Source organism: Lactococcus cremoris subsp. cremoris KW2 (genome assembly GCF_000468955.1).
Classification (GTDB): domain Bacteria; phylum Bacillota; class Bacilli; order Lactobacillales; family Streptococcaceae; genus Lactococcus; species Lactococcus cremoris.
Genome location: NC_022369.1, coordinates 288,358 through 519,043 on the forward strand (window position 1 = coordinate 288,358; position 230,686 = coordinate 519,043).

The following is a 230,686-nucleotide window of genomic DNA, read 5'->3' on the forward strand; positions in this document are numbered from 1 at the left end:
CAATGATGTGATTGCCAATGACTTAGAAAATCTGGCAGCTTCTTTTCAAGCAGCAGTTGTTGATGTACTGATGGCTAAAACTAAATTGGCTATGGAAAAATACCCTGTCAAAACTTTAATTATTGGCGGTGGAGTATCAGCAAACCAAGGCCTACGTGAGCGTCTGTCAGCAGAAATTACTGACGAAAAATTAATCATTCCCCCTTTGCGCCTTTGTGGGGATAATGCCGGTATGATTGCAGCAGCAGCCTACATTGAATGGAAAAAAGGTCTTGAAAATGTTCAAGCAGGATTAGACTTAAATGCTAAACCTAGCCTTGTTTTTGAAGATATGTAATAAGGAGAATTTTAATGATGAAATTAATCGGAAAACTTCAGAATGGTATGACCTTTACTGAAGAATTTGATGGGGTCAACGATTTTTTAGCCCTTCAACAAAGTGACTACAATGCCATTGCAGACGAAATCGAAGTTGTTGAAGTAAAAATTGCTGATGAAGTCCTTGATTTTCAAGGAAATATGGGTCAGCTCTATTATGAATTAATGAAGTAAATAAAAAGTTACTGACAAATTTGTCAGTAACTTTTTTTAGTTAGAGTTGGTTTATCATTAATATTTTAGTCTGTGGAAAACTTTCTTTAAGCTCTTTCAGATGAACTTTGAGCTCTGGATAACAAAGGATATAATCAATTATTTCACCTTTCTTCGTCAGTAATTCGCTCAAATATATTTTTTGAAGTTGAGCTTCATAGCCAACGAGCTCTTTAGCCTTTTTTAGCCATGGTTTTTCCATTTCTTTGTAAGCAAACATTTTTCCGATTGGTAAGCCAGCCTGTGTTTCTAGTGATAAGTCGTTGCCCAAAAGCAGATAAGCAGTAGTCATGTAACCGCCTCCTTTTTAAACATTATAACTCTATAAAAAATAAATTTACAAGAAAAAATTGAATTAAAAAAACCTTCCAACTATCGGAAGAATTTTTTAAATCTTAAGTCAATCAAAATTACTGTACTACAGATAGTTCGTGAATGCTGCGTCCCTCTTTGTCAACTAATTGTAGCCAGCTATTCGTTCCAGCAAAATAGAGAAAATGTCCGACTTCATTGACTGATTTCAAGACAATATCAGCAGTGGTTATGAAAGTTTTAGGGTCCCAGTTTTCTTTTTGCTCTTCTCTAAGCGTTTGCGTGAAACGATAAGCTAAACCAGGTGTACCATCTGATTTCATTCCTCCGCTTTCAGCGATTTTTGCCCCCGCTTTAATGACCAATTCGTTAGATTTTTGCCAAATAATCGTGGCTTGACTGTCTGGTCGTTTAACAAAAAATTCAATTTCTGAAAGTCCTTTTTTCCAACGATGTTGCGCTTTGGGAGAGAAGGCTTTTTTCTTTTCTAATTTAATTCCAAAAGCGCCGAGTGCACTTAAAAATTCATCTGCATAAGTTGCACAAGCTTTTTCGATATTATTAGGAATTTTAAGTGGTTCTGCCTTATCACGCAAATTAATTCCAGCTTCCTCAGCCAAATTGACCAAATACTGAGTCAGATAATTTGCATCTAATTCATAAGCTTTTACATTTAGAATCACAACCTTATCAAATTCTAACTTAGGAATTAATTCTAAGTCATTAGCTATCATTTTAATCTGTCCTTTTTTTAATAAAAAGAAAAGTTCATCATTATTTAAATCAAAACGCGCATTGTTTTGTTCCAAGAGAAGTAAACGGGCCTCTGATGGAAGATGAATTTCTAAACCAAAATCAGACAGAGTGACCGTAAAAGTTAAATTTTTCATAACTTTATTATAGCAGAAAATTTGTCAGCGTTATCAATGAAATAACTTTGAACTAAATGTTTGGTATATACAAACATCCCCTAAGGAAAAAGATGTATTTTATAAAAAAAGATGTATTATATAATATTTTTACTTGAAATAGCCTTGTAAAGTTCGATATTTACGAACGATGATAACTATTAACAGAATATTTACAAAAGGGTCATTGTAAAGGCTTAAAAAAAGGGTTAGAATTATTTTGTGAAGAGCACAATTCATCAACCGATTGAGAAAAACCTTAAGGAGATTCATTTTTAAAATGAAAAATACATCAAAGAAAGTCATTGGACTTACAGCAGGCGCGGTAATTGCCCTATCACTACTTGCGGCTTGTGGAAATAGCAGTTCTGCTTCAAAATCAGATAGTAAAACCATTTCGGATTTGAAGATTTCATTTATTCCCTCAAAAAATCCAGATGATATCACCACAGCGACTAAACCAATCGCCAATATTTTGAAGTCTGAGTTGAAAAAACAAGGCTATACCGTTAAAAAAATTGATACAAGCGTTGGAACAAACTATCAAGCGGTTGGTGAAGGACTTGATGCGGGTTCAGTTGATGTCGGATATGGAATGTCAGCCACAACCTATGCGATGTATCAAGATGGTTCAACGCCACTTTTGATGGCAACACGTAAAGGACTTTCAAATGATGCCTCAACCTCAGCAAAATATTGGAATGAACACAAACCAACAACAAAGACTGATAAAGAAGTGACTTCATATCGCTCATTAATCATTGCTGGTAATTCTCCAATGGGTAAAAAATTAGCTAAAGAAGCCAACGATGGAACTTTGACATGGAAAGATTTGAATGAAGCAAAATGGGGGCTTGAATCGACTTCATCTGCTGCGGGATATATGTATCCTTCACAATGGTTGACAGATAATTTTAAACAATCAATTCGTGATTTGAAAAATACAGTAACGATGGATTCTTACGATTCAGCGATGGCTCAACTTGCCTCAGGACAAATTGATGTTATGCCTGAATATGCCGATGCTCGTTTAGATGAAGCAACAAAATGGACCACAACTTTTGGTGCAAAAGGAAGCATTTGGGATGATACAAATGTGATTGGAGTAACCCCTGCTATCGCTAATGACGGAATTATGGTTTCAGAAAAATCTAAAATTATGACACCAGAGTTCAAAAAGGCGCTCTCAACAGCGATTAAAGATATGTCCAAAACTGCCGAAGGCAAGAAAGTTATTGCGATTTATTCACATGATGGCTATGTTGATTCAACAAAAGATGACTATAAAACAGCCATTAAAGTGGCAAATGAAATGAGTAAAGCCAACTAATGAACAAATAAAATCATTTTAAAAGGGTCTGGGTTACTCGTTGAGTTCCAGACTCTTTTTGTGAAAATGAAGCAATAATAAATAAAATAGAAGCTTCATATAGAAATGGAGAAGTGATGATTAAATTTGAAAATGTGTCAAAAGTTTACCCAAATGGCACAAAAGGTCTGACAGATGTTAACTTACAAATTGACCAAGGAGAATTTGTAGCCATTATTGGGACATCAGGAGCGGGGAAATCCACCCTTATTCGCTGTGTTAATGGTTTAAATGATGTGACTTCCGGTCGTCTCTTTGTGAATGATACGGATGTCTCAAAACTAAAAGGCAAAGACTTAAGAAAATTTCGACGCCACGTCGGAATGATTTTTCAATCCTATAATTTAGTGCCTAGAGTGACTGTTTTAAAAAATGTTATGTTTGCTCGTGTCCCAGACATGAACTTATTTAAAGTGATTTTTGGCTTATTTTCAAAAGAAGATAAACTTGTTGCTTTAGATTCTCTGAATAAAGTAGGAATTTTAGACAAGGCATATATCCGGGCTGATCAACTTTCTGGTGGTCAACAACAAAGGGTTTCACTTGCGCGTGCACTGACACAAGAAAGTGAAATTTTACTGGCTGACGAGCCTGTTTCAGCCCTTGACCCAGTGACGGCTAAAGAAGTAATGGATGATTTTAAAAGAATTAACGAAGAGCTCAATAAAACGATTTTACTAAATATTCACCATGTTGAACTCGCCTTAGAATATGCCTCACGAATTATCGCCGTCAAAAAAGGAAAGATTGTCTATGATGGCCCCTCACAAGAAGTAACCAAAGAAATTTTAGATGAAGTTTATAGAAAAGAGGCTTAAATGTACGATAAAATATTTAAGCCCAAAAAAATAGAACTCCTCACGGGTGAAGTGGTTGAAGAAAAAGTCAGTCGTACTTGGATTTACTGGATAATTATTATTATAATTATCGGTTTATCTGTACTTCTTACAAATTTTGACTTTAGTGCGCTTAGTCGAAGTGGGCTCTTTTTACAAAAATTAGCAAGTATGCTTCCACCAAACTGGTCTTACTTTGATAAGGTACTTCCTCCTTTGCTTGATACGATTAAAATGAGCTTTTTTGCTTCCTTATTGGGAGCTTTATTAGCGGTCCCTTTTGCAATTTTAGCAGCCAATAACATCGTTAAAAATCGGTTAGTAAATGGAATCATTCGCTTTATTTTCATGCTTGCAAGAACTTTGCCGACGCTAGTTTTAGCTTTGATTGCGACTTATATTTTTGGACTGGGGACTTTTGCTGGGGTCGTTGCGATTTTTATTTTTACTTTTTCTTTTATCGGAAAACAATTATTTGAAGTCATTGAAACGGTTGATATGGGTCCATTTGAAGCGGCAGAGGCCTTAGGAGTGAGTCCCTTAAAAGCCTTCTTTATTGCTGTTTTTCCTCAAGTTTTACCTACTTATCTTTCAACTGCCCTTTATGCTTTTGAAGGAAATGTTCGTTATGCAGCGATTTTAGGTTATGTTGGTGCAGGTGGGATTGGAAATATCTTAAATGACCGTGTAAATTTTCGAGATTTTGCCAGTGTCGGCATGATTTTGGTTTCGATTTTGGTTACGGTCATGATTATAGACTCTGTCAGTGCACTCATTCGCAAGAAGATTGCCTAGGAATGAAATGAGAGGAAAAATGAATTCACAAATTATTGAAGAATACAATCGACGTCCTAAAAAATGGTTTTATTATCTTTTGATTTTTATCATTTTGTTAGCTATTTCAATTTGGTCGACCTCGGTTGTTCATTATCACGGAGTTTCAGAACATGGTGCTTTAATTGCTAAAAACATTTTCACAGGGATTTTTCATCCAGATAGTAGTTTAATTTTCAATTTCACTGAAACAGGTTTGGCTTATCTCTTGCTGCAAACTTTTGCTATTGGGATTCTTGGAACTTTGGTCGGTGCGATTATCGCTGTTCCACTATCTTTTCTGGCGGCAACAAATCTGGTTCCTAACTGGCTGGCTTATTTGATTCGTTTTGTTTTAATGGCTATTCGGACGATTCCTTCATTTATCTATGCCCTTTTGTTTATTCCAGTTGTTGGTTTAGGTTCGTCAGCTGGTGTGATGGCGCTTGGTTTTGAGTCCATTGGGATGATTGCAAAGTTATTTATTGAGGCCATTGAGGATTTGGATATGGGGGTCATTGAAGCGATGGATGCAGCTGGTGCCACAACTTTTCAAAAAATTCGCTTTGGGGTTTTGCCACAACTTTTACCAGATCTTTACTCCATCCTGCTTTATCGTTTAGATATGAATCTTCGTGATGCTGCCATTTTGGGCTTGGTCGGTGCTGGAGGGATTGGTGCGCCATTGAGTTTTGCAATGTCTGGCTATAAATGGTCGTCTGTTGGAGCAATTTTACTCGGACTTTTAGTATTAATCATTTTTGTTGAACTCATTTCATCAAGAATTAGAAAAAAATTAGCGAAAGGATAAAGGATGATGAAGATAAGAATTCTTGAAACAAGTGACTTGCATGGCTTTGTTCTTCCCACAAATTTTACAGAAAAAGACATGGATTTACCTTTTTCGATTGCTAAAGCTCGAACTAAAATGGACGAACTGACAAGCTCCTCTGAACAAAAAGGAGAAATCGTCATAAAAATTGAAAATGGCGACATCTTGCAAGGGTCTGCTCTGGCTTACTATCTGGCAAAAAAAGCAAAGGAAGGCATCAAAGATTTAGTCAATGTCACAAATTCTTTTGGCTATGACGTTGGCTTACTAGGGAATCATGAGTTTAATTATGGGCTGGAGTATTTAGAAACGTATGTCAAGCAAGTCAATTATCCTATTTTAGCAGCCAATGTTTTAGATAAAAAAGGACAACCAGTTTTTGGACCAACTTATCAAATCATTGAAAAACATGGGCTGAAAATTGGAATTGTTGGTTTCTTGACTCAGTATATTCCTCATTGGGAACAGCCAGCTACAATTAAAGATTTAACTTTTCAATCGATTGTTGAAGCTGCCAAAGAAATTTTACCCGACTTACGTCAGCGCGTTGATGTGCTTCTTGTAGCTTATCATGGGGGATTTGAACGAGATTTAGTGACAGGAATCCCTACGGAAAGCTTAACAGGAGAAAACGAAGCCTACCAATTATTATTGGAATATGGAGAATTGATTGACGCTCTAGTCACAGGACATCAGCATCGGGAAATTGCTCAACATGTTTTAGGAGTTCCCGTGATTCAGCCCGGATTTCGAGGGGATTTTGTTGGGGAAATTGAGCTAGAATTAGATAAGCAAAAAAAAATTACCCATTCAAAAGCCAAAATTCATAGAACAGCCGAGTCAAAAGTTTCGACAGATGTGGTTGAACTTATTTCTGATATCAGTAAGGAAACAGAAGAATGGTTAGACCAGCCAATGGGAAAAGTATTGGGGAACATGAAAATTCTGGATCCAATGGCCGCACGCATTAATGAGCATCCTTATATTGAACTGATAAATAAAATACAAATGGAAGCAACAGCTGCCAAAATTTCGGGGACAGCGCTTTTTAACAATGAAGCCAAAGGTTTTGATGAACAAATTACAATGCGCTCAATTTTGACAAATTATATTTATCCTAATACTTTAGCTGTTTTAAGAGTGACAGGGTCTGATTTAAAAGCTGCCTTAGAACGAACGGCTGAACATCTTGAAATTAATGATGAGGGAGAAATTATTTTTAGTCCTCGCTTTGTTGAACCTAAACCTGAGTATTATAATTATGATATGTATGAAGGCATTGATTATACTATTGATTTGAAGAAAAAGATTGGTCAGCGAATTGTGAACTTAAGTTTTGAGGGACGTCCAGTTGCCAGTGAGGAGTTTTTAGAAATTGTAGTCAATCAGTATCGAGCAGTCGGTGGTGGAAATTATCCAATGTTTTCTGCAGACAAGATTGTCAGAGAAATAACAGTGGACATGACAGAATTGATTGCGGCTTATTTGAAAAATCATCCTGTGATTCAAGCGACTGTCAATCATAATTTTAAGATTTTAAAATAATAATTACTGACAGATTTTTTAGCATTAATAAAGCGCTAAAAATTACTGTCAGTAATTTTTTTATTAAGTTTTGCTTGAGAATAAGCTAAGTTATTCTAAAGTTTTTCCTGATATACTTTATTTATTCAAAGGAGGAGCCTATCATGAAACAAACACTTAAAATCAAGAAAATTAATTATCAATTTGTAAAATCAGAAGACAACAAGCTAATACTTCCAAGTCCTTTAGAAAGACCCTACCTGACAGCGAAAGATGAGCAATAAGAGCCAGATGAGAGGATATTCTGTGATAGAATGAAAATATAACTATTAATAAAGGAGCATTAATGACAATGAATATCACATCTCATGGTGAAAAAATAGCAACAATAAATCCGACAACAAGTGGTGATGCACCTGATTTTGAACTGACAGATTTAAAAGGAAATAAAATTAAATTATCAAAACTTGAAAAGCCTGTTTTGATTAGTGTATTCCCAGACATCAATACTAGAGTTTGTTCACTTCAAACCAAACATTTTAATCTTGAAGCAGCAAAGCATTCGGAAATTGACTTTTTGAGTATTTCAAATAATACAGCAGATGAGCAAAAAAATTGGTGTGCAGCCGAGGGAGTTGAAATGACAATTCTTGCTGATGATGGAACTTTTGGACAAGCTTATGGTCTTGCTTTAAATGATGGACCACTCAAAGGTCGTCTTGCTCGTAGTGTTTTTGTTGTAAAAGGGGGGCAAATCGTCTATAGTGAAATATTAGCGGAGCTTTCGGATGAGCCTAATTACGAAAAAGCCTTAGAAGCAACTAAATAATTAATGACAAAAAATTGAGGATATTGATAAGAGTGAATATCCTCTGTAAAAGCTGTCAGTAGACAGTTTTTTTAATAAGTTAAAGAAAAGATGTAATTTTTCTTTGTACTCGAAATTTTCTATTCAATTTGATATAATTATATTAATACTGAATATTTAGGAGAAGATATGGCTGTAAAACGTTTAATTGAAACTTTTGTTCCGGAAAATTATAAAATTTTCCTTGATATTGACCGTAAAACTAAGAAAATAAAAGGTCAAGTGGCAATTACTGGGGAAGCAAAAGATACTGTTGTTGCCTTTCATGCCAAAGGATTACACTTCAACAAAGTTCGCGCTTTTAGTGTTGATACAAACTTCATTGAAAATGAAGAAGATGAAGAAATTGTTGTTAAAATTGGTGAAACAGGGCGCGTGACTGTTTCATTTGAATATGAAGCCGAATTGACTGACAACATGATGGGAATCTATCCTTCATATTATGAAGTCAATGGTGAAAAGAAAATGCTAATTGGCACACAGTTTGAAAGCCATTTTGCTCGCCAAGCTTTCCCATCTATTGATGAACCAGAAGCGAAAGCAACTTTCGATTTGTCAGTAAAATTTGATGAAGAAGAAGGCGACATCATTGTTTCAAATATGCCAGAACTCTTGAATATTAATGGAATTCACGTTTTTGAACGGACAGTTAAAATGAGTTCTTACCTTTTGGCTTTTGTATTCGGTGAACTTCAATATAAAAAAGGTAAAACAAAATCTGGTGTTGAAGTAGGTGCCTTTGCAACGAAAGCTCATAGTCAAGCAGCACTTGATTTCCCACTTGATATTGCTATTCGTTCAATCGAATTTTACGAAGATTATTATCAAACACCCTATCCACTTCCACACAGCTGGCATATTGCCTTACCTGACTTCTCAGCAGGAGCAATGGAAAACTGGGGATGTATCACTTATCGTGAAGTTTGCATGTTGGTTGACCCTGAAAATGCAACCATTCAAAGTAAACAATATGTGGCAACAGTTATTGCCCATGAATTGGCTCACCAATGGTTCGGTGACCTTGTAACTATGCAATGGTGGGATGATTTGTGGCTCAACGAATCATTCGCTAACAACATGGAATATGTTTGTATGGATGCTTTGGAACCAAGTTGGAACGTTTGGGAATCATTCTCAATTTCAGAAGCCAATATGGCATTGAATCGTGATGCAACGGACGGAGTTCAATCTGTCCACGTTGAAGTAACTCATCCAGATGAAATTGGAACACTTTTTGATCCAGCAATCGTCTATGCTAAAGGTTCACGCTTAATGGTTATGCTTCGTAAATGGCTTGGAGATGAAGCCTTTGCTGCTGGCTTAGCCCTTTATTTCAAACGCCATCAATATGGAAATACAGTTGGAGACAATCTTTGGGATGCCTTGGCTGAAGTTTCTGGAAAAGATGTGGCAGCCTTCATGCACTCATGGGTTAATCAACCGGGTTACCCTGTCGTTACAGCAGAAGTCGTTGATGATACTTTGATTTTGAGTCAAAAACAATTCTTTGTTGGTGAAGGTGTTGACAAAGGACGTTTGTGGAATGTTCCATTGAATACCAATTGGACAGGGCTACCAGACTTGCTTTCTTCTGAAAAAGTTGAAATTCCAGGGTTTGCTGCTTTGAAAGCTAAAAACAATGGTAAAGCTCTCTTTTTGAATGATGCAAATATGGCTCATTACATCATTGATTATAAGGGTGCTTTACTGACAGACCTTCTTTCAGAAGTTGAATCTTTGGAGAATGTGACAAAATTCCAAATCTTGCAAGACCGTAAATTGTTGGCTAAAGCAGGGGTGATTTCTTATGCTGACGTTGTAAATATCTTGCCATCATTCACTAATGAAGAATCTTACCTTGTTAATACTGGTTTGAGTCAACTCATTAGTGAGTTGGAACTTTTTGTTGATGAAGATTCAGAAACTGAAAAAGCCTTCCAAAGCTTGGTAGGAAAACTTTTTGCTAAAAATTATGCTCGTTTGGGTTGGGATAAAGTTGCTGGTGAATCTGCTGGGGATGAGAGCCTTCGTGGAATCGTGTTGAGTAAAACTTTGTATTCTGAAAATGCAGATGCCAAAACAAAAGCTAGCCAAATTTTTGCAACACATAAAGAAAATTTAGCAAGTATTCCAGCTGATATTCGTCCAATTGTTTTGAACAATGAAATCAAAACAACTAACTCGGCTGAATTGGTTAAAACTTATCGTGAAACTTATATCAAAACAAGCCTCCAAGAATTCAAACGTGAACTTGAAGGAGCAGTTGCTTTGATTAAAGATGAAAAAGTTATTGCTGAATTACTTGAAAGCTTCAAAAATGCAGATATTGTTAAACCACAAGATATTGCTTTCTCTTGGTTCTACCTCTTACGAAATGATTTTTCACAAGATGCGGCATGGGCTTGGGAAAAAGCAAATTGGGCTTTCCTTGAAGAAAAATTGGGTGGTGATATGAGTTATGACAAATTTGTCATCTATCCAGGGAATACTTTCAAAACTGCTAATAAATTAGCGGAATATAAAGCTTTCTTTGAACCAAAATTAGAAAACCAAGGCTTGAAACGTTCAATTGAAATGGCAATTAAACAAATTACAGCACGTGTTGCTTTGATTGATAGCCAAAAAGCATCAGTTGATAAAGCAATCACTGATATTGCTGAAAAATTGTAATTTATAAATAAAAATCACCTTTTAGAGGTGGTTTTTTTTATTTATAAATTATTCGTTTGACTTCGCTTTCGATAGAACAATCAAAGCGAGAATAAGGAAGATAAATCCCATAAGGGCGGGAGCAGAATGTCCGAGACTAATGTAAATTTGTCCACCAATTAAAGGACCGATAACGCGTGTAAGTGCTTGAAGAGCTTGACTTCCGCCTTGAAGTTTACCTTGTTCAGAAGAAGTCGCTGATTTTGAAAGTTTGCCATTGAAGGCAGTTCCGAAAATACTATCTCCAAAAGCAAAGATAAACATTGCCAGAATGAAAAGGGGCCACATTTTAGAAAAAGCAGAAAGAGCGAAAAGTAAGTAAGCAATTATTTCGCAGACTATTGCTAGACGGATAAGTTTATCTTCATTAGCTAATTTTAGAAGTCTGGGCATGATGAAAATTTGAGTTAAAATATCCATCAAACCCATGATTGAAATGGCAAGACCAATTAATACAGGTGTCCAAGCAAAACTATCAAGTGAAAACTGACTGATAATAGCTTGGAGCGCACCATTTGGCAACCAAAGTAAGATACCGGCAAAGAGGAGACGATTGAGATTTTTCATGCGTAGGAGCTGAAAAAGTTGAGTGAAAGGATTAAGCTGCTTAAGAGAAAAATTTCTTGTGCGATTATTTTCAGGAAGGCTTTCATCCATGACAAAAGCACCATAAAGAAGATTTGCAAGGGAGATGATTGCTCCAAAGTAGAAGGGGACTGAATTTCCAAAATGGGCTAGGAGTCCACCAACGGTTGGGCCAGAAATTGTTCCAACACCAACAGCAGCAGCTGTCCATCCGAATACTTTTGTTCGATTTTCTTCATCAGTAATATCGGCGAAATAAGCGAAAAGTGTCACGATATTTCCACCGGTTAAGCCATCGATGATTCGTCCGATAAAGAGCATCCAAAGACTGCCAGCTAAACCAAAGACCAGATACCCCAAGGCAGAACCAGCTAAAGAAATTAGTAAGATTGGTTTGCGACCAAAGCGGTCTGATAAAGAGCCAAGTGCGGGGGCGGCAAAGAAAGTACAGAGTGCATAAATGGCCATTAGTGCAGAGACGATGAATGCTTGGTCATGAGCATTTGCAAAAGGAGCGACCATAAATGGGACAACAGGGGAAATGATTGTAAAACCAAGTCCTGTCAGAAAAGTTGTGATAAGCCCAAAAGTGAGGGCGTGTTTATTGATGTTCATAGTGAGAACCTCCATTAAGATGTGAGTTCGTTCTAGGGTCTTTGCACCTTTTTCCTTTTTCGATTGCTTTAGCAAGTGGGAGAAAGGGTCAAGGGCAACAAGAATTTGACAGTTTTGATGTCAGATTCTGCTTGACTGAATTGAATTGATGAAATTTTCCATTCGATGAGTTACATTAGTAACTTAGTGAGAATGGACAAACTAGATTGAAAAATGAGGGATTCTACTCAAGGAGTAGTTTCGCAATTTTATCTAATTTCAGTCACTTCAAGGCGAACGAGCTGAATTGTGATGATTGTTTGATTTCTTAGGAAGTTTTTTGCGCAGGTTTTCAGCTGCTAAAGTGAACTCTGTCAGACTAAAGGCTTCACTTTTCTATTCGAGTTTCCTTGGAAACAAAAATAGTATATCGCATTATTGTTTCTTTGTCAACAAAAAGCAAATAAAAAAACCATCAGTAAAAATTAATTTACTGACAGACTTATTTTTCAATATTTTTTCGGATAGAAGAATCAAGGTGATTATTGTATTTATCAAGGAATTCTAAAATATTACTGACGGCTTCATCAGTTAATTCGTCAAAGATCACTTGGTCATTTTGGGAAAATTTTTGGTGAAGACTTTCGTGACGGTCATTGATTTGCTGCCCCTCTTTCGTTAATCGAAAATAAATTTCTTTTTTATTTTGAGGAATTTGATAACTTTCAATCAGATTTTTTTTGAGAAGTTTTTTAGCAATTTTACTGGCAGCACCGCGTGTCATATAAAGATGATGAGCTAATTTTGTCACATTAGGATAGGGAGTTTTGGCAATAAATTCAATTGTTTCGATTTCTGATAATGAAATATTTGAAAATTCAGCTTCCATCTGTGGCTTATAATAAGCATCAATTTTGTTAAACAAGTTAGTCAAAGAGGTCATAATTTGTTCCTGGTTTTCTTGAAACTGAGTCATGAGTCATTTTCCTCCATCTTTAAAGTGCTTTGCCGATAAATACAAGACCAATAGTCATTTCGGCGCCAAATGCTTGTGACAATATAATTTTCCTCATTTTGCCAGTAGTCATAAGTTAAAATAAATGTTTTTTTACTGACTTGCGAAGCTTTATAATGATTTATGGCCAAGGGAATTACTGACCGACTAGATAGGAGATTTCCAGATTCATTATTTTTACTGACAGAATTTTTGTCAGTCATTTGTCCGAAAATATTCAATTTTTCACTGGCATTTATCATTCTTCCATTAGCAAGAATTTCCTGATACTTTTCATCAGTCAATTTTGGCAAATTTTGATGATTCAAAAATTGTTCTTCTTTTGCTAAAAGCTCAAGTGAGCGGCTAGCATAGTGTTCTTCCTCAGGTAAAGCAGCAGGTTCGACGTGAACATCAACATCATAGACTCCAAAACCATCAATCAACATTTTTTCAATAGATTCTGTCGCTTCATGACTTTCATAAACACTTAAATCAGGAGACATTTCAACCACAACATCAAGAAAAATGTTGCTTCCATACGAACGACCGCGAACGAGTTTAACGCCTTTAACTTTTGGAGCTAAACAGATAGCCTCTCTATATTCCTTAACAAGATTTTCATCAAAGCCATCAGAAAGACTAAAAACCGATTCGTGGAAAATATCATAAGCAGTTTTTAAAATAAAACCACAAATAATGATTGCCATAGCAGTATCGAGCCACTCCCAGCCAACGCTACTTGCTAAAATAGCGACCACAGTTCCAATAGAAGTTACCGCATCAGAAAGATTGTCCTTACTTGCTGCAGAGAGAGCCTGAGAGTTCGTTTTTTTAGCCAAATCACGATTATAAAGATAGACTCCGAGCATGACAAAGGCTGAAAATAAACCAACAAGCGCTCCTAGTGGATCAATGGTTTCTTCTTTTCCGGATAGTAGAGTCATCACGGTTTCACGTAAGACCTCAAAACCAACGAAGAACATGATAAAACTAGAAATTAAACTCGCAATAGATTCAATTTTCCAGTGACCGTAGACATGGTCACTATCTGCTGGAATTCGAGCAATTCGAAGTCCAATTAAGATTGCGATATTTCCCATAATATCAGTCACATTATTAAAACCATTGGCTTGAAGAGCGCTAGAGTGAACAATTGTCGCAAAAGCAATTTGTCCGATAGACAAAACAATATAAGCGAGAATAGAAACCCAAACTCCTTTTTCAGCGAGTTTCAGATTGTTTGTACTTGAAGCTGCCATATAAATCCTCCCAAAATTACATCATTCCATTATAACAAAAAATTCAAGGAAAGTTGGCTTCCACCGCTAAAAAAACCTTTTATAATAAGGCCTCTTAAAATAGAATTAAAAAAGAAGGATGGACTAATTTCTTAAAAACGGAGATGATTTTTTCTTATCTTCTATAGTAGAAAGTCGTCAAAAATAAAATATTATATAAATAGTTTAAGTACCTTGACTTACATAGTAATGTGAAGTATAATATACTTTGTTTAAAATGATAGAAAGGAAAAAGAATGGCAGAAATACCAAAAGAAATGTTACGAGCCCAAACCAATGTAATTTTGCTCAATGTCCTAAAACAAGGAGATAATTATGTTTACGGTATTATCAAACAAGTCAAGGAAGCCTCAAATGGAGAAATGGAACTTAATGAAGCCACGCTCTATACAATCTTTAAAAGACTTGAAAAGGATGGGATTATCAGTTCTTATTGGGGAGATGAAAGTCAAGGTGGGCGTCGCAAGTATTATCGACTGACAGAGATTGGTCATGAAAATATGCGACTTGCCTTTGAATCTTGGTCAAGAGTCGATAAAATTATTGAAAATTTAGAAGCAAATAAAAAAGATGAGTCTAATAAATAATTTCCAATTAAAATTTAAGTTACTAAATAGGGGCTAAAGGTAAAAAATATTCGTCGCAAATCGTTGACTTAAACTTTAAAAAGCGTTACAATATTTTTGTTAGTTTACCATTCGTGAAACTAACTATTGTAATCTTTAATAGCATTAACAATTAATGCTTGTTTACTAAAAAAAATAATGTTATAATAATCTTCTCAAAAAATTTATTGAAATTATTTTGAAGTAAAATGAAATTGAAAATTCAATTTAATGTAAAGTAGTTTACATTATTTAACTCTAGAAAGGAATTTTATGATTTTCAAATCAATCATGAAGCATAAATGGGTTGCCTTATTCTCAATCTTTTCAACCTTCGTTTATGCAGGAGTACAGCTTTACCAGCCCCAAATCATGAAACGAATTATGACAGTAATGTCATCAACAACTTATAGCCGTCATGAGATGGCTGACAAAGTTTCAGGATATGGAGTTGAGTTGCTGATTGTTGCAGGGATAGGGATTCTCTTTGCTATCTTCAGTACCCTTTCAGCAGCACGTATTGCTCAAGAAATTGGGGCAGACGTTCGTGAAGCAACTTACAAAAAAATTAACACATTCTCTTATGAAAATGTCGAAAAATTCAATGCCGGAAACCTTGTTGTCCGTATGACCAATGACGTTACACAAGTGCAAAACTTGATGATGATGGTCTTCCAAATTTTGATGCGGATTCCAGTCCTTCTGATTGGTGCGGTCATTCTATCAATTACAACTCTTCCAAAACTTTGGTGGATTACTGTTCTTTTAATCGTCTTAATTCTTGTGGTTACAGCTGTATTGATGGGACGCATGGGCCCTCACTTTATGGCCTTCCAAAAATTGATGGACCGTATTAATGCCATTGCTAAACAAAACTTACGTGGCGCACGTGTCGTTAAATCTTTCGTTCAAGAAAAAAATCAAATCAAAGATTTTGATGAAACTTCTGACGAACTTTACGACCATAACTGGGCAGTAGGGAAACTCTTTTCAGCAATGATTCCACTCTTTACCGTTATTGCTCAAGGAGCGATTTGGCTTGCAATCTACTTCGTTTCAACTTTTGTAACAGATTCACCAACCGTTGCCCAAGATAGTATTGGTGGGATTGCAACATTCATGACTTACATGGGAATGATTATGTTTGCCATCATCATGGGTGGTATGATTTCAATGTTTGCTTCACGTGGTATGGTCTCAATCGGTCGTATCAATGAAGTACTGAAAACAGACCCAGCTATGAAATTTGACGAAAATGCGAAAGACGAAGAACTTTCTGGTTCTGTTAAATTTGACCATGTTTCATTCTCATATCCTAATGATGAAGAACCAACACTCAAAGATATTAGCTTTGAAGTAGAAGCTGGCCAAATGGTCGGGATTGTCGGAGCGACTGGTGCTGGTAAATCCACTTTAGCACAATTGATTCCAAGACTCTTTGACCCAACAGAAGGGACTGTTTCAGTTGGTGGAAAAGACCTTAAAACAGTTAGCCGTGGGACTTTGAAGAGAAATATTTCTATCGTTCTTCAAAAAGCTATTCTTTTCTCTGGTACAATCGCTGGAAACATCAAACAAGGGAAATCTGATGCAACCGATGAAGAAATGACTCGTGCGGCACAAATTGCCCAAGCGGCTGAATTTATCACGACAAAAGACGGACAATATGAATCAGAAGTTGAAGAACGTGGGAATAATTTCTCAGGTGGTCAAAAACAAAGATTGTCTATCACACGTGGGGTTGTTAAAAATCCAAATGTCTTGATTTTAGATGATTCAACGTCGGCACTTGATGCTAAATCTGAAAAACTTGTTCAAGAAGCCTTGAATAAAGAACTTAAAGAAACAACAACTATTATTATTGCTCAAAAGATTTCATCAGTAGTTCATGCAGATAATATTTTGGTTCTTGATCAAGGAAAACTTGTTGGTCAAGGAACTCACCAAGAATTAGTTGCCGAAAACAAAATTTACCAAGAAATCTACGATACACAGAAAGCACAGGAGGACTAAGACATGGAAAATACCAAATCAACAAGAAAAATGTCTGACACCACACGTGCCATCCGATTTTTTTACCTCTATCTCAAAAGATATAAACTCCAATTTGCTGTGATTATGATTTTCATCATTTTGGCGACTTGGTTGCAAGTTGTTTCTCCATCACTCTTGGGAGATGCAATTACCAATTTGACTAAATATGTGACTGACTTCTTTACACATCAACATGCTGGACAATCACAAGATGCATTACAACAGATTGCTCAACAATTAAGCCAACAAATGCACCAAACCGTAGATTGGCACAATGTTCCTGAAGTTGTTAAAACATTACCACAAGCAGCTCAGGACCAAATAACAGCTCATCTTCCTAAAGGAACAACTTTAGAAACACTCAAAACAGTGGCAACTTCACATGCTGCTAGCACTTCTACATTCATGAAAGGAATGTGGCAATTGCTTGCAGTCTATGTAGCAACAGGTGTGTCAATGTTGATTTATACCTTGCTCTTTAGCCGTATCGTTGCTCATTCAACAAATCGCATGCGTAAAGGTTTGTTTGGTAAACTTGAACGTTTGACTATTTCATATTTTGACCGTCATCAAGATGGAGATATCCTTGCTCGTTTTACATCTGACTTGGATAACATTCAAAATACATTGAACCAAGCACTCGTTTCAGTGATTTCAAATGCTGCCGTTTTTGTCGGAGTAATCATCCAAATCTTCCTTAAAGATGTAACTTTTGCTTGGTTGACAGTGGCGGCTTCACCAGTTGCCATTTTATCTGCAGTTATCATTATTCGTCAATCGAAAAAAGCAACAGATAAACAACAAGAAGAAGTTTCACAACTCAATGCCTATATGGATGAAAAAATCTCTGGGCAAAAAGCAATTATCGTTGAAGGTTTACAAGAAGATTCTATTAACGGCTTCTTGGAACACAACGAAAATGTTAAAAAACGTACCTTTGCTGCTCAAGCATGGTCTGGTATGATTTTCCCATTGATGAATGGTTTCCAACTTTTGTCAATCGCCATTGTTATCTTCGGCGGAACAGCTTATGTCCTTAATGATGATAGCATGTCAATTGCCACAGGTTTGGGTCTCTTAGTTGCCTTTGTTCAATATGTTCAAAGTTACTACAACCCAATCATGCAAATTTCATCAAACTTTGGTCAACTTCAGCTTGCCATTACAGGTGCAACTCGTCTGAATGTTATGTTTGATGAACCAGAAGAAGTTCGTCCTGAAAATGGTAAGAAATTTGACACGATTAAAGATGGTATTCAAATCGAAAATCTTGATTTTGAATATCTTCCAGGTAAACCAGTCCTCAAAAAAGTTAATATTGATGTTAAAAAAGGACAAATGGTTGCCCTCGTTGGTCCAACTGGTTCAGGTAAAACAACTGTCATGAACTTGATGAACCGTTTCTATGATGTCAATGGTGGAGCAATCAAGTTTGATGGAACAGATATTCGTGAATTTGATTTAGATAGTTTACGTTCAAATGTTGGGATTGTACTTCAAGAGTCTGTACTCTTTGATGGAACAATTGCCGATAATATCAAGTTTGGTAAACCAAATGCCACTCAAGAAGAAATTGAAACAGTTGCGAAGACAACACATATACATGAATTTATCGAAAGCTTGCCTGACAAGTATGAAACACACGTTTCTGATGATGAATCAGTCTTCTCAGTTGGTCAAAAACAACAAATCTCTATTGCACGTACTATTTTGACAAATCCAGAACTTTTGATTTTGGACGAAGCAACATCGAACGTAGATACCGTAACAGAAGAACAAATTCAATGGGCAATGGAAGCAGCCATTGCTGGACGAACTTCATTCGTTATTGCTCACCGTTTGAAAACAATTCTTAATGCAGATAAGATTGTTGTTCTTAAAGATGGTGAAGTCATTGAAGAAGGAAATCATCATGAACTCGTTGCTCAAGGTGGATTCTACTCTGAACTTTATCATAATCAATTCGTTTTTGAATAAGAAAAACTTGTTTGAATAAAAGAAATAAAAACTACAGCTAAATTTTTAGTTGTAGTTTTTATTTAGAAAAAAAGTCTATGAAAAACTACCATAAAATGTTAAAATAGAGAGCGGTTCTTAAAAAAATAATTTTTTTAAGACAATAAAAATGTGAAAAGTGATTTTGAAATAATATGAAAAAAATAGTAATTAATGGTGGGAAGCGTATCTCTGGAACAATTCCAATTTCTGGAGCAAAAAATTCAGTGGTTGCTTTAATTCCTGCAACCATTCTAGCTAACGATATTGTTACTCTGGAAGGAGTTCCAGATATTTCTGATGTCGCAAGTTTAGTCGAAATTATGGAAATCATGGGAGCAAAAATTGAGCGAAATCTTGAAGAAGGTCGACTTGTGATTGATACACGTAGTGTTGTTTCACGTCCTCTGCCTTATGGAAAGATTAATTCTTTGCGTGCTTCTTATTATTTCAATGGTGCACTTTTGGGTCGTTTTGGACAAGCGACAGTTGGCTTGCCCGGAGGCTGTGATTTAGGTCCTCGTCCAACCGATTTACATGATAAAGCCTTTAAAGCTTTAGGGGCTAAGAAGATTCAAGAAGAAGAAGCTGAGCACTTAGAAGTGATTGGAGATTCATTAGTTGGAGCAACCATTTATATGGACGTTGTTTCCGTTGGAGCAACCATCAATACGATGCTTGCTGCTAGTCGTGCAAAAGGTGTAACTGTGATTGAAAATGCCGCACGTGAGCCTGAAATTATTGATGTGGCAACCCTTCTTAATAACATGGGGGCAAAAGTTCGTGGTGCTGGAACAGATATTATCCGTATCACTGGGATAGATGAAATGCACGGAGCTCAACATACGGTAATTCCTGACCGAATTGAGGCTGGAACTTACCTTGCTTTAGCTGCTGCGATGGGTGATGGGGTTATTATTGAAAATGTTATCTATGAACATTTGGAATCTTTCATTGCTAAACTTGAAGAAATGGGCGTACGTTTGACGATTCGTGAAGACAGCATTGAAGTTCATAAATCTGAAAATTTAAAATCAGTTAATATTACCTCTGTTCCTTACCCAGGATTTGCGACTGATTTGCAACAACCAATTACGCCACTGTTGTTAAAAGCAAAAGGTCGTGGTTCGATTGTTGATACGATTTATCAAAAACGTGTTAACCACGTACCTGAATTAGCGCGTATGGGTGCTAATATTTCTGTTTTGGATGATAGAATTATTTATGACGCTCCGAATGAGTTAACTGGAAGCTGTGTTCAAGCAACAGATTTACGTGCTGGTGCGGCTCTGGTTACTGCTGGAATTATTGCCAGTGGAACTACTAAAATTTCTAATATTGAGTTTATCCTACGAGGCTATGATCATATCATTGAAAAATTGACTGCTGTTGGTGTAGATATTCAATTGATTGAAGAGTGACAAAATAGATTTATTTGCGTATATACTAATGAGAAAGGATATAAGATGGCTGATAAATTAAAGTTTGAAATCATTGAAGAACTTATCGTTCTCTCTGAAAATGCAAAAGGTTGGCGCAAAGAACTCAATCGTGTTTCTTGGAATGATGCAGAACCTAAATACGATATCCGTACTTGGTCACCTGACCATGAAAAAATGGGTAAAGGAATCACTTTATCCGAAGAAGAATTTGGCGTCCTCTTAAAAGAATTGGGCAATAAATAAAAAAAATCCTGAATTTTCAGGACTTTTTTATTATTTTAATGGGTAAAGGTCATCACAACAAGGATGAGGTAAATAATCAAAGTAATAAAGAAGGTCAGTCGCCACCAAAGCTTTAAAAAGCGGCGGTAGGCGAATTGTTTATAATAGAACAAATCAAGTAACAACAAAATAAGTGCTAAACCAGAAATGATTAGCAGATAGTAAGGAATAATACTGATACTTGTTACATTTTTTGAAAAGATTTGCATTCCTAGAATTAGAAAAAGTGTGAATACATCTGGAATTTTTAATTTACGATTGGTTAAATGACGTAGTCTGAAAAACTTGAAAATAAAGACCAACGCAATAAAGACGATAAGCGGATATAGCGCCATAAGTACTTTTATAAACATAGACTAATTGTAGCGGTTTTAGACTAGTTTGTAAAGTATTTATTTGTGTGAGAGAGTGCACGTATCAGTGCTAATCCAAAGATTGTAACAAGGATAGCTTTAATGATTTCAACAAATACAAAGGGAGTGAAGCCAAGCTTTAATGCCAAAGACCAATCCACTTGAGTGAAAAATTTGAGCCAGAGAGTGCCGATGACCAACATAAGGAGATGACCGACAATATTTATGATAAAAGCTGGGATTGTTTTGTATTTGATTTGATGAAGTCCCCAAGAAATGAGGGTTCCCATAACTAAAAAAGCAAGTAGAAAACCACCTGTTGGTCCAAAAAGAACAGCAATTCCTGAAGTTCCTCCAGTGAATACGGGAATTCCAATAAATCCGAGAAGTAGATAAAGTAAAATGGCAAAAAAAGTTTCACGCGCTTTGAGTACTGTCGCAACGAGTCCGACAGCTAGTGTTTGTAAGGTGACTGGGATGATACCAATTGGGATAGCCAATGGAGAAAGAACCGCGATAATCGCTGCACCAAGAGCAATTAGGGTTAATGAATATAATTTTGTGTTTTGCATTCCGAGTCCTTTGTTTTATATATAAAATAAAATATACTAAAAAAGAAGAATTTTTGCAAACTCTTGCTCCAAATATACAAAAAATACTGACAGAATTTCTGTCAGTATTTTTATTCTCTGATTTCAACAAAGTGAGCATGGACAAAATCTGCTAGTTCTTGAGGAGCAATTTTTATACTACGTCCAACTTCACCCGCGGAACAGACAATAAACTCATGTTCCAAAGCAATGGAATCAATATAAATTGGAAACTTTTTATTTTGCCAAATGCCTACGGGATTATTTGCCCCGTGAATATAACCCGTGGTTTTTTGTAGGTCTTTTTGAGGAATCATACTTACTTTTTTATTGCCCGAAACTTTTGCTAATTTTTTTTCTGACAGATGCTCTGTCAAAGGAAGAATACCAATGACAGGTCCTGTTTTATCTCCAATCAATGCGAGTGTTTTATAGATATCACTACGATTAATATCGTCAGGAAGGCTATCACTTTCCAAAGCATTGATGGCAAGTCCAGTATGCTCAATTTTCGCCTTATCAAGAATTTGTTCTACAAGTGTTTTCTTTAATTTTTGCTTTTTAGACATAGCTATATTATAGAAGATTTTGTTCTGACTGACAAGATATAATAATTTTACTGACAGGTTTATTAGTAATTACTATGGATAAAAAGTTTAGGGAATTTTTTGACAAAAATTATTAAGATAACAAAGGCAGCAATGGCCGTCAAAATACCGCTGATTCCATTAACAGCAAGAGAATAAGCAACAGCGCCCCAACCTTTCCAAGCATATTGGCTCCAGAAAATAATTCCGGCAATGAAATGGAAAAAGTATTTAAGAAGAACAGCAACAAAAGTTCCCAAAAGTACAGGAGCTAGTTTTAGAGGGGCTGTTTTTTGGCGGAAAAGGCCAGCTATTCCGAGTGAAACAGGAGCCACAAGATATTCAAGGAAAGCTTGGGATAGGCTTAAGATATAAGCATGTCCAGTAATCATTGAAAGAATTCCCCAGATTAATCCTCCAACGAGACCAGCGGTTAAACCTCGTCGTAAGCTGAGAAGAAGGATAGGGATACAGGCGATTTCAACGATAATCCAACCATAAACAGTATTTGGAATGAGGCTGATGATGAAGGCGAGTGCCGCCATGAAGGCAATTTCCGTTAATAAACGGACATTGAACTTAGAATTAGACATAAAAAAACTCCTTTTTGATGCGCACAAAAGGAGGGTTAGAAATTAGACGATTGTCTTAACACATTCCTACGCTGGCATTACCCAGATCAGGTCAGATGGTATTTCTCGCTACTGACAGACTTGTCAATAGACCCATTGTGCAAATATTTATTTTTACAAGTATAAGTTTAGCATAATTTATGTTGAAAAGCATTGATGGGAGATTAGAATTCTATTTTATAAATTAAACTTAAAAATTTTTTAAGGCAACATAAAAAATCAATAATCCAAAAAATTTGAAAGTCTGTTAGAATAAATCTATACACAAATTCGGACAAAATAAAAGCGGTCGAGTAAGTAATTGTGAAAGTCAGTACAGAGAGCTTGTAGCGGTGAGAGCAAGCCTGAATGAAGCAATGAAAATGGCTTGATAAGCGTAGCAAAAGTGAGGTTTTACCAAGCTTTTGACGGCATGGTTCTCGTTATTGAACTTAAAAGTTTGCTTTTGTAAAGTTTATCTGAAAATTTTCAGTGAGCTACAAAGTGCTTAAATCAAGAATGGTACCACGATATAGCTCGTTTCTTTTTATGAAATGGGCTCTTTTTGTTTAGTCAGATTGTTTTTGTTTGACGAATTTGTTTAGAGTCAGAAAATTGGCAGGTGCACGGTTACTTTTCTGATATGATGCAAAAGTTTATCAAAGGGGAATAATTGATTTTGAAAAATAAATCAATTAGAAAAAAGGGAGAAGAAATGAATCCAAGAAACAGAAATATTTTACTTGTCGTTATTGTTGTTGTAATTGTTGCTATCGCTGCATTTTTCGGTTTTAATCACAAATCTGGCGGAAGTAAAACGGCAAATAAAACTGTGAATATTGGAATAATGACAGGAACTAAAGAAGATGATACCATTTGGTCTACTGTTTCAAAAACAGCCAAAGATAAATACGGAATTACTTTAAAATTCACTCATTTTACAGATTATACACAACCAAATACAGCTTTGAAAAATGGCGATATTGATTTGAATGCCTTCCAACATTATGCTTTCTTGAATGCTTGGAATAAAGCTAATAATGGTGATTTGAAGGCGATTGGAAATACTACAATTTCACCTATTCGTCTTTATTCTAAAAAAATCACTTCATTGAGCCAAATTAAATCAGGAGATACAATTGCTGTACCGAATGATGCCTCAAATGAAAGCCGCGCGCTTTATGTTTTGAAAAATGCTGGTCTGATTGGCCTTTCTGTATCAGGTGATACACTTGCGACGGTTAAAGATATTAATTCTAATCCAAAAAATTTGGTCATAAAAGAATTAGATGCGGCACAAACACCACGTGCGCTTGATTCAATTACAGCAGCAGTAATTAATGACGATTTTGCAACTACAGCAAAATTAACGGTTGAAGAGTCTATTTATACTGAACCTGTAAACAAAGATAGTGAGCAGTGGATTAATATCATCGTTGCAAATAAAAAAGATGAAAATAACAAAATTTATAAAGAAGTAGTCAAAGCTTACCAAACTGAAGCAACGAAGAAAGCAATTGAAAAAGCTTATCCTGATAAGAGAAAAATTGCTGCTTGGGGATTGAAACTCGACTAGAAAATTCGTTGACGGAGTAACGGTTAGGTCAGAACTTCGGGAGTTTCTATTTTAGAAATTCTTGCCTTAAGGCTAATAAGTTTTACTGACAGAAGACTTAAACTGTTTTCAAAACAGTTTGGTCAGTAGAAATTGGAGAAAATTATGAATCCTAGAAATCGTAATATTATTATTGGAATAATTGTGGTTGTTATTATTGCTATTGCTGCTTTCATTGGCTTTGGACATCAAACTAAAGCAAATAAAACAGTCAATAAAACAGTGAAAATTGGAATAATGACAGGAACTAAAGAAGATGACAGTATTTGGCAAATAGTATCTAAAACAGCCAAAGATAAGTATGGAATTACTTTGAAGTTCACTCATTTCACAGATTATACACAACCAAATACAGCCTTGAAAAATGGCGATATTGATTTGAATGCTTTTCAACATTATGCTTTCTTAAAAGCGTGGAATAAAGCAAATAATGGTGATTTGGTGGCCATTGGTGATACTGTAATTTCGCCAATCAGTGTCTATTCTAAGAGTCTTAAGACTTTGTCTGATATCAAAGAGGGCGGAACTATTGCAGTACCAAATGATGCGTCAAATGAAAGTCGTGCGCTTTATGTCTTGAAGTCTGCGGGCTTGATTAAATTGGATGTTTCTGGTCAAACGCTCGCGACAGTCAAAGATATCACTTCAAATCCGAAAAATTTGGTTATTAAAGAACTTGATGCTTCACAAACTGCGCGTGCTTTAGATTCAGTTGACGCCGCAGTTATCAATAATAATTATGCCGTTACTGCAGGTTTAAAGAAAGCTGATGCAATTTTCACTGAGCCTGTCAACAAAGATAGTCAACAATGGATTAATATAATTGTTGCTAATAAAAAAGATGCAAATAGTAGCGTTTATAAAGATGTTGTCAAAGCTTATGAATCAGAAGCAACCAAAAAAGCCATCGCAAAAGCATATCCAGATAAGAGCACCATTCCTGCTTGGGGCTTGAAATTAAAATAATTTCTTTTGCACTTAATTGTTTATCAGCATCACAGGAAGTTAGAGTTACTGACGAAATTTCCTATTTTCTGATGAATGGATGAGTTTTCCTGAGAAGTAAATGAAAGTTCTCTGACAGCTTTGTCAGTAGAAATTGGAGAAAATTTTGAATCCTAAAAATCGAAATATTATCATTGCTGTTGCTGTTCTTATTCTTGTTGCGCTGGTTGCCTTCTTTAGTTTGAACCATCAAGGCGGAGTGAAAGCATCTGCTGGCGAAAAAACAGTCAAAGTTGGAATTATGAGTGGCGACAAACAAGATCAGGAAGTTTGGAAATCAGTAGCTAATACCGCTAAAGAAAAATACGATTTGAAGCTGAAATTTGTTTATTTTTCTGATTATAATCAACCAAATGAAGCTCTTCTGTCAGGAGATATTGATATCAACGCTTTTCAGTCTTATAATTATGTAAAAACATGGAATAAGGCGCACAAGAGTGATATTGTTGCCGTAGGCAATACTTATATCACACCTATGCACATTTATTCAAAAGAAATTAGCAAATTGTCAGATTTAAAAGAGGGTTCAACGGTTGCTATTCCTAATGATGCTTCAAATGAAAGTCGGGCATTGTTTGTACTCCAAAGTGCAGGTTTGCTTAAATTGACAACTAGTGATTCAAGTAAACTGGTGGGCTTACCAGATATCACAGAAAATCCTCATCAATTGAAATTCAAAGAAGTGGATGCAAGTCAAACACCACGTGCTCTTGATTCAGTTGCTCTTTCGGTGGTTAATTATAATTATGCGACAGCCGCTAGTTTGCCAAAATCTGAATCAGTCTTCATGGAGCCACTTAATAAAACTTCTGCTCAATACATCAACTTTATTGCTGCGACAAGTAAAGAAAAAAATAATAAAGTTTATAAAGAAGTTGCCAAAGCCTATGCTTCAAAAGCAACAGAAAAAGCAATCAAAGAACAGTATCCTGATGGTGGAGAATTGCCCGCTTGGGACTTGAAACTTTGAATAAATACGCTTCAGCAGCTGAGGGCAAAAAAATATTAAGCTCCTAGAAATTGTGAAAGAAGAAAAATATGGGGAAATTAGCGATTGTAACGGGAAGCGGACAAGGTATTGGGGAAGGTATTGTCTATCGGTTAGCAAAAGATGGATTTGCGGTTGCCGTAGCAGATATTAATCCTCAAACAGCAAAAAATGTTGCAAAAACTTTGATAGATAAAGGATTTGAAGCTAAAGCTTACGTGCTTGATGTTGCGAACCGTTCGGCAGTTTTTCAGCTTATTGAACAAGCGGTGAGTGATTTTGGTGAACTTGCTGTATTTGTTAATAATGCTGGGGTTGCTTTTATTGATAGCATTATAGATTCTGATTCAGAAAGGGTTGAACGACTATTTGATGTCAATATCAAAGGTACTTATTGGGGAATACAAGCAGCAGCTACCCAATTTAAAAAACAAGGTCATGGTGGACGAATTATCAATGCGGCTTCGCTTGCAAGTGTTGAAGGTTCTGCCTTGCAAAGTGCTTATTCTGCTTCAAAATTTGCAATACGTGGATTGACACAGTCGGCAGCGAAAGAACTTGCAAAAGACCATATCACAGTGAATGCTTATAATCCTGGAATTGTACGCACCGCTATGCGAGATGAGATTGATAAAAAAACGGCTCAAATCAAAGGAATTAGCATTGAACAGCAACAACAGAATTGTTTGAATGAAATCTACCTCGGACGTGAAGGAAGACCAGAAGATGTTGCAGAAGTTGTGGCCTGGTTTGCTTCAGATGCAGCAGAATATATTACAGGACAATCTATCTTAGTGGATGGCGGGATGAGATTCCATTAGCAAGAAGGAAAAAAATATGAATGTAAAAAATCGAAGAATATTAATTACAATTATTATTCTTGTATTCATTATTATAGTAGGCGGGATTTTTGCCTTTTCTCACAGTGGTAATAAATCAAAAGTTTCTTCAAAAATTGTAAAAATTGGATTGATGCCTGGTGGTAAACAAGAAGATGTCATTTGGAAACAAGTTCAAAAAAATGCTAAAGACCAATTTGGGATTACATTGAAATTTGTCAATTTTACTGATGGAGATGAGCCTAATAAGGCTTTGGTCAACCATGAAGTAGACCTCAACGCCTTTCAACATTATGCTTATTTGAAATCATGGAATAAAGCTAATAATGGAAATATTGTGTCAATTGGTGATACAATTATTACGCCGATTCATTTATACTCAACGAAATACAAAAAGGTCGATGAAATTCCTGATAAAAGTACGATTGCCATTCCAAATGATGTCACAAATGAAAGCCGCGCACTTTATGTTTTAAAAAATGCGGGACTCATTAAACTAGACACCTCTAGAGGAGTATTAGCAACGGTCAAAGATATCAGAGAGAATCCTAAAGGCTTAATTATCAAAGAAATTGATGCCAGTCAAACACCACGTGCGCTTGATTCAGTTGCTGCAGCAGTCATTAATTATAATTTTGCTATTTCGGCAAAAATTTCTGATAAAGAATCAATTTATCAAGAACCATTAAATGAAGATTCGGCTCAATGGATTAATTTTATTGCAGCAAATCAGTCTGATAAAAATAATAAAGTTTATAAAGAAGTCGTCAAGGCTTATGAACAAAAAAATATCGCTGATATCATCAAAAAAGAATATCCAGATGGAGGAGAACTCCCCGCTTGGAATTTAAAATTGTAAATAAGAAAACTCGTCTTTGACGAGATTTTCTGTCAGTATTAACAAAGCTGAATTTTACTGACGAAAGTTTAGGAAAAGCTTTGTCAGCACTGACAGAGAATGAAAAAGATAAAGGAAGTAAGTATGACAGCAATTATTGAATTAAATAATCTTTCTGTGCAATTTCACCAGAAAGGACGATTAGTCACGGCAGTGAAAAATGCCACTTTACACATTGAAAAAGGGGATATTTATGGTGTGATTGGTTATTCTGGAGCTGGGAAATCAACTTTGGTTAGAACCATCAATCTGCTTCAAAAACCAACCGAAGGTCAAATTGTGATTAATGGTGAGAAGATTTTTGATAGTGCAAATCCCGTGAAGTTTACGGGTGCAAAATTACGTGAATTTCGTCAAAAAATTGGGATGATTTTTCAACACTTTAATCTTTTGAGTGAGAAAACTGTTTTTAATAATGTGGCTTTTGCTTTGCAACATAGTCAAATCGAGGATAAAAACGGGAAAAAACGTTATCTCACAAAGAAAGAAAAGAACGATAAAGTCACTGAATTATTAAAATTGGTTGATTTAGCAGACCTTTCTGATAAATATCCGGCACAACTTTCTGGAGGCCAAAAACAAAGAGTAGCGATTGCACGTGCTTTGGCTAATGACCCCGAAATTTTGATTTCAGATGAAGGAACCTCAGCCCTCGACCCGAAAACAACCAATCAAATCTTGGATTTGCTCAAATCCCTTCATGAAAAATTGGGAATTACAGTGGTTTTGATTACTCATGAGATGCAAGTGGTTAAGGAAATTGCTAATAAAGTAGCCGTTATGCAAAATGGTGAAATCATTGAACAAAATTCTTTAATTGATATTTTTGCGCAACCTAAAGAAGCTTTGACCAAACAATTTATTGAAACAACAAGTTCGGTCAATCGATTTATTGCCAGTCTTTCTAAGACAGAACTTCTTGCTCAATTAGCAGATGATGAAGAATTAATTCACTTAGATTATTCAGGTTCAGAACTTGAAGACCCAGTGGTTTCTGATATTACGAAAAAATTTGATGTAACGACTAATATTTTCTATGGGAATGTTGAATTACTTCAAGGTCAACCTTTTGGCTCATTAGTCTTGACCTTAAAAGGTTCAAGTGAACATCGAGCTGCCGCAAAGGCATATTTTGTTGAAAGACATTTGAAATTTGAAGTTTTAGGTAAAATTGAAAGGACGGTAGACTAATGGCAGAATGGTTTGCACATACATTTCCTAATGTAGTTTATTTAGGATGGACGGGCGAGACAGGTTGGTGGACAGCAATTGTTCAAACGCTTTATATGACATTTATTTCGGCACTTATTGGTGGCTTATTGGGATTGATTTTCGGAATTGGGGTTGTTGTGACTGCTGAAGATGGAATTACACCCAATCGACCATTATTCTGGATTTTAGATAAGATTGTCTCTATCGGACGCGCTTTTCCCTTTATTATCTTATTAGCAGCAATTGCTCCCTTGACTAAAATTTTGGTGGGCACGCAGATTGGTGTTACAGCAGCCTTGGTTCCCTTGGCCCTTGGAGTTGCTCCTTTCTACGCTAGGCAAGTTCAAGCATCACTTGAGTCTGTTGACCACGGGAAAGTAGAGGCAGCTCAGACGGTGGGGGCAGATTTCCTTGACATCGTCTTTACTGTTTATCTTCGTGAAGAACTGGCAAGTTTGATACGGGTTTCAACGGTTACCTTAATTTCCTTGATTGGTTTGACCGCAATGGCCGGTGCGATTGGGGCTGGTGGACTTGGAAATACTGCTATCTCTTATGGTTACAACCGATTTGCCAATGATGTCACTTGGTTTGCTACGATTTTGATTTTGATTTTTGTTTTATTGGTTCAACTTGTCGGGGATTTCTTGGCAAGACGCGTTTCACATCGATAATTAAATAAATAGACTTAAGTCTATTTGATTAAAGGAGAAACAATGAAAAATAATTCTGTAAAAATTGTTGTTGCGACTGGAATTGGTGCCGCTCTATTTGTAATTATTGGCTGGTTGATTAACATTCCTACGCCAATTCCAAATACTAGTATCCAATTACAATATGCTGTACTTGCCCTATTTTCGGCCTTGTTTGGCCCTCTTGCTGGCTTTCTAATTGGATTTATTGGTCATGCCCTCAAAGATTCATTTCTTTATGGGGCTCCTTGGTGGACTTGGGTTTTAGGCTCAGGTTTGATGGGTCTATTTCTAGGCTTTGGAGTCAAAAGAGAAAGTTTGACTCAAGGGATTTTTGGAAATAAAGAAATTATTCGTTTTAATATTGTCCAATTTTTGGCAAATGTAGTCGTGTGGGGTCTAATTGCTCCCATTGGGGATATTCTGGTTTATAGTGAACCGGCTAATAAAGTCTTTACACAGGGAGTAGTTGCAGGTTTAGTTAATGCCTTAACGATTGCTGTAGCCGGTACTTTATTGCTCAAACTTTATGCTGCGACACGAACAAAATCAGGAACGCTTGATAAGGAATAAATATTTTTAACATCAGATGTGCTAGAATAAAAGCAGCAAATACTTGCTGCTTTTGCGCTTGTATCCTTAGAGTGAGACCATTGTCTAAGAATGTTTGTAATTAATAAGAAGGGTGAAAATGGAACCATTAATCTCGTTCAAAGATTTTACATTTAAGTATGATCTACAAAAAAATCCAACATTAAAAAAGATAAATTTAGAAATTTTTCCTGGCGAAAAAGTACTGATTGTTGGGCCATCTGGTTCAGGAAAATCAACCATTGGCTCATGTCTGAATGGAATATTGCCCCATTTGTACAAAGGGGAGGCAAGCGGGGAATTATCAATTGCTGGCTTACCTTTTGGGACTTCAATTACTGAACTATCAGAAAGAGTATCCACCGTGCTCCAAGATACTGATGGACAATTTATTGGCCTAAGCGTAGCTGAGGATATTGCTTTTGCTTTAGAAAATGACGGTCTGATTCATGATGAAATGGTCAGCAAAGTTGCCTATTGGTCAGAGAAAACCGAAAGCAAGAGCCTTTTGAATCATCGTCCTCAAGACCTGTCAGGTGGACAAAAACAAAGAGTTTCTTTGGCGGGAGTTTTAATTGATGAATCACCAATTTTACTGTTTGATGAGCCTTTAGCCAATTTGGATCCACAAACTTGTGGAGAAACAATAGCTTTAATTAAAAATATTCATGAAGAAAATAATGTGACGACAATTATCATTGAACATCGAATTGAGGAAGTTCTATCACTCGGAATCGATAAAATTGTGGTTGTCAATGAGGGTGAAATTGTTGCGATTGGTAGCCCTGATGAGTTATTGAAAACAGAAGTTTTCAGAGAAAATTTTTTACGTGAACCACTTTATTTATCAGCATTAAAGGCTGTAAAAGTGGCTGACTCACTGACAAATTTTTCTGATTTGAAAACGTTAGATGCCCCAAATCTAAAAAAAATACTGACAGATTTTACAAGCTCTTATAAAGTGACTGACAAAGCTGTCAATAAAAATAATATCCTGTCAGTAAAAAATTTGACGGTAAATTTTGGTCAACATGAAGTTCTAAAAGGAATAAATTTAGAGATTCAAGAAGGAGAAAAAATTTCGATTGTTGGTAAAAATGGCGTTGGGAAATCGACTTTTGCGAATGCGCTCTGCCATTTTGTTGAAGCCAGTGGTGAAATTTTGTATCGTGGGCAATCAATAGTTAATGATTCTATTTCGGAACGTGCAGCAAAAATTGGTTATATTATGCAAAATCCAAATCTTATGATTTCGCAAAATATTGTCAGTGATGAGGTGGCCTCTGGTTTGAGACTTCGTGGGTTTGATGAAGGAGTCATTAGTGAAAAAGTTGAAGAAATTTTACAGGTTTGCGGACTTTATCCATTTAGAAATTGGCCAATTTCTTCTTTGAGTTATGGGCAGAAAAAAAGAGTAACAATTGCCAGTATTTTAATTTTGGAGCCAGAAATTTTGGTTCTTGACGAGCCAACTGCTGCTCAAGATTTAAAAGCTTATCGTGAAATCATGGATTTTCTTGACCAACTTAATCATCGTCTTCATTTGACAATGATTATGATTACGCACGATATGTATTTGATTACAGAATATACAGATCGGACTCTAGTTTTTGCTGACGGGAAAATTGTTGCTGACGAAAGTCCATTTGAAATTTTAGAAAATGAAAATTTTGTTAAGATGGGAAATCTGAGTCAACCCAGTCTTTATCAACTTGCGAGAAAAGCTGATATTAGTCCAATTTCACTGACAAAAGCTTTTATTAATTTTCAAAATCAGGAGAGATTAAAGCATGAATAATCAACTTAAAGTCTTAGGCTATCAAGCCGGAAGTGGTTTTATTTATCAACTCAATGCGACTGCCAAGCTCTTGTTTTTTCTTTTGATTTCCATCAGTAGTATGGTCACTTATGATACAAGATATCTGGCTTTTGTGGCTCTCTTTTCTATGCTCCTCTTTTACTTTTCGAAGATTCCTTTTTCGTCAGTCAAACGAGTCGCTCAGTTTGCCGCCCTTTTTGCTTTCTTAAATCTCCTATTTGTGTTTATTTTTGACCCTGGCTATGGTGTAAGACTCTATGATTCTAAAACGATTATTTGGGGGCCTTTAACTTTAGAAGAACTTTTTTATCTCTTTAACCTCATCTTGAAATATTTTTCGACCATTCCACTTGCCTTATTGTTTATTTTAACGACTAATCCGAGTCAATTTGCTAGTAGTCTGAACAAAATTGGTCTTCCTTATCGTTCCTCATATTCTGTATCATTGGCTTTGCGCTATATTCCCGACATGCAAGAAAAGTTTTTGGCTATTCGTAATGCTGGGCAAGCTAGAGGAATGGATTTATCAAAAAAAGTAGGTCTTTTTTCTCGAATAAAACTAAATGTTCAATTGTTATTGCCTTTGATTTTTTCTAGCTTGGAGCAAATTGATACCATTTCAACAGCAATGGAATTACGACGATTTGGGAAAAAGAAAAAAAGAAGTTGGTATTCATATCAACCATTGAAAGTAAAAGACTACTTTGTTATCTTACTCGCACTTTTAGGAGTGGCTCTTGTAATTCTTTTGTTTTTTGTTAATCAAGGGAGATTTTTTAATCCCTTTCATTAAAAAAGCCTGCACAAGTTATCCTTTGTAAGTCTAATAGCTAATCTGGAGTCCATATTAGCTATTTTTATCGTATTTTCCTAAAAGTCTTCTTTCCGCTCAAAAATTCAAAACTCCCTTCTCAAACTTTGAAAAGGGAGTTTATCTTTGTTCTGAGGCAAGTTTTTTGCTTTTTGTTATCTTGCAAAAATGAGTGGAAAATGGCATAATAGGACTTGTAAAAAACTTTTGACAAGCCGATTGTTTGCAAAAGCTTATAAAATTTGAATTAAATCTTAAAAAAGAACTTCCAAAAGAATTAGAAGGGAAAAACATGGAAAATAAAATACGTGAATTGCGCCGATTATCTCATCTTTCACAAGAGGATGTCGCACATATCGCTCACGTCTCGCGTCAGACGATTAATGCGATTGAAAATGACAAATACGACCCAGAGTTAACGCTTGCTTTCAAACTTGCAGAAACCCTAGGGACAACCGTTGATGAGCTTTTTAACTATCAACCAACCGTTGTGAAAAGGAAAGAAAACGATGTATTTTGGTGCGAAAAATATCAATGTGTCTTATGGAAAAGAGCAGGTATTGAAAAACGTAACGCTGTCGATTGAAAAAGGAAAAACGACAGCTATTATTGGAGTCAATGGTTCTGGAAAATCAACGATACTAAAAGCCCTAGGGCGCTTGATTAAAGCAGAAGGTCAGGTTATTTTTGATAATCAGCCCTTAAGCAATCATTCAAATCGGGAGATTGCTCGCATTTTAGCCCTATTGCCTCAATCAATTACTGCTCCTGCAGATATTACAGTCTATGAGCTTGTTAGTCTAGGACGTTTCCCACATCAAAAACTGATGCAACAACGTTTATCAAAAGAAGATATTACTTTTATTGAGGAATTAATGAGGGAAACAAATGTTTGGGATATTCGTGAAAGTAAAGTATCAGAACTTTCTGGTGGGCAAAAACAAAGAGTATTTATCACAATGATTTTAGCCCAAGATAGTGAGATTATTTTACTAGATGAACCCACAACGTATTTGGATTTAGCTCATCAGTTGGATATTTTGTGTCTGCTTAAAGATTTAGCGACAAAGCGAAATAAAACCATTGTTTACGTTATTCATGACTTGAACCATGCCGCTCGTTTTGCTGACAACCTAGTTCTCGTCAAAGATGGGGAAGTGGTCGAGCAAGGGACTGTTGATGACTTATTTACTCAAAAAACATTGAAAGAATGCTTTGGATTGGACGTTACTTTAGGATGTGATACCTTTACCAAAAAATTAATGATTACTGGGGTGAAAGATGCCTAAAAAACATTTTCTGACAATCTTTTTTGCCCTAGTTTTTTCTTTACTTTTTTTGTCAGTTCTTTATCTGATGCTAGGAAACAAAAATGTTCGACTGACAGAGTTATCCACAAATAAAATGGTTTTACAATTACGCTTACCACGATTGATAAGTCTTTTTCTAACCGGATTTCTCCTGTCTGTCAGTGGATTTCTAGTTCAAATTATGACCAGAAATCCAATTGCTGAAATGTCTACTCTAGGAATTTCTGGCGGTTCAAGTCTGGCTTTATCTCTTTTGTTGACTTTGGGTTGGTCGACAAATGATGGAATTTCAGTCATGGTTTCATCACTAGGAGCATTTATTGCTCTAGCCGTCGTCATGCTTTTGACTGCCAGGACACATTTTCAGCCCTTAAAAGTTGTTTTAGTTGGAACATCAGTCGGACTTTTTGCAACGAGTTTAGCGAGCTCAATGACTTTTGCTAGTCATGATACGCAGGCTTATTTTCGCTGGATTGTCGGGTCTTTTTCTGGTATAACCAATACTAAAGTTCTTTTAATGGCAGTCGTGAGTCTGATTTTTCTCCTACTCTTGCTCCTATTCTCTAAACAAATTTATTTATTAAACTTTGGAGACGAGCTGGCCCAATCTTTTGGAGTTTCCGTAAATTTTGTCCGTCTACTCATTATGTTTTTAGTTGCTCTTGCTTCGGGGGTGACCGTTGCCTCAGTTGGAGTGGTTAGTTTTGTTGGTCTGATAGCTCCACATATTGCCAAGAAAATTGTTAGAACGAATTTTTGGCAAAATGTGATTTTGTCCGTGCTGACAGGGATGCTTTTGCTTGTTTTGGCAGATTTGGCGGCTAGGAATTTATTTAAACCATACGAATTTCCAGCAGGAAGTTTAACCATGCTTCTGGGAGCTCCTTTCTTTTTGTGGGTCATTACAAAGGAGGCGAAATAAATGAAAAGAAAATTCACTTTACTTTTTGTCCTTCTTTTGGTTTTGATTGTGGCTGATTTGACACAATTTTCGACTAATTCTCAAATCCTATCTATTTTGATTCCTAATTTCCGTTTACCAAGATTAATAACTATTTTGTCAGCAGGGATTGCCCTTTCATTATCCGGTTATATCATTCAAAATATCACAGAGAACCCTCTTGCTGATAGTGGAACAATTGGGATAACTTCTGGTGCATCAGCAGGAAGCGTCGCCTTTTTATTAATTGCTGATCATTTTAAATTGACGGGCATTTGGAATTTTTCTTATCCCCTATTCGCCTTAATTGGTGCCCTTCTTTCTTTTGCTTTAATTTATATTTTTGCTCTGAGAAAGCAAGTGAGCTCTGTCAGAGTACTCTTGACAGGGATTGCAATTACAGCTTTTTTCCAAGCCCTGATTACGATTGGTCAACTTTCTGTCAATGCTTTTGATTTTCAGAAAGTGGCAGTTTGGCTGTCAGGAGATATTTGGCAAACGGGAACCACTTATCTGATAATTTGTATTTTATTATTAGTCATTGGATTAATAATTCTCCCTTTTTTCCTCAAAAAACTTGAAATTTTATCCTTGGGAGAAGAAATGGCGACGGTTTTGGGACTTGATGTTCCCAAAACTAAAATCTATCTATACTTGCTGGCTTTACTTTTTGCAGCTGTTGGTGTTTTATTGGTTGGTGGATTAGCCTTTGTTGGTTTGATTGCTCCGCACATTGCACGTGAAATTGTTGGATTTAAATCACGGAAAAGCCTAATCGCAACAGCTCTTTCAGGGATGATTATATTATCTTTTGCTGATATCATCTCCCAAATGATTATAGCTCCATCAAGTTTACCTTTAGGCTTTGTTGTCGCCTTTATTGGGGCTCCATATTATATTTATCTTATACAAAAAGTTTAAGAAATTAATTTACTTTTGTAAATTTCTTATAAAAAAATAATGGTTCATTTCTAAAAAATGACCTAAAAATAGAGGAGATTCTTTTGAAAAAAGTACTCACAACCCTAATTGCTGCAGGAGCTTTACTTACTTTAGCTGCCTGTTCTCCAAATTCATCATCAAAAAAATCAACATCAAGTGAAGACAAAGTGACCTTTCACGCTTTGAATGGTGATGTTAAAGTTCCTAAAGATCCAAAACGTATTGCCGTTCAAAATTACCCAGATGAAGTGGCTTCATTAGGTGCAAATGTTGTTGGAACAGACTCATGGGCTTTCCCAAATACCTTCTTATCGAAAGAACAAAAAAAGAATATGGTTGATTTGGGAGCACCAAAATTCAATATGGAAAAATTGATTGCTCAAAATCCTGATTTGATTATTACAGTTGATAAAGATCAAGTGGCTGACTATCAAAAAGTGGCACCAACTGTTCTCGTTAATTATAAAGATCTTTCAGGAATGAATAAATCACTTGATTACTTTGCTAAACTTCTTAATCGTGAAGATGAAAAAGCAAGTTTCCTTAAAAACTTTAAGAAAGAAGCTGATAAACAAAAAGAAAAATTGGCTAAGGTTGATGTTAAACCAGCTAAAAATACCATTTCACTTCTTGAACTTCAAGGAGATAAGGTTTATGCCTTTGGAGATAATTTTGCTCGTGGAGGACAAGCCTTAACAACTGGTTTAGGCTTTAAAGAATCAAGCAAAATGGCTGAACTCTCAAAAGGGGTGGGTTATGCCGAAGTAAATACAGAAAGCTTGGGCGAATTTGATGCAGATTATATCTTTATTGATTTTGCGGAGAAAGATAAAGAACAATATGCTGCTCTAAAAAATAATCCGGCTTGGCAAAATCTTAAAGCGGTTAAAGAAGGACATGTCATCACAATGGACTACGACAAAGTTTACTTCTTTGGCGGACCAACAGCGGCTAAAAAAGAGCTGTCACTCTACACTGACGCTATCATTAAAGCTACAAAATAAAAAGAAAAAGTGTATAATCAACTTATACACTTTTTTTGTGAAAAATTAAGGACTTTATGACATGAATATTAAACAATTACGGTACGTCGTCGCCATTGCTAATAGTGGAACTTTTCGTGAAGCCTCAGAGCAACTCTTTGTTAGTCAACCCTCAATGTCAATTGCAGTAAAAGATTTAGAACAAGAACTTGGCTTTCAAATTTTTGAAAGAACAAATACAGGCGCAACTTTGACTATTGAAGGCGAACGATTTTATGAACAAGCACAAACTGTTTTACGTAATTTCGAAAGCTTTGAATCGAAATATTCTAAACCTAAAGAATCAGACAAAACATTTTCAGTTGCTAGCCAACATTATGATTTTTTAGCACCGGTCGCCGTTGAATTTGCGAAGAAAAATCCCGAAATAAAGAATTTTAGAATTTTTGAATCTACCACTTATAATATTTTACAAGAAGTGGCACAAGGGCATAGCGAACTTGGGGTAGTTTATCTGAATAAACAAAACCGCTCAGGGATTTTAAGAATGCTCAATAAACTTGAATTAGATTATGAAGAGATTTTCTTATCGCAAACGCATATTTATATTCGCAAAGGACATCCACTCGCGCAGCGCGAGACGATTTCAGATGATGATTTAAAACCGCTAGATCGTGTTCGATTTACCCAAGAAAATGAACAGTTTCTTTACTATTCAGAAGATTTGGTTGAAACTTTTGAAAATACATTGATTTATAATGTTACTGACCGAGCTAGCTTAAACGGTATTTTAGAACGAACAGACGCTTATGCGACAGGTCTTGGCTTTATCGATAAAGCAAGTGTTCATAACGTGACTGTTGTTCCTATGCAAGGGGATAATGGAAATAGTTTGATTTTAGTCAAACACCGTGGACATTTACTTTCAAATGCGGCAACTTCTTATAAACGCAGCCTTGAAGTTTATTTTGAAAACTATGAATTCTAAAATAAAAATACTCTCTGATTCATTTATCAGAGAGTATTTTTATTAGGATTACTAAAACTTCTTACTGAGCTTTTTGTTTTTGGGCTATGCCAATGAGAATCATTGCGAGCAAGATGATAACAATTCCTCCGATAGGCGTAAAGACAACACTAGAGGTTTTGGAAATTTGGCCTCCTACAAAAGAACCAAGAGTAATTCCAATGTTAAAGGCTGCAATATTGAATGCAGAAACCAGAGTAATATCTTTTGGAGTGAATTTTTCGGCCAGTTGAACAACATATAATTGTAAACCAGGAACATTCATAAAAGCAAAGAGTCCCAAGAGTAATGTTGCAATCAATCCCAAAGGTTGAGAAGCTAAGCTTGTACTGATAAAAAGAAAGAGTAAGCTTAAGGCAAGAGCCGCAAACATTTTTTGCAAAGCAGGAAGGATATTTTTATTTGTTAGATGTCCACCTAGTGAATTACCAATGGCAACCATCACACCATAGGCAACTAAAATAATAACGACTGTACTTGCTGAAAATCTAAAAGTCCCTTCAAGTATAGGGGTAAGATAAGTGTAAGCAGCGAAAGTTCCACCATATCCAAAAGCAGTGATAAAGAAGGACATCATAATTGATTTATTCGTGAAAATTCGTGCAAGTCCACTCAAGTTGATTTTTCCAGGGATTGGAAGACCTTTAGGAACAAGAATACTTGTAGCTATCAGTCCAATCAATCCAATGACAACAATGAAAATAAATGACATATGCCAAGTAGAGTGTTGACCAATGAAAGTTCCCAAAGGAACACCGATAACTGTAGCAACTGTAAGTCCTGTAAACATTAAGGCAATTGCTGAAGCTCTTTTTTCAGGACGAACAACATCAGCGGCAATGACTGTGGAAATGGACATGAAGATCCCATGGGCAAGTGAAGCTAGCACCCGTCCAACTAAAAGTAAAATAAAAGTTGGGGCAAAGGCTGAGAGTAAATTACCAAGGATAAACAAAATCATAATGGCAACCATCAAAGTTTTTCGATTCCAAGTTCCTGTGAGAATAGTTAGTAATGGTGCACCAACCGTTACACCTAGCGCATAAAGAGAGACTGTTAAACCGGCTTGCGATAAACTGATATTAAAAGTGTTCACAATCATTGGCATTAAACCAACGCTGATAAATTCGGTTGAACCAATTGCAAAAGCATTAATCGCTAAAGCAAGAAGTGTAAGACTAGGAGAGATTTTTTTCATTATATTTCTTTCTTAAAAATTAAAAGTATCTGGGTTAGGGCCAACACGAAGGGCTTCATTTAATGAGTTTAGGGCCTCCATATCTTCTTGGTCAAGTGCAAAATCAAATATTTGTCGATTAGCAATCATTCGCTCACTCTTGATTGATTTGACATTGACTAAAATCTCTTGTTGAATATCCCAACGAAGAATAATTTGGGCAACAGATTTTCCATGTTTGTCAGCAATTTTTTTGAGCATTTCATTGTCTAATAGTTGACCTTGCATCAAAGGAGACCAAGCTTGGACCTTAATATCATGAAGTTTCAAAAATTCACGAAGTTCTTTTTGTGAAAGCTTAGGGTGAAGTTCAATTTGATTTAATACTGGTTTTATTTCAGCATAGCTAAGAAGTTCTTCTAAATGATGTTTTTGAAAGTTGCTGACACCAATCGCTTTAACTTTTCCCGCTTTATATAAATCTTCCATTGCTTTCCAAGCTTCTTTGTAAGCATAATTAGTGCCAGGCCAGTGGATAAGATATAAATCAAGATAATCCAAATCTAATTTTTTCAAACTTTCTTCAAAGCTTTGAATTGTTTCTTTATAAGAATGATTGTCTCCCCAAAGTTTTGACGTGACAAAGAGGTCTTCACGAGTAAGCCCTGTCGAGGTCAAACCTTCTTTTATTCCTTGACCAGTCCCTTCTTCATTTTCATAAATTTTAGCTGTATCAATTAAACGATATCCATTGATAATTCCGTTCTTTACCACTTCAGCAGTTTCTTCATTCGGAATTTGAAAGACTCCTAAACCGAGTTCTGGAATTTCAATTTGATTATTAAGTTTCATTTTTTGCTCCTCATCTATTTTGTTTTGGCAGAAAATTAGTATATAATAAATAAAACCTCTTGAACAGTACCTACTTTTTTGTGTCATACGTACTAAAAAGTAATAATTGGATAGAATAAGGGATTAGAAAGGAAATTAATTTTGAAAAAAATTTATAATATAGGTGTGGAAGCGACAATGGATGTTATTGGTGGAAAATGGAAACCAATTATTTTGTGTAATTTAAGACATAATCCAAGTCGTCCAGGAGAATTGAGAAGACTAATTCCAGGAATCAGTCAAAAAATGCTGACCCAGCAATTAAGAGAATTAGAAATTGATAATATTATCGTGCGTAAGGTTTATAATCAGGTCCCACCTAAGGTTGAATATTCACTAAGTCCTTATGGGGAAACTTTAAATGGCTTACTAGATATTCTTTGTTCATGGGGCGAAGGCCATGTCCAAACTTTAAAAAGTAAAGGTGAAGAAGTTCAAATTTTAGAATAATCTAGTGAATAATGAGTAGCTGATAGGTAAGAGGAGTTAGGAAATGTATCAACCAAGATTCAACAAAATTCATCATATTGCAATCATCGCCGACGATTATGAAAAGGCTCGCCATTTCTATGTTGATATTTTAGGATTTTCAATTATTCGAGAAAATCATCGGCCAGAAAAAGAGGATGTTAAACTTGATTTAAGGCTGAATGATGAAACAGAACTTGAATTATTTATTAAATCAGGAGCGCCCGAACGTTTAACTTATCCAGAAGCAAAAGGATACCGACATCTCGCTTTAACAACAACGAATATTGAAGAAGATCGAAATTATTTGATAAGCCAAGGGGTAAAAGTAGAGGAAATTCGGCAGGATGAGATTACTGACAAAAAAATGCTCTTCTTTTATGATCCAGATGATTTACCAATAGAACTTCATGAGTAATTTTTTGAAAAAATAAGATGAAGGAAAGATTTTTATTTTTGCTGACGCTTCTGTCAGTAAATAAAAGGGCTTACAGAAAATAAAAGCTAGAAAAAAAAGAAAAAATGTAGTAAAATTAACTTTGTAAATGAACGAACTAAATGTCGTTCAAGTAAAAAATAAACGGAGAATACACAAAATGCCAAAATTAGTATTTGCACGTCACGGTGAATCTGAATGGAATCTTGCTAACCTTTTCACAGGTTGGGCTGACGTTGACCTTTCTGAAAACGGAACTAAACAAGCGATTGAAGCTGGTAAATTGATTAAAGAAGCTGGAATCGAATTTGATATTGCATACACTTCAGTATTGAAACGTGCGATCAAAACAACTAACCTTGCTCTTGAATTTTCAGATCAACTTTGGGTACCAGTTGTTAAATCATGGCGCTTGAACGAACGTCACTACGGTGGTTTGACAGGTTTGAACAAAGCTGACGCTGCTGCAAAACATGGTGATGAACAAGTTCACATCTGGCGTCGTTCATATGATGTATTGCCACCTGCAATGGATCATGATGATAAATATACAGCTCACGGAGACCGTCGTTATGCTGGTCTTGAAGATTCATTGATTCCTGATGCTGAAAACCTCAAAGTTACTTTGGAACGCGCTCTTCCATTCTGGGAAGACCAAATCGCTCCAGCTTTGAAAGAAGGAAAAAATGTCTTCGTTGGTGCTCACGGTAATTCAATTCGCGCCCTCGTTAAACAAATCAAAAAACTTTCTGATGACGAAATTATGGATGTTGAAATCCCTAACTTCCCACCACTTGTTTTCGAATTTGATGACAATTTGAACGTTCAAAACGAATACTATTTGGCTCCAAAAAAAGCTTAAACATAATTGAATAAGCCATATAATGCTCCGATTTGTCAGTGGAATTTCTACTGACAAATTGGAGCTTTTTTGTATTCAATTTAATAGTTTGTGAGTTTTTAGACAAATTAATTGATTCTTCATTTTTTTCTTGAGATAATTTAATAGTAAAGTTTTAAACAAAAAAAGGAGAACATCATGTCACTAGTTGGTAAAAAAATAGAAGAATTTTCAACAGATGCTTATCTTGATGGGAAATTTATTAAAGTTTCTGACAAAGATTTTTATGGAAAATGGAATGTACTTTGTTTCTATCCAGCGGACTTTTCATTTGTTTGTCCGACGGAGTTAGAGGATTTGGAAGAAACATATCCTGAATTGAAAAAACTCGGAGTAGAAGTTTACTCTGCTTCAACAGATACTCATTTTGTTCATGCTGCATGGCATGACCATAGCGATGCAATTTCTAAGATTACTTATCCTATGCTTGCGGACCCTTCACAAAAAATTTCACGGGCTTTTGATGTTCTTGATGAAGAAGCTGGACTTGCTCAACGTGGAACATTTATTATTGACCCTGATGGTGTGATTCAAGCTTTTGAAATTACAGCAGATGGAATTGGGCGAGATGCCAGTCAGTTAATTGATAAAATTAAGGCAGCTCAATATGTCCGCAATCATCCAGGTGAAGTTTGTCCCGCTAAGTGGAAAGAAGATGGGGAAAGCCTTCATGTAGGAATCGACCTTGTAGGAAAAATTTAAAATAAATAAGTGAGTCTTGACTCACTTTATTTGTCTTGAAAAATTTAATGACAGAAAGGTTTAATATGATTTTAGATGAAAATCTGCGTTCTCAGTTACTGCCGTATATGGATTTATTAGAAAATCCAATTATTTTAAAAGTGGACGCAGACGATAGTGAAAATGGACAAAAAATAAATGAATTTACAGATGAACTGGCAAGTTTATCAGACTTGATTTCAAAAGAGAAAACAAATCTGAATCATAAACCGGCTTTTTCAATTGAAAGAGAAGGTGTTTCAGGGCTTGTTTTTTCAGGTCTTCCTTTAGGTCATGAGTTAAATTCATTGGTTTTGGCCCTTGTGCAAGTGAGTGGTCGACCACCACGTATTGAACAAGAATTAATTGAACAAATTAAGGCTATTAAAACTTCACTTCATTTTGATACTTATGTCAGTTTAACTTGTCATAATTGTCCAGATGTGGTTCAAGCTTTAAATACAATGACCATTCTCAACCCTAACATTAGTCATACCATGATTGAGGGAGGCATGTTCCAAGCAGAAGTAGAAGCAAAAGGAATTATGGCTGTTCCTGCTGTCTTTAAAAATGGCGAAGAATTTCATAGTGGACGAGCAAGTCTTGAAGAATTGTTGGAAAAAATTACAGGTCCAGAAAGTTCGGATAGTTTCGCAGAAAAAGAACCTTATGATGTTTTGGTAGTAGGAGGGGGGCCAGCTGGTGCGAGTGCAGCTATTTATGCGGCACGTAAGGGAATCAGGACAGGCTTGATTGCCGAGCGCTTTGGAGGCCAACCTTTAGAAACTTTAGGGATTGAAAATCTGATTGGAACACCCTATATAGAGGGTGTTCAGCTTGGTCGTCAGCTTGAAGAACACGTAAAAAAATATCCAGTAGATTTGATGAATCTGCAAAAAGCAGTTAAACTTGAGAAAAAAGATTTAATTGAAGTAAGTCTTGCAAATGGAGCAACCTTGAAGAGTAAAGCTGTTATTCTCTCAACTGGCGCTCGTTGGCGTGATTTAGGAATCCCAGGAGAACAACGCTTTAAGAATAAAGGAGTGGCTTATTGTCCTCATTGTGATGGTCCGCTTTTCTCTGGTAAAGATGTGGCAGTTATTGGTGGAGGAAATTCAGGGATTGAAGCAGCGATAGACTTAGCTGGTTTGGTCAACCATGTCACTGTTCTTGAATTTTTACCAGAACTTAAAGCAGATAAAATCTTACAAAAAAAACTTGCTAGTCTAACTAATGTTACTGTTTTGACCAATGTGGAAACTAAAGAGATTCTAGGAGATGAGCAAGTCACGGGGTTGAATTATCAAGTTCGAGGCTCTAAAGAAACGATTCATTTAGAGCTTGCCGGTGTCTTTGTTTTGATTGGTTTAGTTCCCAATACTCAGTGGTTGGAAGGGACAATTGATTTGACAGATCGTCATGAAATTGTGACTGATAAGGTTGGAGCAACAAATATTCCGGGTGTCTTTGCAGCAGGAGATTGCACAGATACTGTTTATAAACAAATTATTGTGTCAATGGGAAGTGGAGCGACTGCTTCCTTAGGTGCCTTTGATTATTTGATAAGAAATTAAGTTGTTTTTCTTAAAAAGGAAGCTTGTCTGAGTTTCCTTTTTTAGTCTTTTCATTTTTCTTGATTAAGTTGCGTTTCTCGATTAAACTAGAACTAATCAAAATTGTAAGGAAAACTTTTCATAAATGTGGTAAAATGTTTAAGTACAAATTTTGAATTAAAAAATTATTTATAAAACTCATTCTTGGAGTCCAAATGTCAGTTAATAAAAGAAAAAACGATAAGCGCAATAAAGTCGGTCAGTCTAAAAAAACAAATAAAGAAACAAAAGTATTAAAAGATCCAACAAAATTAATCCCAAAACGCATTAATCTTCTATTTTTCGTTATTTTTGTTCTGTTTATGATTTTAATCGGAAAACTTTTTCACATGCAAGTTTTGAATTCTCATTTCTATGCCGAAAAATCAATTAGCGCCGGTGGCGATGTTCAGATTATCGAAGGAGCTCCGAGGGGAAATATTTACGATGCAAGTGGTAAAGCTTTAGCAACAACAATCCCTGTCCAAGCCGTTGAATTCACACGTAGTCAAAATGCGACAGCAGATGAAATGTATCAGGTAGCGAATAAGCTAGCAACTATTTTATCTAATGATATTGATGTTGCTGATTTGACAACTCGTGACAAAAAAGATTATTTCTTGGCTAATGCTAAAAATTTGGAAAAAATCGCAAACAAGCTAACTGATAAAGAAAAGAAAGATAAACAAGGCAATGATTTAACTGGCTCACAAATTTATGAAGTTGAGCTAAGTAAAGTTAAAGATAGTGACTTGAACTTTACGGCGGAACAAACTTTTGCCGCAAAATTATTCAAAGAAATGAATAGTACAAGTACTTTTAATACTACTAAAATTGCAACTGGAAGTATTACGGCAGAGCAACAAGCGACAATTGCGGAGCAAGAAGGAGATTTGCCAGGAATTACGATTGGAACTTCTTGGGATCGCTCTTATGCTCAAAATTCGCTAACTCCATTAATGGGGACTATTACTTCACAGAAATCGGGGATTCCGGCGGAAGATTTAGATGCCTATCTTAAAAAAGGTTATCAACGTAATGACCGTGTGGGAACTGGACTTCTTGAGAAAGGCTACGAAAGTGAACTTCAAGGAACGCACAGTATTAGCAAAGTCAAATTTGATAAAAATGGTGATGTTTCTGGAACAAAAACAATTCAAAAAGGAAAACGTGGGGATGATTTAAAATTAACCATTAACCTAGATTTCCAAAATGCTGTCAACGATTTGGTTAAAACACAATTGGACCAATTAATTGCCCAAGGTTATGGTCAGTATAACAGAGGGGCTTATGCTGTTGTTCTCAATGTTAAAACAGGTGCAGTACTAGCCCTATCTGGATATAACCGTGACCCTAATACAGGGGTAATTACGGATAATACACTTGGAACTTTCCAAAGTGTCTTTACACCGGGGTCTGTTGTGAAAATGGGAACATTGACTGCTGCTTGGAATGCAGGAGTGATTTCGGGAAATGACACTTTAACTGCGCAGTCTATTCAATTTAAAGGTTCACCTCCTATCAATGACTGGTGGGGAGATGCTTCACCAATGGCTTTAACGGCTGTTGAAGCCCTGCAATATTCATCAAATACTTATATGATGCAGTTAGCAATGAGAATGTTAGGGGCTCCTTATACTGCTGCTGGACAATATCTCAATGATAGTAACCGAGTTAAAGTCTATGAGCAGCTACGAAGCGCATTTGCTTCTTACGGTTTAGGGACTTCAACAGGATTCGATATTCCGGGAGAGTCCACAGGATTTATTCCTTCAGCAAAATCTAAAGATGCTTCTGGGGTTAATGTATTGTATGAATCATTTGGTCAGTATGATAACTATACTCCACTTCAATTGGCAGTTTATGCTGCAACTTTAGGAAATAATGGAACGCGCTTAGCGCCACACATCGTCCAAGGGATTTATGAGGGCGGAAATGATGGACAACCAGGAACCTTAATTAAAAATATTACGCCTAAAATTATGGATAAGGTTAATATTACTCCAGACAATATGGATGTTCTTCATCAAGGGATGTATGCTGTTGTTCATGGTGCAGGTGGTTTGACCACTGGTAAACCAATGAGCGCTGCAACGGTTTCTATTTCTGGTAAAACGGGTACTTCCGAAAGTACGAAAATATTAGGAGATGGTAGTCAAGTTATCGTAACAGCAAATAATGCAGTTGCTTTTGCTCCGTCAGACAATCCAGAGATTGCGATTGGAGTTGTGTTGCCAGATAATACTGAAAGTAATGCTTCTAGTGGTACGAAGGCAAACCAAAGCATTGTCACTGGAATTACCGATTTATACTACTCAAACGAAGCTTTTCGAACAAATTAAAATAAAAAAGCCCTCTTGAATGAGGGTTTTTCTTTTAAAAATCTTGTCGCATTTCCTTTTCATTTTAAGCCTTTTATAGTAAAATTAATAAATTGAATAAAATATTTACAAGTGAAGAATTGGTGAAATATGTATTATCCAGAACCTATTGCTCGCCTGATTGAGTCATTTTCAAAATTACCCGGAATTGGGCAGAAAACGGCGACACGGCTAGCTTTTTATACGATTGGCATGGAAGATCAAGATGTCAATGAATTTGCGAAAAATCTCTTGTCAGCAAAACGAGATTTACGCTTTTGCTCTATTTGTGGGAATTTAACAGAAAGTGATCCTTGTGCTATTTGTACTGATCCCACACGTGATAGAACAACGATATTGGTTGTCGAAGAATCTAAAGATGTTCTTGCCATGGAAAAAATCCGTGAATATCGCGGACTCTATCATGTCTTACATGGAACAATTAGTCCAATGAACGGGATCTCTCCTGATGAAATTAATGTTAAATCTTTGATTACAAGGTTAATGGACTCAGAAGTTAAAGAAGTGATTATTGCGACCAATGCAACTTCGGATGGTGAAGCAACCGCTATGTATCTGGCTCGAATGATTAAACCTGCGGGAATTAAAGTGACACGACTGGCTCGTGGATTAGCTGTAGGGTCTGATATAGAGTACGCTGATGAGGTTACCTTATCAAAAGCCGTGGAGAATCGGTTGGAAATTTGATTTTTTCTGTGGTAAAATAAAAAAGACAATTATTGACGTTTTGTATTATAAAGCAATCTTAAAAATGGTCAGTAAAAAAGAAGCGACTGACAAGGCAGTCAGTAAAAAAGGAAGAAATATGTCAAAAGAAACATTAATTTTGTTGTATGGTGGTCGTTCTGCTGAGCGAGAAGTATCAGTTTTATCAGCAGAATCAGTGATGAGAGCTGTCAATTATTCTCGTTTTATTGTGAAAACTTACTTTATCACTAAGGGTGGTGAATTCATAAAAACACAAGAATTTACTGACACACCTGCTGAAGAAGAAAAATTACTGACAAACGATTTGGCAGAGTCTTATCCAAAGATTTCACCTGCGGCAATTTATGAAAAAGATGCTGTTGTATTTCCAGTTTTACATGGTCCAATGGGTGAAGACGGCTCTATTCAAGGATTTTTAGAAATTTTGCGTTTGGCATATGTCGGACCGAATATTTTATCTGCCTCAAGTACAATGGATAAATTATTAGCAAAACATGTTTTTGAAGCTGTTGGTGTGCCACAAGTTCCTTATGTTGCCGCTTTTGCTGACGAAAATCAAGCGGAGATTGCTCAAGAAGTCGTCGAAAAATTAGATTTCCCAGTTTTTGTAAAACCAGCGAACATGGGTTCTAGTGTGGGGATTTCAAAAGTTGATGATTTAGCAGATCTTCAACCAGCCCTGAGTGAAGCTTACAAATATGATAACCGTGTGGTCATTGAACAAGGGGTGGATGCGCGTGAAATCGAGTGTGCTGTCTTGGGAAATAATAGTGACGTTTCTGCAACACTTCCAGGAGAAGTCGTGAAAGATGTTGGATTTTATGATTACAACTCAAAATATATTGATAATAAAATCCAAATGGACATTCCTGCAAAAGTTTCAGCAGATTTAGCTCAAAAAATACAAGAATATGCCAAGAAAGCTTATAAAGCAGTTAATGGAGCTGGTTTGTCACGTTGTGATTTCTTTGTGACTAAAGATGGAAATGTGTATCTTAATGAAGTCAATGCCATCCCTGGTTTCACTCAATGGTCAATGTATCCATTGCTTTGGGAAAATATGGGCTTGTCTTACTCTGATTTAATTGAAAAATTAGTTGATTTAGCTAAAGAAACTTTTGAAACACGCGAAAATCATCTCTTATAAAAAATACGAATCTGTCAGTAAATTAATTGCTGACAGATTTTTTCATCAGTAAAAAAGGCAAAAAGTACCACTGCTTATGGGCTGTGTTACTTTTTTCTATAATGCAGAGTAAAAAGTTTAAGTTGATAAGAGGCCGGATGTAAGAAATTATCAGTCTAAGGTATAACCGCAGATAGGGTTGGTTTCATTCGGTCCTAATAAATTGAAAGCCAGTCACACGAAACGTGTTTCATCTGGCTGGCTGTGTTATAATGGAGTCACTATGAAACTCACAATTCACGAAATCGCTCAAGTCGTTGGCGCAAAAAATGATTGGTCGCAACTGGCAGATTTGTCAGTAAATAAAATTGAATTTGACAGCCGTTTAATTGAAAAAGGAGATATCTTTTTGCCACTCAAAGGGGCACGAGATGGTCATGATTTCATCGAGATTGCTTTTGACAATGGAGCAATAATTAGCTTTTCAGAAAAAGAAGTTGAACAAGCTCATCTTTTGGTTGATGATAATCTAGCAGCTTTCCAAACATTAGCAAAATATTATCTGGAAAAAACAAAAGTTCCAGTTATTGCGGTGACAGGCTCAAATGGTAAAACAACCACCAAGGATATGATTGCTGCTGTTTTATCTAAAAAATATAAAACCTATAAAACACAAGGAAATCATAATAACGAAATTGGATTGCCTTACACAATTTTACACATGCCAGAGGATACTGAAAAATTAGTATTAGAAATGGGAATGGACCACCCTGGCGATATTGATTTTCTCTCACAACTAGCTCAACCTGAACTAGCTCTTATTACCTTAATTGGTGAAGCTCATCTTGAATTTATGGGTAGTCGTGAAAATATTGCAAAAGGTAAAATGGGTATTACTGCTGGTCTACATGGTGAATTAATTGCCCCTGCTGACCCAATTATTAATGCTTTTATTCCAGAAAATCAAAAAATCAGTCGTTTTGGTTTGCCCGGTGAAGATTTATTCATTACAAAATTAATTGAGCACAAAGAAAGATTGACTTTTGAAACTAATTTTTTAGATGAATCAATAACGATTCCAGTTCCTGGTAAATATAATGCAACGAATGCTATGTTAGCTGCTTATGTTGGCTTACATTATGGATTGACAGAAGCTGAAATCAAAAAAGCTTTGAAAGAAGTTGAACTGACCAGAAATCGGACAGAGTGGAAAAAATCTAAAAATGGAGCTGACCTTTTAAGCGACGTCTATAATGCCAATCCAACAGCTATGCGCCTGATTTTGGAAACTTTCCAAGCCATTCCTAAAAATGAAAATGGTCGAAAAATCGCAGTTCTTGCTGACATGTTAGAACTCGGACCAACAGCTGCTCAACTTCATAAAGAGGTGCTGAAATCGATTGATTTCACAAAAATTGATAAAGTCTATCTTTATGGCGAAATGATGAAAAATTTGGCAGATATTTCGACTGACAAACCTGTCAGCTATTTTACAGATTTGGATTTACTGACAGAAAGTCTGTCAGCAGATTTGAAACCAGCAGACCAAGTTTTATTCAAGGGCTCAAACAGCATGAAACTTTCAGAAGTTGTTGAAAAATTATAATGACAAAAAAGTACTGACAAGAGTCGGTACTTTTTAGTTTTGTTAAATTGTCAGAAAAATACAATAATATTCTTGACATTAGATTTTCGAAGAAGTATAATAGGTCCACGTTTAATTTTCAGAATAATTAGAAAATTCAATAGTACTTTTATGATTTGGAGAAACCAGATGAAACAAGCAAAAATTATTGGGCTCACCACCGTCATTGCTCTGTCAGGAATTATTTTAGTGGCCTGTGGTTCAAAAACAAGTGAGCAAAAAAACATTCAATTTTCAATTCCCACTGATGTGGCCTCGCTGGATACCACAATTTTAACTGACCAGTATTCTTATGATGTTGCAGGAAATGTTGAAGAAGGATTGACACGCGTTGACTCTAAAGGAAATGCTGCCTTGGCTCTTGCAAAATCAATTGATGTTTCAAAAGATGGTTTGACTTATACGGTCACCCTTAAAGATAATTTAAAATGGTCAAATGGTGATAAGTTGACCGCTAAAGATTTTGTTTATTCATGGAAAAGAGCAGTAGACCCTAAAACAGGTTCAGAATATGCCTATTTGATGGGAGCAGTTTCTGGAGCTAATGATATTATTTCTGGTAAATCATCACTTGATACTTTAGGAATTAAAGCCGAGTCAGATACAGAATTTACAGTCACCTTGGCACAACCAACACCATATTTTAAATTCCTTTTGTCAGAACCCGTTTATTATCCACTTGATCAAAAAGTCGTTGATAAATATGGTAAACAATATGGGACATCCTCAGATAAAACCGTATATAATGGCCCATTCATGTTCAAGTCAGATAAAGCTTGGACTGGAACAAATAAGAATTTTTCAATTTATGCCAATCCAAATTATTATGATAAATCAGCAGTTAAGTCTAAACAAATTGATTTTCAAGTCATTTCAAATGCTAATACAGGAGCTCAACTCTATAAACAAGGAAAACTCGATTTTACACTCCTTTCAACAACTGATTTGATTAATGCCAATAAAAAAACAGAGGGTTATACAGTCTTTAAACAAGCACGGACAGACTATATTGAATACAATCAGTCTGGAAAAAATGCCTCAAGTCCTGATGCTCAAAAAGCTTTAGCAAATCAAGACATCCGTCAGGCTTTAAACTTAGCAACAAATCGAGCAGAGGTTGTCAAAACAGCCCTCCCAGGCTCGACCGTTGCGACAAGTTTCACACCAGTGGGGATGAGTAAGACCTCAACGGGAGAAGATTTTGCAACTTATGCCAAACAAGCTTATAGTTATGACCCGACAAAAGCAAAGGAACTTTGGGCAAAAGGCTTAAAAGAACTTGGTTTGACCAAACTCAGTCTTAGCCTTGAAGCTGCTGGAGATTTGGCACCATCAGAAGCAACGGCTAACTTCTTGCAAACGGCTTATCAACAAAATCTGCCGGGTTTGACGGTTAATTTAAAACTCGTTCCATTCAAACAAAGACTGAATGATGCGCAAAATGGAAATTTTGACATGGTACTCTCAGGTTGGGGTGGAGATTATGCTGAACCCTCTACCTTCTTGCAACTCTTTACAACAGGTCAATCCTATAATGACGGAAAATTCTCAAGTAAAACCTATGATGATGCTTTTAAAGCAGCAACAACAACACCAGATGTTCTTGAGCCAGCCAAAGTAGACGAACATTATAAAGCGGCAGAAGCAGCTCTTTATGAAGGATCATATATCAATCCAATTGATTTTCAAGCCAATCCAGCTTTAATGAATCCTAAAATCACAGGCTTAGAATTTCATTCAACAGGTCTAGCTTACGACTTAAAATCGGCTTATATTAAATAATTAAAACATAAAGATAAATTTTCTGAAAATTTATCTTTTTTATTGAATATTCTTACTGGTTGAAATAGAATACAAACTATTCAGAGCCTAGCTAGATGAAAGGGTTTTAAAGAAAAAGAGGAGATAAAAATTTTTTTCAAAAGTTTGTGAAAACTTTCCGCTATTAAAAAATTAAATGTTAATTTTCAGAAAACATAACCATTATACTTTACAATTCAGGTTGAATTAAGTATAATACCAATATAATAAATTTTCTGACAATAATAAAAATTGCGAAGTCAGACACAATTCATGAAAGAGGGAAATTACATGAAGACTTGGAAAAAAGTTACCTTAGGTACAGTTGCACTTGGTTCGGCAGCTTTGCTTGCAGCATGCGGCAATAGCGGTTCTAGCTCATCGTCATCATCAAAAGACATTCAATGGAATTTAACATCACCAATTCAAACATTGGATTCATCACTCGCGACAGATACATACTCAAACATCATTATTGGTAACACCAATGCAGGTTTGACACGTGTGGACAAAGATGGTAAAGCACAGCCAGAATTGGCAAAATCTGTTGATGTATCAAAAGATGGCTTGACTTATACTTTCCATCTTCGTGATGGCTTGAAATGGTCTAATGGCGATGCTTTGACTGCTAAAGACTTCGTTTATTCTTGGCAACGTGCGGTTGACCCAGCGACTGCTTCAGAATACGGATACCTCCTTGGCCCAGTAAAAAATGCCAACGAAATCAATGCAGGTAAAGCTGATAAATCAACACTTGGTGTTAAAGCAACCGATGATACAACATTTGTTGTCACACTTGCACAACCAACACCTTACTTTGAATTCTTGACAGCTAACTCTGTTTATTTCCCACTCAACCAAAAAGTTGTTGAAAAATACGGAAAACAATACGGAACATCATCAGAAAAGATGGTTTACTCAGGACCTTATAAATTTGAAAAATCAAAAGGTTGGAACGGTTCAAACCAAACATTCTCAATCGTGAAGAATGATGATTATTGGGATAAGAGCGCAGTTAAGACTAAAGAAATCGACTTCCAAGTTGTTCAAGATGTTAAAACATCATTTAACCTTTACAAACAAGGTAAAATTGACCAAACAGGTATCGGTGACCCAGACCTTTACAAAGCAAACAAAACAGATAAGAATGTTGTCTCTCTGAACGAAGCAACTACTTCATATGTCCAATATAACCAATCAGGCAAAAATAAAGCCCTTGCGAATAAAGATATTCGTGAAGCCTTCAACCTTGCAACTGACCGTAAACAATATGTTGACACTGTAACACCAGCTTCTACACCAGCAACTGGATTGACACCAGCAGGTATGGCTAAAACAAATACTGGTGAAGACTTCGCTAAATATGCAGAACAACCTTACAAATATGATGTCTCAGCAGCTAAAGCCGCTTGGGAAAAAGGTTTGAAAGAAATTGGGGAAACTAAGCTTACTTTGACTTTGACCACTGATGATACAGCAGCGGCTAAAGACTCAGCAACATTCCTTAAGCAAGCTTGGGAAGAAAAACTTCCAGGTTTGACACTTAACATCAAATCAGTACCATTTAAACAACGGTTGAATGACTCAACTACTGGGAACTTCGATATGGTTATCTCACTTTGGGGTGGTGACTATGCTGAACCATCAACATTCCTTGACTTGTTCACATCAACTTCACCAAACAACAATGGTAAAATCAATAATGTGACTTATGATAAAGCCATTAAAGCTGCTGAAGTGACAGACGCACTTGACCCTGAAAAACACTATGCAGATTACAAAGCTGCCGAAGAAGCACTTTATACAGAATCAAATATTAATCCGCTTTACTTCCGTACTTCACCAGTTCTTCGTAACCCTAACCTTAAAGATGTACGTTTTGGTTCAACTGGTTTGACTTATGACTTCAAAACGGCTTACCTCAAATAATAATAGAGTTTTAGAGCAAGAAAGTTAGGATTGGCAGATTGCCAACCCTATCTTTTCGCTTAGATTAGGAAATTTTTTATGGTTAAATATATTCTTAAACGTTTGGGGCTTTTGCTTCTAACTTTGTTCCTGATAGTGACATTGACTTTCTTTATGATGCAAGTCATGCCCGGAACGCCTTTCTCAAATCCCAAACTAACTCCAGATCAACTGGAAATTTTGAAACATGCTTATGGTCTAGATAAACCGCTCTGGCAACAATACTTTATCTATGTTGGACATATGTTCACAGGTAATTTTGGTACCTCATTCATTTATACCAACCAACCGGTTATTACGATGATTGCTCAACGTTTACCAGTTTCAATGCAGTTAGGAACACAAGCTCTTATTCTAGGTACTGTTCTTGGTGCTTTGATGGGGAAAGCTTCTGCGCGTCGTAAAAATGGCCTTCTTGATGGAATTTTTGGATTTCTCTCAGTACTTGGGATTTCAGTTCCTTCATTCGTAATTGGTACCTTGATTCTTCTTTATCTAGGATTTAATTTGAATCTTTTCCCAATTTCTGGTTGGGGGACTTTCTCACAAACGATTATGCCAACAATCGCTCTTTCATTTGCACCGATGGCCGTAGTAACACGTTTCGTACGTTCTGAAATGATTGAATCACTGTCTTCAGACTACATCTTGTTAGCACGTGCTAAAGGTTTATCTGAAAAAGAAGTTGTCAATAAGCATGCGTTGCGTAATTCATTGATTCCAATGTTGACTTTGATTGGTCCAATGGCCGCAGGTCTCTTGACAGGGTCAGTCTTGATTGAAAAAATCTTTTCAATTCCTGGAATTGGTGCTCAATTTGTTGATTCGATTCCTGCCAAAGACTTCCCAGTTATTATGGCAACAACGATTGTTTATGCGGTAATCTTGATGGTGTTCATCTTGGTTACAGATATTCTGACTGCAATTGTTGATCCACGAGTTCGTCTCTAGAAAGGGTTTGTCGAAATGGAAAATTTAAATAAAGACTTCACCCTTGTTGGTTCAAAGGGTTCAGATTCAACAGAAAAAATTGCGAAACCTGCCTTGAGTTTTTTCCAAGATGCTTGGCGTCGTTTCAAGAAAAATAAAATTGCCCTAGTAGCGATGTGGATTATTGCGATCACATTAGTTTTCTCAGTGATTTCAGCATTTGTTGTGCCACAATCAAAAGCAAACTATTTTAATCCAAATAAATCACAAGTTTATGGAAATCTTCCACCCAAACTTTCGGGTGATTTACCATTTTGGAATGGTGATTTCAAAGCTCCTGGTTCAGCTGAAAAAACAGATGTTTATAAAGCTCAAGGTGTTCCGGAAAAAGATAAATATGTCTTTGGAACGGATAAATATGGACGTTCATTAGCTAAACGGACAGTTGTTGGTTTGCGTATTTCATTGATTATTGCCCTGGCTGCGGCTCTAATTGACTTAGTAATTGGGGTGACCTACGGGATTATTTCCGGCTGGATGGGCGGAAAAGTCGATATGGTCATGCAACGGATTATTGAAATTATCCAATCTGTACCAAACTTAGTTGTGGTAACCATGCTTGCCCTCTTATTGGGACAAGGGATTTCATCAATTATCATTGCCATTGGGCTCTTTGCTTGGACCGGAATGGCCCGGCAAGTCAGGAATATGGTGCTCTCCTATAAAGAGCGTGACTTTGTCTTAGCTTCAAAAACTTTAGGACAATCTACTTGGAAAATTGCAGTAAAACATTTGTTGCCAAACGTTTCAGGGGTTATTGTTGTCCAAATCATGTTTGATATTCCAAGTATGATTATGTATGAGGCTGTTTTATCAGCGATTAATCTTGGGGTTAAACCGCCAACGTCTTCTTTGGGGACTTTGATTAATGATGGGATTGCAAGCTTGCAATTCTATCCATTCCAATTGATTATTCCAGCAATCGTCTTGTCTGTGCTCTCACTCACATTTATCTTCTTTGGAGATGGTCTGCGTGATGCATTTGACCCTAGAGCAAGTGAGGATTAGAAATGGCAGAAGAAAAAGTATTAGAAGTTAAAAATTTGCATGTCAATTTCCACACCTATGCTGGAGATGTTAAAGCGATTCGTAATGTTTCTTTTGATTTAGAAAAAGGACAAACCTTGGCTATTGTTGGTGAGTCTGGTTCTGGTAAGTCAGTAACAACAAAAACTTTGATGGGATTGAATGCTAAAAATGCAGAAATCCCTGAAGGGGAATTGTTATTTAAAGGTCGTAACCTTCTTGATTTGAAAGAAGAAGAATGGCAAAAAATTCGTGGAAATGAAATTTCGATGATTTTCCAAGATCCAATGACTTCTCTTGACCCAACCATGCGTATTGGAAAACAGATTGCTGAACCTTTGTTGAAACACAATAAAGGCATGAGTAAAGCCGATGCCATGAAACGGGCCCTTGAATTGATGCAACAAGTAGGAATTCCTGATGCCGAAGTGCATATCAATGATTATCCACACCAATGGTCAGGTGGGATGCGTCAACGGGCGGTTATCGCAATTGCCTTGGCTGCTGATCCTGAAATCTTGATTGCAGATGAACCAACAACTGCGCTTGACGTTACCATTCAAGCCCAAATTATGCACATGATGGCCGAATTGCAAGAGCGTATTAATTCATCTATCGTCTTTATCACCCATGATTTAGGGGTTGTTGCTGGATTTGCACATAAAGTTGCAGTAATGTATGCGGGAGAAATCGTTGAATATGGGACAGTTGAAGAAATTTTCTATAACCCACAACATCCTTACACTTGGGGACTTTTGGATTCAATGCCAACAGTTGATTCAAGTGTAGACCGCTTGGTTTCAATTCCAGGAACTCCTCCTGACTTGTTGAATCCGCCAAAAGGGGATGCCTTTGCGGCACGTAATAAATTTGCCCTAGCAATTGACTTTGAAGAAGAACCTCCATACTTTGAAGTTTCTCCAACTCATTTTGCTAAAACTTGGCTTTTAGATCCACGAGCACCAAAAGTAACGCCTTCCGATAATATCTTGGCACGTTGGAAACGCTGGGAAGAATTGAAAGGGGATAAATAATGACAGAACCTAAAAAAGTGGTTGAAATAAAAAACCTTGATTTGACTTTTAATAAAGGAAAAAAAGGGGCAAATAAAGCAATTAATAATGTTTCTTTAGATATTTATGAAGGAGAAACATTTGGACTTGTTGGAGAATCAGGTTCTGGTAAAACAACGATTGGTCGAGCAATTCTTAAACTTTACGATAATTTTATTACTGGCGGAGAAATTCTCTTTGAAGGTAAAGATGTTCGTAATCTAAAAGGCTCAGAGTTGCGAGAATATCGTTCAGAAGCACAAATGATTTTCCAAGATCCACAAGCTTCATTGAATGGGCGGATGCGCGTTAAAGATATTGTTGCTGAAGGACTTGACGCTAACGGTTTAGTAAAAACTAAAGCTGAACGTGATGCTCGTGTATTGGAACTTTTGCGTCTGGTTGGATTGAATGATGACCATTTGACACGTTATCCCCATGAGTTTTCTGGTGGACAGCGTCAACGGATTGGGATTGCACGTGCACTTGCTGTAAAACCAAAATTTGTCGTTGCCGATGAACCTATCTCGGCACTAGATGTATCAATTCAGGCCCAAGTCGTTAACTTGATGAGAGATATTCAAGCAAAAGAAAATTTGACTTACTTATTTATCGCTCATGATTTGTCAATGGTTAAATACATTTCAGACCGTATTGGTGTGATGCATTGGGGGAAAATTTTGGAAGTTGGAACTTCTGAGCAAGTTTACAATCATCCAATTCATCCTTACACTAAGAGTTTGCTAAGTTCGATTCCGTCACCAGACCCTATTTCCGAACGTCAGCGGACCCCAATTGTTTATGACCCAACAGCAGAATTGGATGGGCAAGAACGTGAGATGCGTGAAATTACGCCTGGACATTTTGTCTTTTCAACAGAAGCTGAAGCGGAAGTGTATAAGAAAAATGCCACTCTATAAGTAAAAAATAATGATAAAACAATTAGTTCTACTGATTGTTTTTTCTATTGTTTTCTTACTGCCCGAATAAATTTTTCACTCTTTAACCCATCAGTAAGTGTAAAAAAATCAGCTATAAAATTATGGCAAATTTTGGTATAATTGAGTTCGTCCTCCTAGAAACTAGGAAAGTAGAAAAATCGGAACCTGCACAAGTGCAGAACCACGATTCCCTACCTTACGTTGTCCGCTCTCGCTATGTCGTTGAAGCGACAAGTCGAGCCGCAATTTTCTACGTTTCTTGCAGTCGGCCTTGCATCTTGATATAATTAAAAGAACTATTTTTTTGAGGCTTGGCCAATGTAAATTAAATTAAAAGTATAAATGAATAATTAAAGAAAATGAGAGTATAAATGACTTTACAAGAAGAAATAAAAAAACGTCGGACTTTTGCCATTATCAGTCACCCGGATGCTGGTAAGACGACGATTACAGAACAACTATTGAAATTTGGGGGTGCCATCCGTGAAGCTGGTACTGTAAAAGCACGTAAAACAGGAAATTTTGCCAAATCAGACTGGATGGACATTGAAAAAGAACGTGGAATTTCTGTAACGAGTTCTGTCATGCAGTTTGACTATGCGGGAAAACGGGTTAATATCTTGGACACGCCAGGGCATGAGGATTTCTCAGAAGATACTTATCGAACGTTGATGGCAGTTGATGCGGCAGTTATGGTTATTGATAGTGCTAAAGGGATTGAAGCACAGACGAAAAAACTTTTCCAAGTTGTCAAACGTCGTGGAATTCCAGTTTTCACTTTCATCAATAAACTTGACCGTGATGGACGTGAACCACTTGATTTGCTTTCTGAATTGGAAGAAATTCTTGGAATTGCCAGTGTACCAATGAATTGGCCAATCGGCATGGGGAAAAATTTCCAAGGGCTTTATGATTTTACACATGGGCGCGTAGAAGTTTATCAACCAGAGGATGGAAAACGTTTTGTTGAATTTGATGAAAATGGGGAAGTACCAACAAGTCATCCTTTAACGAAAAATCCATTTTTCACGCAAGCTTTAGAAGATGCTGAATTACTTTTGGATGCAGGAAATCAATTTTCAGAAGACGAAGTGGTTGCTGGGCAATTGACACCAGTTTTCTTTGGGTCAGCTTTGACCAGTTTTGGGGTGGAAACTTTCCTCGAAACATTTTTAGAATACGCACCAGAACCTCATTCACACAAAACGGTTGATGAAGAAGAAATTGAACCTTTAAATCCTGATTTTTCTGGTTTCATTTTCAAAATTCAAGCGAATATGGACCCTCGTCACCGTGACCGAATTGCTTTTGTCCGTATTGTTTCTGGCGAATTTGAGCGTGGAATGGATGTTAATCTTGTCCGCACGGGTAAAAAAGTAAAATTATCTAATGTGACACAGTTCATGGCTGAATCACGAGAAAATGTTGAAAATGCTGTCGCTGGTGATATTATTGGGGTTTATGATACCGGAACTTATCAAGTTGGTGATACTTTGACAACTGGTAAATTAAAGAAATCATTTGAGCCACTTCCAACGTTTACACCGGAACTTTTCATGCGTGTGCAAGCGAAAAATGTCATGAAACAAAAATCATTCCAAAAAGGAATTGACCAATTGGTTCAAGAGGGAGCCATTCAGCTCTACAAATCTTATACGACTGGCGATATCATGCTTGGAGCGGTTGGACAACTTCAATTTGAAGTCTTTAAAGACCGGATGGAGCGCGAATATAATTCGGAAACAATCATGACACCGATGGGCTCAAAAACAGTGCGTTGGATTAAAGAAGAAGATTTAGATGAAAAAATGTCAAGTTCGCGAAACATCTTGGCGCGAGACCGTTTTGACCATCCATTGTTCTTATTCGAAAATGAATTTGCCATGCGCTGGTTCAAAGATAAATATCCAGATGTTGAATTAATGGAACAATTTTCAGTATAAGTTTTATAAATTTACTGACAGAATGTTTATTCTTAATAAAAAATTCCAATAAAAAAATGATATATTTTAAAATTACTGACGAAAATTTGTGGATAGTGTAGTTGTAAAATTACCGATAATTATCCTTTAAAAAACTGTCAGTAATTTTTTTATGAAAATATTTTTAAAAAAGTAAAGGGCGTAAGCATTTTCAGTCAAAAAATTATGCTATAATAGATAAGTTACGTCAGGCGAGTCACATAAATTTCGCCTGTAGCAAGGGTTTCGTACCCTGTAATAAAAATTTTGGCGTGGGAACACGCAGTAGAAATATAGGTAAAAAATGAAATTTAGTGAACTCGGCCTGTCAGAAGGAATCGTAAAAACACTTACAGAGATTGGTTATGAACAACCTACACCAATCCAAGAAGAAACAATTAAATTGGCGCTTGAAGGACGTGACGTTCTTGGTCAAGCGCAAACAGGGACTGGTAAAACAGCGGCATTTGGTCTTCCTACTATTGAGAAAATCAATGCTGAAAATCCAGCCATTCAAGCACTTGTTATTGCTCCAACCCGTGAACTTGCAGTTCAAGGACAAGAAGAACTTTTCCGTTTTGGTAAATCAAAAGGACTTAAAGTTCGTACTGTATTCGGTGGTTCAAGTATTGAAAAACAAATCAAAGGACTTAAAGCTGGCGCACATATCGTTGTGGGAACACCAGGTCGTTTGGTTGACTTGATTAAACGTAAAGCAATCAAACTTGACCAACTTGAAACTTTGATTCTTGATGAAGCAGATGAAATGCTTAACATGGGATTTTTGGAAGACATTCATTTTATTATTGAAAAAACACCAGAAAATCGTCAAACATTGCTTTTCTCAGCAACAATGCCTGCTGATATCAAAAAAATTGGTGTGAAATTCATGAAGAATCCGGAACACATCAAAATTGCAGCCAAAGAAATGACTGCTGACCGTATTGACCAATACTTTGTGAAAACAAAAGAATTTGAAAAATTTGATGTTTTGACTCGTTTGCTTGATGTTGAACGTCCAGAACTTGCCATTGTTTTCGGTCGTACAAAACGCCGCGTTGACGAGTTGATTCGTGGTCTTAAATTACGCGGATATCGTGCTGAAGGAATGCACGGAGATTTGGACCAAAACAAACGTTTGGCCGTTTTGCGTGATTTCAAAGCTGGACATATTGATGTCTTGGTTGCTACTGACGTTGCCGCTCGTGGGCTTGACGTATCAGGTGTAACACACGTTTACAACTACGATATTACCCAAGACCAAGAAAGCTATGTTCACCGTATCGGGCGTACAGGTCGTGCTGGTAAATCAGGCCGCTCAGTAACTTTTGTTTCATATAATGAAATGGGCTACCTTCGTGCCATTGAAAAATTGACAAACAAAGAAATGAAAGGCTTGAAACCACCAACAAAAGAAGAAGCTTACCAAGCGTCACTTTCTGTTGCGATGGATGATGTTCTTCGTGATTTGTCTGATGAATCAGGTAAAGCAAAATTAGCAAAATTTGACAAACAAGCAGCAAGCTTACTTGAAAAATTTGATGCTAAAGAATTGGTTGCCTTACTTCTCCAAGGACGTGTTAAAGACCCTGATAACCAAGAAGAAGTTAAAATTACAGCCGAACGTCCATTACCATACAATGGTGAAGGAAAAGGATTCAAGAAAAAAGGTAAAGGTGGCGGCGGACGCTACAAAGGCCGTGGAAATGGCGACCGTGATGGTAATCGTGACGGAAACCGTGGAGGCTACCGTGGTAATCGTGATTCTAAAGATGGCGAACGCGGTGGAGATCGTAAACGTAACTGGAAAGACCGTGATGACAATCGTGGAGGTTACCGTGGAAAACGTGATGACCGTCGCTTTGACGACCGTAAACAAGGTGAAAAAACTCCTCGTAAACGTACCACAGGAACTGAAAAATCAGCTGGCTTCGTAATGCGTAGCCGTGGCGATAAATAAAATAAGTTATAAAAATTACTGAAATGAGCGGCTTAATGAGCTTTAAATCGGTAAATAAAGGAATCATCAGTTATCTGATGATTTTTTCTTTTGTCAGCTGTCAGTATTTTTTATATTAGTCATAAGTCTGTCAGTTTAATCTGATTGAGTAGAGACATTAATTCTGTGGATAAGGAATTTGTCAGTTTTACTGACGCATCTGTCAGCAAAATATTCTTCCGCAAAAGGCTGATTTTATGCTATAAATATCACTGCTTATAACGCGCAGACGGAAGTTGCTATGACGCACTTACTGCCATTTCGTCTTGCCAGCTTTGCTGGCTTAGAGCGAGCCTTTTTGCCCAATGTTTTAGCGTTGATAGCAAAACGGACAGCCGTGCTATGGACAACGTAGTGAAACGAAGTAGATACCTTATCAATCACTCTGGTGAAAATACTAGCATATTCGTAAGTCAGCATCTACGCGCTTACGCGCTACGCTGTCCGTTTTGTCTGTCCGCTAAAGCGAATGACAAAACGGCAAGCTGACAACGACTATCCTAAGTGGAAAATTATCGTTTCTGGGAGGGACAACCAGCATATCTGTAAGCCACTAAAGTGGCAACAGCTATCCTACGCTTCGCTTTAGCGTAATTAATAATGAGGACCAGTAATACGAAACCTTGTTTCGTCCCACTGGCTGTGATATAATAGCGCTATGACAAATAACAAATTTAAATCAGGATTTGTGGCGATTTTAGGTCGTCCAAATGTTGGAAAATCAACATTTATGAATCACGTGATGGGTCAAAAAATTGCCATCATGTCAGATAAACCTCAAACAACAAGAAATAAAATTCAAGGAATTTATACTACAGAAAATGAACAAATTGTCTTCATTGATACACCAGGGATTCACAAACCACACAATGCTTTAGGCGATTTTATGGTTCAATCTGCTTATTCTACTTTGCGTGAATGTGATGTCGTTTTATTTATGGTTGCAGCTGATGAACCTCGTTCAACTGGTGAAAATATGATTATTGAACGCTTGAAAAAAGCAGAAGTTCCAGTCATTTTGGTTGTCAATAAAATTGATAAAATTCATCCTGACCGTCTATTTGAAATTGTAGCTGATTATACTTCACAAATGGAATTTTCAGAAGTCGTTCCAATTTCAGCTAAACAAGGAAATAACACCGAAAGATTAATTGATACACTCTCTGAAAAATTGGATGAAGGGCCTCAATATTTCCCAGAAGACCAAATTACTGACCATCCAGAACGTTTCCTCGTTTCAGAAATGATTCGTGAAAAAATCTTGTTGTTGACTCGCGAAGAAGTTCCGCATTCTATTGCGGTTACTACTGACCAAATGACTCGAGATGAAGAAACGGGTAAAATTCATATCATGGCAACAATTATTGTCGAACGCAAGAGCCAAAAAGGAATTATTCTTGGTAAAGGTGGCGATATGATTCGTAAAATCGGGAAAATGGCTCGTCGTGATATTGAAATCATGCTTGGTGACAAGGTTTACCTTGAAACTTGGGTTAAAATTAAAAATGATTGGCGCGACCGTAAAATGGATTTAGCTGACTTTGGCTACAATCGTGATGATTATATGTAATGAAAATAGCGAATTATCGCTATTTTTTGTTTTATTATGAAATTTCCAGACAATTGTGATATAATATTGAAAATTATAATTATTATTGGGGGAAATTATGTGCGGTTTTTTATTTATGGAAACATCTGACTTAACGATAGAAGAGTTTAAAAGCAATTTGGAACTGATTGAACATCGAGGACCAGACGACCAACAACATGTTCGTGATACTTTGGGAAATGATTTTGGTTTTTGCCGACTTTCAATCATGGATTTGTCAGACTTGGGGCGTCAGCCCTTTGGACTGAACGGGAAAAGAGTTATGTGTAATGGTGAAATTTATAACTTTTTAAGCCTTCGTAAGTTCTTGGAAACTAAGGGATATAAATTTACAGGAGATTCTGATTGTGAAGTGCTTTTACCTCTTTTTGAAACCACAGGAATCGAAACAATGGTCAAAATGCTTGATGCTGAATTTGCTTTTGTCCTAGTTGATGAAAATACTGGTGAAATTTTTGCCGCTCGGGATCCTTTTGGAATTCGTCCACTTTTTTATGGTTATAATAAAGTTACGGGGAAAATTTCTTTCTCTTCTGAAGCTAAAGCCCTTATTTCAACCTGTAAAGATGTGACGCCATTTCCTCCAGGTTACTACTATGCCAATGGTGAATTCCATGTTTATAATGATATTGCGGAGGTTTCAACAATTGTAGAAGAACCTTTGGCTGAAATTTCAGGACATATCCGTCGCAAATTGGAACGTGCAGTCAAAAAACGTCTTCATGCAGATGCTCCAATGGGTTATCTCTTGTCAGGCGGTTTAGATTCATCATTGGTCTGTGCCATTGCAGCTAAAGAATTAGAAAGTCCAATCAAGACCTTTGCGATTGGAATGGAAACAGACCCGATTGATTTGAAATATGCTCGGGAAGTGGCAGATTTCTTACGGACTAACCATACCGAAATTCTGATGACAAAAGAAGACGTACTTTCAGCAGTTCGTGAAGTGATTTGGCATTTGGAAACTTGGGATATCACGACGATTCGGGCTTCTATTGGGATGTATTTAATCTGTAAGTATATTCATGAGAATACAGAACTGAAAGTTTTGATGACTGGTGAAGTTTCTGATGAAATGTTTGGTTATAAATATACTGACTTTGCTCCATCAGCTGGGGCCTTTCAAAAAGAAGCCCAAAAACGAGTGCATGAACTTTATATGTATGATGTCTTGCGGGCTGACCGCTGTTTAGCGGCTCATTCTCTTGAAGCGCGTGTTCCATTTGCTGACTTGGACTTTGCGACTTATGTCATGTCCATCAATCCGAGTAGAAAGCTGAATACTTATGGCAAAGGAAAATATCTCTTGCGTCATGCTTTTGAAGGAACGGAGCTATTACCAGACGAGATTTTATTTAGAGAAAAAGCGGCTTTTTCTGATGCTGTTGGTCATTCCATGGTCGACTATTTAAAAGAATTTGCTGACGAAAAATATTCTGATGAAGATTTAGCAAAGGCTAGTGAAAAGTATCCAAAACATACACCCTTTACCAAAGAATCCTTAATGTATCGGGAAATTTTTTCAGAATTTTACCCAGGTTATGAAGATTGGATTCTTGATTTTTGGATGCCAAACCCTGATTGGGTGGGAGCAGATGTTAAAGATCCATCAGCACGCGTCTTGTCAAATTATGGTGATTCCGGAAAATAAATTTTGAAATCTTTATCATAAAAAAATGAATGAGAAATGTTAAAATAGTCACTGATAAAACTTATCTGATGATAAATTGTCAGTGATTTTTTATATTGAAATTTAGTACAGAATGAAAATAGAAAGCTGTCAGTAAAATAAATGAATTGACTGGAAAGTCTGTCAGTAGATTTTGTGATAAGAGGGAAAAAATGCCAGAATTACCAGAAGTTGAAACTGTTAGAAGAGAACTTGAAAAAAGAATTGTTGGACAAAAAATTATATCTATAGAAGCCACTTATCCAAGAATGGTCTTAACCGGTTTTGAGCAATTGAAAAAAGAATTGACAGGAAAAACCATTCAGGGCATCTCGCGGCGAGGAAAATATTTAATTTTTGAAATTGGAGATGACTTTCGCTTGATTTCTCATTTACGAATGGAAGGAAAATATCGCTTAGCAACACTTGATGCACCAAGAGAAAAGCATGACCATTTGACAATGAAATTTGCTGATGGGCAGTTAATCTATGCCGATGTAAGGAAATTTGGAACTTGGGAATTGATTTCTACTGACCAAGTGATTCCCTATTTTCTGAAGAAAAAAATTGGACCAGAACCGACCTATGAAGATTTTGATGAAAAGCTTTTTCGAGAGAAATTAAGAAAATCAACAAAGAAAATAAAACCTTATTTACTTGAGCAAACCCTTGTTGCTGGGCTTGGCAATATTTATGTTGATGAAGTGCTCTGGTTAGCAAAAATTCATCCAGAAAAAGAGGCTAATCAGCTGACAGAAAGTTCCATCCACCTTTTGCACGACTCAATTATTGAAATTTTGCAAAAAGCGATTAAGCTTGGTGGTTCAAGTATTAGAACTTATAGTGCCTTAGGATCAACTGGTAAAATGCAAAATGAGTTGCAAGTTTATGGAAAAACGGGTGAAAAATGTTCCCGTTGTGGTGCAGAAATTCAAAAAATAAAAGTTGCTGGTCGAGGCACTCATTTTTGCCCAGTTTGTCAGCAAAAATAAGTGAAGAATATTTACTGACAGACAAGGTAAATTAACTAAAAAAGTCAGTGACAAAGTTCATAAAAAAACGTATAGATAGAATATAGGGGCTTATAAAAAATCCTGAAAAATGCTATAATTAAACCACAAATAAAGAATAACGGAGATAAAATTTGGCAACAAAGAAAAAAACAAATTTTGATGATATTACCAAAAAATATGGCGCTGAGCGTGATAAAGCATTGGCTGATGCTCTTGCTCTGATTGAAAAAGACTTTGGGAAAGGTTCACTCATGCGTCTTGGTGAAGCAGCTAACCAAAAAGTATCAGTTGTAAGTTCAGGTTCTCTTGCGCTTGATATTGCACTTGGTGCAGGTGGTTACCCTAAAGGTCGTATCGTTGAAATCTACGGACCAGAATCTTCTGGTAAAACAACAGTCGCTCTTCATGCCGTTGCAGCGGTTCAAAAAGAAGGTGGAATTGCAGCCTTTATCGATGCTGAAAATGCTCTTGACCCAGAATATGCAAAAGCACTCGGTGTAAATATTGATGAACTTTTGCTCTCACAACCTGACTATGGTGAACAAGGACTTCAAATTGCTGAAAAATTGATTACTTCTGGAGCGGTTGACTTGGTCGTTATCGACTCAGTTGCAGCCTTGGTACCAAAGGCCGAAATTGATGGCGAAATCGGAGACAGTTCAGTTGGTCTTCAAGCACGTATGATGTCACAAGCTATGCGTAAACTTGCAGGACACATCAACAAAACAAAAACAACAGCGATTTTCATCAACCAATTGCGTGAAAAAGTTGGAGTGATGTTTGGTTCACCAGAAACAACTCCTGGTGGTCGTGCCTTGAAATTTTACGCCTCAGTTCGTCTTGACGTACGTGGTTCAACAAAAATTGAAGAAGGTTCTGGAGATAACAAAACTCAAATTGGTAAAATCACCAAAATCAAAGTCGTTAAAAATAAAGTTGCACCACCATTTAAGGTTGCGCTTGTTGATATCATGTTTGGTGAAGGAATTTCAAGTACAGGTGAGCTTTTAAATATTGCTGTTGAAGAAGGCATTATTAAGAAATCTGGTGCTTGGTTTGCTTATAATGATGAGAAGATTGGTCAAGGGGCAGAAAAAGCTAAAAACTACCTCAAAGAGCATCAAGATGTTTTTGATGAAATAGACCACAAAGTTCGGGCAGCTCATGGACTTCTTGATGATTCAGAAGTAGCAGAAACTGAAGAAGAAACTACAGCTTCAAAAACTAAAGCAAAAGCTAAAAAAGAAGAAAAAGCAGTAGAAACAGAAGAAATCGAACTTGAACTTGAAGATTAAAAAAAGCAGCTGAATTAATCAGCTGTTTTTATTTTTCTAAAGAAGGTAAATAATCCAAAGATAAGAACCCAAATCACAGAACCAATGGCCGGAACAATTGTATCTTTAAAGCAGAAAAGTGAAATAAAGATTAATACAAATCCAGCAATAGCTAATGGAATAAAGATATGAGCCGCTGGTAAAGTAAAGCCACTTGGATCAAAATCTTTTGATTTGCGATATTTTAGATAAGTGATTAAAGTCATCAGATAGACGACTAGAAAAAGATTTGTTGCGACACTGGTAATAAAGACAAAGGAATTAGAGATTGCTGGAATCATTGAAATAAATGGAGTAAATAAAATCAATAGTGATGTGAAAAGTAACGCATTTACGGGGACACCAGCTTTTGAGAATTTTGTAAATGGCTTAAGAATTTTATCATCATTAAGTTGCGATAATGAGTAGAGATTTCGCGTGATTGAAAAGAGAGCGGAGTTCAAGGCAGAAGCAGCAGAGGTTAAAACAACGAAATTAACCAAAGCGGCAGCCCATTTGATACCAATTAATTGGAAAATGGTGACAAATGGAGATTTATCAGCAGGAATATCTCTCCATTGGTAAATACTCATAATGGCAAGTAGAGCCCCAATATAAAAGAGTACAATTCTAATTGGAATTTGATTAATAGCTTTTTTCAAAGTAGGCCTTGGATTGTCCGTTTCAGCAGCAGTCATCCCTATGAATTCCATAGAAACAAAGGCAAACATTACCATTTGAAAGCTTTCAAAGAAACTAGAGACGCCGTTAGGGAAGAACTCAAAGCCTTTAGTGATGTTCGTTAAACTAACCGTGTCAGTTCCCGTATGATAGTGACTAAAAATTAAAATAATTGCAGTTAATATCAAACCAATGATGGCAACAATTTTAATCATTCCAAACCAAAATTCTGTTTCACCGAAGAATTTAGGATTTAAAGTATTTAATAGTGTTAAAAGAACTAAAACAAAAACCTCAGTCATCCAAATCGGTAAATCTGGCAACCAAAAATTAATATAAGTTCCGATGGCAATTAGTTCGGCCATCGCGACAAAAACAACGACTAGCAAATAAGACCACTGAATAAAGTATCCAGGTTTGGCTCCCATATATCGTGAGACAAAGTTCAAAAAGGAATGCTGACTAGGATCTTGATAAAGCATCTCTCCAATTGCTCTTAATAGGATGTACATCAGAGCTCCGATAATCAAATAAACAAAAATAATCGAAGGACCAGTAAGATGAATTGATTTTCCGGCTCCAAGGAAAAGTCCGGTACCGATTGTTCCCGCAATCGCAATCAGTTGAATATGCCTATTTTTTAAACCACGTTGAGAAGGCTGTTTTTCTATGTTTTCATCATTTTGATTTGTATTCATAATATAATATTATACGCTTTTTCATTAAGATTTTCAGAGACTGCTCTATTTTATAAAGAAGTGAACCTGAATTAGATTTTTTTGAAATGGGAGTAAAGCCCAAAGATAAGAGTCCAAACAATCGCTCCTAAAGCAGGATAAAAAGTATCGGCATTGAAGAACAAGGAAGCAAAAACGATGGCAAAGATAATCGCAATAAATGGTACAGCAATAGCGGGTTTAGGGGTTAAAAAGCCATTAGGATTATAATCATCAGACTTACGATATTGCCAGTAGGTATACAAAGTAATAAAATAAACTACCAAAAATAAATTGGTCGTACAAGAGGCAGCAAAGTTAAAAGCATTTTTTATTTGAGGAATTAAAGTTAGGACAGGTGCTAAAAGAGAAAGAGCCGTTGCCATATAAAGGGCATTAATCGGGATGCCTGCTTTAGAAAGTTTTGTAAAAGCGGTCAATCTTCCCCTGTCATGCTGTTTGGCAAGAGAGTACATATTGCGTGTTGCTGAGAAGAGAGAGCTATTGAGAGCCGAAGCAGCAGAAGTTAATACCACGAAGTTAATGAGAGCTGCAGCCCATTTGATTCCAATGAGTTGGAAAACAATAACGAATGGTGATTTGTCTGCTGGAATATAGTGCCAATTAAAAATTGCCATAATTGCCAGAAGTGCTCCGACGTAGAAAAGCAAGATACGGACAGGAATTTGATTAATAGCTTTTGGTAGACTCTTTTTAGGGTTAACTGTTTCTGCGGCGGTCATTCCGATAAATTCCATCGAAGTGAAAGCAAACATCACCATTTGTAGGGCTCCGACAAAATTCCAAGCACCATGTGGGAAAAGTTGGAAACCGTCAAAAATATTATTTAGAGAAGCCGTATCATTAACCGTTTTACCACTTAAGACTGTGGTGTAATGGAAATTACTTGCTACGAGAATGATGGCAGTTACAATCATTCCAAGAATTGCTGCCACTTTAATCATAGCAAACCAAAATTCAGTTTCACCAAAAAAACGAGAATTTAAGGTATTGAGACCAAAAAGAAGTGCGAGCATCACAATTTCAATCAACCATAAAGGAAGATGAGGAAGCCAAAATTGAATATAAGTTCCAATGGCCGTCAATTCAGAGATACAGACAAAAACAATAACTAACCAATAAGACCACTGAGTGAAGTAACCTGTTCTGATTCCTGAATATTTGGTAACAAAATTTAAAAATGAATGCTGACTAGGGTCATTATAGAGCATTTCCCCGATAGTTCTAAGGAAAAAGAACATAGCAATCCCAATTAAAATATAAGCAAAAATGACACTTGGTCCAGTCATTTGAATTGTTTTTCCGGCACCGAGAAAAAGTCCAGTACCAATTGTGCCGGCAATTGCAATGAGTTGAATATGCCGGTTTTGTAAGCCCCTTTGGGCTTCATGATTCTTTTGAATATCTTCCAAAAGTTTTTCCTCCTTAAATTATCAGATAATTCCGATAATGTGTTAATTATTATACCAAATTAATAAAATTGTATCAAGAGTCATATTCTATTTTGCTAAAGATAACAGTAAAGTGTATCATTTCATATTTATGATATAATAAATTTATGTTAATTATCGATGAAAATCTAGTGGAAATAGATGATTTGTTAGAAAAAATTATGGATAGTTTCTTGGAATTTCCTGAAATCAAGCTTTATCAAAAAGCAAAAGCTGATTTTATGGCAGATGAAACTTTGCAAAACCAATTGAAAGTTTTAAATGATAATTCTGACTACATTTCTTTTCGTTCAGAATTAAAAACGTTACAGCATGAAATTAATACGAATGAGAAAGTTTATGCCTTACGTTTGGCAGAAAATGACGTTCAGCAAATTTTAACAGATTTGACTAAAAAAATTACAAAGAGTATTTCTGAACAGATTTATGTTGATGAAAATTTACCATTGAAAGGAGGGCAGCATGGACGACATCATGGAAAACATTGAAAAAAAAGAAATTCGCCCCCTTTATATAAGAGAGCGTGTGGCGGTTTATGTTTATTGTTACTCTTATAAAGGAACTAGACAACTTAGTCGTTTTGGGGATATTGTTTATAGTAGTCAGAAATCGCACTATAGCTTACTTTATGTGAATAATGATGAAGTTGCCGATTTATTAAATAAATTAAAAGAGTTGAGATTTGTCAAAAAAGTACGTGTGGGTCATATTAAAGAACTCGACCAAAACTTTTCGGAAGCTTTTATTCAGACAAATCTTGAAGTGAAAGAAGAACTTGAACACTGATAGGTGACTAGGGAAGTTTGTGCTCACTTTAAAATAAACTTGTATATTGTTTGAGTGGGCAGGCATTTTTTGATAAGATAGTAAAAAAAGAGAGGAGTCTTGGTAGAGTTGTAGGACTTCATATAGAAGTCAAAGAAATCTGTGAAATTGATGTATTCTATAAATTGCTTTATATTTCTTTTTCTAAAAATATGAAAAATAGACCAGAGCCAAGGAAAAAAACTATGTTGGAGACTCATTATTACTTCACTCCCATTTTAGACCATTTGGAAGAATTTGATCATAATGATTGGCATTTATATCCAATTGTTACGTTACCTGCTGCTAAGCAATTACGTGATGAGGAAGATTTGCCTAAAACGATTAGCTCACTAAATGCTTGCTATGACCGCTTGCAAAAAGTATCGCTTGATTATCTAACTGTTAATTTATATGGACGTAAACAGGGCCGTTTGTTTCTCCTTTTACTTCAAGATTTTTTGGAAGAAACAACTATCTTGGACTATACAGCTCAAATTCGTCAGCAAATTTTACAAGAAATTGGGGTTTCTACCCTCAACTTTCTGGAATATCGCTCTTTTGCCAAAAAACATCTTGCTTTAATTTTAAAAGATTTTCGAAAAAACAATTTCCAAACTTCACCAGCCAGTTTAATTTTAACTGACAAAGAATGTTTGAGAGTGGAAAATTGTCCTCATGCACTCTTACAACAATATTTAGAACAAATTGAAAAAACTGCCTGATAGAATCAGACATTTTTTTTATAAAAAAATACTGACAGAATGCTGTCAGTAAATATTTAAAAATTATTTTCGTAAATGTCTTAAACAGTCTAAGAATCGAACTACTTTTGATTTTGAAAATCGATATTCAACACGATTTTTATCTAAGAAATCGAAGAAGTCTTTTTTACCTTGTTTACTGTCATCAACTTCAAGTTCAAGTTCATAATCGGTATGACCTAAGTAATCATTTTTATCTAAAGCAGCAAGACCAATCGGAAGGTGTTGCTCATAACGAATGGTTGTTAAACTTCCAATCAAGGTAATTTCCTCAAGATTGATATCGCGTGCCGTCAATAATTCACATATTTCACTTAAATCAGTAGCCCCACAAACAATATTTCGTTCACCAAGAAGTTGTTGAGCTTCTTCAAGGCTGAGATCAATGTTATACTCGATATTTCCAACTTCTTGTGGAACCTTTAAGGTCATTTCGGCGGACTTATCAAAAGTTCTAATTCGCAAAGCTAATTTTTTCTTGCGCAACTTAAAATCTTTTGAATCTAAGTAGTGGTTAGTTTGTCTAACAGGGGTTACGTGAGTAAAGAGTTTTTTGAGCTGGTCATACTCAGCCAGCGACAATAGCGACTTATACTCAATCTCCAAGTTCGTACTCATTAATTAATTTTTAAGATTATTTTCAAAAGAAAACATCTTTCCTTTCAATAGGTTTAAACGATATATTAATTAAAAGTATATCAAAAGGCTGACTATAAGTAAAGTTCTGCCCCGCTTATAATGACAGTCAAATCCCTCTCAAAGCAGATAAATAAAGGGAAAAATCCCCAAAATTTAAGGAGCTTAGCTAAAAAATGAAAATATGATAGAATTGTTTTTATGAGAAAAGTAAATGAGAAGTACCGCTTGAAAGATTTCTGGGATTTCGGTTTAAAACAATTTCGGTCAGCAATTTTTGGAATTACGATTATTTTGTCATTAATTGTGACCACCTTTATAAAGATTCCACATCTTGCTCGTTATGATACGTTATTGATTTGTGTTTTGGTCATTCAAGTTATTTTGTTGGTCAGTAAATATGAGCGTGTATATGATTTAATCCCGATAATGGTTTTTCATATTTTAGGAATGATTTTAGAAATTTTTAAAGTTAGACATGGAAGTTGGTCTTATCCAGATGCTGGTATATTCAAAATTATGGATGTTCCTCTCTATAGTGCCTTTATGTATTCAGCAATTGGTTCTTATATTGTTCGGGCGATAAAAGAATTTGATTTGGAAGTCATTCATTGGCCGAAATGGTTTATTTCAATTGGGATATCTTCAATCATTTATTTGAATTTTTTTAGCGGAACCTTTGGTTTTGACTTTAGAAATTTATTTTATCTCTTTATTTTGATTATTTTCTGGAAAACAAAATTTACTTTTGTCTTAAGGACAAAGCGTTATCAAATGCCAGCTATTTTAAGCTTCTTTTTAATTGGTCTTTTCATTTATTTCGCAGAAAATATTGGCTCTTATTTCAGCGCTTGGACCTATTCTTACCAGCTGAAAGCTTGGAAATTTGTTGACTTAGGGAAAATTTCTTCTTGGACCTTATTGATTATTGTTTCAATTATTATTGTAATTGAACTACAGAGATATTTTTCACAAAAGATAAAAATAAAAAATATTATTAATGACTAAAAGAAGCAAAAAGTTTGCTTCTTTTTTGTAAAAAGCTCAATCCATTTAAGTAACAATAATGTGAATAATAGAAACTTATGTTAAAATATTAGATGTGATTCTATTAAAAAAGAAGTCAGAAAACGTTTTAATATTTAAATACTCAGAAAGGAGTATGTGAGGGCGATTGCTTTTACAAGGTGAAAAAATGTTTAATTGGGAAGAATTTCTGGACCCCTACGTCCAAACTGTCGGAGAATTAAAAATAAAATTTCGTGGTGTTCGTAAACAATATCTCAAGAAAGGCTTGTATTCTCCAATTGAGTTTGTTACAGGGCGCGTGAAGCGTCGAGAATCAATCAGAAATAAAGCAAAACTCCGTGGTTATACCCGAGAAAATTTATCTGAAATGGAAGATATTGCCGGCGTTCGGGTAATGGTTCAGTTCGTTGATGATGTCTGGGATGTGCTAGAGCTTTTACGTAAACGTAAAGATTTTAAAATAATTGAAGAACGGGATTATATTAATAATCAAAAAGCCTCAGGTTATCGTTCTTATCATGTCATTATTGAATATCCGATTGATACGATTGATGGCTTCCAAATTGTTAATGCTGAGATTCAGATTAGAACTTTGGCCATGAACTTTTGGGCAACGATTGAACATTCTCTTAATTATAAATATGGAGGATTAATTCCTGAGGATGTCAAAGCTAGATTGACAAATGCAGCGCGTGAAGCTGCACAGCTTGATTCTGAAATGGGCGAAATTCGGGAAGATATTCAAGAAGCACAGTTACTTTTTGATAGCCCTCAGCAAAAACAAGACTTTAAAAAAGAAAATGGTGAAGAAAATGAACTTTGGTAAAAAAGTCTGGCTAATTGGAAATTCAAGTGAGAAGTCTAAAAAAACACTCAATAAATTGAGCAAGATTTTGAAAGCTGAACATTTTGTTTTTGATGATATTAATCCTGAAATTGTAATTTCAGTTGGAGGAGATGGAACGCTTCTACGGGCCATGCATATGTACGAGTATCAACTAGACCGGGTACGCTTTTTAGGTGTTCATACGGGACATTTGGGCTTTTATACAGATTTTACTGATGAAGATTTATTTGAAGTCGTTGAAGCACTTTATGACGAAAATCCAGCTCAAGCCATTCACTACCCACTCATTCGTGTTCAAGTTAGTTTTACTGATGGCTATCAAATTGTTCGTCATGTGCTTAATGAAGCAACCATTCGACGTGCAAGTAAAACAATGGTGGGTGATGTCAGAATTTCTGATTATCTTTTTGAACGCTTCCGGGGGGATGGTTTATCTATTTCTACACCAACTGGTTCAACGGCTTATAATAAATCAATTGGGGGGGCAGTAGTCCATCCACGTGTGAAGGCCATGCAAATTGCTGAAATTGCGAGTTTGAATAATGTTGTTTATCGGACTTTAGGTTCACCAATGATTGTGGCTGAAAAAGATACAATTACGGTTTGTCCTGCGCCAGAAGATGATTATAGTTTAACTTTTGACCAATTAACTTTTGAATATAAAAATATTAAGTCAATTGAGTTTTCTTTAGATGGAACAACGATTTCTTTTGCTAATTGCGCCCATACACCATTTTGGGAACGGGTCAGTAAATCCTTCATCGGGGAGGTTGAATAATGCAGTTTGCTTTTAGAAACGAGATTGAAGGAAGCATGGTCAAATCAATGCTAGGCCGTCATGGTATTTCTAGGAGATTACTGACAAAAGTTAAATTTGATGGTGGACAAATTATGGTGAATGGTATTGAAAAAACTGCTATTTACCGTCTGGAAAAAGGTGATTTAGTTACGATTACGGTACCTGATGAACCAGATAACGAAAAATTAATTCCTGACGATGTTCCACTTAATGTTTTGTTTGAAGATGACCACTATCTGGTTGTTGAAAAGCCAGCGGGAAAGGCTTCAATTACAGGGTCTCTTCATCCGACAGGGGCAATGTCCAATGCTGTCAAAGGATATATTTCTAGAAAAAATTATCCCAATCAAACCGTGCATATTATTACTAGATTAGATCGTGATACCAGTGGAATTATGTTTCTAGCCAAGCATCGCTATGCTCATGCATTAATGGTTCAGCATAAGTTTCGAGATACTTTAGAAAAACGATATTACGCCATTATTAATGATGGAGATTTGCCAGATTCTGGTCAAATTGATTTACCGATTGGACGCCGTGATGATTCGATTATAGAGCGGCAAGTGCGTTTTGATGAAAAATCAAAAAATGCACTGACGTCTTATGTTGTGACTGAGCGAAAAAATGATTTAGCGCTTCTTGATATTATTTTACATACAGGTCGAACGCATCAAATTCGTGTCCATTTTTCTCATCTTGGCTATCCTTTAGTTGGTGATGATTTATATGGTGGAAATCATGATTTGATTTCACGTCAAGCCCTTCATTGTCATCATTTACAATTTTTAAATCCATTTACTGACGAAATGGTTCATGTGGAATTAGACATGCCAGATGATATGAAAAACTTATTGAAATAAAAAAAGTTACTGACAGAAAAATTGTCAGTAACTTTTTATTTATTAAAATTTCCAGTCTTTAAGGATTTTAACGGATTTAATTTTTACAGGGTCAATCGGTGCTGAGGATTCCCCAGAAGAATTTGTTTTTACATCAGCTTTAGCAATTTTATCAACAACATCCATTCCTGAAATGACTTGGCCAAAGACAGTGTAACTTCCATCTAAACTAGGATATCCTCCCTTTTTATAAGCATCAATAATTTTTTGAGGATATTTGCTCTTATCTTGGATTTGACTAGTCATATCCTGAGGGTTTTGAACAATGAAAAATTGTGAACTGCTAGAGCTTGCTTGCCCTGTATTTGCTAAAGCAAGGGCTCCACGGATATTATAGAGTTGATTTGAAATCTCTGTATCAAATGTTTTCCCACCGAAGATTGAAGCTGTTCCAGTTCCTTTATTTGAAGGGTCTCCAGATTGAATCATGAAATCTTTAATCACACGGAAAAATTCATTATTTTTATAATATCCATGTTTTGCAAGAACAAGGAAATTTTGAACGGCATTAGGAGCTAATTTAGGGAAAAGTTTAATGTTGATATTTCCAGCACTTGTTTTGATTTGAACTTCAGCTTCGTCTTCACCAACAGTTGTCGAAAGTTGTGGTAAAGTTAAATCATTAAGGGCAGTACTTGAATTTTTTACTGCAGCATTTAAGGTATAATTTGTTGGATAGTTAACTTTTTGACTTGAAGAAGAAGTATTTGTACTACTTGCTGAACTATCATCTGTTTTTGGGCGATTTGCAAAGAAAACTAAGAGCCCAACGACAACAATTAGGACAATCCCAAAGATTGTAAAAAGAATTGTGTTATTTTTTTTATTCGTATTCATAGGAATATTTTATCATAAAAACGAGTAATTATAAATTTATATTAAATTAATTCTTGCAATTTCAAAAAAAAAGGTATAGAATATAGAAAAATCACGAAAGGAGAATCACGAAATGAATTGCTCATTGCGCCATCATCATTTGCATAGATAAGAGTTGTGTCATACAGTAGGTATAGATACAGCTTTAGAGTACGCTCAAGTATCTATGCCGGTGATTCTCAAGAGACCGGTTGTAAAGACAACTGGTCTTTTTATTTGTTCGTGCTCTGGTTTGTAAAAAAACAAGAGATTAGAAAGTAAAGATTATGGAAAATCAAAATCAGGTCAAGCGCAACCTCAAACAGCGCCACATTACTATGATTGCTTTAGGGGGAACAATTGGAACAGGTTTGTTTTTAACCTCAGGAGCAACAATTAGTCAAGCGGGTCCTTGGGGAGCAGTCCTCGCTTATTGTTTTATTGGAATCATGGTTTATTTTGTAATGACTTCACTGGGAGAGATGGCGACTTATCTGCCTACCTCTGGTTCATTTTCTGACTATGGTGGGCGTTATGTTGACCCTGCCTTTGGATTTGCGCTAGGTTGGAATTATTGGCTAAATGGAGCCATTACGATTGCCGTGGATTTAACGACGGCTGGATTGATTACTCAGTTTTGGTTCCCACACCTTCCTTCCTGGATTTTTTCAGGAATTGCGACAGTTCTAATTTTTATCATTAATGTTATGGCAGTTGGTGCTTTTGGGGAAACTGAGTATTGGCTATCAACGATTAAAGTGATTACGATTGTTCTCTTCTTAGCCATTGGCCTACTAACAATTTTTGGAGTCTTGGGACAAGGAAATGTTGATGTTGTTGCCAATTTGACAGCAGGAAATCATGGCTTTGTTGGTGGAATTTCAGGTTTTGTTGGCGTTTTACTCATTGCAGGATTTTCTTTTCAAGGAACTGAAATGTTAGGAATTACTGCAGGAGAATCTGAAGACCCAGGAAAAACGATTCCTAAAGCAATGAATTCTATTTTCTGGAGAATCTTACTCTTTTACATCTTTTCAATTATTGTCATAGCAGCTATTATTAATTTCAAAGACCCTCGTTTGTTGAACCCAAGCTCAACAGCTGTCATGAGTCCATTTACCATAGTCTTTAAAAATATTGGATTTGCAGTAGCAGCATCAGTGATGAATGCGGTCATTCTCACCTCTGTCATTTCGTCAGCAAATTCAGTGATGTACGCTTCAACTCGGATTCTTTATTCTTTAGGTCAAGAAAAGGGAGCGCCAAAATTCTTTGGTCGCACGGCTAAAAATGGAATTCCTTTTTATGCACTTCTAGCAACGACAATCATTTGTTTCATTGCTTTCTTAACGGGAATATTTGGAACGCAAATCTATCTTTTCTTGGTTGATTTGTCCTCACTGACAGGATTTCTTGCTTGGCTTGGAATTTCTGTCAGCCACATTCGTTTTAGAAGAGCTTATATTGCTCAAGGAAAAAAATTGGAAGATCTTCCTTACAAAGCAAAATGGTTCCCATTTGGACCAATTGTGGCGCTCTTGATGACTGCAGCCATCGCAATTAATCTTGACCCAGCCATGCTCTTTAGTGAGCACTGGGGCGAAGGATTAGCTTTATATGCGGCTATTCCGATTTTCATTGTTCTTTATTTTGGTTATAAATGGAAGTATAATACAAAAATTATTCCACTTGAAGAAGTCGATTTAAGTCGAGAAAAATAATATCTGAATCACAATTCTTATAGAGTTGTGATTTTTTATTTATAATATAAAGAGCAGTAAGTCGAAATAGACATTAATATAGTACAAATACTACTATTAATAAAGAATAAAATATAGAATACACTTACATAATATTTACCAATTGAAAGAGGAAATGGGATGAAATTTATCGCCATTGTAGGGACCAATGCTAGTTTTTCATATAATCGAAAACTGCTTTGGTATATGAAAAAACATTTCAAAAATCAAGCACAAATAGATGTAGTGGAAATTACAGATGTTCCACTATTTTCTGAGGATACAAAAGTATTTCCTCAATCAGTAAAGAAAATTGCTCTGGCGATAAAAGATGCCGACGGGGTAATTTTTTCCACTCCTGAATATGACCATGCCATCACTGCTGCTTTGAAATCCTTAGTTGAATGGCTCTCTTGGGGGAAAAATCAGCCATTGAACAATAGACCAGTCATGATTGTTGGGGCCTCGTTAGGAAATATGGGAACCGTTTTTGCTCAAGAAAATCTTCGCCAAATCTTAAGTTCACCAGGTCTTGATGCTTTTGTTTTGCCTTCAAATCAATTTCTCTTGGGGCGTGCCACCGAAGCTTTTGATCATCAGGATAACCTGATTGATGAGCATACGATTAGCTGGTTAGAGCATTGTTTTAGTAATTTTATGCTTTATAGTAAGACAATAAAACCGATGCGCTTGGAGATTCAAGATGAAAAAGAAGTTGAAAAAAAATCGAAAGCTAAAGAGGAAAAACAAGCTGCTGCTGATGATGAAGATTGGTGGATTGAAGACACGAGTCTTGGTTTTCCTCTCCTTTCAGATGCAGATACGGGAGCTACCGAAAATGAAGAAGTGAATGAGCCTGAAATATCAGCCTATACTCAATTTCTTGAGGAAGATTTGTGGCCCGATGATATTATGGACTCAAAAGGGACTTTTGAAAACGAATGAAATCTTTAGAAAAAAAAACGGCAAACAAAATTACAAAATCTTATCGAGCATTAGGAACAGTTATTGATTTAACAATCTATGGTTGCCAAGACGAAGGAATTTTAGACCAAAGTTATCAATTAATCAAATATTATGAAGATATTTTTACTGTAAATCGAGAAAAATCTGAATTAATGACTGTTAATCAGATGGCAGGAATAGAAAGTGTACAAGTTACTGAACCTGTCTATCAACTGACAAAAATTTCCTTAGAAAAAAGTAAAGAACATTTCGGATTTAATGCAGCAATTGGGCCTTTAGTTAAACTTTGGCACATTGGTTTTTCAGATGCTAAAGTACCAAGCCAAGCAGAAATCTCTGAAAAACTAAAACTTATCAATCCTGATGAGATTGTTTTAAAGGATGAAGAATTTTCAATATTTCTTCCTAAAAAAGGAATGGAAATAGATCTAGGGGCAATAGCAAAAGGTTATATTGCTGATCGGATCAAGGATTTTTGGAGGGCTTATGGCGTCTCGTCAGGCATCATTAATCTAGGCGGAAATCTTCTATTAATGGGTGAAGCACCCCATCAGACAAATAAAAAATGGCGCGTTGGAGTTAAAAATCCACTAAGTAGTCGCAAAGAACCTATTTTACAGATTTTGACTGAGGAAAGTTCAGTAGTAACCTCAGGAATTGCTGAGCGTTATTTAAAAGTCAATAATAAAAGTTATCATCATATTATTGACCCAGAAACAGGTTATCCTCACCCCAATTCACTTGCAAGTGTCACGGTCTTATCGAGAAAATCCATTGATGGAGAGATTGAAACGAGTAGATTATTTTTTGCTGACGGACCAATTGAAAATTGGCTGATAGAGCATCCAGAAGTTTTTGGAGCAATCTTTATTAGTAAGAATAAAAAGATAAAAACCGTTGGTATTCCTAAATATCAAATATATATTGCTGATAAAAGTTTTGAATTTGAATAAGAAAACAAGAGCCTGTCAGTAATTTTGAAGATATAAATTTACTGACAGAAATAAAAAAACCGCCAAAAGCGGTTTTTATTTTTTATTTCATCGTTGGGAAAAGCAAAACGTCACGGATTGAAGTTGTGCCAGTAAAGAGCATCACTAAGCGGTCAATCCCGATACCGAGTCCACCTGTTGGTGGCATACCGTGTTCGAGTGCTTCAACGTAATCATAATCGACACCAGTTGCTTCATCATCCCCAAGTTCTTTAGCTTTGGCTTGAGCTTCAAAACGTTCCAATTGGTCAATTGGGTCATTCAATTCGCTGAAAGCATTGGCGTATTCTTTACCGTTGATGAAAAGTTCAAAACGGTCAGTAAAACGTGGGTCTTTTTCATTCATTTTAGCAAGTGGTGAAATTTCTTTTGGATGACCAAAAACGAAAGTAGGTTGAATCAAAGTTTCTTCAACATATTTTTCAAAGAATTCGTTAATGATGTGACCAACAGAAGTGAAATGTTTTTCAACATGAATGTCATGTTCTTTTGCAAGAGCAGTTGCTTCTTCAAAAGTCATCTCAGGCCAGAAATCAACTCCAGCAACTTCCTTGATGGCATCAACCATGTGAACACGTTTGAATTTTCCACCAACATTGATTTCTTTACCATCGTACTCAAGAACATCTTGACCAACTACAGTTTTAGCAACGTGTTGGAAGATTCCTTCTGTCAAATCCATAATATCTTCAAAATCAGCATAAGCTTCATAAGATTCCATTGTTGTGAATTCAGGATTATGAGTCATATCCATTCCTTCATTACGGAAGACACGGCCAAGTTCATAAACTTTTTCCATTCCACCAACAATCAAACGTTTCAAGTGCAATTCAGTTGCAATACGAAGTGCCATGTCAATATCAAGGCTGTTATGGTGAGTGTAGAATGGGCGAGCAGAAGCACCACCAGCTTCGTTGTTAAGAACTGGAGTTTCAACTTCAAGATATCCACGACCATCCATATAACGACGGATTTCACTGATAATTTTTGAACGAGTCACAAAGCGATTAAAGCTTTCTTTATTTGAAATCAAATCCAAATAACGTTTGCGATAACGTGTTTCAGTATCAGTCAAACCATGGAATTTTTCAGGCAAAGGACGAAGCGCTTTTGAGAGGAAAGTCAATTTTTTTGCTTTAATTGACAATTCACCCATATCAGTTTTCATGATTTCGCCTTCAACTCCGAGGAAGTCTCCGAGGTCAGCTTTTTTGAAAATTTCATAATTTTCTTCACCAACTTCGTCTTTACGAACGTAAAGTTGAATTTGGCCTTCGCGGTCTTGAAGATGGGCGAAACCGACTTTACCTTTACCACGTTTAGTCATCAAACGACCAGCGACAATTCCTGAAAGTGCAAGTTCATGCAACTCTTCTTTCGTCTTTTCGTCATAAGCTTCGTGTAGTTCTTGCGAGTTGTGCGTACGTGTAAATTTATGTCCAAATGGGTCAATTCCTGCATCGCGCAGGTTTTCCATTTTTTCACGGCGGACTTTCATTTGGTCATTAAGTTCTTCGATTTCAGCCAAAATAGTACTCCTTGTAATTTTTTATTCTCTCTATTTTAACATATTTTCAAAAAATTAACAGAATTTTTTTGTCAGTAAACGCTTTAAGAATAGGCTTAAACTGATTTTTTTGCTGTCATTAAAAAATACTTACAAAATTACTGACAGAAATTTATAAAATGATGAGTGACAATAAAAAAATCTGTCAGTAAATTTTTTAGAATTCACTTAAATTTTTAATTTGTTTAATCACAGTTTTGAGCAATTTATCTTGTTCGGCCAAGAAAGAAACACCATAAAAAATGCGGTGATAACGTTCGTCAAGACTTTGAAAAGCAATGTTTTCATTAATAAATCGTTTGGAAATTAATGACGCACCAATTCCAGCATTGAGTTGGCTGACAATCATATCATTATTATTGACACTGACTAAGTTTTTCGGATTAAAATTATTTTCTTTAAGATAATTATGCGTATAGTGAGCCACACCGGACCCCGCTTCACGAATAAAAAAAATATCATTTTCAGGCTTGCCAGCAAGAACGAGCTCGTCTTTAAAGAGTGGAAAAGTTTCGATGGTTTCATCCATCATCGGTTTTTCAATAATTCCAAAATGAATTTCATGATTACGAATTAAATCAAAAACTTCTTGAGAATCAAGCATCATCAATTCAATATTAAGTTGTTCCAGTTCAGGAATTAAATTTTTGAAAATCAGAGGGAGAACAGTAGTTGCTGAACTATGAGAAGCAGCAATTTTAAAAGGTTTACGACTAGGCGTCTGATTTTTTAAGGAAAATTGTAATTCATTCCAATCATTGAGCGTTTTTAAAGCTTTAGGATAAAGAAGATGGGCACTTTCTGTAGGAATTACTTCTTGGTGTTGCCCTCTTGAAAAAAGTTGAACCTTCAGTTCTTCCTCCAATTTTTTAATTCTAACAGTTGCGGTTGGTTGTGAAATAAAACATTGACTAGCAGCTCTGGTAAAGCTTTTGGTTTCAAACACAGCAATAAAAGTTTCGAGTAAAGCGAACATAAATCTTCCTTTAATTAATAAAAGTAATTTTAAAAATGATAATAATTTATTTTACAAAATAAAGGAGATTGTGTAAACTAATTGATGCTAGACAATTTAAAAAGGAAAAAGTAGAAAAATGTTAAAATTAAAAAATTATATTAAAAATGATAGACAGGCCATCATGGGTATTTTGCCAGGATTTCTGCTCTCCTTTGCCATTGCTATAGTAAGTTATTTACTCAATCGTTTTATCTTCCATAGTTTAGGTTCAGCAACTATTGCAATATTATTAGGAATTATTTTGGGTAATGTGTACTTTAAACAAGTCACTTTGTTTGCAGGAACGGCTTGGTCAGAAAAAAAACTTCTAGAGTTTTCAGTGATGTTTTTAGGAGCGACCGTAACCTTTCAAACCATTGGTAAATTAGGGTTCTCCGGAGTAGGATTTATTCTGATACAAATGATTTCAACAATTATTTTTGTTTTGTTTATGGGTAAAAAACTAGGTTTTTCTGCTAATGTCTCTGCCCTAATGGCTTCTGGAAATGCAGTCTGTGGTTCATCAGCAATTGCCGCAGTCGAACCAGTTATTGGAGCTGAGACCAGTGAGAAAAGAACATCGATTGCCATGGTCAATCTTATGGGAACTATTTTAATGCTGAGTCTTCCATTTTTAGGAACTTGGATATTTGGTAATAATGATTTATTAAGGGGTGCACTGATTGGCGGAACAGAACAATCTGTTGGACAAGTCGTTGCTTCAGCGACAATGGTAAATCCAAACACAACAACATTAGCAACCCTATTTAAAATTATGCGAATTATTATGCTTGTTTTTGTCGTTTTATATTTTGGTTTTAGAAGCAAAAAACAAACAAAGGGTGAACAAGCAACCGCTCAAATCAAAATTAAAAGAAATTCTTTTTTGCCATGGTACGTTGTTGGTTTCTTAGTGCTTTGTACTTTAGATACATTGATTCATTTTGTACCAGAAGTTTCAGCTACCGCAAAATTTCTATCAGGTTGGTGTGAAACGATTGCCTTAGCCGCTATTGGTTTGCGACTAAATTTAGTTGAATTCATAAAAGCAGGAAAAAAATTACTGATTTATGGTTCATCTATCTTAGTTTTTCAAGTAGTACTTGCAATTATTTTGATAGGTCTTTTAATCAAATAATCAGAAATCAAAGAAATAAAAAGTCACTAAAATTCTGTTTTAGTGACTTTTTTTATGGTAATTATTACCATTAGCTAAATTTTTCACTTTAGCAAGAAGCTTATTAATCAATCTGATTCACTAATGTTAAACCAGATTAATCCCCAAAGTGAAGCAATGACTAAAAAGAGTAGAGCGACCATTTTATTTTCCTTTACTGCTGTAAAACCTAACTAGATTATTTAATAGATTCTATGACTTCTTTAAGTTGATTGACAGACTTTTCAAATTGTTTCATTTCATAAGCATCAATATTGAGATCAATGATTTCTCTGACACCATTTTGATTTACGACAGATGGAACACCAGTAAAGACCCCTTCTTGACCATATTCTCCACGCAAATAGGCAGAAACTGGTAGAATGACTTGTTCATTATTTAAGATGGCTTTGACAATTCTAGCTGTGCTCATTCCAATTCCGTAATAAGTGGCTTGTTTTTTATCAATAATTTCATAAGCAGCATTTTTAACCTTATTTGACAAATTAGACAAATCTTCAAGACCAATTTTTTTATTTTTAACAATAAATTCAAGAATAGGTTTTCCACCTACCGTCGTGTGTGACCAAACTGCAACTTCAGAATCGCCATGTTCGCCAATAATATATCCGTGAACACTCCGTGGATCAATTTCCAGCTTTGTGGCTAATTCCTTTCTAAAACGTGTGGTATCCAAAGTTGTACCAGTTCCGACAATTCTAGATTGGTCAAGACCAGAAGTTTCCCAAGCGACATAGGTAAGGATATCCACAGGATTAGAAGCAATTACAAAAATACCATCAAAACCTGAATCCATAACTTGAGTAACGATTGAGCGCATAATTTTAGCATTTGTATTGACCAAATCTAAACGTGATTGTCCAGGTTTTTGGTTCACACCAGCTGTAATCACGACAATATCTGCATTTTCACAATCCTTGTAATTTCCAGCTCTTACAATAACATTTTCTTGAGCCCAAGATATGCCATCCAATAAATCTAAAGCCTCACCCTCAGCTTTATCTTGATTGACATCTATCAAAACTAACTCGTTGACAAGCCCTTGATTAATCATTGAATAAGCAATACTTGTTCCGACAAATCCTGTTCCAATCACGACTACTTTTCTACTTGTAATTTTCATTTTTATCTCCTTTTCGATTTTTTATTAATCAATATTTTTTTCTATATTTTTATAAAACCTATCTGTTAAAAATCCATAGATAACTAATCATAGTGCATAAAATTAAAATGATAGAAATCACAAAACTAATGATTATAAAAGCCAATTCTAGTCCCCCTTTAAAGTAATTTTCTGATGTTCTTTATAAAATCTATTATTATTTTATCTATATTTTTACAATGTGTAAAATGAATTTATTTTATCGTTATGATTAAAAAAAATAATAAAAACAAAAAAGCAGAAGCAGCTTGCTTCTGTTTCTTATTTTTATTATTTCTAACGAATTTCGGTTTCTTTTTTTATTTTATTAATTAATTTTTGAATCACGGGGTCTTTTTCTTCATCAAAAGAAACTCCTAAAAACTCTCTATGATAATTACTTCCAAGTTCTTGATAAGGAATACCATCAGATAAAAAGGATTTAGAAATCAAAGAAGAACCTAAACCAGCTTTGATATGGGAAATAATCATCTCATTACTATTCATACGAACAATGTTTCTTCTAGAAGAAGGAGCAGATTTGAGATATCTTTTGATATAATATCCAATTCCTGAACCAGATTCTCTGGTAAAGAAAGTTTCTGAATCTGTATTTCCAGCAAGGACCAACTCATCTAAAAACAAAGGAAAAGTTTCGGTTTGATCACTAATGAGTAGTCGTTCAATGATTCCAAAATGCAAATCATGATTTGCAACTAATTCAAATACTTTTTCTGAGTCATACATATTAATTTCTACATCCAATTGTTCCAACTCATCTTCAAATACTTTAAAAATTCTTGGCATAATACTTAAAGCAGCACTATGTGAAACTCCGATTTTGAAAGGATGTTTTGCAAGAGATTTCTTTTGTACCTCCGCTTGGTCTTCCTCCCATTTTTTTAGATAGGCAATCGCTTTGGGATAAAATAATATTGCGGCTTCAGTCGGAATGATTTCTTGGTGTTTTCCCCTTAGAAATAATGTTGATTTTAATTCTTCTTCAAGTTTTTTGATTCTCACGGTTACAGTAGGTTGTGAAATAAATAAATATTTTCCGGCTAAGGTAAAACTTTTAGTTTCATAAACAACGATAAAAGTCTCAAATAATGAAAACATCTGATTTTCTCCTTAAAACATGGCATTAACAAATTATTTTTTTTAATTTATATGATTATAATAATTTATTTTACAAATTAATTCAACTATTATATATTATTAATAGAATCAATTGTTTAACGAGAATTAATAAAAAATATAGAAAGAGAAGTTTTATGATCTATTCAAAATTTATATCATTTTTAAAACAAATTCCTCTCCCGATATGCGGCTTAATATTGGGCTTAATATCTTTAGGAAATCTCCTTTACAGTAAAGGTTATGCTATTTTAGGAAACCTTTACGATATGTTAGGCTTGTTCCTTATGGTTTTGATTTTGCTCAAAGTAGGACTTACAATGAAGCACGCAATTTCGACTTTGAATGACCCAATCGTAGCCTCTGTTTCACCAACTTTCACCATGTCTTTAATGGTACTAAGCGTATTTTTACAACGTTTATCCGGCTTTAGTCTTCTCGCGAATGTAATTTGGTGGACTGCTTTAGTCTTGCATCTTATTTTAATGATGTATTTTATTTATCTCCATATACTCCCTAAAGAGCTAAAAATACATGATGTTTATCCGAGTTGGTTTATCACTTTTGTTGGCATTGGCGTAATATCAGCGACATCACCAGATTTCGGTCTTGAAGTGGGGAAAGTTGTGGTTTGGATAACATTACTCTTTTACTTTATCCTTCTTCCTATTGTTATGCACAGAGTCTTTATTTTACGAAAAATGCACAAATCTTTACTTCCATTGATTACAATCATCACAGCACCAGGTTCACTGGGCTTAGTAGGTTATCTCACTGTTGTAGAATCAAAATCCAAAATGTTCATTATCTTTTTATTTATCTTGTCGCAAGCCATCTATTTTATTACTTTGGGCTTACTGACAAAGCTTTTAAGAAGTGCCTTTTACCCTAGTTATGCTGCCTTTACATTCCCTCTTGTCATTTCTGCCACTGCGGTAAATTTAACAAGTAAGCTCAGTATTTTCCGATTTTTGAATTTAGAATTATTAGCTAATTTAGAAATTTTTATAGCGATTGTAATCGTTACTTACGTTTTTATAAGATATTGTATTTTTTTGGGAAGTAAATTATTTCAGATTATCTCTGAAAAATATTCTGTTGAAAGCATCTAAAAAAACATCAAATTCCAAAAAAATTTAGAAATGAATAAACTGTAAAAAGGCACCACTAGGTCAATGAATCTAGTGGTTTTTTTATAGTTAACTAAGCTTACTTTTTTTAAAATGGAAATTTAAAGCTCAGACTTTGCTTTGTCTAACTTTCAAGATAGCTTTAATATCTCCCTTTGGGCTATGCCAATAATTTTAAAAACGTCTATAAAAAAAAAGAAACATTGTGTTATAATTAGAACGCTGCGTGCTTTTTTCATTAAATAAATAAAATTTGACTAGATTTTTAGGTTAAATTGTTCATTTTTTGAAGTATTTAATGATTAAATGTATGCAAAAGAATATAGGAGAATAAAAATGACTGTATTATATGATGAAATCATGGTTCGTTATGGTGAACTTTCAACCAAAGGAAAAAATCGTGGTTACTTTATCAATCGTTTGGCAAAAAATATCCGTGAAGTCCTTGCAGATATGCCTGAATTAAAAATTACAGCAGTAAGAGATAGAGCACATATTGAACTTAATGGAGCAGATTATGCCGAAGTTTCAAATCGTTTAACAAAAGTTTTTGGAATCCAAAATTTTTCACCTTCAATCAAAGTTGAAAAATCAATGCCCATTATAAAAAAAGAAGTTGTAGCACTTTTTAAGGAAATTTATAGCGAAGGGCAGACTTTTAAAATTGCTACTAGACGAGCTGACCATAACTTTGAATTAGATTCAACAGAATTAAATATTGCTTTAGGAGATGTTGTTTTTGATAATTTCTCTTACGCAAAAGTACAAATGAAAAAACCAGATATCACTTTGCGCGTTGAAATTAGACAAGATGCGACTTACCTTAGTTTTGAAGATATCAAAGGTGCGGGTGGAATGCCAGTTGGTACGGCAGGACGTGGACATTTGATGCTCTCAGGTGGAATTGATTCACCAGTTGCAGGTTACTTAGCGTTGAAACGTGGCGTTGAGATTGAAGCTGTTCACTTTGCTAGCCCTCCTTATACTTCACCAGGTGCTCTAAAAAAAGCCAAGGACTTGGCGGCTAAATTAACTGTCTTTGGCGGAGCAATCACTTTTATTGAAGTTCCATTTACTGAGATTCAAGAAGAAATAAAAGCTAAAGCTCCACAAGCTTATTTGATGACAATCACGCGTCGTTTCATGATGCGCGTGGTTGACCGTGTTCGTGAAGAACGAGGCGGGAAAGTAATTATTAATGGAGAATCTTTAGGACAAGTTGCTAGTCAGACGCTTGGCTCAATGTCTGCCATTAATGAAGTGACTAATACTCCGGTCATTCGACCAGTGGTAACCATGGATAAAAATGAAATTATTGAAATTGCTGAAAAAATAGATACTTTTAATTTATCGATTCTACCATTTGAAGATTGCTGTACAGTCTTTGCCCCACCTTCTCCAAAAACAAATCCTAAACTTGAAAATTGTATTCAATATGAAAAGAGAATGGATGTTGAAGGAATGGTTGACCGTGCAGTCAAAGGCATTATGCTTACAACGATTGCTGGCGAAAATTGGGACCAAACCGAAGAAGAAGAATTTGCTGATTTCTTATAATATGAATACTCTGCTTGTTATTGATAAGTAGAGTTTTTTATTTGATACGAAAACTACGATTAATAGTCTAAACTTGACAAAGGACTGAAACAAGGATATAATAACCAACGTTATTTATAAACTTAGAAAAAATATTTGAGTTAGCCTTTTAATATAAAGATTGTTAGGGAATTTTAAAAGAAGTTGTGGCGCTCATTTTATAGGGAAGGATTTTATGTCAGATCGAATAAAGGCTTTGATTGCCTTAGGGATTTTTACTTTTATGTCGACATTGGATGGTTCAATTGTCAACATTGCTCTACCAACGATGTCAAGGGAACTTCATGTTTCAACTTCACAAATCACATGGGTGGTGACAATTTATCTCATTGTCATTTCAGCGATTGTTTTGATTTTTGGTCGTCTTGGTGACTTGATTGGGAAATCACGAATTGCCCGAATTGGTTGGGGGATTTTTATTTTAGGCTCAGCACTGGCTGGTTTAAACTTTGGTTGGGGCTTAGGTTTTTTACTTTTTGCACGAATTGTTCAAGCTATTGGGGCTTCAATGTTTATGGCAACTGGTTTTGGAATTATTTCAGAAATTTTTCCAGTTGAAAGTCGAGCCAGAGCACTTTCAATCTCGGCAATGTTTGTTTCAGTGGGTTCAATCGCTGGACCTGCACTTGGTGGTTTGATTTTGCAGGTCGCTTCTTGGAATTATATTTTTTGGATTAATGTTCCAATCGGAATTTTGGCTTGGATTTTTGGGAATCATGCCTTACCAAAAGAAACCACGAGTGGAAAATGGTCAGATATTGATTTTAAGGGTGGAACCTTGATGACAGCTGTTGTTATTTTACTTTTTCTGTCCCTTAACTTCGGTCAATCACTGGGTTGGACTAATCCATTGATTATTATTGGCGCACTTGTTGGTTTTATTCTCTTTGGGATATTTATTGTCACTGAGAAAAAGGTGGCACAGCCTTTGCTTGATTTAGGGATTTTTAAATCAAAGTTGTTTTCAATGAGCATTATTATGGCACTCTTTAATTTTACCGTAGCTATGTTTTCAAGTATTTTATTACCATTTTATCTGCAAGATTTTAGAAATTATGCTCCTGGAGTGGCTGGAATGATTATGATGGCTTACCCAGTCGCTATGCTGATTGCCAGTCCTTTGGCGGGTTCAGCAGCTGATAAGATGGATAAAGAAATTGTCACTTTTGTCGGTATTTCAGGAATTGTTTTGTCCCAACTTGGCTATCTTTTGATTAATCCACATTCTGAACCTTGGGTTATAGTCGTGATTTTATTGATTCAAGGAATGTCAATGGGAATTTTCCAAAGTCCTAATAATGCATTAATCATGGAAACTGTTGAACGAAAATATTTAGGAATCGCTGGTTCTGTAAACTCTTTAGCTCGTAATATGGCTTTTGTTTTAGGAACATCATTAGCCACTTTAATTCTGTTTACAGCGATGTCTAATCAATTGGGCTATAAGGTTACAACTTATTTGACAAATCAACCTGATGTCTTCTTGCACGGTTTTCATGTAGCTTTCTATTTTTCAACTTTTTTGGTTTTAGTCACTTGGGTATTGGGCTTAGTTCGTCTATTAGGTCGGAAAAAAAGTTAGTAAAAAAACAATCGATAGATTGTTTTTTTTATAGGATAATCTAGCAAATAAATGTTTACATGTGTAAATTTTCACGTACTAAATATATTGAGAATTTAGAAAAGTTTGCTATAATAAATTTTATAATAAAAAATAATTTCTATAAAGGAACAAAATATGTCTAAACTTCTTGTTGTAAAAGGTCATCCACTCACTGCTGAATATTCACTTTCACTCAAAGGTCTTGATGCTTTCGTCAAATCTTACAAATCTGCTCATCCAGAAGATGAAATTGAAGAGTTGGATGTCTTTAATGCTGATATTCCAACTTTGAACACAGAATTAGTCAGTGCCATGTTTGCAGGTGAAAATGCAGAACTTACAGCATCACAAAAAGATAAATTGGCTCGTTTTGCTGGTTTTACAGACCAATTTTTGTCAGCTGACAAAGTTGTCATTGCTAATCCAATGTATAATTTGATGATTCCTGCTGAACTTAAATCATGGGTTGATACTGTAAACGTTGCTGGTAAAACATTTAAATATACCGCTGAAGGACCAGTTGGTTTAGCAAATGGCAAAAAAGTCTTACATTTACAAGCTAATGGTGGAGTTTATGGAGCACAAGACCCTGCGACAGTTTATATGTCAGCAATCTTTAACTTTATCGGTAGCGATTTTAGACAAATTGCCGTTGAAGGACATGCTTATGACCCAGAAAAAACAGAAGAACTTCTTGCTGAATTTATCAAAAAAGTAGAATTAGAAGCTCAAACATTCTAAATAAAAGTCTGTCAGTGAACAGACTTTTTCTTGAATTTACTGACAGAAATCTCAGTAAGTAGCTGTAGGTGTTGTCAGTAAAAGGAAAGGCTAAAAAATGGTAAAACATCTTTTTAATTCACATATTGATTGGGTTGGTGGGAGAAATTCTATTGGTGACTTGCAAGCTGGGGCACTTAATGAAAAAATTTCAATTCCTGAGACAATGGCTGGACCGGGAGTGGGGACCAATCCGGATGAAATGCTACTTGGAGCTGCTAGCACCTGTTACTCAATTACTTTAGCGGCAATGCTTGAGCGAAATGAAATTCCTTTGGAACATTTAAAAGTAGAGGGACAAGGAGTGGTTGATGTGACAAAAGGAATTTTTACTTATGAAAAAATTACCTATCATGTCTTCATGAAACTAGCCGCCGGGGCTGATGAAAGTAAAGCGATCAAATTGGCAGAACGTGCAGAAAGTTCTTGTATGATTTCAAGGGCAATTCAAGGAAATATAAAATTAGAAACGATTATTAAGATTGAAAAATAAAAAGTTACTGACAAAGCTGTCAGTAACTTTTTTTGATTTTATGTTAATTCAATCATTAGTTTTTATTTTTTCGACGTTCCAAAAAGTCGAAAAGTAGCGTATGATGATTACTTGCTAATGAATAATCTTCAAGAATATTGACATTAAGTCGCATATCTTTGGCTTCTCTTGCGGTAATTGCTCCAGAGAGCTCATGCTCAAAGATAACTTTACGTTCTAAATAGTAGGCACGCATCATTTCAGTAATGTTATTAGGCTGAGCTTTATTTACCATCCGAGAAATATGACCACCAGAAGCCACAATTTCAGAAGTTCGCAAACGTTCTGATTGTAAGAAATTCAAAAGTTGTTCATCAAAAACCCCATTTAAATTGTCCAAGGCTTGTAAGATAAGTTCGGTGTTATTGAAATATAGTTCAGTAATTTCATCACGCGTTGTTTCCATTGCTGCTTTTGTTTTTTTGAAATAAAAATCCACATGCAAGAAGCGAGAAACCAGCAAATGAAAGGCACGCAAAGTAATAACATAAACAAATTGAATACTTGAAACAAGGGAATGGACAATACTTGTTTCCAATGAGCGAATATACCTTTGATAAGTTCGATAAGTATACATAGAAATTTTATTTTCACGTAAGTAGGCTTCAAGACCTTCAGATTCGATTCGGATAATCAAAAGTTGCAAATCATTATAGTCAATCGCCATATCGGTGGATTCTTGCTCAATAATTAACTGTTGAATCCTTTCTTGATAAGCATCAATTGCAATATCGTATCCCTGTGGATTTTTAGCTGTTGTCATATCCTGGCGTAATTCATCAACAACCTCGGATAAAATAGCGATTTTAGAGATATTGTTAACTTTAGAGACTTTTTTGACTGCAAAGAAAGGGAGAATGAACATTCCGACCAAAAAGCTTAAGCCAGTTACGGCAGCTGCTAGAAAGACTAGGACCGGTTGGATATCAACACTTCGAGGAACCAAAAGAATCGTTGCGATACTTACAGTTCCTTTAGAGCCAGCAAAAGTAAGAAGAAGAATATCATTCCAATAAGCAGAGAAAGGCTGTTTTTGTTTAAGCGAACGAAGCCAGTAATAAAAGGCAATGACGACGAATCGAAGGGCAAATAAGCCAGCAGTCAAAGCGAGGGTAAGGAGAATAAGATGAGCTGAAGAATAAACAGGGTCAACTAAAAGTGGAACAACAAGTTGATAAAGTTCAATTCCTAAAAACAAGAAGACAAAGGAATTTAAAATGAAGGTCAAAGTGTCCCAAATTGTACTTTTAAGTTTTTCTACTTGAGCATCAAATAAAGTTGTTCTTTTGAGACCATTGGCTGACATCACTCCAGCGACGACAGCAGCGATAATTCCAGAAACATGAAGTTCTTCAGAAATGAGAAAGGCGGCAAGAGGAACCACAAGTTCTAAGAGAAGATATCCTGAGACATCTCGGGCATCGACATCTTCTAAGAGTCTTAAAACTAGCCCTTTGATATAAATTAAACTAAATCCAATAGCAGCCCCACCAATGGCAGAGATCACCAATTTCATTGTAGCATCTGGAAAAGAAAAATAACCTGTAACCAGTGCGACTAATGCAATTTGAAAGGAAATAATTCCAGAAGCATCATTGAGAAGGCCTTCACCCTGTAAAACACTCATGACCCTACGTGGAAAGGAGAAGTTTTTGGATAAAGCCCCCACGGCTACGGCATCGGTAGGAGCAAGACTGGCTCCTAAAGCAAAACAAGCAGCCAAAGGAAGTCCGACATATATCCAATTAGAAATTAAACCTAATCCAAGAGTTGTGATAAAAACAAGCGGGAAAATAAGTACTAAAATAATTTTACTATGTTTTAAAATATGTTTGACATCAGCTTCTTCACTTTCTCTAAAAAGAAGTGGGGCAATAATAAAGCCTAGAAAAAATTCTGGAGCGACATGTAAAACTTCGTCAGCACCAAAAAAGCCCAAAATAAGTCCTAAAACCACTTGAATCAGCGGAAGGGCAAGTTTTGGGAAAACTTTATTAAGGACATTTGAAAAAACTAATACCAAAAGGAAAATAATGACATAAAAAATAGTATGGAGCATAGAGTCCTTTCTTTAAAAAATTGACGAGCGCTTAAAAAGTGCAAAGTAGAGCTATCAAAGGTAGCTCTACTAGTGCATATTCTACTTATTTATTTCAAACGGTTAATTGCTTTTTTCTTTAAAGCAATTTTTTCATTGATTTTTGAGCAGTCTTTTTTACCTAACAGCGCTTTACAACGTTTGAGTTCAAGATCTGTAAGCTGACGTTTAACTCGTTCTTTACGAGCAATATCAAACTCACCGTTTTTGATTAATTCGAGTTTTTGTTCAAGAATTAATTTTTTATTCTTAACGGCATCAATATAATATTTAAGCTCAGAAATATCGTTAGCACTTGCTTCGTTAGCAAGTGCATTTCCTAATTTTTCATCAAGCTTAATGAGTTTATCAGTAAGCATTTCAAGTTTAGCGTGAAGTTTTTCTTCTTTTTCTTCGTCTGAGAGGGCCATAAAAGCTTCAAATTTTTTACTATCTTCAAGCTTTTGAGACACTTCGGGTCTTTTATCGATGTACAACTCACGCAAGTTTTTTAACTTATCTTCAAATTTTTTATCTATCATTTTGATCACCTAAAAACATATTCAGTACAGTTATTATAACATATTGTAGATTAAATGAAAGAGCTACGCTTAAATTTTTCTAAAATAAAATTCCTGCTCATTTTATAGCAGGAATTTTTGATAATTAATAAGTCAAAACAAAGTTTTTCTTTTTTCCACGACGAATGACTGTCAGACGATTCTCAATTTTATCGGAATCTGTAAGAACATAATCAAGTTCTTGTACTCTTTCTCCGTTGATATAAATTGCTCCATTTGTAATATCTTCACGAGCTTGTCTCTTTGAAGGAGCAATTCCTGCAGAAATTAAAAGCTCAATTAGAGTCAGGTCTTCATCAGGAGCGATTTGATGTTGTGGCGCTGCTTTCAAGCCTGTTAGGATTGATTTAGCATCCAATTGACGTAAATCTCCACCACCAAACAAGATTTCAGAAGTTTTAACAGCTTGTTCATAAGCTTCTTTTCCATGAACGAGACTTACAACTTCACGAGCCAAAACTTTTTGAGCCAAACGTTCATGACGAGCAGCCTCAAATTGTTCTTCAATTTCAGCAATCTCTTCTAATGAAAGGAAGGTGAAAATTTTCAGCATTTTCACAGCGTCTGCATCATCAACATTAAGCCAAAACTGGTACATTTCATAAGGAGAGGTTTTATCAGCATCAAGCCAAATTGCATTTCCCTCTGATTTACCGAATTTTTTACCAGTTGAATCTGTAATTAAAGGAATAGTGATAACATGTCCTTGTTTGTTAGCCTTACGACGTAAAAGCTCTGTACCAGCAGTCATATTGCCCCATTGGTCAGAACCACCAAGTTGTAAAGTGACATTATGCAATTGGTTCAATTCGTAGAAATCATAACCTTGCATAATTTGATAAGCAAATTCTGTATAAGATATTCCGCTTTCCATGCGTGATTTTACAGAGTCTTTAGAAATCATGTAATTTACAGTAAAATGTTTACCTACATCTCTGAGAAAATCAATAAATGTCAGATTTTCAAACCAGTTGTAGTTATTGGTCATTTCTGCCTTGTTTTCACCATTTTCAAAATCTAGGAAACGCTCAAGTTGACTACGGATTTTTCCAGACCATTTTGTTACGGTGTCTTTTGTTTGGAGCGAACGTTCTGAATCTTTAAAAGAAGGGTCACCAATCAAACCAGTTGCACCACCAACAAGTGCATAGGGTTTGTGACCAGCCATTTGCAGACGTTTCATTGTCAAAATGAGTACAAGATTACCTAAATGAAGGGAATCAGCAGTAGGATCATAGCCCACATAATAGGAAACCATATCCTCCGTCAGCGCTTTGGAAAGCGCAGCTTCGTCCGTTGTTTGGAAAACCAAACCACGTGCTTTAAGTTCGTCAAAAATGTTCATAAAAAAATCCTTTCTATAATAATTGAGCTGTTCCCTTTGGATTAAAAAGTAAAAAAATAACAGCACTGTTTTACATTATAACAAATTACTAAAAAAAATTCTGAAAGTGGCGAAAAATTGTTTTAAATTTGATATAATAAGGGCATGAAAAAAGACTCAATTGACTCGCAAGAGGAGATTCGTGCTCGTTTAAAAGAAAAAATGGATAATAAACGACGCAAACAAAGTAACTCTTCAAGGAAAAGTCCTAAAAAAAATAATAATGATAGTGATGACAGGTCAAGTTTGTCCATTACTTTTAAAGTACTACGTGGTTTGAGTGTAGTATTTGGAATAGTTTTTGTCTTGGTAGGCGTCTTTGGAGCAGCAACAGGTGTGGGTTATTTTGCTCGATTAGTTGAACAAACGAAGATACCACCCAAAGCTGAAATGCTTTCGAAAATTAATGATATACATGGGGTTTCTGTCATTAATTATAGTAATGGTCAGCCAATCTCTGATATTTCCAGTGATTTGATTCGCGTTACTGTGAAAAGTGATGATATATCTGCTAATGTAAAAAATGCCTTGATTGCAACCGAAGATGACAGTTTTAAAACAAATAAAGGGGTTGTTCCAAAGGCTGTCATTCGGGGAATTGTTGGCTCAATTGGAGGTGGAACAAGTTCTGGTGGTTCCACCTTAACTCAACAGCTCATTAAGCAACAAGTTTTAGGAGATAGTGTTACATTCCAACGAAAAGCTAGTGAAATCGTCTATGCACTAAAACTTAATAATTATCTGACTAAAGATCAAATTTTGACAGATTATTTAAATGTCTCACCTTTTGGTCGCAACAATAAAGGTCAAAATATCGCTGGAGTGCAAGAAGCAGCATTAGGAATTTTTGGTAAATCGGCCAAGGATTTGACAATACCAGAGGCGGCTTTTATTGCTGGTTTACCTCAAAGTCCAATTGTCTACTCTCCTTATTCAGCGGATGGCTCCCTTAAATCCAAAGAAAATATGAGCTATGGTCTGGAGCGTCAAAAGGAAGTATTATTTTATCTTTATCGTGGGGGATATATTTCAGAGGCAGATTATAAAAAATATGTAGCCTATGATATTTCAAAAGAATTTTTACAACCTGGAGTTGCCGAATCACAAGAACATGGTTATTTATATAATGTAGTTTATAATGAAGCAATTACAGATATTTATAATTATTTGATTAAACGTGATAAAGTTTCTGCGACTGATTTAGGAAATGATAGTACGAAAAAACGTTATCAAGAACTGGCGGAACAATCACTACAAAATGGTGGTTATACTGTAACAACAACAGTTAATCAAACAGTTTATGATGCGATGCAAAAAGCTGTAACGGATTATAATGGGCTTATGCAAGATGGTACAGGAACTATCCAAACAGGGAACGTTTTAATGGACAATAAAACAGGAGCTGTTTATGGCTTTATTGGAGGTTTAGATTTTTCACAAAGTCAAGTCAATCATGCCTTTGATACTAAACGCTCGCCTGGGTCATCAATTAAACCAATCTTGGCTTATGGTCCAGCCATCGATATGGGACTAATGGGCTCTGCAAGTGTCTTATCAAACTATCCAGCCAAATACTCTAGTGGACAAGATATTGAACACGTAGGCTCAACTGGAACTGCAATGATGCCATTCTCAGAAGCTCTCAATGTTTCTTATAATATTCCTGCTTATTGGACTTACCAAACGATTTTAAATAAAGGAAAATCAGTTGAACCTTACATGACAAAGATGGGTTATGATATTGCTGATTATTCTGTAGAATCACTTCCGCTTGGTGGGGGAGTTGATCCAACGGTTGTTCAACATACGAACGGTTATCAAACGTTGGCTAATGGTGGGAAATATGAACCTTGGTATATCGTTGATAGTATCAAAGATGATACAGGAAATGTAATCTATCAGCATAAAAGTACTGGTGGCACCCAAGTTTATTCAGAAGCAACTTCAACAATTATGGAATCAATGCTTCAAGACGCAGTAAAATCTCAAAAAACAAGTAAGTTTTATGGAAATTTACAAACGATTAACCCTTCACTAGCAACGAATGTTCAATGGGCTGGTAAAACGGGGACAACGGATGATTATACAGATGTTTGGATGATGTTATCAACACCTTCAGTTACACTTGGTGGTTGGGCTGGACATGATGATAATTCACCGATGACAAGTAATTCAGGATATATCAATAATGCAGCTTATATTGCACAATTGGTTAATGCGATTAATGCAGCTGATCCAAACATTTTTGGCCCTGGACAAAAATTTACTGATCCAAATACTGATCCAAATGTTACTAAAAGTAAAGTATTGGTTTCTACAGGAGAAAAACCAGGGAAAGTCACAGTTAAACTAGCAAATGGTAAGACTCAAGAAGTCAACCTTGGCGGAGAAACAACGACTAGCTTCTGGGCTACTAAAGCAGGAGCACCTACTACTACCTATGATTTCTCTATAGGTGGGTCAGCTAGTGATATAGCTGCTGGTTGGAAGAAAATTTTACCTTCTTTCAATTTTAGTCAGACTTCCTCATCAAAAAGTAACTAAAAAACACTAGGAATTTACCTAGTGTTTTTTTATTAGAATTAGTAGTTTTTGATTTCTGCTACTTTTTCAGTATTAAGTGAAGTAATAATCGCTCTCAAGAAAGTTTGAGCTTGGAGAAAATCATCAAGGTTGAAAATAGTTTGATGACTATGGATATAGCGGGCTACTACACCGATTGTTGTTGAAGGAACTCCTCCATTTGCTAAATGAGCGGCACCTGCATCGGTTCCCCCTTTGGCCATGTAAACTTGTGTTTTAACTTTGGCATGATCTGCAGTGTCAAGTAAGAAGTTCTTCATTCCAGGAAGCATGATATGACCTGGGTCGAAGAAACGGAGCGTTGTTCCTTCTCCGAGGCGACCATTATCGTCACCGAAGGTATCGCTTGCTGGTGAACAGTCAACGGCAAAGAATAAATCAGGATTGAATTTGGTTGTGGAAACTTTTGCACCACGAAGTCCGACTTCTTCTTGAACATTCGCTCCAATAATTAATGTTACAGGTAATTCTTTGTCAGCTAAAAATTCAAGAAGTTCAAGAATCATTAAGCAACCATAGCGATTATCCCAAGCTTTAGAAATGATATTTTTCCCATTTGCTGACAGAATTGTTTCTGTTTCTGGAATAATTAAATCACCTTGGGCGATTCCAAATTCGGCAGCTTCAGTAGCATTTTCAAATGCACCATCAAAGATGATATCAGAGATTGCTGGGATTTGAGGTGTTACACCAGTTCCGCGAAGAAGGTGTGGAGGAAGACCACCGGTTACAACCGGAATCTTTTTACCTGTACGTGTAAATAGGGTAAAACGTTGACCTGAAACGACTAAGGGGTTCCAACCACCAAGAGGAACAACGCGGAATGTTCCGTCAGCTTTGATTGAGCTGACCATAAATCCGACCTCATCCATGTGAGCCGCAACCATGATTCGTGGGGCATTTTCGACTTTTGAAGCTTTTGTCACAAAAATACCACCAAGTCCGTCAAATTCTGGTTGATAGCCTAGCTCAACCATACGAGCTTTTAAATAGTCGCGAACGGGACCTTCAAAACCAGAAGTGGCTTGAATTTCTGTCAGTGCTTTTACTTTGTCAAATAGTTCCATTTTTCTCCTCCGGGATACTGAAAAATTTACTGACAAATCTGTCAGTAATTCTTTTGATGATTTACACTATAATTATACCAAGAAATATGTTAAAATTTCCATATGAAAAAAATACTAAAGTTTGGTTTGGGAATTGTCGCGGGAGCAGCCGTTGCTCACGCAGCTTATCATGGTTATAAAAACATGGAAGAAGAAATGATTCATGAGCTTACTGATAGAGTCCGACAACATTTTTCTACAAAAAAAATTGATGCTTTTTGGATTTTTGATGAGCCAACTTCTGGTGCCCTTTTTGAAGGGGGAATTGTCAGTAATGATAAATCTATTGCTTTTGAAATCAATGCCAAAACTTTAGAAGTTTTTGAAAAAAAAGAAGAACTTCTTTAGAAAATGGTTAGAATCCATTTGAAAAATACGAAAGGAAATACAGAATGATTATTCCAGAAAATATTGAAAATTTAGCTGAGCTTGTCAAAGGCCCAGAAAAAACAGTCTTCTTTTTCACAGCTGGTTGGTGTGGAGATTGTAATTTTATCAAACCTAAAATGCCAGAAATTGAAACAGAGAATCCAGAATTTAGATTTGTTGAAGTAGACCGTGATGAGTACATGGATCTTGCTATTGAGTGGGGAATTATGGGAATTCCAAGTTTTGTTGTTATTGAAGATGGACAAGAAAAAGCTCGTCTAGTCAATAAATTACGCAAAACCAAAGAAGAAGTGAATACTTTCTTAGCAAGTGCAAAATAAGACTGATTTCTTGAGGTAAAATGGAGTCAAATACTGACCATTGATAAATCCAGAAATATATTCTATAATAATCACTGTTAAGAAATTAAAAGGGAAAATTTAAAAATGATTGCAACATATAACACAAACGTCGGCGATGTTTTAATGCTTATCACGGCAAATGATAGAGGTGAAAAGGTAAACTTTGAACGTAAGGGAAAAGTAGCACGTATCTTTATCGAAGAAACTGGAGCAACAGTCGCTTGGAATATTTTTGAAGCCAAGTCATTACTGACAGACTTGTCAGGAAATGGACAAGTCAAATTATCATCTGATGATGTTGAAATCTTGAACAAAGAGCTTGGAAAATCAGGATTTAGCGATGTTCTTGTGCATGATTCGCAACCAAAATTTGTTGTCGCTGAGATTGTAGAAATGCAAGACCATCCAGACTCAGATCATCTTCATATCTGTAAAGTTAATGTTGGTTTTGCTGATCCAGTACAAATTGTTTGTGGTGCACCAAACGCGTCACTCGGATTAAAAACAGTCGCAGCACTTCCAGGCGCAATGATGCCTAATGGAGCATTGATTTTCCCAGGAGCTCTTCGAGGTGTTCAATCTTATGGAATGCTTTGTTCAGCGCGTGAACTTGAATTACCCGATGCTCCCGATGTTCGTGGAATCATTGAACTTTCATCAGCTTTGGCTGCGGGTACAGCTTTTGATTCAGAAACTATGTGGCAAGCTTAATAATAAATCTGTCAAAATAATTTATTTTGACAGATTTTTTTATCTAATAATTAAAATAATTATTTCACAATGTTCACAAGCGCTTACAAAAGAAAATAGATTGACTTATGCTAAACTGAATAATGTAAAAAGAATTTTACATTTAAAGGAGACCTATTAGCATGAAAATCGTAGTTATCGGTACAAACCACGCAGGCATTGCTACAGCAAATACATTACTTGAACAATATCCCGGGCATGAAATTGTCATGATTGACCGTAATAGCAACATGAGTTATCTAGGTTGTGGCACAGCAATTTGGGTTGGAAGACAAATTGAAAAACCAGATGAATTATTTTATGCCAAAGCAGAGGATTTTGAGGCAAAAGGGGTAAAAATTTTGACTGAAACAGAAGTTTCAGAAATTGATTTTGCTAATAAGAAAGTTTATGCAAAAACTAAATCTGATGATGAAATAATTGAAGCTTACGACAAGCTTGTTTTAGCAACAGGTTCACGTCCAATTATTCCTAATCTACCAGGCAAAGACCTTAAGGGAATTCATTTTCTGAAACTTTTTCAAGAAGGTCAAGCAATTGACGCAGAATTTGCCAAAGAAAAAGTCAAGCGTATCGCAGTCATTGGTGCAGGATATATCGGTACAGAGATTGCAGAAGCAGCTAAACGACGGGGTAAAGAAGTTCTTCTCTTTGACGCTGAAAATACTTCACTTGCATCATATTATGATGAAGAATTTGCCAAAGGAATGGATGAAAACCTTGCTCAACATGGAATTGAACTTCATTTTGGAGAACTGGCCAAAGAATTTAAAGCGAATGAGGAAGGTTATGTATCACAAATCGTAACCAACAAGGCGACTTATGATGTTGATCTTGTCATCAATTGTATTGGTTTTACTGCCAACAGTGCCTTGGCAAGTGATAAGTTAGCTACCTTCAAAAATGGAGCAATCAAGGTGGATAAGCATCAACAAAGTAGTGATCCAGATGTTTACGCGGTAGGTGATGTTGCGACAATTTATTCTAATGCCTTGCAAGATTTTACTTATATCGCTCTTGCCTCGAACGCTGTTCGGTCAGGAATTGTCGCAGGACACAATATTGGTGGAAAAGAATTAGAATCTGTTGGTGTTCAAGGGTCTAATGGTATTTCAATTTTTGGTTACAATATGACCTCTACAGGACTTTCTGTTAAAGCTGCTAAAAAATTAGGTTTAGAAGTTTCATTTAGTGATTTTGAAGATAAACAAAAAGCTTGGTTTCTTCATGAAAACAACGATAGTGTGAAAATTCGTATCGTATATGAGACAAAAAGTCGCAGAATTATTGGAGCACAACTTGCTAGTAAAAGTGAGATAATTGCAGGAAATATAAATATGTTCAGTTTAGCGATTCAAGAGAAAAAAACAATTGATGAACTAGCTTTGCTTGATTTATTCTTCCTCCCCCACTTCAACAGTCCATATAATTATATGACAGTTGCAGCTTTGAATGCCAAATAAACAATAGAAATCTATCTGCTTGATAGATTTTTTTATTTTTTAGTGACAAATGCTCAAACTTTACGTATAGAAAGTTAGGAGGATTTTATAATGAATAAAACCATGTTGATTGGTCGTTTAACAAACGCACCTGAAATTTCGAAAACAACGAACAATAAATCTTATGTCCGTGTGACTCTGGCAGTCAATCGCCGCTTCAAAAATGAAAAAGGAGAGCGAGAAGCAGACTTTATCTCGATAATTTTATGGGGGAAATCAGCAGAAACATTGGTTTCCTATGCTAAAAAAGGAAGTCTTATTTCTGTAGAGGGAGAGATTAGAACTAGAAATTATACTGATAAAAATGAACAGAAACACTATATTACAGAAATCTTAGGTTTGAGCTATGATTTATTGGAAAGTCGTGCGACTCTTGCCTTAAGAGAAAGCGCTGTAAAGACTGAGGAACTCTTACTTGAAGCTGATGAGCTCCCTTTCTAATTTATTTGATTAAATCTAAATGTTTTCTCTTGACTAAATCTGACCATTGAGATAAAATAAGAATATGTTAGCACTCAACTATTAAGAGTGCTAAAAATAAAAAATGGAGGAAAGTATAATGTTGAAACCTTTAGAGAATCGCGTAGTTTTACGTGTAAAAGAAGAAGAGGAAAAATCTATGGGCGGAATCGTATTAACGAGCGCTTCCCAAGAAAAACCTCAAACAGCTGAAGTTATTGCTGTCGGTGAAGGGAAAACAACTAATCATGGGACACTGATTTCTCCACTCGTAAAAGTTGGAGATACAGTAATTTTTGAGAAATTTGCTGGAACGACTGTCAAAATGGACGGTGAAGAATTCTTGATTCTCAAAGACTCAGACCTTCTTGCAATTGTAGAGTAAAAATATAAAAGCAATCAATTTTTGATTGTCTTTTGTCTATCTTAAAATCTATTAATTAAAAATATATTCTTAAAAAAGGAGCTAAAATGTCAAAAGAAATTAAATTTTCAAGTGATGCTAGAACAGCGATGATGCGCGGAATTGATATTCTTGCCGATACAGTAAAAACAACTCTTGGGCCAAAAGGGCGTAATGTTGTTCTTGAAAAATCATATGGTTCACCTTTAATTACAAATGATGGTGTTACAATTGCCAAAGAGATTGAACTTGAAGACCATTTTGAAAATATGGGAGCTAAACTTGTTTCGGAAGTTGCTTCAAAAACAAATGATATTGCAGGTGATGGAACAACAACAGCGACAGTTTTGACACAAGCTATTGTTCGTGAAGGATTGAAAAATGTTACTGCAGGTGCAAATCCAGTTGGTATTCGCCGAGGAATTGAACTCGCAGCTGAAACAGCAGTTGCTTCAATTAAAGAAATGGCAATTCCTGTTCACGATAAATCAGCAATCGCTCAAGTTGCTACCGTTTCATCACGTAGTGAAAAAGTTGGGGAATATATTTCTGACGCAATGGAGCGTGTAGGTTCTGACGGAGTTATCACAATCGAAGAATCAAAAGGAATGCAAACAGAGCTTGATGTTGTTGAAGGAATGCAATTTGACCGTGGATACTTGAGTCAATATATGGTTTCTAATACAGAGAAAATGGTTGCTGAGTTAGATAATCCTTATATTCTGATTACGGATAAAAAAATCTCAAATATTCAAGAAATTTTACCGCTTCTTGAACAAATTTTGAAAACAAATCGTCCACTTTTAATTGTTGCTGATGATGTTGATGGAGAAGCATTGCCAACTCTTGTTCTTAATAAGATTAAAGGGGTCTTCAACGTAGTCGCTGTAAAAGCACCGGGATTTGGTGACCGCCGTAAAGCTCAATTGGAAGATTTAGCTATCTTGACAGGTGGTACAGTAATTACTGAAGAACTTGGCCTTGATCTTAAAGATGCTACACTAGAAGCTTTAGGACAAGCTGCTAAAGCAACTGTTGATAAAGACCATACAACAATTGTTGAAGGTGCTGGTTCTGTTGATGCCATTTCTGATCGTGTGGCTATCATCAAAGCACAAATCGAAAAAACAACTTCTGATTTTGACCGTGAAAAATTGCAAGAGCGCTTAGCGAAATTAGCTGGCGGAGTTGCGGTAGTTAAAGTAGGAGCCGCAACAGAAACAGAACTTAAAGCAATGAAACTTTTGATTGAAGACGCACTTAATGCAACACGTGCTGCTGTTGAAGAAGGTATCGTTTCTGGTGGTGGTACAGCTCTTGTTAATGCCATCGCAGCTTTGGATAAACTTTCAGAAGAAGGCGACATTCAAACAGGAATTAACATCGTTCGCCGTGCCCTTGAAGAACCAGTTCGTCAAATCGCGGCCAATGCAGGATATGAAGGTTCAGTTATCATTGATAAACTTCGTTCAGAAAAAGTTGGTACAGGATTTAATGCAGCGACAGGTCAATGGGTAAATATGATTGAAGAAGGAATCGTTGACCCGGCAAAAGTGACTCGTTCAGCTTTGCAAAATGCAGCTTCTGTTGCTGGATTAATCTTGACTACTGAAGCAGTTGTGGCTAATAAACCAGAACCAGCTGCTCCAGCTATGCCTCCAATGGACCCTAGCATGGGAATGGGTGGTATGATGTAATAAAAAAAAGAACCCGAGTGGGTTCTTTTTTATTTTTTAATGATTAATGTTAGATATCATAAAGGGGACTTGCATGTTCATGGCTGGTATCAAGAATTTTTAATTCATTTTTTGTATCCACATCGTGTTGTTGGAGATAACCGTCCATGGTAAGATGAGCAAGTTCTTTAATATTATTATTTAGACTTAAGTGTCCCAAAAATATTTTTTTTGTTTTATTCCCATGAATGTTAAAGGCTGCTTCGGCACCATCTTCGTTAGATAAATGACCTTGGTCACTTAGAATACGTTGTTTTGTTCGCCAAGGATAGGCACCCATTCTTAGAATTTCAATGTCATGATTAGACTCCATTAGATAAGCATCAGCATTTTCAATGGTTCCACGCATACGATCTGAAACATATCCTGTATCAGTCAACATAACGAAACTTTTATCATCTTTCATGAAACGATAAAATTGTGGGGCAATAGCATCATGGCTGACACCAAAAGATTCAATATCAATATCACCAAATGTCATCGTTTTTCCCATCTCAAAAAGATGTTTTTGCTCAAGAGGAATTTTTCCTAAAGCGTTTTTACCATCAAGTTCAGACCATGTATCTTCATTCGCATAAAGGTCAATCCCATATTTACGGGCGAGCACACCAATTCCTTTGATATGGTCACTATGTTCGTGCGTAATTAAAAGTGCATCAATATCATGGATATCACGGTCAATCTCCGAGAGTAAACTTTCTATTTTTTTTCCAGATAGTCCGGCATCAACAAGCATTTTTTTCTTAGGAGTTTCTAAGTAGAAGGAATTTCCAGTTGATCCAGAGGCTAGAATGGAATATTTAAAGCCATTTTGTTCAGTCATAATGACTATTGTAGCAGAAAAAGTCAGGGATTGCTATGAGACTTATTATTTTATTGGAAATAAATTGAGCTTGAAAAAATTTTTCTTTGATGAAGAAGTCTATGTAAGAAATAATAGATTTTTTCCCCGAAAAAGAGTTCACGGATTTGACAGTGAACTCTTTTTGTAGTTTGAATTAGGAAGGACAATTTTATTCAAAATCATCAGCAGCGTCATCCCAATATTCGGAAGTTTCAGAAGAATATGGCAGTGTGAAACTGAAAGTTGTTCCTTTGTCTTCGCCTTCGGAGCTTGCAAAAATTGTTCCGCCATGTATTTTGACAATGTCATGGACAATAGATAAGCCTAAACCTGTTCCACCTACTTTTGAATTTCTTGAAGCATTATCTACTCGATAGAAACGGTCAAAAATCTTAAGTAAATCAGATTTTGGAATTCCCATTCCTTCGTCTTTAATCGAAATTAAGACATCTCGTTCACGAGTTTCAACGGAAATTGTAATTGTACCACCTTTTGGTGAATATTTAATGGCATTACCAATGATATTATCAATGACTTGGGCGATTTTATCGGTATCAATTTCTACCCAGATTGGCTTGTCAGAATACTTTCTAACGAGTGTAAAATTGGATGAAATTAAATCATTTGATTCAGTTTCTAAAATCTGGTCTAATCGATTAATTTGATAGTCTAAAAAGGCAATTAAATTAATGATTTCTTTATTAAGAACAATTCGATCTTGGTCCATTCTTGACAATGTTAAAAGATCAGAAATCATCCGAATCATTCGATTGGTTTCGGTTAGTGAAACACCGATGAATGAAGAGGCTGTTTCTTTATCATCAATTGCGCCATCTTCTAATGCTTCAAGATAGGCCTTGACGGAAGTAAGAGGAGTTCTTAATTCATGCGAGACGTTAGAAACAAAAAGACGACGTTCACGTTCTGCTTTATCTTGTTCGGTCATGTCGTGCAAGACAGCAATAATTCCTGAAATGAACCCTGACTCACGACGAAAGAGTGCAAATTTGATGTGGAGTGAAATTGATTCATTCCCAGCATCGTGTGTTTCGATGGTTATTTCAGGTTCTTTTTCAAGTAAATCATAAAAGTTATACTGGTCTGCGATTTTCAAAACATCAACAATATTCTTTTCCATTAGAAGCTCATTACTTGTGTTTAGGTAATGGAGGGCTGACTTATTAGCCATGATGATATTACCACGGCGATCTGTGGCAATCACTCCGTCAACCATGTAGGCAAGAATGCTATCTAATTGATTGCGTTGATTTTCAAGATTATTTTGAGTCCGAACAATGTCCTCACCAAGCTTCAAAATTTCTTCATATAATTCATTGATTTCACTTGTCCCTTTTGGAATTTTATCTCTATTCAAATAACCGTTTTTTATATCGTTCATTTGTTTAGAAACATTCACAATCATTCGATGTTGCTGATTGAGAAAAACCAGAACAAAAACGAGTGAAAATAAATAATAACCAATAAAAGTACTAAGATGAATGAGATTATAATCGAAATTGCTCATGAAAAGAATGACAAAAAGAAGTAGGTGGGCAACTACTCCTTTAAAAATCATTGAATTAAAAAATTTAATCATGTGGGTTGCTCATGTAATAGCCAACCCCGCGGCGTGTTGAAACGTATTGTGGACGGCTTGGTGTATCTTCAACTTTTTCACGCAAGCGGCGGACTGTAACGTCAACTGTACGCACATCACCAAAGTAATCGTAGCCCCAAACTGTTTCCAAAAGATTTTCACGAGTGATAACTTCGCCGAGGTGTTGAGCAAGATAATAAAGTAATTCAAACTCACGGTGTGTGAGGTCAAGTTGTTTATCATTTTTGTAAGCAGCATAATGCGCTGGATTGATACGGAGATTTCCGATAATCAATTCTTTCTTAACATTATCAGTAGATTCAGCAGGTGCGACATTGATACGACGCAAGTTTGCTTTAATACGAGCTAAAAGTTCGCGATTTGAAAATGGTTTAGTGACATAGTCATCTGCACCAAGTTCAAGTCCAATAACTTTATCAAACTCGCTATCTTTAGCTGACACCATGATAATAGGAGTGTCAGAGGTTTTACGGATTTCACGTGCAACATCAAGACCGTCAAGTTTTGGTAACATCAAATCAAGTAAAATAAGGTCAGGTTGTACTTCTTTAAAAGCTTCAAGGGCTTCTTCGCCATCGAAAGCTGTAAATACTTCAAAACCTTCTTTGGTTAAATTAAATTTTACGATATCTGAGATTGGTTTTTCATCATCAACAACAAGAATTTTTTTCATAGTTGTCCTTTCAAGTAGAAATTTTTTTATTGAATATTACTTGGATTTATTTGATTTAACAAACCAAGTAAGCTGTTTCAGTTATATTATACAATTTTTAGTAAAATTACGCAAAAAGTGACCCCTATATTTTTAGAAAAAAGATAAAAAGTTTGATTTTTTGATATAATAGAGGCTATGAATGGAATTTTAATTTCCCTAGAGGGACCTGATGGAGCAGGAAAAACAACAGTTTTGCAAGAAATTTTGCCTGAAATCCAAAAAATGAAGCGTGAAGTTGTCCCAACTCGAGAACCAGGTGGGGTTCGAGTGGCTGAAGAAATTCGTCAAATTATTCTCGATCCAAAGAATACAGAGATTGATTCAAAAACAGAATTGATGCTTTTTGCGGCGGCGCGCCGTTTACATATGCAAGAAAAAATGTTGCCAGCTTTACGAGCAGGTAAGGTTGTCATTGTTGACCGATTTATTGACTCCTCTGTCGCTTATCAGGGTTATGGCCGTGATTTGGGTGTTGAGGTGGTGGATTGGCTTAATTATTTTGCAACAGATGGTTTAAAACCTGATTTGACTTTATATTTTGATATTGATACAGATGTTGCACTTGAACGGATTATGAAAAATCGAGCGGATGAGGTCAATCGCCTAGACTTAGAAAGAGCTGAGATGCATCGAAAAGTTCGAGAGGGTTATTTGGAAATTGTTGCAAAAGAACCTGAGCGTTTTGTAAAAATAGATGCGAGTCAATCTTTGGAAAAGGTTGTATCTGATACACTTGAAGTTCTGAAAAAAAGATTTGTCAGTGAATTTTAAAGACAACTTAATCTGTCAGCAAATTTAATAAATTGATAAATACTGACAAAAATAAAAAAATACGTAGATGTCAAAAAAAATTTTTTATTTTGTTATTTAAAATAGATTTGGTAAATATTTAGAAAGGTTTCTTGTGGAAATAGTAGATATTCAGCCTCAACTTTATAAGCAATTTTCAACAATTTTGCAACATGGAAAATTAAGCCATGCTTATTTATTTTCAGGTGGATTTGGTTCTTTTGAATTAGCAATTTGGTTGAGCCAAGCCCTATTTTGTGAGAATCCTGAGAATTCTCTTCCTTGTGGGTATTGTCGCTCTTGTCGTCTGGTTGCTCAACAGGAATTTGCCGATTTGCACATCGTTGAACCGGATGGACAGACGATAAAAACCGCACAAATTCGTGATTTGACACAGGTTTTTAGTGAATCTGGTTATGAAGGAAAACAGCAAGTTTTGTTAATTAGGGAAGCAGAAAAAATGCATCCTAATGCGGCAAATGCTCTATTGAAATCTATTGAAGAACCTGAGACAGAAATTGTTGTTTTTTTACTGACAGATAATGAGAACATGATTTTGCAAACGATAAAATCACGGACACAGATTATTAATTTCCGGAAAAACGTTCAATTTTTACAAGATTTTCTTGAAAAAAATGGAATTTTAAAAACGCAAGCAGAACTCCTAGCTGAAATTTGTAATTCTACTGACAGAGCTTTAGAATTGGCCCAACAAAGTTGGTTCAATGAAGGACTTCAGAGAATTCAACATTTTGTTAAACTTCTAAAAAAATCAGCTGACGAGGCCTTTTTATACTTGAAAGATTTGGTTGAAATTTTTGATGATAAAGAAAAGCAAAATCAAGCTTTTGAACTTTTATTGCAACTATTTAATCAAGAAAGAATGAGTCAAGAACTTCTAAAAACCTTTCAGGCAATTAAAATGTGGAAAAGTAATGTTCGATTTGAGTCAAGTTTAACTTTTATTGTTCTGTAAAACTTGGTCAGCAACCCTTTAATCAGAAATCTTATATCAGGAGAATAAAATGATTTATGAAATAAAATTTGCGCATGGTGAATCTAATATATTTGCAACAAGTGAGGCAGAATTAGTCCCACAATCAGAAGTCATCATTCGTTCAGAAAAAGGAACTTTTTACGGGAAAATTATTCGTAGTTTTTCTGATGATGCTAATCTTGAAACTCATCATACAATTGAACGGGAAGTCACTGATGAAGATTTAGAAGTAATCTTAAAACTTGAAGAACTTTCAAAAAAGGCAAAAGATAAGGTTCGACAACTCGTTGTGGAACAAGAACTCGAGATGAAAATTATTGATGTGGCTTACACTTTCGATCAAATGCAACTCTTTATCTCTTTTACCGCTGAAAATCGAGTTGATTTTCGGCTACTGCTCCGTGAATTAGCAACGACTTTTCGGATTAGAATTGAACTTCGACAAATTGGACCAAGAGACGCGGCGAAAATTCATGGTGGACTCGGACCGTGCGGACGTCCTTTATGTTGTTCGGAATTTGTTTACGAGTTTCCGAATGTTTCTATCAAAATGGCCAAAAATCAAAATTTATCTTTAAAACAAAATAAATTGAATGGACTTTGTGGTCGTTTAATGTGTTGTTTAACTTATGAAGATAGTTTTTATAAAGAAGCCCAACAACTTTTTCCAGATTTTGGTGAATTTGTAACCACCTCAGAAGGAAAAGGAAAAGTTGTTGGCTTAAATGTTTTAAAAAATAGAGTGAAAATACGCTTTGGAGAATATAGCAAGGATTTTGAACTTGCAGAGATTGAGGTGAATCATGGCTGATAAATATGATGTTTTTGACCAATTGGGCGAGCTTGAAAATACATTAAATACCACATTAACGCAAATTTCGGGAATTCGCCAAGTGCTTGAAGCATCAATGACTGAAAATGCAACTTTACGCATGGAGTTGGAAAAATTGCGTGATCGACTTGCTGAATTTGAAAAGAAAGAAGTTAAAAAAGAAACGCCCAAAGATCAACCCAACCCTAATCTCATTCAAATTTTTAATGAAGGATTTCATGTTTGTCATTTACATTATGCTGAACGGTTGGCTGAAGGGGAATCTTGCTTAGATTGTTTGGAGCTTTTATATCGCTAATGGAAAATAAATTTAATATTCAACGGTCATTCAAAGGAGTGAAAACTGCTGGAAGTCTCTACTTGGTGCCGACCCCCATTGGGAATATGCAGGATATGACTTTGCGCTCACTGGAAACTTTAAAAACAGTGGATTTGATTTGTTCAGAAGATACTAGAAACACTTTACGACTTTTGAATCATTTTGAAATAAAAGTGCCCCAAGAATCATTTCATGAGCATAATTCGCAAGAAAAAATTCCAAAATTGATTGACTTTTTAAAATCAGGTCAATCAATTGCACAGGTTTCTGATGCAGGAATGCCATCAATTTCTGACCCTGGACATGACTTGGTTTTAGCTGCAATTAAAGAAGAAATTGATGTCGTTGCGCTGCCAGGAGCTTCCGCGGGAATTACTGCTTTGATAGCTTCAGGCTTAGTGCCTCAGCCTCATATTTTTTATGGTTTTCTTCCTCGTAAAAAAGGAGAACAACAAAAATTTCTGAAAACAAAACTTGCTTACCCTGAAACACAAATTTTCTATGAGAGCCCATTTAGAGTTGCTGATACTTTATCCAATATGCAAGAAATCTATGGGGATAGAGAAGTGGTGCTTGTTCGTGAGTTGACCAAGATTTATGAAGAATATCGCCGAGGAAAAATTTCTGAGGTTTTGAATTCTTTAGTTGAGCAACCCATTAAGGGAGAATGTTTAATTATTGTTTCGGGAGCGGATGAATTAGTTCAAGAAATTCAGGAGCCAGAGCTGACAGCACTGGAAGCTGTCAAAAATTTAGTGGCGCAAAATGTAAAACCAAATGTCGCCATTAAAGAAATTGCTAAAGAACGAGGCTTAAATCGCCAAGATTTATATGCAGAATTTCATGATTTATAATAATAAAAAGTTACTGACAGAATTCTTGTCAGTAACTTTTTGTATTTTTGATGAATTATAATTTCTGTCAGTAAAATTTAACAATGCCCATCAACATTTTCATTAATCCATTTTTGCTTTTCTTCATCAAAAATTCGTAATGACTTTTGTGAACGGACAAAATCAATGATTTCTTTACGATTTAAGTGAGTTTTACTGACAGCAGATCCAACGGTTACAATTTCCATTTTTTCAATGAGTGATTGAAGTATTTCATATTGATTTTCCATTGTTTGTCCTTTCGTTTACTGATTGTATTATACTACTTTTATCTCTGTTTATGGAAACAAAATAACAGCACTGCTTAGTTTTTCTTTGAATAAGCAAGAACGGTAACGGGTGCTAAAATGAGAACAATCAGAAGGCTGATTAGAAGAACCAACCAGGCTTCATGACCAAAATTACCATTATATGCCACTTCTTTAAAGGCAGTAATCAAATGAGAAACAGGATTATTTTCGGCAATGACTTTCAGCCATTTTGGTAAAGAAGTGACGGGAATATAAGCATTTGACAAAAAGGCCAAAAACATGGTCAAAAAACTCGAAATGGTTGTCACAGTTGCTGCACTTTTAGCAAGGACACCAACTAAAGCAAAGAGCCAACTGAGCGCCCAAGTTGTAACGATTGCAAGGCCAATTGCAACAAGCAGCCAACCAAATCCGCCGCTTGCTCGCCAACCGAGAGCTGCACCTGTGCCTAATGCAAAGACAGCGGCAATAATATAACGGATAATATCCGAGATTAACGTTCCCGCTAAGGGTGCAATTCGTGAAATTGGCAAAGAATTGAAGCGGTCTGTGGCTCCCTTGTCCAAATCCTCACGAAGTTGGGTTCCGGCAGCGCCAGATGCCATAACAAGTGTTTGGATTAAAATTCCGGGAACAACAAGAGGGAGATAAGCTTTGACATTTCCCATGATTGCTCCACCAAAAAGTTGGGAGAAAACGATGACCATGATAATTGGCATGACGGTCACATCAAATAGTTTTTCTGGGCTATGTTTGACTTTGAGAAGTTCACGCTTGGCCATGACGATAATATCTGTCAACCAAGATTTTAAACTGATTGTTTTCATCGTTGTAGTATTTTTGTTAATTACAGTTGTGTCCATTTTTATTTTCTCCTATTTTCCTGTCAGCTCAAGAAAAACTTCATCAAGTGTTGGTTTACGTGTTTCAAATTCATTGATGGCTATGTGTTCAGTTTCCAAAAGTAAAAGAATTTGTGTCATGATTTTTGTGTCAGTTACTTTGATTGACAAAGTTGCAAATTCTGGTAGAACAATCACTTCAATATTGAATTTTTGTTCTATCATTTCTTTGGCTTGTTTAATTTGACTGCTTTTAATCAATGAGAGCTCAAAAGTGGTTTCTCCCAAAATGTTTTTAAGCTCTGACGGGGTGCCTTGCGCGATGACGCTTCCATGGTCAATGATGGCGATACGGTCAGCCAATTGGTCAGCTTCGTCCAAGTATTGTGTAGTCAGAACGATGGTTGAACCGCCTTTGACCAACTCACGAATTGTCTTCCACATTTCCCCACGTGTTCTGGGGTCAAGACCTGTTGTTGGTTCGTCAAGAAAGATAACCGGGGGTTTAGTGATTAGACTAACAGCCAAATCTAATCTTCTTCTCATTCCACCTGAAAAAGCACTGATGGATTTGTCCTTAGCTTCTGTCAGTGAAAATTGTTTGAGCAATTCGAGGCCGCGTTTTTTGGCTTCTTTTTTAGATAGACCATTTAACTGACCAAAAATAATCATGTTTTCCATCCCTGTCAGTTCCTCATCAACTGAAGCATATTGACCTGTCAGCCCGATAAAGTTTCGAACTTTTGCACCGTCTTTGGTTAGGTCGTTTCCAAAGATAGAAGCAGAACCAGATGTTACTTTTGTTAATGTTGCAAGCATTCTTAAGAATGTGGTCTTCCCTGCACCGTTAGGTCCAAGAATTCCAAAGATTTCTCCTTGATGGACATCAAGTGAAATACCATTTACTGCGTTTTTACCCTCAAAGTTTTTGACAAGATTTGTAGTTGAAATTGCGAGTGCCATTATTATCTCCTTTTTCATAAGGTTACCTTACGAAAAATATTATAAGCCTCCCTGATTAAATTGTCAAGAAAAAAGTATGGGACCCTGATTATATTTTTTATAAATGCTAAAAAATGTGATAAAATAAGACTATGACAAAGAAAAAAGAAAATACAAGTCAGGGATTTATTCGTTATGTTACACTTCTTTTTTGGTATTTGAGAAAGAGTAAAAGTGTCACAAGAAAACAAACAGTGGAATATTCTCGATTACAAGGACAGGGACAAATTTTAAATATTCTAATGGAAAACAGTAAGATGACGCAAAAAAATCTGGTAGCTCAACTGGATATGCGCCCCCAGTCTGCTAGTGAAATGATAAAAAAATTGGAAAAGAAACAATTTATTTCACGTCAAAAAGATGCTCAAGATAAGCGTGGATTTATCATATCACTAACTGAAAAAGGGAAGGCTGTTTTGGAAGAAAGTGCAGAACAAACAGAACTTGTTCCAGGCATTATGACAAGCTTTACAGAAGAAGAAAAAATTGAATTTGCAAGATTAATTGGCAAACTCCAAAGTGAACTAGATGAAAAAATCAGTCATGAAGATGACCGAATTAAGGAACAATATAATCGTATAGCAGGAAATTAGTTGTTTTTGGTATTTGGAAAATAAAAAATCGAGATTATATGATCTCGATTTTTTTATTAATCAACTATAAAAGTGACAGGATTAATTATTGGAGGTGTCACTTTATAAAAAAAGATGGCGATTAACCATCTTAAAAGGAGTAAATCCACGTGTTTTTAGCCCCATTTTTTAGGAGGCGTTGACTGATGCGAATCGCATCTTTTTCATTTTCAGCCAGTGCAACCATGACTCCACCAAGTCCAGAACCAGTCAATTTAGCGCCAAGGGCTCCATTTTTTCGAGCCGTATCAACTAAATTGTCTAGCCGGGGGTGAGAAACACCGAGTTCTGAAAGTCTTTCATGAGCTTTATTCATGACGTGACCAAACTCTTTGAGTTTATCGGTCATTAAAAAGGCTTTTGAGTCTTTGGCTAATTGCCCGAGGTCATTAATTGAGTTTTGAGTTTTTTCATTTTCCTCAACAAGTTTTTCCCGAACAATATTGATAGCTTGGCTAGTAAAGCCATGCACACCAGTATCGCCAATGACGATAAAACCATGAAGATTTAGTTCAAAGGGTTCAATTGTGCTGTCTTTAATAAACCACAAAGGGTGCTCAGAATTAACTGTCGCGACATCAATTCCAGAAGATTTACCATGGGTAATATTTTCAGAAAAATTGGCATAAAAAAGTAAGTCTTTTTGTGGAAGTTCAGCATCAAAGAAATCATAAAAGGCTCTGATGATGGCTGTTGCCAAAGAAGCAGAGGCACCTAAACCACGTCCTTGAGGAATGTTTGAATCAATTTCTAAAGAAAAAGGCATTTTTGAAGAATGAAATTTAGCGAGTAAACGCATGATGAGTTGACGAATTCCTTCAAATTCATCTCCCATTAAATCAAGTCTTCGACGAAATTCATTATTTTCAATGTATTGGCCATATTTTGATGAAGTAATTGTCACTGTAGTTTTAAGAATTGTTACAGGTAAGGCAATTGCTGGCTGACCATATACAACGGAATGTTCTCCAATTAAGATTAGTTTGGAATGGGCAATTCCCGTCCCCATTTTATTGATAGTCATTTTTAACAATTCTCCTGCTAGATTAGTTTGTCATTTGATAAATGTAAACTGTAAATTAGCATATTTTTGGTTAAATTAAGTCAGATTGAGGCAAAAATACTCGATAGACTTTCTTCCAATATCATACATTTTGAATACAAAAACGTACCTGACAATTTTATAAAATTTCTTCTTGAAAATCAAGCTTTTGTTTCTATTTTGACTTTTAAATTATGATTTATGATAAAAATAAGTATTTTTTAGACAGAAAATTATCTTTGAGAATGATAAGAGATAAGAAAGAATTGTTTTTTTGATATAATAGTTTCATGAAAAATATTGTTACTGCACGGGCGCATACGAATATCGCCTTGATTAAATATTGGGGAAAAACGGATATTGCTCTAAATATCCCGACGACATCTTCTTTGTCAATGACCTTGGAGCCATTTTATACAACAACCTCGGTTGAATTTACTGACAATGAGTCTGACTCATTAATCTTAAATTCAGCGATGGAAGATAGCAGTCGTGTCAGCAAATTTTTGGAAATGATGCGTGGACAATATGGAAATTTCCCTAAAGTAATGATTCAATCAGAAAATCATGTTCCAACAGCGGCTGGATTAGCGTCAAGTGCTTCAAGTTTTGCTGCACTTACAGCTGCTATGTTTGGACTTTTAGACTTAGAAAAAGATGATTCCGAAATGTCACGGATTGCCAGACGGGGTTCGGGTTCCGCTTCTCGTTCAATTTTTGGAAATTTTGCTGTTTGGAATAAAGGGGAGAATCATCAGTCTTCCTTTGCTGAATCTTTTTACAATAAAGACATTGGGCTTTCAATGATTGTTGCCGAAATTTCTTCCGAAAAGAAAAAAATGTCATCAACAAAAGGAATGCAATTGGCTCAAACAGCGCCAACTTATGGTGCTTGGGTCGAAAAATCAGCAATTCAACTTGCAGAAATGAAACAAGCAATCCTCCAAGCTGATATTGAAAAAGTGGGTCTAATTGCTCAAGATAATGCTCTTGGCATGCATGAACAAAACCGTCTATGTCTTGAACCATTTGACTATTTCACCTCTGAAACGCAACGTGTTGTAGACTTTACAAAAGAATGTTATAAAGCGGGCTTACTCGCCTTTGTGACCATTGATGCTGGGCCAAATGTAAAAATTATTACTGACCATGCGACAGAAAAAATCTTGTTGACCAAGTTAAAAGCAGAGTTTCCAGAATTAACTTTTGATATTGCACGTGCTGGAGGCGCTTATGAGTATCTCTGAGAAGAAAATTAAGACAAAGATACCGGGGAAACTTTTTTTTGCAGGTGAATATGCGGTCACAAAAGAAGGAAATCTTGCCCTCATTACGACAATTGAAACAAATTTTGAAATGAGTATTTCAAGAGCGAGTGACAAATCGGTTCTCAAAACAAATGTTGGACTTGCTGATTTTGAATTTTCATTGACCAAAATTGAATTTGATAAAGAAAGTCCTTGGAATTTTGCGCTGACAGCCTTAAAAAATACTTTGTCAGCTGTTGACAGTTCTAAAAAAGAGTCTGTCAGTAAAATTTCTGAGCTGTCAGTAGAAATATGCCTTGAAATTCGGAGTGATTTAGGCTTTGGTGAAAATAAAAAAGGCTATGGCTCAAGTGCATCAGTTGTTTGTGGCGTAGTCAATGCGGTTAACCAATTTTTTGATTTACAACTTTCCCTTGAAAAACGGTTTGAAATTGCAGCAAAGACCCATTTTGAAGTGCAAGGTTCTGGTTCAATGGGGGATATTGCGGCTATTATGTATGGTGGCTCAGTTTTCTATCAGAATCATAACCGTATCCTTCCTCTTGAGATTCCTTGGAAAACCTATGTTGTTCAAACAGGAAAAGCAGCCAAAACTGCTGAAAAAATCAAAATCAAACTCTCTGATGAATTTTATCAAACTTCAAATGAGTTAGTTATCGAAATGGCAACAGCGATTGACATTCAAGATTTTAGCTTATTCAAAGAAAAATTATCAGAAAATCAACTTTTACTTTTGGAAAATATTCCAGAAGGCTATATGACTAAAGAACTAGCTCTTGCATTAAACTTGCTCAATAGCTATCCAGAGCTTGCCGCTAAAATCTCTGGTGCTGGATTTGGGGAGAACCTTATTTTGTTTGCTCAAAATTCAATGGCTATTGCTGAGGTTCAAAAAAAATTATCCGAATATGGAATCAATCTTGAAGAGTTTAAGATTGCTCAAAAAAATAACTGAGTTTAACCTGCTAAAAACTAAAAAAGAAAACAAAGATAGATTTAAGCCTGTACGAGCCTGATTTTTCTTACTTTTCCTGTTTTTAAAAGACTAGGTTTTACACTTAATGAATTGAGAAATAAATGATGAAAAGTGAAAAAGAAATCCATCAACATCGTAAAGACGAACACCTATCATTAGCATACAAATATTGGAAAGAAGAAAGAAATCAAACTTTGGGCCTGACTTTTTCTGATGTCCGAATCATTCCTAATACATTACCAGAACTTTCAACTGAAAAAGTAGAGCTTTCGTCAAAAGTTTTTGGTCAGGATTTTGAATTTCCTTTTTATATCGAAGCGATGACTGGTGGAGGCGAGCGTGCAGATAAAATTAATCAGACTTTGGCCGAAATTGCGAAAAATCAACATCTAGCCATGGCAGTTGGTTCACAATCCATTGCCCTGAAATTTCCAGAATTAGCCGCAGGCTTTACAGAGGTTCGTAAAATTCATTCTTCTGGTTTTCTCTTTGCCAATCTTGGAGCTGGACATTCTTTAGAGAATGCTAAGCGAGCGGTAGAGATGATTGAGGCCAATGCTTTAGAAATCCATGTCAATACAGCGCAAGAATTGCCAATGGATGAAGGAGACCGTGAATTTTATTGGTTAGAAAACATTAATGAAATTGCAAGTCAACTAGAAGTACCAGTCATTGTCAAAGAAGTTGGCTTTGGCATTTCCCAAAAGACCTTTAAAGAACTTTCTAAAACAGCTGTTTCGGGAATAAATGTTGGTGGAGCTGGCGGAACTAATTTTGCTTGGATTGAGCGTAAACGGAGCAAAAATGGTTTTGATTTGGACGATTTTGGTTTTTCAACTCTTGAAAGCCTGCTGGAGGCTAAAACGGCAGAGAATACCAAAAGCTTAGTTGCTACTGGGGGAATTTCCTCGGCTCAAGATATTTTTAAATCTTTGATTTTAGGTGCCGATTTGGCAAGTTCAGCGGGTTTTATTTTGAAAAATCTCATGCAAACAGGTCCTGAAAAGGTAGAAGAAATTCTTGAGCAATGGAAGCAAGATTTGAATAAATTATTTGTTCTGACAGGTTCAAAAAACATAGCAGAATCCCACAATGTAGATCTACTTTATTCAGCGAAAATGCTCGATTTTATCCAACAAAGAAAAAAATAAATTATAAATCAAATCATTTGGCAATGATTTCAAAAACGACTATAATGAGAATAGAATTAAAAAATAATCTAACTGAATCCCATTCTCAATCTGGTCAAAATACCCAAGTATTAAGACTTCAAAATGGATTCACATCTTAAAAGGAGAATTACTATGGCATTTACATTACCTGAACTTCCATATGCGCCAAATGCGCTTGAACCTTTCTTTGATGAAGCAACAATGCGTTTGCATCATGGAAAACATCATCAAACTTATGTGAATAATCTTAATGCAGCAATTGAAAAACACAATGAACTTGATGACCTTAGCCTCGAAGAATTATTGACTGATTTGTCAGCAATCCCAGAAGACATTCGTACAGCTGTTCGTAACAACGGTGGTGGTCATTTGAATCATAGTCAATTCTGGCTTTGGCTTCGTCCAAACACTGACGGTTCTGAAAACCATGCTGACGGCGAAATTGGGGATGCAATTGCGAAAGAATTTGGTAGTTTTGAAACTTTCAAAACAGAATTTAAAGCTGCAGCCACAGGCCGTTTTGGTTCAGGCTGGGCTTGGTTAGTTGTTGATGAAGCTGGCAAATTGAAAGTTGTATCAACTGCAAATCAAGATAATCCAATTTCTGAAGGATTGACACCAGTTTTGGGACTTGATGTTTGGGAACATGCTTACTACCTTAAATATCACAATGTACGTCCTGACTACATTGAAGCATTCTTTAACCTTGTAAACTGGGATAAAGTCAATGAACTTTACGCTAAGGCAAAATAAAATAATCAATGAAAGACTCTCCTTTTTGGGAGAGTCTTTTTATTTTACAGAAGAATTAGAAAATGAAAAGAATTTTCTGTGTAAAATTCATCTTGTATTTTACAAAAAGATGTTTTAAAGAGATTTTTTTAAACATAAATGCTTATCTTTTTGATTAAATAGTGCTAAAATATCATTGTAATCGGTTACATTTTGCTTTTAAAAAATAAGAAAGGTAAATACATCAAAAGATGTATAGGAATAAAGGATTATGAAAGATGATGGAAACTCTTCAAACTTTACTGATGAAGAAGAGCTGTTTTTGTTACGCAATAAAGAAGGAAAAATTGTCGGAATCAAGGATTTAAAGCAGGCAAATTTTCAAGAAACCATGAAAGACTGGAAAGAACATCTGCCAAAACCTAGCTTATTATCAATTATTATTTGGGTGGCTGTTGCTTTACTGGGTGGTCTTGCTTGGTCATTAATTGCGCTAGCTCAAGGGGAAACGATTAATGCGATTTGGTTTGTTATTGCAGCTGTTTGTTCTTATTTAATTGGTTATCGTTTCTATGCTTTATATATTCAACGCAAAATCATGCGTCCTAATGACTTGCGAGCAACACCGTCAGAAGCTCATAATGACGGAAAAGAATTCGACCCAACCAATCGAGTGGTTTTATTCGGACACCATTTTGCATCAATCGCTGGAGCTGGGCCTTTGGTTGGACCCGTTTTAGCGGCACAGATGGGTTACTTACCAGGGACAATTTGGATTATTTTTGGGGTTATTTTTGCTGGTGGGGTACAAGATATGCTTGTTCTCTGGTATTCTCATCGTCGTCGTGCAAAATCAATTGGGGCAATGGCTCATGATGAAGTAGGTAGATTTGCTGGTGGCTTGACATCATTTATTGTTTTTATCATGACCATGATTGTTCTTGCTGTTTTAGCTTTGATTTGTGTGACGGCAATGGCAAATTCTGCTTGGGCGGTCTTTTCGATTGGAATGACGATTCCAATTGCCTTACTAATGGGGATTTATCTAAAATACATCCGTCCTGGTCATGTTAATGAAATTTCAGCAATTGGTTTTATTTTACTTTTAGTGGCTATTTTTGGTGGTCGTTGGGTTTCAGAATCTTCATTTGCTCATATTTTCATGCTTTCGCCAACGGCTTTGGTATGGTGGGTCATGGGCTATACTTTTATTGCGGCGATTATTCCCGCTTGGATTTTACTTACGCCACGTGACTATCTGTCAATGTTTATGAAAATTGGGACAATTGCTATTTTAGCAATCGCTGTCGTTGGTGTGCGTCCTGATGTCACGATTCCAGCTCTGACAAATTTCGCACATAATACAGATGGCCCAGCTTTTGCCGGTTCACTCTTTCCGTTTTTATTCGTCACGATTGCCTGTGGGGCCTTGTCAGGCTTTCATGTCATGATGTCTTCTGGGACAACGCCCCATTTGATTGCCAAAGAATCGCAAACGCGTATGATTGGTTATGGTGGTATGTTATTTGAGTCATTTGTTGCCATTATGGCTTTAGTCGCTGCGATTTCTCTTAATCCGGGGATTTATTATTCAATGAACACACCCCAAGCCAGTATTCAAAAACTAGCAGGTTCAAGTTATCAAGCAGATAAAAGTGCCGAATATAATGCTTCTAAGGCTATTCCCAATGTTGCGATGATGCCAGATGGCTCAAAACTCAGTATTGATTGGGAAGGAACGACTGGCGAAAAAGCACTTGAGCAAGTTGCAAAAGATGTTGGCGAAAAATCGATTGTTTCACGGACTGGTGGGGCACCAACGCTGGCTGTTTCAATGTCAAACATTCTACATAAGGTGCCAGTTATTGGTGGGACAAATATGATGGGCTTCTGGTATCATTTTGCCATTATGTTTGAGGCACTCTTTATCCTGTCAGCCGTTTCAGCCGCAACCAAGTCCACTCGTTATTTACTTAATGATGCGCTTCGAGGCTTCAAAAAATTAGGACGGTTGGGCGATGATGATTGGCTACCAAGTAAAATCGTGACAACAGCGGTCATTGTTGGTGTTTGGGGAGCTTTACTTTTGATGGGCGTTTCTGACCCCAACGGTGGGATCAAAATCATGTATCCGCTCTTTGGGATTTCTAATCAGCTGATTGCAGCTGTGGCTCTCGCCATTGTCTGCGTCATGGTTATTCGTAAAGGTTACCTCAAATGGGTTTGGATTCCTGCCATTCCATTGGTCTGGGATGTTTGTGTGACCTTTGCTGCCAGCTGGCAAAAAATCTTTTCTACGGATGTAAATATTGGGTATTTTGCTTCTTATTCAGCAGCGAAAAGTCAAGTAGATTCAGGAAAATTGACAGGTTTATTATTAACCAATGCGCAAGCAACCATGCGAAATACGATGATTCAAGGAATTCTGTCAGTAATTTTCTTGCTTTGCGTGGCCATATTATTAGCAATTTGTGCCGTGAAAGTTGTCAAGATTTTGCAAACCAATAAAGTCGGTGATAAGTTCAGCTCAGAAGAAGCTTTTGAAGAGTCCAACCTTTTTGAAACTTCAAGTTTCTGGCCAAGTCATCTTGAACATAAGGTTTTAAAAAGCAAAGTTAAAAATTAATGATGAATAGAAAATGAAAAGTTACTGATAGAAATTTCTGTCAGTAACTTTTTTATGGATCATCTGATGCTTTGATTATTTCAATCGATACAAGTGTGGATAGAATCATCAGCAGAGTTGATAATTTACTTAGCCACAATCTGACCACACACTGCAATCATGGTCAGCTGTCAGTAATTTTTAGTAGAAGTTTTTTAAAGCTTTGTCCAAATTTTCTTTTGCTTTATCAAGAATTTCATTTTTAGCTAAAGTGGCGGTGCCTTCAGCCCGGACAATTTCAAAAGTATCAAAGCCCATGATTTCTGAAAAAATCATTTTGAGATATTGTGGAGCAAAGTCTAAGTCTTGATAAAAATTATTTTCGCTATAAACTGAACCACTAGCAAAGAGTAAAAGCGCTCTGTAATCATCAGTCATCAATCCGGTAGATACTTTCCCTTTCTCATCAGGGGAATCAAGATATTTGAAGGTTTCACGAGCTATTAGGATATTGTCAATGTAATCTTTAAGGCGTGAAGTAATATTAAAATTATGCAAGGGTGTGACAATGACTAGGCGATGATGTTCCTTAAACTCTTTTAATAGTCGTTCAGAAGTCTGGGCAATATTAAGCTCGTCAGCAGATAATTTTTCGCCAGCAGCTTTTTTGTCCCAAATTTTGAGCAGTTGATTTTGCTCAATTCGTGGCAAATTGCCATCAAGGTCATAAAGATTAAAAATAGTCAGATCATCTTCGGAAAATTGACTCTTGTAATTAGCTAAAAATAGTTCTTGAAGTTGATTGGAAAAGTGATTCAAATTATTAAAATCGGGATGAGCGTTAATTAATAAAGTTTTCAATGATAGTTCCTCATTTCTTTTGATAAAATAATTATAAAGCATAAAGGTGACAAAATAAGACACCTTTAAAATAAAGGAAAATATTAATGAAAAAGGCAGAACGATTAAATCAGGAACTTATTTTTTTAGGAAATAAGGAAGGATTTCAGCTCAAAGATTTGATGGAAGAATTTCAGATTTCCAAAAGAACAGCCCTAAGAGATGTTGAAGAATTAGAAGGGATGGGTCTGCCCTTTTATACCGAAAATGGGAGATATGGTGGATATAAGTTGATTAATCAAGGCTTATGGACACCGGTTTATTTTAATAATGATGAAATTGAAGCCATTTTCTTTGCCTTAGATGCCCTAAAACTACTTTCAAGTAGTCCTTTTGAAAAATCTTACCGTCATATTCGGCAAAAATTATCTGCAACTTTACCCGAAAGTCAGCAAGAATATATCAGTAAAATGCTGACAGTAGTTAATTTTTACGGAATTGCGCCTGTCAGTAAAGTGACTGATTTAAAATTACTGATGACAGCGATTTTGTCAGAGAAAATTGTCAAAATGACTTATTCACAGTATGAAATAAAAGAAATTGAGCTTCAAATTTACGAAATATTTTATCGAAATGGCTTGTGGATTTGTAGTGCCTATGATGTTAACCAAGAAAAATGGGGAACTTATCGCTGTGATTACATGTCAGAGGTCGAAATCATTGATGATGGGCGTCAAACTAAAAAACTATCTGAATTAAAAATGATACAAGAGACTTATGAGAGAAATTATCATGACATCCCCTTTCGCTGTCGACTGACAGATTTTGGAAAGGAGTTATATCTCAAGCACCATTATCCGAATATGCACCTAGAAGAAATTGCTGGGATTGCTTATCTTGTAGGTGCTTATCACGCGGACGAGCTGACATATATGACTCATTACCTTTGTTCTTATGGAAATCATCTAGTTATTGAAGAACCGCAAGCACTGATTGACAGCTATCTCAAACAGCTTTCGGAAATGAAGGCGGTTTACCAAGAATAAGTCCGTCACAAGGGGAAGGACAGGTTTCTTAAATGTTTTTTTTCTGATATAATAGAAAAAAGTCCCTTCCATGGATAAATTAATGTTTAACAGATATTCGTTAATTTTTAAAATGTAACGAATGATCCTCAACAAATGAAAGAAAAAAATGAAATTTACAGACTTTAATTTTAAAGATTATATCAACCAAACTTTAGAGAATATCAAATTTGAAAAACCTACTGAAGTGCAACAAAAATTGATTCCTATTGTCCTTTCTGGACGTGATTTGGTAGGGGAATCTAAAACAGGTTCTGGTAAAACGCATACCTTTTTATTGCCAATTTTCCAGAATATTAATCCTGAACTTGATGAAGTGCAAGCAGTCATCACGGCACCTTCTCGCGAATTAGCGACACAAATCTACAAAGCTGCTCAAGAATTTGTGAAAGTAAATGACAAAATTCGCGTTTCAAACTTTGTCGGTGGAACAGATAAAGCCCGCCAAATTAAAAAATTAGAAGCAGCACAGCCACATATCGTTATTGGGACACCAGGTCGGATCCATGATTTAGTTAAGTCTAATGCCTTGGTTGTTCATACAGCAAGGACATTTGTTGTCGATGAGGCGGATATGACACTTGACATGGGCTTTTTGGCAGATGTTGACCAAATTGCTTCAAGCTTTGGTAAACGTGTGCAAATGCTAGTCTTTTCAGCAACAATTCCTCAAAAACTGCAACCTTTCTTGAAAAAATATTTGCATAATCCAGTCATGGAAAAAATTGCAAATAAAACAGTCATTTCAGATACCATTGAAAACTGGTTAGTTTCAACAAAAGGAAGTTCACATAATCAACTTTTACTTCAATTGACTAAGGCACTCAATCCTTATATGGCAATGATTTTTGCTAATACAAAAGGACGTGTTGATGATATTCATCATTTCTTGACAAGTAATGGTCTTAAAGTGGCAAAAATTCATGGTGACGTGCCACCACGTGAGCGTAAACGTATCATGAATTCAATTAAAAATCTTGATTATCAATATGTTGTTGCGACTGATATTGCAGCGCGTGGAATTGATATCGAAGGAGTTTCACATATTATCAATGATGAAATTCCAAAAGACTTGACTTTCTTTGTTCACCGTGTTGGACGTTCTGGACGTAATGGATTACGTGGTACAGCGATTACACTTTACAGCCCTTCTGATGATTCAAGCATTCGTGAAATCGAAAAAATGGGTGTAACTTTCCAACCTAAGGCTGTCAAAGATGGCGAAATTGTAGATTCTTATGATCGTGACCGTCGTGAAAAACGGACGAAAAAACAAGATGAAATTTCACTTGCTACTCGTGGAGCCTTAGCTAAAGGAAAGAAAAAAGTCAAACCAGGCTATAAACGTGCTATTAAATGGCAAATTGAAGAAGAAAACAAAAAGAATCGTCGTGCAGAGCGCAATAAAAATGCCCGTAAAACACGTGATTCTCGTAAGCAAAGTTTCTAATTGATGAAAAAATTTATCAAATTTTTAAGCTTTTTTCTTGGAGCAATTCTATTGATTTTGCTTGTTTGTTTAGGATTGATTTTTAGTAAGTCTAATGACAGAACAGCGGATAAAGCCAGAGATATTGATACGATTTTAGTATTAGGTTCACGGATAAATGCTGACGAGCAACCGGCAAAAATAACTCAAGAACGTCTTGACGCAGCACTTTTACTTGCCGCTAAGAATCCACAAGCAAAAATCATTGTTTCAGGAGCTAAAGGAGCTGACGAACCTGTCAGCGAAGCTTTTAGCATGAAAAAATATTTGATGGCACACGCGATTAGTGCTGACAGGATTATCAGTGAAAATAAAGCGACAGATACCGCAGAGAATTTGAGCTATTCCAAAAAATATTTTCATGGGAAAACAGTGGTGGTGACCAATGATTTTCATCTCTATCGTGCTTTATATTTAGCAAGCCGTCAAGGGCTAAAAGTAGAGGGATATGCTGCGAAAACTGAGGTGACAAATCCGCTTTATTATCCGAATTATTATGGTCATGAAGTACTTGGTTTAATTTATGCTTTTGTCTTTGGAACGGGATAAAAATAACTCTGTCAGTAGATTTATGTTTTAGTTAGACACTTTGTCAGCGAATATGATAATTAGCAATGAGGCTGATAATTCTATCCTAATTAATTCTAAACATGGAGAATAATAAATGATTTTTCTACCAGAACAAATTAGTAAACTTAATGAGCTTGAAACCTTAGTTTTTGATTTCATCATAAAATCACCCGAAGAAGTTCAACAAATGACCATTCGTGATTTGGCAAGTCAGGTTCACGTGTCAACGTCAACAATTGTTCGTTTATGTACAAAACTTGGTTTTGAAGGTTGGGCTGACCTAAAATTTTATCTTAAAAATCAATTGAAAGAAAAAACACCAGAAGAACAGCACTATGATAATATGCTTGAATTTAACATGTTTTTACGTCGAATGAATACAGATAATTACCAAGCCAAACTTAATAATGCTGCTCAAATGATTGCTAAAGCTGATTATACTGTTTTTTTGGGACTAGGAACTTCTGGTTCATTAAGTGAGTATGCAACGAAGTATTTTGTAAATACAGGCCTGCGAAGTTTTGTCATCTCTGACCCCTTTCAAGCTGTTCAAGTTCAGGGGATGGGGAATGTTGTTGCGGTGATTATGTCCGTATCCGGAGAAACTGAACAAGTTGTCAATAAAGAATTAGAATTTAAATCTGGTGGTGCAAAAATTATTTCAATCACGAATAATGAAGATTGTACGGTTGCTAGACTCGCTGATCATCAACTCTCTTATAATCTTGTTAATGAATGGTCTAAGCAATATCCTTTAGGAAATTTGACTACTCAACTTCCAGTACTCGCTATTTTAGAAATTTTAGCTCACAAGTCAATTGATTATCTTGTTAAAAAATGATAAATTTGTTCCAAATGAAGAAACAAATATTTCAAAATCCTACTATTTGATAGTAGGATTTTTAATATATTAGTCCAAAAGCTCAAAAAGGCTGATTTAAAGCAGATGAGTAGACTTTTCAATTATTTTGTAAAGCACTTTCAAAAAATAGATAACGCTTGCATTATGAAAATGAAAACGTTATAATTATTTTTATAAAGAACGTTAAATTATAAAACGTTAAGAATAAGGAGAAATAATTATGGCAGATAAAGTTATTGCACTTGCATGTGCAGCCGGTATGTCAACATCACTTTTAGTATCAAAAATGCAAAAAGCAGCAGCAGAAAACGGAAAAGATTACGAAATTTTCGCAAAATCAACAGCAGACATTGATAATATGCTTGCAGGAACAGGTTCACCAAAACCAGACGTTTTACTTTTAGGCCCACAAGTTGCCTTCATGAAAGGTGAAGTTGCTAAAAAGGCAGAAATTGCTGGCGTTCCAATGGACGTGATTAAAATGCAAGATTACGGAATGATGCGTGGGGATAAAGTTCTCGCAGCTGCAGAAAATTTGATGAATTAAGCTTTGTTTTATTAAACCTGTGGGAGGGCGAAAGCTCTTTTACTATGTAAAAATAAGTATAAACAGAAACGGAATATAAGAAATGACTGATAAGTACGAGAATCCAACAAGTGATGACTACATGGGTGTGGTAATGGGCATTATCATGAGTGGAGGAAACGCCAAAGGTTTAGCCTTCCAAGCCATTCAACAAGCTAAAGATGGAAAATTTGCAGAAGCAGAAAGCTCATTAAATGAAGCGAGTGAACAACTTCGTGAAGCTCATGATGTTCAAACAGATCTCTTAACACGTTTGGCACAAGGAGAAAAAATCGGCTGGAATCTTTACATGGTTCACGCTCAAGACCATTTGATGAATGCTATTACCTTTAAAGACCTTGCAGTAGAAGTTGTTGGTCAAGAACGACGCCTTCAAGCACTTGAAAACAAATAATACAGCTCCTAGCTTATTAGAAAAGCAAGATTAAAAGTTGCGGAGACGCAACTTTTTTCTAACAAAAATCGTTGAGTAAGAAAGGAGTAGAAAATGAGTTTTTTTGGAAATGTTGACTTTCAAAAATTAACCTATACAGAAAGGACTTGCTACAGTTATCTTCGCGATAATGTTGATAAAATCCCTTATTTACGCGTCCGTGACATTGCTTTAGAGGCCCATGTTGGAACTTCAAGCGTCATGCGTTTAATACATAAAATGGGTTATGATTCGTATACGGATTTTAAAGAATATATTATTGATAAAAAAGAGCTAGAAAAAGGAATTTCTAACACTGCTATTCCTTTCTCATTAGATATTTTTTCAGGAGACGTTGAACAGCGTTTAGATAATTTAGCGCAACGTGTGATTGAAAGTGATAATATCATTTTTACCGGAGTTGGCTCAAGTGGTTTAATCTGTGATTATGCAGCTAGAAGATTAGCTGGTGTGGGCATTAATACTTTTTCATTTAGCGATGTAACTTATCCGATTGCTTCAAAATTGCAAAATACAACCAATACTTTAGTAATTGCTTTATCCATTTCAGGTGAAACTAATGAAATCATTGAAGTACTGACGAGTCTTCGGTCAAATAAAGATGTTTATATTTCGAGTATCACGCCCAAAATTAATTCGAGTATCGCTGAACTGAGCGATTTTGTCCTGACCTATCGAATCAATGAACACCGAATTAACACGCATTATGACTTAACGAGTCAATTACCTACTGTCTATTTGACAGAACGTTTAACAGATCTCGTTTATCAACGTTCCAACTAAAAAAGCCAATCTGGCTTTTTTCTATGCTCTGTCGTTCCTAATGGTTTGATATCTAAAAGTAAAAAAGTTAAATTGAGATAACAAATATAATTATCAAGGCTGAACCTCGCAAGCTTAAAGGAAACTTATATGACAATTTTGGTACAGGAGTCTTCAAAAGTGGCACAGAACCAAAGTGATGGAAAAATAAGAAACCGCTTTCTTTACTTTGCCTATTAATGCTATAATGAAAATGTAGAAAAGATGGACGTGAAACCAGTTCATCAAAAAAAGTAAAGGAGACTGTTCAACCATGAACAATTTTATTCAAAACAAAATCATGCCTCCAATGATGAAATTTTTGAATACCCGTGCAGTCACGGCAATCAAAAATGGTATGATTTATCCTATCCCATTTATCATTATTGGTTCAGTATTCTTGATTCTTGGTCAACTGCCATTCCAAGCAGGACAAGACTTCATGAACAAAATCAAATTGGGCCCACTCTTTTTACAAATTAATAATGCTTCATTTGGTATTATGGCTTTGCTTGCCGTGTTCGGTATTGCTTACGCTTGGGTTCGAGATGCAGGTTATGAAGGAGTACCCGCTGGTTTAACAGGTGTCATTGTTCACATCTTGTTGCAACCAGACACAATCCATCAAGTAACAAGTGTTACTGACCCAACTAAAACATCAACAGCATTTCAAGTAGGTGGTGTCATTGACCGAGCTTGGTTAGGTGGGAAAGGGATGGTTCTCTCAATCATCGTTGGACTCTTAGTAGGTTGGATTTACACTGGCTTTATGCGTCGGAACATCACAATCAAAATGCCAGAACAAGTTCCAGAAAACGTTGCCGCATCATTTACTTCACTTGTACCTGCAGGAGCAATCATTACAATGGCTGGTGTGGTTCATGGAATCACAACGATTGGCTTCAACACAACTTTCATTGAGTTAGTTTATAAATGGATTCAAACACCATTGCAACACGTGACTGACGGTCCGGTTGGGGTCTTCGTTATTGCCTTTATGCCAGTATTTATCTGGTGGTTCGGTGTTCACGGAGCGACAATCATTGGTGGGATTATGGGACCATTGCTTCAAGCAAACTCTGCTGACAATGCTGCTCTCTACAAAGCAGGACATCTTAGCCTGTCAAATGGCGCCCATATCGTTACTCAATCATTTATGGACCAATACTTGACAGTTACTGGTTCTGGTTTGACCATTGGTTTGGTTATCTTCCTCTTAGTGAGTGCAAAATCAGTTCAAGGTAAAACTTTAGGACGAATGGAAATTGGACCTGCAGTATTCAATATCAACGAACCTATTCTGTTTGGACTTCCTATCGTTTTGAATCCAATTCTTGCTATTCCATTTATCTTGGCTCCGTTGATTTCAGGAATTTTGACTTACTTAGTGATTTATCTAGGAATCATTCCACCATTTAATGGTGCCTATGTTCCTTGGACAACCCCTGCGGTCTTGTCAGGATATCTAGTAGGTGGCTGGCAAGGTATGGTTTGGCAAATTATTATTCTTGCTTTGACCACAGTTCTCTATTGGCCATTTGCCAAAGCTTATGACAATATTCTTCTGAAAGAAGAAGCTGAAACAGAAGCTGGAATTAATGCTGCCGAATAATTGCAAAATTTAGATGAGCTCAAGACTTCTTGAGCTTATCTTGTTAAGAAATGATAATTTAATAATTCTAATAATTACAAGGAGAAATTATGACTTTAAAAAAAGACTTCCTCTGGGGAGGAGCAGTTGCTGCACATCAACTTGAAGGAGGCTGGAATGCTGGTGGAAAGGGAGTTTCCGTAGCAGACGTGATGACAGCAGGTAGTAACGGCGTAGAAAGAAAAATCACAGATGGAGTAATTGAGGGAGAAAATTACCCTAATCATGAAGCTATTGATTTCTATCACCACTATAAAGAAGATGTAGCACTTTTTGCAGAACTCGGTTTAAATTGTTTTAGAACATCTATTGCTTGGACACGCATTTTTCCTAAGGGAGATGAGTCTGAACCTAACGAAGAGGGCTTGCAATTCTATGATGACTTATTTGATGAATGTTTAAAAAATGGTATTGAACCTGTCATTACTCTTTCTCACTTTGAACTTCCTTATCATTTAGTGACAGAGTATGGTGGATTCCGAAACCGAAAACTCATTGATTTCTTTGTCCATTTTTCAGAAGTAGTGATGAATCGTTATAAAGATAAAGTTAAGTATTGGATGACTTTCAATGAAATTAATAACCAAGCAAACTTTATGCGCGACTTTGCCCCTTTTACTAATTCTGGTTTGAAATTTCCAGAGGGAGCAAGCGAAAAAGAGCGTGAAGAAATCATGTATCAAGCGGCTCATTATGAACTTGTTGCCTCGGCCAAAGTTGTAGAGTTGGGACATAAAATTAATCCTGATTTCCAAATTGGTTGTATGGTTGCCATGTGTCCGATTTATCCTGCAACTTGTAAACCGGAAGACATGATGGCTTCAACCGTTGCTATGCAACGTCGTTATTGGTTTGCAGATGTCCACGTTCGCGGACATTACCCAAGTTATTTAAAGGCTTATTTTGAACGTAAAGAATTTAAACTTGATATTAGTGATGAAGACTTAGAAGTTTTGAAAAATGGAAAAGTTGATTATATTGGTTTTTCTTACTATATGAGTTTTGCAATTAAGGACCATGGAAAAGCCCCAACTTTTGATTATAACGAAGATAAAGATTTAGTTAAAAATGACTATGTTAAGGCTTCTGAATGGGGGTGGCAAATTGACCCATTAGGTTTACGTTATGCGATGAATTGGTTCTATGAACGTTATGAAAAACCACTTTTCATTGTTGAAAATGGCTTTGGTGCTGTAGATGAAGTTGAAGCTGATGGAAGTATTCACGACCCATATCGAATTGAATATTTAAAAGCTCATATAGAATCAATGAAAGAAGCTGTTGAATATGATGGGGTTGATTTAATGGGATATACTCCTTGGGGCTTTATTGACCTTGTTTCTGCTGGAACCGGTGAAATGAAAAAACGCTATGGTGTCATCTATGTGGACAAAGATAATGAAGGAAATGGAACATTAAAACGCTCTAAAAAAGATTCATTTGATTGGTATCAGAAAGTTATTGCAACCAATGGTGAAGAACTTTAAAATTGAAAGACACGAAAGTGTCTTTTTATTTTTACTATAATGTAAAAAAAACACTTCAAAATAGGAAAAGGTAGTATAAAGGGTACATCTGTGTATTTTATCAATATTTTAAGGAGACAAGAAGTTTTGTAAGATAAAAATTTCGGATTATTAGATACTTGATTGTAAAAAACGTTTTCAATATGCAAAAAACAGTGATTAAAATTCTAAAAGCCTTTTGACAAATTCGTGCATTTTGCTAAAATATCTTTACTGAGTAGTTCATGTGTAACAGAAAGGGGTTTTATGCAAGCAAAATATAGGGGACAGCTTGTAGAAGTCTGGAAAATTTCGCATCAACCAATTCGTGAAATATGGGTTAGACATGCCTTTGAACAGGCACGACTGTCTTGGAATGAATGGAATAAAAATGTCTTAAATTTTGAGTCAATATCAGGTGATTTGGCTTTAGTTGGCGATTTTTTAATTCAAAAAGATGGAAAAAGGTTTTATGTTGTCAGCAGGGACAACGTTTATCGCGATTTAGTATTTATAGACGAAGAAACAAATTTTGAAATTGAAAATTAGATTCTCATCAATACTGAGGAATATCAACTAGTCGCACTAAAGAATTATTAAAACTTTTGGAATGTATTACAAGAAGTGTTGTTTTAAATGATTGAAAAGGGGCGTTGTAGTTCATGCTTGCCATAAATTTATTTTTCCGCTATAATAGTTAATGTTGTGGCGGCGTAGTGAAGTGGTAACACATGGCTCTGCAAAAGCTTAATCGTCGGTTCAAATCCGACCGTCGCCTTACTAAAAAAATAAAAACTTGCTTAAAAGAGCGAGTTTTTATTTTTTTATTGAATCAATTTATTAAAGAAAACTTAGAGGATTTGATGTGTTTTGGTAATCATACTAACCCGTCTTTTGTGTTAAAATAGGAGCTATGAATATCGAGTCAAAAATTAAAGAGCTTACGGATCAGCTTAATCAATTTGCCTATGAATACTATACTTTAGATGAGCCGTCTGTAGAGGATAGTGAGTACGACCGCCTATATCATGAATTAGTGAAATTGGAGCAAGAAAATCCTCAGTTAGTGAGAGCGGATTCTCCCACTCATCGGACTGGTGGCGTCATTTTAGATGGCTTTGTGAAATTTCGACATCCTTATAATCTTTATAGTTTAGGGGACGTTTTTTCGCGGGAAGAATTAGCCCTTTGGGAAGAACGTGTCCGCAAAGAGATTGTTAATCCAGAATACATTTGTGAATTAAAAATCGATGGTCTTTCGCTATCTCTTTACTATGAGAATGGCTTACTCGTGACTGCAGCAACCCGTGGTGATGGAACAACTGGTGAAAATATCACAGAAAATGTAAAACGAATTAAAGACGTTCCCTTAAAATTAAAAGAAGCCATTGATATTGTGGTACGGGGAGAGGCTTATTTACCGCGTCAAAATTTTGCTAAACTAAATGCTGAGCGTGAACTTGAAGGAGCAGCTCCTTTTGCCAATCCTAGAAATGCAGCAGCAGGGACTTTACGTCAGCTAGATACAAAAATCGTAGCTAAACGTGGTTTGGCAACTTTCCTTTATCAAGAAGCAAGTCCGGCAACCAATGATACGCAAGAAGAAGTATTAGAATATTTCGAAGAACTTGGATTTCAAGTCAATCCTGAGCGTAAATTTGCTCGAAATTTGGATGAAATATGGGAATTTATTGAAGAAGCAACTCGCTTGCGTGACGAATTGCCTTACGATATTGATGGTGTGGTTATCAAAGTCAATAATCTTGCTGAGCAAGAGGAATTAGGTTTTACGGTTAAAGCCCCTCGGTGGGCTATCGCATATAAATTTCCAGCTGAACAGGCGGAAACGGAAATTCTATCTGTTGATTGGACGGTCGGCCGTACAGGCGTTGTAACACCAACAGCAAATATGACACCTGTTCTTTTGGCACAAACAACGGTTGCAAGGGCAACTTTGCATAATGTGGATTATATCCAAGAAAAAGATATCCGTAATCATGATAAAGTAATGATTTACAAGGCGGGAGATATTATTCCTAAAGTTGGTAAGGTCCTTCTGGAGAAGCGAAAACCAGCTAGACATCTTCGTAAAACTCATCGAGCTAACAAATATGTTTGGACAAGATTTGGTAGACGAAGTGTAGAGAAAGGATTAGTTTTCTCAAAGCGAGAAGATAATCGTGTAAAAATTCCAACTCAATGTCCGGAATGTGATTCAGATTTGATCCATTTTGAGGATGAGGTGGCATTGCGTTGTGTCAATCCTTTGTGTCCTGCTCAAATCCGAGAGAAGTTAATTCATTTTGCTAGTCGTGATGCGATGAATATTGTTGGCTTGGGGCCATCAGTAATTTCACAACTTTTTGATAAAAAATTAGTCACTGATGTTGCTGATTTATATCAATTGACCGTTGAAGATTTACTGACCCTCGATAAAGTCAAAGAAACTTTGGCTCAAAAAATTGTATCTGCAATTGCGCAAAGTCGTGAAAATTCAGCAGAAAAATTACTTTTTGGTTTAGGAATTCGCCATGTAGGTGGTAAAGCTGCTAAATTATTATTAGAACGTTTTGCTAATCTTAGAGCTCTTTCTCAAGCAAGTGAAGAAGAAATTTCGGAAATTCCATCACTTGGTGGGGTAATTGCTACAGCTGTGGTTTCATATTTTGAAACAGCTGGAGCCAAAACTTTACTGGATGAACTAGAGAATGCTGGTTTGAATTTTGCATATTTAGGCGCAGTTAATGTTGAAGGGATATTATCGGGGAAGACGGTTGTTTTGACTGGTAAATTAACGACCTTGAAACGAACAGAGGCTAAAGAAAAATTGGAAGCTTTAGGAGCAAATGTTTCGGGCTCTGTTTCTAAGAAGACTGATTTAGTGGTCGCTGGTGAAGAAGCTGGAAGTAAATTGACAAAAGCTCAAGATTTAGGAATCGAAATCTGGTCAGAACAAGATTTACTTGATTTATAAAATAATTTATCTTGGAGTTTAGAGCAGACTTTATATAAAAGAGATTTACTGACAGAATTGTAAAAGCCTAAGGGCTACTCTCTGACAAAGCCGTCAGTAAATAATTTAAAAAGAATGGATGAGAAGTTTTCGGGGGAAATGATGAAGGCGAGATTGATTTACAATCCGACATCGGGTCAAGAAATTATAAAAAAACATATTGCTGATATTTTGGATAAATTAGAGCAATATGGGTATGAAGCAAGTGCTTATCAAACGACAGCAGAACAAGATTCGGCTAAGAAAGAAGCAGCACGAGCAACGCAAGCTGGATTTGATTTAATCATTGCAGCAGGTGGAGATGGCACAATTAATGAAGTTGTGGCCGGAATTTCTCCCTTTGAGAAACGACCACGATTGGCCATTGTCCCAACGGGAACAACTAATGATTTTGCAAGAGCACTGAAGATTCCACGAGGAAAACCACTGGAAGCAATCGAAATCATTGGTAAAAATCAAATTTTAAATATTGACGTTGGTCATGCCATTATTAAAGAAACCAAAGATGAGCAATATTTTATTAATATTGCTGCCGGTGGAGGACTGACAGAACTTACTTACAGTGTTCCTAGCCATTTAAAAACAGCATTTGGTTATTTGGCTTATTTAGCCAAAGGTGCAGAACTTTTACCTCGTGTCCGCAAAGCACCGGTTCGTGTTGTTCATGATGAGGGTGTCTTTGAAGGTGATATTTCAATGTTTTTTGCGGCACTGACTAATTCAGTTGGTGGTTTTGAAAAGATTGCGCCTGATGCAAAGTTAGATGATGGACTGTTCACACTTATTTTAGTAAAAACTGATAATTTATTTGAATTGATTGCTTTACTTGCAATTGTAGCCAATGGAAAACATTTGGATGATGTTAATTTGGAGTATATTAAAACAAGTAAAATTGAGATAGAAGCTTTAGGTGGACAATCAATCCTTCTTAATTTGGATGGTGAATATGGCGGAGATGCTCCTGTTCAATTTGATAATTTAAAAGGGCATTTGGATATGTATGTCAATCTTGATGAAATCAATGATGACCATTATATTGGCGATGAAGAAACTTTAGCTTTGGAAGCAGTTGCTCAAAAATTTGCTGAAGAAGCAAATAAGATTAAAGATGAAGATGAAACAGATTAATAAATGATAAAAGTTGCTGACAGAGTTGTCAGTGACTTTTTTGATGCTGTCAGCAAAAAGAAAAGATAATTTTAAAATTGTGAATAAGAGTGTGGTTTAATTTCTATCCTGTCAGTAATTTGTGCAAACTGCCCAAAAGATTTAGGCACTTATCTTATTGTTTTTGGAAAACGTTTACAGTAGAATATAAACAAAGAACAAAAGTTACTAGAGGAGAAATAATGACAACACTTGTTTTAGACAAAATTTACAAAAAATATCCCAATGCCACTCAATATGCCGTTGAAGATTTCAACATTGATATCAAAGACAAAGAATTTATCGTATTCGTTGGACCTTCAGGTTGTGGGAAATCGACAACTTTACGGATGGTTGCTGGACTTGAAGATATTACCGAAGGTGAATTTAAAATTGATGGTAAGGTCATGAATGACGTCGCTCCAAAAGACCGTGATATCGCCATGGTTTTCCAAAACTATGCGCTTTACCCACACATGACTGTTTTTGACAACATGGCCTTTGGTTTGAAACTTCGTAAATTCAAAAAAGATGAAATTAAACGTCGTGTTGATGAAGCAGGAGCTATTCTTGGCTTGACCGACTTGCTTGACCGTAAACCCGCTGATTTATCAGGTGGTCAACGTCAACGTGTAGCAATGGGACGTGCGATTGTCCGTGATGCTAAGGTCTTTCTTATGGATGAACCTTTGTCAAACTTGGATGCTAAACTCCGTGTTTCTATGCGGACAGAAATTGCGAAAATTCACCGTCGTATTGGTGCAACAACCATTTACGTTACCCATGACCAAACTGAAGCAATGACACTTGCTGACCGTATTGTTATCATGTCTTCATCACCAAACTCAGATAAGACTGGGACAGTGGGGCGCGTGGAACAAATCGGAACGCCTCAAGAACTTTACAATGAACCAGCAAATAAATTTGTTGCTGGGTTTATCGGAAGTCCAGCTATGAATTTCTTTAATGTCAAAGTTACCGGTGGAAAATTGACAAATAATGAAGGATTAAATATGGACCTTCCTGAAGGAAAAGCAAAATTGCTTAAAGAACAAGGTTACGAAGGAAAAGAAGTTATTCTTGGAATCCGTCCAGAAGATATTCAAGCAAGCAATTTGGCACAACAAGCTTATCCAAATCAAACCATTGAGGCAGAAGTTGTCGTTTCTGAACTCCTAGGTGCTGAAACAATGCTTTATCTTAAAGCTGGTTCAACTGAATTTGTTTCTCGTGTTGAAGCGCGTGATTTCCGTAATCCAGGAGAAAAAATTACAGTTGCTTTGAACTTGAATAAATCACATTTCTTTGACGCTCAAACTGAACACCGTATCGTTGATTAAATTTTAAGCCCTCTAAATCCATAAGATTCTGTCATTAATTGATGGAATCTTTTTTTCTATGTAAATAATAAGGTTACTGACAGAGCGGATAACTAAGGCTTTAACAAAGATAATGTCAAAGATAATTGACACTAAGCAGGTTCAACTTTTTAATTTTAAAATGCTAAAATGAACATAGTCAAAATAATATTATTAGGAAAGCTCTCGTCTTTTTCGATTTAGTAATAAATCACATAAAGAACACCGACACCGCTCTTTATGCCGTAAAAATGTCGAATAAATGCTCTCCTGAGAAGGTTTGAAAAAATGAAAAAAACAATGGACGGAAACATGGCGGCGGCTCATATTGCTTACGCTTTTTCAGAAATTGCCGTAATTTATCCAATTACTCCAAGTTCTCCGATGGCAGATTATACTGACGCTTGGTCAGTTGCTGGACGTAAAAATATCTGGGGACAAAGAGTAAAGATTACCGAACTACAATCAGAAGCCGGTGCAGCAGGTGCCATGCACGGTGTTCTTAAAGCAGGAGGGCTTGCGACAACTTATACAGCTTCGCAAGGACTTCTTTTGATGCTCCCAAATATGTATAAAATGGCTGGGGAACTTTTACCAGCAGTTATTCATGTGGCAGCTCGTGCTGTAGCTGCTGGGGCGCTCAATATTTTTGGCGACCAGTCTGATGTCATGTCAGCCAGAACAACTGGTTTTGCTATGCTTGCAGAGTCATCTGTACAAGAAGTGATGGACTTGTCAGCAGTTGCTCATTTGGCAACCCTTGAGGGCTCAGTCCCTTTTTTGAACTTCTTTGATGGCTTTAGAACTTCTCATGAAATTCAAAAAATAGATGTCATCGATTATCAAGATTTACTACCAATGGTCAACCAAGAAAAATTGGCCGATTTTCGTGCACGTGCAATGAATCCTGACCATCCAACGGTTTCAGGAACGAATCAAAATGCAGATATTTATTTCCAACAAAGAGAAACAGTCAATGCATATTACGAAGCCCTTCCTGAAATTGTCCAAAAATATATGGGCAAGATTAATGAACTTCGTGGAACAGACTATGACTTGGTCAATTATTATGGTGCACCTGATGCGACAGAGGTCATTGTTTCTATGGGTTCAGTCGCAGGAACAATTGAGCAAACAGTGGACTATTTGAATGCTCAAGGTCGCAAAGTTGGATTTTTGAATATTCATCTATATCGTCCATTTCCAATGGAAAATTTCCTTGAAAAATTGCCAAAAACAGTGACATCAGTGGCCGTTTTGGACCGGACAAAAGAAGCAGGCTCAAATGGCGAACCGCTGTTTCTTGATGTTCAATCCGCACTTTTTGATAGTAATGTCAAAGAAGTGATTGGTGGCCGTTACGGAATTGGTGGGAAAGATACTCGTCCTGAGCACATTGTCAGCATTTTTGATGAGTTGCTTAAGGAAAATCCAAAACGTATTTTCACCATTGGAATTACTGATGATGTCACAAATTTATCTCTTGAAAACCTGTCAGTACTTGACTTGACACCATCAGATACTTTTCAAGCAAAATTCTGGGGCTTTGGTTCTGACGGAACGGTTGGAGCAAATAAGGCAGCGATCAAAATTATTGGAGACCATACTGACAAGTACGTTCAGGCCGCTTTTGAGTATGACTCTAAAAAATCTGGTGGTCTGACCATTTCGCATTTGCGCTTTGGCGATTCACCAATTAATTCCGAATATATGACTGCCACTCTTGATTTTGTGGCCTGTCATAATATGACCTACGTTCGTAAGTACAACCTAATTAAGGGATTAAAAGCAGGCGGAGTTTTCCTTTTAAATACAAGTTGGGATTTGGAGCATTTATCCAAAAATCTTCCAAGTGAGATGAAACGATATATTGCTGAAAATAATATTCGTTTTTATACCATTGATGCCATGAAAATTGCTCATGAAACAGGAATGGAACGCAGAATTAATACAATTATGCAAGTAGCCTTTTTCAAATTAGCTCATGTCATGCCTTTTGATGAAGCTTATGAAATCTTGAAAAAAGATGCACAAAAGTATGCTAAAAAATCACCAACTATTGTTGAACAAAATTTGAAGGCCATGGCCCTTGCTTTAAATGGGTTGCATGAAGTGATTGTTCCAGAAAGCTGGGCTGAAACTACAGAAAATGTTATAGAAGCAGTTACGAAAGAAACGGCTCGTAAAAAATATGTTTTTGAGATTGTAAATAAAACCAATGCCTTTGAGGGGGATGAGCTTTCAGTTCAAACTTTAGTAGATAATGGCATGACTTTTGGTGACGAACCTTTGGGGACCACGGCTTCTGAAAAAAGGGGGATTGCTTTGGAAGTTCCAGAATGGAATGCCCAAGCTTGTATTCAATGTAATGAATGCTCGTTCGTTTGTCCGCACGCCGCTATTCGTCCATTTTTGGTTGATGAAGACGAATGGAACCAAGCACCTGAAGGTTTTCATGTTATGGATTACAAAGGATCTGATGGTTTAAAATATCGTATTCAGGTTTCAGTTGAAGACTGTACAGGATGTGGTTTGTGTGTTGAAGCTTGTCCTAAAAAAGGTGAAGCATTGAAAATGATTCCTTACGAAGGTCAAGAAAAAGAATCAGTCAATTGGGCTTTTGCACAAACGCTTAAAACAAAAGAAAATCCAGCTCGTCCAGGGACAATTGTTGCCAGTCAGTTTGAAAAACCACTCTTTGAATTTTCGGGAGCTTGCTCTGGCTGTGGTGAAACACCATATATCAAATTATTGACCCAAATGTTTGGCGACCGGATGATGATTTCTAATGCGACCGGCTGTTCAGCTATTTATGGTGGAACACAAGCGACCCCTTATACAACAAATGAGCAGGAACAAGGACCAGCTTGGTCAAATTCGCTTTTTGAAGATAATGCTGAATATGGCTATGGAATGTGGTTAGCATCGCAAACACGTCGCCAAAAGCTAGCAGCAGAGGTTCTTGAAGCACTTCCAGAAATGTCGGATGATTTACAAAATCTGGCCAAAGATTGGGTGGAACATTTAGAGGATTCAGAAGGAACACGAGCACGTGCTGAAAAAATGAAAGGTATGCTTGCTTCTGAGCATTTCAATTCTCCTAAATTAGACGCGATTTACAAACAAAAAGACCAATTCGTCAAACCTACTCAATGGATTTTTGGAGGAGATGGTTGGGCCTATGATATTGGTTTTGGTGGATTAGACCACATCGTTGCCTCAGGTGCTGATGTAAATATCTTGGTGATGGATAATGAAGTTTATGCTAACACAGGAGGACAGGTTTCTAAAGCTACTCCGGCCTCAGCCATTGCTCAATTTGCTGCTGGCGGAAAATCTAGTACCAAAAAAGATTTGGGCGCAATGTTGATGACTTACGGAGAAGTTTATGTCGCTCAAATTGCCTCAGGTGCCAATATGATGCAAACAATTCGAGCTTTTGATGAGGCTGAAAAATTTAAGGGTCCTTCAGTTATTATTGCGTATACACCATGTATTTCACATGGCCTTTATGGAGGAATACATTTAGCGCTCGATGAAGCGAAAGAAGCAGTTAATTCTGGTTATTGGCAACTTTATCGCTACAATCCTCTTCTTGAAGATTTGGGGAAAAATCCGATGATTCTTGATTTCAAAAAACCTGATTTTGGTAAAGTTAGAGACTTTTTACTTACTCAATCGCGATTTGGAAATTTATTGAAAGTAGACGCAGAGCATGCTGAGAATCTCTATGATAAAGCAGCCAAAGATTCACGAAAAAGATTTATGCGTTATGCTCGATTATCTGGTGATTTGGATAAATTCTTAGAACGTGAAGCCAAAGCCTTGGCTAAGAAAAATGCTGACTTAGGGATAAGTACAGAGACAAATCTTAAAAAAGAAAGAAAGACACGCCCAGTTGACCCTGAACGTGAAGCTAGACGAGCAGCTCGAAAAGCAGAACGGGCGGCTAAAAAATAATTTAATGGAAAATTACTGACGAAATGATTGTGTCAGTAATTTTTTATATCGTCAGCCAAAAATCCATAAATAACAAATATATCAAGCTTACCGTTAATCATTATATGGGAATACAGCAGTTAATATAAAATTTTGGTATAATTAAAGTAACGATATGAAAAGGAGGGGGAACTTTTGACCGACTTCAATCAATTTTTTAACCTTGAATTTTGGCAAAAAATTTTTGAATTGAATGAATCACCTCTGCGGATTGCTATTGCCGTATTAGATATTGCAATTGTCAGTTTTTTCCTTTACCAAGCGATTCGCTTTGTACAAGGAACAAAATTAATGACGCTTGTTCGTGGTGTGATTATTTTCATTTTTATTAGAATTATTGCTGGACTTATTGGACTTACAACAGTTGAGTGGCTACTCAATCAAGTCATCACTTACGGGGTTATTGCCGGAGTTATCATTTTTCAACCGGAAATTAGGCGAGCACTTGAAAGCTTGGGAAGAACAACCACTTTATTTACACCAACAAAAAAAGGGAGCTTAGATGGTCACATTTCAGCTTATGAAAAGTCATTTGCTTACATGTCTGAACGAAAGATTGGGGCATTAATTGCGATTGAGCAAGGACAAAACTTGAACGAATTTGTAAGTACCGGAATTCGGTTAGATGCTGATATTACCAGTGAACTACTTATTAATATCTTCATTCCCAATACTCCGTTGCATGATGGCGCAGTCATTGTTCAGGGAAATAAAATAGCCGTGACAAGTGCCTACCTTCCCTTGACTGAGAAGTCAGGCATTTCAAAACAGTTTGGGACAAGACACCGGGCTGCAATTGGACTTTCTGAGGTTTCAGATGCTTTGATTTTGGTAGTCTCAGAAGAAACTGGCGGAATCTCAGTAGCACATAATGGCGAGTTTTTTGCCGATATTTCAAAAGAAAAATTTCATGATATTTTAGTCGCAATCTTAGTTCCTAAAGTTGAAAAAACAGTGAGAGGAACAGGAAGAATTAGAAAAAATAAGGTGGAGGAAAAGAAAAATGGCAAATAGATTTTTTAATTCCAAAACATTTTATATTTTAGCTTCTGTTTTCTTTGCAATTGTGCTTTTCTTTAATGCTAACGCTACATCTATTCGCAATCAAGGAACCAACCAATCTGGTGAAGTTTACACCGCAACAATTAATAATGTTCCGGTAGAATTAAAGTATAATTCTAATAAATACTTTGTCAGTGGTTATAACAGCAGTGCAACAGTTCATTTATCAGGATATAATCGACTTTCAATTACCAATGAAGAAAACTCAGATACTAGAAATTTCTTTTTAAGTGTTGATTTAACAAAATTGAAAACTGGTAAATTTGATGTTCCAATCAGAATTGAACAACTTCCAGGTGGGGTGACGGCAACAATTGAGCCTAAAACCATGAATATTACGGTGGAAGATAAAGCTAAAAAAGAATTTGAAGTGACCCCAAAAGCTGATTCAACTCAACTTCCAGAAGGATTTACGATAGATAGCCTTACTGTTAGTGATGAAAAAGTTAAGGTTACCGCAGGAAATGAAAGTATTCAAAAAATCTATGCAATTGAAGCAGCTTTGCCGAATGATGTTAATTTAACAGAAAACTATTCAGGCACAGTAACTCTTCACGCCGTAGATAGTGCAGGTAAAATTCTACCGGCACAAATTGAACCTTCAACAACACATTTAAAAGTTACAGTGAATAAGTTAACAAAAGATGTTCCAGTTAAAATAACACAAAAAGGAACACTTGATAAGACTTTATCAGAAGTGAAAACGAAAATTTCTGATAAAAATGTTACTTTGTCGGGTGAAAAAAGTGCTTTAGAAGCAATTAATAGTGTGGAAGGCACAGTAGATATTACAGGCATTGTGAAAGAAACAAAAATAACAGTTCCCTTACATGCAGCAGGAGTAAGTATAGATCCGCAAGAGGTTGAAGTTACTTTGACCCCGGTAAAAATCGGTAGCTAATTTTTGATAACAGATAAAAAGAATAAAAAATGGAGACAATAAAAATGGGTAAATATTTTGGAACAGATGGTGTTCGCGGAGAAGCAAATGTTGAATTAACGCCAGAAATGGCCTTTAAACTTGGTCGTTTTGGAGGCTATGTTCTCAGTCAACACGAATTGGAAACTCCCAAAGTATATGTTGGCCGTGATACACGAATTTCTGGGCAAATGCTTGCGAGTAGTTTGATTTCAGGACTTTTGTCTGTTGGGATTGAAGTTTATGATTTGGGAGTCATAGCGACACCTGGTGTTGCGTATTTGGTAAAAAAAGATGGAGCCTCTGCTGGAGTTATGATTTCGGCAAGTCATAATCCTGCCTTAGATAATGGAATTAAATTCTTTGGTGGAGATGGCTACAAATTAGAAGATGAAAAAGAGCTCGAAATCGAAGCTTTGATTGATGCCAAAGAAGATACTTTGCCACGTCCATCAGCTCAAGGTTTGGGAATGCTTCATGATTATATTGAAGGCGTTCGTAAATACCAAGCTTTCTTAAAAACAACGGCTGAAGGTGACTTTGAAGGTTATAATGTGGTGCTTGACACTGCGAATGGTGCTTCATATACCTCAGCACGTGCCGTTTTTGCGGATTTGAAAGCTAATTTAACAGTGATTGGTGAAAATCCTGATGGACTTAATATCAATGTTAAAGTTGGTTCAACTCATCCTGAAGCGATGGCTAAAAAAGTTGTCGAAACAGGAAGTGACCTCGGACTTGCCTTTGATGGGGATGCTGACCGTTTAATTGCCGTTGATGAAAATGGTGAAATTGTTGATGGCGATAAAATTATGTTTATCGTTGGGAAGTATCTTCTTGAACAAGGTAAATTAGCACAAGATACTTTAGTAACAACAGTAATGTCTAATCTTGGATTCCACTTGGCACTTGAAGAAGCAGGAATTAATTCAGTAATTACAGCTGTTGGTGACCGTTATGTTGTTGAAGAAATGAAGAAAAATAATTATAACTTCGGTGGTGAACAATCTGGTCATATGATTTTCCTTGATTACAACACGACTGGAGATGGTCAACTTTCAGCTATTCAATTATTAAAAGTAATGCGTGAAACGGGTAAAACTTTATCTGAATTAGCAAGTGAAGTTACAATTTATCCTCAAAAATTAGTTAACGTTCGTGTAAAAGACAATGCAGCTAAGAAATCAGCGATGGATGTGCCAGCTATTCAGAAAGTTATTTCAGAAATGGAAACTTCAATGAATGGTAAAGGACGTATTTTAGTTCGCCCTTCAGGTACTGAGCCCCTTTTACGTGTGATGGCTGAAGCTCCAACTCATGAACAAGTTGACCATGTTGTGGATACAATTGTTGAAGTTGTTGAAGCGGAAATTGGTGTGAAATAAAGAAAAGACAAGGAGAATATTCTTCTTGTCTTTTTTCATATCCTAAAACTCTACCTACTGTGGTAGAGTTTTTTTATCTTTTTTGACGTCTAGCAAACTCTGTAAAACGAAAACGGTCAACCTGATGTCGTGATTCAGTATACTGGAAAAGTGTATTATCGGCAAGATAGACATGAGATTTCACGGAAACAACATGATGGTCCTTCGGATTTAAATCAAGATATGTAAAATCATCTTCACAAGCAAAATCAATGGTAACTTCTTTTTGGGCATAGGCAATATCAAGTCCCAAAGGCCCTTCTAAATAATCGTAAGTAGAATTTTGGGCATGTGCGGGGGTCAAACCATCAGCGTATTTTTCTAAAAATAAATCCCAATCCAAAATGGAAAATTTACCATCTACTTTTCTTCTTCTAAGAATACTAAGGGCTTGGTCGCCGATGGCGAATCCAGTAGTTTCTGAAAGAGCTGGGGTAATTTGTATACTTTCAAATTTTATTACTTCAGTTTCACTGTGAAAACCCATTGAAGTTTGCAATTCTTTATATGAAGTTAAGCCGGAAATAGGGAAAAGGAGCCGATCGTGAGCGAGGACAATGCTACCATAGCCATGTCTTCTTTGGATGAGCCCTTTTTCTTCTAAAATTTTTAAAGCTTGTCTGACGGTTGAACGACTACTTTCATAACTAATAGAAAGTTCATTCTCGCTTGGAAGAATATCGTTCGTTTTATAGATATCATTAAAAATCTTTTTTTCTAAATCTTGCAAAATCACTTCATATTTCTTCATACTTTATATTTTATCATAAAAATAATTGTTAACGCTTGCTGAAAACGTTTTTATGTGATACAATGATTTTGTTAACTTGTACGTACAACTGCAAAAGATAGGAGATTCTTATGTTTGGAATAGGAAAAAAGAAAGAATTGAGAGATGATAAAAGCCTTTATGCTCCAGTTTCTGGGGAAGTTATCAACCTTTCAACAGTCAACGACCCCGTGTTTTCAAAAAAGATAATGGGAGACGGGTTCGCGGTTGAGCCAAAAGAAAATAAAATTTTTGCCCCAGTTTCTGCAAAAGTAACTTTGGTTCAAGGACATGCAATTGGTTTTAAACGTGCTGATGGCTTAGATGTACTTTTACATCTTGGAATTGATACAGTAGCTCTTAAAGGTCTTCCTTTTAAAATCAAGGTCAAAGTTGATGATATTGTCAATGGTGGTGATGAGCTTGGAAGCGTTGATTGGGCACAGATTGAAGCTGCAGGTTTAGATAAAACGACAATGGTTATCTTTACAAATACAAAAGATAAACTCTCTGAGTTCAATGTCAATTATGGACCAGCTACTTCTGGAAGTGAACTTGGTAAGGCAAGTGTTAAATAAAGAATAAAAATTTAAGGTTAATCCATTTATAAGGCAAAGGTGACGAGGGCTTTGTATATAAATTTTGTGACTATTAAACTCGTCAATTATTATTTTATATTATGAAATACTTCATAAATAATGAAGTAAAAGGAGAACTTATGGCAAATTATTCACAACTTGCGACAGAAATTATCGCAAATGTAGGTGGCGCTGAGAATGTCACAAAAGTTATTCACTGTATCACTCGTCTTCGTTTTACCTTGAAAGACAAAGATAAAGCAGATACGGCGGCGATTGAAGCTTTACCTGGTGTCGCTGGAGCTGTTTATAACTCAAACTTGAATCAATATCAAGTAGTTATTGGACAAGCTGTAGAAGATGTTTATGATGAGGTTGTTGAACAGCTTGGAGATTCAGTTGTTGATGAGGATGCAACGGCGCAAGCACTTGCTGCAACAGCACCGGCTAATGGTAAAAAACAAAATCCAATTGTTCATGCTTTCCAAGTGGTCATTGGGACAATTACAGGTTCGATGATTCCAATTATTGGTTTACTTGCGGCTGGTGGGATGATTAATGGATTATTAAGTATCTTTGTTAAAGGAAATCGTTTAATTGAAGTGATTGACCCTGCAAGTTCAACTTACGTCATTATCTCAACTCTAGCAATGACACCATTTTATTTCTTACCTGTTTTAGTAGGATTTTCAGCAGCAAAACAATTAGCACCTAAAGATACTGTTTTACAATTTATTGGTGCTGCTGTTGGTGGTTTCATGATTAATCCAGGGATTACTAACTTGGTAAATGCTCATGTTGGAACAAATGCGGCCGGTAAACATGTTGTTGTTGAAGCAGCTGCTCCTGTTGCAAATTTCCTTGGAGTCACTTTTAATACAAGTTATTTTGGAATTCCGGTTGCTTTGCCAAGTTATGCTTATACAATTTTCCCAATCATTGTGGCGGTAGCAATCGCTAAACCTTTGAATGCTTGGTTGAAAAAGGTTTTACCACTTGCCTTGCGTCCAATTTTCCAACCGATGATTACTTTCTTCATCACTGCTTCAATCGTTTTACTCTTGGTTGGTCCTGTTATTTCAACAATTTCATCTGGTTTGTCATTCGTTATTGACCATATCTTGTCATTAAACTTAGGGATTGCAAGTATTATTGTCGGTGGTTTGTATCAATGTTTGGTTATCTTTGGTTTGCACTGGTTGGTTGTACCACTTATTTCACAAGAGTTGGCAGCAACAGGAGCAAGCTCACTTAATATGATTGTTAGCTTCACAATGCTTGCGCAAGGAGTTGGTGCCTTGACTGTCTTCTTTAAATCTAAAAAAGCTGACCTTAAAGGACTTTCTGCTCCAGCTGCCATTTCGGCTTTTTGTGGAGTAACTGAACCTGCCATGTACGGAATTAACTTGAAATATGTTCGTGTCTTCATCATGTCTTCAATTGGTGCAGCAATTGGTGCTGGGATTGCCGGATTTGGTGGCTTACAAATGTTTGGATTTTCAGGGTCATTGATTGGTTTTCCTAACTTTATCTCTAATCCATTGACACACCATGCACCTGCGGGTAACTTAATGCTCTTCTGGATTGCCACTGCGGTATGTGCTGTTGCCACTTTCTTATTAGTTTGGTTCTTTGGTTACAAGGATACTGACGTCATGGGACAAGGAGTTGAACAAAAAAATGCATTTAAGGATGCTGTAAAATAATTAACAGAATTGTTTGGGAGCAGAGCGAATAAATTCTGCTTCCTTTAGTTTAATAAAGGGGGAGAAATGACTGATAAAGATTGGATGATCCAATATGACAAACAAGAAGTAGGGAAGCGTTCTTATGGGCAAGAATCTTTAATGTCATTGGGAAATGGTTATTTAGGACTTCGTGGGGCGCCTTTGTGGGCAACTTGTTCGGATAATCATTATCCGGGACTCTATGTCGCAGGGGTCTTTAATCACACAAGTACAGAGGTTGCAGGTCATGATGTCATCAATGAAGATATGGTCAATTGGCCAAATCCACAATTGATTAAGGTTTATATTGATAATGAATTGGTTGACTTTGAGGCAGCAATTGAGAAAAATTCTTCGATTGATTTCAAAAATGGATTGCAAATTGAGAGCTATAATGTCAGTTTAGCCAAGGGAAGTTTGACTTTAGTGACCACAAAATTTGTTGATCCCATTCATTTTCACGATTTTGGATTCGTTGGAGAAATCATCGCTGATTTTTCTGGAAAATTGCGAATAGAAACTTTTATTGATGGTTCGGTATTGAATCAAAATGTTGAACGTTATCGGGCTTTTGACAGCAAAGAATTTGAAGTGACTCAAATTGCTGATGGACTTTTGGTGGCAAAAACTAGAACAACGGACATAGAATTAGCAGTTGCGACTAAAACTTATTTAAATGGTCAGCCATTGAAAAAAGTAGAATCTGGAAATTCTGAAATTTTTAAAGAATCCATTGAAGTTGATTTACTAAAAAACCAAGAAGTTCAGTTTGAAAAATCGATTGTTATTGCTAGTTCTTATGAAACCAAAAACCCTGTTGAATTTGTGCTGACAGAACTGGCAGCAACTTCTGTCAGTAAAATTCAGGAAAATAATGCAAATTATTGGGAGAAAGTATGGCAGGATGGCGATATTGTCATCGAATCTGATCATGCGGATTTGCAAAGAATGGTGCGAATGAATATTTTCCATATTCGCCAAGCGGCACAACACGGTGCTAATCAGTTTTTAGATGCGTCCGTAGGTTCGCGTGGATTGACTGGTGAAGGTTATCGAGGACATATTTTCTGGGATGAAATTTTTGTTCTGCCTTATTATGCGGCGAATGAACCAGAAACAGCGCGTGATTTGCTTTTGTACCGAATCAATCGATTGACTGCTGCACAGGAAAATGCAAAGGTTGATGGAGAAATAGGGGCAATGTTTCCTTGGCAATCCGGCTTAATTGGGGATGAACAGGCACAATTTGTTCATTTGAATACAGTAAATAATGAATGGGAACCAGATAATAGTCGCCGTCAAAGACATGTCAGCTTAGCTATTGTTTACAATCTGTGGATTTACTTACAGCTGACAGATGATGAAAGTATTTTGACTGACGGTGGACTGGATTTGCTCATTGAAACCACGAAGTTTTGGTTAAATAAAGCCGAGCTGGGCGCTGATAGCCGCTATCATATCGCTGGTGTCATGGGTCCTGATGAATATCATGAGGCTTATCCAGGGCAAGAAGGTGGTATTTGCGATAATGCTTATACGAATTTGATGCTGACTTGGCAGTTAAATTGGCTGACAGAGCTGTCAGTGAAAGGTTTTGAAATTCCAGCAGATTTGCTTGAAGAGTCACAAAAAGTTCGGGAAAAGCTTTATTTAGATATTGATGAGAATGGTGTGATTGCCCAATATGCTAAGTATTTTGAGCTTAAAGAAGTTGATTTTGCAGCTTATGAAGCAAAATATGGCGATATTCATCGGATTGACCGTTTGATGAAGGCTGAGGGAATTTCACCTGACGAATATCAAGTGGCTAAACAAGCTGATACCTTGATGTTAATGTACAATTTGGGTCATGAACATGTGACCAAATTGGTCAAACAATTAGGTTATGAGCTACCCAAAAATTGGTTGAAAGTTAATCGTGATTATTATCTTGCACGAACTGTCCATGGTTCAACGACATCTCGTCCAGTTTTTGCTGGAATTGATGTCAAATTGGGTGATTTTGATGAAGCGCTTGACTTTTTAATCACTGCGATTGGAAGTGATTACTATGATATTCAAGGCGGAACCACGGCCGAAGGGGTTCACATTGGGGTTATGGGAGAAACACTTGAAGTGATTCAAAATGAATTTGCCGGTTTGACACTACGCGATGGATACTTTTCAATTGCTCCGCATTTACCAAAAAGTTGGACCAAATTGAAATTCAGTCAAATTTTCAAAGGTTGTCAAGTGCAAATTTTGATTGAAAAAGGTCAATTATTACTGACAGCTTCATCAGACTTGCTGATTAAAGTTTATGATGAGGAAGTTCAGTTAAAAGCAGGAGTACAAGCTAATTTTGATTTAAAATAAATAGTTTTGCTCTTAATAAAGTTTTGATACAAGGATTTACAATTATTTTTTGATAAAAAAATTACTGACAGAAATGAAAAAAATTCTGTCAGTAATTTTGGAAAGTCATTCTAAAAAATTCATTTTAAAATGACGAGAAAGAAGGTAAAAAGATGTTTAAAGCAGTATTGTTTGATTTAGATGGCGTAATTACAGATACCGCAGAGTATCATTATAGAGCATGGAAAGCTTTAGCTGAGGAAATTGGTATTAATGGTGTCGATCATCAGTTTAATGAGCAACTTAAAGGAGTTTCTCGTGAAGATTCTCTACAGAAAATTTTAGATTTGGCTGGAAAAAAAGTATCGGCAGAAGAATTTAAGGCACTAGCTCAAAGAAAAAATGATAACTATGTGACTATGATTCAAGATGTTTCCCCAGCTGATGTTTATCCTGGAATCTTACAATTACTCAAAGATTTGCGTTCTAATCATATCAAGATTGCTTTAGCTTCTGCCTCAAAAAATGGGCCATTTTTATTGGAACGGATGGCCTTGACTGAATATTTTGATGCGATTGCAGATCCAGCAGAAGTTGCGGCATCTAAACCAGCTCCAGATATTTTTATTGCGGCAGCTCATGCCGTTGGTGTAAAACCGACTGAATCAATTGGTTTAGAGGATTCTCAAGCTGGAATTCAAGCGATTAAAGATTCAGGGGCGCTACCAATTGGAGTTGGGCGACCAGAGGATTTGGGAAATGATATCGTCGTTGTAGCTGACACTTCTCATTATACTTTGGATTTTCTTAAAGAAGTTTGGTTAAAAGAAAAAGGATAGTTTCTATTTAAAACGACCAAAATTTTGTCAAAAAAATGCCCCAGTTGAGTGGGCATTTTAATTTTTTATTTGTCTTTCTAACCAATCTGAGGCCCAAGAGAACCAACGATGAACTGAATCAAGACAATAAGCATCAGAAGGAGCTGTTGTCCGATTCGCCAAGGAAATGCCATGTGGTCCTGCTTCAAAAAAATGAGCTTCAAATGGGACTTGGTGTTTGGACAGGCGGTCACAATATTTAAGACTGTTATAGATAGGAACACTTGCATCATCAGCGGTATGCCAGATGAAAGTAGGGGGTGTAGCCGAAGTCACTTTTTCTGAAATATTGTATTCTGAAATATTTTCAATTTCAAAGTTAAAATGTGATAAATCACTTGGCCAACCAAAAGTGAAGGAAGTAACAGGGTAACAAAGAATTACACCCTTTGGTCGATAAATTTGTTCAGAATTGCCATACCAAGCGGCTAAATGCCCTCCAGCTGAACAGCCAAGTAAAAAGACATGTTCGGGATTAATTTGCCATTGTTCATGATGTTGATTAATCAAAGCAAAAACCGCCTGAACTTCAGTAATATTTTGAGAGAGAAAATTATAATCAGTTCCTTTGTTCATCACTGTATAGTTGAGAATAAAAACTTGATAACCCTGTGCAAGAAAAGCAAGCGCAAGTGGGTCAGATTCTCTGTTGGAAATATGTTGATAGCCACCTCCGGGGCAAATAATGATGGCTGGAAAAGTATAATTTTCTTCTGGACGTGGATTTTGAAGTTGATAAAAATCAACCCAAGCAGTATCATTCAAAGAAAACGTTGATTTATTCATAGGTTTATTGTACCAAAAAAAATATGAAAGAAATATGAAACAGACTCGATGTTTATTTAATACATTCCTATATTTTAAGTTCGTTTAAGAAAAATATCATAGAATTTTAGTATGAAGAAAATTATTTATGGCATAGGACTAATCAGTCTGCTTAATGTTGGAACAATTGCTTATGGAGAAACAGCAACAGGGACATCAGCAAGTTCAGCAGAGACAACTGCTCAAAGTTCCACAGGAAATTCTACAAGTCAAAGCTCAAGCAATTCGGCAAGTAGTAGTTCACAAAATACAAGTTCTAGTGATGGGACAAATTCGACAAGTCAAAGTCAAACACAGACCAGTACAACTGCGCAAAATCAAACAGAAACTAATGGGCAAAATCAGAATCAAACTCCTCCAGTAGCCGAAAGTCGGGATAATTCAACAGATAAAAACTCTGGAAGTCAAAAAGAAACTAAAAATTCAACAACGATTATCAATGAAACCGTCAATAATAATGCTAAAGGAAATAATATTCTTTTAATGACGCTGACAAGTTTGTCGGCGTCAGTGACAATTATTGGGGGGATTATTGCTCTCGTTCGTCATTTGCGTGGTCAAGGGAAGAAAAAAAATTCTGTCAGTAAAACCAAAGCTCCTAAAAATGGGAGTGCTCTTTCAAGTTCCCTGACAGATTCATCAGTGAATTCAGATAAAACGCAAAATCATGAAAATCCACTGACAGAAACTCAACAAATAAATTTACAAGCGGATGAACTTTTGAAAAATCATAAAAAGCAGCAAAAAGAGTATCGTCGCAGAAGAAGATAAAAATCCGTTTAACGGTTTTTTATTTTGCTTAAATTTATGAGAGGAAATCAATAAACTACACTAATAAATTTATTGTGTACAAGCCTGCTGAAGCTCAGCGAAAAAATTATAGTCTTTGCTTTATCGGCTCCCAATCTGGGATGTGATATAATAAAATCATGAAATTTAACGAAGAAGAAATGTTACAATTTGCTCAAAAATTGGGAAGAAAATTAGAAGCACAAGATGTGATTGTTTTAACCGGTGAACTTGGAGCTGGGAAAACGACTTTTACCAAAGGATTGGCCTTAGGTTTAGATATTCATCAAATGGTTAAAAGTCCGACTTATACAATTGTAAGAACACTTGATGGTCGACTTCCCCTTCATCACATGGACGTTTATCGAATTGGTGATGATCCAGATAGTTTTGATTTGGATGATTATTTATTTGGTGATGGCGTTTCAGTTATTGAGTGGGGGGAAATGCTTGGAGTTGATTTGCCAGAAAATTATCTTGAAGTCATTTTTGATAAGTATTCTCCAGATTTAATCAATGGCCAAGAACGCGAGATTATCTTGAAAGCACATGGAAAAAGATATGAGGAGCTTATCAATAATTTATGACTACAGAATTAATTGTCAGAGAAGCAAGCGGATTAGATAGCCCAAAAGTAATTGACTTTCTTAACAAAGTTGGGGCCGAAAGTAATTTCTTGACCATTGATGAAGTAGGAATTCTGATGTCCGAAGCAGAAATGACAGAGTTTCTAAATCAACAAGCCGAAAAGGACAATAATGCCTATTTTATTGCTTTCGTTGGTGAGGAAATTGCTGGAGTTTTACACCTGACAGCAGATTATCATTATCGAGTTCGCCATATCGCAGAACTCTTTATCGCTGTGGCCCAAGATTTTCAAGGCTATGGGATTGGCTCGATTTTATTAGAAGATGCTCTTGACTGGATAAAAGAAGTTGGGATTATCAAACGGCTAGAATTAACTGTCCAAGCACGCAATCATAAAGCACGACATCTTTATGAAAAATTTGATTTTGCATTAGAAGCCACCAAAAAATGGGGTGCAAGAGATGAAAATGGTCAATTCATTGATATTTGCGACTATGTATTATTTTTTGACTAATGACTGACCTTTTTGTTAGTAAAACTAAATATAATTAAAGAAAAATTAAAATCTAATTTTTCTTTTTTTGTTGTGAAAAATCAGAATTTTGATATAATGCTAATATGAAGCTTTGGATAAAAACACTTCTCATGCTAGGAAGTATCATTTTAGTAACGGCAATTGCTGCGGGCGGATATACATTAACCGTCTTAAACAGTACAACAAAAGCCTTTAAAATGACTTACACGAATGCTGGGAATAAACAAACAGAACAAGTCATTCAGGCGACTAAACCTCTGACCATCCTACTTATGGGAGTTGATACAGGGGGTGAAGGTCGTGGGACTTCCGATTCTTGGAATGGGAATTCTGACTCACAGATTCTGATGACACTTAATCCTAAAACGCACACGACAACAATGGTTTCAATTGAACGTGATACAATGACTAATATTTTGGATGGTGACGGAAACATCGTCTCTAAACAAAAAATGAATGCAGCTTATCCCCTAGGTTATAACTCAGGGTCATCTTCTGATGGTTTGAAAAATGCTGTCAGTTATGCCATGAAGACAATTGGAGCTCAAACGGGTATTAATATTGATAGCTTTGCAACTGTAAATTTTGATGGTTTAGTCAATATGGTTGATAATGTAGGTGGGATTGATATTAACAATACTACGGGGCAAACCCTATACATCTCAGATACAGAGCCGCAATACACTGCGAAAGTTCCACCAGGAAAACAACACATTAATGGGGACCAAGCTTTAGTTTATACTCGGGACCGTCATCATTTGCCAAATGGAGACTACGGTCGGGCTGCTCATCAGCGCGAAGTTATCGCCGCTCTCATGAAAAAAGTCTTGGCTTTGGATAATATTACTCGCTATGAGCAATTTTTGAATGAAGCTTCAAAAGATTTTAGAACCAATATTCCAATTAATGCCTCAACGATTACTTCTTTATTAGGCTACAAAGATTGCTTTAATAAAGTAGTTTCTGTCCAATATGAAGGAATAGGCGAAATGGTTGATGGAACTTCCTATCAATTTATGCCGACAGATATCTACCTTGCGATGCAAAATATCATGAAGAAATCGCTTGATGAATCAACTGTAACGACTTTACCAAGTAGCTTGATTACTTATGAATCGGTATTTGGTTCAGGTACAGCACCATTTTACTATCTACCTTCAGCTACTGTGACTGAAAAAGGAAAGACAACAGAAACTTACGGAGTAGATACTCAAGGAAATCTTGTTTCTTTGAATTCTAAAAACTCAGGAAATTATGTTTCGACAAGTGGTGGTTCAGTTCAATCGGACTCAAGTTCTGGCTCCTCTAGCTCATCGAGTGATTCTACAGTAACATCAAGTTCTGATTCGACCTATCAGCAAAATGATACTTACAATGATGGCTATAATAATAGTAATAATACGACTACTTATGGTAATGGAACAGATGATACCACTGCTGGAGGATACGGCACAGGTCAATAATTGAAAAAAGTAAGAGAATATGATAAACTTGTTTCTGTCAGTGATTTATAACTTAATAAATTTACTGACAGAAATTAATTGGTCCGATAGCTCAGCTGGCTCGAAGTATATCTTCGAGGTTGTGAATAAAGAAAATTTAAATTTTCTTCCTCACTATCCAGTCGAGCTGTCTCTCTTACATTTGGTCCGATAGCTCAGCTGGATAGAGCATTCGCCTTCTAAGCGAACGGTCGAGGGTTCGAATCCCCCTCGGATCATGGTGCCAAACCTCGCCCCACCTTCGTAGTGGGGCATTTTTTTATGCCATTTTTTAAAATTGTCAAAGTCTATATTGAAAAAGGATAAACCACCATAAAAAAAGAAAATAAAGTCGCATGAAAAATTGTGCTATAATAGAAAAATGACAAGATACAAAGCCACAATAGCCTATGATGGAACCGATTTTGCGGGTTTTCAAAGCCAAACGAATCAACGCACAGTTCAAGAAGAAATTGAAAAAGTATTAAGCAAATTAAATTCTTTTGAGCCCGTTATTTTACAAGGCTCTGGCAGAACGGATTCAGGAGTTCATGCCTTTGGGCAAGTGATTCATTTTGACCTGAATGGCAAAGCGCGTGATTTGGAGCGCTTGCGTTTTGGGCTAGACACTCAGACACCAGCAGATATTGCGGTAAAAAAAGTAGAACTTGTCCCAGATGATTGGCACGCAAGATACCAAAAACATGAAAAAACCTATGAGTATTATTTGGAAAATTCAGTGACTCGTAGCCCTTTTCACAGACATTCTAAAGCTTATTTTCGTTATCCGCTTAATTTTGAACGGATGCAAGGAGCAATGGCAAAATTAGTTGGTCAACACGATTTTACAGGTTTTACTGCCTCTGGTTCATCAGTTGATGACAAGGTGCGAACCATTTATCAAGCAGAAATTATTCAACTTGATAAAGAAAATTTCAAATTTATATTTCGTGGAAATGGTTTTTTGTATAAACAAGTCCGAAATATGGTTGGAACCGTCATTAAAATCGGCAATGACCGAATGCCTGTCAGTCAAATTGATAAGATTTTGACCAGCAAAAATAGAAATTTTGCAGGACCAACAGCAGCGCCTGAGGGCTTATATCTTAAAGAAGTCAAATATGAACCAATAAATGAAATTTAAAAAATACTTTTAACAAAAATTACTGGAGAGAAAATGGTAGAGGAATTAGCACAAACAAAAAAAATTCTAACAATTGCAGGTTCAGATATTCTTTCTGGAGGTGGAATGCAAGCAGATTTAGCCACATTTGCGGCAAATGGCTTATATGGTTTTTGTGCTTTAACAAGTATTGTAACAGTCAAAGAAGACAAGTTTTTTGTTCACCCCGTAGATGAGGAAATTTTCCAAGAAGAACTTGAAAGTTTGACTGATATTGATTTTTCAGCTATAAAAATTGGCTTATTACCTAATAAAAAAATACTAGAGATGACGAAAAAGTGGCTGACAGCTCTGTCAGTAAAATCGCCAGTTCCTATTATCTTAGATCCGGTTATTGTTTTTAAAGAAAATGCAGACTATTCTGTCAGTGAAATGCGCGAACTATTCATCAGCCAATTATTTCCACTAGCAACAGTCATTACGCCAAATCTAAAAGAGGCAGAGATTCTAACGGGGCTGTCAGTAAAAACTGAGGCAGATATGAAAGCAGCAGCTAAACTTTTACATCGTTTTGGTGCCAAAAATGTAATCATAAAAGGCGGAAATCGATTTGATCAAAAACAAGCGATTGACTTTGCTTATGATGGGAAAGATTTTTATCAATTAGCAAGTCCGCTTTTAAAGAAAAACAATAATGGAGCTGGCTGTACATTTGCCTCTTCTATTGCAAGTCAGATGGCTGAGGAAAATTCTTTTAAAGATTCGGTCGAAAAAGCAAAAGACTTCGTCTATCAAGCTATTCAAAATGCTAATGAATTTGGTGTTTTTCAAAATAAAAAGTAAATTTCCAAAAGCAAACCAAACTTCTAGGGAAATTAGGAGATGAAACTCATGGACAACAAAAATATAAAAAAATTAACTTTACTTGCGATTTGGACAGCTATTACCTTTGTTCTTGGTCGCCTGTTTACTTTTCCAATCCCTGGCTCGGCAGGAAATATTTTAACCCTCTTGGATGTCGGAATTTATACAGCGGTCTTTCTTTTTGGCAAACGAGAGGCAGCAATAATTGGGGGCTTTGCAGCTTTTCTTCTTGATTTGACCGCGGGCTTTAGTAATTATATGTTTTTCAGCCTGATTATTCATGGAGGCCAAGGCTATCTAGCTGGCTTGACAAGATATAAATGGCTCAACTTTTTGCTTAGTCTTCTAGTTATGGTTGGAGGGTACTTTATTGTTGGTGGCTTAATGTATGGCTGGGGTTCGGCCATTGCTGGACTTTGGGTCAATATTGTCCAAGTTATTGTTGGCTTTGTTTTGGCTAAAGTCTTAAGCCCACTTATTGAAAGGACAGGTATTTTAAATGGATTTAGAAAAGCTTAAAGAAGAAACACAAATAATTATTGATGATGTTTTGAAACAAACAGAGATTAAATCAGGACAGGTTTTTGTGCTTGGACTCTCATCATCTGAAGTCAATGGTGGTCTGATTGGTCATGCAAGTTCAGCCGAAATAGGTCAGGTTATCGTTTCTGTTATTCACAAGACCCTATCTGACAAGGGAATTTATTTAGCCGTTCAAGCTTGTGAACATCTCAATCGAGCCTTGCTCATTGAAGAAGAATTAGCTGACAAAAAAGACTGGGAAATTGTTTCTGTTGTTCCTCAGCTTCATGCTGGAGGAAGTGGTCAAGTTGCAGCTTACCAACTTTTTAAATCTCCTGTCGAAGTAGAGCACATCGTTGCTCAAGCAGGTTTGGATATTGGGGATACAAGTATTGGTATGCATGTCAAACACGTGCAAATACCTGTACGTCCGATTTCAAAAGAACTAGGTGGCGCTCATGTTACGGCCCTCAAATCACGTCCTAAACTTATTGGTGGAGAACGTGCGAGGTATGAATAAATGAAAGAGATGCTAATCATGACCCCGGGTCCAACTGCTGTGGCTGAAAATGTTCGTCTAGCAAGAGCGAAAGTAACAACAAATCCAGATATTGATTTAGAATTTTATGATTTCTATAAAAGGACTTGCGATAAACTTGCTCAATTTTTAAAAACTAAAAATGACCTTAGAATTCTGGCGGGGGAAGGAATTTTAGGTTTGGAAGCAGCCTGTGCTTCATTGACTGAATCAGGCGACCGTGTACTTGTTCTTGATAATGGTATCTTTGGTCATGGATTCGCTGAATTTGTTGAACTATATGGTGGCCAAGCTCTATTGCTTCAAAGCTCAGGAAAAGAAGCCTTTGACATAGAAATTTTAGAAAAATTTTTAGAAAAAGACCATGATTTTAAATATGCTACAATTGTTCATTGTGATACGCCATCTGGTGTATTAAATGACCTTTCCAAGATTTGTCCCCTTCTCAAAAAATATGGAATTCTTACTGTTGTAGACTCCGTTGCCGCCATGGGAGGCGAAGATTTACAAGTAGATAATTGGCAAATTGATATTGCACTTGGAGGCTCACAGAAAGTTTTATCGGCTCCACCTGGATTAACGATTGTTTCTATCTCGCCTCTTGCTTACCAAGCAATGGAAAATAGACAAAGCCCTATTGCGAGTTTTTATTGTAATCTCCTGACTTTTAAAGATTATTATGAAAGAAAATGGTTTCCTTACACAATGCCAATTTCAGACATTTATGGATTAGACCAAGCCGTAGACAATATTCTTTTTGACCAAGAAATCTTGAAACGCCATGCGATGATTGGTAAAGCCACAAGAAAAGCGATAAAGAATTCCCCATTAGAACTTTATTTACAAAACGGCTATTCTAATACTGTCAGTGTTATAAAAGTACCAAATGGTCTGAATGACCAAGAACTTTTAAGAAAAATGCGCCAAGATTATCAAGTGATGATAACAGGTTCTTTTGACCGTTTAGCTGGTAAAGTTTTGCGCATTGGACATATGGGTGAAAATGCTAGAACTAGCAAAGTGGCTTATAGCCTCTATGCCCTTCAAAAAGTATTAGAAGAATCAGGTCTTAAATTTGAAACGAGCTTACAGGAAGATTTTTTGCAAGCACTTAAGTGAAAAAAGTAATGATAAAAAATGTAGAAGCTAAAATCTGGCAATTTCGTCATTAAAATCTACTGATTACAAAAAAATAAAAATAGAAATGCCCGATATTACTGGGCTTCATAAAAAATTAAAAACAGACTTTTGACAAAAAAGGAAAAATCAGATATAATTATTTTCGGGCACTGGTTTTTTATTATAAAAAATCAGTAACGGTAGGCTCCCCTCTGGGGAGCTGTTTTTGTTTTTCCCAGTTATTTCTGTTTTGTAAAAAGATAAGAGGAGATTTAGATGTCAACTAAGTATATTTTCGTCACTGGTGGTGGTACTTCGTCAATGGGTAAAGGGATCGTAGCGGCATCGCTCGGTCGTTTGCTTAAAAACCGTGGACTTAAAGTCACTGTCCAAAAATTTGACCCATACCTTAACATCGACCCAGGGACAATGAGTCCTTATCAACATGGTGAAGTCTTTGTTACTGATGATGGTGCTGAAACTGACCTTGACCTTGGTCACTATGAACGTTTCATTGACATCAATTTAAATAAATATTCAAACGTTACTTCCGGTAAAGTTTACAGTGAGATTCTTCGTAAAGAACGTAAAGGAGAATATCTCGGAGCAACTGTCCAAATGGTACCGCATGTGACTAACATGTTGAAAGAAAAAATCAAACGTGCAGCGACAACAACTGATGCTGATATTATTATCACTGAGGTTGGTGGGACTGTTGGTGATATGGAAAGCTTGCCATTTATTGAAGCTTTGCGCCAAATGAAAGCCGAAGTTGGTGCTGACAACGTCATGTACATTCACACTGTTCCAATTCTTCACTTGCGTGCTGCTGGAGAATTGAAAACTAAGATCGCACAAAATGCGACTAAGACACTTCGTGAATATGGTATCCAAGCCAACATGCTTGTCTTGCGCAGTGAAGTGCCAATCACGACAGAAATGCGTGATAAAATTGCAATGTTCTGTGACGTAGCACCTGAAGCAGTGATTCAATCACTTGATGTGGAACATCTTTATCAAATTCCATTGAACCTTCAAGCACAAAATATGGACCAAATCGTTTGTGACCATTTGAAACTTGATGCACCAAAAGCAGATATGGCAGAATGGTCAGCAATGGTTGACCATGTCATGAATCTTAAGAAAAAAGTGAAAATCGCTTTGGTTGGTAAATATGTAGAGTTGCCAGATGCTTATATTTCAGTGACTGAAGCTCTTAAACATGCAGGCTATGCATCTGATGCCGAAGTTGATATTAACTGGGTCAATGCCAACGATGTGACCGATAAGAATGTTGCTGAACTTGTTGGAGACGCAGCTGGAATTATCGTGCCTGGTGGCTTTGGTCAACGTGGAACAGAAGGTAAGATTGCAGCAATCAAATATGCGCGTGAAAATGACGTTCCAATGCTTGGAATTTGTCTTGGAATGCAATTGACAGCGGTAGAATTTGCTCGTAATGTTCTTGGACTTGAAGGAGCTCATTCATTTGAATTAGACCCTGAAACAAAATATCCAGTCATTGACATCATGCGCGACCAAGTTGATGTTGAAGACATGGGTGGAACATTACGTCTTGGACTTTACCCAGCAAAATTGAAAAATGGTTCACGCGCTAAAGCAGCCTACAATGATGCTGAAGTGGTTCAACGTCGTCACCGTCACCGTTATGAATTTAATAACAAATATCGTGAAGACTTTGAAAAAGCTGGTTTCGTATTCTCAGGAGTTTCACCAGACAACCGTTTGGTTGAAATCGTTGAACTTTCTGATAAAAAATTCTTCGTGGCATGTCAATATCACCCAGAATTACAATCACGTCCCAACCGTCCAGAAGAACTCTACACAGAATTTATTCGTGTAGCTGTTGAAAATAGTAAATAAGCTAAAACTTGTAAAACTCTCCTTAACTCAGGAGAGTTTTTTATTTTGTTTAAATAATCAGAATATTACAAATAAAACGTTGTCTTATAATTTTCTTTGTGGTACAATGAGCTTATAAAATCAAGAATGGCTCAACCATGGGGTTTGTAGGTATAAAAATTACAAATAATGATTTGCTATTTTTTATAAAAACTAAAAAAAGGAAAAACACATGAAAAAACTTCATTGGAAAATCAGCTTAGTTTTACTTACTATTTTTCTGCTTATCCCTTACGCAGGAGAGTTTAGCATCCTAAAAGTCAAAGCAGATGAAACAGGGCAGACGGAAATATCCAGTTCATCATCTGCCACGTCGGACGCTCAAAGTTCAGAAGTTAAAAATTTCGAGCAAAAGCAAGCTCCGACAGAACCGACACCACCGCCTTCATTCACGGGGACTTTGAGCGATATGATAGACCAAGTCTATCCGTCAATAGCCGCTGCTCCAAAACCCAGCCCAAAATCTTTTGTAAGTGATGATGGTGTCACAATCAACGGACAATTTTACTCTAACGCAGAATTTGATGCCCTTCTTGACAAAATGACGCTCGCACCCAATGCGCCAGATTTTACAGTGGACACAAATGGCCAGATACATTTTGACTATGATTTGCGTATTTTCCCCCTTGCTGCACCAATATTTGTTGCCGCACTTCCGATAATCGGAAAAGTTTTTGTGACAGGCGCCACGATTATCGTAGGCGGTCTTATGATAAATGAGAACAACAAGGAGTGGAACAAGGTTACCTCTCGGCTTAATGCGGCGCAAAGAGCAAAAGTTGAGGCTGAAAAAGCGAAAGCTAAGGCAAAGGCTAAGCCAAAAACTCCGACAAAGGCTCAACCACAGTATAAAGATAAAATAAAAGTTAAAGGAAAGCAAAAAGATGATATTCCTGAACGTTTTAGGGGTGAGAAGCCTCTTAAAGGAGAGTCGGGAAAGGATGCAGCAGAGAGGGTTTTGAAAAAATTTAAAGAATGGAACCCAAAAAACACAAAGGGACAATCATTATTTAGTCAATTGAAAAAATATTTTGATACTCATTTCAAATAAAAAGAGGTAGTAATCATGAAAGTGTATATGCTTAAACACAGCTATTCTTATGAAATTTTCGAAGGAATTATGACAGAAAATGGCAAATTTATCGGAACTTATCGCACAGAAGAAAAGGCGAAAGAGACTATTAAAAAATTGAAATTAGTTCAGGGGTTTAATCGTTTTCCAGAAAATTGTTTTCAAATCAGCACTTGTATTGTTGGAGAAGAGCATTGGACAAAAGGATTTATTCCTCAAAATGGACAAGAAATTGATAATAGTTTTATTAAAGTTGAAAAAGATACTCGTGAAATCGGGATTCCTGCAAAGCTTTATAGTCTTGAACACACTTATGAATATGAAATTGTTGAGGATATTAAATTAGATGAGACGAAGTTTATAGGGGTATACAAGACGGAACTTGAGGCGATTGCTGCTAAAGAAAAATTGTTAAAAGTTCAGGGCTTCAATCAATTTCCAGAAGACTCTTTCAATATTTCTGAAGAAGTGCTTGATGAAGATAACTGGACAGAGGGGTTTATTACTTGGGACGGAGAAACTCAAGAATGGATAGAATAAGAAAAAATGAATATAAAGGAATTTTATAAAACACATTATAGCCTTTGTCCAGATATTCCACTCAATAAAGTGGAAATAAATGAAGATATGATAGAGAGAATGGGTACAGTCAAGAATATAGTGACTATTCTATTTCAAAATTAATAAATGGACTGTCCTGAGTACTGGCTTTGAGAAATAAATTGATATTCATTTAATTTTTAATAAACCATAAAGCGCTTTAAAACGAAAGGAATCACATGAAAAAACTTCATTGGAAAATTATTCTGATAGCGTCAACGCTCTTTTTGATTGCCCCTTATGCTGGAGAATTTGGCAATCTAAAAGTCAAAGCAGATGAAACAGTGCAAACAGAGACATCAAGTTCGTCATCTGAACAAGCAAGTACAGTCAAATCAAGTCAATCGGCAAGCACAGAGCAAAGTCAAAGTTCAACAGAGTCAGCACCCGTTCCCTCACAAACGGCGCAATCTTCTTCCGCACAGGAACAGACCAAGACATCAACCACTTCACAACAGTCACGATCAGGCACCTTAAGTGGCATGATTGACCAGATGTTCCCGCCCCAACTCCCCGCTCCTACTAAGGCAAAGCCTAGTGCTACGATTGAATATGTTAATGGTGGTGTAAAATTTAATAACAAGTTTTATACCGAAGCAGAATTTGCTAAATATATTGAAAAAAACTTTGTCCCTAATCCGCAAGTTCAATTTCACGTGGACGCGTCAGGAAAGATTGTCATTGATTCTCAAACGAGAATAGCCTCGACTATGAATTGGCCAGATATTGGCGAAGCAGCGACCAAAGGAGCTACTGCGATTGGAAGTCTGGGAGGAGCGACTATTCTCGCTAGCGCTGGTGCTGCGCTTCTCATAGGTGGAGGCTTGACCGTAGGTTATGACCTGCTTTTTCCACACAAAGTAGGCGGAGATATTAAAGCCACACCGGCTATGATTGCTGCGATGGCACGGAAACAACAGGCCAATAAGACACCGGCCAAGCCCAAAGCATCACCAGCACCAGCGAAACCTCGTGTAAAAACACCGCCTAAGGCTGATGAAAGAGGTGGAACACAACGCATGGGACGCCAAAAAGGTAATGCCCCGAGAAGTAATACTGCACAAAATAAACAGGCCAGAGATGTGTCCAAGAAATATAATTTGAGCAAAAGTCAACAAGATAAATTTCACAAAGAAATATCCCATAAAGGATATGGCTATAAGGAGTTAGAAAAAATTGCCAGAGATATTAAAAATAAAAAGTAAAATTAAACATTTAATAGGTCAAGAAGTTGTAGAAAGTCGAGCTGGCGGCTCTGCAGGGTCAATTTTGTATGTAATTGTAGATGATAAATCTTATATTGCTATTTGGTGTGCTTGGCGAATTGAAAAGGACACTGAAGTAATTGTTACGTCTTCAGATACAACTGAAGTCCCCCATGGGTTGGTACAAAATAAAACACCAATTTTGAATGATAATAAAATATTAGATATAAAAATATCAGCACAATATGACTTGATAATTACTTTTGAGAATGATTATATTCTACGTGTTTTTTGTGATGTTGGGCATTCTAGAAATGATTACTACGAAAATTGGGAACTTGGTATTCCAAGTGAGAATTTGGTCATTGAAATTAATAATCATTATATGGAGTTAATAAGTTCTTATGATTCAGAAAGTGAATAACTATGAAAAATATTCAAGAAGTTGATTTTAAAAATGCTGATGATGAATCTTTGATTATCGGCCATATCTATTATCAGAGTTCGAAATGGTTGTTGTATAGTTTTATTACATCTGCTGGAATTTTTGATGGTTTTACTTTGCAACGCATTTTATCTGCGGATAAATTGAAAACCGTAAATTCGAGCGACTATTTAAATACTATCAAAAAATATGCCAAAAATGCAAAGTTTCTCAATTTTTATGATCCATTTGGTCAAGAAAATTTACTGACAGATTTTGAATTGTCAAATTTGACAGACGAAAATATTTGTCAAAAGTTCTTGAGTTTTATCAAGGAAAAAGAAGTTTTTGCAAAGGTTTTGCTATTTGGCAATACAGTAAATGAAGAGCTGGATTTTGGAAATTATACCGAAGGTCAAATTTTAGAAATTACTGACGAAAGTTTTACTACTTGGGATATTGACACAGATATTGTCAAATTTGATGAAAAATATGATGGACAATATGAAGATATTTACATCATCAATATTGCAACGCCCACGCTCAATCAAATGCAAGCGGTCATGAAGCAAGAAAGTGAAGATAAATCTAATGACGGAAAATAAACTTTACAGATTAGACCTATCCTTTCTTGCTGACGAATTTTATGTGGGTTATATTCGTCAGGAATTTTTAAATTTTTATCTTGTAGAATTGATTGATGCTTGGGGACGTTTTGAGAGTTTAATACTTGTTAATAAAGAAAAAATAGAGCTTATGACAGCTGAAAATTCTTATTTGGATATTATGCAAGATTATATAGATATCAATCGCTCGGTCAATAATTATGATGCCTTTGAACTTACAAAAAAGTGGCAGAATTTTACATTAAATCTACTCAATCATCAACTTATTAGCTTTCTTGATGAAGATGATGAAAATCAGGAAGAAACGCTAGTGCTTGCAGAGCATTCACAAAATGATAAGCTTGATATTTTTCCAGTAAGTGATGATGTGCTAGGGTCAAGCTTTATTATTCAATCACTTGATGAAAAATCTTACTTAGATAGCGAACGATTTGTACAGCTTAACTATTTGACGGTTGATTCCCTTGAATTAGAGCTTTTACGGAGGAATATTGGAATGAAAATAATTGGCAATATAAATCTTGATATCCGCCCTTCCGTTAGACCGTTCATTAAAAAGGAAATTCTTAATTTTATAGAATGGTTCGAGAATACTTATGATGTTCCTGAAAAAGTGTTAATAATTACCACAGGCGCGAAGTATATCTATAATTTGGATGCTAAGAAAGTGTCAGCTACTTGTTTTATTCCCTATGATGAAAAAGAAATAACAACAATAAAGGTGTCCACTGGAGATTTTTATGAGTTATTAGCGAAGGGAGGAAAGGATGACGCTGTTTATTCTATAATTCACAGTATTTTACATGAGTTGCAACACTACTATCAAGGAGTGAATGACTGGCCACTTGATGAGAATGAGGCAGATGAGATTGGGACAGATTTGACTTATGAATATGTAGAAACACGAGGGTTCATCTTTGAGGAACATCAGAAATCAAGAAGTCAGAAATCACAAATTCCAAAATTTAAGAGATTTTTGTAACTTAGAAAAGGAAAAAAACGAAATATGAAAGGTGAAAAATTATGAAATACAAACTCTCTGGGACATTGACTCAAAAAATTTATATGAAATTTGTGATGAAAAAGATTTGGGTGGCATCTATCATGGTATTTGTTATTCTTGAAATCTATGCCATTTTTAGTCAGTCAATAGTTGGATTTGTCGTTGGAATTGTTGCGCCGCTTGTTTTTTACTGGGCCTATTATTGGTGGTTAGTTAGAGCTTATAAAAGCAATAAGGGAGCTCAAGGATTTCAAGATTTTGTAATAGATGAAGAATATATTCATCAAAAATCAAATATTAGCGAAGCGACTCTTGATAAAAGTTATATTTATAAAATTGGCTATCATAAGGACATCATAATCATCTATATAGCAAAAGATAATGGCTTCTTTTTACACCGAACTTGGCTGGAAGAGGGAAGTTTTAAAGAGCTTGCTGCTTTTATAAAAAAATATTATGAAAAGTAGCTGAAAAAGGAGAAAAAATGCGAAAAGTAGGATTAATTGGTTGCGGTCATGTTGGGGCAACAGTTGCTTTGGATATCGTTCAGGGGGGCTTCGCTGACGAGCTAGTAATTATTGACAAGGATAGAAAAAAAGCAGAGGCAGAGGTTTTAGACCTCCTAGATGCCCTTGCTTTGCTTCCATTCTATGTCAAAATATACGTGGGAGAATATGATGATTTAGCGACTGCCGATATTGTCTTATCTACATTGGGTCATATCGAACTAATTAAACCGGGCGGAGATAGATTCACTGAATTAAAAGCAAATATTCCAGAAATTAAAGAAGTTTCTGAGCAATTAAACAGGATTAATTTCAAAGGAATTTTGATTGCAACAACCAATCCGAACGATGTGATTGTTAATATTTATTCTCAATTATTAAATCTTCCTAAATCACAGATTATTGGAACGGGGACTTATCTGGACACGGCTCGTATGAAAGCTCAAGTAAGTCGAGCGTTGGAAATTGATGCCCGAAGTGTTGAAGGTTATGTTTTGGGGGAACATGGTAATTCACAATTTACGGCTTGGTCAACGGTCAGAGTTGGTGGTCAATCTTTTTTAGAGATTGCTAAAGAAAAAAATTTAAATTTAAAAGACTTAGAAGAAAAAGCCCGTCAAGGAGGATTTGCTGTATTTAACACAAAAGGATATACCAACGTAGCCATAGCCGCAGCAACGGTTTCCTTGATGAATCTGGTGCTTTCTGATGCAAAAAACGTTGTTATCTGCTCACATTATGACGAAAATTTTAGTTCATATATTTCGACACCTGCCTTGATTGGTAAAAATGGGATAGAAGCATTGATAAAACTTCCACTAACTTTAGAAGAAGAAGGCAAATTAAAAAATTCAGTGGTTGAAATTCAGGAAAAAATAAATTATTTTAGTTAAAAGTAAAAAGCCTGTTCAATCGAACAGACTTTTTTTAATCAGCATTAGCAGCATTAGCAATGCCTTCTTCTTCCTCATCATCAGTATTTTCTTCAATACTATCAAGAGTTTCTTCAAAACTATCAAAGGTTTCTTCAAAATCATCAAGTTGGTCTTCAACATCATCCAAACGTTCACGGATATCTTGGTTTTGTTGATAAACTTCGTTTAGAAGGATTTGAATATCCCCAAGCATTTCAGTTTGGATTTTTTGGATTTGCATATTTGAAGCTTGATCATCCATCATTAAGTGATCAAGTTTTTCATGTAAAGCAGCAACACCCTTTTCTGACTTAACATTAACTTGAAAGTCATTTTTGGCAGATAAGCGGTCATGGTGTGCGGCGCGGTTTTGGCTCATCATAATCAGTGGCGCCTGCATAGCAGCAGTGATTGAGAGGAAAAGATTGAGTAAAATGAAAGGATATTTATCCCATTCAACGCCAAAGAGGCCAGTCACATTGACAAACATCCAGACTACTAAAATACCGAGATAGGTGATAATAAAAGCCCACGAACCGACGAATTCGGTGACTTTGTCAGCCACTCGTTCACCAATAGTTTCTTGAGTTTGGAGCTGTTCTTCAACGTCGTGAATTTCAAAGTTTGCTTTAGTTAATTCTTCATTAAGCAAATCATTGACGGTGAAGTTTTTTTGAAGGTCAAGGTGAAACAATGTATCTAAGACCTCTAACCGAAATTTAACCTGATGTTCATTACAAATGAAGTCATGACTAGTCGCTTCAGGATAGTCACGCATAATGACGGTTTGAAGGCTAGGGTCAAGATTCTCAAGAAAGTCTCCTCCTGATCTACGGTGAATACGACCGTTAACGAGACAGACGACTTTGTTCTTATTAATTGGAGTTGGAGCCATTTTATAGCATGGTTCAAGCTTAAAAAATCAAATTTCTTATTTTGTGAAATGGATCAAGTCATTAGAATTAATATCAAAAAGATGGCGCAAGAAGAGCGCTAATCTAATCTTGGTCAATTTGACAGAATAAGTAATCATTATAATTGCGGGTTTGGGTCGACCTTTCAAAGCTTGAGCGCTCTCCTTTCTTTTAGGTTCTAAGGGACGGTTTAAATAACAATGTCCATATTAAATTATAAGGTATTTTAAGAAATTTGCAAGCCTCAAGAAACAAAATAAAAATCCCTATAGCAATAAGGATTTTTATTTTGAGTTTAGGCGTTTATACCGCACAAAACTGATAAATCATCAGTTGTTTAGTTTGCTTTGGCTTCTTTTTCCACAGCAACAGCTTGGAAAAGATATACAAAGAGACCAAAGATAAGCGAGATAATAGTTGTCCAAAGTTCAGGATCTGGAACACCAGCAAGGGCAGTAGCAACATAGCCTACAACCTGACCAAGAGCAAGCGACCAGAAAAGTGTGACAATAAGTTTCATAATTACGCTTCTTTCCATATTTTCTATCCGCCTATAGTATAGTACAAATCAAGTCAAATTTCAAATTTTATATCTAATTGAAGGACGATTTACTTGTTATTTTTTTACTATTGATATTTTCCACTATAGGGAATTTTTGGAGATTCTAGAAAATTATAGTCTTCAATTTGTTTGACATCTGTGAAGAAAGCTCTGTTTCTTTCAGTCAACATAATATTAGTTGCTAGACTTTCTTCAAAGCGAATGAGGTAGGTCGGTTTTTCTAAAGCAATAGCGTATCCTAATTCCCAAGCGGTACCCGAATCGGTATCTTGTTTATCAAAGTCAACGATAGCAACGATGATATCTGCTTTATTGACTTCTTTAACATCATTTTCCATTGTTGCTTTGGCCCATTCTGGGGTAAAAGCTTCAACTTCTTTTGGTAAAGATTCAGGATGTTGACATCTCATTGGGCTAAAAAAGTTTGCTACTGTTTTATTTTTTGAAAGTGCATTTTCTAATAGTTCAACTTTATTTATTTGTGTCTGACTGAAAAATGGGGCGGCAAGGTAAACATTAACTGGTTTATTAAACAACTTGTTCAAGTTTTAAATCTCCTAATAATTCGATTGTTTCTTCGGCAGAGTCAACGAGAGAAATGGCATCAATGACTTCTTTAGAAATCATACCTTCCTTAAGTTGCAAGCGCAGTAGGTCAAAAAGTGGTTGATAAAATTTTTGACCTACAAAAATAACAGGGCGCACGCGAGTTTGATTGATGGACATTTCAGTTAAAAGTTGAAAGCTTTCTTCTAATGTTCCAAATCCTCCAGCTAAAATAACAAAAGCTTCGCCTAAATCTATCAACTTGCGTTTACGCTCAGCCATGTCATTTGTTAAATAAAGTTTAGAGGCATTTTGACGAGGAGGTTCTAATGGGAGGACTCCAGCAGGATAGACAGCAATCACTTGCCCTTTATTTTGAATAACAGAATCTGAAACCATACCCATGCAACCTTCTTTTGAGCCCCCATAAACAAGGGTATGACCTGATTGTGCAAGTAATTTCCCTAATTTTTCACTGGTATCTTTATAAATTGGATTTTTTCCATCCCTTGATGATAAGAAAACAGTAACATTCATTAATTATTTTCTCCTTCAATTTCTTTTAGTTTTGCTTTGATTTGTTGCAGAACTTGGATTTTTGATTGCTCATTCTCTACAAAATCATATTTATCGCCATCAATTTGAATTTTGGGGCAAATATCGAAAGCTTCAAACCATGTATCATATCGGCTATTTAATTCTTTATAATAGTCGTATAAACTTGGGTCATATTCTAATTGTTCAAATTGTCGTCCTCTTTTTTTGATTCTTTCTAGCATTTTATCAAAGGAAACCTTGACATGAATAAGTAAATCAGGCCTCTTTTTAAAAGATAAGCTGTCGATTTCTTCTAACATATTTTTGAGTAAATCATCATAAACTTCAACCTCTGTTTCATCAGCACGTCCTAAATCGGCGTTCAAATGAAAAAGCAGACTATCTTCATAAATTGAGCGGTCTAATACATTATTATTATCAGATAAGGCTCTTTTGATTGAATCAAATCGCTTATTTAAAAAGTATATTTGCAATAAAAAGGCATATTTTTGAGGGTTTTCATAGAATAATGGCAAAACCTTATTATCGTCAACACTCTCATAAAAAGCCTGTGTTTTCAATTCCTCCGCCAACATCTCAGTTAAAGAGCTTTTTCCTGCTCCAATTGTTCCAGCTAATACTAGCACTGTCATTACACCTTTCCTATTCTATTTTTAGTTTTACTGTTTATTTAATTAAAAAATGAGTAATAAATAAACAAGGCTTGCTCATTATAGTGCAAAATAAAAATATCGTCAAATTGAATTTAAAAGTGCATCTAATCCCGATAATAAAGGCTTTTTTAAGGTCTCTTAAATTTTTTTATTACGATAATTGGTAGCTTGCAATATTTAAGGAATTGTAACATTTTTTGATTGGGAACAAGGCTAAAAAGCAGATTTTTTATTCTAAAATGTCAAAAATGTTGGACGTTTTCAGTTTTTAAATTATTTATAGGTATCTTTATGATTAAAATTAATAAAATGGATATGTTTTAAATAACAAAATATTTCAAAAAGTGAATTTAGAGAACCTTTAGAATTTGATTATATAAAAATAAAATTTCTAATTTAATTATATAATTTCTTATTTTTATTTGATTGTTGACTTTTTACTAGTAAAACTATATATTGAAAGTAAAGAATAAGTAATAATGGATTTTTATACACCAGAAATGATTGAATTTGATTTGGTGTTTCAAGTTTAGGAGAAACTATGAAAATTAAAAAAGAGCTTTTGCTTTTACTTTCTTTGACGATGATAGGAGTTGGAACTGTCCATGCTCAAGCTTCTACAAATGTCCCCCTTTACCGGATGTATAATTCAAATTCTGGTGAACATTTCTATACTGAAAATTTTTATGAAGCAACCTCCTTACATAATGTAGGATGGAATTACGAAGGGATTGAAAGTTATGAACCAGTTACTGGTGGGGCTCCTGTCTATCGTCTTTACAATCCAAACGCTGGTGTTCATTTTTATACTACAAGTGCTTATGAAAAGCAGAACTTGGTGAATCGTGGTTGGCGCTATGAGTTGATTGCTTTTGTTTCTGGTGGAAATATTCCAATATATAGGGCATACAATGCGCATAATAGTCAGCATAATTATACAACTAGTGCTGGAGAACAGAACAATTTAACTAGCCTAGGTTGGTCAAATGAAGGAATAGCCTTTTATGCAAATGCCTATGGAAATCCCAATGATAACACCATTTCTCGGCAACCAGTTTGGCATTCTAATTTTTTATATCAAAATGATCCACGCTGGGCAAATGTAAGGGTGGGTGATTCAACCATGGCACCAGAGGGCTGCGGCCCCACATCAATTGCCATGATTTTAAATGGATATGGTGCTAATTACAATCCTGTCCAGATTGCTCGAACAGCTAATCAAATCGGAAACTATAATAATCCTAATATTCCCGGAGATGGTATTGATGGACAGACTGTAGTGAAAACTTTGAATTACTACGGAATGCAGACGACCCAGATTACAACAAAAGAGCAATTAATTAATGAATTGAGATCAAACAAACCTGTTATCTATGGTATGGAGTGGCTTTATACTTATCCTAAGATTTCTCACTTTGTCGTTCTTTCAGGATACAACAATGGCTATACAACCGTACATGATCCATTGAATAGGATTACAGGTAGTAACTCAGTTGAGAGATTATGGGCACATCCCTCACAACTCTCTGACGATTGGAATGCAGGACGTCCAGCATGGTCAGTTCTTCCTAAGTAAATATTAAAAGGAGTAAATTTTGAAAAAAAACATTGTATTTTGGAGTGCGCTTGTGGCGCTTGTATTTTTGAGTCAAGGTAAAGCTTTGGCCAACGAGGTTTCAGGAGGGACAACAACTATTAATGGTGATAATGTTGTTTTAGAAGCACCAGTAAAAGCAGGTCAATCTGAAGCGAATGAAACACAAGCTCCTAAAGAAGAATTAGGTCAAAATGATTCAGTAAGTCTTCGGTCAAGAATGGCAGTTGCACCAGCGACTCAAGCACAAACCCTAGCAGTTTATAGAATGTACAATGCAAATTCTGGTGAGCATTTTTATACAAAAAATTCTTATGAACGGGATTCTTTAAAAAATATTGGTTGGAATTATGAAGGAGTGGGATGGCAAGCTCCAGAGAGTGGTTCACCAGTTTATCGACTTTATAATCCAAATAGTGGTGAGCACTTTTATACCTTGAGTGCCTATGAGCGTGATGATTTAAGAAAACATGGTTGGAATTATGAATCTATAAGTTTTAATTCGGCAGCTAATACAGGGATTCCAGTTTATCGTGTCTACAATCCTAATAGTGGTTGGCATCACTATACTTTAATTAGTTATGAAAGAGATTCGTTAGTAAAAGCTGGTTGGCGTAATGAAGGCGTGGCTTGGTACGCTGCTAATAATGGACAAACAAATAATGATAATTATCGTTTGTTGGGGGTTCGTAATTATGACCAATATGCTTTGGGAGCACCGAGTGGTTGTGAAGGAGCTGCTTTATTGCAAGCTCTGCAATATAAAGGAAAAATTACTAACTGGGGCTTAGTACAATTTTTAAATACAATTCCCAAATCAACAGATGGAAGCCCAAATAGTGGTTTCGTAGGTAGTCCATTTGTTGAAGCATCAAATGTATATTCAGCTATTTATCCGGGTCCTTTGTCAAATTGGGCCAAAAAATATGATACAAATGTTCAAAATATTTCAGGAACAAGCGTTGATGGATTAATCAATGAAGTTAAAAATGGGAACCCAGTAGTGGTTTGGGTAACGATTAATTTTCAACCGGTTCGTTGGGGTGCTTGGCCATTTGGCTCAGCAGTAAATAATAATCATGCAGTGACTTTGGATGGCTTTAATAAATCAAGCAATCAGGTTCATGTTTCTGATTCAATCAGTGGCTCTTATTGGTTAAATCGGGCAACTTTCGAAACAATTTATAATGCACGCAAATATGCTGTCGCTGTTCGATAGTGAGTTGAAATAAAGCAAGAATGAAGATTCTTGTTTTTTTCTTTTATTTAAACTTAGTCCAAGTTAAAGGTAAAATATAGTATAATAAAAGTAATATAAATTTGTAAGAAGTTATGATTGGTTCTAAGAGAAAGGAGGAAAATATGTTTGCACCCTTAAATACAAAAACAGAATACAGTTTTTTAGATAGTGTTGTTAAACTAGACGATTATTTGGAAGGGGCTCTACGTTTAGGCTATAAAACGGTCGGAATTTGTGATGTGGGAAACCTCCATGCAGCTTTTCGGTTTGTCAGAAAAGCTCAAATGCTTAATTTACAACCAGTTATTAGTATTGAATTAAATTTTGAATGGCGGGGTTTGCCAGTTTCTTTTTCTTTTATTGCTAAAAATACAGAAGGTTATAAAAACTTACTTCGGATTTCAACATTTCATAATTATGATCGACGTCAATTTTCTGATATTCAAAATCATTTGTCAGGAATCGCACTGGTTATTCCAGAAACTTATGGGACTTTAAGTGAGCTATCAGAGCTTGCAGCATTTGCCGACGAAGCCTATATTGGGATTGACCAGCAGACAGATAAAGGAACTAAATTTAATTTACCAACCCTTCCTTTTCCAGCAGTTCGTTATCTGAATTTTGCTGATAATGAAATTTTAGCTATTTTGCACGCGGTGCGTGATGGGCTTTCCTTTGACGAAAGTTTGACGGTCAGTTCAAATGAATTGCTCCAAAGGCCAGAAGCTTATGAATCTTATTTTCAGAAATATTTTCCGCAAGCACTGACAAATCTGTCAGTATTAACAGCAAAAATTGCTTATCAATTTGATGAAAAATTGGAACTTCCGAGATTTGATAAGAAAAGGGAAGCAGTTGAACATCTTCGAGAAGAAGCGATTTTAGGACTGTCTGCCCGACTTGAAGAAAAAAAATCACTGACAGAAATTTCGTCAGTAAGTCTGGCAAATGCTTTAGCTGAAGAATCAACGATGATTGATTTGTCAGTATATCAGGAGCGTTTAGAAAAAGAGTTGTCAGTCATTCACCAAATGGGATTTGATGATTATTTTTTGATTGTCGCGGATTTGTTGCGCTATGCGCGTGAACAAGACATTTATTGCGGAATGGGGCGTGGGTCGGCTGCTGGGTCTTTGGTTGCCTATGTTTTGGGAATCACTCAGGTTGACCCTGTCAAACATAATCTTTTCTTTGAACGTTTTTTGAATCCAGAACGAGTGGCCATGCCCGATATTGATATTGATATGCCTGATGACCGCCGTGCTGAGTTACTGGCCTATATGAAAAATCGTTATGGTTCAGACCATGTAGCACAAATTGTCACTTTTTCAACTTTAGGAAAAAGACAGGCGCTCAGAGATGTCGGTAAAGCTTTTGGAATGACCGAAGCTGAATTATCTAATTTGACTCGGATGCTTGTTCGCCGTTTTGGAACTCTGGCTGATGAATATGAAAATAATCAACGTTTTAAAGCCGAAGTATTGAAAAATGGAAAATTAAAACGAATTTATGAAGTCGCCAGACGAATTGAGGGAATGCCTCGCCAGACTTCAACACATGCTTCAGGTGTTGTTCTTTCTGAAGAATCTTTGGTGAATTATGTGTCATTAAAACCGTCAGAAGATTTAGCTTTGACTCAATATGAGGCACCAGATGTGGAAGCGATAGGACTTCTAAAAATTGACTTTCTTGGATTACGTAATTTAACTATCATTTCGAGATTACGTGATTTGGTGAAAAAACGTCAAAAAATTGATATTGACCCGTTAAAAATAGATTTAGAAGATGAAGCGACATTGGCACTTTTTAGAGCTGGAAATACGATGGGAATTTTTCAGTTTGAAAATCCGCAAATGCGACGTTTTCTAAGAAACCTTGCACCAAGCAAATTTGATGATATTGTTGATGCAACTTCAATTTTCCGTCCTGGTCCATCACAGTTTATTCCACAATTTGTTGCCAGACGCCATGGAAAAGAAATTGTACCAGTTGTCGACGATTCTATCAGTGAAATCTTAAAGCCGACTTATGGAATTATGATTTATCAGGAACAAATCATGCAAGTGGCTCAAGCTTTTGCCGAATTTTCTCTTGGAAAGGCTGACCTTCTTAGACGAGCAATCTCTAAGAAAAAAGGGTCCGAGTTGGAGAAGCTGCGCGAGGATTTCTTAATTTCTGCAGGAGAACTGGGTCATTCTAAAGAAAAAGCAGAAGAAATTTATGACCTGATTGAACGTTTTGCCAATTACGGCTTCAACCGTTCGCATGGCTTCGCTTATGGGGCGCTTGCTTTTCAAATCGCTTATTTTAAGGCACATTTCCCTGATGAATTTTATGAAATACAATTACGTGACCGTAAACGGGAAGTCATGATTTTAGATGCTTTGGACAATGGTTTTGAGATTGAAAAACCAAATATTAATCAGATGAAAATTGGTGATTTTGTAAAAAATAAAAAAATTCGATTAGGATTAGCTCATGTTCAAGGAATTTCCCGTGATTTGGCAAAATGGATTGTTGAAAATCAATCATATAAGAATTTGGCAGATTTTGTTGAGAAATTACCCAATAATTTTCATAAAAAAGAAAGTATTCTACCACTAATCCAAATTGGTGCTTTTGATTATGCTGATTCTAATCGAGGGAAATTGGCTTATAATTTGGCTGACCATGCTAACTTACTAAATTATTATAGTGATGATATTTTTATGGCAAGTTCTGGTGGCGGTTTTGCTTATCATGAAGCAGAGGATTATTCAGAAACAGAAAAATATGATTTTGAGAAAAATTTGTTAGGGATTGGTGTAACACCCCATCCTTTGCAAAGTTTGGCTCAGAGATTTTCAGGAAATTTCACGCCAATTGCTAATCTTGTCAAAAATCGTAGAATGACGATTTTGGTTGAGATTAATTATATTCGGACCCATCGAACAAAAACAGGGCAAACAATGGCATTTTTAACTGTGTCAGATAGTCGTGAGAATTTTGATGTTACTCTTTTTCCAGAGATTTATCGTCAATTTTCGAGTGAGCTTGAGCAAGGAAAATTCTACCTGATTAGTGGGAAAGTAACCGAACGTAATGATGAATTACAGCTTGTCGCTGACCGAATGAGTCGAGCTTTGGAAACTGATAAAAAACTTTGGTTAAATTTAAGAGATGAGAAATATAATCAAAAAATTTCGCAAATTTTACGTGAATTTCCGGGTTCTCATCAAGTGATTCTTCACTATTCAAATTTGAAAAAAACGATTCAAACAAAGATTTATGTGGAAGAGTCGGAGTTTTTGAAAAAACGATTGGAAGGATATGTTATTGGTATAGTTTATAAATAAAATGGTTCTATCAAGGGCCTTTTTATTTATAGTTGTTTAGAAATAGGAAAAGTGGTAATATTAAAAAAAATGAGCAAGAGGGATGTGATGAAAAAAGTAACAATTAAGGATGTTGCACTACAAACTGGTTTATCAGTGAGCACAATTTCTAGAGTATTTAACAATTATGGTGATATCAGTGATAAAACAATTAAAAAAGTTACTCTTGCGGCTAAGGAATTGGGCTATACTCCAAACAGTGCAGCAAAACAACTCTCAAGTAAGAAGAAAAAAATTATTGCTTTAATTTTGAATGAAATTAATGTTACCCCTGGAGTTGCTATGCCGTTGGAAGTCTTAGGTGGTGTGGTCGATAATTTGGATAAGACAGATTATGAATTTGTTTTTTATGCCACCAATTCTACTAAACAAAAGCAAAAAAGTTTGAAGCAATTTTGCAATGAACGTGATATTACGGGTTTAATTATACAGGGATTACGTATTTCTGACCCATATTATCAGGAACTGGCAACTTTTGATTTACCCACTGTTGCGATTGATTTAGATATTGAAAATGATAAGGTTGGAACGGTCTCAACTGATAATGTTAAGGCTGCCTTTGAAATGACTCGTTTGTTGATAAATTTAGGTCATAAGAACATTATTTTTATCAATGGAACTAAAATGGCCACCGTTGCACAAGCACGTGAGTCTGGCTATCTTGCGGCAACTGAGCATTCACAAATTTTTTATGCAAATTTTTCTGAAAATGAAGCTTATCAGTGGGCGATTGATTATGCTAAAAATAAAGGATTTAAAAAAGAGGATGCTATCTTTGCGGCTTCTGATATTATGGCAATTGGGATTATTAAGGCTTTTAGAACTCTAAAGTTAGTCAATAAAGTTGCAGTGGCTGGTTTTGACGACATTACACTTGCTAGTTATATCACACCTTCTTTAACGACAGTTCGACAAGATATTAGGAAAATCTCAGAGTATGCGGTGAGGGACCTAATTTGCCAAATCGAGACTGGAGAAGTCAAGCATCGTTTTATACCTTTTCAGATAATTGAGCGTGAAAGTACGAGTATGAGTTAATTTAAGAAACTCATATTTTCTTATTGACAAATGAAAGCGATTACTATATAATGTTTTTTGTAAACCTAAAACGTTTTAGCTGGAGGGAGAAAATGAGAGCATTAATGTTTCTACAACGCTTTTTAGCAACAATAATTGATTTAATCATTGTTTATTTACCAGTTTTACTTCTTGTTCAGCTTGTTTTTACCAATAAAGGAGCGAGTAGTATTGGAAATTTATTTGCAGCTATCGTCTTTGTCTTGTATAATTTAATTTCAGAAAATAGTTTTCAGGGAAAAACGATTGGAAAATATTTTGCTAAACTAAAAGTGAAGACGACATCAACAGACTTATTGGAAATGTGCCAGCGGGAATTAGCTAAGTTACTCTATTTTTTACCAATGGTTGGTTGGCTTTTTGTCTTTATTAGTGTGGTCATGTATTTTGTAAATGGTCAGTTTTTACATGATAGAATTGGAAGAAGTGAGGTAACTATCAGTGGTTAGTCAGGAGAATTTACCAGAACTTTTAAAAAATCCAATTTTGCCATTGGCTTCAATTTTTCTTTTAACAATCTTAGTTGCTTATTTACTTGCATGGTTTTATCGAAATGACTATGACCCGATGAAAATGATAAACGCTTATTTAATTTATAGCTTACCGCTTTTCTTGCTTGGACTTTTCATGCATGTGAGGATAATATTAATATTTGGAACATATATATTGGGAATGATTATTTTGATTTTTCGAAATCAGCATTACTTTGATCGTTAAAGTATATTTAAAAAATTTTAATGATTTACTAAAACGTTTTAGTTAAAGTTTAATAAAGAAGAAGGAGAAATAAATTTGAGTTTTATGTATTACAATGAAAAAAATCTTTGGCAGATTGAGCAAAAAGGATTTGACGAACGTTTTTTGGGAAAATCAGAGGCTATTATGGCTCTGGGCAATGGTTATTTTGGGAGTCGTTCCAGCGAGGAAGAAGCTTATATTGGCGAAACTCGAGATACTTTTGTGGCAGGAACTTTTAATTCCTTTGACGAAAATGAAGTCACAGAATTACCTAATCTTCCTGATATGTGGGGGATGGAATTTCTTATTAATGACCAACGATTTTCGCTGACACAAGGCCTTGTCAGCAATTATTCTAAACGCCTGAATCTGAAAAATGGCGAATTGTGCCGAGAATTTATTTGGGAATTAAAGGATATAAAGTTAAAATTCAAATTTCAAAAATTTATCTCAAAAGCCCGTCAGCACTTGCTGGTCAGTCATTTAGAACTTTCCAATCTTACTGACAGAGCCGTCAGTATAAAAATGCGTTCAGGCATTAATGGGCAGGTTTCAAACGAGGGAAGTCAGCATTTTACTGACGGAGAAAAAGGGCTGACAGACGGCAAATTTATCCAGATGATGCCAATGACGACAGGCTCAAAAATTCAATTTGTCCAAACGGTCGAGCATAAATTTGATGTAGAAGTATCAGAGCGACCAGAAACTGGACGGCGTGCTTTCTTTATGAATTACAATTTTGAACTTGCTGCTGACTGCTCGGTCACTATCGAAAAACGTGGCTCAGTTTATACGTCAATTGATAATGACCTTGCAAGTCATGATTTAAATAAAATACGTAAACAAGCAGTTCATGAATTACAGAACATAGAGAAGTTGACTTATCAAGAACTCCTCCTAGAGTCGCAACTTGCTTGGCAAAAAATCTGGGAAAAGCACCCGATAAAAATTGACTCCGAAAATTTCCGTGACCAATTGGCCATCAGATTTGCCAAATATCATTTGCATGCCATGGCACCAGCTCATGATGAGCGCATGAATATTGGCGCAAAAGGACTTTCTGGGGAGGGTTACAAGGGACATACATTTTGGGATACTGAAGTTTTCATGTTGCCTTATTTTAATTTTACACACCCAGAAATTGCTAAAAATCTTGTCACTTATCGTTATCTGGGGCTTGATGGTGCGCACAAAAAAGCGAAAAACAATGGCTATGAAGGCGCGCAATATCCGTGGGAAGCGGCGAATCCTTTTGACGGAGAAGTCACTCCTGTTTGGGGCGCAGCGGATATCGTGACTGGTCAGTCAACAAAAATCTGGTCAGGATTTATTGAGCAGCATATCACGTCAGACGTAGCTTTCGGCATCAAGCAATACATTGATGTCACGGGAGATGAAGCCTTTGAGGAGGAAAAGGCCTATGAAATTTTGATTGATACCGCAAAATTTTGGGTCAGCAGATTGGACTATATTCAGGAAACCGATTCTTATGAAATTTGCGATGTGATTGGCCCTGACGAATACAAAGAACACGTCAATAACAATGCTTATACCAATTATACTGCCCACTGGAATGTTGCCTTTGCCATAGATTTAATTCAGAAATTAAAAAGTCAAAAACCCGATATTTATGACAAATTAGACCAAAAATTCAATCTGAATTTACTGACGGAAATCCTGTCAGCAAAAGTGGATAAGATTTTTCTACCAAAAGCAACTGCTGACGGGGTTATTGCGCAAGATGATACTTATCTTAGTAAAAAAATATTAGATTTACAGAAATATCGTAATTCTGACGGCGTTGACAGTCTTTTCCACGATTATAATTTGGAGCAAGTCAATCAAATGCAAATCACAAAACAAGCTGATGTCTTACTTTTGATGTTACTTTTCGAAGGATTATTTGATAAAGAGCAAAAGTTGAAAAACTTTAATTATTATGAACCGAAAACAACACATGATAGTAGTTTGAGCCTTTCGACTCACGCCATTCTTTCGGCGGATTTGGGGAAATTAGAGCAATCTTATGATTTCTTTAACAAAGCTATAAATATTGACATGGGCGAATATATGAAGTCCTCAGATGCAGGCATTCACGCAGCAAGTCTTGGAGGAATTTGGCAAATGATTGTCTTTGGCTATGGGGGCTTGCGAATGGTAGAAAGTCAATTGCGCATTGAACCTCATTTACCAAAGGAATGGAAAGCGCTGGAATATGGTTTTGATTATCATGGAAAAGCCATTCATGTCGAGCTGACAAAAGATAAAATGACTCTGTCAAAAGAAAATGATGGTCATGAGATTAGCTTCATGAATAAGGGACAAAAGTATGTCTTGAAAAATCAGTTAACAATCAAAATGTGAGATAAAAATATAAATAATTTCACAACATAAAATTTCCACTAGGAGGAAAAATCATGAAAACTTGGAAAAAAGTTTCGCTCATCAGTCTGACAATGGTCGGCGCAATCGGCCTTGTTGCCTGCGGGAATTCGGCTTCTGGCTCGAAAAATACCCAAACTAAAACACTGACAGTCGGTTATTGGAAAGGCTCAGATACTGAAAATGCGACCTTTGACAAATTGGTCAAAAATTTTGAAAAAGCAAATAAAGTTGATGTAAAGCCTAAGGTCTATACGGATATCACGACTCAACTTCCGACTGATCTCTCTGGTGGGACGGCTCCTGATGTCTTTTACATCGACTCATCTTTCTATCCCTATTTACAAAAAGAAGGTGTCCTAAATGACCTGTCAAAAGTTGTCAATAAAGATGATTTTTATTCGTCAATTGCCAAAGCTTTTGAAACGAATGGAAAAATCTACGCTGCACCAAAAGATGTGTCAACTCTGGCAATCTATGTGAATAAAGACATCTTTGCCAAAGCAGGAATTGATATTAATTCCATTCCAAAATCATATGAAGATTTTATCAAATGGGCGCCAAGCGCTCAAGCCAAGATTGACGCGGCTTATGGCAAAGGCAAAGTTTATTTGATGAATGTCAATGCTGATTTGACCAGAAACTGGCAATTTATCACAGCTGACGGACAAAACCCTATCACTAAAGATGGAAAGGCAGATTTATCAAATCCAACCATTTTGAAAAATCTTGGAACAGCCGTTGATTTGTTTAATACAGGAGCAGTAGCAACCCCGCAACAAGTTGGGGTGGGTGATGAGGGAGCCGGTTTTGGCAATGGAAAATTTGCCATGGCGCTGACAGGAAATTGGAATTTCCAAGTTTTTAATAGTCAATACAAAAACCTCCATTATACAATCATTCCTAATTTGACTTATCAAGGTAAAAAAATGACCATGCAATACACGGTCGGTTGGGGCGAATACAAAGATACCAAAGCAAAAGCACTTGCTGACAAATGGATTCAATATGTCACAGGAAAAGAAGGAATGTCCACTTGGACAAACGGTGTTGGAACGCTTGCAACGCGTCCAGATGTTGCTGACAGCTCAACTTTCTTAAAAGCCAATCCCTTACTTCAAGTTCATCAAGATTCGATTAAATTTGCAACCCCTTGGCAAGATGGGACAAATCTGACAACCCTTGTTTCATCGTACGGAAACTTTATTCCAAATGTTTTCAAGAAAGGGGCAACCGCGGCTGATTTGAAAGCAGCAATGAAACAGGCAGACCAAGATGCCAATAGCAAAATATCAAAATAAAAGTCATTCTGTCAGTAAAATTTAAGTCCTGTCAGTAAATTCGCTGCATATAGAAAGCAAGATTTACTGACAGAAACGTGAAATTTACTGACGAAAGCTTTACAAAGACAAAAAGAAAGGATTTGCTCACATCATATGGAAAAACAAAAAACCAGCAAAAGAGCCAGAGGCGAGATGTTTCAAGCTTACGGATTTTTAGCCCCTGCCCTTCTTGTTATTCTCATATTCTTTGTGCTGTCAATTTTATTTGCGGTTTATTTGTCATTTAACAATGTCAATCTTATTGCGCACAATTATCAATGGAATAATTTTAAAAATTACACTAACCTTTTAGGGGATAAACAACTTTTTCGAGCTTTAGAAAATACAGGTTTCTTTGCTCTAGTTGTGGTGCCAGTTCAAACGATAATCGCTTTGGTCATCGCCTATATTTTGGCCAATAAAGGCATCAAAGGAAAAACCCTTTTTCGTTTAATTTATTTTTTACCAACATTGACAAGTTCAGCAGCTTTGACCTTAATTTTCATGTTTATTTTTAATCTAAATGGTCCAATCAATGGTCTCTTAGAAAGTCTTCATCTGATTAGCCAACCAATTAATTTTATAAATGACACCAATTGGACTTTAAAGGTAATCATGATAATGAATATTTGGTCAACAGTACCTTATTTTATGACCATTTATCTGGCTTCTTTGGTTGATTTACCTGATTCAATGTATGAAGCCGCTGAAATTGATGGAGCGAATGTTTTTGATAAATTACGTTATATCACCATTCCTTATTTGCGGCCAATTACTACTTTTGTTTTACTGACAGGGATTATTGGAACTTTTCAAATGTTTGACCAAGCTTATATTTTTTCGGGAGGAACAGGTGGACCTGCAAATAGCACACTGACCGTCAGTCTTTTAATCTTTCAATATGCTTTCGGTCAAAATAATCAAATGGGCTACGCAGCAGTCATCGCAATCATTTTGGCAATCATCATCTTTATTGTCGCCAGGATTGCTGAGAAATTAAACGGAGGAAATGGTTTTGAAAAGAACTAAAAAACAAAGTCTGCTTCGGACGCTGCTTTATATTATTTTGATTGCTTATGCTTTTATTACATTTTACCCTTTTATGTGGGCTTTAGCCGCATCTTTTAAACCATTATCTGAGATAACGAGTGGAAGTTTATCACTATTTTCAAAGCATTTTACGATAGAGCAATACCTCTATCTCTTTAGCCCAGCTTCTGGTTCAATGTTTACACAATGGTTGATTAATTCAGTGATTGTTTCAGTCATTGGAACGGCAATCAATATTTTTCTGAATACAATGGCCGGATACAGCCTTGCTAGATTAACATTTCCAGGGCGAAAGCAATTTTATTATGGAATCTTGGCCATGATGATGGTACCCGCGCAAGTCCTCTTGATTCCCAACTATTTGATCATTAAAAATTTAGGAATGTTAGATACTTTTTGGGCGCTGATTTTACCAGCCGCGATTAATATTGGAAATATCTTTATGATGAGACAATTTTTCCTAAGTTTTCCCAAAGATGTTGAAGAAGCAGCCAGAATTGATGGACTATCTCGCGTTGGAACTTTTTTCCGTATTGTCATGCCCCTTGCTAAACCTTCAATTGCAACGCAAGCAGTCTTTGTATTTATGGGATTTTGGAATAATTTTTTATCACCCATGCTCTATCTACATACTCCGAGCAAATTTACTCTGACTGTCGGCTTGCAAATGCTCCAATCAGCTGACCAAGGGGGACAAATGTGGAATCGTGTCATGGCAGCCTCAATCCTTACCATTATCCCTATTATCATTTTGTATATTATATTTAATCGTTATTTCTTACAAGGCGTTCGAATGGACGGAGAAAAATAAAAAAACCGCTTAGCAAACGGTTTTTTTATTTTATCCCACATAAAGATAAACAGAGAAGAACATGAGGATTGCAGCCAGTAAAACAAAGAGGTGCCAAACCACGTGAGCGAAAGGAAATTTAAAGTGATAGATAAGCGCTCCGACGGAATAAACCACGCCTCCTGCAACTAAAAGCCAGAAGCCAACTGGATGTAGGGCATTCCATAAAGGATAAATGACAATCAAAATCATCCAACCAAGAACGACATATAAAACGGTCGATAATTTAGGAGTTTTACCCCATTTTGGCAAGTAAATTGAAGTTAAGACAATCCCCAAAATAGAACAAATCCAAATCACTGCTAGCACAATCCAACCTAACCAATTATTTAAAGCAACTAAACAGTAAGGCGTATAGGTTCCAGCAATTAAAAAGAATATCCCGTTATGGTCAAAAACTCGAAAAACTTTGACCGCTTTAGTAAAATGTAAACTGTGTGCTAATGTGGAACACAGAAAAAGAATTACTAATGAGGCTCCATAGATTGTAAAAGCAACAACTTCAAGTGCAGACCCAGAAGCAGCACCTTTAATCACGAGAAGAACTAAGGCGGCAATTGCTAAGCCGGTTCCTGCTCCATGAGTTATCGCATTGAAAATCTCATTGAGAATCTGATAGGTTCTTGAACCTTGTGTTTCTTCCATTTGTTCTCTCCAATTTATTGATTTATTCAGCTTTTGAGCAATTTTATGATTTGTTTTGAAATCAAAAAAATAATATTTTCAACCTTTTTTGCTCTTTCCAACTGAAAATTTGTTATAATATATGATAGCACAAATTGTATAGAAAAGGAATTGAACGAACGACTCTCTCATATAGAGTGAGCGTAAGTTCAAATAGTAAATATGCCAATAAAAATTGTGACAGATTCATCCATTACGATTGAGCCAGAACTTGCTCGCGAACTTGACATTACTATTGTTCCGTTGTCAGTAACGATCGATGGAACAATGTATTCAGACGACGACTTGAAGTTTGAAGATTTCATGGTCAAGATGGCTGCATCAAAAAACTTGCCTAAAACAAGTCAGCCACCAGTTGGTGTTTTTGCCGAGGTTTATGAAAAAATTGCTGCTGAGGATGATGAGATTATCTCTATTCATTTAACAGAAGCATTGTCAGGAACAGTTGAAGCAGCACGCCAAGGGGGAATGCTTTCAGGACGTAATGTCACCGTCATTGATAGTGATTTTACTGACCAAGCTCAAAAATTCCAAGTGGTTGAAGCAGCGCGTCTCGCAAAAACTGGGGCAACCAAAGAAGAAATTCTAGAAAAAATTAAATATATTCGGGAAAATACTGAACTTTTCATCGGATTTTCAACTTTAGAAAATTTGGTTAAAGGTGGCCGCGTCAGTCGAATGACAGGACTTTTTGGAAGTCTTTTACAAGTTCGGGTGATTGGGACATTAAAAGACCGCGAATTGAACACACTTTTGCGTGGACGTGGAAGCAAAACTTTTTACAAATGGCTTGAAGAATTATCAGATACTATCAGTAGTTCTGGACGTAAAATTCGTGAAATTGGAATTTCTCATGCGCAAGGTTTGGAGTTTTCACAAAAAGCCAAAGATGTCTTACAAAAATTTGTTGAAAAACCTATTTCAATTTTGGACACCAATACAACAATTGCCACACATACAGGTCCTGGGGCTTGGGCAATTATGATTGATTACGAATGAAAAAACTAATTTGCAATTTTATTTTTTGAAAAACTAGGGAGGATTGCAAAGAATATGATGAAGAATTTTATACGTACATTTGCCGGCTTTTTGCTGGCAATTTTGCTAATTTTAGGCTTGTTTTTACTTGCTTTTCCAAAAGCTGGTGACCGATTTAGAACTGAGAAGAAAGTATCGGCTTTGTCAGTAAAACATGTGTCCTATGCTGCTTTGGGAGATTCACTGACAGAAGGAGTGGGGGATGCTACTGGACAAGGTGGCTTTGTTCCACTTTTTGCCAAAGAGATTGAAAATTCTACTGGCGGCTCTGTCAGTAGTCAAAATTTCGGAAAGGCTGGAGATACAAGTACTCAAATCTATAATCGCATGATGAAAAGTAAGAAAATTACTGACGGACTTAAAAAAGCCAATATCATCACGATTACAATTGGAGGCAACGATGTACTAAAAGTCATTCGAGATAATGTGACTAAATTATCTTCAATGACTGAAAAGGACTTTGTTAAGCCAGAAGAGCTTTATCAGGCAAGAGTTAAAAAGTTATTGGATAAAATTCGTGAAAATAATCCTCAAGCACAAATCTATGTCTTAGGAATTTATAATCCATTTTATCTTAACTTTCCAGACCTTACTGTCATGCAAAATGTGATAGATAGTTGGAATACCGCAACTGCTGGTGTTGTCAGTCAAGAAAAAAATACTTACTTTATTCCAATTAATAATTTACTTTATAAAGGCTCAGGAGATAAGCAGGCAGTTGAAGCGGATAGTTCAACGAGTGCGGTTGCTAATAACTTACTTTATACTGAAGACCATTTCCATCCAAATAATATCGGTTATCAAATTATGGCTGATGCAGTCTTTGCAAGCTATAAGGAGGTCAACCAGAAGTGACCAAAAGATTAAAGAAACAAGCAAAACCGGTTGTTTTTCTGGGTCTTGTTATTGGTTGTGCACTTATTGTGTCAGGAGTTCTTGGTCTGTCAGGACATTTAAATAATCAAGAAGCAATCAAAAGTAAAAAGAAAAATCAAGTTTCAGAAACAAAAACTAATTCAAGTAGTCAAAATAAAAGTGACCAAAAAATGCCAAAAATGACTTTAGAACAAAAAGTGGGTCAGTTATTTATGACGGGGATGCCTGCAAATAACTATGACCAAGCAACTTTTGATGCGATTGAAAAATATCAGGTTGGGAGTATCATTTTGACGGGCCGCTCTAATCTCAGTATTCCTGAAATGAAAGATATTACTGACAAGCTACAAGGCTTAGCACCTGCTAATCGACGTCTTTTGATTTCTTGTGATCAAGAGGGAGGAAATGTTCAGGTTCTTCAAGGGGCTGGTTTTTCAGAAATGCCTAATGGATTGACCCAAGGAAGTTGGGCGCCAGAAAAATTACAAGAAGAAGCTAAAAATTGGGGGAGTGAACTTTCAGCCGCTGGAATCAATTTTGATTTAGCCCCAGTTGCTGACCAGGTATTATCTGCTGATTTTGCACCACAAAATGCTCCGATTGGCTACTGGAGTCGTCAGTATGCTTATGACAAAGCTAATATTGTCAGTCATGCTGATGCTTTTTCTAAAGGAATGAAATCAGCTGGTGTTTTAACAACCGCTAAGCATTTTCCAGGGCTTGGAGCGGTGACAGGTAACACGGATATCAGTGCTGGTGTCAGAGATAGTCAAACAAATCCTAAAAGTGAATCCGTTCAGATTTTTAAAGAATTAATTTCTTCGGGAGTTCCATCAATTATGACGGCGACAGCAATTTATGATCAAATTGACCCTGAGCTTCCGGGAGCCTTCTCACCTAAAATGGTTGATGGCTTACTCCGAAATCAATTAGGCTTTGATGGTTTGGTAATTACTGACGATTTATCAAACGCTGTTCAAGTTCAAGCTTGGTCACCAGGCCAAAGAGCAGTATTGGCGCTGGTAGCGGGAAATGACCTTGTCCTAGCCAATGAGCCCACTCAAATTCCAGAAATGATTTCAGAAGTTTTGCAAAAAGCAAAATCTGATCAGGAATTTGCAGAAAAAATTAATCAAGCATCATCAAGGGTGATGAAAGTAAAAGAACAAATGAAACTTGTAGAATAGAGAAGCAAATGGAAAATAAAGAAAGTCAAACCAGAAAATCTAAAGCAAAGGATTCAAAGAAGCCAAAGAATGAAACCGAAGAAAAAGTTAAGAAAAGTGCAATTTGGAAATGGCTCTTTCTTGTGCTTTTAGCTCTTAATTTGGCTGGGATAGTATTTGTAGCAATCCGCGTCACGACACCCAGAGATCAGACTGTTTTGAACCAAAAATCAGTCAGCAACTCTGACCAAAAGGTCGCTCAAATCAGTAGTACCACTTCACAACTCAATGAATTAATCAACAGTTATTTAGAAACTTACCAAACGAAAGAAATGACTTATAAGTTCTATATTTCTAATCAGCAAGCAGTTCTTGAGGCTTCTTATAAACTGTTTGGGACTAAAATTCCCTTGTACATCTATTTTGAACCTTTGGCATTATCAGACGGCTCTATCAGTTTATCTGTTCAAAATATTTCTGCTGGAAGTTTGAGTTTGCCGACCTCAGAAGTCTTACAAATCGTTAAAGCATATGATTTGCCAGACTTTGTACAAGTCGAAAGCAAAAAAAATCAAATTGTCATTAATTTACCAAAAATTAAGCTTGCAAGTAATCTTTATATTAAAGTTAATCAAATTGATTTAGTTAAAGGAAATTTTATCTTTGATTTCATGAAAAAAGCCTGAAAAACGCCTTAAAATGGCATTTTGACTTGCAAACTGGGCTAAGATTTGCTAAAATGAAAAATGCCTATGTTTAAGGTAAAAAACAAATGGAGGACATTTCTAAAATGGCTAACAAACAAGATCTTATCGCTGAAGTTGCAGCAAAAACAGGATTGACTAAAAAAGACTCAGAAAAAGCAGTTAATGCTTTTGGTGAAGTTGTAACTGAATTCCTTGCAAAAGGTGAAAAAGTTCAATTGATCGGTTTTGGTACTTTCGAAACTCGCGAACGTGCAGCTCGTGAAGGACGTAACCCACAAACTGGTGAAGCAATCAAAATCGCAGCTACAGTTGTTCCTGCATTCAAAGCTGGTAAAGCATTGAAAGACGCAGTTAAATAATTAGTAGAATTTAACATCAAGTGCCACGTTCTTCGTGGTACTTTTTGTTTTGCTTAAAAATATAAAAGGGGCACAAAATAAAAAAATATATCTGAGATATATTTTTTGTCTATAGTTCCTTCGTAAAAAAGATTTCTGTCACTACTTCCCCTAGATTTTCCTCTTTGAAGATTCCTGTATCAGAAAAGCCCATTTTTTTGTAAAAATTAATAGCATTTTCATTAGTGCTTAGAACCCATAAACCTACTTTGGAATATTTTTCTGTTACAAGCTGCTCTAAAGCAAATTCAATCATTTTTCTTCCGATTTTATTTTTTTGATAGGCGTCAAGCAGATAAATTCCTTGAATTTCTCCCAAATTCTCTTGAAAAGAATTTTCTCGCAGACTACCCCAACCACAAAATCCAACCACTTTGTTATCGACAATGGCAACCACTGTGTTGGCACAATGATTATTTTTAAAAATAGTTATACTTGATTCAAGACTGCGTTTGTCTAGGAAACTTTTAGGTAATAAGCCATGATAAGTTTCTAACCAAGCCTTATAGTGAACAAAGGCGATTTCTTGAAAATCTTCTGGTAAGGCTTTGCGTAATAATACTTTCATCAGATGGTTCCTCATTTATTTTTTTAATATTATATCATTTATCACTAATAAAATAAAAAATTGATTATGGATGATGAACTTTTAAAGAAGAATAATGAAAAAGCCAAATAGTGATGTTTTATAGCCGATTTTTTTGTTATACTAATGATTATAAAAAATAAGGACTAGAAAGGAGAGGACGAATGTTATATAAAGCAAGTTATCAATCCCCCTTGGGAGAAATGAGTCTTCTAAGTGATGAGACCTATTTGTTAGGGCTATGGTTTAATGAACAAAAATATTTTGGTTCCGCATATGATTTAAACTTAGCCAAAAAAGCTGAAAGTTTACCAATTACTGAAGCAATTGAATGGTTAAATCAGTATTTTAGAGGAGAAAATCCGAATTCTCAAAAAATCAAATTAAAACCGGAAGTAACAGAATTTAGAAAAAGGGTTCTTAAAATACTCAGTGATATTCCTTATGGAACTTTAATCACTTATAAAGAAATTTCAAATCTTCTTCAAATCAATGATGAAAAGAAACGAAATATGTCGCAAGCTGTTGGGGGAGCAGTCGGTCATAATCCAATATCTATCATTATTCCTTGTCATCGAGTAGTGGGCAGTGATGGAAGTTTAACAGGTTATGCGGGTGGCTTAGATAAAAAAAGGGCGCTCTTGGCTCTCGAACAAAATAGTTTAATCAAATAAATAGGAGCTTTCATTTGAAAATAACTGATGAAATCTGGGAAGTTATTAAAGATAACGATAAAAAACTTGATAATAAACTGTGGTATGGAGTGGCAACAACCAAGATTTTTTGTCGGCCTTCTTGTGTATCCAGATTACCTAAAAGAGAAAATGTAAGTTTATTTGATTCTCCTAATCAGGCTCAAAATGAGGGCTATCGACCATGCAAAAGATGTCGACCTATGGATAGAATTGTTCCAAATGAAGTGTGGATTGAAGAAATTGATGCAATTTTGAATGAGCATTATGATGAAGCCTTAAGCCTTGAGAAACTTGGGTATAGGCTACATGGCTCTAGCTCCTATCTACGACATGTTTATAAAAAAATAAAAGGAATAACGCCACAGCAACAATTGATGACAATAAGACTAGAAGAAGCTAAAGCAAACTTGCTGACAAGTAATGATTCTATTTCAGAAATTGCCCAAAGAGTTGGGATGGCGAATACTCCTTATTTTATTAAAGTTTTTCGGCAACATTATGGAAGTTCTCCTAATCACTACCGAAAAAAATATAAAAAGTAAAGGATAAGTAAATGATAAACGAAAATTTTATGCTGACAGAAGAACAAGTAAAAAAATATTTAAAAAGAATCAAGATGTCATATCCCATAGAAGCTACATTAGAAAATCTGCATAAATTACAGTTAAATCATTTAAAATATATTCCTTATGAAAATTTAAGCATTTTGTATGGGGAGCCTATTTCACTAGATGGACAAGACTTGTATGAAAAAATTATTGTAAACGAACGAGGAGGATTCTGCTTTGAAACAAATGCTTTATATCAATGGTTACTTAAAGCAATAGGTTATCAAGTTACTTCTTACCATACTCGATTGATTGGTCTACCGCCAGAAGAACAATTGAAGCGTCATCGAATGATAAGAGTAGACTTTGCTGATGCTTCTTATATCACTGATGTGGGAATTAGAATCGCTCTGTCTCGAAAAGCCTTGCGTCTTGAAAAAAATAAGATTCAAACGGATGGTCATTCAGATTTTAGATATTTGTCAGGGGAAAATCAGGGCTGGAATATGCAATATAAGCGGAAAAATCATGATTGGGAAAATGTTTTTTCTTTTCACCAAGAAGCAGAGTATGAAAAAGATTTTATTATGCCAGCCTTTTATTGTGAGAAACATCCAGAGTCGCCCTTTAGGCAAGGACCACAAATGTCAATTTTTACTGACAAGGGGCAAATTACGATAGCTAATAAACTTTTGACAATCAGTAATGAGACAAAAATTATTGAGAGAAGGGAATTGTCTAGTGAAGAATTTGAAAAATATTGTAAAAAATATTTTCAGATAAACTTAAGTGATTTTCAACATATTTGAAAGATAATTAGAATTTATAAAAGGATAGGATAATAGCTTGTCCTTTTTTATTATCTAAATAATAAAAAATATTTTATCCCTAATTATTGTCAATTTATCCCAGAGTTTTGGGAAGTGATTTTAGTATATTAAGCTAAAATAGCAGTATGAAAATAAAAAATATAGAAAAATCCTATGGTAAAAATCAAGTGCTAAAAAATATTAGCTTTGAACTAAATCAAGGAGAAAAAGTTGCTTTGTTGGGCAATAATGGCGCTGGAAAATCAACATTGATGAATATCATTAATGGTAATCTTGAGGCTTCATCAGGACAAATTGATTATGGAACAATGAATCCGACATCAAATAATACGGGTTATATCATGCAAAATATGACCCTGCCTCCTGATGCTTTAGGAAATGAAGTTTTATCTCTATTTGCGCGTGATGAGAATGCTAAGAATTATGGGAGAAGATTAGTTAAAGAGTTCAGAATGGAATCATTTTTGAATCGAAGATTTTCTAATCTTTCTGGAGGACAGAAGCAAAAACTATTTTTGATTTCAGCTCTTCAAAATAATCCAGAATATTTTTTCTTAGATGAAATTACAACTGGGTTAGACAGTGAAAGTAGAGGAGAACTTTTTAAATTTTTATCATCAAATTTGAAAGTGAAGGAAGCCACTTTACTTTTAGTGACACATTATTTGGAGGAAGCTTTACAATTATGTGATCGTTTCATTATTCTTAAAGAGGGGCAAATTATTGCGGATTTGAAAAAATCAGATTTGATTCAGGAAGACTTTTCATATTTAGAGTGCTCAATGAATATTTCAGATTTTGAAGAATATAGGATTAAAGAATATCAATATAAAATCCCTAAAAAATTAGCCGCTGAAGCACTCGTTAGATTTAGTAAGGAAATTGTCTTATATCAAAAAGACTATCGAATTGATTTGGAGGAATTATTGTCATGAAATTTTTAAAATATTTTGCATTTGAATTGCGATTACGCTATCGAAATCCTTCGCAAATCTTCTTTGTCTTTATTTTTCCTTTGTTTTTAATGTTTGCTTTTTCCTCAAGTTTTGGAAAAAGCGTTCCCCACTATATTGAAAATAATATTGCTTCAATACTTTTATATAGTGTTCTGTCAGCAAGTTTAACCTCACTTTCTGTTCAAATAGCAGAATATCAATCTGGAAAGATTTATCAATTATTTATTCAGCGAGGCATAAAGAAAATATTTTATATAGCAGCACAAATCGCCAGCTTCATGATCATTATTTTTTGTTCAACAATCACTATTTTATTAGTCGCTCATTTTTCTTATCATTATGATTTTCCTAAGCTGAGTATTTTACTGGTTTTTTATCTTAAACTTTATTTATATTCACTGCCATTTTGCTTATTAGCTATCATTATTGGACTATCAGCCAAAAATACGGCGACAGCAAGTGCGATTGCAATGCCGATTATGTTTCTTTCATTCTTCTTTTCGGGAATGATGATTCCATTATCACAGCTTTCGGGAGGGATCCGGAAAATCGCTGATCATTTTTTTCTAACTCAGTTACTTTCAGATTTAAATCATACCTTAACTTCAACTTACACGGTTATTCCAAATTGGTCAGTCATCTTACTAAGTTTTGGAGTTCTTTGCCTTTTGAGCATCATTGTTTATAAGAAAAAGGCCTAATGATAGAAGCTGCTTTAGTTAAATAATTGTTTAAGTAAGCATTTCTTTATATAATAAAAAAGTGAAAATAAAAAAACAAATTGATCCTAATATAAAGGAATCAGAACTTGTGGTTATTGCACGAACAGAAGAGGAATTTTCACAAGTAGTCAAGCAATATCATTTGCAAGATTTGACTGCAAACGAAGAGGATAAACTCTATTTAGCAACAAATCAAGGTTTTGAGATTATTAAAATAAGAGAAATTCTATATATAAAATCAATAAAAAATTATCTCGAATTTTATACGGTAGGTGGAAAGATAAGAGTAAGGTCTCCTTTGTACTTTTATGAAAAAAAATTAGCCAAAGACTTTATTAAAATTTCAAGAAATACTTTGGTTAATTTTGAGCAAATTACACGCTTAGAAACGGATTTCGTGTATGGGGTGGTACTTTGGATTTCTGAGGATAAACTGCCTGTCAGCCGAAGATATTTGGCAAATATCAACCAAAAATTAAAAGAGGGAGCTAAAAAATGAAATATTTAATTTCTGCTTTTAAAGGAATCCTTATTGCTTTAGTCTGTGGACTTTTTCTCACCTTACTATATGGCGGAAAGATTGAGCTTGAGTCTATGGCTTTAATTCTTCTTTATGGCTTTATTCAAGGTTTCATTTCTAAAGTGATTGATGAGTTTATTAGTATCGCTTTAGTAGAGTTTATCAGTCAAGCCTTATGTAGTTATCTCTTAGCTTTTATTTACTTATTAGTGAATACTTGGTTGTTTGATAACTCTTGGCATAATCATATTTGGAGTTTTACTGTGACCTGGCTTCTTATTTTTATTTTGGTTTATATTTATTCGATGATTAGAAATCGGCAGATTGTCAAAAAATTTAATAAAGAGAGCTGAGTTTTCTTATAATATATGCTCTTGATATTTAGTCCTTATATTATTTTTCAACGCTCAGACATTTTTTGTGATAAAATAAGATTGATTTTTAAATATTAAGGATAAAAAATGATATATTTTGATAATTCTGCTACGACGGCAGTTAATCCAATGGTTTTACGAACTTATACAGATGTAGCAACAAAAATTATGGGAAACCCTTCAAGTTTACATGGCTTGGGAACGACGGCCACACGTTTGCTAGAGGCGTCCAGACGACAAATTGCTGAATTACTCGGTCTTGATTCACAAGAAATATTTTTTACAAGTGGGGGTACAGAGGGCGATAATTGGATTATTAAAGGTGTGGCTTTTGAAAAAAGACCTTATGGTAATCATATTATTGTTTCCAGCGTTGAACATCCTGCAGTAAAAAATGCGGCAGAATGGCTCAAGACTCAAGGATTTGAACTTGATTATGCGCCTGTTGATGCGGATGGTTTTGTTATTGTTTCCGAACTTGAAAAATTGATTAGAGATGAAACGATTTTAATATCAGTGATGGCAGTCAATAATGAAGTGGGAGCTATTCAACCGATTCAGGAGATTTCTGAACTATTAGCCGATAAGCCAACCATTTCTTTTCATGTGGACGCGGTGCAAGCGATTGGGAAAGTTCCTTTAGAAACTTGGCTGACGGACCGACTTGATTTTGCAACTTTATCGGCTCATAAATTTCATGGTCCTCGAGGAGTGGGGATTGTGGTCGCCAAAAAAGGGAAAAGATTAACTCCTCTTTTACATGGTGGCGGTCAAGAGCATAATTGGCGCTCAACCACAGAAAACTTGGCTGGAATTGCTGCGACTTCTAAGGCGCTTCGATTAGCTCTGGATGAAGACGACTTCAAAAGAAAAAAAGTGTTAGCAATGAAACAAGTTATTTTAGAAGAACTTGAAAAACATAAAAAAGTTCATGTTTTTAGTAAAATGACTGATTTCGCACCAAATATTTTAACTTTTGGTATTCGAGGGGTTCGTGGAGAAGTTGTTGTTCATGCTTTTGAACAGCATGATATCTATATTTCAACCACTTCGGCTTGTTCTTCAAAGAAAAATGCTGCCGCTGGAACCTTAGTTGCTATGAATGTTCCTTCAAAATTGGCAACAAGCGCAGTTAGAATCTCATTGGATTCTACAAATAATATGGCAGAAGTTGAACAATTTTTGACTGTTTTCCGTCAAATTTATCAAGAGTTGGAAAAAGTAAGTGGCTAAACCTTGGTGAGAAAAATTGGCTAGATTGTTTGTGGCTCTTTTAGAAATGAAAAAAGGTGATTTGAAATTAACTTCAAATCACCTTTTCTTATCTAAATCTTAAAATATTCTTATTAAGTTATCATTAAAATTCACGTGTTATAAATAGATATGAATAAAAGAACAAATAATGATAAAAAAAGTGGCTCCAAAAATATTGATAAAAAAGGACAACTAATTATTTTAACTTGCCTAGTCCTCCTATGTTTTCTTGTCGGCTATAAAATATATCATAGTCAAGATGTTCAGGCATCAACGATTAAACTGGTTAATAAATCAAATAAAACCTATGCTTATGCTGGGCAAAAAAAATTGACAGGTCTTCAAACAATTAATGGGAATAATTATTATTTTGATTCATCAACGGGTGTCATGAAGACAGGTTTGCAGACTGTGAATGGGGGAACCGTTTATTTCAGTCCGGCAAACGGTAAAATGGTCTATGGACTACATAAAATTGATGGATATTATTATTATTTCTCAAAGAAAACTGGAAAAGATGATGTGGTCAAAGCTTATGAAGCAGTAGCTAGTCAATTGACTACAAATAATAAGGTCATTGAAAAAACAATTTCTTCAGGAATGAAATTGGTTGGAAAGAGTCCTTATGTTTATGGTGGGGGACGAACTGATGAATCAGTAGCGAAAAATGAATTTGATTGCTCAAGTTTTATTGCTCAGATGTTTCGTTTGGGTGGTCAGTCTTTAGTTTATCAATTTGCGGCTTCAACTTCATTACTTGCCCAAACAGGAACAGCCGAAGAGTGGTCGGATAAAGCACGTGGTGATTTATTAATTACTGCTGACGATGCAAGTGAGGATGAGCAACATGCGGCTATTTATCTTGGTGGAGGCTTTATTTTGCATGATTCAACAAGCACTGATGGCGTGAGCATTAGTCGATTGAATCAAGTCATTAATAAAAAAGTCTTAGGAAATATGACTTGGGGGCAATTATTTGAGCCCGGCCATGTTCGTCATGAAGTTTAAAAGTTACTGACAGAATAAAAAATTTACTGACAAAAATCTGTCAGTAAATTTTTTTATTATTTAGTGATTTCAGCGTGACGTAAATCAAAAATCATGGCTGAGTTATAAGTAGAAATTCCTTTGAGTTTTGGATTCAGTAATAAAGACACAGATTCGGTAGCAAGTGGGTTGACGTTAGCTGACTCATAAAGTGCTCTCTCAGCGTCTTTATAATGAGCGTATCGTTTATCTGCTGACAGAACGTCTGGAGCTGTAGTGGCTGCATTATAAGCTTTATCAAAGTCTTTATTATCGACTAAGCCGTGATTCATTGAACTTCCTGACACAAAGTTCATCAAGAAATCAGAAGGTTCATTATAATCTGCCCCCCAGCTGGTTAATAAAATTTGGAAATTATTATTTTGGGCATCTTTTTGGCGTTGAGCAGATGAGACTAATTTTTCGTTGATGGTCAAACCTGGTAAGTCTTTTTCAAGATTTCCTTTGAGATAATCCACTGCCGCTTTAGCGAATGAATTATCATTAGCGCCTTCAAGTTCAAGTGTAATTGAGGTTTTTCCTAACTCTTTTAGACCTTCTTTAAAAAGTTCGGCAGCTTTTTTGGCATCGTAGGTATAAGGCTGAGCGGCATAAGTCGCGAAATCTTGACCATTTGGTGCTTGGTCTAACTTTTTAGGGGTCACAGTATTTGTAATTGAAAAGCTTGGCGCAGCAATCTCAAGCAAGTTTTTGCGATTTGTTGCCAAATTTAGAGCTTGACGGATTTTTAAATTAGAAAGTTCAGGAACTTTACCAGATTGATTGTATTCTAAAACATCAATTCTTGGTGAAGTCAAAGCTTTATAATCTTTGTTCTTTTTGTTTGCAGAAACTAATTCAGGAGTGGCAAGATTAGCAACATCAAGTTTTCCAGATTTGAAAAGATTAACAGCAGTGTTAGGATTATTTACGATTTGGTAAGTTGCACCAGAAAGCTTAACATTTTTGGCGTCATAGAATTGGTCATTTTTTACAATTGAGAAAGTTTCATTTGAACCAGTCCAATTATTTTTTCCTTTGACAAATTTGAAAGCTCCGTTATAGAGACTGGTGTCTGAACTTGTCCCATATTTATTTCCCATTTTCTTAACGAAAGCTTCATTGACGGGATAATAAGCTGGAAGTGTCAGTAATTTATTGAAGTAAGGAGTAGGTGTTGCTAAAGTGATGACTAATTTTGTATCAGATTCAGCTTTAATTCCAAGAGAATCAACTGTTTTTTTACCGGCCATTATTTCGCTGGCATTAGCAACTGGTGTCAAGGCATAAGCATATTGTGAACCAGTTTTGGGGTCAACGGTTCTTTGCCAGCCATAAACAAAATCAGCGGCCGTTAACTTAGCTCCGTTTGACCATTTTAACCCGTCTCGCAAAGTTACATTATAAGTTTTACCATCTTTTGAAACGTCAATTGATTTTGCCAAATCATTGACAACTTGCGCATCAGGATTCCAACGAACAAGTCCGGCATCAACATTGAGAAGAACATCAATGGAATTAACATCAGCTGCCATGCTGGTGTCAAGGGTTAAAATATTGCTTGCAAAGCTGTAATTTGCCTTTTGAGTCGGCTGTTCAGATTTGCTGCTAGAGTTTCCACAGGCTGTCAGTAATAGAGCAGCAGAAAGAGAAACTGCAGAGAAAGCAATAATTTTTGATTTATTCATGAAATTGTTTTTTCCTTATTAAAATTTTCCAAGAGCGAAGCGCTCCCAAAATAACTTTACCCTAAAATATAAAAATATAAAAATAACTTGTTTAGATTTTAGAAAAAAATACTGACAGAAAAATTTAGAAGAAACCAATCAGAATTTTTAGCTGATGGTTATTCTTAAGTTTCTGTCAGTAACTATTTATTTTATTTTTCAGAATCAAAATCGTAAAGAGCAGTTGACAAGTAACGTTCACCATTATCAGGAGCAATGGCTAACACTTTTTTACCTTTACCTAATTTTTTTGCTACTTCGAGAGCGGCATAAATGGCTGCACCAGAAGAAATTCCAACTAAAAATCCTTCTTTACCCCCGAGATGACGAGCAGTTAAAATAGCATCCTCTCCTTTGACACGAATGATCTCATCATAAGATTTGGTATCAAGATTTCCAGGAATGAAACCAGCAGAAATTCCTTGAATTTTATGAGGTCCAGCAGGTTCGCCCGAGAGAATAGCAGATTCATCAGCTTCTACAACATAAGTTTTAATATTTGGATTGACTTTTTTTAAGGCGTGAGAAACTCCTGTTATTGTTCCTCCAGTCCCTGCTCCTGCGACAAAAGCATCAAGTCCAGTTGGGCCAAAAGCGTCGATAATTTCGGCACCAGTTGTTTTTTCATGAACCTCAGGATTTGCAGGATTTTCAAATTGCATGGCTAGAAAATAGCCTTCTGTTTCTGAAAGTTCTTTTGCTTTGGCAATTGCAGCTTTCATCCCACCACTAGCAGGGGTTAAAACCAACTGAGCACCATAAGCTTGAATCAATTTACGACGTTCAAGTGAGAATGACTCTGGCATGACAATCACGACCTTGTAGCCAAGAGCGGAACCAACAAAGGCCAAGCCAATTCCAGTATTACCAGAAGTGGGTTCAACAATTGTTCCGCCAGCCTGTAAGCGGCCATCAGCTTCAGCGGCGCGAATCATAGAAAGAGCAATCCGATCCTTGACGGAACCGCCAGGGTTAAAAGCTTCAAGTTTAACATAAACATCAGCGCTATCGGCTGGGACATTCTGTAATTTAATGATAGGAGTATGTCCAATCAGTTCGGTAATATTTTCATAGATTTTTGTCATTTTTTTGGCTCCTTTATTTTCATTATAGCTCAAATAAAAAATTTTGCCTCCTAATATTATAATCATGGCTCTAAAAAAAATTTATGACAATGAAATTTTAAAAATAATAAAGAAAAGACTTTACAAATCGTCAGAAAATTTTTATACTAGTAAGTAACAATAAAAATACAATTGGCATATTTCAGTCAAAAAACTAGTTAATTAAGAGGGGAAACTCGATGAAACAGAAACATAAATTAGCGCTTGGAGCGTCAATTGTTGCTTTGGCAAGTCTAGGTGGAATCAAAGCTCAAGCAGCATCAGTTCAAGAAATCATCAATGCTGCAGTACCAGTAGCCAATGACTATGGGCTTTATCCATCAGTAATGATTGCCCAAGGAATTTTGGAATCTAGTGGTGGTCAAAGTGCTTTAGCAAGTAATTATAATAATATTTTTGGAGTAAAATACACTTCTGGAACACCAGTTTATTTACCAACGCAGGAATACTTAAATGGCGTAATGACAAATGTTGTTGAACCATTTCAATCTTATAGTTCAGTTTATGATGCTTGCGTTGCCCAAGCTCAAATGTTGCGTGGTTCTTCATATTATTCAGGTGCTTGGCGTGAAAATACTAGCTCTTACTTAGATGCAACTGCTTGGCTTGAAGGACGTTATGCGACTGACCCAACTTATGCTTCTAAATTGAACAGTGTGATTTCAGAACTTGGATTGAGTATTTATGACCAAGGGGGAGAGGTTTCTAGTGCGAGCGCTGTTACAACAAGCTCAGCAGCCACACCAAATTCAGTCGGAACTTATAAAGTACAAGAAGGGGACTCGTTGTCAGCGATCGCTGCACAATATGGAACAACAGTAGAGGCACTTGTATCAGCAAATAGTTTGGAGAGTGCTAACGATATTCATGTTGGGGAAGTCTTACAAGTTGCTGGAGCAAGTAGCACGACAACAAACACAAGTAATACCGCTTCAAGCACATCAGCTAATACATATACTATCAAATCAGGGGATAGCCTTTATTCAATTGCTGAGCAATATGGAATGAAAGTTTCATCATTGATGTCAGCTAATGGAATTTATGATGTTAACACAATGCTCCAAGTAGGACAAGTTTTACAAGTTAGTACAAACAGTTCAACAAATACAAGCACATCAGCATCATCTGGTAGTTACACAATTCAAAATGGTGACAGTATCTATTCTATTGCAACAGCCAATGGAATGACAGCTGACCAACTGGCCGCTCTCAATGGTTTTGGAATTAACGATATGATTCATCCAGGCCAAACCATTAAAATTTAAATAAAAAAGCACTGACAGAACTGTCAGTGTTTTTTTTTATTGGAAAAATGGATTATGAAGTTTTTCAGCGCCAATTGTCGTCTCTGGTCCATGACCAGGCAGCACACGAATATGATTATCGAGTCTAAAAAGTTGGTCACGAATTGATTCTAAAAGTTGTGCTTGATTCCCAGTTGGTAAATCCCAACGCCCAATAGCGTTTTTAAAGAGAGCATCTCCACTAAACAGGCAGGAGTCGCCTTCGCTTTCAAAGAGAAGACTTACTCCACCGATAGAATGCCCGGGAGTTTCTAAAACTCGAAATCTAAATCCATCTAAATTATAGTCCTGTCCAATTTTATAAAATTGCTCAGCATCCGGTCCAGTAATTGCCTTTCCCAGAAAAAATAGTGAGGCATTTAATTCAGGATTTTTCATCCATTCTTTTTCTGAGTGATGAAGATAGATTGGAGCGCTTGGGAAATATTTTTTTAAATCATTTAATCCCATGATATGATCAAAATGGGCATGAGTTAATAAAATTGCACAGACCGCTTTGTCAGTAAGTTTTAGATACTCAAGAAGTGCTGATGAATCACTTCCTGGGTCAATAATAAGGTATGAAGTAGAATTGCTCAGGACATAAGTATTTTCCTGAGCAATTTTATTAACAATTTTTTCAATTATCATTTAGCCACCATTAGCAGAAGATTGTGTAACGGTTTGACCAGAACTATCTGTTTTAACCAGAGCAGATCCTTGTTGAGCGACGCCCTCAGGCGCTGTCCAAGTTGCAACAGCAGACGGGTCAGGATTGAGTTGAGTCATCATTGATGAAAAGACTTTTGTGGCAATTTGAGTACTTGTACCATATATTGGAGTCATTCGATTTGAATAACCAGTCCAAACGGCCATTGAATACTGAGGAGTATAACCAACGAAGTTTTCATCAGGAGAAACCATTCCAGGAAGTGAGCCGTATTTTTCAGTAATTTGGTCCATTTCACTATCAGTATAATTAGAAGTCCCTGTTTTACCAGCTGCAGGCAAGCCCGGAACAGCAGCGTATGAACCGACAGATTCAGAAAGTGGTAATGTTAAAACACTTTGGAGAATATTAGTCATAATATAAGCTGTTGAAGCTTGCATTGCCCGTGAACGAACTGGTTTGTATTCAACTGTTCGCCCGTCGGGGAAAACAACTTTAGAAACATAGTAAGGTTTAGTGTAGATACCACCATTTGAGAAAGCAGCGTAAGCCGCAGCCATTTTCTCAGAACTTGCCCCACCATTTTTTGTATTAGTATTACTAGAGATAGCATTGGAGTATTGCAGCGGGTTCAAATTAATACCTAAACCATCCACAAATTTACTAGAATTATCTAAACCAACATTAATTAAAGTTTTAACAGCTGGAATATTTCTGGAAAGGGCCAATGCGCTCTTAACAGTCATTGAACCAAAATAGGTATTATCCCAGTTTTTCAAAGGCGTTCCGTTTGGATAAGTCGTTGGGGAGTCAGAAACATAATCATTCGTTGAAGTATAGATATTATTTTCAAAAGCGGGGCCATAGTCAACAATTGGTTTCATCGTTGAACCCCAATCTCGGTCTGTTTGAACCGCCTGATTGAAACCAAAAGTGACATCGGTTGGTTGATTACGTCCACCGATTTGTGCGATTACAGCGCCAGTTTTAACATCAGTGACCGTTGAAGCTACTTGCAGTGTATCATCTGGGTAGGTAATATAATTACCGCTATTAACAATATTATATAGATTTTGTTGTGCTGTAGTATCAAGGGTTGTATAAATTTTAACCCCTTCGTTTAAAATATCATTACCAGCTAAGGTCTTGGCTTGTGCTATAGCTTGTTTGAGGAAGTTATCAGCATAACTAGGAATCGTAACGCTTTGTTGCAAAGGTTGAAGACCATCATCAATTGGAGTAGCTAGCGCCGTTTTCTCTTCTTCAGCCGTAATTTTATTATAACGACGCATTGAGCGAATAACCATGTCACGGCGCCATTTGGCAGAAGTTGCATTCGTGTAAGGGTTATAAGTATTAGGAGCTTGAGGCATTCCAGCAAGAAGAGCCAGTTGAGCAATTGAAAGTTCTGTTAAATCTTTTCCGTAATAGGCTTGCGCAGCAGTTCCCATCCCGTAATACCCATTTGCCATATTTACCTTATTGACATAAGCAGTAAAAATTTGTTCTTTGGTCCATTTTTGGTCCAATTTTAGAGCCATCCAAGCTTCTTGAACTTTGACGCTCAAAGTCTGGTCCGATTCATCTGTTGAGAAAAAAGAAAGTTTAATCAACTGCATATCAAGGGTAGAACCCCCGTTTAAAGAACCACCTTTTAAGTTGTTGACGAAGGCACCGGCAATTCGTATCGGGTCAATTCCACGTGTGTTGAAAAAACGATGGTCTTCAATAGAAGTAACAGCATTAACCAGCATAACCGGAATATTGTCTGTTTTAACTAAATTTCTTTGCTCTGCCCCTAAAGTTGCAACAAGCTGTTCTTTTGAATCATAGACTTTAGGAGAAGGAGTAGATTCAAGCTTATCTAAATTGAGAGCGGGTGCATCCTTGGCGTAATAAACAAAAACAGCGCCACCGGCAGCTAGCCCCAAGATAATTAATGAAAAGAAGACAATCAAAAATAATTTAACGGCTGTCCACCATTTTGATTTAGCAGAACCGCGTTTTGCCCGTTTATTTTGTTTATTTTTCTTAGATTTAGTAGAAATTTTACTGTACCTCACAAAGTTTATTCACAATTTCTAGATATGGAATCCTAGGAATGTGGTTCGTTTCAATTTTATAGCCATTTTCGCGAATATAAGCGAGTGGGATTGACTTTAAACCGTTTTTTTCGTAATAAAACGTAATTAAATAGGAAGACGGGAGAAGATATGTCTCGTCTAGAGCCGCAAAATGTAACAATACAAAAGCAATCCCTCGCTGAGCGAGAACATTACTCATGTGAACAATTTGATGTTCATGGAAATTTTTTAAAGGAAAAACCGTTTTTTGGTGTGTTTCTTTTGCTTCAAAATCAACATAATGACCTTTATAGACTCCAGAATAGTCAGTCGTAGAGGCTTGTCTAAAATAAGCTTCTGTAATTTTTGCACGACTTCGTTGTGGATAGTCTACTTTAACAATCTGTATCGGTGTTGGTTTTTTATGAATAACGGCAAGACCGCGTGAGAGATAGTAATCATTTGTTGCATTGATTTCTGCTTCAAAATTCATCCCTCGCTTTCCGAAAGCAACAAGACTTTTAGATTTTGGAGCACCCTTTTTAGCTGCTGACAGCTCTGTCAGTGTTTTTTGTTTTTTAGGAACAGCGCTATAAGACTGCGACCTTCCATTAGGATAATTAACCATTCTGTCTTCTACCTTTATAAAATTCTCAGTTAGTTATATAATGTCTATTATAACATAAATTTTACAAGGGGAAAATATTTATGAATTCACTGCTCATCATGGGTTATACAAGTTTTGATCTAGGGATTTTCAATGAAAAAGACATTAAAGTATCAATTATAAAAAAAACAATCAGAAGAAAATTGATAAATTTCTTAGAAGAAGGACTGCGCTGGATCGTTTTTACAGGAAATTTGGGATTTGAATATTGGGCCTTAGAAGTCGCTAAAGAGCTGCAAACAGACTATGAATTTCAAATCGGAACAATCTTTCCTTTTGAGACTCACGGTCAAAATTGGAATGAGAATAACCAAATAAAATTAGCAAGCTTCAAACAAGTTGATTTCGTTAAGTATGCTTTTGAAGCTTACGAAAATCCAGGTCAATTTCGTCAGTATAATGAATTTTTACTTGAAAATACAGAAGGATCATTTGTTTTCTACGATGAAGAAAATGAGACAAAATTAAAATATATGGTCGAAAAAATGAAACAAAGTTCAAATTACGAAGTCTATTTACTTAATTTTGAAGATTTACAAGAGACTTTTGAAGAGATGAATGACTAATTTTGTAATTTTTATAAGAAAATAATTTATAAAAACCATGACGTTACTTTTTTTGCTATATTAATTTTGGTATAATACTTACCAGATGTAAATTAGATTTTGCCCAATAGGGAGAAAAATAAACTTACTGATAATTTTAAAAGGATGGGAAATAGGACTGTGATTGATTTATATTTATCGCCATCATGTACCAGCTGCCGTAAAGCGCGCGCTTGGTTGCAAAGCCACAAAGTTCCCTTTGTAGAGCACAATATTTTGACACAACCGATGACAACAAACGATTTGCGTCAAATTTTGACTAAGACAGAAAATGGAACAGAAGACATTATTTCAACACGGTCAAAAGTTTTTCAAAAGTTGGCTGTGGATGTTGACAATTTGACCATAAATGAGTTGTTAGATTTGGTGACTGAATTTCCAAATCTATTAAGACGCCCAATTATCACGGATTCAAAACACCTTCAGATTGGTTTTAACGAAGATGAGATTCGTGCATTTTTACCACGAGAATATCGTCGCGCAGAAATGTTAACTACAATAGATTAAAAAGTCGGCAAAGTTTACTGATGAAGAACTCAAAAAAGCAAAAATTAACCAGTGTCCAAGTTTATGAAATTAATTAAGTTAGTCTACTTACTAATTTGTTAAAGGGATAAACGGTATAAGGAAGATGGAAGAAAGGCTTTTTATGACAACTCCGTCAGTAAATTTTTCTGCATGCTTATAAGAAATAAATAAAAGAGACCGAGGCCTAGCCAGGAGGATCATGAAAGAAAATTATAATTACCCTCTTGATTTAAGTTGGAGTACTACTGAAATGACAGAAGTGCTCTCTTTTTTCAATCAAGTTGAGAAATTTTATGAAAGTAAAGTCGAAAAAGAGCTTTTTCTTGAGTCTTACACTGCTTTCAAAAAAGTTGTTCCTTCAAAAATGCAGGAAAAACAATTGGGAAGAGATTTTGAGCAGAGCAGTGGTTACTCACTTTATCGAGCGCTCAAGGAGGTAGAAGCTAGTGGGAAACGATTTGTCAGTGCTGACAAGGCTTGAATTAGCTAAAGATTGGGTAAGAGATGCTGGAAATTTCTTAAAAGAAAATATCAGCTCTCCTCTCGAAATTACCGAAAAGACACGTTATGATGACTTAGTGACCAATTTTGACAAAGAAGTTCAAGAACAATTAGTAAGCAATATTTTGCACCATTTTCCAGAGGATAAGATTTTAGCCGAAGAAGATGATGAAAAAATAAAGTTTGATCCAGAAATTCCTCATTTATGGATTCTAGATCCGATTGACGGAACGACAAACTTCATTGTTCAAAAAGATAATTTTGCCATTATGCTTGCTTATTATGAATTTGGTGTTGGAAAATTTGGCTTAATTCTTGATGTGATGAAAGATAAACTATACTGGTGTGATAGTCATAAAGCATTTTGCAATCAAAAGGAACTTGAAAGCAAAAAGATGTCTCTTGATAAGAGTTTACTCGGGGTGAACAGTTATATGTATCGCACTAATAGTGGCGGCTTATTAGATTTAAGTCATCAAACTTTAGGGGTTCGTATTATTGGAAGTGCAGGAATCAGTTACAGTCAACTTTTAGAAGGTAAAATTCTGGGATATTTTAGTAATCTTCAACCATGGGACTATGCTGCTGGAAGTATTATCGCTGAAAAAATTGGTTTTGTCACATTGACAACATCAGGGGAAAAACCAAGGTTTAACTGTAGAGAACAAGTGTTTACAGCTCCAGCATATTTGGTTTCAGAAATACAAAAATACATTAAAAGTTAAAACAAATGAAATGTTTCAGCAAAATAGAATGTTCTTTTATGATATAATTTAAAAATATAAATTAAAAATAGAGGAAAAATAGGAATTTAAATAAATGGATAAAATAATTGTAAAAGGTGGGCAAACAAAACTTCAAGGAGAAGTCGAAATTGAAGGAGCAAAAAATGCTGTTCTTCCACTTCTTGCCGCTACTTTACTTGCGAGTGAAGGCGAAGTTGTATTAACTAATGTCCCTATTTTAAGTGATGTTTTTATGATGAATAATTTAGTAGATCATCTAGGGACGAGCATTAGTTTTGACCAAGAAGCAAAGAAAATCATTGCTAAAGCCAATTCTGAAATAAAAACAACTGCCCCTTATGAGTATGTCAGCAAAATGCGAGCATCTATTGTTGTCATGGGACCGATTTTAGCTAGAAATGGCCAAGCGCGGGTTTCTATGCCAGGAGGATGTTCAATTGGTTCACGTCCAATCGATTTACATTTGCGTGGATTTGAGCAAATGGGAGCAACAATTACTCAAAATGCTGGTTATATTGAAGCTAAGGCTGATAAATTAAAAGGAGCTCACATATATCTTGATTTCCCTTCAGTAGGAGCCACGCAAAATCTAATTCTTGCGGCTACCTTGGCCGAAGGAGTAACAACACTCGAAAATGCGGCACGCGAACCAGAAATCGTTGACTTAGCCAATCTTTTGAACAAAATGGGTGCAAATGTCAAGGGCGCTGGGACTGATACAATCATAATCAAAGGTGTTGAAAAAATGCACGGTGCAAAACACTCTGTTGTTCAAGATCGAATTGAAGCCGGAACTTTCATGGTTGCAGCAGCAATGACCCAAGGTGATGTACTAATTAAAGATGCAATTGCTGAGCATAATCGTCCATTAATATCAAAACTGAGTGAAATGGGCGTTAATTTCACTCAAGAAGAAACAGGACTTAGAGTCGTAGGGCCTGAAAAACTCAAAGCTACTAGTGTTAAAACATTGCCACACCCAGGTTTTCCAACGGATATGCAATCTCAAATGACTGCCGCTCAAGCGATCGCGGCTGGAGAATCTGTAATGGTTGAAACAGTATTTGAAAATCGTTTCCAACATTTAGAAGAAATGCGTCGTATGGGATTGGAAGTAGATATTACTAGAAATACAGCCTTAATCCAAGGAAATTCAAATTTGCAAGGAGCCGCAGTAAAATCAACAGATTTAAGAGCGAGTGCAGCTTTGATTCTTTTAGGATTAGTGGCTAAAGGCCAAACAACTGTAAGAAGATTAAGTCACTTAGACCGCGGTTATTATAAATTCCATGAAAAATTAAAAGCACTTGGTGCTGATATTGTCCGAGTGAAAGATGAAGACGGAGAAGAATAATGTTCAAGAAGACCATAAAATTTTTAGGACTAAGATTATCAATTATCATTTTTGTTATCATTTTGTTAGTCCTTGCCATTGTTTTAGGGCTAATGGTTGGTTATGGTTTTCTAGGTGGAGGAAATCCTTCTAATATATTTAATCATGATTTATGGAATGAAGTTATGACCAAGCTAAGCCCTGGAAAATAAAAAGAAGCTCAATTTGAAAAAATTGGGCTTTTTTAATTAAAAAATAGTAATAATGAAAATAGAAATTCATATTTTATGAGCTGAAAAAGCAAGTAATGGTTGAAATATAGCGTATTTTATGCTATTCTTGAAAGGTATGAATTTCTGAGCTTAGGCTCAAAATAAGGAGAAAAAAATGACTGTAAGTTTTGAAAAAACTAGTGATACTAAGGGTACACTCTCATTTTCAATTGATCAAGAAACAATTAAAACTGGGCTTGACAAAGCCTTTAATAAAGTAAAAGCTAACATTAGCGTTCCTGGTTTCCGTAAAGGTAAAATCAGCCGTCAAATGTTCAATAAAATGTACGGTGAAGAAGCTCTTTTTGAAGAAGCTTTGAATGCTGTTCTTCCAACTGCTTACGATGCTGCAGTAAAAGAAGCTGCTATCGAACCAGTTGCTCAACCAAAAATTGACGTAGCAAAAATGGAAAAAGGTTCTGATTGGGAATTGACAGCAGAAGTTGTTGTTAAACCAACAATCACACTTGGTGACTACAAAGACCTTACAGTTGAAGTAGACGCAACTAAAGAAGTTACTGATGAAGAAGTGGAAACACGTTTAACAAACGCTCAAAACAACTTGGCAGAACTTGTAGTAAAAGAAACTGCTGCCGAAAATGGTGATACTGTTGTTATTGACTTTGTTGGTTCAGTTGACGGTGTTGAATTTGAAGGTGGAAAAGGTTCAAACCACAGTCTTGAACTTGGTTCAGGCCAATTCATTCCAGGATTTGAAGAACAACTTATTGGTACAAAAGCTGGTGAAACTGTAGAAGTTAAAGTAACCTTCCCAGAAAATTATCAAGCTGAAGACCTTGCAGGAAAAGAAGCTCTTTTTGTAACAACTGTCAATGAAGTAAAAGCAAAAGAATTGCCAGAACTTGATGATGAACTTGCAAAAGACATCGACGAAGAAGTTGAAACTTTAGAAGAACTTAAAGCTAAATTCCGTAAAGAACTTGAAGAATCAAAATCAGAAGCTTACGATGATGCAGTAGAAACTGCCGCAATTGAAGCTGCTGTTGCTAACGCTGAAATCAAAGAAATCCCAGAAGAAATGATTCATGAAGAAGTTCATCGTGCGATGAATGAATTCCTTGGAGGAATGCAACAACAAGGAATCTCTCCAGAAATGTACTTCCAAATTACAGGTACTTCTGAAGACGATCTCCATAAACAATATGAAGCAGATGCTGACAAACGCGTTCGTACTAACTTAGTAATCGAAGCAATTGCAGCTGCTGAAAGCTTTACAACTTCAGATGAAGAAGTAAAAGCTGAAATTGAAGATCTTGCTGGTCAATATAACATGCCTGTTGAACAAGTTGAAAAACTTCTTCCAGTTGACATGCTTAAACACGATATTGCTATGAAAAAAGCAGTAGAAGTTATTGCTACAACAGCTAAAGTAAAATAATTTTTATAATTAATGAGAATAAAGTACTGTCATTTGCAGTACTTTATTTTTTTGCCATTTTAAAAGTTTCAGATAAGATATTTTTCATAAAATTATCAGATGTTATTGAATAAACGAAATAAAAGAAGGGAAAAATAAAAAAACAACAACCAAAGAAGCGCGTAATATCAGGGTTTAAGAGACAATAAGAAAAAAAGATTGAAAAAGCCACATTAAATTCTTGACAGGGCGAGATAGGTTTGATAGAATATAATAGTTGTCGCGAGAGACGAGCGTTGAAGCGCGACAAGCTAGACCATTGAAAACTGAATAAAGAAGAATGACTCATGTGATGTAGCAATACATCAAAAATCTGTCAATCAATAATGAAAGACAAGCCAGTCACTTCGGTGACTTAAATACTTTATTTGAGAGTTTGATCCTGGCTCAGGACGAACGCTGGCGGCGTGCCTAATACATGCAAGTTGAGCGATGAAGATTGGTGCTTGCACCAATTTGAAGAGCAGCGAACGGGTGAGTAACGCGTGGGGAATCTGCCTTTGAGCGGGGGACAACATTTGGAAACGAATGCTAATACCGCATAACAACTTTAAACACAAGTTTTAAGTTTGAAAGATGCAATTGCATCACTCAAAGATGATCCCGCGTTGTATTAGCTAGTTGGTGAGGTAAAGGCTCACCAAGGCGATGATACATAGCCGACCTGAGAGGGTGATCGGCCACATTGGGACTGAGACACGGCCCAAACTCCTACGGGAGGCAGCAGTAGGGAATCTTCGGCAATGGACGAAAGTCTGACCGAGCAACGCCGCGTGAGTGAAGAAGGTTTTCGGATCGTAAAACTCTGTTGGTAGAGAAGAACGTTGGTGAGAGTGGAAAGCTCATCAAGTGACGGTAACTACCCAGAAAGGGACGGCTAACTACGTGCCAGCAGCCGCGGTAATACGTAGGTCCCGAGCGTTGTCCGGATTTATTGGGCGTAAAGCGAGCGCAGGTGGTTTATTAAGTCTGGTGTAAAAGGCAGTGGCTCAACCATTGTATGCATTGGAAACTGGTAGACTTGAGTGCAGGAGAGGAGAGTGGAATTCCATGTGTAGCGGTGAAATGCGTAGATATATGGAGGAACACCGGTGGCGAAAGCGGCTCTCTGGCCTGTAACTGACACTGAGGCTCGAAAGCGTGGGGAGCAAACAGGATTAGATACCCTGGTAGTCCACGCCGTAAACGATGAGTGCTAGATGTAGGGAGCTATAAGTTCTCTGTATCGCAGCTAACGCAATAAGCACTCCGCCTGGGGAGTACGACCGCAAGGTTGAAACTCAAAGGAATTGACGGGGGCCCGCACAAGCGGTGGAGCATGTGGTTTAATTCGAAGCAACGCGAAGAACCTTACCAGGTCTTGACATACTCGTGCTATTCCTAGAGATAGGAAGTTCCTTCGGGACACGGGATACAGGTGGTGCATGGTTGTCGTCAGCTCGTGTCGTGAGATGTTGGGTTAAGTCCCGCAACGAGCGCAACCCCTATTGTTAGTTGCCATCATTAAGTTGGGCACTCTAACGAGACTGCCGGTGATAAACCGGAGGAAGGTGGGGATGACGTCAAATCATCATGCCCCTTATGACCTGGGCTACACACGTGCTACAATGGATGGTACAACGAGTCGCGAGACAGTGATGTTTAGCTAATCTCTTAAAACCATTCTCAGTTCGGATTGTAGGCTGCAACTCGCCTACATGAAGTCGGAATCGCTAGTAATCGCGGATCAGCACGCCGCGGTGAATACGTTCCCGGGCCTTGTACACACCGCCCGTCACACCACGGGAGTTGGGAGTACCCGAAGTAGGTTGCCTAACCGCAAGGAGGGCGCTTCCTAAGGTAAGACCGATGACTGGGGTGAAGTCGTAACAAGGTAGCCGTATCGGAAGGTGCGGCTGGATCACCTCCTTTCTAAGGAATATATACAAAGACGTGAGCATTCAACTTTATTCAGTTTTGAGGGGTTTAGTCATAAACCTAAGCAAGAATCAAATTCTTGATTGTGGGGCCTTAGCTCAGCTGGGAGAGCGCCTGCTTTGCACGCAGGAGGTCAGCGGTTCGATCCCGCTAGGCTCCATTGTCAGACAAGACGTTAAAATCACTTGAACATTGAAAACTAAATAACAATATCTAATAACGATAAATAAACCAAAAGCTGTGAATTTTAAAGAATTTACAAACTTATACTTGAAAAACGATGATTATAAATCATCATGGCAAAGTTAATAAGGGCGCACGGTGGATGCCTTGGCACTAAGAGCCGATGAAGGACGTGACTAACGACGATATTCTAGGGGGAGCAGTAAGTACGCATTGATCCCTAGGTCTCCGAATGGGGAAACCCAGCTGCTACTAGCAGTTATTCATGAGTGAATACATAGCTCATGTAAAGGTAACGCAGAGAACTGAAACATCTAAGTACCTGCAGGAAGAGAAAGTAAAAACGATTTCGTAAGTAGCGGCGAGCGAACGCGAAGAAGGGCAAACCAAGAAGCTTGCTTCTTGGGGTTGTAGGACTGCAACGTGGACTTAAGCATTATAGTCGAATAACCTGGGAAGGTTAATCAAAGAGGGTAATAATCCCGTAGACGAAATAGCGCTTATACCTAGCAGTATCCTGAGTAGGGCTGGACACGCGAAATCCAGTTTGAATCCGGGAGGACCATCTCCCAACCCTAAATACTCCTTAGTGACCGATAGTGAACCAGTACCGTGAGGGAAAGGTGAAAAGAACCCCGAGAGGGGAGTGAAATAGCACCTGAAACCGTGTGCCTACAAGAAGTTCGAGCCCGTTAATGGGTGAGAGCGTGCCTTTTGTAGAATGAACCGGCGAGTTACGTTATGATGCGAGGTTAAGTTGAAGAGACGGAGCCGTAGGGAAACCGAGTCTGAATAGGGCGACTTAGTATCATGATGTAGACCCGAAACCTAGTGACCTATCCATGAGCAGGGTGAAGGTGTGGTAAGACGCACTGGAGGCCCGAACCAGGACACGTTGAAAAGTGTTTGGATGACTTGTGGATAGCGGAGAAATTCCAAACGAACTGGGAGATAGCTGGTTCTCTCCGAAATAGCTTTAGGGCTAGCGTCGAAATGTAAGTGTATTGGAGGTAGAGCACTGTTTGGGTGAGGGGTCCGTCTAGGATTACCAATCTCAGATAAACTCCGAATGCTAATACACATGTTCGGCAGTCAGACTGCGAGTGCTAAGATCCGTAGTCGAAAGGGAAACAGCCCAGACCAACAGCTAAGGTCCCAAAATATATGTTAAGTGGAAAAGGATGTGGGGTTGCACAGACAACTAGGATGTTAGCTCAGAAGCAGCTATCATTCAAAGAGTGCGTAATAGCTCACTAGTCGAGTGACCCTGCGCCGAAAATGTACCGGGGCTAAACATATTACCGAAGCTTTGGATTGATATTTTATCAATGGTAGGAGAGCGTTCTTAACCGCGATGAAGGTATACCGTGAGGAGTGCTGGAGCGTTAAGAAGTGAGAATGCCGGTATGAGTAGCGCAAGATAAGTGAGAATCTTATCCACCGTAAGACTAAGGTTTCCAGGGGAAGGCTCGTCCGCCCTGGGTTAGTCGGGACCTAAGGCGAGGCCGAAAGGCGTAGTCGATGGACAACTGGTTGATATTCCAGTACTAGATATGATCGTGATGGAGGGACGCAGTAGGCTAAGAGATGCCAGTTAATGGATTCTGGTCTAAGCAGTGAGGTGTGAGATGTGTCAAATGCATTTCTCTCTAACATTGAGCTGTGATGGGGAAGCAACTACGGTTGCGAACTCTCTGATGTCACACTGCCAAGAAAAGCTTCTAGCGTAAAGTCATATCTACCCGTACCGCAAACCGACACAGGTAGTCGAGGCGAGTAGCCTCAGGTGATCGAGAGAACTCTCGTTAAGGAACTCGGCAAAATAGCCCCGTAACTTCGGGAGAAGGGGTGCTGGTGTAAAAGCCAGCCGCAGTGAATAGGCCCAAGCAACTGTTTATCAAAAACACAGCTCTCTGCTAAACCGCAAGGTGATGTATAGGGGGTGACGCCTGCCCGGTGCTGGAAGGTTAAGAGGAGTGCTTAGACGTAAGTCGAAGGTATGAATTGAAGCCCCAGTAAACGGCGGCCGTAACTATAACGGTCCTAAGGTAGCGAAATTCCTTGTCGGGTAAGTTCCGACCCGCACGAAAGGCGTAATGATTTGGGCACTGTCTCAACGAGAGACTCGGTGAAATTTTAGTACCTGTGAAGATGCAGGTTACCCGCGACAGGACGGAAAGACCCCATGGAGCTTTACTGTAGTTTGATATTGAGTACCTGTAAGTCATGTACAGGATAGGTAGGAGCCATTGAAATAGGGACGCTAGTTTCTATTGAGGCGTTGTTGGGATACTACCCTTGACTTATGGTTACTCTAACCCGCTGGCATAATCGGCCAGGGAGACAGTGTCTGACGGACAGTTTGACTGGGGCGGTCGCCTCCTAAAGAGTAACGGAGGCGCTCAAAGGTTGGCTCAGATTGGTTGGAAATCAATCGTAGAGTGTAAAGGTAAAAGCCAGCTTGACTGCGAGAGCTACAACTCGAGCAGGTAGGAAACTAGGACTTAGTGATCCGGTGGTACCGCATGGAAGGGCCATCGCTCAACGGATAAAAGCTACCCTGGGGATAACAGGCTTATCTCCCCCAAGAGTTCACATCGACGGGGAGGTTTGGCACCTCGATGTCGGCTCGTCGCATCCTGGGGCTGTAGTCGGTCCCAAGGGTTGGGCTGTTCGCCCATTAAAGCGGCACGCGAGCTGGGTTCAGAACGTCGTGAGACAGTTCGGTCCCTATCCGTCGCGGGCGTAGGTAATTTGAGAGGATCTGTCCTTAGTACGAGAGGACCGGGATGGACTTACCGCTGGTGTACCAGTTGTTCCGCCAGGAGCACGGCTGGATAGCTATGTAGGGAAGGGATAAGCGCTGAAAGCATCTAAGTGCGAAGCCCACCTCAAGATGAGATTACCCATTCGTAAGAATTAAGAGCCCAGAGAGATGATCTGGTAGATAGGCTGGAAGTGGAAGAGTTGCGAGACTTGGAGCGGACCAGTACTAATCGCTCGAGGACTTTACCAAAAGAGTCAAATATAAAATGCTTATGGTTTAGAAGTTAGAAGAATTGTTATTTAGTTTTGAATGTTCAAAGTAACATTTAATGATTTGGTCATCATTGCGATGGAGATACACCTGTTCCCATGTCGAACACAGAAGTTAAGTCCATCTACGGCGGAAGTACTTGGGGGTTGCCCCCTGGGAGATATGCGAGTGGCCAAGTTTGGGAGTTTAGCTCAGCTGGGAGAGCATCTGCCTTACAAGCAGAGGGTCAGCGGTTCGATCCCGTTAACTCCCATTGGTTGTTTCAGCCATTAATTGAATAAAGGTTCTGTAGTGTAGCGGTTATCACGTCGCCCTGTCACGGCGAAGATCGCGGGTTCGATTCCCGTCAGAACCGTTAGTAGTAATACTAATGACTCGTTAGCTCAGTTGGTAGAGCATTTGACTTTTAATCAAAGGGTCGCTGGTTCGAGCCCAGCACGGGTCATAATTCCTAGCGGATGTGGCGGAATTGGCAGACGCACTAGATTTAGGATCTAGCGCTTAACGGCGTGGGGGTTCAAGTCCCTTCATCCGCATACTAGGTTATTAGCCGACTTAGCTCAGTTGGTAGAGCATCTGATTTGTAATCAGAGGGTCGCGTGTTCGAATCATGTAGTCGGCATTGTCGTAAGACACAAAGTTTAAGTGCGAACGTAGTTCAGGGGTAGAACACAACCTTGCCATGGTTGGGGTCGCGAGTTCGAATCTCGTCGTTCGCTTACTAGTATTATTACTAGTTATTTATAAAAAGTTATTTGCAGGCGTGGCTCAACTGGATAGAGTACCTGACTACGAATCAGGCGGTTGTAGGTTCGAATCCTACCGCTTGCATATAACGGGAAGTAGCTCAGCTTGGTAGAGTACTTGGTTTGGGACCAAGGTGTCGCAGGTTCGAATCCTGTCTTCCCGATTGATGTTTTTACATCAATTTGACTTAGGTCAAACATGGCGGTGTAGCTCAGCTGGCTAGAGCGTTCGGTTCATACCCGAGAGGTCGGGGGTTCGATCCCCTTCGCCGCTATAATTATCAGCTGGATCTTTAGCTCAGTTGGTTAGAGCTATCGGCTCATAACCGATCGGTCGCTGGTTCGAATCCAGCAAGATCCATATCTTTGGCTCGGTAGCTCAGTTGGTAGAGCAATGGATTGAAGCTCCATGTGTCGGCGGTTCGATTCCGTCTCGCGCCATTCTTTGTTAGCGGATGTAGTTTAATGGTAGAACCCCAGCCTTCCAAGCTGGCTACGCGAGTTCGATTCTCGTCATCCGCTTAGTTTTCATTTGAAAACATTATATGGGAGTTTAGCTCAGTTGGTTAGAGCACTGTGTTGATAACGCAGGGGTCCCAGGTTCGAATCCTGGAATTCCCATAATGGATATGTAAGGTATCTATTCATTGTTAATAAGCCTATGGGGGGTTACTCAAGAGGCTGAAGAGGACGGTTTGCTAAATCGTTAGGTCGGGAAACCGGCGCGAGGGTTCGAATCCCTTACCCCCCTTTGTTCGACGTCTATTGCTAAATAGGCGTCTTTTAGACTTTAAAGCGATAGAAAATGATAAAAATTTGAAAGAATCGATTTTATTTTGTGAATGAATAATAAACCAGACTCTTTCCTAAGTGTTATACTTAAGTTGTGATTACTTATTTGAATGTTCATAGTCAAAATGAAAGGGGGAGTAGCGAATGGTTTCAGTAGATACTGAAGTTGTGAATGACTTAAAGTCAAAGGTTAATATTGCTGATTTGATTTCACAATATGTTGCCTTAAGTCGCACCGGTAAAAATTATATTGGCTTATGCCCTTTTCATGGCGAAAAAACTCCTTCTTTTAATGTAAATGCAGAAAAAGGATTTTATCATTGTTTTGGTTGTGGTAGGTCTGGAGATGCTATTGAGTTCTTAAAAGAATATAATCAAGTGGGCTTTATTGATGCTGTTAAAGAGTTGGCTAATTTCGCCGGGGTCACTCTTGATATTTCTAATGACAGAGAAGAAAAAAACAATCCTAATGCGCCACTCTATGAAATCAATAATCAGGCTGCTCGTTTATATAATATTTTGTTGATGTCAACAGAATTAGGGGAACGAGCCAGAGACTACCTAGCTGAACGTGGGATTACTGATGATGTAATCAAAAGATTTAATATTGGTTTGGCTCCTGAGGAAAATGATTTTATTTTTAAAAACTTATCAAATAAATTTGATGAAGAAGTTATGGCTAACTCAGGACTATTTCATTTTTCAAATAATAGGGTTTTTGATGCTTTTACGAATCGAATCATGTTTCCAATTACTAATGAATACGGTCAAACGATTGGTTTTTCTGGACGAAAATGGCAAGAGAATGATGATTCAAAAGCAAAATATATCAATACATCAGCAACGACAATTTTTGATAAATCTTATGAATTGTGGAATTTAGATAAAGCAAAACCAACTATTTCTAAGCGGCGTGAAGTTTATTTAATGGAAGGTTTCATGGATGTTATTGCGGCTCATAAAGCGGGAATAAATAATGTTGTTGCCTCAATGGGAACGGCTTTGACGGAGAAGCATGTTCGTCGCTTGAAACAAATTGCTAAAAAATTCGTATTAGTATATGATGGAGATTCTGCTGGACAAAATGCCATCTATAAGGCTCTTAATTTGGTCGGTGAATCTGATGTTCAGATTGTCAAGGTACCTGAAGGGTTAGACCCTGATGAGTATTCTAAAACATATGGTCTAACAGGTCTATCAGCATTGATGGAAACTGGGCGGATTCAGCCCATTGAGTTCTTGATTGATTTTCTAAGACCTGAAAATTTGGCTAATTTGCAGGTTCAGCTAGATTTTATTGAGCAGATTGCGCCAATGATTGCAAAGCTACAATCGATAACGGCTCAGGATGCTTATATAAGAAAATTAGTTGAGATTTTGCCTGATTTCGAGTATAATCAAGTGGAGCAGGCTGTAAATTTGCGCCGTGAAAATATGAATATTACTGACCATTCTGTCAGTGATTATGGGGCTTCAAATCTAGTTGAAAATTTTGCTGACGAGAGAGATTATTCTAATCTTGATTCGGCCATACCTATTGATTTTGAAGAAATCTTTTATGAAAATAATATTCAACCTCAAGTAGCTGATAGAAGAAATGAACCAGCTCAAGTTTTTCAACCAACGATTCAGGTTCCTAAATTGTCTCGTTCAGAAAGAGCTGAGGAGATGCTCCTTCATCGAATGATTTATCATTCATCTGTTTTGAAAAAATTTTCTCAGGATGAAAATTTTAGATTTGTCCATAAACGTTATCAGGATATATTTGAAAAGATATTACTTGAGGCAATGGTTTATGAGCAGATTGATGAATCCCATTTGGCAAGTGAGTTGTCAGAGGATCAGCGTAGTCTCTTTTATCAGATTATAAGTTTAGATTTACCAGAGACTGCATCAAGTCAGGAAATTAATGACTTGGTTTCCATTTTTTCAAATGAAATGGAACAAATAAAATTTGAAGAACTTCAGCAACAATTAGCAACTGCAGAAAAAGCAGGAAATAAAGAACGTATGTTAGAGTTAACCCTTCAGATTATTAATCAAAAGAAAAAATTATAATATTTTTTTACTGACAATTGGCTAGTCTATTTAATGACAGTTTTGTCAGTAGTTTTACCCAAAGAGGAGGATCGAATTGGCAGCAAATAAAAAAAGAATAAGTCAAATTTCGAAAGAAACAGGAGTTCAAAACCGTGTCTTGGTTGAGAAAGCCCAAGAAATTGGCTTACTTGTAAAATCACATTCAAGTTCAGTTGGACCTGGTGAGGAACGTCGTCTTCTTGAAGCATTAAATGTTAAACCTGTTGTTGTTGAAAAGATGGATAGTCCTAAAACTTTAGCGAGAGTTGAAATCAAAGAAAATGGTGATACTTTTAATGTAAAAGCTTATGAAAAAGCAGTTAAAGGCTATATTACCAAACGTAAACCTTTGGGTGAAGCGCTTGATGAAGAAATCATGGATGAGCTTTCTGTTAAATTTGGAATTGTGGATGATGCTCTTGAAGATTTGTTCAAACAAATTCAAGATGCGGGAATTTCAATTGTGGATAAAGATGGAAATCCAAGTCCTTTGGCTCTTGTAACTGATGAAATTGAAAAAGAAGAAGTTTCAGATACTGCAATGGATGAAATCGTTACGAATGTTCGTATTGATGATCCTGTTCGTATGTATCTTAAAGAAATTGGTCGTTATCCATTGATTTCTCTTGATGAAGAAACAAAACTTGCTGAAGCAATTATTGCTGGTGGTGAAGGGGCAGAATTTGCGAAACAAATGCTTGCCGAAGCCAACTTGCGTTTGGTTGTTTCAATTGCAAAACGTTATTCTGGACGTGGAATGCAATTTTTGGATTTGATTCAAGAAGGAAATATGGGCTTGATGAAAGCTGTGGATAAGTTTGACCACACGAAAGGATTCAAGTTCTCTACCTATGCAACTTGGTGGATTCGCCAAGCGATTACACGTGCAATTGCTGACCAAGCCCGCACGATTCGTATTCCAGTGCATATGGTTGAAACAATCAATAAATTGATTCGTGTTCAACGTAATCTTTTGCAAGAACTCGGACGCGACCCTTCACCTGAAGAAATTGGTAAAGAGTTGCACATGGCGCCAGATAAGGTTCGTGAAGTTCTGAAAATTGCTCAAGAACCAGTATCACTCGAAACACCTATTGGTGAAGAAGATGATTCTCATCTTGGTGACTTCATCGAGGATGATGTCATCGAATCACCTGTTGATTATACAAATCGTATTCTTTTACGTGAACAGTTAGATGAAGTGATGGATACTTTGACTGACCGTGAAGAAAATGTTTTGAGAATGCGTTTCGGTCTTGATGATGGACGGATGCATACTTTGGAAGATGTTGGAAAACAATTCAAAGTGACTCGTGAACGTATTCGTCAAATTGAAGCAAAAGCAATCAAAAAACTTCGTCACCCACGTCGTTCTAAACCATTGCGTGACTTTATGTAATTTAAAAACTTACTGATACAATTGTCAGTAAGTTTTTTTATATTTTTTTAGAAATTATAGCTATTAAGAGTCAACAATTTTTATTCAGAGGAGTTTTATGAATCATTTAACCAGTGTGGAAATTTATATTTGGAATTACTTAGAAGAAAATAAGACAAAAGTTATCCAAATGACAGTTGCTCAGATTGCTGAATCTGCTCATGTCAGTCCTTCATCAATCATTCGAACTTTGAAAAAGAAAAATTTTTCTGGTTTTTCTGAATACAAAAATACAGCAAAAATAAAAATGAATACAAACAAATGGATTCACGGCTTATCAGAAAGTGCCAATCAAGTTGTCTCTGAAACGATAGAGGAATTGTTAAGAACGGTGAGGCTACTAGAGAGTGAAAACTTAGCTAAAGTTGTTGAAAATATTTATCAGGCAGATTCTGTCGTAGTTATCTCTCGTGGTTTATCAGTGAGAATAGCCGATTCATTTGCCAGAGATTTGCAATTTTTAGATGTCAAGGCGGTGAGTCTTTATCAGGATAATATGCAGAATTATCTTAGTAAATTGCCTGAAAATACTTTTCTTGTTGGCCTGAGTTTGTCTGGTGAAACAGAATTGATTGTCGCGACAGCCCTCAAAGCAAAAAGAGAGGGTAAAAAAGTTTTGGCTATTACCGGAAATTATGAAAGCAGATTAGCTCAACAAAGCGATTTATCTTTGTTTGCTTATCAAAAAAAGGCTTCTGGAAAAATTCCAGTTGACTATAATAATATGCTCCCACTAGAACTTATTATTCACCTTTTGATTCAACTTTATACAGAATATAAAGAACAGGGGAGGATTGTTTGACTGTTAGAATTTTACTGACAGATTCTAGTAAAATATGGTCTGTCAGTAAATTTTTTATTATTTAAGAATAAATTCCTGAAATTATAGTAAAATCAGGAATTTATTTCAATGGATAGTAAGTTATAATTAATTTATCAAAATGAAAGGGGATTCAACATGCTTGGATTCTTAAAGCCAGCTCCAGATGCAGAGCAAAAAATCTCAGAGGAAAAAGTTCCCCGTTTATATAAAATTTGGCAAATTCGGGTTCTAATTTCGACAGCAATGGTTTATATTGGTTATTATATTATTCGATTGATTTTCACCGTTCAGCAAAATGATATCTCCAAGGCTTATGGCTTTTCGATGGGACAGATTGGGACGATTCTCTCCATGTTTGGGATTGGCTATGGAATCTCAAAACTTATTATGGGAACTCTAGCTGATAGGGCCAACCCCAATCGCTATGTGGCAACGGGTTTGATTGTTTCATCAATCATCAATGCCCTTTATGGGACGACTCAAAGTTTTGGGATGATTGTTTTTCTGATGTTGCTGAACTCAGTCATGCAAGGCATGGGGGCTGCGGCCTGCCAGCGTTTGGTTGGCTTATGGTTTGGACGCAAAGGAAACGGCTCGATTATGGCGCGTGGAACGGCATTTTCCATCTGGTCATCGGCTCATAATGCAGGAGCTTTCATGTGTGTGGCTGTCATTAATTTATCTGCTTTGTTTTTCGGCGCTTCGCTTCAATGGAGTTTTTGGACAGCATCAATTGTCTCGATTATCATTGCTGTTATCGTATTATTTCTTGGCTCTGATCGTCCAACAACAAAGGGATTGCCTACGATTGAAGAATATTCTGGGGATAAAGTGGTCATTAAAGATGGAGAAGTTGTCGAAGGTGATGTTTCTGACGAAAATGTCTTTAAGATATTCTTTGAATACATTGTCAAAAATAAACTCGTTTGGGCAGTCATTTTGACTTCACTGTCAATTTATGTGGTGCGTTATGGCATCATGAGTTGGATTCCAAATTATCTGGTCAATGTCAAAGGATTTGATAATTCAACGGCAAAATGGCTGACAGGAATATTTGAACTTGCAGCTGTTCCTGGAGTTATTATCATCGGATTTATTACTGATTTGCTCAAAGGACGTCGGGCCATTATGGTTTTGATTTCATTGATCGCCATGCATGCCTGTCTGATTACTTATTTTGCAGCAACAAACCACACTTTGATTATCATTGTCTTATTAATTATGGGAACATTTATCTATGCACCCGCGACGATTGTCGGTTTGATGGTCAATGAAGCCGTACCGAAATTTGCCAATGGAATGTCAACAGGAACAATGGGATTCTGTCAGTATATCATTGGGGAAGTGACGGCAACCTTGGTCATTGGATGGGTTGTTCAATCTTATGGCTGGTCAGCTGGAAATATCATTGTTTATGCTTTTGCGGGCATTGCCATTTTGGCTTCAATCTATATCTTAATTTATCAAAATAAATTGTATAAGAAAATTGATAATGCTGCTAAGATTGCAGAATAAAAAAATTACTGACAATTTTGTCAGTAATTTTTTTAATAGATGGTATTTTTTGAAACTATAGAGTAATGATTGGATAACGTATAGATAAATTTTTGAAACAATAAAGCTTTTATGTTATGATTAGATTGTAATTTTATCATAATAGGAGATGGAAAATGGAAAACCAACCAACCTTTTGCCCAAACTGTGGCAAAGAGATTGAAGCAGGAAGTGCATTTTGTACAAACTGTGGAACAAAAATGGAGAATCAGCCAGCCAATGAAACAAGTACAGCAAACTCGGTCAAACCTTTTGTTACTGAAGAGCAAAGGGAAATTTTGAAAAATGGTGCGACAAACCTTTGGGAATGGATAGTTAGTGCTGTAAAGGCACCAACAAAAAACGTACAAGAAAATACTCCCCTCTGGTTTAGTTGGTTATCAATTATTTTGACAGCTATTTTTGGAGCGCTTGCCTTGGGAAAAATACTGGTAAATATTATTACAAATGCCAGTAATTCTGTCGGGAATGCACTTGGTTCGGCAAATAATTCACTGGGAAGTCTTTATAATCAAAATGTTGGAAATACAGTAGCAAACACTGCCAATCATGTTTTTGGACAGATGATTTTTCCGATTATTATTAGTTTCATTATTCTTCATGCAGCAACCATTTTAGGTGGTTGGCTAGCAAATTTTGCAATTCTTGGCGATAAAACTTTTACATTCAAAAAAATGCTTAATTATTATGGACGTTTTTATGTTCTTTTATTTGCATTGAACTTTGTAAGTTTTCTATTTGCGCTCATTGGTATCAATGCTTTAGCGATTTTTATAATTTATTTAGCACTTATGCTTTGGGGATTTATTTCATTTTTTACTTATATCAACACCATTCATCAGCGGAAAATGGATACATTTTACATCAAACTTCTTGCATGGCTTGCTAATAGTGCGATTCTAGGATTGGCATTTTTGATTGTTTTTGCAATTATGGGCTCAGAAATTGCGACACTCATTAGCAATGCAACCGGCGGTATATTATAGGAGATAATGATGGAAAACAACACAAAATTTTGCCCACATTGTGGCACAGAAAATAAAAAAGATGCTGCATTTTGCGCAAACTGTGGTCAGTCAATGACTATCAACCAACCAGAGAATAAAGAAGCAGAAACGAAAGAAAAACGTCCAGTAAATAAAAAAATGATTGGAATCATTGGTGCTGTAATAGCGATTTTTATCATCATAGGAGGTGTTTTTGCTTATATCAACGCCCAACCTAAAAGTATCTTAAATGCTGTAAAGGTCAACTTTTCTGGTTACAATAGCCAAGGAACAGTGGAGCTTTTAGGAGATTATCAGAAAAAAGAAATTGAAATTATTGGTGCAAAAGTTGGACTGCCATCATCAGAGGTCAAAAAAGCAGAGGACAGTAATATTTTTTCATTTTTCAACTCAACGACAAATAACTCAACAAAATGGCAAAAATTTGCAAAATATTTTGAAGATACAAGGATAAATATTAGCCATTCGCAAAATCTATCCAACGGACAAAAAGTGACTTTAAAAATCACAACAACATTAAAAGACAATCCAATCAAGGAAGAAACGAAAACTTATACAGTCAAAAATTTGAAAAAAGCAACAACTTACACGATTGAGAGTGTTTTGAAAGACAATCCTGTCAGCTTTACTGGTTTCAATCATTTTGGTTCAGTCAAATTTGATGATGATAAGTTCACAGTGAATAATGATAATTCTGCACCGACAGATTTGACAAATGGCGAACAGATTATCGTTAGACTTTCACAAGATTATATTAATCAACAAAAAAGCAATGGAAAAATATTGTCAGGTACAGCAAGTAAAACATTGACGGTTGCAGACTTGGAAAGTAGTCCCAAAATATCAAACTTAAATGATTTATTAACGCAAGAAGATACAGTTGTTCGCGCAGATAATGAAAGCAGCACTGGGGATTTTGGAACAACTTATACCGTGACACGCATGGATTCCTATTTTGTTGGAACTAATATCAGCTCATGGGGATATAGCTCTAGTGATGATAGCGATAAGGGTGAGTTTTCTGTTGTAACTATTTATAAAATTGTTTCTCATTATAACAGTGATACAGATACTAAAAATGACAGTACAAGTTATTATAGCTATGGTTATACAGGGTTAACCTTGAATAATGGAAAAGTTGATGTGAGTGATTTAACAGGAAATAACAAATATAAAGGTGGTAGTTCGTCATCAGAGCAGGCAGCAGTTGACCAACTCAAATCTGATTATTCTAGTGCTACAAAATTAAATTAAAAAAAAATAGTTCTATTGATCCTGATAGAACTATTTTTTATTAAAAATTAACCCGAAAAAGTTCAAAAGACTTGATAAATTTTTCCAAAATGATTATAATAAATTTATCAATGGTCAAATATGGTCAAACTTTTTATATTAAAAAGGGAGAAATGATTTATTGATTTTTTAAATTTGATGTAAAATAAAAGTAAACGTTATCACTTAAATTACAAATTAAGGAGAGAAAATGACGACTACTGTTTATTTTGAAAAAGATGGTGGCATTGATATTGAACTTAAAGGGGCAAGAAAAGTTCTTTCTTTAAGAAAACATATCAGGATTGAACCTGAAAAAGTGGAGAATGTCCAGCTTATTTCTGACTTGAAAAAGCCCAAATTTTATAAAAAAGTAGCGGGAACTAATGCCTGGTACTATGGTGGGTGGTTTAGAGAAAACGGCGAAAATGAGTTTTGGGATGTCCGTAATAATAATCGAGTTCTAGTCATTACCACAAATAATTTCAAATATAAAAAGCTTTACATCGAAGTTGGTCCCGATTTTAGATTAAATTCTTTCGTAAGTGGAAGATAAAAATTAATTTAAAACTGATTACTGAGAATTAAGAGGAGGAAAGCGATGCTTTGTCAAAATTGTAATATTAATGAAGCGACGATTCACCTTTACACAAGTGTAAATGGTCAGAAAAAACAAATTGATTTGTGCCAAAACTGTTATCAAATTATGAAATCTGGTGGTCAAGAAGCTTTATTTGGCGCAGGAAATGCCTCAAATGGAAATTCTGATGAACCCTTTAATCCGTTTAACGATATCTTCAGTGCTTTGCAAGGTCAAGATTTTAATGGGGCAGCAAGTAATCAAACTCCCCCAACACAAACGGGTGGACGTGGTCCGCGTGGTCCACAAAATCCTCGGGCAAAACAACCTAAAGGGATGCTAGAAGAATTCGGTATTAATATCACCGAATCAGCTCGTCGTGGCGAAATTGACCCAGTGATTGGTCGTGATGAAGAAATCAAACGTGTTATTGAGATTTTAAATCGCAGAACTAAGAATAATCCAGTGCTAATTGGTGAACCTGGTGTTGGTAAAACAGCAGTTGTTGAAGGTTTAGCACAAAAAATAGTCGATGGCGATGTGCCACAAAAACTACAAAATAAAGAAGTCATTCGTCTTGACGTGGTTTCTCTTGTTCAAGGAACAGGAATCCGTGGACAATTTGAAGAACGGATGCAAAAATTAATGGATGAAATCAGAAAACGTAATGATGTCATTATGTTTATTGATGAAATTCATGAAATTGTCGGTGCTGGTTCTGCTGGCGACGGCAATATGGATGCAGGTAATATCCTAAAACCGGCTCTTGCGCGTGGTGAGCTTCAATTGGTTGGAGCAACAACACTCAACGAATATCGTATTATTGAAAAAGATGCGGCACTTGAACGTCGGATGCAACCGGTCAAAGTAGATGAACCATCAGTTGATGAAACAATTACGATTTTGCGAGGCATTCAAGCACGTTATGAAGATTATCATCATGTGAAATACACTGATGAGGCTATTGAAGCAGCTGCTCATTTGTCAAATCGTTACATTCAAGACCGATTCTTACCAGATAAAGCCATCGACCTTTTAGATGAATCTGGTTCTAAGAAAAATCTGACTTTGAAATTTGTTGACCCTGAGGATATCAATCGTCGAATTGCTGATGCGGAAAATAAGAAAAATGAAGCAACTAAGGCTGAAGATTTTGAAAAAGCCGCTCATTTCCGTGACCAAATCAGTAAACTTCGTGAATTGCAAAAACAAGAAGTTACTGACGAAGATATGCCAGTCATCACTGAAAAAGATATTGAACAAATTGTTGAACAAAAAACACAAATTCCAGTTGGGGATTTGAAAGAAAAAGAACAAACTCAGTTGATTAATTTGGCTGATGATTTGAAAGCACATGTGATTGGTCAAGATGAAGCAGTAGATAAAATATCAAAAGCAATTCGTCGCTCACGTGTAGGTCTTGGCAAGCCTAACCGTCCAATTGGTTCTTTCCTTTTTGTTGGTCCAACAGGTGTAGGTAAAACCGAACTTGCTAAACAACTGGCTAAAGAATTATTTGGTTCAAGTGAGAGCATGATTCGTTTTGACATGTCGGAATACATGGAAAAACATTCTGTGGCCAAATTGATTGGTGCGCCTCCAGGATATGTAGGTTATGAAGAAGCGGGTCAATTGACCGAACGTGTTCGTCGTAATCCATACAGTTTGATTTTGCTTGATGAAATTGAAAAAGCTCATCCTGATGTCATGCACATGTTCTTACAAATTCTTGAAGATGGCCGTCTGACAGATGCACAAGGACGGACAGTATCCTTCAAAGATAGTTTGATTATCATGACTTCAAATGCCGGAACTGGTAAAGTTGAAGCTTCTGTTGGATTTGGTGCAGCCCGCGAAGGACGAACTAAATCAGTGCTTGGTCAACTTGGTGATTTCTTTAGCCCTGAATTCATGAACCGTTTTGACGGAATTATTGAATTCTCTGCTTTAAGCAAAGAAAATCTCCTTAAAATTGTTGATTTAATGCTTGATGAAGTCAATGAACAAATTGGACGTAATGATATTCATCTTAGTGTCACTCAAGCCGCTAAAGAAAAATTAGTGGACTTAGGATATAATCCTGCAATGGGTGCAAGACCTCTTCGGAGAACAATTCAAGAAAATATTGAAGATTCAATTGCTGATTTCTACATTGAACATCCTGAATATAAACAATTGGTAGCTGATTTGATTGATGATAAAATTGTCATTTCTAATCAAACCCAAGAAACAGCAGAAACTACTGACGAAGAAGTTCCTGCTGAATAAAAAGTTTTGTCAGTAAAATAGTATTAGTGACAGAAAAACAAAATAATGAAACAATGAAAAAAATTGCTGACGAGATTAACGTCAGCAATTTTTTCTATTCACAATGAACTGCCAGAAATTCTGTCAGTAAATTTTTCAATCCATTTCGTCAATCCACTCATCAAGATAGCCGAGATTGTAATTATATTGGGTTTCGTCAGCAACTTGCGCTAGCGATACATTTGACAAGGTTCTGACAAGAGTATTTTCAATCTCATCAAGCGCAGTTGTAATCGCACAATGTTGTGCTTTACCAGATTCTGCACCAATAAAATTTTGTAAGAGTCCTTGACTTTGAAAAATTCGTCCACGGCCCTCAATGGCCAAGAAGACATCATAAAAACTAATATCATGAAGATCTTTATTGAGAGAGAAGCCGCCATTTTTTCCAGTTGTTGAGCGTAAAAGTCCTTCATCAACGAGCGATTTGATTATTTTCTTGAGATAAGAGGGTGAAACTTTGAGACGATTAGCAAGTGCAATGGATGACATCGTCCGATTTTCAGGAAGTCTTGCCAAAATAAGTAAAACGTAAACAGATTGTTCCCAACCAGATGATAATTTCATAATAAAAACTCCTTAAACATTTTTAGTAAAAAAAATTGACACTAAATAAAAAAAGTAGTATCATTTATATTAGAGATAAGAGATGTCTCTAATAACTATAAATTCATTATTTATATTATACCACAGCAGTTGACCTGAAACAATGTTTCGTATTACGAAGAGTGATATTTGTAGTAGAAAAAGAGAAATTCTCATCATCTAAATAAAAAAACGGAGGACTACATCATGGTAGTTAAAGTTGGTATTAACGGTTTTGGTCGTATTGGACGTTTGGCATTACGTCGAATTCAAGAAGTCGAAGGAGTTGAAGTAGCGCACATCAATGATTTGACAGACCCAGCAATGCTTGCACATTTACTTAAATATGATACGACTCAAGGACGTTTTAAAGGAACAGTTGAGGTCAAAGAAGATGGTTTTGATGTCAACGGAAAATTTGTGAAAGTCACTGCTGAACGTAATCCAGAAGATATTCAATGGGCTGATTCTGGTGTGGAAATTGTTCTTGAAGCGACAGGTTTCTTTGCGACTAAAGAAAAAGCTGAAAAACATTTGCATCCTGGTGGAGCTAAGAAAGTTTTGATTACAGCACCTGGTGGAAATGATGTCAAAACAGTCGTATTCAACACAAATCACACGATTCTTGATGGAAGTGAAACAGTTATTTCTGCTGGTTCTTGTACTACAAATAGTTTAGCACCAATGGCAGACGCATTAAACAAAAACTTTGGTGTTAAAGGTGGGACAATGACTACTGTCCACTCATACACTGGTGACCAAATGACACTTGATGGTCCACATCGTGGTGGAGATTTCCGCCGTGCGCGTGCTGCAGCTGAAAATATTGTTCCAGCATCAAGTGGAGCGGCTAAAGCAATTGGTCTTGTTTTGCCTGAGCTTTCTGGTTTGATGAAAGGACATGCTCAACGTGTTTCAACTCCAACAGGATCAATTACTGAACTCGTTACAGTGCTTGAAAAACATGTCACTGTTGATGAAATCAACGAA

General features: G+C 36.3%; 212 protein-coding genes, 17 tRNA genes, 3 rRNA genes and 1 riboswitch (2 of these 233 running past the window's edge). Of the genes, 186 read left to right on the forward strand and 46 right to left on the reverse strand.

What is annotated here, in order from left to right; genetic code table 11:
- Nucleotides 1-337, forward strand: the 3' portion of a protein-coding gene (gene tsaD / locus KW2_RS01460) for a tRNA (adenosine(37)-N6)-threonylcarbamoyltransferase complex transferase subunit TsaD (RefSeq protein ID WP_011675348.1). 689 nt of this gene lie to the left of the window's left edge; only the last 337 of its 1,026 coding nucleotides appear in the window; its start codon lies off the left edge, out of view; its stop codon occupies nt 335-337.
- 14 nt (nt 338-351) lie between these two features.
- Nucleotides 352-552 (forward strand): DUF4649 family protein, encoded by a 201-nt coding sequence (locus KW2_RS01465; protein WP_011675349.1) that lies wholly within the window; start codon nt 352-354, stop codon nt 550-552.
- A gap of 40 nt (nt 553-592) precedes the next feature.
- Here the strand turns inward: KW2_RS01465 and KW2_RS01470 are convergent, their stop codons facing one another.
- Both KW2_RS01470 and KW2_RS01475 read right to left on the reverse strand, forming a co-directional pair.
- The gene (locus KW2_RS01470; RefSeq protein WP_021036671.1) at nt 593-883 is read right to left on the reverse strand and encodes a hypothetical protein; all 291 of its coding nucleotides are present in this window, start codon (nt 881-883) and stop codon (nt 593-595) included.
- A 118-nt stretch (nt 884-1,001) separates the two neighbouring features.
- On the reverse strand, nt 1,002-1,793 hold the full coding sequence (locus KW2_RS01475) for a hypothetical protein (RefSeq protein ID WP_021036672.1): 792 nt from the start codon (nt 1,791-1,793) through the stop codon (nt 1,002-1,004).
- 298 nt (nt 1,794-2,091) lie between these two features.
- On the opposite strand from KW2_RS01475, the gene KW2_RS01480 reads away from it, so the two are divergent.
- The 7 genes from KW2_RS01480 (at nt 2,092) to KW2_RS01510 (ending at nt 10,723) form a co-directional block, all read left to right on the forward strand.
- Nucleotides 2,092-3,141 carry a phosphate/phosphite/phosphonate ABC transporter substrate-binding protein gene (locus KW2_RS01480; RefSeq protein ID WP_021036673.1) on the forward strand — a complete coding sequence of 350 codons (1,050 nt, stop codon included), beginning with the start codon at nt 2,092-2,094 and terminating at the stop codon, nt 3,139-3,141.
- A 116-nt stretch (nt 3,142-3,257) separates the two neighbouring features.
- A complete protein-coding gene (gene phnC, locus KW2_RS01485) occupies nt 3,258-3,998 on the forward strand; it encodes a phosphonate ABC transporter ATP-binding protein (RefSeq protein WP_011834377.1) in 741 nt (246 codons plus the stop codon).
- A complete protein-coding gene (phnE, locus tag KW2_RS01490) occupies nt 3,999-4,811 on the forward strand; it encodes a phosphonate ABC transporter, permease protein PhnE (RefSeq protein WP_011834378.1) in 813 nt (270 codons plus the stop codon). It abuts the gene before it with no gap.
- 19 nt (nt 4,812-4,830) lie between these two features.
- Nucleotides 4,831-5,640 carry a phosphonate ABC transporter, permease protein PhnE gene (gene phnE, locus KW2_RS01495; RefSeq protein ID WP_011675354.1) on the forward strand — a complete coding sequence of 270 codons (810 nt, stop codon included), beginning with the start codon at nt 4,831-4,833 and terminating at the stop codon, nt 5,638-5,640.
- Nucleotides 5,641-5,646: 6 nt separating this feature from the next.
- Entirely contained in the window at nt 5,647-7,206 is a 1,560-nt protein-coding gene (locus KW2_RS01500) for a bifunctional metallophosphatase/5'-nucleotidase (protein WP_041168674.1), read from the forward strand.
- A 325-nt stretch (nt 7,207-7,531) separates the two neighbouring features.
- On the forward strand, nt 7,532-8,014 hold the full coding sequence (locus KW2_RS01505) for a thiol peroxidase (RefSeq protein WP_021036676.1): 483 nt from the start codon (nt 7,532-7,534) through the stop codon (nt 8,012-8,014).
- A gap of 168 nt (nt 8,015-8,182) precedes the next feature.
- Nucleotides 8,183-10,723: a M1 family metallopeptidase gene (locus KW2_RS01510; protein ID WP_021036677.1), complete on the forward strand. Its 2,541-nt coding sequence runs from the start codon at nt 8,183-8,185 to the stop codon at nt 10,721-10,723.
- A gap of 48 nt (nt 10,724-10,771) precedes the next feature.
- Here KW2_RS01510 and KW2_RS01515 read toward each other — a convergent pair whose 3' ends face one another.
- The 3 genes from KW2_RS01515 to KW2_RS01525 all read right to left on the reverse strand — a co-directional run bounded on the left by KW2_RS01515 (nt 10,772) and on the right by KW2_RS01525 (nt 14,197).
- Nucleotides 10,772-11,962, reverse strand: a complete 1,191-nt coding sequence (locus KW2_RS01515) for an MFS transporter (RefSeq protein WP_021036678.1) — start codon at nt 11,960-11,962, stop codon at nt 10,772-10,774.
- A gap of 481 nt (nt 11,963-12,443) precedes the next feature.
- The gene (locus tag KW2_RS01520) at nt 12,444-12,917 is read right to left on the reverse strand and encodes a MarR family transcriptional regulator (RefSeq protein ID WP_011834384.1); all 474 of its coding nucleotides are present in this window, start codon (nt 12,915-12,917) and stop codon (nt 12,444-12,446) included.
- Nucleotides 12,914-14,197: a cation diffusion facilitator family transporter gene (locus tag KW2_RS01525; RefSeq protein WP_021036679.1), complete on the reverse strand. Its 1,284-nt coding sequence runs from the start codon at nt 14,195-14,197 to the stop codon at nt 12,914-12,916. The genes KW2_RS01520 and KW2_RS01525 overlap by 4 nt, the downstream gene beginning before the upstream one ends.
- A gap of 275 nt (nt 14,198-14,472) precedes the next feature.
- Here KW2_RS01525 and KW2_RS01530 point away from each other — a divergent pair, with 275 nt between their 5' ends.
- The 5 genes from KW2_RS01530 (at nt 14,473) to KW2_RS01550 (ending at nt 20,555) form a co-directional block, all read left to right on the forward strand.
- Nucleotides 14,473-14,823 (forward strand): PadR family transcriptional regulator, encoded by a 351-nt coding sequence (locus KW2_RS01530; RefSeq protein WP_021036680.1) that lies wholly within the window; start codon nt 14,473-14,475, stop codon nt 14,821-14,823.
- Nucleotides 14,824-15,132: 309 nt separating this feature from the next.
- A complete protein-coding gene (gene lmrC / locus KW2_RS01535; RefSeq protein ID WP_080656311.1) occupies nt 15,133-16,854 on the forward strand; it encodes a multidrug efflux ABC transporter LmrCD subunit C in 1,722 nt (573 codons plus the stop codon).
- A gap of 3 nt (nt 16,855-16,857) precedes the next feature.
- On the forward strand, nt 16,858-18,852 hold the full coding sequence (gene lmrD, locus KW2_RS01540; protein ID WP_021036682.1) for a multidrug efflux ABC transporter LmrCD subunit D: 1,995 nt from the start codon (nt 16,858-16,860) through the stop codon (nt 18,850-18,852).
- 173 nt (nt 18,853-19,025) lie between these two features.
- The gene (locus KW2_RS01545) at nt 19,026-20,291 is read left to right on the forward strand and encodes a UDP-N-acetylglucosamine 1-carboxyvinyltransferase (protein WP_021036683.1); all 1,266 of its coding nucleotides are present in this window, start codon (nt 19,026-19,028) and stop codon (nt 20,289-20,291) included.
- Nucleotides 20,292-20,336: 45 nt separating this feature from the next.
- Nucleotides 20,337-20,555 (forward strand): YdbC family protein, encoded by a 219-nt coding sequence (locus KW2_RS01550; RefSeq protein ID WP_003131683.1) that lies wholly within the window; start codon nt 20,337-20,339, stop codon nt 20,553-20,555.
- 35 nt (nt 20,556-20,590) lie between these two features.
- Here the strand turns inward: KW2_RS01550 and KW2_RS01555 are convergent, their stop codons facing one another.
- From KW2_RS01555 to thiT, 4 genes are all read right to left on the reverse strand, one after another.
- Nucleotides 20,591-20,947, reverse strand: a complete 357-nt coding sequence (locus KW2_RS01555) for a DUF3397 domain-containing protein (protein WP_011834393.1) — start codon at nt 20,945-20,947, stop codon at nt 20,591-20,593.
- 23 nt (nt 20,948-20,970) lie between these two features.
- Complete coding sequence (locus tag KW2_RS01560) at nt 20,971-21,519, reverse strand: biotin transporter BioY (protein ID WP_021036684.1); 549 nt, start codon at nt 21,517-21,519, stop codon at nt 20,971-20,973.
- A 110-nt stretch (nt 21,520-21,629) separates the two neighbouring features.
- Nucleotides 21,630-22,106 carry an aminoacyl-tRNA deacylase gene (locus KW2_RS01565; protein ID WP_021036685.1) on the reverse strand — a complete coding sequence of 159 codons (477 nt, stop codon included), beginning with the start codon at nt 22,104-22,106 and terminating at the stop codon, nt 21,630-21,632.
- 62 nt (nt 22,107-22,168) lie between these two features.
- Nucleotides 22,169-22,717: an energy-coupled thiamine transporter ThiT gene (gene thiT, locus KW2_RS01570; RefSeq protein ID WP_011834396.1), complete on the reverse strand. Its 549-nt coding sequence runs from the start codon at nt 22,715-22,717 to the stop codon at nt 22,169-22,171.
- 46 nt (nt 22,718-22,763) lie between these two features.
- Nucleotides 22,764-22,863: riboswitch (TPP riboswitch) on the reverse strand.
- A gap of 587 nt (nt 22,864-23,450) precedes the next feature.
- Here thiT and KW2_RS01575 point away from each other — a divergent pair.
- From KW2_RS01575 to KW2_RS01650, 16 genes are all read left to right on the forward strand, one after another.
- Complete coding sequence (locus KW2_RS01575; protein ID WP_021036686.1) at nt 23,451-24,311, forward strand: MetQ/NlpA family ABC transporter substrate-binding protein; 861 nt, start codon at nt 23,451-23,453, stop codon at nt 24,309-24,311.
- A 144-nt stretch (nt 24,312-24,455) separates the two neighbouring features.
- A complete protein-coding gene (locus KW2_RS01580) occupies nt 24,456-25,316 on the forward strand; it encodes a MetQ/NlpA family ABC transporter substrate-binding protein (RefSeq protein WP_021036687.1) in 861 nt (286 codons plus the stop codon).
- Nucleotides 25,317-25,461: 145 nt separating this feature from the next.
- Complete coding sequence (locus KW2_RS01585; protein ID WP_021036688.1) at nt 25,462-26,325, forward strand: MetQ/NlpA family ABC transporter substrate-binding protein; 864 nt, start codon at nt 25,462-25,464, stop codon at nt 26,323-26,325.
- A 68-nt stretch (nt 26,326-26,393) separates the two neighbouring features.
- Complete coding sequence (locus KW2_RS01590) at nt 26,394-27,164, forward strand: acetoin reductase (RefSeq protein WP_021036689.1); 771 nt, start codon at nt 26,394-26,396, stop codon at nt 27,162-27,164.
- Nucleotides 27,165-27,180: 16 nt separating this feature from the next.
- Nucleotides 27,181-28,041 (forward strand): MetQ/NlpA family ABC transporter substrate-binding protein, encoded by an 861-nt coding sequence (locus KW2_RS01595; protein ID WP_021036690.1) that lies wholly within the window; start codon nt 27,181-27,183, stop codon nt 28,039-28,041.
- Between the two features lie 123 nt (nt 28,042-28,164).
- On the forward strand, nt 28,165-29,271 hold the full coding sequence (locus KW2_RS01600; RefSeq protein ID WP_021036691.1) for a methionine ABC transporter ATP-binding protein: 1,107 nt from the start codon (nt 28,165-28,167) through the stop codon (nt 29,269-29,271).
- On the forward strand, nt 29,271-29,966 hold the full coding sequence (locus KW2_RS01605; protein ID WP_003131669.1) for a methionine ABC transporter permease: 696 nt from the start codon (nt 29,271-29,273) through the stop codon (nt 29,964-29,966). The genes KW2_RS01600 and KW2_RS01605 overlap by 1 nt, the downstream gene beginning before the upstream one ends.
- Nucleotides 29,967-30,008: 42 nt before the next feature.
- Nucleotides 30,009-30,557 carry an ECF-type riboflavin transporter substrate-binding protein gene (locus KW2_RS01610; protein ID WP_011834403.1) on the forward strand — a complete coding sequence of 183 codons (549 nt, stop codon included), beginning with the start codon at nt 30,009-30,011 and terminating at the stop codon, nt 30,555-30,557.
- Nucleotides 30,558-30,675: 118 nt separating this feature from the next.
- The gene (locus KW2_RS01615) at nt 30,676-32,373 is read left to right on the forward strand and encodes an ABC transporter ATP-binding protein (protein ID WP_021036692.1); all 1,698 of its coding nucleotides are present in this window, start codon (nt 30,676-30,678) and stop codon (nt 32,371-32,373) included.
- On the forward strand, nt 32,366-33,187 hold the full coding sequence (locus tag KW2_RS01620) for an energy-coupling factor transporter transmembrane component T family protein (protein ID WP_021036693.1): 822 nt from the start codon (nt 32,366-32,368) through the stop codon (nt 33,185-33,187). Before KW2_RS01615 ends, KW2_RS01620 begins: the two co-directional genes overlap by 8 nt.
- Before the next feature lie 310 nt (nt 33,188-33,497).
- The gene (locus KW2_RS01625; RefSeq protein WP_010905285.1) at nt 33,498-33,791 is read left to right on the forward strand and encodes a helix-turn-helix transcriptional regulator; all 294 of its coding nucleotides are present in this window, start codon (nt 33,498-33,500) and stop codon (nt 33,789-33,791) included.
- Nucleotides 33,715-34,494: an ABC transporter ATP-binding protein gene (locus KW2_RS01630; RefSeq protein WP_021036694.1), complete on the forward strand. Its 780-nt coding sequence runs from the start codon at nt 33,715-33,717 to the stop codon at nt 34,492-34,494. Before KW2_RS01625 ends, KW2_RS01630 begins: the two co-directional genes overlap by 77 nt.
- A complete protein-coding gene (locus KW2_RS01635) occupies nt 34,487-35,437 on the forward strand; it encodes an iron ABC transporter permease (RefSeq protein WP_021036695.1) in 951 nt (316 codons plus the stop codon). The genes KW2_RS01630 and KW2_RS01635 overlap by 8 nt, the downstream gene beginning before the upstream one ends.
- On the forward strand, nt 35,438-36,376 hold the full coding sequence (locus KW2_RS01640) for a FecCD family ABC transporter permease (protein WP_015082007.1): 939 nt from the start codon (nt 35,438-35,440) through the stop codon (nt 36,374-36,376). It abuts the gene before it with no gap.
- An 83-nt stretch (nt 36,377-36,459) separates the two neighbouring features.
- Entirely contained in the window at nt 36,460-37,401 is a 942-nt protein-coding gene (locus KW2_RS01645; protein WP_021036696.1) for an iron-hydroxamate ABC transporter substrate-binding protein, read from the forward strand.
- Between the two features lie 61 nt (nt 37,402-37,462).
- Nucleotides 37,463-38,368, forward strand: coding sequence for a LysR family transcriptional regulator (locus KW2_RS01650; RefSeq protein WP_011834410.1), 906 nt, complete (start codon nt 37,463-37,465; stop codon nt 38,366-38,368).
- Nucleotides 38,369-38,429: 61 nt separating this feature from the next.
- On the opposite strand, the gene KW2_RS01655 is transcribed toward KW2_RS01650, so the two are convergent.
- Together KW2_RS01655 and KW2_RS01660 are read right to left on the reverse strand one after the other, a co-directional pair.
- On the reverse strand, nt 38,430-39,605 hold the full coding sequence (locus tag KW2_RS01655) for an MFS transporter (protein ID WP_021036697.1): 1,176 nt from the start codon (nt 39,603-39,605) through the stop codon (nt 38,430-38,432).
- Between the two features lie 12 nt (nt 39,606-39,617).
- Nucleotides 39,618-40,436, reverse strand: a complete 819-nt coding sequence (locus KW2_RS01660; RefSeq protein ID WP_021036698.1) for an aldo/keto reductase — start codon at nt 40,434-40,436, stop codon at nt 39,618-39,620.
- Nucleotides 40,437-40,577: 141 nt separating this feature from the next.
- Between KW2_RS01660 and KW2_RS01665 the strand changes: the two genes are divergently transcribed.
- The 21 genes from KW2_RS01665 (at nt 40,578) to recA (ending at nt 67,775) form a co-directional block, all read left to right on the forward strand.
- A complete protein-coding gene (locus KW2_RS01665) occupies nt 40,578-40,925 on the forward strand; it encodes a winged helix-turn-helix transcriptional regulator (protein ID WP_011834413.1) in 348 nt (115 codons plus the stop codon).
- Nucleotides 40,926-40,968: 43 nt separating this feature from the next.
- Nucleotides 40,969-41,361, forward strand: a complete 393-nt coding sequence (gloA2, locus tag KW2_RS01670) for an SMU1112c/YaeR family gloxylase I-like metalloprotein (protein WP_011675393.1) — start codon at nt 40,969-40,971, stop codon at nt 41,359-41,361.
- A 178-nt stretch (nt 41,362-41,539) separates the two neighbouring features.
- A complete protein-coding gene (locus KW2_RS01675; protein ID WP_011675395.1) occupies nt 41,540-42,241 on the forward strand; it encodes a phosphoglycerate mutase in 702 nt (233 codons plus the stop codon).
- A 177-nt stretch (nt 42,242-42,418) separates the two neighbouring features.
- Nucleotides 42,419-42,982, forward strand: coding sequence for an alkyl hydroperoxide reductase subunit C (gene ahpC, locus KW2_RS01680; RefSeq protein ID WP_021036699.1), 564 nt, complete (start codon nt 42,419-42,421; stop codon nt 42,980-42,982).
- A 65-nt stretch (nt 42,983-43,047) separates the two neighbouring features.
- Nucleotides 43,048-44,574 carry an alkyl hydroperoxide reductase subunit F gene (gene ahpF, locus KW2_RS01685; RefSeq protein WP_011834415.1) on the forward strand — a complete coding sequence of 509 codons (1,527 nt, stop codon included), beginning with the start codon at nt 43,048-43,050 and terminating at the stop codon, nt 44,572-44,574.
- A gap of 194 nt (nt 44,575-44,768) precedes the next feature.
- The gene (locus tag KW2_RS01690) at nt 44,769-46,934 is read left to right on the forward strand and encodes a penicillin-binding transpeptidase domain-containing protein (RefSeq protein WP_021036700.1); all 2,166 of its coding nucleotides are present in this window, start codon (nt 44,769-44,771) and stop codon (nt 46,932-46,934) included.
- Nucleotides 46,935-47,063: 129 nt separating this feature from the next.
- Nucleotides 47,064-47,660: a recombination mediator RecR gene (gene recR, locus KW2_RS01695; protein ID WP_011834417.1), complete on the forward strand. Its 597-nt coding sequence runs from the start codon at nt 47,064-47,066 to the stop codon at nt 47,658-47,660.
- Nucleotides 47,661-47,778: 118 nt separating this feature from the next.
- The gene (locus KW2_RS01700; protein WP_021036701.1) at nt 47,779-48,828 is read left to right on the forward strand and encodes a D-alanine--D-alanine ligase; all 1,050 of its coding nucleotides are present in this window, start codon (nt 47,779-47,781) and stop codon (nt 48,826-48,828) included.
- A gap of 262 nt (nt 48,829-49,090) precedes the next feature.
- A complete protein-coding gene (locus KW2_RS01705) occupies nt 49,091-50,413 on the forward strand; it encodes a UDP-N-acetylmuramoyl-tripeptide--D-alanyl-D-alanine ligase (RefSeq protein ID WP_021036702.1) in 1,323 nt (440 codons plus the stop codon).
- Between the two features lie 168 nt (nt 50,414-50,581).
- Nucleotides 50,582-52,234 (forward strand): peptide ABC transporter substrate-binding protein, encoded by a 1,653-nt coding sequence (locus tag KW2_RS01710; RefSeq protein WP_021036703.1) that lies wholly within the window; start codon nt 50,582-50,584, stop codon nt 52,232-52,234.
- 309 nt (nt 52,235-52,543) lie between these two features.
- Nucleotides 52,544-54,181, forward strand: coding sequence for a peptide ABC transporter substrate-binding protein (locus tag KW2_RS01715; RefSeq protein WP_021036704.1), 1,638 nt, complete (start codon nt 52,544-52,546; stop codon nt 54,179-54,181).
- Nucleotides 54,182-54,259: 78 nt separating this feature from the next.
- A complete protein-coding gene (locus tag KW2_RS01720) occupies nt 54,260-55,171 on the forward strand; it encodes an ABC transporter permease (protein ID WP_011834421.1) in 912 nt (303 codons plus the stop codon).
- Nucleotides 55,172-55,186: 15 nt separating this feature from the next.
- Entirely contained in the window at nt 55,187-56,218 is a 1,032-nt protein-coding gene (locus tag KW2_RS01725; protein ID WP_011834422.1) for an ABC transporter permease, read from the forward strand.
- A gap of 2 nt (nt 56,219-56,220) precedes the next feature.
- The gene (locus KW2_RS01730) at nt 56,221-57,270 is read left to right on the forward strand and encodes an ABC transporter ATP-binding protein (protein WP_011834423.1); all 1,050 of its coding nucleotides are present in this window, start codon (nt 56,221-56,223) and stop codon (nt 57,268-57,270) included.
- The gene (locus KW2_RS01735; protein ID WP_011675407.1) at nt 57,270-58,208 is read left to right on the forward strand and encodes an ABC transporter ATP-binding protein; all 939 of its coding nucleotides are present in this window, start codon (nt 57,270-57,272) and stop codon (nt 58,206-58,208) included. The genes KW2_RS01730 and KW2_RS01735 overlap by 1 nt, the downstream gene beginning before the upstream one ends.
- A gap of 392 nt (nt 58,209-58,600) precedes the next feature.
- Entirely contained in the window at nt 58,601-60,172 is a 1,572-nt protein-coding gene (locus KW2_RS01740) for a peptide chain release factor 3 (RefSeq protein ID WP_015082021.1), read from the forward strand.
- A gap of 322 nt (nt 60,173-60,494) precedes the next feature.
- Complete coding sequence (cshA, locus tag KW2_RS01745) at nt 60,495-62,150, forward strand: degradosome RNA helicase CshA (protein WP_021036705.1); 1,656 nt, start codon at nt 60,495-60,497, stop codon at nt 62,148-62,150.
- Between the two features lie 697 nt (nt 62,151-62,847).
- On the forward strand, nt 62,848-63,759 hold the full coding sequence (gene era / locus KW2_RS01750; RefSeq protein ID WP_003131632.1) for a GTPase Era: 912 nt from the start codon (nt 62,848-62,850) through the stop codon (nt 63,757-63,759).
- Between the two features lie 97 nt (nt 63,760-63,856).
- Nucleotides 63,857-65,449 (forward strand): asparagine synthase B, encoded by a 1,593-nt coding sequence (gene asnB / locus KW2_RS01755; RefSeq protein WP_021036706.1) that lies wholly within the window; start codon nt 63,857-63,859, stop codon nt 65,447-65,449.
- Nucleotides 65,450-65,640: 191 nt separating this feature from the next.
- A complete protein-coding gene (gene mutM / locus KW2_RS01760) occupies nt 65,641-66,459 on the forward strand; it encodes a DNA-formamidopyrimidine glycosylase (RefSeq protein WP_021036707.1) in 819 nt (272 codons plus the stop codon).
- Nucleotides 66,460-66,611: 152 nt separating this feature from the next.
- Nucleotides 66,612-67,775: a recombinase RecA gene (gene recA, locus KW2_RS01765; protein ID WP_011675413.1), complete on the forward strand. Its 1,164-nt coding sequence runs from the start codon at nt 66,612-66,614 to the stop codon at nt 67,773-67,775.
- 14 nt (nt 67,776-67,789) lie between these two features.
- Here recA and KW2_RS01770 read toward each other — a convergent pair whose 3' ends face one another.
- Together KW2_RS01770 and KW2_RS01775 are read right to left on the reverse strand one after the other, a co-directional pair.
- Nucleotides 67,790-69,172 (reverse strand): amino acid permease, encoded by a 1,383-nt coding sequence (locus tag KW2_RS01770; RefSeq protein ID WP_021036708.1) that lies wholly within the window; start codon nt 69,170-69,172, stop codon nt 67,790-67,792.
- Nucleotides 69,173-69,243: 71 nt separating this feature from the next.
- Nucleotides 69,244-70,623: an amino acid permease gene (locus tag KW2_RS01775; RefSeq protein WP_021036709.1), complete on the reverse strand. Its 1,380-nt coding sequence runs from the start codon at nt 70,621-70,623 to the stop codon at nt 69,244-69,246.
- 146 nt (nt 70,624-70,769) lie between these two features.
- Here KW2_RS01775 and KW2_RS01780 point away from each other — a divergent pair, with 146 nt between their 5' ends.
- The 3 genes from KW2_RS01780 to KW2_RS01790 are packed head-to-tail and all read left to right on the forward strand — an operon-like array spanning nt 70,770 to nt 72,191.
- A complete protein-coding gene (locus KW2_RS01780; RefSeq protein WP_021036710.1) occupies nt 70,770-71,150 on the forward strand; it encodes a YlbF family regulator in 381 nt (126 codons plus the stop codon).
- Nucleotides 71,137-71,448, forward strand: coding sequence for a DUF2129 domain-containing protein (locus tag KW2_RS01785; protein ID WP_011675417.1), 312 nt, complete (start codon nt 71,137-71,139; stop codon nt 71,446-71,448). Before KW2_RS01780 ends, KW2_RS01785 begins: the two co-directional genes overlap by 14 nt.
- 50 nt (nt 71,449-71,498) lie before the next feature.
- The gene (locus tag KW2_RS01790; RefSeq protein ID WP_235182443.1) at nt 71,499-72,191 is read left to right on the forward strand and encodes a dithiol-disulfide isomerase; all 693 of its coding nucleotides are present in this window, start codon (nt 71,499-71,501) and stop codon (nt 72,189-72,191) included.
- Nucleotides 72,192-72,254: 63 nt separating this feature from the next.
- Here KW2_RS01790 and KW2_RS01795 read toward each other — a convergent pair whose 3' ends face one another.
- Nucleotides 72,255-72,848: a CYTH domain-containing protein gene (locus KW2_RS01795; RefSeq protein ID WP_011834433.1), complete on the reverse strand. Its 594-nt coding sequence runs from the start codon at nt 72,846-72,848 to the stop codon at nt 72,255-72,257.
- 219 nt (nt 72,849-73,067) lie between these two features.
- On the opposite strand from KW2_RS01795, the gene KW2_RS01800 reads away from it, so the two are divergent.
- The 4 genes from KW2_RS01800 to KW2_RS01815 all read left to right on the forward strand — a co-directional run bounded on the left by KW2_RS01800 (nt 73,068) and on the right by KW2_RS01815 (nt 76,401).
- Nucleotides 73,068-73,874, forward strand: coding sequence for a DUF817 domain-containing protein (locus KW2_RS01800; protein WP_011834434.1), 807 nt, complete (start codon nt 73,068-73,070; stop codon nt 73,872-73,874).
- 187 nt (nt 73,875-74,061) lie between these two features.
- Nucleotides 74,062-74,721 (forward strand): GTP pyrophosphokinase, encoded by a 660-nt coding sequence (locus KW2_RS01805; RefSeq protein WP_011834435.1) that lies wholly within the window; start codon nt 74,062-74,064, stop codon nt 74,719-74,721.
- Nucleotides 74,708-75,520, forward strand: a complete 813-nt coding sequence (locus KW2_RS01810) for an NAD kinase (protein ID WP_021036711.1) — start codon at nt 74,708-74,710, stop codon at nt 75,518-75,520. Before KW2_RS01805 ends, KW2_RS01810 begins: the two co-directional genes overlap by 14 nt.
- Nucleotides 75,520-76,401, forward strand: coding sequence for an RluA family pseudouridine synthase (locus tag KW2_RS01815; protein WP_011834437.1), 882 nt, complete (start codon nt 75,520-75,522; stop codon nt 76,399-76,401). The genes KW2_RS01810 and KW2_RS01815 overlap by 1 nt, the downstream gene beginning before the upstream one ends.
- A gap of 42 nt (nt 76,402-76,443) precedes the next feature.
- On the opposite strand, the gene KW2_RS01820 is transcribed toward KW2_RS01815, so the two are convergent.
- Complete coding sequence (locus KW2_RS01820) at nt 76,444-77,277, reverse strand: peptidylprolyl isomerase (RefSeq protein WP_021036712.1); 834 nt, start codon at nt 77,275-77,277, stop codon at nt 76,444-76,446.
- A 305-nt stretch (nt 77,278-77,582) separates the two neighbouring features.
- On the opposite strand from KW2_RS01820, the gene KW2_RS01825 reads away from it, so the two are divergent.
- From KW2_RS01825 to KW2_RS01835, 3 genes are all read left to right on the forward strand, one after another.
- A complete protein-coding gene (locus tag KW2_RS01825) occupies nt 77,583-79,016 on the forward strand; it encodes an amino acid permease (RefSeq protein WP_021036713.1) in 1,434 nt (477 codons plus the stop codon).
- A 159-nt stretch (nt 79,017-79,175) separates the two neighbouring features.
- Complete coding sequence (locus KW2_RS01830; RefSeq protein ID WP_021036714.1) at nt 79,176-79,979, forward strand: NADPH-dependent FMN reductase; 804 nt, start codon at nt 79,176-79,178, stop codon at nt 79,977-79,979.
- Nucleotides 79,976-80,953 (forward strand): FAD:protein FMN transferase, encoded by a 978-nt coding sequence (locus tag KW2_RS01835; protein ID WP_021036715.1) that lies wholly within the window; start codon nt 79,976-79,978, stop codon nt 80,951-80,953. The genes KW2_RS01830 and KW2_RS01835 overlap by 4 nt, the downstream gene beginning before the upstream one ends.
- A gap of 82 nt (nt 80,954-81,035) precedes the next feature.
- On the opposite strand, the gene lysS is transcribed toward KW2_RS01835, so the two are convergent.
- Both lysS and KW2_RS01845 read right to left on the reverse strand, forming a co-directional pair.
- A complete protein-coding gene (lysS, locus tag KW2_RS01840; protein WP_011834442.1) occupies nt 81,036-82,520 on the reverse strand; it encodes a lysine--tRNA ligase in 1,485 nt (494 codons plus the stop codon).
- A 196-nt stretch (nt 82,521-82,716) separates the two neighbouring features.
- Nucleotides 82,717-83,535, reverse strand: a complete 819-nt coding sequence (locus KW2_RS01845; protein ID WP_021036716.1) for a LysR family transcriptional regulator — start codon at nt 83,533-83,535, stop codon at nt 82,717-82,719.
- 163 nt (nt 83,536-83,698) lie between these two features.
- Between KW2_RS01845 and KW2_RS01850 the strand changes: the two genes are divergently transcribed.
- A complete protein-coding gene (locus KW2_RS01850; RefSeq protein WP_080656312.1) occupies nt 83,699-84,694 on the forward strand; it encodes a YeiH family protein in 996 nt (331 codons plus the stop codon).
- A gap of 217 nt (nt 84,695-84,911) precedes the next feature.
- On the opposite strand, the gene KW2_RS01855 is transcribed toward KW2_RS01850, so the two are convergent.
- Nucleotides 84,912-85,856: an L-lactate dehydrogenase gene (locus KW2_RS01855; protein WP_021036718.1), complete on the reverse strand. Its 945-nt coding sequence runs from the start codon at nt 85,854-85,856 to the stop codon at nt 84,912-84,914.
- Nucleotides 85,857-86,171: 315 nt separating this feature from the next.
- Nucleotides 86,172-86,993, reverse strand: a complete 822-nt coding sequence (locus KW2_RS01860; RefSeq protein ID WP_021036719.1) for a LysR family transcriptional regulator — start codon at nt 86,991-86,993, stop codon at nt 86,172-86,174.
- Between the two features lie 155 nt (nt 86,994-87,148).
- Between KW2_RS01860 and KW2_RS01865 the strand changes: the two genes are divergently transcribed.
- The 5 genes from KW2_RS01865 (at nt 87,149) to KW2_RS01885 (ending at nt 92,613) form a co-directional block, all read left to right on the forward strand.
- On the forward strand, nt 87,149-88,123 hold the full coding sequence (locus tag KW2_RS01865) for a TDT family transporter (RefSeq protein ID WP_021036720.1): 975 nt from the start codon (nt 87,149-87,151) through the stop codon (nt 88,121-88,123).
- A gap of 354 nt (nt 88,124-88,477) precedes the next feature.
- Nucleotides 88,478-89,698: a tRNA uracil 4-sulfurtransferase ThiI gene (thiI, locus tag KW2_RS01870; RefSeq protein ID WP_011834448.1), complete on the forward strand. Its 1,221-nt coding sequence runs from the start codon at nt 88,478-88,480 to the stop codon at nt 89,696-89,698.
- Nucleotides 89,699-89,912: 214 nt separating this feature from the next.
- Nucleotides 89,913-91,319, forward strand: coding sequence for an MFS transporter (locus KW2_RS01875; RefSeq protein WP_021036721.1), 1,407 nt, complete (start codon nt 89,913-89,915; stop codon nt 91,317-91,319).
- A gap of 156 nt (nt 91,320-91,475) precedes the next feature.
- Nucleotides 91,476-92,081, forward strand: a complete 606-nt coding sequence (locus KW2_RS01880; RefSeq protein ID WP_021036722.1) for an FMN-dependent NADH-azoreductase — start codon at nt 91,476-91,478, stop codon at nt 92,079-92,081.
- 97 nt (nt 92,082-92,178) lie between these two features.
- Nucleotides 92,179-92,613, forward strand: coding sequence for an OsmC family protein (locus KW2_RS01885; RefSeq protein WP_021036723.1), 435 nt, complete (start codon nt 92,179-92,181; stop codon nt 92,611-92,613).
- Between the two features lie 55 nt (nt 92,614-92,668).
- Here the strand turns inward: KW2_RS01885 and KW2_RS01890 are convergent, their stop codons facing one another.
- From KW2_RS01890 to tyrS, 3 genes are all read right to left on the reverse strand, one after another.
- Nucleotides 92,669-94,711: a cation:proton antiporter gene (locus tag KW2_RS01890; protein ID WP_021036724.1), complete on the reverse strand. Its 2,043-nt coding sequence runs from the start codon at nt 94,709-94,711 to the stop codon at nt 92,669-92,671.
- An 89-nt stretch (nt 94,712-94,800) separates the two neighbouring features.
- On the reverse strand, nt 94,801-95,271 hold the full coding sequence (locus tag KW2_RS01895) for a hypothetical protein (protein ID WP_011834452.1): 471 nt from the start codon (nt 95,269-95,271) through the stop codon (nt 94,801-94,803).
- Between the two features lie 124 nt (nt 95,272-95,395).
- Nucleotides 95,396-96,655 (reverse strand): tyrosine--tRNA ligase, encoded by a 1,260-nt coding sequence (gene tyrS, locus KW2_RS01900; protein ID WP_011675456.1) that lies wholly within the window; start codon nt 96,653-96,655, stop codon nt 95,396-95,398.
- Between the two features lie 144 nt (nt 96,656-96,799).
- Between tyrS and KW2_RS01905 the strand changes: the two genes are divergently transcribed.
- Nucleotides 96,800-99,238 (forward strand): transglycosylase domain-containing protein, encoded by a 2,439-nt coding sequence (locus KW2_RS01905; protein ID WP_021036725.1) that lies wholly within the window; start codon nt 96,800-96,802, stop codon nt 99,236-99,238.
- A 38-nt stretch (nt 99,239-99,276) separates the two neighbouring features.
- On the opposite strand, the gene pepA is transcribed toward KW2_RS01905, so the two are convergent.
- Nucleotides 99,277-100,344 carry a glutamyl aminopeptidase gene (gene pepA / locus KW2_RS01910; RefSeq protein WP_021036726.1) on the reverse strand — a complete coding sequence of 356 codons (1,068 nt, stop codon included), beginning with the start codon at nt 100,342-100,344 and terminating at the stop codon, nt 99,277-99,279.
- Between the two features lie 102 nt (nt 100,345-100,446).
- On the opposite strand from pepA, the gene KW2_RS01915 reads away from it, so the two are divergent.
- The 7 genes from KW2_RS01915 (at nt 100,447) to groL (ending at nt 105,925) form a co-directional block, all read left to right on the forward strand.
- Nucleotides 100,447-100,731, forward strand: a complete 285-nt coding sequence (locus KW2_RS01915; protein ID WP_011675459.1) for a hypothetical protein — start codon at nt 100,447-100,449, stop codon at nt 100,729-100,731.
- Nucleotides 100,732-100,775: 44 nt separating this feature from the next.
- Nucleotides 100,776-101,093, forward strand: coding sequence for a thioredoxin family protein (locus KW2_RS01920; RefSeq protein ID WP_011675460.1), 318 nt, complete (start codon nt 100,776-100,778; stop codon nt 101,091-101,093).
- Nucleotides 101,094-101,198: 105 nt separating this feature from the next.
- A complete protein-coding gene (gene ytpR / locus KW2_RS01925; RefSeq protein ID WP_011675461.1) occupies nt 101,199-101,825 on the forward strand; it encodes a YtpR family tRNA-binding protein in 627 nt (208 codons plus the stop codon).
- A 161-nt stretch (nt 101,826-101,986) separates the two neighbouring features.
- Nucleotides 101,987-103,327, forward strand: a complete 1,341-nt coding sequence (nox, locus tag KW2_RS01930; RefSeq protein ID WP_011834457.1) for a H2O-forming NADH oxidase — start codon at nt 101,987-101,989, stop codon at nt 103,325-103,327.
- 90 nt (nt 103,328-103,417) lie between these two features.
- Nucleotides 103,418-103,807: a single-stranded DNA-binding protein gene (locus KW2_RS01935; RefSeq protein WP_021036727.1), complete on the forward strand. Its 390-nt coding sequence runs from the start codon at nt 103,418-103,420 to the stop codon at nt 103,805-103,807.
- Between the two features lie 118 nt (nt 103,808-103,925).
- A complete protein-coding gene (gene groES / locus KW2_RS01940; protein ID WP_011834459.1) occupies nt 103,926-104,210 on the forward strand; it encodes a co-chaperone GroES in 285 nt (94 codons plus the stop codon).
- Nucleotides 104,211-104,296: 86 nt separating this feature from the next.
- Entirely contained in the window at nt 104,297-105,925 is a 1,629-nt protein-coding gene (gene groL, locus KW2_RS01945) for a chaperonin GroEL (RefSeq protein ID WP_011675465.1), read from the forward strand.
- 49 nt (nt 105,926-105,974) lie between these two features.
- Here the strand turns inward: groL and KW2_RS01950 are convergent, their stop codons facing one another.
- The 3 genes from KW2_RS01950 to yycF all read right to left on the reverse strand — a co-directional run bounded on the left by KW2_RS01950 (nt 105,975) and on the right by yycF (nt 109,099).
- A complete protein-coding gene (locus KW2_RS01950; protein WP_021036728.1) occupies nt 105,975-106,787 on the reverse strand; it encodes an MBL fold metallo-hydrolase in 813 nt (270 codons plus the stop codon).
- Between the two features lie 190 nt (nt 106,788-106,977).
- Complete coding sequence (locus tag KW2_RS01960) at nt 106,978-108,405, reverse strand: sensor histidine kinase (protein WP_021036729.1); 1,428 nt, start codon at nt 108,403-108,405, stop codon at nt 106,978-106,980.
- Complete coding sequence (gene yycF, locus KW2_RS01965; protein ID WP_003131580.1) at nt 108,398-109,099, reverse strand: response regulator YycF; 702 nt, start codon at nt 109,097-109,099, stop codon at nt 108,398-108,400. Before yycF ends, KW2_RS01960 begins: the two co-directional genes overlap by 8 nt.
- Nucleotides 109,100-109,276: 177 nt before the next feature.
- On the opposite strand from yycF, the gene tmk reads away from it, so the two are divergent.
- The 5 genes from tmk to rsmI all read left to right on the forward strand — a co-directional run bounded on the left by tmk (nt 109,277) and on the right by rsmI (nt 112,932).
- Nucleotides 109,277-109,912: a dTMP kinase gene (gene tmk / locus KW2_RS01970; RefSeq protein WP_021036730.1), complete on the forward strand. Its 636-nt coding sequence runs from the start codon at nt 109,277-109,279 to the stop codon at nt 109,910-109,912.
- A 133-nt stretch (nt 109,913-110,045) separates the two neighbouring features.
- The gene (locus KW2_RS01975; RefSeq protein ID WP_021036731.1) at nt 110,046-110,906 is read left to right on the forward strand and encodes a DNA polymerase III subunit delta'; all 861 of its coding nucleotides are present in this window, start codon (nt 110,046-110,048) and stop codon (nt 110,904-110,906) included.
- Between the two features lie 49 nt (nt 110,907-110,955).
- Nucleotides 110,956-111,738: a PSP1 domain-containing protein gene (gene ricT / locus KW2_RS01980; RefSeq protein ID WP_011834464.1), complete on the forward strand. Its 783-nt coding sequence runs from the start codon at nt 110,956-110,958 to the stop codon at nt 111,736-111,738.
- Nucleotides 111,731-112,057: a DNA replication initiation control protein YabA gene (yabA, locus tag KW2_RS01985; protein WP_011675472.1), complete on the forward strand. Its 327-nt coding sequence runs from the start codon at nt 111,731-111,733 to the stop codon at nt 112,055-112,057. Before ricT ends, yabA begins: the two co-directional genes overlap by 8 nt.
- Nucleotides 112,057-112,932, forward strand: coding sequence for a 16S rRNA (cytidine(1402)-2'-O)-methyltransferase (gene rsmI, locus KW2_RS01990; RefSeq protein WP_011834466.1), 876 nt, complete (start codon nt 112,057-112,059; stop codon nt 112,930-112,932). The genes yabA and rsmI overlap by 1 nt, the downstream gene beginning before the upstream one ends.
- A 77-nt stretch (nt 112,933-113,009) precedes the next feature.
- Here the strand turns inward: rsmI and KW2_RS01995 are convergent, their stop codons facing one another.
- The 3 genes from KW2_RS01995 to KW2_RS02005 all read right to left on the reverse strand — a co-directional run bounded on the left by KW2_RS01995 (nt 113,010) and on the right by KW2_RS02005 (nt 115,027).
- On the reverse strand, nt 113,010-113,201 hold the full coding sequence (locus KW2_RS01995) for a hypothetical protein (protein WP_011675474.1): 192 nt from the start codon (nt 113,199-113,201) through the stop codon (nt 113,010-113,012).
- 74 nt (nt 113,202-113,275) lie between these two features.
- A complete protein-coding gene (locus KW2_RS02000; protein WP_021036732.1) occupies nt 113,276-114,085 on the reverse strand; it encodes an ABC transporter permease in 810 nt (269 codons plus the stop codon).
- A 12-nt stretch (nt 114,086-114,097) separates the two neighbouring features.
- Nucleotides 114,098-115,027, reverse strand: a complete 930-nt coding sequence (locus KW2_RS02005; RefSeq protein WP_021036733.1) for a daunorubicin resistance protein DrrA family ABC transporter ATP-binding protein — start codon at nt 115,025-115,027, stop codon at nt 114,098-114,100.
- Nucleotides 115,028-115,158: 131 nt separating this feature from the next.
- On the opposite strand from KW2_RS02005, the gene KW2_RS02010 reads away from it, so the two are divergent.
- Nucleotides 115,159-115,659 carry a MarR family winged helix-turn-helix transcriptional regulator gene (locus KW2_RS02010; protein WP_015082048.1) on the forward strand — a complete coding sequence of 167 codons (501 nt, stop codon included), beginning with the start codon at nt 115,159-115,161 and terminating at the stop codon, nt 115,657-115,659.
- Between the two features lie 130 nt (nt 115,660-115,789).
- Here the strand turns inward: KW2_RS02010 and mvk are convergent, their stop codons facing one another.
- The gene (gene mvk / locus KW2_RS02015; RefSeq protein WP_021036734.1) at nt 115,790-116,722 is read right to left on the reverse strand and encodes a mevalonate kinase; all 933 of its coding nucleotides are present in this window, start codon (nt 116,720-116,722) and stop codon (nt 115,790-115,792) included.
- 308 nt (nt 116,723-117,030) lie between these two features.
- Between mvk and mvaD the strand changes: the two genes are divergently transcribed.
- The 5 genes from mvaD to KW2_RS02040 all read left to right on the forward strand — a co-directional run bounded on the left by mvaD (nt 117,031) and on the right by KW2_RS02040 (nt 123,514).
- A complete protein-coding gene (mvaD, locus tag KW2_RS02020; protein ID WP_011834473.1) occupies nt 117,031-117,987 on the forward strand; it encodes a diphosphomevalonate decarboxylase in 957 nt (318 codons plus the stop codon).
- Complete coding sequence (locus KW2_RS02025) at nt 117,974-118,963, forward strand: mevalonate kinase family protein (protein ID WP_021036735.1); 990 nt, start codon at nt 117,974-117,976, stop codon at nt 118,961-118,963. The genes mvaD and KW2_RS02025 overlap by 14 nt, the downstream gene beginning before the upstream one ends.
- Nucleotides 118,964-119,088: 125 nt before the next feature.
- Nucleotides 119,089-120,135, forward strand: a complete 1,047-nt coding sequence (fni, locus tag KW2_RS02030) for a type 2 isopentenyl-diphosphate Delta-isomerase (RefSeq protein WP_041168678.1) — start codon at nt 119,089-119,091, stop codon at nt 120,133-120,135.
- Nucleotides 120,136-120,288: 153 nt separating this feature from the next.
- The gene (locus tag KW2_RS02035) at nt 120,289-120,909 is read left to right on the forward strand and encodes a superoxide dismutase (RefSeq protein WP_003131560.1); all 621 of its coding nucleotides are present in this window, start codon (nt 120,289-120,291) and stop codon (nt 120,907-120,909) included.
- A gap of 250 nt (nt 120,910-121,159) precedes the next feature.
- Nucleotides 121,160-123,514, forward strand: coding sequence for a carbon starvation CstA family protein (locus KW2_RS02040; protein WP_011834476.1), 2,355 nt, complete (start codon nt 121,160-121,162; stop codon nt 123,512-123,514).
- Nucleotides 123,515-123,694: 180 nt separating this feature from the next.
- Here the strand turns inward: KW2_RS02040 and KW2_RS02045 are convergent, their stop codons facing one another.
- Nucleotides 123,695-124,354: an FMN-dependent NADH-azoreductase gene (locus KW2_RS02045; protein WP_021036737.1), complete on the reverse strand. Its 660-nt coding sequence runs from the start codon at nt 124,352-124,354 to the stop codon at nt 123,695-123,697.
- An 86-nt stretch (nt 124,355-124,440) separates the two neighbouring features.
- Here KW2_RS02045 and KW2_RS02050 point away from each other — a divergent pair, with 86 nt between their 5' ends.
- From KW2_RS02050 to glmM, 18 genes are all read left to right on the forward strand, one after another.
- Entirely contained in the window at nt 124,441-125,379 is a 939-nt protein-coding gene (locus KW2_RS02050) for a helix-turn-helix transcriptional regulator (RefSeq protein WP_021036738.1), read from the forward strand.
- Between the two features lie 148 nt (nt 125,380-125,527).
- Nucleotides 125,528-126,868, forward strand: coding sequence for a DEAD/DEAH box helicase (locus KW2_RS02055; RefSeq protein ID WP_011834479.1), 1,341 nt, complete (start codon nt 125,528-125,530; stop codon nt 126,866-126,868).
- 3 nt (nt 126,869-126,871) lie between these two features.
- On the forward strand, nt 126,872-127,456 hold the full coding sequence (locus KW2_RS02060; RefSeq protein WP_041168563.1) for a YdcF family protein: 585 nt from the start codon (nt 126,872-126,874) through the stop codon (nt 127,454-127,456).
- Between the two features lie 115 nt (nt 127,457-127,571).
- Nucleotides 127,572-128,318: a MurR/RpiR family transcriptional regulator gene (locus tag KW2_RS02065; protein ID WP_011675487.1), complete on the forward strand. Its 747-nt coding sequence runs from the start codon at nt 127,572-127,574 to the stop codon at nt 128,316-128,318.
- Between the two features lie 241 nt (nt 128,319-128,559).
- Nucleotides 128,560-128,886 carry a PTS sugar transporter subunit IIB gene (locus KW2_RS02070; protein WP_011675488.1) on the forward strand — a complete coding sequence of 109 codons (327 nt, stop codon included), beginning with the start codon at nt 128,560-128,562 and terminating at the stop codon, nt 128,884-128,886.
- Between the two features lie 82 nt (nt 128,887-128,968).
- Nucleotides 128,969-129,319 carry a PTS lactose/cellobiose transporter subunit IIA gene (locus KW2_RS02075; protein ID WP_011675489.1) on the forward strand — a complete coding sequence of 117 codons (351 nt, stop codon included), beginning with the start codon at nt 128,969-128,971 and terminating at the stop codon, nt 129,317-129,319.
- A gap of 93 nt (nt 129,320-129,412) precedes the next feature.
- The gene (locus KW2_RS02080) at nt 129,413-130,141 is read left to right on the forward strand and encodes a MurR/RpiR family transcriptional regulator (RefSeq protein ID WP_021036739.1); all 729 of its coding nucleotides are present in this window, start codon (nt 129,413-129,415) and stop codon (nt 130,139-130,141) included.
- A gap of 292 nt (nt 130,142-130,433) precedes the next feature.
- The gene (locus tag KW2_RS02085; protein ID WP_011675491.1) at nt 130,434-131,771 is read left to right on the forward strand and encodes a PTS sugar transporter subunit IIC; all 1,338 of its coding nucleotides are present in this window, start codon (nt 130,434-130,436) and stop codon (nt 131,769-131,771) included.
- A gap of 89 nt (nt 131,772-131,860) precedes the next feature.
- A complete protein-coding gene (locus KW2_RS02090; protein ID WP_021036740.1) occupies nt 131,861-133,297 on the forward strand; it encodes a 6-phospho-beta-glucosidase in 1,437 nt (478 codons plus the stop codon).
- Nucleotides 133,298-133,582: 285 nt separating this feature from the next.
- On the forward strand, nt 133,583-133,864 hold the full coding sequence (locus tag KW2_RS02095; protein ID WP_011834484.1) for a hypothetical protein: 282 nt from the start codon (nt 133,583-133,585) through the stop codon (nt 133,862-133,864).
- Nucleotides 133,865-134,022: 158 nt separating this feature from the next.
- Nucleotides 134,023-134,093, forward strand: a tRNA-Cys gene (locus tag KW2_RS02100).
- 135 nt (nt 134,094-134,228) lie between these two features.
- Complete coding sequence (ligA, locus tag KW2_RS02105) at nt 134,229-136,289, forward strand: NAD-dependent DNA ligase LigA (protein ID WP_021036741.1); 2,061 nt, start codon at nt 134,229-134,231, stop codon at nt 136,287-136,289.
- A gap of 138 nt (nt 136,290-136,427) precedes the next feature.
- Entirely contained in the window at nt 136,428-137,456 is a 1,029-nt protein-coding gene (locus KW2_RS02110; RefSeq protein WP_011675494.1) for a diacylglycerol kinase family lipid kinase, read from the forward strand.
- 221 nt (nt 137,457-137,677) lie between these two features.
- Nucleotides 137,678-138,814: an ABC transporter ATP-binding protein gene (locus tag KW2_RS02115; protein ID WP_011834488.1), complete on the forward strand. Its 1,137-nt coding sequence runs from the start codon at nt 137,678-137,680 to the stop codon at nt 138,812-138,814.
- Nucleotides 138,815-139,120: 306 nt separating this feature from the next.
- Nucleotides 139,121-142,792: a pyruvate:ferredoxin (flavodoxin) oxidoreductase gene (nifJ, locus tag KW2_RS02120; RefSeq protein ID WP_021036743.1), complete on the forward strand. Its 3,672-nt coding sequence runs from the start codon at nt 139,121-139,123 to the stop codon at nt 142,790-142,792.
- Between the two features lie 174 nt (nt 142,793-142,966).
- Nucleotides 142,967-143,845, forward strand: a complete 879-nt coding sequence (cdaA, locus tag KW2_RS02125) for a diadenylate cyclase CdaA (RefSeq protein WP_021036744.1) — start codon at nt 142,967-142,969, stop codon at nt 143,843-143,845.
- Complete coding sequence (locus KW2_RS02130; protein WP_014572070.1) at nt 143,835-144,794, forward strand: CdaR family protein; 960 nt, start codon at nt 143,835-143,837, stop codon at nt 144,792-144,794. The genes cdaA and KW2_RS02130 overlap by 11 nt, the downstream gene beginning before the upstream one ends.
- 44 nt (nt 144,795-144,838) lie before the next feature.
- Nucleotides 144,839-146,197, forward strand: coding sequence for a phosphoglucosamine mutase (gene glmM / locus KW2_RS02135; protein ID WP_021036745.1), 1,359 nt, complete (start codon nt 144,839-144,841; stop codon nt 146,195-146,197).
- 73 nt (nt 146,198-146,270) lie between these two features.
- On the opposite strand, the gene treR is transcribed toward glmM, so the two are convergent.
- On the reverse strand, nt 146,271-146,987 hold the full coding sequence (treR, locus tag KW2_RS02140; protein ID WP_021036746.1) for a trehalose operon repressor: 717 nt from the start codon (nt 146,985-146,987) through the stop codon (nt 146,271-146,273).
- Between the two features lie 110 nt (nt 146,988-147,097).
- On the opposite strand from treR, the gene KW2_RS02145 reads away from it, so the two are divergent.
- The 4 genes from KW2_RS02145 to pgmB all read left to right on the forward strand — a co-directional run bounded on the left by KW2_RS02145 (nt 147,098) and on the right by pgmB (nt 152,483).
- Entirely contained in the window at nt 147,098-147,583 is a 486-nt protein-coding gene (locus KW2_RS02145; RefSeq protein ID WP_021036747.1) for a PTS sugar transporter subunit IIA, read from the forward strand.
- Nucleotides 147,584-147,723: 140 nt separating this feature from the next.
- Nucleotides 147,724-149,289 (forward strand): PTS transporter subunit EIIC, encoded by a 1,566-nt coding sequence (locus KW2_RS02150; RefSeq protein WP_021036748.1) that lies wholly within the window; start codon nt 147,724-147,726, stop codon nt 149,287-149,289.
- Between the two features lie 66 nt (nt 149,290-149,355).
- On the forward strand, nt 149,356-151,665 hold the full coding sequence (locus KW2_RS02155; RefSeq protein WP_021036749.1) for a glycoside hydrolase family 65 protein: 2,310 nt from the start codon (nt 149,356-149,358) through the stop codon (nt 151,663-151,665).
- Between the two features lie 152 nt (nt 151,666-151,817).
- Complete coding sequence (gene pgmB / locus KW2_RS02160) at nt 151,818-152,483, forward strand: beta-phosphoglucomutase (protein ID WP_021036750.1); 666 nt, start codon at nt 151,818-151,820, stop codon at nt 152,481-152,483.
- A gap of 57 nt (nt 152,484-152,540) precedes the next feature.
- Here pgmB and KW2_RS02165 read toward each other — a convergent pair whose 3' ends face one another.
- Nucleotides 152,541-153,308, reverse strand: coding sequence for an alpha/beta hydrolase (locus KW2_RS02165; RefSeq protein WP_021036751.1), 768 nt, complete (start codon nt 153,306-153,308; stop codon nt 152,541-152,543).
- Between the two features lie 111 nt (nt 153,309-153,419).
- On the opposite strand from KW2_RS02165, the gene KW2_RS02170 reads away from it, so the two are divergent.
- The 19 genes from KW2_RS02170 to KW2_RS02265 all read left to right on the forward strand — a co-directional run bounded on the left by KW2_RS02170 (nt 153,420) and on the right by KW2_RS02265 (nt 169,158).
- Entirely contained in the window at nt 153,420-154,118 is a 699-nt protein-coding gene (locus tag KW2_RS02170; protein ID WP_021036752.1) for a hypothetical protein, read from the forward strand.
- Between the two features lie 158 nt (nt 154,119-154,276).
- The gene (gene tsaE / locus KW2_RS02175) at nt 154,277-154,723 is read left to right on the forward strand and encodes a tRNA (adenosine(37)-N6)-threonylcarbamoyltransferase complex ATPase subunit type 1 TsaE (protein WP_021036753.1); all 447 of its coding nucleotides are present in this window, start codon (nt 154,277-154,279) and stop codon (nt 154,721-154,723) included.
- Nucleotides 154,720-155,238, forward strand: coding sequence for a GNAT family N-acetyltransferase (locus tag KW2_RS02180; RefSeq protein ID WP_021036754.1), 519 nt, complete (start codon nt 154,720-154,722; stop codon nt 155,236-155,238). The genes tsaE and KW2_RS02180 overlap by 4 nt, the downstream gene beginning before the upstream one ends.
- 104 nt (nt 155,239-155,342) lie before the next feature.
- Nucleotides 155,343-156,722: an LCP family protein gene (locus KW2_RS02185; protein WP_041168565.1), complete on the forward strand. Its 1,380-nt coding sequence runs from the start codon at nt 155,343-155,345 to the stop codon at nt 156,720-156,722.
- A gap of 183 nt (nt 156,723-156,905) precedes the next feature.
- Nucleotides 156,906-156,979, forward strand: a tRNA-Arg gene (locus KW2_RS02190).
- Nucleotides 156,980-157,122: 143 nt separating this feature from the next.
- Nucleotides 157,123-157,884 (forward strand): tRNA pseudouridine(38-40) synthase TruA, encoded by a 762-nt coding sequence (gene truA / locus KW2_RS02195; protein WP_021036756.1) that lies wholly within the window; start codon nt 157,123-157,125, stop codon nt 157,882-157,884.
- A gap of 33 nt (nt 157,885-157,917) precedes the next feature.
- Complete coding sequence (locus tag KW2_RS02200) at nt 157,918-158,706, forward strand: bifunctional hydroxymethylpyrimidine kinase/phosphomethylpyrimidine kinase (protein ID WP_021036757.1); 789 nt, start codon at nt 157,918-157,920, stop codon at nt 158,704-158,706.
- Nucleotides 158,707-158,745: 39 nt separating this feature from the next.
- Entirely contained in the window at nt 158,746-159,246 is a 501-nt protein-coding gene (locus KW2_RS02205) for an ECF transporter S component (RefSeq protein WP_015082080.1), read from the forward strand.
- Nucleotides 159,227-159,769, forward strand: coding sequence for a TIGR01440 family protein (locus KW2_RS02210; RefSeq protein WP_011834506.1), 543 nt, complete (start codon nt 159,227-159,229; stop codon nt 159,767-159,769). Before KW2_RS02205 ends, KW2_RS02210 begins: the two co-directional genes overlap by 20 nt.
- Nucleotides 159,770-160,906, forward strand: coding sequence for a pyridoxal-phosphate-dependent aminotransferase family protein (locus KW2_RS02215; RefSeq protein WP_021036758.1), 1,137 nt, complete (start codon nt 159,770-159,772; stop codon nt 160,904-160,906).
- A 276-nt stretch (nt 160,907-161,182) separates the two neighbouring features.
- Nucleotides 161,183-162,790: a CTP synthase gene (locus tag KW2_RS02220; protein WP_021036759.1), complete on the forward strand. Its 1,608-nt coding sequence runs from the start codon at nt 161,183-161,185 to the stop codon at nt 162,788-162,790.
- Between the two features lie 211 nt (nt 162,791-163,001).
- Nucleotides 163,002-163,880, forward strand: a complete 879-nt coding sequence (locus tag KW2_RS02225) for a hypothetical protein (protein WP_021036760.1) — start codon at nt 163,002-163,004, stop codon at nt 163,878-163,880.
- Between the two features lie 15 nt (nt 163,881-163,895).
- Complete coding sequence (locus KW2_RS12190; RefSeq protein WP_021036761.1) at nt 163,896-164,441, forward strand: DUF7336 domain-containing protein; 546 nt, start codon at nt 163,896-163,898, stop codon at nt 164,439-164,441.
- 239 nt (nt 164,442-164,680) lie between these two features.
- On the forward strand, nt 164,681-165,706 hold the full coding sequence (locus KW2_RS02235; RefSeq protein WP_021036762.1) for a hypothetical protein: 1,026 nt from the start codon (nt 164,681-164,683) through the stop codon (nt 165,704-165,706).
- Nucleotides 165,678-166,130 (forward strand): hypothetical protein, encoded by a 453-nt coding sequence (locus tag KW2_RS02240; RefSeq protein ID WP_021036763.1) that lies wholly within the window; start codon nt 165,678-165,680, stop codon nt 166,128-166,130. The genes KW2_RS02235 and KW2_RS02240 overlap by 29 nt, the downstream gene beginning before the upstream one ends.
- Nucleotides 166,131-166,132: 2 nt before the next feature.
- A complete protein-coding gene (locus KW2_RS02245; protein ID WP_021036764.1) occupies nt 166,133-166,735 on the forward strand; it encodes a hypothetical protein in 603 nt (200 codons plus the stop codon).
- Nucleotides 166,722-167,738: a hypothetical protein gene (locus KW2_RS12225; protein WP_021036765.1), complete on the forward strand. Its 1,017-nt coding sequence runs from the start codon at nt 166,722-166,724 to the stop codon at nt 167,736-167,738. Before KW2_RS02245 ends, KW2_RS12225 begins: the two co-directional genes overlap by 14 nt.
- A 41-nt stretch (nt 167,739-167,779) precedes the next feature.
- The gene (locus KW2_RS02260) at nt 167,780-168,226 is read left to right on the forward strand and encodes a YcxB family protein (RefSeq protein WP_021036766.1); all 447 of its coding nucleotides are present in this window, start codon (nt 167,780-167,782) and stop codon (nt 168,224-168,226) included.
- A 17-nt stretch (nt 168,227-168,243) separates the two neighbouring features.
- Nucleotides 168,244-169,158 carry a lactate/malate family dehydrogenase gene (locus tag KW2_RS02265; protein ID WP_021036767.1) on the forward strand — a complete coding sequence of 305 codons (915 nt, stop codon included), beginning with the start codon at nt 168,244-168,246 and terminating at the stop codon, nt 169,156-169,158.
- A gap of 34 nt (nt 169,159-169,192) precedes the next feature.
- On the opposite strand, the gene KW2_RS02270 is transcribed toward KW2_RS02265, so the two are convergent.
- From KW2_RS02270 to KW2_RS02290, 5 genes are all read right to left on the reverse strand, one after another.
- Nucleotides 169,193-170,074 carry a DUF1003 domain-containing protein gene (locus KW2_RS02270; RefSeq protein WP_011675530.1) on the reverse strand — a complete coding sequence of 294 codons (882 nt, stop codon included), beginning with the start codon at nt 170,072-170,074 and terminating at the stop codon, nt 169,193-169,195.
- A gap of 356 nt (nt 170,075-170,430) precedes the next feature.
- Nucleotides 170,431-170,631 (reverse strand): YjzD family protein, encoded by a 201-nt coding sequence (locus KW2_RS02275; protein ID WP_011834518.1) that lies wholly within the window; start codon nt 170,629-170,631, stop codon nt 170,431-170,433.
- An 89-nt stretch (nt 170,632-170,720) separates the two neighbouring features.
- On the reverse strand, nt 170,721-171,200 hold the full coding sequence (locus tag KW2_RS02280) for a nucleoside 2-deoxyribosyltransferase (RefSeq protein WP_014573106.1): 480 nt from the start codon (nt 171,198-171,200) through the stop codon (nt 170,721-170,723).
- Nucleotides 171,184-171,738 (reverse strand): LOG family protein, encoded by a 555-nt coding sequence (locus tag KW2_RS02285; protein WP_021036768.1) that lies wholly within the window; start codon nt 171,736-171,738, stop codon nt 171,184-171,186. The genes KW2_RS02280 and KW2_RS02285 overlap by 17 nt, the downstream gene beginning before the upstream one ends.
- Nucleotides 171,738-172,391 (reverse strand): deoxynucleoside kinase, encoded by a 654-nt coding sequence (locus tag KW2_RS02290; RefSeq protein ID WP_011675533.1) that lies wholly within the window; start codon nt 172,389-172,391, stop codon nt 171,738-171,740. The genes KW2_RS02285 and KW2_RS02290 overlap by 1 nt, the downstream gene beginning before the upstream one ends.
- A gap of 562 nt (nt 172,392-172,953) precedes the next feature.
- Between KW2_RS02290 and KW2_RS02295 the strand changes: the two genes are divergently transcribed.
- From KW2_RS02295 to KW2_RS02340, 10 genes are all read left to right on the forward strand, one after another.
- Nucleotides 172,954-173,988 (forward strand): C39 family peptidase, encoded by a 1,035-nt coding sequence (locus tag KW2_RS02295; protein ID WP_021036769.1) that lies wholly within the window; start codon nt 172,954-172,956, stop codon nt 173,986-173,988.
- A 52-nt stretch (nt 173,989-174,040) separates the two neighbouring features.
- Nucleotides 174,041-175,225: a C39 family peptidase gene (locus KW2_RS02300; protein WP_041168681.1), complete on the forward strand. Its 1,185-nt coding sequence runs from the start codon at nt 174,041-174,043 to the stop codon at nt 175,223-175,225.
- Nucleotides 175,226-175,368: 143 nt separating this feature from the next.
- Nucleotides 175,369-178,581, forward strand: a complete 3,213-nt coding sequence (locus tag KW2_RS02305) for a DNA polymerase III subunit alpha (RefSeq protein ID WP_021036771.1) — start codon at nt 175,369-175,371, stop codon at nt 178,579-178,581.
- A gap of 87 nt (nt 178,582-178,668) precedes the next feature.
- The gene (locus KW2_RS02310; protein WP_021036772.1) at nt 178,669-179,658 is read left to right on the forward strand and encodes a LacI family DNA-binding transcriptional regulator; all 990 of its coding nucleotides are present in this window, start codon (nt 178,669-178,671) and stop codon (nt 179,656-179,658) included.
- A gap of 92 nt (nt 179,659-179,750) precedes the next feature.
- Complete coding sequence (locus KW2_RS02315; RefSeq protein ID WP_021036773.1) at nt 179,751-180,146, forward strand: RDD family protein; 396 nt, start codon at nt 179,751-179,753, stop codon at nt 180,144-180,146.
- Nucleotides 180,139-180,414 carry a hypothetical protein gene (locus KW2_RS02320; protein ID WP_021036774.1) on the forward strand — a complete coding sequence of 92 codons (276 nt, stop codon included), beginning with the start codon at nt 180,139-180,141 and terminating at the stop codon, nt 180,412-180,414. Before KW2_RS02315 ends, KW2_RS02320 begins: the two co-directional genes overlap by 8 nt.
- Nucleotides 180,415-180,498: 84 nt before the next feature.
- Nucleotides 180,499-182,799, forward strand: a complete 2,301-nt coding sequence (locus KW2_RS02325) for a glycoside hydrolase family 65 protein (RefSeq protein WP_021036775.1) — start codon at nt 180,499-180,501, stop codon at nt 182,797-182,799.
- A 53-nt stretch (nt 182,800-182,852) separates the two neighbouring features.
- Nucleotides 182,853-184,118, forward strand: coding sequence for an ABC transporter substrate-binding protein (locus KW2_RS02330; protein WP_021036776.1), 1,266 nt, complete (start codon nt 182,853-182,855; stop codon nt 184,116-184,118).
- Nucleotides 184,119-184,253: 135 nt separating this feature from the next.
- A complete protein-coding gene (locus tag KW2_RS02335) occupies nt 184,254-185,168 on the forward strand; it encodes a carbohydrate ABC transporter permease (RefSeq protein WP_021036777.1) in 915 nt (304 codons plus the stop codon).
- Nucleotides 185,149-186,000, forward strand: a complete 852-nt coding sequence (locus KW2_RS02340) for a carbohydrate ABC transporter permease (RefSeq protein ID WP_021036778.1) — start codon at nt 185,149-185,151, stop codon at nt 185,998-186,000. The genes KW2_RS02335 and KW2_RS02340 overlap by 20 nt, the downstream gene beginning before the upstream one ends.
- A gap of 30 nt (nt 186,001-186,030) precedes the next feature.
- Here KW2_RS02340 and trhA read toward each other — a convergent pair whose 3' ends face one another.
- Nucleotides 186,031-186,684, reverse strand: a complete 654-nt coding sequence (gene trhA, locus KW2_RS02345; RefSeq protein WP_021036779.1) for a PAQR family membrane homeostasis protein TrhA — start codon at nt 186,682-186,684, stop codon at nt 186,031-186,033.
- A 201-nt stretch (nt 186,685-186,885) separates the two neighbouring features.
- Here trhA and KW2_RS02350 point away from each other — a divergent pair, with 201 nt between their 5' ends.
- The 5 genes from KW2_RS02350 (at nt 186,886) to KW2_RS02370 (ending at nt 190,869) form a co-directional block, all read left to right on the forward strand.
- A complete protein-coding gene (locus KW2_RS02350; protein ID WP_011675538.1) occupies nt 186,886-187,722 on the forward strand; it encodes a DegV family protein in 837 nt (278 codons plus the stop codon).
- 54 nt (nt 187,723-187,776) lie between these two features.
- Complete coding sequence (locus KW2_RS02355) at nt 187,777-188,616, forward strand: SGNH/GDSL hydrolase family protein (RefSeq protein WP_021036780.1); 840 nt, start codon at nt 187,777-187,779, stop codon at nt 188,614-188,616.
- Entirely contained in the window at nt 188,613-189,824 is a 1,212-nt protein-coding gene (locus KW2_RS02360) for a glycoside hydrolase family 3 N-terminal domain-containing protein (RefSeq protein WP_021036781.1), read from the forward strand. Before KW2_RS02355 ends, KW2_RS02360 begins: the two co-directional genes overlap by 4 nt.
- An 8-nt stretch (nt 189,825-189,832) precedes the next feature.
- The gene (locus KW2_RS02365) at nt 189,833-190,489 is read left to right on the forward strand and encodes a YpmS family protein (RefSeq protein ID WP_011834535.1); all 657 of its coding nucleotides are present in this window, start codon (nt 189,833-189,835) and stop codon (nt 190,487-190,489) included.
- A gap of 104 nt (nt 190,490-190,593) precedes the next feature.
- Nucleotides 190,594-190,869, forward strand: a complete 276-nt coding sequence (locus KW2_RS02370; RefSeq protein ID WP_010905402.1) for an HU family DNA-binding protein — start codon at nt 190,594-190,596, stop codon at nt 190,867-190,869.
- Nucleotides 190,870-190,978: 109 nt separating this feature from the next.
- Here KW2_RS02370 and KW2_RS02375 read toward each other — a convergent pair whose 3' ends face one another.
- Entirely contained in the window at nt 190,979-191,476 is a 498-nt protein-coding gene (locus tag KW2_RS02375; RefSeq protein WP_021036782.1) for a GNAT family N-acetyltransferase, read from the reverse strand.
- A 182-nt stretch (nt 191,477-191,658) separates the two neighbouring features.
- Between KW2_RS02375 and KW2_RS02380 the strand changes: the two genes are divergently transcribed.
- From KW2_RS02380 to KW2_RS02420, 9 genes are all read left to right on the forward strand, one after another.
- A complete protein-coding gene (locus KW2_RS02380; RefSeq protein WP_021036783.1) occupies nt 191,659-192,168 on the forward strand; it encodes a methylated-DNA--[protein]-cysteine S-methyltransferase in 510 nt (169 codons plus the stop codon).
- A 14-nt stretch (nt 192,169-192,182) separates the two neighbouring features.
- Nucleotides 192,183-192,731, forward strand: coding sequence for a bifunctional transcriptional activator/DNA repair enzyme AdaA (locus KW2_RS02385; RefSeq protein WP_021036784.1), 549 nt, complete (start codon nt 192,183-192,185; stop codon nt 192,729-192,731).
- Between the two features lie 11 nt (nt 192,732-192,742).
- The gene (locus KW2_RS02390) at nt 192,743-193,546 is read left to right on the forward strand and encodes an arylamine N-acetyltransferase family protein (protein ID WP_021036785.1); all 804 of its coding nucleotides are present in this window, start codon (nt 192,743-192,745) and stop codon (nt 193,544-193,546) included.
- A 146-nt stretch (nt 193,547-193,692) separates the two neighbouring features.
- Nucleotides 193,693-194,502, forward strand: coding sequence for an ABC transporter ATP-binding protein (locus KW2_RS02395; protein WP_021036786.1), 810 nt, complete (start codon nt 193,693-193,695; stop codon nt 194,500-194,502).
- Nucleotides 194,499-195,224: an ABC transporter permease gene (locus KW2_RS02400; protein ID WP_021036787.1), complete on the forward strand. Its 726-nt coding sequence runs from the start codon at nt 194,499-194,501 to the stop codon at nt 195,222-195,224. Before KW2_RS02395 ends, KW2_RS02400 begins: the two co-directional genes overlap by 4 nt.
- A 61-nt stretch (nt 195,225-195,285) precedes the next feature.
- Complete coding sequence (locus KW2_RS02405; protein WP_041168569.1) at nt 195,286-195,744, forward strand: LytR/AlgR family response regulator transcription factor; 459 nt, start codon at nt 195,286-195,288, stop codon at nt 195,742-195,744.
- The gene (locus KW2_RS02410) at nt 195,741-196,118 is read left to right on the forward strand and encodes a DUF3021 family protein (protein WP_011675546.1); all 378 of its coding nucleotides are present in this window, start codon (nt 195,741-195,743) and stop codon (nt 196,116-196,118) included. The genes KW2_RS02405 and KW2_RS02410 overlap by 4 nt, the downstream gene beginning before the upstream one ends.
- Nucleotides 196,119-196,226: 108 nt before the next feature.
- On the forward strand, nt 196,227-197,372 hold the full coding sequence (locus KW2_RS02415; RefSeq protein WP_021036789.1) for a cysteine desulfurase family protein: 1,146 nt from the start codon (nt 196,227-196,229) through the stop codon (nt 197,370-197,372).
- 150 nt (nt 197,373-197,522) lie between these two features.
- Nucleotides 197,523-198,401: a C40 family peptidase gene (locus KW2_RS02420; protein ID WP_021036790.1), complete on the forward strand. Its 879-nt coding sequence runs from the start codon at nt 197,523-197,525 to the stop codon at nt 198,399-198,401.
- Between the two features lie 56 nt (nt 198,402-198,457).
- Here the strand turns inward: KW2_RS02420 and KW2_RS02425 are convergent, their stop codons facing one another.
- Entirely contained in the window at nt 198,458-200,107 is a 1,650-nt protein-coding gene (locus tag KW2_RS02425) for a peptide ABC transporter substrate-binding protein (protein ID WP_011834545.1), read from the reverse strand.
- A gap of 191 nt (nt 200,108-200,298) precedes the next feature.
- Nucleotides 200,299-201,231 carry a cysteine synthase A gene (gene cysK / locus KW2_RS02430; protein ID WP_021036791.1) on the reverse strand — a complete coding sequence of 311 codons (933 nt, stop codon included), beginning with the start codon at nt 201,229-201,231 and terminating at the stop codon, nt 200,299-200,301.
- A 218-nt stretch (nt 201,232-201,449) separates the two neighbouring features.
- On the opposite strand from cysK, the gene KW2_RS02435 reads away from it, so the two are divergent.
- Nucleotides 201,450-202,535: a LysM peptidoglycan-binding domain-containing protein gene (locus KW2_RS02435; RefSeq protein ID WP_021036792.1), complete on the forward strand. Its 1,086-nt coding sequence runs from the start codon at nt 201,450-201,452 to the stop codon at nt 202,533-202,535.
- Between the two features lie 36 nt (nt 202,536-202,571).
- Here KW2_RS02435 and KW2_RS12230 read toward each other — a convergent pair whose 3' ends face one another.
- The 3 genes from KW2_RS12230 to recU are packed head-to-tail and all read right to left on the reverse strand — an operon-like array spanning nt 202,572 to nt 205,914.
- Nucleotides 202,572-203,204 carry an MBL fold metallo-hydrolase gene (locus tag KW2_RS12230; protein WP_021036793.1) on the reverse strand — a complete coding sequence of 211 codons (633 nt, stop codon included), beginning with the start codon at nt 203,202-203,204 and terminating at the stop codon, nt 202,572-202,574.
- Nucleotides 203,205-205,286 carry a transglycosylase domain-containing protein gene (locus KW2_RS02445; RefSeq protein ID WP_021036794.1) on the reverse strand — a complete coding sequence of 694 codons (2,082 nt, stop codon included), beginning with the start codon at nt 205,284-205,286 and terminating at the stop codon, nt 203,205-203,207.
- Nucleotides 205,273-205,914, reverse strand: a complete 642-nt coding sequence (gene recU / locus KW2_RS02450) for a Holliday junction resolvase RecU (protein WP_021036795.1) — start codon at nt 205,912-205,914, stop codon at nt 205,273-205,275. Before recU ends, KW2_RS02445 begins: the two co-directional genes overlap by 14 nt.
- Before the next feature lie 80 nt (nt 205,915-205,994).
- Here recU and KW2_RS02455 point away from each other — a divergent pair, with 80 nt between their 5' ends.
- From KW2_RS02455 to KW2_RS02615, 33 genes are all read left to right on the forward strand, one after another.
- Nucleotides 205,995-206,519: an SLOG family protein gene (locus KW2_RS02455; RefSeq protein ID WP_021036796.1), complete on the forward strand. Its 525-nt coding sequence runs from the start codon at nt 205,995-205,997 to the stop codon at nt 206,517-206,519.
- A gap of 159 nt (nt 206,520-206,678) precedes the next feature.
- A complete protein-coding gene (spx, locus tag KW2_RS02460) occupies nt 206,679-207,065 on the forward strand; it encodes a transcriptional regulator Spx (RefSeq protein WP_011675556.1) in 387 nt (128 codons plus the stop codon).
- A 220-nt stretch (nt 207,066-207,285) separates the two neighbouring features.
- Nucleotides 207,286-207,567 (forward strand): UPF0223 family protein, encoded by a 282-nt coding sequence (locus KW2_RS02465; protein ID WP_021036797.1) that lies wholly within the window; start codon nt 207,286-207,288, stop codon nt 207,565-207,567.
- Nucleotides 207,533-208,312, forward strand: coding sequence for an inositol monophosphatase family protein (locus KW2_RS02470; protein ID WP_021036798.1), 780 nt, complete (start codon nt 207,533-207,535; stop codon nt 208,310-208,312). The genes KW2_RS02465 and KW2_RS02470 overlap by 35 nt, the downstream gene beginning before the upstream one ends.
- A gap of 94 nt (nt 208,313-208,406) precedes the next feature.
- Nucleotides 208,407-209,687, forward strand: coding sequence for a UDP-N-acetylglucosamine 1-carboxyvinyltransferase (gene murA / locus KW2_RS02475; protein ID WP_011834554.1), 1,281 nt, complete (start codon nt 208,407-208,409; stop codon nt 209,685-209,687).
- Nucleotides 209,687-209,878, forward strand: a complete 192-nt coding sequence (locus tag KW2_RS02480) for a DNA-directed RNA polymerase subunit beta (RefSeq protein ID WP_011675560.1) — start codon at nt 209,687-209,689, stop codon at nt 209,876-209,878. Before murA ends, KW2_RS02480 begins: the two co-directional genes overlap by 1 nt.
- Before the next feature lie 175 nt (nt 209,879-210,053).
- Complete coding sequence (tig, locus tag KW2_RS02485; RefSeq protein WP_021036799.1) at nt 210,054-211,337, forward strand: trigger factor; 1,284 nt, start codon at nt 210,054-210,056, stop codon at nt 211,335-211,337.
- Between the two features lie 403 nt (nt 211,338-211,740).
- A 16S ribosomal RNA gene (locus KW2_RS02490) occupies nt 211,741-213,287 on the forward strand.
- Between the two features lie 93 nt (nt 213,288-213,380).
- Nucleotides 213,381-213,453 (forward strand) — tRNA-Ala (locus tag KW2_RS02495).
- 138 nt (nt 213,454-213,591) lie between these two features.
- Nucleotides 213,592-216,492, forward strand: a 23S ribosomal RNA gene (locus KW2_RS02500).
- An 83-nt stretch (nt 216,493-216,575) separates the two neighbouring features.
- Nucleotides 216,576-216,691, forward strand: a 5S ribosomal RNA gene (gene rrf, locus KW2_RS02505).
- The 16S, 23S and 5S rRNA genes sit together here with 15 tRNA genes alongside, the layout of an rRNA operon.
- Before the next feature lie 2 nt (nt 216,692-216,693).
- Nucleotides 216,694-216,766 (forward strand) — tRNA-Val (locus KW2_RS02510).
- 29 nt (nt 216,767-216,795) lie between these two features.
- A tRNA-Asp gene (locus KW2_RS02515) sits at nt 216,796-216,868 on the forward strand.
- Between the two features lie 17 nt (nt 216,869-216,885).
- A tRNA-Lys gene (locus KW2_RS02520) sits at nt 216,886-216,958 on the forward strand.
- 9 nt (nt 216,959-216,967) lie between these two features.
- Nucleotides 216,968-217,049, forward strand: a tRNA-Leu gene (locus tag KW2_RS02525).
- A 13-nt stretch (nt 217,050-217,062) separates the two neighbouring features.
- Nucleotides 217,063-217,135: transfer RNA gene (locus tag KW2_RS02530), tRNA-Thr, on the forward strand.
- Between the two features lie 25 nt (nt 217,136-217,160).
- A tRNA-Gly gene (locus tag KW2_RS02535) sits at nt 217,161-217,232 on the forward strand.
- 38 nt (nt 217,233-217,270) lie between these two features.
- Nucleotides 217,271-217,344 (forward strand) — tRNA-Arg (locus KW2_RS02540).
- Between the two features lie 5 nt (nt 217,345-217,349).
- A tRNA-Pro gene (locus KW2_RS02545) sits at nt 217,350-217,423 on the forward strand.
- A gap of 37 nt (nt 217,424-217,460) precedes the next feature.
- Nucleotides 217,461-217,534: transfer RNA gene (locus tag KW2_RS02550), tRNA-Met, on the forward strand.
- 12 nt (nt 217,535-217,546) lie between these two features.
- Nucleotides 217,547-217,620, forward strand: a tRNA-Ile gene (locus tag KW2_RS02555).
- Nucleotides 217,621-217,627: 7 nt separating this feature from the next.
- A tRNA-Phe gene (locus KW2_RS02560) sits at nt 217,628-217,700 on the forward strand.
- A gap of 10 nt (nt 217,701-217,710) precedes the next feature.
- Nucleotides 217,711-217,781, forward strand: a tRNA-Gly gene (locus KW2_RS02565).
- 25 nt (nt 217,782-217,806) lie between these two features.
- A tRNA-Ile gene (locus KW2_RS02570) sits at nt 217,807-217,880 on the forward strand.
- A gap of 42 nt (nt 217,881-217,922) precedes the next feature.
- A tRNA-Ser gene (locus KW2_RS02575) sits at nt 217,923-218,010 on the forward strand.
- Between the two features lie 185 nt (nt 218,011-218,195).
- On the forward strand, nt 218,196-220,109 hold the full coding sequence (gene dnaG / locus KW2_RS02580; RefSeq protein ID WP_021036800.1) for a DNA primase: 1,914 nt from the start codon (nt 218,196-218,198) through the stop codon (nt 220,107-220,109).
- Between the two features lie 259 nt (nt 220,110-220,368).
- Complete coding sequence (rpoD, locus tag KW2_RS02585) at nt 220,369-221,529, forward strand: RNA polymerase sigma factor RpoD (RefSeq protein WP_371265335.1); 1,161 nt, start codon at nt 220,369-220,371, stop codon at nt 221,527-221,529.
- A gap of 97 nt (nt 221,530-221,626) precedes the next feature.
- A complete protein-coding gene (locus KW2_RS02590) occupies nt 221,627-222,370 on the forward strand; it encodes a MurR/RpiR family transcriptional regulator (RefSeq protein WP_021036801.1) in 744 nt (247 codons plus the stop codon).
- A 156-nt stretch (nt 222,371-222,526) separates the two neighbouring features.
- On the forward strand, nt 222,527-223,906 hold the full coding sequence (locus tag KW2_RS02595) for an MFS transporter (protein ID WP_021036802.1): 1,380 nt from the start codon (nt 222,527-222,529) through the stop codon (nt 223,904-223,906).
- Nucleotides 223,907-224,061: 155 nt separating this feature from the next.
- A complete protein-coding gene (locus KW2_RS02600; RefSeq protein ID WP_021036803.1) occupies nt 224,062-224,931 on the forward strand; it encodes a zinc ribbon domain-containing protein in 870 nt (289 codons plus the stop codon).
- A gap of 9 nt (nt 224,932-224,940) precedes the next feature.
- A complete protein-coding gene (locus tag KW2_RS02605; RefSeq protein WP_021036804.1) occupies nt 224,941-226,206 on the forward strand; it encodes a zinc ribbon domain-containing protein in 1,266 nt (421 codons plus the stop codon).
- A 229-nt stretch (nt 226,207-226,435) separates the two neighbouring features.
- Complete coding sequence (locus KW2_RS02610; protein WP_011834562.1) at nt 226,436-226,780, forward strand: hypothetical protein; 345 nt, start codon at nt 226,436-226,438, stop codon at nt 226,778-226,780.
- 45 nt (nt 226,781-226,825) lie between these two features.
- Nucleotides 226,826-229,072, forward strand: a complete 2,247-nt coding sequence (locus KW2_RS02615; RefSeq protein WP_021036805.1) for an ATP-dependent Clp protease ATP-binding subunit — start codon at nt 226,826-226,828, stop codon at nt 229,070-229,072.
- Nucleotides 229,073-229,207: 135 nt separating this feature from the next.
- Here the strand turns inward: KW2_RS02615 and KW2_RS02620 are convergent, their stop codons facing one another.
- Nucleotides 229,208-229,678 carry an Rrf2 family transcriptional regulator gene (locus KW2_RS02620; protein WP_011834564.1) on the reverse strand — a complete coding sequence of 157 codons (471 nt, stop codon included), beginning with the start codon at nt 229,676-229,678 and terminating at the stop codon, nt 229,208-229,210.
- Between the two features lie 225 nt (nt 229,679-229,903).
- Here KW2_RS02620 and gap point away from each other — a divergent pair, with 225 nt between their 5' ends.
- A protein-coding gene (gap, locus tag KW2_RS02625) for a type I glyceraldehyde-3-phosphate dehydrogenase (protein WP_011834565.1) crosses the window boundary here: on the forward strand, nt 229,904-230,686 show its 5' portion. 231 nt of this gene lie beyond the right edge of the window; the window shows 783 of its 1,014 coding nt (coding positions 1-783); its start codon is at nt 229,904-229,906; the stop codon falls past the right edge of the window.

Coding starts and splice junctions, on each gene's coding strand:
- KW2_RS01465 (WP_011675349.1), top strand. CDS start 352: ATGATGAAATTAATCGGAAAACTTCAGAATGGTATGACCTTTACTGAA.
- KW2_RS01470 (WP_021036671.1), bottom strand. CDS start 883: ATGACTACTGCTTATCTGCTTTTGGGCAACGACTTATCACTAGAAACA.
- KW2_RS01475 (WP_021036672.1), bottom strand. CDS start 1,793: ATGAAAAATTTAACTTTTACGGTCACTCTGTCTGATTTTGGTTTAGAA.
- KW2_RS01480 (WP_021036673.1), top strand. CDS start 2,092: ATGAAAAATACATCAAAGAAAGTCATTGGACTTACAGCAGGCGCGGTA.
- phnC (WP_011834377.1), top strand. CDS start 3,258: ATGATTAAATTTGAAAATGTGTCAAAAGTTTACCCAAATGGCACAAAA.
- phnE (WP_011834378.1), top strand. CDS start 3,999: ATGTACGATAAAATATTTAAGCCCAAAAAAATAGAACTCCTCACGGGT.
- phnE (WP_011675354.1), top strand. CDS start 4,831: ATGAATTCACAAATTATTGAAGAATACAATCGACGTCCTAAAAAATGG.
- KW2_RS01500 (WP_041168674.1), top strand. CDS start 5,647: ATGAAGATAAGAATTCTTGAAACAAGTGACTTGCATGGCTTTGTTCTT.
- KW2_RS01505 (WP_021036676.1), top strand. CDS start 7,532: ATGACAATGAATATCACATCTCATGGTGAAAAAATAGCAACAATAAAT.
- KW2_RS01510 (WP_021036677.1), top strand. CDS start 8,183: ATGGCTGTAAAACGTTTAATTGAAACTTTTGTTCCGGAAAATTATAAA.
- KW2_RS01515 (WP_021036678.1), bottom strand. CDS start 11,962: ATGAACATCAATAAACACGCCCTCACTTTTGGGCTTATCACAACTTTT.
- KW2_RS01520 (WP_011834384.1), bottom strand. CDS start 12,917: ATGACTCAGTTTCAAGAAAACCAGGAACAAATTATGACCTCTTTGACT.
- KW2_RS01525 (WP_021036679.1), bottom strand. CDS start 14,197: ATGGCAGCTTCAAGTACAAACAATCTGAAACTCGCTGAAAAAGGAGTT.
- KW2_RS01530 (WP_021036680.1), top strand. CDS start 14,473: ATGGCAGAAATACCAAAAGAAATGTTACGAGCCCAAACCAATGTAATT.
- lmrC (WP_080656311.1), top strand. CDS start 15,133: ATGAAGCATAAATGGGTTGCCTTATTCTCAATCTTTTCAACCTTCGTT.
- lmrD (WP_021036682.1), top strand. CDS start 16,858: ATGGAAAATACCAAATCAACAAGAAAAATGTCTGACACCACACGTGCC.
- KW2_RS01545 (WP_021036683.1), top strand. CDS start 19,026: ATGAAAAAAATAGTAATTAATGGTGGGAAGCGTATCTCTGGAACAATT.
- KW2_RS01550 (WP_003131683.1), top strand. CDS start 20,337: ATGGCTGATAAATTAAAGTTTGAAATCATTGAAGAACTTATCGTTCTC.
- KW2_RS01555 (WP_011834393.1), bottom strand. CDS start 20,947: ATGTTTATAAAAGTACTTATGGCGCTATATCCGCTTATCGTCTTTATT.
- KW2_RS01560 (WP_021036684.1), bottom strand. CDS start 21,519: ATGCAAAACACAAAATTATATTCATTAACCCTAATTGCTCTTGGTGCA.
- KW2_RS01565 (WP_021036685.1), bottom strand. CDS start 22,106: ATGTCTAAAAAGCAAAAATTAAAGAAAACACTTGTAGAACAAATTCTT.
- thiT (WP_011834396.1), bottom strand. CDS start 22,717: ATGTCTAATTCTAAGTTCAATGTCCGTTTATTAACGGAAATTGCCTTC.
- KW2_RS01575 (WP_021036686.1), top strand. CDS start 23,451: ATGAATCCAAGAAACAGAAATATTTTACTTGTCGTTATTGTTGTTGTA.
- KW2_RS01580 (WP_021036687.1), top strand. CDS start 24,456: ATGAATCCTAGAAATCGTAATATTATTATTGGAATAATTGTGGTTGTT.
- KW2_RS01590 (WP_021036689.1), top strand. CDS start 26,394: ATGGGGAAATTAGCGATTGTAACGGGAAGCGGACAAGGTATTGGGGAA.
- KW2_RS01595 (WP_021036690.1), top strand. CDS start 27,181: ATGAATGTAAAAAATCGAAGAATATTAATTACAATTATTATTCTTGTA.
- KW2_RS01600 (WP_021036691.1), top strand. CDS start 28,165: ATGACAGCAATTATTGAATTAAATAATCTTTCTGTGCAATTTCACCAG.
- KW2_RS01605 (WP_003131669.1), top strand. CDS start 29,271: ATGGCAGAATGGTTTGCACATACATTTCCTAATGTAGTTTATTTAGGA.
- KW2_RS01610 (WP_011834403.1), top strand. CDS start 30,009: ATGAAAAATAATTCTGTAAAAATTGTTGTTGCGACTGGAATTGGTGCC.
- KW2_RS01615 (WP_021036692.1), top strand. CDS start 30,676: ATGGAACCATTAATCTCGTTCAAAGATTTTACATTTAAGTATGATCTA.
- KW2_RS01620 (WP_021036693.1), top strand. CDS start 32,366: ATGAATAATCAACTTAAAGTCTTAGGCTATCAAGCCGGAAGTGGTTTT.
- KW2_RS01625 (WP_010905285.1), top strand. CDS start 33,498: ATGGAAAATAAAATACGTGAATTGCGCCGATTATCTCATCTTTCACAA.
- KW2_RS01630 (WP_021036694.1), top strand. CDS start 33,715: ATGTATTTTGGTGCGAAAAATATCAATGTGTCTTATGGAAAAGAGCAG.
- KW2_RS01635 (WP_021036695.1), top strand. CDS start 34,487: ATGCCTAAAAAACATTTTCTGACAATCTTTTTTGCCCTAGTTTTTTCT.
- KW2_RS01640 (WP_015082007.1), top strand. CDS start 35,438: ATGAAAAGAAAATTCACTTTACTTTTTGTCCTTCTTTTGGTTTTGATT.
- KW2_RS01650 (WP_011834410.1), top strand. CDS start 37,463: ATGAATATTAAACAATTACGGTACGTCGTCGCCATTGCTAATAGTGGA.
- KW2_RS01655 (WP_021036697.1), bottom strand. CDS start 39,605: ATGAAAAAAATCTCTCCTAGTCTTACACTTCTTGCTTTAGCGATTAAT.
- KW2_RS01660 (WP_021036698.1), bottom strand. CDS start 40,436: ATGAAACTTAATAATCAAATTGAAATTCCAGAACTCGGTTTAGGAGTC.
- gloA2 (WP_011675393.1), top strand. CDS start 40,969: ATGTATCAACCAAGATTCAACAAAATTCATCATATTGCAATCATCGCC.
- KW2_RS01675 (WP_011675395.1), top strand. CDS start 41,540: ATGCCAAAATTAGTATTTGCACGTCACGGTGAATCTGAATGGAATCTT.
- ahpC (WP_021036699.1), top strand. CDS start 42,419: ATGTCACTAGTTGGTAAAAAAATAGAAGAATTTTCAACAGATGCTTAT.
- ahpF (WP_011834415.1), top strand. CDS start 43,048: ATGATTTTAGATGAAAATCTGCGTTCTCAGTTACTGCCGTATATGGAT.
- KW2_RS01690 (WP_021036700.1), top strand. CDS start 44,769: ATGTCAGTTAATAAAAGAAAAAACGATAAGCGCAATAAAGTCGGTCAG.
- recR (WP_011834417.1), top strand. CDS start 47,064: ATGTATTATCCAGAACCTATTGCTCGCCTGATTGAGTCATTTTCAAAA.
- KW2_RS01700 (WP_021036701.1), top strand. CDS start 47,779: ATGTCAAAAGAAACATTAATTTTGTTGTATGGTGGTCGTTCTGCTGAG.
- KW2_RS01705 (WP_021036702.1), top strand. CDS start 49,091: ATGAAACTCACAATTCACGAAATCGCTCAAGTCGTTGGCGCAAAAAAT.
- KW2_RS01710 (WP_021036703.1), top strand. CDS start 50,582: ATGAAACAAGCAAAAATTATTGGGCTCACCACCGTCATTGCTCTGTCA.
- KW2_RS01715 (WP_021036704.1), top strand. CDS start 52,544: ATGAAGACTTGGAAAAAAGTTACCTTAGGTACAGTTGCACTTGGTTCG.
- KW2_RS01720 (WP_011834421.1), top strand. CDS start 54,260: ATGGTTAAATATATTCTTAAACGTTTGGGGCTTTTGCTTCTAACTTTG.
- KW2_RS01725 (WP_011834422.1), top strand. CDS start 55,187: ATGGAAAATTTAAATAAAGACTTCACCCTTGTTGGTTCAAAGGGTTCA.
- KW2_RS01730 (WP_011834423.1), top strand. CDS start 56,221: ATGGCAGAAGAAAAAGTATTAGAAGTTAAAAATTTGCATGTCAATTTC.
- KW2_RS01735 (WP_011675407.1), top strand. CDS start 57,270: ATGACAGAACCTAAAAAAGTGGTTGAAATAAAAAACCTTGATTTGACT.
- KW2_RS01740 (WP_015082021.1), top strand. CDS start 58,601: ATGACTTTACAAGAAGAAATAAAAAAACGTCGGACTTTTGCCATTATC.
- cshA (WP_021036705.1), top strand. CDS start 60,495: ATGAAATTTAGTGAACTCGGCCTGTCAGAAGGAATCGTAAAAACACTT.
- era (WP_003131632.1), top strand. CDS start 62,848: ATGACAAATAACAAATTTAAATCAGGATTTGTGGCGATTTTAGGTCGT.
- asnB (WP_021036706.1), top strand. CDS start 63,857: ATGTGCGGTTTTTTATTTATGGAAACATCTGACTTAACGATAGAAGAG.
- mutM (WP_021036707.1), top strand. CDS start 65,641: ATGCCAGAATTACCAGAAGTTGAAACTGTTAGAAGAGAACTTGAAAAA.
- KW2_RS01770 (WP_021036708.1), bottom strand. CDS start 69,172: ATGAATACAAATCAAAATGATGAAAACATAGAAAAACAGCCTTCTCAA.
- KW2_RS01780 (WP_021036710.1), top strand. CDS start 70,770: ATGTTAATTATCGATGAAAATCTAGTGGAAATAGATGATTTGTTAGAA.
- KW2_RS01785 (WP_011675417.1), top strand. CDS start 71,137: ATGGAAAACATTGAAAAAAAAGAAATTCGCCCCCTTTATATAAGAGAG.
- KW2_RS01795 (WP_011834433.1), bottom strand. CDS start 72,848: ATGAGTACGAACTTGGAGATTGAGTATAAGTCGCTATTGTCGCTGGCT.
- KW2_RS01800 (WP_011834434.1), top strand. CDS start 73,068: ATGAGAAAAGTAAATGAGAAGTACCGCTTGAAAGATTTCTGGGATTTC.
- KW2_RS01805 (WP_011834435.1), top strand. CDS start 74,062: ATGTTTAATTGGGAAGAATTTCTGGACCCCTACGTCCAAACTGTCGGA.
- KW2_RS01810 (WP_021036711.1), top strand. CDS start 74,708: ATGAACTTTGGTAAAAAAGTCTGGCTAATTGGAAATTCAAGTGAGAAG.
- KW2_RS01815 (WP_011834437.1), top strand. CDS start 75,520: ATGCAGTTTGCTTTTAGAAACGAGATTGAAGGAAGCATGGTCAAATCA.
- KW2_RS01820 (WP_021036712.1), bottom strand. CDS start 77,277: ATGAATACGAATAAAAAAAATAACACAATTCTTTTTACAATCTTTGGG.
- KW2_RS01825 (WP_021036713.1), top strand. CDS start 77,583: ATGGAAAATCAAAATCAGGTCAAGCGCAACCTCAAACAGCGCCACATT.
- KW2_RS01830 (WP_021036714.1), top strand. CDS start 79,176: ATGAAATTTATCGCCATTGTAGGGACCAATGCTAGTTTTTCATATAAT.
- KW2_RS01835 (WP_021036715.1), top strand. CDS start 79,976: ATGAAATCTTTAGAAAAAAAAACGGCAAACAAAATTACAAAATCTTAT.
- KW2_RS01845 (WP_021036716.1), bottom strand. CDS start 83,535: ATGTTCGCTTTACTCGAAACTTTTATTGCTGTGTTTGAAACCAAAAGC.
- KW2_RS01850 (WP_080656312.1), top strand. CDS start 83,699: ATGGGTATTTTGCCAGGATTTCTGCTCTCCTTTGCCATTGCTATAGTA.
- KW2_RS01855 (WP_021036718.1), bottom strand. CDS start 85,856: ATGAAAATTACAAGTAGAAAAGTAGTCGTGATTGGAACAGGATTTGTC.
- KW2_RS01860 (WP_021036719.1), bottom strand. CDS start 86,993: ATGTTTTCATTATTTGAGACTTTTATCGTTGTTTATGAAACTAAAAGT.
- KW2_RS01865 (WP_021036720.1), top strand. CDS start 87,149: ATGATCTATTCAAAATTTATATCATTTTTAAAACAAATTCCTCTCCCG.
- thiI (WP_011834448.1), top strand. CDS start 88,478: ATGACTGTATTATATGATGAAATCATGGTTCGTTATGGTGAACTTTCA.
- KW2_RS01875 (WP_021036721.1), top strand. CDS start 89,913: ATGTCAGATCGAATAAAGGCTTTGATTGCCTTAGGGATTTTTACTTTT.
- KW2_RS01880 (WP_021036722.1), top strand. CDS start 91,476: ATGTCTAAACTTCTTGTTGTAAAAGGTCATCCACTCACTGCTGAATAT.
- KW2_RS01885 (WP_021036723.1), top strand. CDS start 92,179: ATGGTAAAACATCTTTTTAATTCACATATTGATTGGGTTGGTGGGAGA.
- KW2_RS01890 (WP_021036724.1), bottom strand. CDS start 94,711: ATGCTCCATACTATTTTTTATGTCATTATTTTCCTTTTGGTATTAGTT.
- KW2_RS01895 (WP_011834452.1), bottom strand. CDS start 95,271: ATGATAGATAAAAAATTTGAAGATAAGTTAAAAAACTTGCGTGAGTTG.
- tyrS (WP_011675456.1), bottom strand. CDS start 96,655: ATGAACATTTTTGACGAACTTAAAGCACGTGGTTTGGTTTTCCAAACA.
- KW2_RS01905 (WP_021036725.1), top strand. CDS start 96,800: ATGAAAAAAGACTCAATTGACTCGCAAGAGGAGATTCGTGCTCGTTTA.
- pepA (WP_021036726.1), bottom strand. CDS start 100,344: ATGGAACTATTTGACAAAGTAAAAGCACTGACAGAAATTCAAGCCACT.
- KW2_RS01915 (WP_011675459.1), top strand. CDS start 100,447: ATGAAAAAAATACTAAAGTTTGGTTTGGGAATTGTCGCGGGAGCAGCC.
- KW2_RS01920 (WP_011675460.1), top strand. CDS start 100,776: ATGATTATTCCAGAAAATATTGAAAATTTAGCTGAGCTTGTCAAAGGC.
- ytpR (WP_011675461.1), top strand. CDS start 101,199: ATGATTGCAACATATAACACAAACGTCGGCGATGTTTTAATGCTTATC.
- nox (WP_011834457.1), top strand. CDS start 101,987: ATGAAAATCGTAGTTATCGGTACAAACCACGCAGGCATTGCTACAGCA.
- KW2_RS01935 (WP_021036727.1), top strand. CDS start 103,418: ATGAATAAAACCATGTTGATTGGTCGTTTAACAAACGCACCTGAAATT.
- groES (WP_011834459.1), top strand. CDS start 103,926: ATGTTGAAACCTTTAGAGAATCGCGTAGTTTTACGTGTAAAAGAAGAA.
- groL (WP_011675465.1), top strand. CDS start 104,297: ATGTCAAAAGAAATTAAATTTTCAAGTGATGCTAGAACAGCGATGATG.
- KW2_RS01950 (WP_021036728.1), bottom strand. CDS start 106,787: ATGACTGAACAAAATGGCTTTAAATATTCCATTCTAGCCTCTGGATCA.
- KW2_RS01960 (WP_021036729.1), bottom strand. CDS start 108,405: ATGATTAAATTTTTTAATTCAATGATTTTTAAAGGAGTAGTTGCCCAC.
- yycF (WP_003131580.1), bottom strand. CDS start 109,099: ATGAAAAAAATTCTTGTTGTTGATGATGAAAAACCAATCTCAGATATC.
- tmk (WP_021036730.1), top strand. CDS start 109,277: ATGAATGGAATTTTAATTTCCCTAGAGGGACCTGATGGAGCAGGAAAA.
- ricT (WP_011834464.1), top strand. CDS start 110,956: ATGATTTATGAAATAAAATTTGCGCATGGTGAATCTAATATATTTGCA.
- yabA (WP_011675472.1), top strand. CDS start 111,731: ATGGCTGATAAATATGATGTTTTTGACCAATTGGGCGAGCTTGAAAAT.
- rsmI (WP_011834466.1), top strand. CDS start 112,057: ATGGAAAATAAATTTAATATTCAACGGTCATTCAAAGGAGTGAAAACT.
- KW2_RS01995 (WP_011675474.1), bottom strand. CDS start 113,201: ATGGAAAATCAATATGAAATACTTCAATCACTCATTGAAAAAATGGAA.
- KW2_RS02000 (WP_021036732.1), bottom strand. CDS start 114,085: ATGGACACAACTGTAATTAACAAAAATACTACAACGATGAAAACAATC.
- KW2_RS02005 (WP_021036733.1), bottom strand. CDS start 115,027: ATGGCACTCGCAATTTCAACTACAAATCTTGTCAAAAACTTTGAGGGT.
- KW2_RS02010 (WP_015082048.1), top strand. CDS start 115,159: ATGACAAAGAAAAAAGAAAATACAAGTCAGGGATTTATTCGTTATGTT.
- mvk (WP_021036734.1), bottom strand. CDS start 116,722: ATGACTATCAATAAAATGGGGACGGGAATTGCCCATTCCAAACTAATC.
- mvaD (WP_011834473.1), top strand. CDS start 117,031: ATGAAAAATATTGTTACTGCACGGGCGCATACGAATATCGCCTTGATT.
- KW2_RS02025 (WP_021036735.1), top strand. CDS start 117,974: ATGAGTATCTCTGAGAAGAAAATTAAGACAAAGATACCGGGGAAACTT.
- fni (WP_041168678.1), top strand. CDS start 119,089: ATGAAAAGTGAAAAAGAAATCCATCAACATCGTAAAGACGAACACCTA.
- KW2_RS02035 (WP_003131560.1), top strand. CDS start 120,289: ATGGCATTTACATTACCTGAACTTCCATATGCGCCAAATGCGCTTGAA.
- KW2_RS02040 (WP_011834476.1), top strand. CDS start 121,160: ATGAAAGATGATGGAAACTCTTCAAACTTTACTGATGAAGAAGAGCTG.
- KW2_RS02050 (WP_021036738.1), top strand. CDS start 124,441: ATGAAAAAGGCAGAACGATTAAATCAGGAACTTATTTTTTTAGGAAAT.
- KW2_RS02055 (WP_011834479.1), top strand. CDS start 125,528: ATGAAATTTACAGACTTTAATTTTAAAGATTATATCAACCAAACTTTA.
- KW2_RS02060 (WP_041168563.1), top strand. CDS start 126,872: ATGAAAAAATTTATCAAATTTTTAAGCTTTTTTCTTGGAGCAATTCTA.
- KW2_RS02065 (WP_011675487.1), top strand. CDS start 127,572: ATGATTTTTCTACCAGAACAAATTAGTAAACTTAATGAGCTTGAAACC.
- KW2_RS02070 (WP_011675488.1), top strand. CDS start 128,560: ATGGCAGATAAAGTTATTGCACTTGCATGTGCAGCCGGTATGTCAACA.
- KW2_RS02075 (WP_011675489.1), top strand. CDS start 128,969: ATGACTGATAAGTACGAGAATCCAACAAGTGATGACTACATGGGTGTG.
- KW2_RS02080 (WP_021036739.1), top strand. CDS start 129,413: ATGAGTTTTTTTGGAAATGTTGACTTTCAAAAATTAACCTATACAGAA.
- KW2_RS02085 (WP_011675491.1), top strand. CDS start 130,434: ATGAACAATTTTATTCAAAACAAAATCATGCCTCCAATGATGAAATTT.
- KW2_RS02090 (WP_021036740.1), top strand. CDS start 131,861: ATGACTTTAAAAAAAGACTTCCTCTGGGGAGGAGCAGTTGCTGCACAT.
- KW2_RS02095 (WP_011834484.1), top strand. CDS start 133,583: ATGCAAGCAAAATATAGGGGACAGCTTGTAGAAGTCTGGAAAATTTCG.
- ligA (WP_021036741.1), top strand. CDS start 134,229: ATGAATATCGAGTCAAAAATTAAAGAGCTTACGGATCAGCTTAATCAA.
- KW2_RS02110 (WP_011675494.1), top strand. CDS start 136,428: ATGATGAAGGCGAGATTGATTTACAATCCGACATCGGGTCAAGAAATT.
- KW2_RS02115 (WP_011834488.1), top strand. CDS start 137,678: ATGACAACACTTGTTTTAGACAAAATTTACAAAAAATATCCCAATGCC.
- nifJ (WP_021036743.1), top strand. CDS start 139,121: ATGAAAAAAACAATGGACGGAAACATGGCGGCGGCTCATATTGCTTAC.
- KW2_RS02130 (WP_014572070.1), top strand. CDS start 143,835: ATGGCAAATAGATTTTTTAATTCCAAAACATTTTATATTTTAGCTTCT.
- glmM (WP_021036745.1), top strand. CDS start 144,839: ATGGGTAAATATTTTGGAACAGATGGTGTTCGCGGAGAAGCAAATGTT.
- treR (WP_021036746.1), bottom strand. CDS start 146,987: ATGAAGAAATATGAAGTGATTTTGCAAGATTTAGAAAAAAAGATTTTT.
- KW2_RS02145 (WP_021036747.1), top strand. CDS start 147,098: ATGTTTGGAATAGGAAAAAAGAAAGAATTGAGAGATGATAAAAGCCTT.
- KW2_RS02150 (WP_021036748.1), top strand. CDS start 147,724: ATGGCAAATTATTCACAACTTGCGACAGAAATTATCGCAAATGTAGGT.
- KW2_RS02155 (WP_021036749.1), top strand. CDS start 149,356: ATGACTGATAAAGATTGGATGATCCAATATGACAAACAAGAAGTAGGG.
- pgmB (WP_021036750.1), top strand. CDS start 151,818: ATGTTTAAAGCAGTATTGTTTGATTTAGATGGCGTAATTACAGATACC.
- KW2_RS02165 (WP_021036751.1), bottom strand. CDS start 153,308: ATGAATAAATCAACGTTTTCTTTGAATGATACTGCTTGGGTTGATTTT.
- KW2_RS02170 (WP_021036752.1), top strand. CDS start 153,420: ATGAAGAAAATTATTTATGGCATAGGACTAATCAGTCTGCTTAATGTT.
- tsaE (WP_021036753.1), top strand. CDS start 154,277: ATGAAATTTAACGAAGAAGAAATGTTACAATTTGCTCAAAAATTGGGA.
- KW2_RS02180 (WP_021036754.1), top strand. CDS start 154,720: ATGACTACAGAATTAATTGTCAGAGAAGCAAGCGGATTAGATAGCCCA.
- KW2_RS02185 (WP_041168565.1), top strand. CDS start 155,343: ATGAAGCTTTGGATAAAAACACTTCTCATGCTAGGAAGTATCATTTTA.
- truA (WP_021036756.1), top strand. CDS start 157,123: ATGACAAGATACAAAGCCACAATAGCCTATGATGGAACCGATTTTGCG.
- KW2_RS02200 (WP_021036757.1), top strand. CDS start 157,918: ATGGTAGAGGAATTAGCACAAACAAAAAAAATTCTAACAATTGCAGGT.
- KW2_RS02205 (WP_015082080.1), top strand. CDS start 158,746: ATGAAACTCATGGACAACAAAAATATAAAAAAATTAACTTTACTTGCG.
- KW2_RS02210 (WP_011834506.1), top strand. CDS start 159,227: ATGGATTTAGAAAAGCTTAAAGAAGAAACACAAATAATTATTGATGAT.
- KW2_RS02215 (WP_021036758.1), top strand. CDS start 159,770: ATGAAAGAGATGCTAATCATGACCCCGGGTCCAACTGCTGTGGCTGAA.
- KW2_RS02220 (WP_021036759.1), top strand. CDS start 161,183: ATGTCAACTAAGTATATTTTCGTCACTGGTGGTGGTACTTCGTCAATG.
- KW2_RS02225 (WP_021036760.1), top strand. CDS start 163,002: ATGAAAAAACTTCATTGGAAAATCAGCTTAGTTTTACTTACTATTTTT.
- KW2_RS12190 (WP_021036761.1), top strand. CDS start 163,896: ATGAAAGTGTATATGCTTAAACACAGCTATTCTTATGAAATTTTCGAA.
- KW2_RS02235 (WP_021036762.1), top strand. CDS start 164,681: ATGAAAAAACTTCATTGGAAAATTATTCTGATAGCGTCAACGCTCTTT.
- KW2_RS02245 (WP_021036764.1), top strand. CDS start 166,133: ATGAAAAATATTCAAGAAGTTGATTTTAAAAATGCTGATGATGAATCT.
- KW2_RS12225 (WP_021036765.1), top strand. CDS start 166,722: ATGACGGAAAATAAACTTTACAGATTAGACCTATCCTTTCTTGCTGAC.
- KW2_RS02260 (WP_021036766.1), top strand. CDS start 167,780: ATGAAATACAAACTCTCTGGGACATTGACTCAAAAAATTTATATGAAA.
- KW2_RS02265 (WP_021036767.1), top strand. CDS start 168,244: ATGCGAAAAGTAGGATTAATTGGTTGCGGTCATGTTGGGGCAACAGTT.
- KW2_RS02270 (WP_011675530.1), bottom strand. CDS start 170,074: ATGGCTCCAACTCCAATTAATAAGAACAAAGTCGTCTGTCTCGTTAAC.
- KW2_RS02275 (WP_011834518.1), bottom strand. CDS start 170,631: ATGGAAAGAAGCGTAATTATGAAACTTATTGTCACACTTTTCTGGTCG.
- KW2_RS02285 (WP_021036768.1), bottom strand. CDS start 171,738: ATGAATGTTACTGTTTTCTTATCATCAAGGGATGGAAAAAATCCAATT.
- KW2_RS02290 (WP_011675533.1), bottom strand. CDS start 172,391: ATGACAGTGCTAGTATTAGCTGGAACAATTGGAGCAGGAAAAAGCTCT.
- KW2_RS02295 (WP_021036769.1), top strand. CDS start 172,954: ATGAAAATTAAAAAAGAGCTTTTGCTTTTACTTTCTTTGACGATGATA.
- KW2_RS02305 (WP_021036771.1), top strand. CDS start 175,369: ATGTTTGCACCCTTAAATACAAAAACAGAATACAGTTTTTTAGATAGT.
- KW2_RS02310 (WP_021036772.1), top strand. CDS start 178,669: ATGAAAAAAGTAACAATTAAGGATGTTGCACTACAAACTGGTTTATCA.
- KW2_RS02315 (WP_021036773.1), top strand. CDS start 179,751: ATGAGAGCATTAATGTTTCTACAACGCTTTTTAGCAACAATAATTGAT.
- KW2_RS02325 (WP_021036775.1), top strand. CDS start 180,499: ATGTATTACAATGAAAAAAATCTTTGGCAGATTGAGCAAAAAGGATTT.
- KW2_RS02330 (WP_021036776.1), top strand. CDS start 182,853: ATGAAAACTTGGAAAAAAGTTTCGCTCATCAGTCTGACAATGGTCGGC.
- KW2_RS02335 (WP_021036777.1), top strand. CDS start 184,254: ATGGAAAAACAAAAAACCAGCAAAAGAGCCAGAGGCGAGATGTTTCAA.
- KW2_RS02340 (WP_021036778.1), top strand. CDS start 185,149: ATGGTTTTGAAAAGAACTAAAAAACAAAGTCTGCTTCGGACGCTGCTT.
- trhA (WP_021036779.1), bottom strand. CDS start 186,684: ATGGAAGAAACACAAGGTTCAAGAACCTATCAGATTCTCAATGAGATT.
- KW2_RS02350 (WP_011675538.1), top strand. CDS start 186,886: ATGCCAATAAAAATTGTGACAGATTCATCCATTACGATTGAGCCAGAA.
- KW2_RS02355 (WP_021036780.1), top strand. CDS start 187,777: ATGATGAAGAATTTTATACGTACATTTGCCGGCTTTTTGCTGGCAATT.
- KW2_RS02365 (WP_011834535.1), top strand. CDS start 189,833: ATGGAAAATAAAGAAAGTCAAACCAGAAAATCTAAAGCAAAGGATTCA.
- KW2_RS02370 (WP_010905402.1), top strand. CDS start 190,594: ATGGCTAACAAACAAGATCTTATCGCTGAAGTTGCAGCAAAAACAGGA.
- KW2_RS02375 (WP_021036782.1), bottom strand. CDS start 191,476: ATGAAAGTATTATTACGCAAAGCCTTACCAGAAGATTTTCAAGAAATC.
- KW2_RS02380 (WP_021036783.1), top strand. CDS start 191,659: ATGTTATATAAAGCAAGTTATCAATCCCCCTTGGGAGAAATGAGTCTT.
- KW2_RS02390 (WP_021036785.1), top strand. CDS start 192,743: ATGATAAACGAAAATTTTATGCTGACAGAAGAACAAGTAAAAAAATAT.
- KW2_RS02395 (WP_021036786.1), top strand. CDS start 193,693: ATGAAAATAAAAAATATAGAAAAATCCTATGGTAAAAATCAAGTGCTA.
- KW2_RS02400 (WP_021036787.1), top strand. CDS start 194,499: ATGAAATTTTTAAAATATTTTGCATTTGAATTGCGATTACGCTATCGA.
- KW2_RS02410 (WP_011675546.1), top strand. CDS start 195,741: ATGAAATATTTAATTTCTGCTTTTAAAGGAATCCTTATTGCTTTAGTC.
- KW2_RS02415 (WP_021036789.1), top strand. CDS start 196,227: ATGATATATTTTGATAATTCTGCTACGACGGCAGTTAATCCAATGGTT.
- KW2_RS02420 (WP_021036790.1), top strand. CDS start 197,523: ATGAATAAAAGAACAAATAATGATAAAAAAAGTGGCTCCAAAAATATT.
- KW2_RS02425 (WP_011834545.1), bottom strand. CDS start 200,107: ATGAATAAATCAAAAATTATTGCTTTCTCTGCAGTTTCTCTTTCTGCT.
- cysK (WP_021036791.1), bottom strand. CDS start 201,231: ATGACAAAAATCTATGAAAATATTACCGAACTGATTGGACATACTCCT.
- KW2_RS02435 (WP_021036792.1), top strand. CDS start 201,450: ATGAAACAGAAACATAAATTAGCGCTTGGAGCGTCAATTGTTGCTTTG.
- KW2_RS12230 (WP_021036793.1), bottom strand. CDS start 203,204: ATGATAATTGAAAAAATTGTTAATAAAATTGCTCAGGAAAATACTTAT.
- recU (WP_021036795.1), bottom strand. CDS start 205,914: ATGGTTAATTATCCTAATGGAAGGTCGCAGTCTTATAGCGCTGTTCCT.
- KW2_RS02455 (WP_021036796.1), top strand. CDS start 205,995: ATGAATTCACTGCTCATCATGGGTTATACAAGTTTTGATCTAGGGATT.
- KW2_RS02465 (WP_021036797.1), top strand. CDS start 207,286: ATGAAAGAAAATTATAATTACCCTCTTGATTTAAGTTGGAGTACTACT.
- murA (WP_011834554.1), top strand. CDS start 208,407: ATGGATAAAATAATTGTAAAAGGTGGGCAAACAAAACTTCAAGGAGAA.
- KW2_RS02480 (WP_011675560.1), top strand. CDS start 209,687: ATGTTCAAGAAGACCATAAAATTTTTAGGACTAAGATTATCAATTATC.
- tig (WP_021036799.1), top strand. CDS start 210,054: ATGACTGTAAGTTTTGAAAAAACTAGTGATACTAAGGGTACACTCTCA.
- dnaG (WP_021036800.1), top strand. CDS start 218,196: ATGGTTTCAGTAGATACTGAAGTTGTGAATGACTTAAAGTCAAAGGTT.
- rpoD (WP_371265335.1), top strand. CDS start 220,369: ATGGATAGTCCTAAAACTTTAGCGAGAGTTGAAATCAAAGAAAATGGT.
- KW2_RS02590 (WP_021036801.1), top strand. CDS start 221,627: ATGAATCATTTAACCAGTGTGGAAATTTATATTTGGAATTACTTAGAA.
- KW2_RS02595 (WP_021036802.1), top strand. CDS start 222,527: ATGCTTGGATTCTTAAAGCCAGCTCCAGATGCAGAGCAAAAAATCTCA.
- KW2_RS02600 (WP_021036803.1), top strand. CDS start 224,062: ATGGAAAACCAACCAACCTTTTGCCCAAACTGTGGCAAAGAGATTGAA.
- KW2_RS02605 (WP_021036804.1), top strand. CDS start 224,941: ATGGAAAACAACACAAAATTTTGCCCACATTGTGGCACAGAAAATAAA.
- KW2_RS02610 (WP_011834562.1), top strand. CDS start 226,436: ATGACGACTACTGTTTATTTTGAAAAAGATGGTGGCATTGATATTGAA.
- KW2_RS02615 (WP_021036805.1), top strand. CDS start 226,826: ATGCTTTGTCAAAATTGTAATATTAATGAAGCGACGATTCACCTTTAC.
- KW2_RS02620 (WP_011834564.1), bottom strand. CDS start 229,678: ATGAAATTATCATCTGGTTGGGAACAATCTGTTTACGTTTTACTTATT.